This is a genomic window from Promicromonospora vindobonensis, assembly GCF_042685865.1.
Lineage (GTDB): Bacteria > Actinomycetota > Actinomycetes > Actinomycetales > Cellulomonadaceae > Promicromonospora > Promicromonospora vindobonensis.
In genome coordinates this window covers 1,186,165-1,416,850 of record NZ_JBHUOG010000001.1, presented here as the reverse complement: position 1 = coordinate 1,416,850, position 230,686 = coordinate 1,186,165, and the positions used below count along the sequence as shown (strand labels likewise).

178 protein-coding genes, 3 rRNA genes and 1 pseudogene (2 of these 182 running past the window's edge) are annotated in these 230,686 nt (G+C 70.7%); 130 read left to right on the top strand and 52 right to left on the bottom strand.

The window, feature by feature from the left end; genetic code table 11:
• Together mtrB and ACFS27_RS06480 are read left to right on the top strand one after the other, a co-directional pair.
• Window positions 1-888, top strand: the 3' portion of a protein-coding gene (gene mtrB / locus ACFS27_RS06485; protein ID WP_377181140.1) for an MtrAB system histidine kinase MtrB. 873 nt of this gene lie to the left of the window's left edge; the window shows 888 of its 1,761 coding nt (coding positions 874-1,761); its start codon lies off the left edge, out of view; its stop codon occupies window positions 886-888.
• Window positions 888-2,618 (top strand): GerMN domain-containing protein, encoded by a 1,731-nt coding sequence (locus ACFS27_RS06480; protein ID WP_377181138.1) that lies wholly within the window; start codon window positions 888-890, stop codon window positions 2,616-2,618. Before mtrB ends, ACFS27_RS06480 begins: the two co-directional genes overlap by 1 nt.
• Window positions 2,619-2,748: 130 nt before the next feature.
• Here ACFS27_RS06480 and hpf read toward each other — a convergent pair whose 3' ends face one another.
• Together hpf and ACFS27_RS06470 are read right to left on the bottom strand one after the other, a co-directional pair.
• Window positions 2,749-3,423, bottom strand: a complete 675-nt coding sequence (gene hpf / locus ACFS27_RS06475) for a ribosome hibernation-promoting factor, HPF/YfiA family (RefSeq protein ID WP_377181136.1) — start codon at window positions 3,421-3,423, stop codon at window positions 2,749-2,751.
• 240 nt (window positions 3,424-3,663) lie between these two features.
• On the bottom strand, window positions 3,664-4,434 hold the full coding sequence (locus ACFS27_RS06470; protein ID WP_377181134.1) for a ComF family protein: 771 nt from the start codon (window positions 4,432-4,434) through the stop codon (window positions 3,664-3,666).
• Window positions 4,435-4,601: 167 nt separating this feature from the next.
• Here ACFS27_RS06470 and ACFS27_RS06465 point away from each other — a divergent pair, with 167 nt between their 5' ends.
• A complete protein-coding gene (locus ACFS27_RS06465) occupies window positions 4,602-5,858 on the top strand; it encodes a winged helix-turn-helix domain-containing protein (RefSeq protein WP_377181132.1) in 1,257 nt (418 codons plus the stop codon).
• A 25-nt stretch (window positions 5,859-5,883) separates the two neighbouring features.
• Window positions 5,884-7,608, top strand: a complete 1,725-nt coding sequence (locus tag ACFS27_RS06460) for a cation:proton antiporter domain-containing protein (protein ID WP_377181130.1) — start codon at window positions 5,884-5,886, stop codon at window positions 7,606-7,608.
• Between the two features lie 49 nt (window positions 7,609-7,657).
• Here the strand turns inward: ACFS27_RS06460 and mnhG are convergent, their stop codons facing one another.
• The 6 genes from mnhG to ACFS27_RS06430 are packed head-to-tail and all read right to left on the bottom strand — an operon-like array spanning window position 7,658 to window position 14,186.
• A complete protein-coding gene (gene mnhG, locus ACFS27_RS06455) occupies window positions 7,658-8,026 on the bottom strand; it encodes a monovalent cation/H(+) antiporter subunit G (protein WP_377181128.1) in 369 nt (122 codons plus the stop codon).
• Entirely contained in the window at window positions 8,023-8,358 is a 336-nt protein-coding gene (locus ACFS27_RS06450; RefSeq protein WP_377181126.1) for a monovalent cation/H+ antiporter complex subunit F, read from the bottom strand. The genes mnhG and ACFS27_RS06450 overlap by 4 nt, the downstream gene beginning before the upstream one ends.
• Window positions 8,355-8,969 carry a Na+/H+ antiporter subunit E gene (locus ACFS27_RS06445; protein WP_377181124.1) on the bottom strand — a complete coding sequence of 205 codons (615 nt, stop codon included), beginning with the start codon at window positions 8,967-8,969 and terminating at the stop codon, window positions 8,355-8,357. The genes ACFS27_RS06450 and ACFS27_RS06445 overlap by 4 nt, the downstream gene beginning before the upstream one ends.
• Window positions 8,966-10,633: a Na+/H+ antiporter subunit D gene (locus ACFS27_RS06440; protein ID WP_377181122.1), complete on the bottom strand. Its 1,668-nt coding sequence runs from the start codon at window positions 10,631-10,633 to the stop codon at window positions 8,966-8,968. The genes ACFS27_RS06445 and ACFS27_RS06440 overlap by 4 nt, the downstream gene beginning before the upstream one ends.
• Window positions 10,630-11,145: a Na(+)/H(+) antiporter subunit C gene (locus ACFS27_RS06435; RefSeq protein ID WP_377181120.1), complete on the bottom strand. Its 516-nt coding sequence runs from the start codon at window positions 11,143-11,145 to the stop codon at window positions 10,630-10,632. Before ACFS27_RS06435 ends, ACFS27_RS06440 begins: the two co-directional genes overlap by 4 nt.
• Window positions 11,142-14,186, bottom strand: coding sequence for a Na+/H+ antiporter subunit A (locus ACFS27_RS06430; protein WP_377181118.1), 3,045 nt, complete (start codon window positions 14,184-14,186; stop codon window positions 11,142-11,144). Before ACFS27_RS06430 ends, ACFS27_RS06435 begins: the two co-directional genes overlap by 4 nt.
• 312 nt (window positions 14,187-14,498) lie before the next feature.
• Here ACFS27_RS06430 and secA point away from each other — a divergent pair.
• From secA to nucS, 22 genes and pseudogenes are all read left to right on the top strand, one after another.
• A pseudogene (gene secA, locus ACFS27_RS06425) lies at window positions 14,499-17,012 on the top strand (preprotein translocase subunit SecA); the annotation flags it as partial.
• Between the two features lie 117 nt (window positions 17,013-17,129).
• The gene (locus tag ACFS27_RS29745; RefSeq protein WP_449301528.1) at window positions 17,130-17,471 is read left to right on the top strand and encodes an SEC-C metal-binding domain-containing protein; all 342 of its coding nucleotides are present in this window, start codon (window positions 17,130-17,132) and stop codon (window positions 17,469-17,471) included.
• A gap of 245 nt (window positions 17,472-17,716) precedes the next feature.
• Window positions 17,717-19,015, top strand: coding sequence for a homoserine dehydrogenase (locus tag ACFS27_RS06420; RefSeq protein ID WP_377181113.1), 1,299 nt, complete (start codon window positions 17,717-17,719; stop codon window positions 19,013-19,015).
• A gap of 73 nt (window positions 19,016-19,088) precedes the next feature.
• Window positions 19,089-20,147: a threonine synthase gene (gene thrC, locus ACFS27_RS06415; RefSeq protein ID WP_377183623.1), complete on the top strand. Its 1,059-nt coding sequence runs from the start codon at window positions 19,089-19,091 to the stop codon at window positions 20,145-20,147.
• Window positions 20,147-21,163, top strand: coding sequence for a homoserine kinase (thrB, locus tag ACFS27_RS06410; RefSeq protein ID WP_377181111.1), 1,017 nt, complete (start codon window positions 20,147-20,149; stop codon window positions 21,161-21,163). The genes thrC and thrB overlap by 1 nt, the downstream gene beginning before the upstream one ends.
• A gap of 300 nt (window positions 21,164-21,463) precedes the next feature.
• Complete coding sequence (gene rho / locus ACFS27_RS06405) at window positions 21,464-23,416, top strand: transcription termination factor Rho (RefSeq protein WP_377181109.1); 1,953 nt, start codon at window positions 21,464-21,466, stop codon at window positions 23,414-23,416.
• A gap of 265 nt (window positions 23,417-23,681) precedes the next feature.
• Entirely contained in the window at window positions 23,682-23,900 is a 219-nt protein-coding gene (rpmE, locus tag ACFS27_RS06400; RefSeq protein ID WP_377181107.1) for a 50S ribosomal protein L31, read from the top strand.
• Between the two features lie 183 nt (window positions 23,901-24,083).
• Window positions 24,084-25,172, top strand: coding sequence for a peptide chain release factor 1 (gene prfA / locus ACFS27_RS06395; protein WP_377181105.1), 1,089 nt, complete (start codon window positions 24,084-24,086; stop codon window positions 25,170-25,172).
• Window positions 25,173-25,274: 102 nt separating this feature from the next.
• Entirely contained in the window at window positions 25,275-26,228 is a 954-nt protein-coding gene (prmC, locus tag ACFS27_RS06390; RefSeq protein WP_377181102.1) for a peptide chain release factor N(5)-glutamine methyltransferase, read from the top strand.
• A 94-nt stretch (window positions 26,229-26,322) separates the two neighbouring features.
• Window positions 26,323-27,036: an L-threonylcarbamoyladenylate synthase gene (locus tag ACFS27_RS06385; protein ID WP_377181100.1), complete on the top strand. Its 714-nt coding sequence runs from the start codon at window positions 26,323-26,325 to the stop codon at window positions 27,034-27,036.
• A complete protein-coding gene (locus ACFS27_RS06380) occupies window positions 27,033-28,319 on the top strand; it encodes an MraY family glycosyltransferase (protein WP_377181098.1) in 1,287 nt (428 codons plus the stop codon). The genes ACFS27_RS06385 and ACFS27_RS06380 overlap by 4 nt, the downstream gene beginning before the upstream one ends.
• Window positions 28,316-28,774: a hypothetical protein gene (locus ACFS27_RS06375; RefSeq protein ID WP_377181096.1), complete on the top strand. Its 459-nt coding sequence runs from the start codon at window positions 28,316-28,318 to the stop codon at window positions 28,772-28,774. Before ACFS27_RS06380 ends, ACFS27_RS06375 begins: the two co-directional genes overlap by 4 nt.
• Window positions 28,775-28,931: 157 nt before the next feature.
• The gene (gene atpB, locus ACFS27_RS06370; RefSeq protein ID WP_275005400.1) at window positions 28,932-29,804 is read left to right on the top strand and encodes a F0F1 ATP synthase subunit A; all 873 of its coding nucleotides are present in this window, start codon (window positions 28,932-28,934) and stop codon (window positions 29,802-29,804) included.
• Between the two features lie 128 nt (window positions 29,805-29,932).
• Window positions 29,933-30,163 carry an ATP synthase F0 subunit C gene (locus ACFS27_RS06365; protein ID WP_275005402.1) on the top strand — a complete coding sequence of 77 codons (231 nt, stop codon included), beginning with the start codon at window positions 29,933-29,935 and terminating at the stop codon, window positions 30,161-30,163.
• Window positions 30,163-30,741, top strand: coding sequence for a F0F1 ATP synthase subunit B (locus tag ACFS27_RS06360; RefSeq protein WP_377181093.1), 579 nt, complete (start codon window positions 30,163-30,165; stop codon window positions 30,739-30,741). Before ACFS27_RS06365 ends, ACFS27_RS06360 begins: the two co-directional genes overlap by 1 nt.
• On the top strand, window positions 30,741-31,553 hold the full coding sequence (locus tag ACFS27_RS06355; protein WP_377181091.1) for a F0F1 ATP synthase subunit delta: 813 nt from the start codon (window positions 30,741-30,743) through the stop codon (window positions 31,551-31,553). The genes ACFS27_RS06360 and ACFS27_RS06355 overlap by 1 nt, the downstream gene beginning before the upstream one ends.
• Window positions 31,554-31,609: 56 nt before the next feature.
• On the top strand, window positions 31,610-33,238 hold the full coding sequence (atpA, locus tag ACFS27_RS06350; protein WP_377181089.1) for a F0F1 ATP synthase subunit alpha: 1,629 nt from the start codon (window positions 31,610-31,612) through the stop codon (window positions 33,236-33,238).
• Between the two features lie 3 nt (window positions 33,239-33,241).
• On the top strand, window positions 33,242-34,135 hold the full coding sequence (locus ACFS27_RS06345) for a F0F1 ATP synthase subunit gamma (RefSeq protein WP_377181087.1): 894 nt from the start codon (window positions 33,242-33,244) through the stop codon (window positions 34,133-34,135).
• A 56-nt stretch (window positions 34,136-34,191) separates the two neighbouring features.
• A complete protein-coding gene (gene atpD, locus ACFS27_RS06340; RefSeq protein ID WP_377181085.1) occupies window positions 34,192-35,673 on the top strand; it encodes a F0F1 ATP synthase subunit beta in 1,482 nt (493 codons plus the stop codon).
• Between the two features lie 106 nt (window positions 35,674-35,779).
• Window positions 35,780-36,040: a F0F1 ATP synthase subunit epsilon gene (locus ACFS27_RS06335; protein ID WP_377181083.1), complete on the top strand. Its 261-nt coding sequence runs from the start codon at window positions 35,780-35,782 to the stop codon at window positions 36,038-36,040.
• 12 nt (window positions 36,041-36,052) lie between these two features.
• Window positions 36,053-36,478 carry a DUF2550 domain-containing protein gene (locus ACFS27_RS06330; protein ID WP_377181081.1) on the top strand — a complete coding sequence of 142 codons (426 nt, stop codon included), beginning with the start codon at window positions 36,053-36,055 and terminating at the stop codon, window positions 36,476-36,478.
• Window positions 36,478-37,173 carry an endonuclease NucS gene (gene nucS, locus ACFS27_RS06325; protein ID WP_377181079.1) on the top strand — a complete coding sequence of 232 codons (696 nt, stop codon included), beginning with the start codon at window positions 36,478-36,480 and terminating at the stop codon, window positions 37,171-37,173. Before ACFS27_RS06330 ends, nucS begins: the two co-directional genes overlap by 1 nt.
• On the opposite strand, the gene ACFS27_RS06320 is transcribed toward nucS, so the two are convergent.
• Entirely contained in the window at window positions 37,170-39,197 is a 2,028-nt protein-coding gene (locus ACFS27_RS06320) for a beta-galactosidase (RefSeq protein ID WP_377181077.1), read from the bottom strand. The two genes, nucS and ACFS27_RS06320, sit on opposite strands and share 4 nt — an antisense overlap.
• Window positions 39,198-39,305: 108 nt before the next feature.
• Between ACFS27_RS06320 and ACFS27_RS06315 the strand changes: the two genes are divergently transcribed.
• From ACFS27_RS06315 to ACFS27_RS06305, 3 genes are all read left to right on the top strand, one after another.
• Entirely contained in the window at window positions 39,306-40,574 is a 1,269-nt protein-coding gene (locus tag ACFS27_RS06315) for an N-acetylglucosamine-6-phosphate deacetylase (RefSeq protein WP_377181075.1), read from the top strand.
• Window positions 40,575-40,598: 24 nt separating this feature from the next.
• Window positions 40,599-41,219: a DUF402 domain-containing protein gene (locus tag ACFS27_RS06310; protein WP_377181073.1), complete on the top strand. Its 621-nt coding sequence runs from the start codon at window positions 40,599-40,601 to the stop codon at window positions 41,217-41,219.
• An 89-nt stretch (window positions 41,220-41,308) separates the two neighbouring features.
• On the top strand, window positions 41,309-41,935 hold the full coding sequence (locus tag ACFS27_RS06305; RefSeq protein WP_377181071.1) for a GNAT family N-acetyltransferase: 627 nt from the start codon (window positions 41,309-41,311) through the stop codon (window positions 41,933-41,935).
• 4 nt (window positions 41,936-41,939) lie between these two features.
• On the opposite strand, the gene ACFS27_RS06300 is transcribed toward ACFS27_RS06305, so the two are convergent.
• Window positions 41,940-44,426, bottom strand: a complete 2,487-nt coding sequence (locus tag ACFS27_RS06300; protein WP_377181069.1) for a glycoside hydrolase family 3 C-terminal domain-containing protein — start codon at window positions 44,424-44,426, stop codon at window positions 41,940-41,942.
• A 236-nt stretch (window positions 44,427-44,662) separates the two neighbouring features.
• Here ACFS27_RS06300 and ACFS27_RS06295 point away from each other — a divergent pair, with 236 nt between their 5' ends.
• From ACFS27_RS06295 to ACFS27_RS06285, 3 genes are read left to right on the top strand one after another with little or no spacing between them, the layout of a single operon-like run.
• Window positions 44,663-46,315 carry an extracellular solute-binding protein gene (locus tag ACFS27_RS06295; RefSeq protein WP_377181067.1) on the top strand — a complete coding sequence of 551 codons (1,653 nt, stop codon included), beginning with the start codon at window positions 44,663-44,665 and terminating at the stop codon, window positions 46,313-46,315.
• Entirely contained in the window at window positions 46,312-47,265 is a 954-nt protein-coding gene (locus ACFS27_RS06290; protein ID WP_377181065.1) for an ABC transporter permease, read from the top strand. The genes ACFS27_RS06295 and ACFS27_RS06290 overlap by 4 nt, the downstream gene beginning before the upstream one ends.
• Window positions 47,262-48,269, top strand: a complete 1,008-nt coding sequence (locus ACFS27_RS06285) for a carbohydrate ABC transporter permease (RefSeq protein ID WP_377181063.1) — start codon at window positions 47,262-47,264, stop codon at window positions 48,267-48,269. The genes ACFS27_RS06290 and ACFS27_RS06285 overlap by 4 nt, the downstream gene beginning before the upstream one ends.
• 20 nt (window positions 48,270-48,289) lie before the next feature.
• On the opposite strand, the gene ACFS27_RS06280 is transcribed toward ACFS27_RS06285, so the two are convergent.
• Window positions 48,290-49,306: a LacI family DNA-binding transcriptional regulator gene (locus tag ACFS27_RS06280; protein ID WP_377181061.1), complete on the bottom strand. Its 1,017-nt coding sequence runs from the start codon at window positions 49,304-49,306 to the stop codon at window positions 48,290-48,292.
• Between the two features lie 258 nt (window positions 49,307-49,564).
• Here ACFS27_RS06280 and ACFS27_RS06275 point away from each other — a divergent pair, with 258 nt between their 5' ends.
• The 10 genes from ACFS27_RS06275 to nrdF all read left to right on the top strand — a co-directional run bounded on the left by ACFS27_RS06275 (window position 49,565) and on the right by nrdF (window position 62,254).
• Window positions 49,565-50,869 (top strand): ABC transporter substrate-binding protein, encoded by a 1,305-nt coding sequence (locus ACFS27_RS06275; protein ID WP_377181059.1) that lies wholly within the window; start codon window positions 49,565-49,567, stop codon window positions 50,867-50,869.
• Window positions 50,870-50,954: 85 nt separating this feature from the next.
• Window positions 50,955-51,842 carry a carbohydrate ABC transporter permease gene (locus ACFS27_RS06270; protein ID WP_377183621.1) on the top strand — a complete coding sequence of 296 codons (888 nt, stop codon included), beginning with the start codon at window positions 50,955-50,957 and terminating at the stop codon, window positions 51,840-51,842.
• Between the two features lies 1 nt (window position 51,843).
• Complete coding sequence (locus ACFS27_RS06265) at window positions 51,844-52,740, top strand: carbohydrate ABC transporter permease (RefSeq protein WP_377181057.1); 897 nt, start codon at window positions 51,844-51,846, stop codon at window positions 52,738-52,740.
• Window positions 52,741-52,795: 55 nt separating this feature from the next.
• On the top strand, window positions 52,796-55,063 hold the full coding sequence (gene yicI, locus ACFS27_RS06260; protein ID WP_377181055.1) for an alpha-xylosidase: 2,268 nt from the start codon (window positions 52,796-52,798) through the stop codon (window positions 55,061-55,063).
• The gene (locus tag ACFS27_RS06255) at window positions 55,060-56,490 is read left to right on the top strand and encodes a GH1 family beta-glucosidase (protein ID WP_377181053.1); all 1,431 of its coding nucleotides are present in this window, start codon (window positions 55,060-55,062) and stop codon (window positions 56,488-56,490) included. The genes yicI and ACFS27_RS06255 overlap by 4 nt, the downstream gene beginning before the upstream one ends.
• Before the next feature lie 117 nt (window positions 56,491-56,607).
• The gene (locus tag ACFS27_RS06250) at window positions 56,608-58,020 is read left to right on the top strand and encodes a serine hydrolase domain-containing protein (protein ID WP_377181051.1); all 1,413 of its coding nucleotides are present in this window, start codon (window positions 56,608-56,610) and stop codon (window positions 58,018-58,020) included.
• Between the two features lie 343 nt (window positions 58,021-58,363).
• A complete protein-coding gene (nrdH, locus tag ACFS27_RS06245; RefSeq protein ID WP_253872763.1) occupies window positions 58,364-58,606 on the top strand; it encodes a glutaredoxin-like protein NrdH in 243 nt (80 codons plus the stop codon).
• 35 nt (window positions 58,607-58,641) lie between these two features.
• A complete protein-coding gene (gene nrdI / locus ACFS27_RS06240) occupies window positions 58,642-59,076 on the top strand; it encodes a class Ib ribonucleoside-diphosphate reductase assembly flavoprotein NrdI (RefSeq protein WP_377181048.1) in 435 nt (144 codons plus the stop codon).
• Between the two features lie 41 nt (window positions 59,077-59,117).
• A complete protein-coding gene (nrdE, locus tag ACFS27_RS06235; protein WP_377181046.1) occupies window positions 59,118-61,223 on the top strand; it encodes a class 1b ribonucleoside-diphosphate reductase subunit alpha in 2,106 nt (701 codons plus the stop codon).
• A gap of 50 nt (window positions 61,224-61,273) precedes the next feature.
• Window positions 61,274-62,254 (top strand): class 1b ribonucleoside-diphosphate reductase subunit beta, encoded by a 981-nt coding sequence (gene nrdF / locus ACFS27_RS06230; protein WP_377181044.1) that lies wholly within the window; start codon window positions 61,274-61,276, stop codon window positions 62,252-62,254.
• Window positions 62,255-62,342: 88 nt separating this feature from the next.
• Here nrdF and ACFS27_RS06225 read toward each other — a convergent pair whose 3' ends face one another.
• The 3 genes from ACFS27_RS06225 to ACFS27_RS06215 all read right to left on the bottom strand — a co-directional run bounded on the left by ACFS27_RS06225 (window position 62,343) and on the right by ACFS27_RS06215 (window position 65,430).
• A complete protein-coding gene (locus ACFS27_RS06225) occupies window positions 62,343-63,023 on the bottom strand; it encodes a DUF4386 domain-containing protein (RefSeq protein ID WP_377181042.1) in 681 nt (226 codons plus the stop codon).
• 95 nt (window positions 63,024-63,118) lie between these two features.
• Window positions 63,119-63,829, bottom strand: a complete 711-nt coding sequence (locus ACFS27_RS06220; protein WP_377181040.1) for a response regulator — start codon at window positions 63,827-63,829, stop codon at window positions 63,119-63,121.
• Entirely contained in the window at window positions 63,826-65,430 is a 1,605-nt protein-coding gene (locus ACFS27_RS06215; protein ID WP_377181038.1) for a sensor histidine kinase, read from the bottom strand. The genes ACFS27_RS06220 and ACFS27_RS06215 overlap by 4 nt, the downstream gene beginning before the upstream one ends.
• A gap of 142 nt (window positions 65,431-65,572) precedes the next feature.
• On the opposite strand from ACFS27_RS06215, the gene ACFS27_RS06210 reads away from it, so the two are divergent.
• On the top strand, window positions 65,573-66,286 hold the full coding sequence (locus ACFS27_RS06210) for a phosphatase PAP2 family protein (RefSeq protein ID WP_377181036.1): 714 nt from the start codon (window positions 65,573-65,575) through the stop codon (window positions 66,284-66,286).
• On the opposite strand, the gene ACFS27_RS06205 is transcribed toward ACFS27_RS06210, so the two are convergent.
• Entirely contained in the window at window positions 66,228-66,755 is a 528-nt protein-coding gene (locus tag ACFS27_RS06205; RefSeq protein ID WP_377181034.1) for a phosphoribosyltransferase, read from the bottom strand. The genes ACFS27_RS06210 and ACFS27_RS06205 overlap by 59 nt on opposite strands.
• Window positions 66,756-66,885: 130 nt before the next feature.
• Entirely contained in the window at window positions 66,886-67,872 is a 987-nt protein-coding gene (locus ACFS27_RS06200; RefSeq protein ID WP_377181032.1) for an FKBP-type peptidyl-prolyl cis-trans isomerase, read from the bottom strand.
• Between the two features lie 138 nt (window positions 67,873-68,010).
• Between ACFS27_RS06200 and ACFS27_RS06195 the strand changes: the two genes are divergently transcribed.
• From ACFS27_RS06195 to ACFS27_RS06185, 3 genes are read left to right on the top strand one after another with little or no spacing between them, the layout of a single operon-like run.
• Window positions 68,011-68,310, top strand: a complete 300-nt coding sequence (locus tag ACFS27_RS06195) for a hypothetical protein (protein WP_377181030.1) — start codon at window positions 68,011-68,013, stop codon at window positions 68,308-68,310.
• 35 nt (window positions 68,311-68,345) lie between these two features.
• The gene (locus ACFS27_RS06190) at window positions 68,346-69,119 is read left to right on the top strand and encodes an alpha/beta hydrolase (protein ID WP_377181028.1); all 774 of its coding nucleotides are present in this window, start codon (window positions 68,346-68,348) and stop codon (window positions 69,117-69,119) included.
• A gap of 29 nt (window positions 69,120-69,148) precedes the next feature.
• Entirely contained in the window at window positions 69,149-69,967 is an 819-nt protein-coding gene (locus tag ACFS27_RS06185; protein WP_377181026.1) for an alpha/beta fold hydrolase, read from the top strand.
• A gap of 120 nt (window positions 69,968-70,087) precedes the next feature.
• On the opposite strand, the gene ACFS27_RS06180 is transcribed toward ACFS27_RS06185, so the two are convergent.
• Entirely contained in the window at window positions 70,088-71,671 is a 1,584-nt protein-coding gene (locus ACFS27_RS06180; RefSeq protein WP_377181024.1) for a DivIVA domain-containing protein, read from the bottom strand.
• 341 nt (window positions 71,672-72,012) lie between these two features.
• On the opposite strand from ACFS27_RS06180, the gene ACFS27_RS06175 reads away from it, so the two are divergent.
• The 4 genes from ACFS27_RS06175 (at window position 72,013) to ACFS27_RS06160 (ending at window position 76,513) form a co-directional block, all read left to right on the top strand.
• Window positions 72,013-73,410 carry a hypothetical protein gene (locus tag ACFS27_RS06175; RefSeq protein WP_377181022.1) on the top strand — a complete coding sequence of 466 codons (1,398 nt, stop codon included), beginning with the start codon at window positions 72,013-72,015 and terminating at the stop codon, window positions 73,408-73,410.
• On the top strand, window positions 73,410-74,417 hold the full coding sequence (locus ACFS27_RS06170) for a hypothetical protein (RefSeq protein WP_377181020.1): 1,008 nt from the start codon (window positions 73,410-73,412) through the stop codon (window positions 74,415-74,417). Before ACFS27_RS06175 ends, ACFS27_RS06170 begins: the two co-directional genes overlap by 1 nt.
• Before the next feature lie 65 nt (window positions 74,418-74,482).
• Entirely contained in the window at window positions 74,483-75,523 is a 1,041-nt protein-coding gene (locus ACFS27_RS06165; protein WP_377181018.1) for a hypothetical protein, read from the top strand.
• 27 nt (window positions 75,524-75,550) lie between these two features.
• A complete protein-coding gene (locus ACFS27_RS06160) occupies window positions 75,551-76,513 on the top strand; it encodes a co-chaperone YbbN (protein ID WP_377181016.1) in 963 nt (320 codons plus the stop codon).
• 119 nt (window positions 76,514-76,632) lie between these two features.
• Here ACFS27_RS06160 and glgB read toward each other — a convergent pair whose 3' ends face one another.
• From glgB to ACFS27_RS06140, 4 genes are read right to left on the bottom strand one after another with little or no spacing between them, the layout of a single operon-like run.
• On the bottom strand, window positions 76,633-78,900 hold the full coding sequence (glgB, locus tag ACFS27_RS06155; protein WP_377181014.1) for a 1,4-alpha-glucan branching protein GlgB: 2,268 nt from the start codon (window positions 78,898-78,900) through the stop codon (window positions 76,633-76,635).
• 56 nt (window positions 78,901-78,956) lie between these two features.
• A complete protein-coding gene (locus ACFS27_RS06150; RefSeq protein WP_377181012.1) occupies window positions 78,957-80,561 on the bottom strand; it encodes a maltokinase N-terminal cap-like domain-containing protein in 1,605 nt (534 codons plus the stop codon).
• On the bottom strand, window positions 80,558-82,420 hold the full coding sequence (treS, locus tag ACFS27_RS06145; RefSeq protein WP_377181010.1) for a maltose alpha-D-glucosyltransferase: 1,863 nt from the start codon (window positions 82,418-82,420) through the stop codon (window positions 80,558-80,560). Before treS ends, ACFS27_RS06150 begins: the two co-directional genes overlap by 4 nt.
• Entirely contained in the window at window positions 82,417-84,522 is a 2,106-nt protein-coding gene (locus ACFS27_RS06140; RefSeq protein ID WP_377181008.1) for an alpha-1,4-glucan--maltose-1-phosphate maltosyltransferase, read from the bottom strand. Before ACFS27_RS06140 ends, treS begins: the two co-directional genes overlap by 4 nt.
• 134 nt (window positions 84,523-84,656) lie before the next feature.
• Between ACFS27_RS06140 and glgP the strand changes: the two genes are divergently transcribed.
• Window positions 84,657-87,239: an alpha-glucan family phosphorylase gene (gene glgP, locus ACFS27_RS06135; RefSeq protein ID WP_377181006.1), complete on the top strand. Its 2,583-nt coding sequence runs from the start codon at window positions 84,657-84,659 to the stop codon at window positions 87,237-87,239.
• 144 nt (window positions 87,240-87,383) lie between these two features.
• Window positions 87,384-87,581 carry a ferredoxin gene (locus ACFS27_RS06130; protein ID WP_377181004.1) on the top strand — a complete coding sequence of 66 codons (198 nt, stop codon included), beginning with the start codon at window positions 87,384-87,386 and terminating at the stop codon, window positions 87,579-87,581.
• A 455-nt stretch (window positions 87,582-88,036) separates the two neighbouring features.
• Here ACFS27_RS06130 and ACFS27_RS06125 read toward each other — a convergent pair whose 3' ends face one another.
• Window positions 88,037-88,345 carry a hypothetical protein gene (locus tag ACFS27_RS06125; protein ID WP_377181002.1) on the bottom strand — a complete coding sequence of 103 codons (309 nt, stop codon included), beginning with the start codon at window positions 88,343-88,345 and terminating at the stop codon, window positions 88,037-88,039.
• A 138-nt stretch (window positions 88,346-88,483) separates the two neighbouring features.
• Between ACFS27_RS06125 and fdxA the strand changes: the two genes are divergently transcribed.
• From fdxA to ACFS27_RS06060, 13 genes are all read left to right on the top strand, one after another.
• On the top strand, window positions 88,484-88,801 hold the full coding sequence (gene fdxA, locus ACFS27_RS06120) for a ferredoxin (RefSeq protein ID WP_253872886.1): 318 nt from the start codon (window positions 88,484-88,486) through the stop codon (window positions 88,799-88,801).
• A gap of 1 nt (window position 88,802) precedes the next feature.
• A complete protein-coding gene (gene dapC, locus ACFS27_RS06115) occupies window positions 88,803-89,930 on the top strand; it encodes a succinyldiaminopimelate transaminase (RefSeq protein WP_377180999.1) in 1,128 nt (375 codons plus the stop codon).
• Between the two features lie 111 nt (window positions 89,931-90,041).
• Window positions 90,042-91,349, top strand: coding sequence for a citrate synthase (locus ACFS27_RS06110; protein WP_377180997.1), 1,308 nt, complete (start codon window positions 90,042-90,044; stop codon window positions 91,347-91,349).
• A gap of 176 nt (window positions 91,350-91,525) precedes the next feature.
• Window positions 91,526-94,795 carry a hypothetical protein gene (locus ACFS27_RS06105; RefSeq protein ID WP_377180995.1) on the top strand — a complete coding sequence of 1,090 codons (3,270 nt, stop codon included), beginning with the start codon at window positions 91,526-91,528 and terminating at the stop codon, window positions 94,793-94,795.
• Window positions 94,795-97,641, top strand: coding sequence for an FtsX-like permease family protein (locus ACFS27_RS06100; RefSeq protein ID WP_377180993.1), 2,847 nt, complete (start codon window positions 94,795-94,797; stop codon window positions 97,639-97,641). Before ACFS27_RS06105 ends, ACFS27_RS06100 begins: the two co-directional genes overlap by 1 nt.
• A gap of 39 nt (window positions 97,642-97,680) precedes the next feature.
• Entirely contained in the window at window positions 97,681-98,688 is a 1,008-nt protein-coding gene (locus ACFS27_RS06095) for an ABC transporter ATP-binding protein (protein ID WP_377180990.1), read from the top strand.
• The gene (locus ACFS27_RS06090) at window positions 98,685-99,377 is read left to right on the top strand and encodes an ABC transporter ATP-binding protein (protein WP_377180988.1); all 693 of its coding nucleotides are present in this window, start codon (window positions 98,685-98,687) and stop codon (window positions 99,375-99,377) included. Before ACFS27_RS06095 ends, ACFS27_RS06090 begins: the two co-directional genes overlap by 4 nt.
• A gap of 262 nt (window positions 99,378-99,639) precedes the next feature.
• Window positions 99,640-101,316 carry a peptide ABC transporter substrate-binding protein gene (locus tag ACFS27_RS06085; RefSeq protein ID WP_377180986.1) on the top strand — a complete coding sequence of 559 codons (1,677 nt, stop codon included), beginning with the start codon at window positions 99,640-99,642 and terminating at the stop codon, window positions 101,314-101,316.
• 156 nt (window positions 101,317-101,472) lie between these two features.
• Window positions 101,473-102,399 carry an ABC transporter permease gene (locus ACFS27_RS06080; RefSeq protein WP_377180984.1) on the top strand — a complete coding sequence of 309 codons (927 nt, stop codon included), beginning with the start codon at window positions 101,473-101,475 and terminating at the stop codon, window positions 102,397-102,399.
• Window positions 102,392-103,351, top strand: a complete 960-nt coding sequence (locus tag ACFS27_RS06075; protein WP_377180982.1) for an ABC transporter permease — start codon at window positions 102,392-102,394, stop codon at window positions 103,349-103,351. The genes ACFS27_RS06080 and ACFS27_RS06075 overlap by 8 nt, the downstream gene beginning before the upstream one ends.
• Window positions 103,348-105,090 (top strand): dipeptide ABC transporter ATP-binding protein, encoded by a 1,743-nt coding sequence (locus ACFS27_RS06070; protein ID WP_377180980.1) that lies wholly within the window; start codon window positions 103,348-103,350, stop codon window positions 105,088-105,090. Before ACFS27_RS06075 ends, ACFS27_RS06070 begins: the two co-directional genes overlap by 4 nt.
• A gap of 218 nt (window positions 105,091-105,308) precedes the next feature.
• A complete protein-coding gene (gene typA / locus ACFS27_RS06065) occupies window positions 105,309-107,252 on the top strand; it encodes a translational GTPase TypA (RefSeq protein WP_377180978.1) in 1,944 nt (647 codons plus the stop codon).
• Window positions 107,253-107,283: 31 nt separating this feature from the next.
• Entirely contained in the window at window positions 107,284-108,435 is a 1,152-nt protein-coding gene (locus tag ACFS27_RS06060) for a PIG-L family deacetylase (RefSeq protein WP_377180976.1), read from the top strand.
• A 35-nt stretch (window positions 108,436-108,470) separates the two neighbouring features.
• Here the strand turns inward: ACFS27_RS06060 and ACFS27_RS06055 are convergent, their stop codons facing one another.
• Window positions 108,471-109,040 (bottom strand): hypothetical protein, encoded by a 570-nt coding sequence (locus ACFS27_RS06055; RefSeq protein WP_377180974.1) that lies wholly within the window; start codon window positions 109,038-109,040, stop codon window positions 108,471-108,473.
• Window positions 109,041-109,134: 94 nt separating this feature from the next.
• Between ACFS27_RS06055 and ACFS27_RS06050 the strand changes: the two genes are divergently transcribed.
• A complete protein-coding gene (locus tag ACFS27_RS06050; RefSeq protein WP_377180971.1) occupies window positions 109,135-109,497 on the top strand; it encodes a hypothetical protein in 363 nt (120 codons plus the stop codon).
• Window positions 109,498-109,909: 412 nt separating this feature from the next.
• Here the strand turns inward: ACFS27_RS06050 and ACFS27_RS06045 are convergent, their stop codons facing one another.
• Entirely contained in the window at window positions 109,910-110,977 is a 1,068-nt protein-coding gene (locus ACFS27_RS06045; RefSeq protein ID WP_377180969.1) for a hypothetical protein, read from the bottom strand.
• Window positions 110,978-111,010: 33 nt separating this feature from the next.
• Entirely contained in the window at window positions 111,011-111,379 is a 369-nt protein-coding gene (locus ACFS27_RS06040) for a hypothetical protein (RefSeq protein WP_377180967.1), read from the bottom strand.
• A gap of 16 nt (window positions 111,380-111,395) precedes the next feature.
• Between ACFS27_RS06040 and ACFS27_RS06035 the strand changes: the two genes are divergently transcribed.
• From ACFS27_RS06035 to ACFS27_RS06020, 4 genes are read left to right on the top strand one after another with little or no spacing between them, the layout of a single operon-like run.
• Window positions 111,396-113,309, top strand: a complete 1,914-nt coding sequence (locus ACFS27_RS06035) for a VanW family protein (protein ID WP_377180965.1) — start codon at window positions 111,396-111,398, stop codon at window positions 113,307-113,309.
• A gap of 40 nt (window positions 113,310-113,349) precedes the next feature.
• A complete protein-coding gene (locus ACFS27_RS06030) occupies window positions 113,350-114,189 on the top strand; it encodes a hypothetical protein (protein WP_377180963.1) in 840 nt (279 codons plus the stop codon).
• Window positions 114,186-115,172, top strand: coding sequence for a prephenate dehydratase (locus ACFS27_RS06025; protein ID WP_377180961.1), 987 nt, complete (start codon window positions 114,186-114,188; stop codon window positions 115,170-115,172). Before ACFS27_RS06030 ends, ACFS27_RS06025 begins: the two co-directional genes overlap by 4 nt.
• A complete protein-coding gene (locus tag ACFS27_RS06020) occupies window positions 115,169-116,230 on the top strand; it encodes a prephenate dehydrogenase (protein WP_377180959.1) in 1,062 nt (353 codons plus the stop codon). Before ACFS27_RS06025 ends, ACFS27_RS06020 begins: the two co-directional genes overlap by 4 nt.
• Before the next feature lie 121 nt (window positions 116,231-116,351).
• On the opposite strand, the gene ACFS27_RS06015 is transcribed toward ACFS27_RS06020, so the two are convergent.
• Window positions 116,352-118,079, bottom strand: a complete 1,728-nt coding sequence (locus tag ACFS27_RS06015) for an FAD-binding dehydrogenase (protein ID WP_377180957.1) — start codon at window positions 118,077-118,079, stop codon at window positions 116,352-116,354.
• A gap of 71 nt (window positions 118,080-118,150) precedes the next feature.
• Window positions 118,151-120,463 (bottom strand): glycogen debranching protein GlgX, encoded by a 2,313-nt coding sequence (gene glgX, locus ACFS27_RS06010; protein WP_377180955.1) that lies wholly within the window; start codon window positions 120,461-120,463, stop codon window positions 118,151-118,153.
• A 72-nt stretch (window positions 120,464-120,535) separates the two neighbouring features.
• Between glgX and ACFS27_RS06005 the strand changes: the two genes are divergently transcribed.
• From ACFS27_RS06005 to ACFS27_RS05975, 7 genes are all read left to right on the top strand, one after another.
• Window positions 120,536-121,363 carry an electron transfer flavoprotein subunit beta/FixA family protein gene (locus ACFS27_RS06005; RefSeq protein WP_377180953.1) on the top strand — a complete coding sequence of 276 codons (828 nt, stop codon included), beginning with the start codon at window positions 120,536-120,538 and terminating at the stop codon, window positions 121,361-121,363.
• Between the two features lie 54 nt (window positions 121,364-121,417).
• Window positions 121,418-122,398 (top strand): electron transfer flavoprotein subunit alpha/FixB family protein, encoded by a 981-nt coding sequence (locus tag ACFS27_RS06000; protein WP_377180951.1) that lies wholly within the window; start codon window positions 121,418-121,420, stop codon window positions 122,396-122,398.
• Window positions 122,399-122,560: 162 nt separating this feature from the next.
• Window positions 122,561-123,700 (top strand): ThiF family adenylyltransferase, encoded by a 1,140-nt coding sequence (locus ACFS27_RS05995; RefSeq protein WP_377180949.1) that lies wholly within the window; start codon window positions 122,561-122,563, stop codon window positions 123,698-123,700.
• Window positions 123,701-123,817: 117 nt separating this feature from the next.
• The gene (locus ACFS27_RS05990; protein WP_377180947.1) at window positions 123,818-126,019 is read left to right on the top strand and encodes a PhoX family protein; all 2,202 of its coding nucleotides are present in this window, start codon (window positions 123,818-123,820) and stop codon (window positions 126,017-126,019) included.
• A 294-nt stretch (window positions 126,020-126,313) separates the two neighbouring features.
• Complete coding sequence (locus ACFS27_RS05985; protein WP_377183619.1) at window positions 126,314-127,537, top strand: cysteine desulfurase family protein; 1,224 nt, start codon at window positions 126,314-126,316, stop codon at window positions 127,535-127,537.
• Window positions 127,534-128,802 carry a tRNA 2-thiouridine(34) synthase MnmA gene (gene mnmA, locus ACFS27_RS05980; RefSeq protein WP_377180945.1) on the top strand — a complete coding sequence of 423 codons (1,269 nt, stop codon included), beginning with the start codon at window positions 127,534-127,536 and terminating at the stop codon, window positions 128,800-128,802. The genes ACFS27_RS05985 and mnmA overlap by 4 nt, the downstream gene beginning before the upstream one ends.
• Window positions 128,803-128,926: 124 nt before the next feature.
• On the top strand, window positions 128,927-129,964 hold the full coding sequence (locus tag ACFS27_RS05975; protein WP_377180943.1) for a hypothetical protein: 1,038 nt from the start codon (window positions 128,927-128,929) through the stop codon (window positions 129,962-129,964).
• A 45-nt stretch (window positions 129,965-130,009) separates the two neighbouring features.
• Here ACFS27_RS05975 and ACFS27_RS05970 read toward each other — a convergent pair whose 3' ends face one another.
• Window positions 130,010-132,184 (bottom strand): prolyl oligopeptidase family serine peptidase, encoded by a 2,175-nt coding sequence (locus ACFS27_RS05970; protein ID WP_377180941.1) that lies wholly within the window; start codon window positions 132,182-132,184, stop codon window positions 130,010-130,012.
• Window positions 132,185-132,507: 323 nt separating this feature from the next.
• On the opposite strand from ACFS27_RS05970, the gene ACFS27_RS05965 reads away from it, so the two are divergent.
• From ACFS27_RS05965 to ACFS27_RS05945, 5 genes are all read left to right on the top strand, one after another.
• Window positions 132,508-134,181 (top strand): ATP-binding protein, encoded by a 1,674-nt coding sequence (locus tag ACFS27_RS05965; protein ID WP_377180939.1) that lies wholly within the window; start codon window positions 132,508-132,510, stop codon window positions 134,179-134,181.
• Window positions 134,178-134,591: a roadblock/LC7 domain-containing protein gene (locus tag ACFS27_RS05960; RefSeq protein WP_253876930.1), complete on the top strand. Its 414-nt coding sequence runs from the start codon at window positions 134,178-134,180 to the stop codon at window positions 134,589-134,591. The genes ACFS27_RS05965 and ACFS27_RS05960 overlap by 4 nt, the downstream gene beginning before the upstream one ends.
• A 110-nt stretch (window positions 134,592-134,701) precedes the next feature.
• Window positions 134,702-135,055, top strand: a complete 354-nt coding sequence (locus ACFS27_RS05955; protein ID WP_377180937.1) for a DUF742 domain-containing protein — start codon at window positions 134,702-134,704, stop codon at window positions 135,053-135,055.
• Window positions 135,036-135,647 (top strand): GTP-binding protein, encoded by a 612-nt coding sequence (locus ACFS27_RS05950; protein WP_377180935.1) that lies wholly within the window; start codon window positions 135,036-135,038, stop codon window positions 135,645-135,647. The genes ACFS27_RS05955 and ACFS27_RS05950 overlap by 20 nt, the downstream gene beginning before the upstream one ends.
• Window positions 135,644-136,906, top strand: a complete 1,263-nt coding sequence (locus ACFS27_RS05945; protein ID WP_377180933.1) for a cytochrome P450 — start codon at window positions 135,644-135,646, stop codon at window positions 136,904-136,906. Before ACFS27_RS05950 ends, ACFS27_RS05945 begins: the two co-directional genes overlap by 4 nt.
• A gap of 58 nt (window positions 136,907-136,964) precedes the next feature.
• Here the strand turns inward: ACFS27_RS05945 and ACFS27_RS05940 are convergent, their stop codons facing one another.
• Window positions 136,965-138,485 carry a flavin-containing monooxygenase gene (locus ACFS27_RS05940; protein WP_377180930.1) on the bottom strand — a complete coding sequence of 507 codons (1,521 nt, stop codon included), beginning with the start codon at window positions 138,483-138,485 and terminating at the stop codon, window positions 136,965-136,967.
• A 157-nt stretch (window positions 138,486-138,642) separates the two neighbouring features.
• Here ACFS27_RS05940 and ligA point away from each other — a divergent pair, with 157 nt between their 5' ends.
• From ligA to ACFS27_RS05895, 9 genes are all read left to right on the top strand, one after another.
• Complete coding sequence (gene ligA, locus ACFS27_RS05935) at window positions 138,643-141,054, top strand: NAD-dependent DNA ligase LigA (RefSeq protein WP_377180928.1); 2,412 nt, start codon at window positions 138,643-138,645, stop codon at window positions 141,052-141,054.
• Between the two features lie 155 nt (window positions 141,055-141,209).
• Window positions 141,210-142,376 carry a sugar phosphate isomerase/epimerase family protein gene (locus ACFS27_RS05930; RefSeq protein WP_377180926.1) on the top strand — a complete coding sequence of 389 codons (1,167 nt, stop codon included), beginning with the start codon at window positions 141,210-141,212 and terminating at the stop codon, window positions 142,374-142,376.
• Between the two features lie 117 nt (window positions 142,377-142,493).
• Window positions 142,494-143,321, top strand: coding sequence for a sugar phosphate isomerase/epimerase family protein (locus tag ACFS27_RS05925; protein ID WP_377180924.1), 828 nt, complete (start codon window positions 142,494-142,496; stop codon window positions 143,319-143,321).
• 62 nt (window positions 143,322-143,383) lie between these two features.
• Window positions 143,384-144,280 carry an ABC transporter permease gene (locus tag ACFS27_RS05920; protein ID WP_377180922.1) on the top strand — a complete coding sequence of 299 codons (897 nt, stop codon included), beginning with the start codon at window positions 143,384-143,386 and terminating at the stop codon, window positions 144,278-144,280.
• 123 nt (window positions 144,281-144,403) lie between these two features.
• Complete coding sequence (locus tag ACFS27_RS05915; protein WP_377183617.1) at window positions 144,404-145,375, top strand: ABC transporter substrate-binding protein; 972 nt, start codon at window positions 144,404-144,406, stop codon at window positions 145,373-145,375.
• Entirely contained in the window at window positions 145,375-146,193 is an 819-nt protein-coding gene (locus ACFS27_RS05910; protein ID WP_377180920.1) for an ABC transporter ATP-binding protein, read from the top strand. The genes ACFS27_RS05915 and ACFS27_RS05910 overlap by 1 nt, the downstream gene beginning before the upstream one ends.
• Before the next feature lie 80 nt (window positions 146,194-146,273).
• Entirely contained in the window at window positions 146,274-147,299 is a 1,026-nt protein-coding gene (locus tag ACFS27_RS05905; RefSeq protein WP_377180918.1) for a Gfo/Idh/MocA family protein, read from the top strand.
• A gap of 186 nt (window positions 147,300-147,485) precedes the next feature.
• Window positions 147,486-150,242, top strand: a complete 2,757-nt coding sequence (locus tag ACFS27_RS05900; RefSeq protein WP_377180916.1) for a PKD domain-containing protein — start codon at window positions 147,486-147,488, stop codon at window positions 150,240-150,242.
• A gap of 285 nt (window positions 150,243-150,527) precedes the next feature.
• Window positions 150,528-153,497, top strand: a complete 2,970-nt coding sequence (locus ACFS27_RS05895; RefSeq protein ID WP_377180914.1) for a family 16 glycoside hydrolase — start codon at window positions 150,528-150,530, stop codon at window positions 153,495-153,497.
• A gap of 77 nt (window positions 153,498-153,574) precedes the next feature.
• Here ACFS27_RS05895 and ACFS27_RS05890 read toward each other — a convergent pair whose 3' ends face one another.
• The gene (locus ACFS27_RS05890; RefSeq protein WP_377180912.1) at window positions 153,575-154,756 is read right to left on the bottom strand and encodes an ROK family transcriptional regulator; all 1,182 of its coding nucleotides are present in this window, start codon (window positions 154,754-154,756) and stop codon (window positions 153,575-153,577) included.
• Window positions 154,757-154,888: 132 nt separating this feature from the next.
• Between ACFS27_RS05890 and ACFS27_RS05885 the strand changes: the two genes are divergently transcribed.
• From ACFS27_RS05885 to ACFS27_RS05850, 8 genes are all read left to right on the top strand, one after another.
• Window positions 154,889-156,370, top strand: coding sequence for a sugar ABC transporter ATP-binding protein (locus tag ACFS27_RS05885; protein ID WP_377180910.1), 1,482 nt, complete (start codon window positions 154,889-154,891; stop codon window positions 156,368-156,370).
• 35 nt (window positions 156,371-156,405) lie between these two features.
• Window positions 156,406-157,344, top strand: coding sequence for an ABC transporter permease (locus tag ACFS27_RS05880; RefSeq protein ID WP_377183615.1), 939 nt, complete (start codon window positions 156,406-156,408; stop codon window positions 157,342-157,344).
• Between the two features lie 80 nt (window positions 157,345-157,424).
• On the top strand, window positions 157,425-158,480 hold the full coding sequence (locus ACFS27_RS05875; protein WP_377180908.1) for a substrate-binding domain-containing protein: 1,056 nt from the start codon (window positions 157,425-157,427) through the stop codon (window positions 158,478-158,480).
• Between the two features lie 73 nt (window positions 158,481-158,553).
• Window positions 158,554-159,732 carry a Gfo/Idh/MocA family protein gene (locus tag ACFS27_RS05870; RefSeq protein WP_377180906.1) on the top strand — a complete coding sequence of 393 codons (1,179 nt, stop codon included), beginning with the start codon at window positions 158,554-158,556 and terminating at the stop codon, window positions 159,730-159,732.
• A gap of 152 nt (window positions 159,733-159,884) precedes the next feature.
• A complete protein-coding gene (locus ACFS27_RS05865; RefSeq protein WP_377180904.1) occupies window positions 159,885-163,367 on the top strand; it encodes a ThuA domain-containing protein in 3,483 nt (1,160 codons plus the stop codon).
• Window positions 163,368-163,438: 71 nt separating this feature from the next.
• Complete coding sequence (locus ACFS27_RS05860) at window positions 163,439-164,440, top strand: sugar phosphate isomerase/epimerase family protein (protein WP_377180903.1); 1,002 nt, start codon at window positions 163,439-163,441, stop codon at window positions 164,438-164,440.
• Window positions 164,441-164,608: 168 nt separating this feature from the next.
• The gene (locus tag ACFS27_RS05855; RefSeq protein WP_377180902.1) at window positions 164,609-167,263 is read left to right on the top strand and encodes a PQQ-dependent sugar dehydrogenase; all 2,655 of its coding nucleotides are present in this window, start codon (window positions 164,609-164,611) and stop codon (window positions 167,261-167,263) included.
• Complete coding sequence (locus ACFS27_RS05850; RefSeq protein ID WP_377180901.1) at window positions 167,263-168,270, top strand: sugar phosphate isomerase/epimerase family protein; 1,008 nt, start codon at window positions 167,263-167,265, stop codon at window positions 168,268-168,270. The genes ACFS27_RS05855 and ACFS27_RS05850 overlap by 1 nt, the downstream gene beginning before the upstream one ends.
• 73 nt (window positions 168,271-168,343) lie before the next feature.
• Here the strand turns inward: ACFS27_RS05850 and ACFS27_RS05845 are convergent, their stop codons facing one another.
• A complete protein-coding gene (locus tag ACFS27_RS05845; RefSeq protein ID WP_377180900.1) occupies window positions 168,344-169,000 on the bottom strand; it encodes a GNAT family N-acetyltransferase in 657 nt (218 codons plus the stop codon).
• A gap of 796 nt (window positions 169,001-169,796) precedes the next feature.
• On the opposite strand from ACFS27_RS05845, the gene ACFS27_RS05840 reads away from it, so the two are divergent.
• The 3 genes from ACFS27_RS05840 (at window position 169,797) to rrf (ending at window position 175,228) form a co-directional block, all read left to right on the top strand.
• Window positions 169,797-171,319: ribosomal RNA gene (locus ACFS27_RS05840) — 16S ribosomal RNA — on the top strand.
• Between the two features lie 520 nt (window positions 171,320-171,839).
• Window positions 171,840-174,959: ribosomal RNA gene (locus ACFS27_RS05835) — 23S ribosomal RNA — on the top strand.
• 152 nt (window positions 174,960-175,111) lie between these two features.
• Window positions 175,112-175,228: ribosomal RNA gene (gene rrf / locus ACFS27_RS05830) — 5S ribosomal RNA — on the top strand.
• The 16S, 23S and 5S rRNA genes sit together here, the layout of an rRNA operon.
• A gap of 83 nt (window positions 175,229-175,311) precedes the next feature.
• Here rrf and ACFS27_RS05825 read toward each other — a convergent pair.
• Entirely contained in the window at window positions 175,312-176,757 is a 1,446-nt protein-coding gene (locus ACFS27_RS05825; RefSeq protein WP_377183613.1) for an IS1634 family transposase, read from the bottom strand.
• A gap of 339 nt (window positions 176,758-177,096) precedes the next feature.
• Between ACFS27_RS05825 and gatC the strand changes: the two genes are divergently transcribed.
• The 4 genes from gatC to ACFS27_RS05805 are packed head-to-tail and all read left to right on the top strand — an operon-like array spanning window position 177,097 to window position 181,052.
• Window positions 177,097-177,393: an Asp-tRNA(Asn)/Glu-tRNA(Gln) amidotransferase subunit GatC gene (gatC, locus tag ACFS27_RS05820; protein ID WP_377180899.1), complete on the top strand. Its 297-nt coding sequence runs from the start codon at window positions 177,097-177,099 to the stop codon at window positions 177,391-177,393.
• Between the two features lie 14 nt (window positions 177,394-177,407).
• Window positions 177,408-178,949, top strand: coding sequence for an Asp-tRNA(Asn)/Glu-tRNA(Gln) amidotransferase subunit GatA (gene gatA, locus ACFS27_RS05815; RefSeq protein WP_377180898.1), 1,542 nt, complete (start codon window positions 177,408-177,410; stop codon window positions 178,947-178,949).
• Entirely contained in the window at window positions 178,946-180,457 is a 1,512-nt protein-coding gene (gene gatB, locus ACFS27_RS05810; RefSeq protein ID WP_377180897.1) for an Asp-tRNA(Asn)/Glu-tRNA(Gln) amidotransferase subunit GatB, read from the top strand. Before gatA ends, gatB begins: the two co-directional genes overlap by 4 nt.
• Window positions 180,458-180,467: 10 nt before the next feature.
• Window positions 180,468-181,052 carry a GNAT family N-acetyltransferase gene (locus ACFS27_RS05805; protein ID WP_377180896.1) on the top strand — a complete coding sequence of 195 codons (585 nt, stop codon included), beginning with the start codon at window positions 180,468-180,470 and terminating at the stop codon, window positions 181,050-181,052.
• Between the two features lie 11 nt (window positions 181,053-181,063).
• Here the strand turns inward: ACFS27_RS05805 and ACFS27_RS05800 are convergent, their stop codons facing one another.
• Both ACFS27_RS05800 and ACFS27_RS05795 read right to left on the bottom strand, forming a co-directional pair.
• Window positions 181,064-181,498: a CBS domain-containing protein gene (locus tag ACFS27_RS05800; protein WP_377180894.1), complete on the bottom strand. Its 435-nt coding sequence runs from the start codon at window positions 181,496-181,498 to the stop codon at window positions 181,064-181,066.
• Between the two features lie 170 nt (window positions 181,499-181,668).
• A complete protein-coding gene (locus ACFS27_RS05795) occupies window positions 181,669-182,568 on the bottom strand; it encodes a glycoside hydrolase family 11 protein (protein ID WP_377180893.1) in 900 nt (299 codons plus the stop codon).
• Between the two features lie 402 nt (window positions 182,569-182,970).
• On the opposite strand from ACFS27_RS05795, the gene ilvD reads away from it, so the two are divergent.
• The 5 genes from ilvD (at window position 182,971) to ACFS27_RS05770 (ending at window position 188,284) form a co-directional block, all read left to right on the top strand.
• Window positions 182,971-184,833 (top strand): dihydroxy-acid dehydratase, encoded by a 1,863-nt coding sequence (ilvD, locus tag ACFS27_RS05790; RefSeq protein WP_377180892.1) that lies wholly within the window; start codon window positions 182,971-182,973, stop codon window positions 184,831-184,833.
• A 79-nt stretch (window positions 184,834-184,912) separates the two neighbouring features.
• On the top strand, window positions 184,913-185,584 hold the full coding sequence (locus tag ACFS27_RS05785; protein WP_377180890.1) for a VOC family protein: 672 nt from the start codon (window positions 184,913-184,915) through the stop codon (window positions 185,582-185,584).
• Window positions 185,585-185,653: 69 nt separating this feature from the next.
• Window positions 185,654-186,472: an ABC transporter permease gene (locus ACFS27_RS05780; protein WP_377180889.1), complete on the top strand. Its 819-nt coding sequence runs from the start codon at window positions 185,654-185,656 to the stop codon at window positions 186,470-186,472.
• Window positions 186,465-187,322 carry an ABC transporter permease gene (locus ACFS27_RS05775; RefSeq protein WP_377180888.1) on the top strand — a complete coding sequence of 286 codons (858 nt, stop codon included), beginning with the start codon at window positions 186,465-186,467 and terminating at the stop codon, window positions 187,320-187,322. Before ACFS27_RS05780 ends, ACFS27_RS05775 begins: the two co-directional genes overlap by 8 nt.
• Window positions 187,319-188,284: an ABC transporter ATP-binding protein gene (locus tag ACFS27_RS05770; RefSeq protein ID WP_377180887.1), complete on the top strand. Its 966-nt coding sequence runs from the start codon at window positions 187,319-187,321 to the stop codon at window positions 188,282-188,284. Before ACFS27_RS05775 ends, ACFS27_RS05770 begins: the two co-directional genes overlap by 4 nt.
• A gap of 18 nt (window positions 188,285-188,302) precedes the next feature.
• On the opposite strand, the gene ACFS27_RS05765 is transcribed toward ACFS27_RS05770, so the two are convergent.
• Complete coding sequence (locus ACFS27_RS05765) at window positions 188,303-189,616, bottom strand: cytochrome P450 (RefSeq protein ID WP_377180886.1); 1,314 nt, start codon at window positions 189,614-189,616, stop codon at window positions 188,303-188,305.
• A gap of 114 nt (window positions 189,617-189,730) precedes the next feature.
• On the opposite strand from ACFS27_RS05765, the gene ACFS27_RS05760 reads away from it, so the two are divergent.
• From ACFS27_RS05760 to ilvC, 10 genes are all read left to right on the top strand, one after another.
• Window positions 189,731-190,978 carry a 3-oxoacyl-ACP synthase III family protein gene (locus ACFS27_RS05760; protein WP_377180885.1) on the top strand — a complete coding sequence of 416 codons (1,248 nt, stop codon included), beginning with the start codon at window positions 189,731-189,733 and terminating at the stop codon, window positions 190,976-190,978.
• A 191-nt stretch (window positions 190,979-191,169) separates the two neighbouring features.
• Window positions 191,170-191,991 carry a glycosyltransferase gene (locus ACFS27_RS05755; protein ID WP_377180884.1) on the top strand — a complete coding sequence of 274 codons (822 nt, stop codon included), beginning with the start codon at window positions 191,170-191,172 and terminating at the stop codon, window positions 191,989-191,991.
• The gene (locus ACFS27_RS05750) at window positions 191,988-193,307 is read left to right on the top strand and encodes a cytochrome P450 (protein WP_377180883.1); all 1,320 of its coding nucleotides are present in this window, start codon (window positions 191,988-191,990) and stop codon (window positions 193,305-193,307) included. Before ACFS27_RS05755 ends, ACFS27_RS05750 begins: the two co-directional genes overlap by 4 nt.
• The gene (locus ACFS27_RS05745; RefSeq protein ID WP_377180882.1) at window positions 193,304-195,010 is read left to right on the top strand and encodes a class I adenylate-forming enzyme family protein; all 1,707 of its coding nucleotides are present in this window, start codon (window positions 193,304-193,306) and stop codon (window positions 195,008-195,010) included. Before ACFS27_RS05750 ends, ACFS27_RS05745 begins: the two co-directional genes overlap by 4 nt.
• Entirely contained in the window at window positions 195,007-195,981 is a 975-nt protein-coding gene (locus ACFS27_RS05740) for an NAD-dependent epimerase/dehydratase family protein (protein WP_377180881.1), read from the top strand. Before ACFS27_RS05745 ends, ACFS27_RS05740 begins: the two co-directional genes overlap by 4 nt.
• Window positions 195,982-196,034: 53 nt before the next feature.
• Entirely contained in the window at window positions 196,035-197,381 is a 1,347-nt protein-coding gene (locus tag ACFS27_RS05735) for an ABC transporter ATP-binding protein (protein ID WP_377180880.1), read from the top strand.
• Window positions 197,378-198,139, top strand: coding sequence for a hypothetical protein (locus ACFS27_RS05730; protein ID WP_377180879.1), 762 nt, complete (start codon window positions 197,378-197,380; stop codon window positions 198,137-198,139). The genes ACFS27_RS05735 and ACFS27_RS05730 overlap by 4 nt, the downstream gene beginning before the upstream one ends.
• Before the next feature lie 290 nt (window positions 198,140-198,429).
• Window positions 198,430-200,310 carry an acetolactate synthase large subunit gene (locus ACFS27_RS05725; protein ID WP_377180878.1) on the top strand — a complete coding sequence of 627 codons (1,881 nt, stop codon included), beginning with the start codon at window positions 198,430-198,432 and terminating at the stop codon, window positions 200,308-200,310.
• Between the two features lie 4 nt (window positions 200,311-200,314).
• Window positions 200,315-200,839 (top strand): acetolactate synthase small subunit, encoded by a 525-nt coding sequence (ilvN, locus tag ACFS27_RS05720; RefSeq protein ID WP_377180877.1) that lies wholly within the window; start codon window positions 200,315-200,317, stop codon window positions 200,837-200,839.
• Between the two features lie 73 nt (window positions 200,840-200,912).
• A complete protein-coding gene (gene ilvC / locus ACFS27_RS05715; RefSeq protein WP_377180875.1) occupies window positions 200,913-201,941 on the top strand; it encodes a ketol-acid reductoisomerase in 1,029 nt (342 codons plus the stop codon).
• Between the two features lie 60 nt (window positions 201,942-202,001).
• On the opposite strand, the gene ACFS27_RS05710 is transcribed toward ilvC, so the two are convergent.
• The 4 genes from ACFS27_RS05710 to ACFS27_RS05695 all read right to left on the bottom strand — a co-directional run bounded on the left by ACFS27_RS05710 (window position 202,002) and on the right by ACFS27_RS05695 (window position 206,327).
• Complete coding sequence (locus ACFS27_RS05710) at window positions 202,002-203,003, bottom strand: DMT family transporter (protein ID WP_377180874.1); 1,002 nt, start codon at window positions 203,001-203,003, stop codon at window positions 202,002-202,004.
• A 169-nt stretch (window positions 203,004-203,172) separates the two neighbouring features.
• Window positions 203,173-204,075, bottom strand: coding sequence for a glycine betaine ABC transporter substrate-binding protein (locus ACFS27_RS05705; RefSeq protein WP_377180873.1), 903 nt, complete (start codon window positions 204,073-204,075; stop codon window positions 203,173-203,175).
• An 85-nt stretch (window positions 204,076-204,160) separates the two neighbouring features.
• Window positions 204,161-205,078 (bottom strand): ABC transporter permease, encoded by a 918-nt coding sequence (locus ACFS27_RS05700; RefSeq protein ID WP_377180872.1) that lies wholly within the window; start codon window positions 205,076-205,078, stop codon window positions 204,161-204,163.
• Window positions 205,071-206,327: a quaternary amine ABC transporter ATP-binding protein gene (locus ACFS27_RS05695; protein ID WP_377180871.1), complete on the bottom strand. Its 1,257-nt coding sequence runs from the start codon at window positions 206,325-206,327 to the stop codon at window positions 205,071-205,073. The genes ACFS27_RS05700 and ACFS27_RS05695 overlap by 8 nt, the downstream gene beginning before the upstream one ends.
• 185 nt (window positions 206,328-206,512) lie before the next feature.
• On the opposite strand from ACFS27_RS05695, the gene ACFS27_RS05690 reads away from it, so the two are divergent.
• Window positions 206,513-207,127 (top strand): ASCH domain-containing protein, encoded by a 615-nt coding sequence (locus ACFS27_RS05690; protein ID WP_377180870.1) that lies wholly within the window; start codon window positions 206,513-206,515, stop codon window positions 207,125-207,127.
• Between the two features lie 21 nt (window positions 207,128-207,148).
• On the opposite strand, the gene ACFS27_RS05685 is transcribed toward ACFS27_RS05690, so the two are convergent.
• Window positions 207,149-207,868, bottom strand: a complete 720-nt coding sequence (locus tag ACFS27_RS05685) for an SAM-dependent methyltransferase (RefSeq protein WP_377180869.1) — start codon at window positions 207,866-207,868, stop codon at window positions 207,149-207,151.
• Window positions 207,869-207,984: 116 nt separating this feature from the next.
• On the opposite strand from ACFS27_RS05685, the gene ACFS27_RS05680 reads away from it, so the two are divergent.
• From ACFS27_RS05680 to ACFS27_RS05665, 4 genes are all read left to right on the top strand, one after another.
• The gene (locus ACFS27_RS05680; RefSeq protein WP_377180868.1) at window positions 207,985-208,383 is read left to right on the top strand and encodes a VOC family protein; all 399 of its coding nucleotides are present in this window, start codon (window positions 207,985-207,987) and stop codon (window positions 208,381-208,383) included.
• 59 nt (window positions 208,384-208,442) lie between these two features.
• Window positions 208,443-208,973, top strand: coding sequence for a pyridoxamine 5'-phosphate oxidase family protein (locus tag ACFS27_RS05675; protein WP_377180867.1), 531 nt, complete (start codon window positions 208,443-208,445; stop codon window positions 208,971-208,973).
• A gap of 94 nt (window positions 208,974-209,067) precedes the next feature.
• Window positions 209,068-210,126 carry a 3-isopropylmalate dehydrogenase gene (locus ACFS27_RS05670; RefSeq protein WP_377180866.1) on the top strand — a complete coding sequence of 353 codons (1,059 nt, stop codon included), beginning with the start codon at window positions 209,068-209,070 and terminating at the stop codon, window positions 210,124-210,126.
• 158 nt (window positions 210,127-210,284) lie between these two features.
• Entirely contained in the window at window positions 210,285-211,415 is a 1,131-nt protein-coding gene (locus ACFS27_RS05665; protein WP_377180865.1) for a branched-chain amino acid aminotransferase, read from the top strand.
• A gap of 100 nt (window positions 211,416-211,515) precedes the next feature.
• Here the strand turns inward: ACFS27_RS05665 and ACFS27_RS05660 are convergent, their stop codons facing one another.
• Complete coding sequence (locus tag ACFS27_RS05660; RefSeq protein ID WP_377180864.1) at window positions 211,516-212,325, bottom strand: GAP family protein; 810 nt, start codon at window positions 212,323-212,325, stop codon at window positions 211,516-211,518.
• Between the two features lie 108 nt (window positions 212,326-212,433).
• Here ACFS27_RS05660 and ACFS27_RS05655 point away from each other — a divergent pair, with 108 nt between their 5' ends.
• Window positions 212,434-213,837, top strand: coding sequence for a sensor histidine kinase (locus tag ACFS27_RS05655; protein ID WP_377180863.1), 1,404 nt, complete (start codon window positions 212,434-212,436; stop codon window positions 213,835-213,837).
• A complete protein-coding gene (locus ACFS27_RS05650; RefSeq protein ID WP_377180862.1) occupies window positions 213,834-214,493 on the top strand; it encodes a response regulator in 660 nt (219 codons plus the stop codon). Before ACFS27_RS05655 ends, ACFS27_RS05650 begins: the two co-directional genes overlap by 4 nt.
• Here the strand turns inward: ACFS27_RS05650 and ACFS27_RS05645 are convergent.
• A complete protein-coding gene (locus ACFS27_RS05645) occupies window positions 214,490-216,322 on the bottom strand; it encodes an HNH endonuclease signature motif containing protein (protein ID WP_377180861.1) in 1,833 nt (610 codons plus the stop codon). The genes ACFS27_RS05650 and ACFS27_RS05645 overlap by 4 nt on opposite strands.
• A gap of 296 nt (window positions 216,323-216,618) precedes the next feature.
• On the opposite strand from ACFS27_RS05645, the gene ACFS27_RS05640 reads away from it, so the two are divergent.
• Entirely contained in the window at window positions 216,619-218,388 is a 1,770-nt protein-coding gene (locus ACFS27_RS05640; protein ID WP_377180860.1) for a cellulase family glycosylhydrolase, read from the top strand.
• An 86-nt stretch (window positions 218,389-218,474) separates the two neighbouring features.
• Here ACFS27_RS05640 and ACFS27_RS05635 read toward each other — a convergent pair whose 3' ends face one another.
• The 8 genes from ACFS27_RS05635 to ACFS27_RS05600 all read right to left on the bottom strand — a co-directional run bounded on the left by ACFS27_RS05635 (window position 218,475) and on the right by ACFS27_RS05600 (window position 226,550).
• Window positions 218,475-219,056 (bottom strand): hypothetical protein, encoded by a 582-nt coding sequence (locus ACFS27_RS05635; RefSeq protein ID WP_377180859.1) that lies wholly within the window; start codon window positions 219,054-219,056, stop codon window positions 218,475-218,477.
• 115 nt (window positions 219,057-219,171) lie between these two features.
• On the bottom strand, window positions 219,172-220,572 hold the full coding sequence (locus ACFS27_RS05630) for an alkaline phosphatase family protein (protein WP_377180858.1): 1,401 nt from the start codon (window positions 220,570-220,572) through the stop codon (window positions 219,172-219,174).
• Window positions 220,569-221,822, bottom strand: a complete 1,254-nt coding sequence (gene eboE / locus ACFS27_RS05625; RefSeq protein WP_377180857.1) for a metabolite traffic protein EboE — start codon at window positions 221,820-221,822, stop codon at window positions 220,569-220,571. Before eboE ends, ACFS27_RS05630 begins: the two co-directional genes overlap by 4 nt.
• 10 nt (window positions 221,823-221,832) lie before the next feature.
• A complete protein-coding gene (locus tag ACFS27_RS05620; RefSeq protein WP_377180856.1) occupies window positions 221,833-222,711 on the bottom strand; it encodes a TatD family hydrolase in 879 nt (292 codons plus the stop codon).
• Window positions 222,712-222,713: 2 nt separating this feature from the next.
• Complete coding sequence (locus tag ACFS27_RS05615; RefSeq protein ID WP_377180855.1) at window positions 222,714-223,433, bottom strand: EboA domain-containing protein; 720 nt, start codon at window positions 223,431-223,433, stop codon at window positions 222,714-222,716.
• Window positions 223,430-224,317 (bottom strand): sugar phosphate isomerase/epimerase family protein, encoded by an 888-nt coding sequence (locus ACFS27_RS05610; protein WP_377180854.1) that lies wholly within the window; start codon window positions 224,315-224,317, stop codon window positions 223,430-223,432. The genes ACFS27_RS05615 and ACFS27_RS05610 overlap by 4 nt, the downstream gene beginning before the upstream one ends.
• The gene (locus ACFS27_RS05605) at window positions 224,314-225,354 is read right to left on the bottom strand and encodes an SCO3242 family prenyltransferase (RefSeq protein WP_377180853.1); all 1,041 of its coding nucleotides are present in this window, start codon (window positions 225,352-225,354) and stop codon (window positions 224,314-224,316) included. Before ACFS27_RS05605 ends, ACFS27_RS05610 begins: the two co-directional genes overlap by 4 nt.
• Entirely contained in the window at window positions 225,351-226,550 is a 1,200-nt protein-coding gene (locus ACFS27_RS05600; protein WP_377180852.1) for an inositol-3-phosphate synthase, read from the bottom strand. The genes ACFS27_RS05605 and ACFS27_RS05600 overlap by 4 nt, the downstream gene beginning before the upstream one ends.
• A gap of 396 nt (window positions 226,551-226,946) precedes the next feature.
• Between ACFS27_RS05600 and cimA the strand changes: the two genes are divergently transcribed.
• Entirely contained in the window at window positions 226,947-228,578 is a 1,632-nt protein-coding gene (cimA, locus tag ACFS27_RS05595) for a citramalate synthase (protein ID WP_377180851.1), read from the top strand.
• Between the two features lie 62 nt (window positions 228,579-228,640).
• On the opposite strand, the gene ACFS27_RS05590 is transcribed toward cimA, so the two are convergent.
• Complete coding sequence (locus ACFS27_RS05590; RefSeq protein WP_377180850.1) at window positions 228,641-229,549, bottom strand: MurR/RpiR family transcriptional regulator; 909 nt, start codon at window positions 229,547-229,549, stop codon at window positions 228,641-228,643.
• 111 nt (window positions 229,550-229,660) lie between these two features.
• Window positions 229,661-230,686 carry the 3' portion of an N-acetylglucosamine kinase gene (locus tag ACFS27_RS05585; RefSeq protein ID WP_377180849.1) on the bottom strand. 105 nt of this gene lie beyond the right edge of the window, so the window shows 1,026 of its 1,131 coding nt (coding positions 106-1,131); the start codon falls outside the window, past its right edge; it ends in the stop codon at window positions 229,661-229,663.

Here is a 230,686-nt window from a genome sequence, read left to right as displayed (position 1 = left end):
CGGCGCATGGAGGAGCTCTCCGCGATGCAGCGCCGGTTCGTGTCCGACGTGTCGCACGAGCTGCGCACGCCGCTCACCACCATCCGCATGGCGAGCGAGATCATCCACGAGTCGCGCCACCAGATGGACGAGGACACGGCACGTTCGGCCGAGCTGCTCCTCGGCCAGATCGACCGGTTCGAGTCGCTCCTGTCCGACCTGCTGGAGATCAGCCGGTTCGACGCCGGCGCCGCCGTTCTCGACGCTGAGCGCCGCGACCTGCGCGACCTCGTCATGTCGGTGGTCGAGCAGGCCGCACCGCTCGCGAACAGCAAGGACGTCCGGGTCTCGGTGCGCCTGCCCGACTCCGACGCGGCAGCAGACTTCGACCCCCGCCGGATCGAACGCATCCTGCGCAACCTCGTGGTCAACGCGATCGAGCACGCAGAGGAGCGGCCGGTCGAGGTGACCGTCGCCGAGGACGACCGCGCCGTCGCGGTCGTGGTGCGCGACTACGGCGTCGGCATGACCAAGCAGGAGGTCGAGCACGTCTTCGACCGCTTCTGGCGGGCCGACCCGGCGCGCGCCCGCACCACCGGCGGCTCCGGCCTTGGCCTGGCCATCGCGCTGGAGGACGCCCGCCTGCACGCGGGGCGCCTCGACGCGTGGGGCCGACCCGGGCAGGGCGCGAGCTTCCGGCTCACGCTGCCGCGGAGCGCCGGCGTACAGGTGGTTGAGCCGCCGGTGACCATGGCGCCCGCCTCGCACGAGCCAGGGCTCCGCACCGGCCAGATCCCCGTGGTCAACCCGTCCACCGGGCCGACGCCGACGGCGATCCCCGACCTGTCCGATCCCGGCGGCTCCGACGCCATGGGACTGGACACCGCCGACGACGTGGAGGTGCACTGATGCGCAGGGGAACGAACCTTGTGGCCGCCGCCGTCACCCTTGCCTGTGTCGTCTCGCTAGGGGCCTGCGCCCAGATCCCGACGTCCGGCCCGGTCCGGGTGGGTACCGAGGACGTGGAGACGCAGGTCGACATCGCGATGCTTCCGCAGGGACCCTCGCTGGGTGCCGACCCGAACGCGATCGTGCTGGGATTCCTGGGGGCGGCCGTCGCCGCCACGACGTCACCCAAGGAGTTCCAGACCGCACGGGAGTTCCTGACCGACGAGGCCGTGGACACGTGGGACCCCGAGGCATCGGTGCGCGTCGTCCGCGAGCCACCGGTGCCCGAACCGACGGAGACCACCGCCGAGCTCGGGGACGCCGACACGGTCGAGATCGCCGTACAGGCGACCGCCATCGCCACGCTCGACAGCGCCGGCGCGTACACGGAGGTGGGGGACCCGCGGAAGCTGGACTACCGGTTCACCCTCACCAGGGCGGGCGGAGAGTGGCGTATCTCCGCACTCGACAACGGCGTGCTGGTACCCGCCAACCTGTTCGCCAACCAGTACCGCGCGACCCGCCTGTTCTTCCCGGCAGAGGGCGACATCGAGAGCCTCGTGCCCGACCTGCGCTGGTTCCCGCGGCAGGAATGGCGGCGGATGGCGGTCGAGGAGCTGCTCGCCGGCCCGCCCGAGTGGCTGCAGGGGGCCACGCAGTCCCTCGTGCCGGAGGGCACCCAGCTCGCCTCGCCGTCGATCAGCGACACGGACGACGGCGAACCCGTCGCCGTCCGCCTCAGCGAGCAGATCAGCGCGGTTTCCGCCGACCATCGCGCGGTGATCACCGAGCAGATCTCCGCGACCCTCTCCGAGGGCGCCGGACGCCCCGTGTCCGTGGACCTGTTCAGCGAGACCAACCGCCTCGGGGTCGAGGAGACCGACGTCGACCTGCCGGCCACCACCGCCCCGGCGATGGCACTGAAGGACGGCCGCCTCTACCTCATCGAAGACGGCAGGGCCGTCGAGCACGAGCTGCCGGTGGACCTCTCGGGGATCGACCCGACAGCGCTCGCGGTCAGTCCGGTGACCACTCCGATCGTGGTGCGAGACGGCACCGACCAGATCGTGAGCATCTCGTCCGACGGCCAGAGCGAGCCGGTGCCGATCCTCCAGGGCCCTGACCTGGCGGCGCCGTCGATCGACAACCTCGGGACCACCTGGACGAGCGGCGGCGTCGGCGAGCTGAAGGTCTACACCACCGCGCTCGAGGAGTTCACCGTGGAACCCGACTGGCTGAAGGGGCGCAAGGTGGTCAGCGTGTCCGTGGCGCCCGAGGGCTCGCGGATAGCGATCGTCAGCAAGACACCGACGGGCACGCAGGTGCAGGTGGCGGGCATCGTGCGGGACAACCAGGGGACGCCGGTCGACCTGGCGAAGACGCCGCTGGCCGTCGGCGCGCCGGTCGGTGACGTCGTCGAGGCCCGTTGGTCCGGGCTCACCACGCTCGCGCTCCTGACGCGGGACGACGAGGGGACCTCCGGCGTCTGGACCGCCGGCGTGGGTGGGTCCACGGGGGCCGGCGGGCAGTCGCGGCAGCTACCGGGGCTCACGGACGTGGAGCAGATCGCGGCAGGAGTGACCGACGAGGGGATCCTGGTGGTCACCAAGGACGGCGACCTCGAGCACGAGGAGACCGGCGTCTGGCAGCCGGTCACCGAGGACGTCGACCTCGTGGCCTACCCCGGCTGACCGGCCTTCGGCGGTCGAGCTCGTGCCTCGGCGATCGACCTAGTGCCTCGGTGGTCGAGCTTGTCGAGATCACGTCCCGACAAGCTCGACCGACGGGCTCGAACCCCGGCAGGGCTCGTCCCGGGTCGGATCAGGTCAGGTCGGTGACCGGCGCGGCGCCGCAGGGGTTGTCGAGCTGGATCACTCCGAACGACCAGCCCTTGCGCTTGTAGAGCACCGACGGACGCGACGTCTCCTTGTCGATGAACAGGTAGAAGTCGTGGCCCACCATCTCCATCTCGTAGACGGCGTCATCGAGGGTCATCGGGTCCGCGTGGTGCAGCTTCTGCCGGATCACCACGGGAGAGTCACCGATGGTGGTCTCCACGGAATCGCCCGGTGCGGACAGCGCCGCCGGGGTCGAGATCTGCGGCTCGGGTGCGTTGCCGGCTGCGTCGGCCTCGTCGTTCAGGATCTCGTCCAGGGGACGGACGTCCACGGGCGGGAGAACCTTGTTGTTCCGGTGGTCCTTGCGCCGGTCCCGGGCGCGGCGCAGGCGCTCGTTCAGCTTGTCGATGGCGAGGTCCAGGGCGCCGAAACGGTCGTCCGCTGCGGCCTCCGCGCGGATCACCGGGCCCTTCGCGCGCAGCGTGAGCTCTACTCGTTCACGATTCTCGGAGAGTCGCGGGTTGTTCTCGTGCGTGACTTCCACATCCACCCGACGTACGTAGGGAGACAGCAGCTCGACCTTGGCGAGCTTCTCCTCGACGTGCTGGCGGAACCGGTCCGCCACGTCCGTGTGCCTGCCGACAACGACAATTTCCATGTGCGTATCTCCGCTCCGGGAACTCTGGGCCACACCGTCCCTTGCCGGCGGTGTGCGCCCGTCTTACTCGTTATGGCACCCCCTGCTACCGGTGCCGGGCACGAACCACCTCCCGTCGCGTACGCCTCGACTGCATCGTCGGGGCTCGGATCCTGCGTGGAACGTTCAGGCTAACTCCGTCGCCTGGGTAACGACAGTCCCAACGGATAGTGAACAAGGTGACAGAGATCTGTCGGACTTTCAGGTTCTGACCAGGATTTCGCCGAGGGCGGACGGCGGGCGCGCGACCGGATCGGGGGCCGCCGCCGGGGACGGCGTCGCTGCCAGCACCGTTGCGCCCAGCACATCGTGGCCGTCCTGTTCGAGGGCGCGCTCGACGGCGGCCAGGGTGGCACCGGTGGTCAGGACATCGTCCACAAGAATGCATGCGGATCTTTGTCCGAGCGTCCGGGTTCCATGTCTCGTCATGCGGACGGCACCCGCGAGATTGCGTCCGCGGGCACGCGCGCCGAGGCCCACCTGGTCCCGCCCGGAGCTGCGCCGGGCGAGTGCGGGCACGACGCGGGCCTGGACCCCGGCGTCGTGCAGGCCGTCGGCCACGGCACGGGCAAGGACGGACACGGGATCGCGGCTCCGGGCCCGTCGGGCCGCACTGGTGGACGGCACGGGCACGACCGCGACCGCCGCACCCCGGAGCGCGGCGGAGAGCACGGGACCGAGCTGGGCCGCTGCGCGGCGCAGCGACGGCGCGACGAGCCGGTCCAGGTCGGCCCGCCCGCGGTCCTTCCAGTGCACGACGACGTCCCGCACCGGCCCGGTGTACGGCGTCAGCGCCCAGACCGGCACGGGCCGGACCCCGTCGAGCCGGTCCAGCCGGGGCGCACCGTGCTCGACCCGGACGGGTGGCCCGGCCAGGAGAGCCGCGCACCGCGCGCACCACCGCACGTCGAGCTCGCCGCACGGGCAGGCGACGGGCAGCAGCAGGCGGGCGAGCTCGCGAACGGGGTGCACCCGACCACCCTCGCCGAAGCCCGATCCGCCGGCCACTCATCCACAACCCAGCCCTCGCCCTGTTGAGCGTTGGGTGTTCGCGCCTCAGGCGGCCCCAGAACGGCACATATCCAGCACTCAACGGGGCGGCGGGCGGGAGTGTCAGTGGGGCGCGGCACCATAGGGGCGTGGAATCGATCTCTCTTGGCCAGGCACGCCGGATCGCGATCGCGGCGCAGGGCCTGAACCGCGCGCGCACCGACGGGCCGCGCACCATGCGGCACGTGCAGGGCGTGATCGACCGGCTGGGCCTGCTCCAGATCGACTCGGTCAACGTCCTCGCCCGGGCTCACCTGCTGCCCCTGTTCTCGCGCCTGGGCCCGTACGACACCGACCTGCTGGACCGCGCGACGGCGTCGGGCAGGTACGCCCGGCGAGCCGGCAAGGCGGCCGCCGCCGACCGCCGGCTCGTGGAGAGCTGGGCGCACGTGGCCGCCTACGTGCCGCCGCACGTGTGGCCGCTGCTGGCCTTCCGGCGGCGCTGGTTCGCGCAGGAGTACGACTGGCGCGAGCTGGACGGCGTCCGGCTGCCCGATGCCCCGCAGGTCGCGGAGGTGCGCAACCTGATCGCGGCGGAGGGGCCGCTGTCGGCCTCGCAGATCCACGACCGGTTCGTCTCCGAGGGGCGCTCGGTGCGCCGCAAGCGGGGCACGTGGTGGGACTGGAGCACGGAGAAGCGCGTGGTCGAGCACCTGTTCTTCACGGGTGAGGTGGTCTCGGCAGGGCGGAACGCGCAGTTCGAGCGGTTGTACGACCTGCCGGAGCGCGTGCTGCCGCCGTCGGCCCTCGGGGAGGTGCCAGAGGCCGAGGCAAAGCGCGCCCTGCTGGAGCTGGGCGCACGGGCGCACGGCATCGGGGTGGCGCGCTGCATCAAGGACTACTACCGGCTCAGGGGACCGGTGGCGGACCAGGCTCTGGCCGGCCTCGTGGAGGACGGGGTGCTGCTGCCCGTCCGCGTGGCAGGCGGGTCCGAGCAGTGGCTCCTGCACCGCGACGCCGTCCGCCCGCGAAGGGCCACCGGGCAGGCGCTGCTCGCGCCGTTCGACCCGCTGGTGTGGGAGCGCAAGCGACTCGAACGACTTTTCGGGATGCGGTACCGGATCGGCATCTACACACCAGCCGCCCAGCGGGTCGACGGGTACTACGTGCTGCCGTTCCTCGAGGACGCACAGCTCACGGCCCGGGTGGACCTCAAGGCGGACCGTGCGGCTGGGATCCTGCGCGTGCAGTCCGCGCACGCCGAGCCGTCGCTGACCGACGACACACCGGTACGCCTGGCGGCCGAGCTCGCCGCGATGGCGCGGTGGCTGGGACTCGAGCGGGTGGCGGTCGAGGCCAGAGGGACGCTTTCACCCGCGCTGCAGGCAGCGACGGGCAGTCGCTGAAACACGCGCCGATTAAACTCGGTGCATGGTCACCGCTGCGATCTTCCTGGCCGTCACGGTCGCGGCCGGACTAGGGGCGGTGCTGCTCCGGCTGCCGCCCCTGGTGGGATTTCTGGTGGCCGGGTTCGCCCTGCACGGGGCCGGTATCGCCGAGCCGAACTACCTGGAGACGGTCGCCGAGCTGGGCGTGACGCTGCTGCTGTTCGGCATCGGCCTCAAGCTCGACGTCAAGACGCTGCTCCGCAGGGACGTGTGGCTCACCACCGTGGCCCATCTCCTGGTCAGCGTCGCGATCGCCATCGGGTTCCTCGGCCTGCTCGGCGTGATCGGGTTCTCGATGCTCGCGGGCGAGGACCTGGGCGTCCTTGCGCTCCTCGGGCTCGCGCTCTCGTTCTCCTCGACGGTGTTCGTGGTCAAGGTGCTCGACGGACGCTCCGACCAGTCCGCCCTCTACGGCCGGATCGCGATCGGCGTGCTGGTCATGCAGGACCTGATCGCTGTCGTCTTCCTGTCCGTAGCCTCCGACCATCCGCCGAGCCCGTGGGCCTTCGGCCTCGTGCTGCTGATCCCGGGGGCCTGGGTGCTGCGCAGGGTGTGGTCGAAGGTCGGGCACGGTGAGCTGCAGGCGCTGTTCGGCGTGGCGGTGGCGCTCGGCCCCGGCTACGCGCTGTTCGACGCCGTCGGGCTCAAGGGAGACCTCGGGGCACTCGTCCTCGGCATGCTCCTGGCCGGCCACCCGGCTGCCACAGAGCTGTCGCGCAACCTGTTCACGCTCAAGGAGCTGCTGCTCGTCGGCTTCTTCGTGTCCATCGGCTTCTCCGGCCAGCTGACCTGGCAGGCCGCGGGGGTCGGGCTGCTGATGCTGCTCATGCTGCCGCTGCAGGGGATAGCGACGGCGGTGCTGCTGCGCCTGATGCGGCTGCGCAAGCGCACGGCGATCCTCACCGGCCTCGTCCTGACGAACTACTCGGAGTTCGGCCTGATCGTGGTTGCCGTCGGCTCCCAGGCCGGGATGTTGGACGACGAATGGCTCGTGGTGCTCGCCGTCGCGGTGGCCGCGAGCTTCGTGCTGGCCTCGGCCGTGAACACCCGCGGCAACGAGTACGCGATGCGCCTCGCCAAGCGCTTCCCGTCCAAGCCCAACGAGTGGCTGCACCCGGAAGAGCAGCTCATCGACGTGTCCGGCGCCGAGGTGCTCGTCCTCGGCATGGGCCGGGTGGGCAGGGGCGCCGTCCGCCAGCTGTGCGACGACTACGGGATGGCCGTGATGGGCGTCGAGCACGATCCGGCCCGGGTCGCCACCCTGCGTCACGAGGGCTTCACCGTGGTGCAGGCCGATGCGACGGACATCGAGTTCTGGGGCCGGGTGCGCAGCGCAGGGGCGGTCCGGCTGGCCATCCTCGCCATGCCCTTCCACGCCGCGAACCTCATTGCCCTGTCCCAGCTGCGGGCCAGCGGGTTCGAGGGCACGGTCACCGCCGTGGCGCGGTACGACGACGACGTGGCCGAGCTCGAACGGCACGGTGCCGACGCCGTGTTCCACCTGTACGGCACTGCGGGCATGGCGCTGGCCGACGAGGCGGCCGAGGCGGCGCTCGGCTACACCGTCGCCGAGCGGATGCGCGACGAGCATGCGCGCCGGAGCATGCCGCCCGACCAGGCCCCGGACAGCGCGGGCCAGCCGCCCGGCCTGTCGCCGGAGCCGGCGGAGCCAGCGGTCGAGCCGGTCGTCGGCGGCGGCCAGCTGTGAACCCCGGCTCGCTGAACCCGGCTCGCTGACAGCCCGGGCCGTCCGGACCTCAGCGGTCCGCGTTCGGCTCCGGCTTCGGCTTCAGGGGGTCGACGGGCTGGTCGCCCTTGGCCTGGAGCAGCACGGGGGCGACGTTCCCGGTGCGCAGCCCGGCGCGACCCACCATGTGTGTCCCGACGGGTGTCGTCAGGAGCTGGAAGACCGCGACGAGCAGCAGCATGGTCGCCGACGTCCAGTCCAGCAGGCGCAGGGCCACGCCGGCGAGGAGCAGCAGCATCCCGAGCACCTGTGGCTTGGCGACGACGTGCATCCGCGAGAGAAGGTTGTCGAAGCGCACCACGCCGACGCCGGCGGAGAACGAGAAGAAGGCCCCGAGGAGCAGGCAGACGGCTGCTGCCACGTCGGTCACGACGGTCATGGCGTGTCCTTCCGGACGTCGTCGGTCGAGGCAGTCTGTGCGGGCCCCTCTTCGTCCTGCCGCTCCCGCTTGGGCGGTTCGACGGCGGCGAAGCGGGCGATCGTCACCGACCCGACGAACCCGACCATCGACAGCACCACGAGGATGGGCACCGACTCCGTACGGCGGGACAGCGCCGCCTCGACGGCGATGGCGCCGACGAGCGCGGTCGTCAGCACGTCGAAGGCCACCGTGCGGTCCAGCATCGACGGCCCGCGCTCCATCCGGACGACCGCGAGCAGCGCGCCGACGGCGAGGAGCGCGGTCGCCACCACTCCGACGGCGATCATCATTGCTGTACCTCCTTGCCTGGCGTGGGTGCCGGCCGGCCGAACGGGTCGACCAGGCCGATCCGGACCAGCTCGTCGTGGGAAGCGAAGGCGCGCAGCACCCGCGCCTCCAGGGCCAGCGTCGACTCCCGTACGGCCTCCTCTCCGCCCGACCTCTCGAGGTCGAGGACGTGCAGCCGCAGGGTTCCGCCGGGCTGGTCGTGGTCGACGACGAGCGTGCCAGGCACCATCGACGACAGCCCCGCGGTCGTGGCGATGAACAGTTCGGACCTCGTCCGGAGCTGCACGGAGACCATCCCGCCCTCCGGCGTGGGGCCAGGGGTCACCGCGGACCACGCCACCTGGAACGACGCGAGCACGAGGTCCGAGACGAACCGGCCGGCCAGATGGAGCAGCGGGACCGGGCGCAGCGTCGCGGCGGCGCCGAAGGGTGGCAACGGGAACGCCAGGGCGACGAGCGCCCCGAGCGCCATGCCGGCCAGCACGTTCGCCCAGGACAGGTCGCCCCACAGCAGCACCCAGAGCAGGGCGCCCACCGCCATCGTCGGCCACAGCGTCGTCAGGCGCCGGGCCCGACGGCGCCACGGCCGTTCGGCCTCGTCCGTGTCCGTCATGGCCGGTCCTCCTCGGTGCCGTTCGTGACCTCGTTGGACTCACCCGTGCCGCGAGGTGCCCCGTCGGGGAACACCGCCTCGATGTAGGTGTGCCCGTCCATGACGGTGGCGGCTGCCCGCTCGGCGTAGTCGTAGAGCGGACCGGCCGCCAGGGTGAGGCTCACGCCGACGGCCACCAGCGCCGCCGTCGGGCCGACCATGCCCCAGGGCAACGGGGCCTGCTCGGGCAGTGGCTCATCGTCGGTGGAGGCCTGCCAGAACGCCTTGTTCCAGGCCCGGATCACCGCGTACAGGGTCAGCAGCGAGGTGACCACCGAACCGGCCACGAGCACCCAGGCGAGCACGGAGCCGTCGAACACGCCGGCCTCCAGCAGTCCCACCTTGCCGAGGAACCCGGACAGCGGCGGGATACCGGCGAGGTTCATCGCGGGGACGAAGAACAGGATCGCCAGGCCGGGGGCCAACCGTGCCAGACCGCCCAGCCGGTCGAGCGACGTGGTGCCGCTCCGGCGCTCGATCAAGCCGACCACCAGGAACAACGCGGTCTGCACCGTGATGTGGTGCACCACGTAGAAGATCGCGGCCGCTGTGCTCGCCTGGGTGGCGAGCGCCACCCCGAAGATCATGTACCCGATATGGCTCACCAGGGTGAACGACAGCAGACGTTTCACGTCGTCCTGTGCGACGGCGCCAAGGATCCCGACGAGCATCGTGGCGAGGGCAAGCACGAGCAGGACCGCCTCCAGCTTCTCGTTGGACGGGAAGAGGAGGGTCTGGGTGCGCAGGATCGCGTAGACGCCGACCTTGGTGAGCAGGCCCGCGAACACGGCGGTGACCGGCGCGGGCGCCGTCGGGTACGAGTCGGGGAGCCATGCGGAGAGCGGGAAGATGGCTGCCTTGATCCCGAAGGCGAGCAGCAGGAGGGCCTGGATCCCCAGCCGCACGCCGGGGTCGATGTCGGGCAGGCGCTCGGCGAGCTGGGCCATGTTCACGGTGCCCGTCGCGGCGTAGACCAGGCCGACGGCCAGCAGGAACACGATCGAGCTGAGCAGAGCGACGACCACGTAGACGCTGCCGGCCCGGATACGTTCGCTGGTACCGCCGAGCGTGAGCAGCACGTACGAGGCGGCCAGCAGGATCTCGAACCCGACGAAGAGGTTGAAGAGGTCACCGGCGAGGAAGGCGTCCGCGACGCCGGCGGCCAGGATCAGGTACGTCGGGTGGAAGATCGCGACCGGCAGGACGTCGCGGCGGCCGGACTCGTCGGCGTCCGGATCCTGCGCCTCGAGAGCCTCCTGCAGCAGCTTCGCGCTCTTGGAGGCCGGTGCCGTCCGCTCGTTGCGGTCGGCGATGCCCTGCGCCATCGAGTACAGCAGCACGCAGAGCAGCATGATGCTGCTGACGAGCAGCATGATCGCGGCGAGCGGATCGGCCACCAGGTTGACGCCGACCGGCGCCGCCCAGCCGCCGACGTCGACCACGACGGGCCCGTCGTTCGCTGCGACCACGAGGCCGGCGGCGGCTGCGACCACCACGGACAGGGCGACGACCGAGATGATGCGCTGCACCCGCTCGTACCGGTGCAGCGCCAGTGCGAGACCGGCGGCGAACAGTGGCACCAGTACCGGCAGCGGCACGAGGGTCTGTATGGTCCACAGGTTCATGAGCCCTCCCGCCCGCGGGCCTGCGTTTCGACGGCCGGGTCAGGGAGAGCTACCTCGTCCCGTGCCGTCACCGCTTCCTCGGCGAGGGTGGACCCCGACTCCAGCGAGTCGCTGTCCGCGTACGACGGCACGTCCTCGACGGCGAGCCGCGCGATGCGGGTGTCCTCGACGTCGTCCTGCACCTCGTCGTGGCCGTGCAGCTGCCACGAGCGGTACGCCATGGCCAGCACGAACGCGACCAGGGCGAGCGTGATCACGATGGACGTCAGGATCATGACCTGCGCCAGGGGGTCGCTCATCGGCTCCGCCGCCGGACCGGCGTGGGTGATCGGCGGCGCCCCCGCCCGGCCGCCCGCCACGAGGATCGCGAGGTTGGCGCCGTTGCCCAGCAGCACGAAGCCGAGCAGCACCCGGGTGAGCGACCGCTCCAGCAGCAGGTAGACGCCCGCGGCGAACAGCACGCCCACCGCCAGGAGCAGGGAGCCGGAGGGCACCGTGTCGAGCACGATCATGCGCGCTCACCCCCTGCGTGGCTCCCCGCGCGCCCGTGCGACCCAAGGACCTGGGCGAACGGTTCGGCCTGCCGGTCCAGCTCCGCGCCGAAGGTGCGCAGGATGTCGATGACCAGGCCGATGACCACGAGGAACACTCCGATGTCGAAGAAGAGGCTGGTGACGAGGTGGATCTCACCCAGCACCGGCAAGGACAGGTCGATGATCGTGCTCTCGAGTGCCGCCTGGCCGGCGAGCAGCGCGACGAGCCCCACCCCCGCCGACAGGAACAGCCCGGTCCCGAGGACGAGGCCCGGATGCACCGGCGCCGCCTCACCCAGCTCGTACCGGCCGCCGGCCAGATAGCGGACGGTGAGCGCCAGACCGGCGACGAGCCCTGCCGCGAACCCCCCACCCGGCGTGTTGTGCCCGCTGAACAGCAGGAACAGGGCGAACAGGATCATCGGGTAGAAGAGCACGCGCGTGAGCACCTCGAACAGCACCGACCGCTGGTCGGGGTCGAGCGTCGGCCCGGCGACCAGCCAGGTGCCCGGCCGGATCTGCCGGGAACCGGCGGTCGCGACCTGCTCGGAGGGCCGGTCCGGCTCTGCCGGGTCGAGACGGAGGACGTCGCCGCTGCGCTGGCGCAGGAAGACGAGCGACGCGACGCCGGTGGCGGCCACCAGGAGCACGGAGATCTCGCCGACCGTGTCCCAGGCGCGGATGTCGACGAGCGTGACGTTGACGATGTTGTGCCCGCCACCGAAGGCCTCCGCCTCCTCCGCGAAGTCCACGGACACCGGCAGGTGCACGCGGACGAGCGGTGCCGCGGCGACGAACAGCATGACGACCAGCCCCGTGAGCACACCGATCGCGAGCCGCACCCAGCGGCTCGCCGCCAGGGGCCGGTCGGAGAAGTACGGCGGCAGGCGCCGGAGCACCAGCACCATGATGACCAGGGTCAGCGTCTCGCACAGCACCTGGGTCAGCGCGAGGTCCGGGGCGCCGTGCAGCAGGAACAGGGCGGCGTTGCCGTAGCCGGCCACGCCCGCGAGGAACACCGCCTTCAGCCGGCGGCGCGCGCGGGCCGTCAGGACGGCGGCCACCACGACCACCAGGACGATGACGAGCTGGGCCGGCCGGTCCCACGGCACCAGGGCGAACGGGCCGAGGTGCAGCACGCCGTCGCGTCCGACGGCTGCGGCGGCGACGGGGAGCCCTTCGCCGTTCGGCTCGCCGACCAGCCCGGCAGCCAGCGCGAACCCCGGACCGACGGCGAGGACGACGAGGATCATGCCGAGGTAGAACGGCAGGGAGCCGCGCTGGGTGCCCGCGGTGACGTCGGCCGCCAGCCGGTCCAGCTTGCGCATGAGCCGCCGGTAGACCACGTCGGCACCGTCGGGGAACCAGAGCGCTGCCTGTACGCGCTCCAGGCGGTCCCGCTGCCAAAAGGCCAGCACGCCGAGCAGGATGACGCCGGCGGTGATCGCGAGGACCGGGGTGAATCCGTCCCAGAGCGTGAGGTGTCCCGGGTCGCCGGGCGGGTAGGTGTCCGCGTACGGGGCGAGGAGCCTCTCGCCGACCTGGGGCACGAGCGCGACGGCCAGGCCGAGCACGGCGAGGACGAGCGGCGGTGCGACCATCCAGAACGGCTGTGGGTGCACCGTCGCAGGGGCGGCGTCGAGCCTGGCGGCCGGCTCGCCGGGTGACTCTTTCCGCGCGTCGTCAGCGCCTTTGGGGAGCCCTTCCGGGTCCGGCAGGGAGCGCAGGCGGGGTTTGAAGGCGCCCCAGAGGAACCGCAGCCCGTACGCGACGGTGAGGGCGGACCCGACCGCGACGACGCCGATCATGATCTTGCCCAGCAGGTCGCCGTCGTGCGACCAGGCCGCGAGCGCTGCCTCTTTGGCGACGTAGCCGGCGAACGGCGGCAGGCCGATCATCGACGCCGTCGCGAGGGTGGCGGCAAGGGCCGTGACCGGCAGCCGTCGTCCGACACCCGCGAGCCTGCGCAGGTCACGGGTACCGGTCGCTGCGTCGATGACGCCGACCACGAGGAACAGCGACGCCTTGAACATGGCGTGGGCGCCCAGCAGGGCCAGGCCGGCGAGGGCAGCGGCCCGGGTCCCGTAGCCGAGCAGCAGCGTGAGGAGCCCGAGCTGGGAGACGGTGCCGAAGGCGAGGACGAGCTTGAGGTCGTGCTGGCGCAACGCGCGGTAGCCCCCGAGCAGGAGCGTGGCGCTGCCGAGCACGAGCACCACCGTGCGCCAGGCGGCGAGGTCCGAGAACGCCGGGGCGAACCGCGCGATCAGGTAGATGCCCGCCTTCACCATGGCGGCGGCGTGCAGGTAGGCCGAGACCGGCGTGGGGGCCGCCATCGCAGCGGGCAGCCAGAAGTGCGTCGGCACGAGTGCGGACTTGGTGGCGGCGCCGGCCAGCAGGCAGACCACCGCCACCGTGACCGCGGTGCCCGACGGCGGGTCGGCGATCACCTCCGAGAGCTTCCAGGTCCCGGCGGTCACGCCGAGCACGACCACGCCGACCAGCATCGCCAGACCGCCTGCCGTGGTGACGAGGAGCGCCTGCATGGCGGCCCGGCGGGACGACGTGCGGTGGGAGTAGTGGCCGATCAGGAGGTAGGAGAACACCGAGGTGAGCTCCCAGAAGACGACCAGCAGGATCAGGTCGTCCGCGATGACCAGGCCGGCCATGGCTCCGGCGAACGCCACGAGGTAGCCGCCGAAGCGGCCGAGTCCGTGCGCGTCATGGGCGAAGTACGCGCTGCAGTAGAGCAGCACCAGCGCGCCGACGGCGCCGACCACGAGCAGCATGACCCAGGACAGGGAGTCGAGCCGTAGGTCGATCGCGAAGCCCAGCGCGGGGACCCAGGGCAGGTGCTCTGCGGGCTGGCGGCCGTCCAGGACGGCCGCCGTCTGGGAGAGGGCATAGAGCGCGGCCCCGGCGGGGCCGAGGGCGAGCACCCAGAAGGCGCGTCGGCCCATCGCGTTCACGAGAGCTGGGGCGGCCAGAGCCAGGACCCCATGGGCAAGTAGTACGGGGAGCACGTCCGTGCCGTCCTGTCAGGGCTCGTGGACAGACGACGTCGTGCCTGGCGTGCCGGGTGGGAACCCGGTACGAGTACGGGCCGGCTACCGCGCGAGCGCGGGCGGGTGGGCGATGACTGCCACTTTATCCGCAGGCGTGCGCTGAGCGTGCACGGGGACCTGCGGTGGGCGTGCACAGGAACCTGTGGGCGGCCGCGATCGTTACCCCTGGAGCGAACCTGCGCATCCGCCGTCGTTCATTGGGCCACGAGCCCTGGTTTACGGCCTACGATGGACGACGGCGAAACTTGACGACGACCTGGGAGAACCCGCGTGTCCATCCTCGACAAGGTCCTGCGCATAGGCGAAGGACGTGTCCTGAAGAAGCTGCACTCTGTGGCTGAGCAGGTCAACCGCTTGGAGCCCAGCTTCGTCGAGCTGAGCGACACCGAGCTGCGTGAGGAGACCGCACGTTTCCGGGAACGGCTGGAGCACGGCGCCAGCCTGGACGAGCTCATGCCGGAGGCGTTCGCTGCGATCCGCGAGGCGGCCCGCCGCACGCTCGGCCAGCGGCACTTCGACGTCCAGATCATGGGTGGTGCGGCGCTCCACCTCGGCAACATCGCCGAGATGCGCACCGGTGAGGGCAAGACGCTGGTGGCGACGACCGCCGCGTACCTCAACGGGCTGACGGGCGACGGCGTCCACGTCATCACCACCAACGACTACCTGGCGAAGTACCAGGGTGACCTGATGGGCCGGGTCTTCCGGTTCATGGGCATGACCACCGGCGTGATCCTGTCGGGCCAGACACCGGCGCAGCGCCGCGAGATGTACGCGGCCGACATCACGTACGGCACGAACAACGAGTTCGGCTTCGACTACCTGCGCGACAACATGGCCTGGTCCACCGACGACCTGGTACAGCGCGGCCACAACTTCGCCATCGTCGACGAGGTCGACTCGATCCTCATCGACGAGGCCCGGACGCCGCTGATCATCTCGGGTCCCGCGGCGGGTGACGCGAACCGCTGGTACAACGAGTTCGCCAAGGTCGTGCGGCGCCTGCGGCCCAAGGCGAACGACGCCGACACGAGCGCCGACTACGAGGTCGACGAGAAGAAGCGCACCGTCGGCGTGCTCGAGCCGGGCATCGCGAAGATCGAGGACTACCTCGGCATCGACAACCTCTACGAGTCGCTGAACACGCCGCTGATCGGGTTCCTCAACAACGCGATCAAGGCGAAGGAGCTGTTCAAGCGCGACAAGGACTACGTCGTGCTGAACGGCGAGGTCATGATCGTCGACGAGCACACGGGCCGGATCCTCGCGGGCCGTCGCTACAACGAGGGCATGCACCAGGCGATCGAGGCCAAGGAGGGGGTGGAGATCAAGGCGGAGAACCAGACGCTCGCCACGATCACCCTCCAGAACTACTTCCGCCAGTACGGCAAGCTCGCCGGGATGACGGGTACGGCCGAGACCGAGGCCGCCGAGTTCCAGAGCACGTACAAGCTCGGCGTCGTCCCGATCCCGACGAACAAGGACCCGCAGCGGATCGACCAGCCCGACCTCGTCTACAAGAACGAGGACGGCAAGTTCGACGCGGTGGTCGCCGACATCGTCGAGCGGCACGCGTACGGCCAGCCGGTCCTCGTGGGTACCACCAGCGTCGAGAAGTCGGAGGTGCTGAGCTCCAAGCTCAAGAAGGCCGGCGTGCCGCACAACGTGCTGAACGCGAAGGAGCACGAGCGTGAGGCCGCCGTCGTCGCGATGGCGGGTCGCAAGGGTGCCGTCACGGTCGCCACGAACATGGCCGGCCGCGGTACCGACATCATGCTCGGCGGCAACGCCGAGTACCTCGCGGTCGCCGAGCTCGCCGAGCGCGGACTCGACCCGGTGGAGACACCCGACGAGTACGAGGCGGCCTGGCCGCAGGCGCTGGAGAAGGCGAAGGAACGCGTCGCGACGGAGCACGACGAGGTCACGGAGGCCGGTGGCCTCTACGTCCTCGGCACCGAGCGCCACGAGTCCCGCCGGATCGACAACCAGCTGCGCGGCCGTTCCGGCCGTCAGGGTGACCCGGGGGAGTCCAGGTTCTACCTGTCGATGCAGGACGACCTGATGCGTCTGTTCAACTCCGGCCTCGCCGAGTCGATGATGAACCGCGCGGGGTTCCCTGACGACATGCCGCTGGAGTCCAAGATGGTCACGCGCGGCATCATGTCGGCGCAGGGCCAGGTGGAGTCGCGCAACTTCGAGATCCGCAAGAACGTGCTGAAGTACGACGACGTGCTCTCCCGGCAGCGCACCGTCATCTACGCCGAGCGCCTCCGGGTGCTCGAGGGCGAAGACATGCACGAGCAGATCCAGCACTTCCTCACCGACACGATCACCGACTACGTGACCAACGCGACGGCGGGCGGCACGTCGGAGCAGTGGGACCTGGACGCCCTGTGGACGGCGCTCAAGGCCGTGTACCCGGTGTCGCTGACGCCGGAGGAGGTCGCAGAGGAGGCAGGCGGCGCCGACCGGCTCACGGGCGAGATGCTGCTGGAGGAGATCCTGTCCGACGCGCGGGTGGCCTACCAGGCGCGCGAGGACGAGCTGGGCTCCGCCGCGATGCGCCAGCTCGAGCGCCGCGTGGTGCTCTCGGTGCTGGACCGCAAGTGGCGGGAGCACCTCTACGAGATGGACTATCTCAAGGAGGGCATCGGGCTGCGGGCCATGGCCCAGCGGGACCCGCTGATCGAGTACCAGCGCGAGGGCTTCCAGCTGTTCCAGGCCATGACCGACGCCATCAAGGAGGAGTCGGTCGGGTTCCTGTTCAACCTCGAGGTCACGGTGCAGCAGCCGGACGCCGAGCAGGCCGGTGACGGCGGCTCGGAGCTGCCCGCCGTCGGCCAGGTGCCGCCGCGCGGACGTCTGGGCACCGGCCAGCCGGACGCCCCGCCCACCGCGCAGATGCCGGTGGTGCCCCCGGCGGCCGCCCAGGGGCAGGGCCAGCCGCCCGCACCCCGGCAGCGCCGTGCGGCGGGTGCCGCGACGGAGCCGATCCTGCTCGCGAAGGGCCTCGACGCCCCGAACCGGCAGCAGCCGCTGACGTACTCGGCACCGAGCGAGGACGGCTCCGGCTCGGCGTTCGTGCAGTCGTCCGACGGCGCCCGCCGTCGGGCAGCGCTGCACGGGGAGGCGACCGCCGCCACGAGCGACGGCCGCACGTTCCCGGGCACACCGCGCAACGCGCAGTGCCCGTGCGGTTCGGGCAAGAAGTACAAGGTCTGCCACGGGGTCAACGAGGCCTGACCCCTGCCTACCTCGCCGAGGTGGTCGTGCGGCGAGGTGGTCGTGCAGCGAGGTGGTCACCCAGCGCTTGCCGGGTGACCACCTCGCCGCGTGGCTGCCTCGCACATGGCTACCTCGGCGTCGTTGTCGTGAGACACAGCTCTCGCGTGTCAGACGCTGCGGTTACCCTGATCGCAACGTCCGGAACTCCCCGTGTGGACCTGCACCGGACCGGACCGTTCCCCAAAGACGAAAGCAGGATCGCTGTGCCTGTCCACGTTCCTGAGCCCGCACGCGGGCTGCGGGTTGCACTGCTCGGCTGCGGCGTCGTGGGCACCGAGGTGGCTCGGATGCTCCTCGACCAGGGTGTGGATCTCGCCGCCCGGGTCGGTGCCCCGCTGGAGCTCGCCGGGATCGCCGTCCGCAACGCGGACCGTCCCCGCGACGCGGTCATACCGCGCGACCTCCTGACCGAGGACGTGGAGTCGCTGGTGGACGGCGCGGACATCGTCATCGAGGTGATGGGCGGCATCGAGCCGGCGCGTGGCCTGCTGCTCCGCGCCATCGAGAGCGGGGCCGCGGTGGTCACGGCGAACAAGGCGCTCCTGGCTGCCGACGGTCCGACGCTCTACAAGGCCGCCGACTCCGCCGGCGTCGACATCTACTACGAGGCCGCCGTGGCGGGGGCCATCCCCATCGTGCGCCCCGTGCGGGAGTCCCTCGCGGGCGACTACGTGCGCCGGGTCCTCGGCATCGTCAACGGCACCACGAACTACGTGCTGGACCAGATGGCGACGAGCGGCATGGAGCTCTCCGACGCCGTCAAGCAGGCGCAGGAGCTCGGGTTCGCCGAGGCGGACCCCACAGCGGACGTCGAGGGGTACGACGCCGCCGCGAAGGCCGCGATCCTCGCCAGCCTCGCCTTCCACACCCGCGTCTCGGCCGACGACGTCGCCCGCGAGGGCATCACCGGCGTCACTGCTGACGACGTCGCCTGGGCAGCCCGGACCGGCCATGCCGTGAAGCTGCTGGCCATCGCCGAGCAGACCGGTGAGGGCGTGTCCGTGCGGGTGCACCCCGCGCTGGTGCCGCTCGAGCACCCGCTGGCCGGCGTCAAGGGCGCGTTCAACGCGATCTTCGTCGAGGCGGACGCGGCGGGCCCGCTCATGTTCTACGGCCAGGGCGCCGGTGGCCGGCCCACCGCGTCGGCGGTAGTGGGCGACGTCGTCTCGGCGGCACGTCACCGCGTGCTCGGCGGCAAGGGCCCGCAGGAGTCCATCTACGCGGCCCGTCCGCTGCTGCCGGCTGACGCGGCGGTCACCCGCTACCAGGTCCGTCTGCTCGTCGCCGACCTCCCGGGCGTCCTCGCCCAGGTCGCGGGCGTCGTGGGCGACCACGGCGTGTCGATCGACACGATGCGCCAGACTGGTCCCTCCGAGGGCACCGCCGAGCTGCTCCTGACCACCCACGCCGCCCGTGAGGCGTCGTTGGCTGCCACCATCGCGGCGGTGCGCAACCTCGAACCGGTCCGCGAGATCACGTCCGTCCTGAGAGTCGAAGGCTGAACCCGTGCCTCCTGTGCTGCCCGCTGAACCGAACCTCCCCTCCGCCGCCTCCGGTGGCGCGGCCACGTCGCGCCTGTGGCGCGGCGTGATCGCCGAGTACGCCGACCGCATGCCCGCCCACGTGCAGCGCAAGATCGTGACGCTGGGCGAGGGTGGGACGCCGCTGGTGCCGGCCCCTGCGCTGTCAGAGCGCACCGGTGCGGACGTCTACGTCAAGGTCGAGGGCATGAACCCGACCGGCTCGTTCAAGGACCGCGGCATGACAGCGGCCATCTCCGCGGCGGCCGGGCGGGGCGCAAGGGCCGTCGTGTGCGCGTCGACGGGCAACACGTCGGCGTCGGCCGCCGCCTACGCGACGCGCGCCGGCATGATCTGCGCGGTACTCGTGCCGGACGGCAAGATCGCGATGGGCAAGCTGAGCCAGGCCGTCGCGCACGGCGCGCGCCTGCTGCAGGTGGACGGCAACTTCGACGACTGCCTCGTGGCGGCCCGCAAGCTCGCGGACACCCACCCGGTCGAGCTCGTGAACTCCGTCAACCCGGACCGCATCGAGGGGCAGAAGACCGCCGCGTTCGAGATCGTGGACGCCCTGGGCGACGCCCCTGACATCCACCTGCTCCCGGTCGGCAACGCCGGCAACATCACGGCCTACTGGAAGGGCTTCCGGGAGTACGCGGAGGCAGGGGTCGCGAGCCGGACCCCTGCGATGTGGGGCTTCCAGGCTGCGGGTGCGGCGCCGATCGTGAAGGGCCACCCTGTCGACGACCCCGACACCATCGCCACCGCCATCCGCATCGGCAACCCCGCCTCCTGGCAGCTCGCCGAGGAGGCAAGGGACACGTCGGGCGGCGTCATCGAGGCCGTGACGGACGAGCAGATCCTCGCGGCGCACCGGATCCTCTCCGCAGAGGTGGGCGTCTTCGTGGAGCCTGCCTCCGCAGCCGGTGTCGCAGGCCTCCTGGCGCGGCACGAGCGCGGCCTGGTGCCCGCAGGAGCACGCATCACGATCACCGTGACCGGGCACGGGCTCAAGGACCCGAGCTGGGCGCTGCGTACGCCCGACGGCGGCGACGTGGAACCCGTGCGGGTGTCCGCCGACGTCGTCTCGATCGCCGACGCACTGTCACTCTGATGCAGCTCGGCGCCGACCACGTGCGGGTCCGGGTGCCCGCGACGAGCGCGAACCTCGGGCCGGGGTTCGACTCCCTCGGGCTGGCCCTCGCCCTGTACGACGAGGTCGAGGTGCGCCTCGTGGCGAGCTCCGACGTGGTGGTGGAGGTCCACGGTGAGGGCGCTGGGAACGTGCCCCTGGGGGAGGACCACCTGGTGGTGCGCGCTCTGCGCCGCACCATGGAGCTGGCCGGCGCTGTACCCACCGGCATCCACATGACGTGCCACAACGTGATCCCGCACGGGCGAGGGCTCGGGTCGTCGTCGGCAGCGGTGGTGGCGGGGATCGTCGCCGCGCGCGCCCTGCTGGCCGAGCCGCGGGCCGTCGACGCCGCCACGGTGCTGGCGCTCGCCACCGAGTTCGAGGGCCACCCCGACAACGCAGCGCCCGCCATCCAGGGCGGTGCCACCGTCGCGTGGACCACCGACGAGGGGCCCCGCGCCGTCGGCCTCGACGTCGATCCGACGATCGAGGCGACCGTGCTGGTGCCCGACGTGCGGCTCGCCACCTCGCGGGCGCGGGCCGCCCTGCCCGAGCGGGTGTCGCACGGCGACGCGGCGTTCACGGCAGGCCGAGCAGCCCTGCTGGTCGAGGCCCTGGCGAGGCGCCCGGAGCTGCTGTTCGACGCGACGGAGGACCGCCTGCACCAGCCCTACCGCGCGGCCGTCCTCGGGGCCTCCAGCGAGCTGCTGAAGGCCCTGCGGGACGAGGGCGTCCCAGCGACCGTCTCGGGTGCCGGGCCGACCGTCCTGGTGCTCGCCGGGCCGGGCCACCGGGCCCGCCGGGACGCCGTCCTGGCGGATCTCGTGGACGAGACGGCGGGCTGGCGACGGATCAGTCCGGGGATCGACATGACCGGGGCACGCGCGCGAAGGATTTCTGGAAACCCAGGTGCGCTATCGTCCGGTTCGTCAGGTGTAACCGGGCGTCATGTCGTACCAGGATCGCCAGCAGTACGGGGTGGTAGTATGCAGTGAACCTTCGGGATCGCACGTCCTGAGCCATGGTGGCTGGAACTCGGACTCAACTTCGGTTCTCCACCGCCTAATCCGGCAGAGTCGCTCGTTCACAGAGTCTCAGCCGCTCAGCGTGCCCGTTGCAGGCCGTGACCAACGGCCACCGCATCTCGCGAGAAGGCAGACAACGCCCCCGTCAGCCGTCGTCGTCGTACCACGGATGCGAGGTTTTCCGCGTTCTGGCCGCATCGTGCCGGGCGCCCACCATCCCGCGGCCCGCGATCACGCGATCAGCCGCAGTTCGAGGGGGAAGGGTCCTTCGTGACAGACACCACCGATAACGCTCAGTCAGCTGCCGGCCGCACGGCCGGAACCGGAGCACTGAGCAGCATGCGCCTCGCCGAGCTCCAGGCACTCGCCGGAGACCTGGGCGTGAAGGGCACTTCCAGGATGCGCAAGAGCGACCTCGTGGACACGATCCGCGAGAAGACGGGCGGCGCGACGAAGCGTTCGGACCGTGCCGCCTCCGCCTCCGCCGAGAAGCCCAGCAAGAACGACAAGCCCGCCCGCGCCGAGGCGCCGTCCGACAAGCCTGCCCGCGCCGAGGCGCCGGTCGCCGCCGCCGAGGTCGCTACCTCGGGTGTGCGCGCCGACGCGAGCACGGATGCCGAGAAAGCCGCTCGCCTGGCCCAGCTGGCCGAGGCCGTCGCCGCTCCGCGCGAGCAGGGTGGCGGACGTCGCTCCGGCCGCGGTCAGGGCGCCCCGGAAGGGAACGGCGAGAAGGCCGGCGAGGACAAGGGCCGGAATGCCGCAGCGGGTCGGCAGAACGCCCGTGGCAACGAGCGTGGCGGCTCCACCGACCGAGCCGGCGAGCGGAACGCGGACCGGGCCGAGCGGGGCAACGCCCGCACCGTCGAGCGGAACAACGACCGCACCAGCGACCGCAACGAGTCCGAGGAGGACCGTAACTCGCGTCGCCGTCGCGGCCGGGACCGGGGTCGGGACCGCAAGCGCGGCCGCGGCCGTCAGGGACCGGACGTCGCGGGTCTCGAGAACGTCCCCGACGTGCGCGAGGACGACGTGTTGCTGCCCGTCGCCGGCATCCTGGACATCCTCGACAACTACGCGTTCGTGCGGACCTCGGGCTACCTGCCGGGCAACAACGACGTCTACGTGTCGCTGAACCAGGTCAAGAAGTCCGGCCTGCGCCGCGGCGACGCCGTCGTCGGGGCCGTGCGCCAGCCGCGCGAGGGCGAGGAGCCGCCCCAGCAGCCGACCGGGCGCAACGCCAAGGTCAACAAGGTCAACGCCCTGGTTCGCCTGGACTCCGTGAATGGCATGACGCCGGAGGAGGCGCGCGAGCGCCCAGAGTTCACCAAGCTGACGCCGCTGTACCCGCAGGAGCGCCTGCGCCTGGAGAACCCCGAGGCGACCAAGCTCACGCCGCGCGTGATCGACATCGTCGCCCCGATCGGCAAGGGCCAGCGTGGCCTCATCGTCGCGCCGCCCAAGGCAGGCAAGACGCTGATGATGCAGCAGATCGCCAACGCGATCTCGCTCAACAACCCTGAGGTCCACCTCATGGTCGTGCTGGTCGACGAGCGTCCGGAAGAGGTCACCGACTTCGAGCGTTCGGTCAAGGGCGAGGTCATCTCCTCGACGTTCGACCGGCACGCCTCCGACCACACGCTGGTCGCCGAGCTCGCCATCGAGCGCGCCAAGCGTCTCGTGGAGCTGGGCCAGGACGTCGTGGTGCTGCTCGACGGCATCACCCGCCTGTCGCGCGCCTACAACCTGGCCGCTCCGGCGTCGGGCCGCATCCTGTCCGGTGGTGTGGACGCCGCCGCGCTCTACCCGCCCAAGAAGTTCTTCGGCGCCGCCCGCAACATCGAGGACGGCGGCTCGCTGACCATCCTGGCCACCGCCCTGGTCGAGACCGGGTCGAAGATGGACGAGGTGATCTTCGAGGAGTTCAAGGGCACCGGCAACATGGAGCTGCGGCTCTCGCGGTCGCTGGCCGAGAAGCGGATCTTCCCGGCGATCGACGTCAACGGCTCGAGCACGCGGCGTGAGGAGATCCTCATGTCGAAGGATGAGCTCGCGATCGTCTACAAGCTGCGCCGCGTCATGGGTGCGCTCGACCAGACGCAGGCTGCCGAGCTCCTGCTCGGACAGCTCAAGAAGACCAAGACCAACGTCGAGTTCCTGCTGCACGTGCAGAAGACGACGCCGGGTGGTCTGACGGACGACGAGAACGTGGGCGAGACCGTCTGAGCCGAAGGTGCAGCGCAGGGTGAGGCCCGAGGTACGAGGGACTCGCCCGTAGCGGAACCGCAGGCTCAGAGGGTGGCAAGTACCGTCTGAGCCGAAGGTACAGCGGAACCGCAGGCTCGCACGGCACCAAGCACGGTCTGACCCACGTCACATCAGTCTTCCTCGCCTGCACGGGCGAGGTAGTGGCAGAATGAATGGCTGGCTCGCTGGTTCACGTCACTGCGATTCTGCAGGGCGACCCAGCGGCATCACACCAAGGAGCAACATGAGGGCTGGTATCCACCCCGAGTACGTCGTCACCGAGGTCACCTGCACCTGCGGTAACACGTTCACCACGCGTAGCACCGAGACGTCCGGCAAGATCTCCGCCGACGTGTGCAGCGCCTGCCACCCGTTCTACACGGGCAAGCAGAAGATCATGGACACCGGTGGCCGCGTGGCCCGGTTCCAGGCGCGCTACGGCAAGAAGGCCGACGACCAGTAGCGACTTCGCAGCGCCGGTGGTCCGGCCTGACAACCTCTCCAGGGGCAGTCGGGTACCGGACCACCGGCGCTGTCGTTTCCCCCCACCCTGCCTTCCCCCGTTGAGTGCTGGGTACCTGTCGTCAGCAGACCGTTGAGACGGCAAGTACCCGGCACTCAACGGCCGCCCTTCTAGGAGACTCCCGTGAACGAGTCGTTTGTCGGTGTCGGGCCGTTGCTCAGCGAGCATGCCGAGATCGAGTCGGCCCTTGCCGACCCCGCCGTGCATGCGGACGCCGGTCGCGCGCGCACCCTGGGGCGGCGGTATGCGGAGCTCAACCAGGTGGTGGGCGCGTACCGCGCCTGGGAGCAGGCGCACGACGACGCGGACGCCGCTGCCGAGCTGGCGGCCGACGACGCGTCGTTCGCCGAGGAGCTGCCGGTGCTCAGGGCGGCCGAGGCGGCGGCAGAGGAGAAGCTGCGGCGGGTGCTGGTGCCGCGCGACCCCGACGACGGCCGCGACGCGATCCTCGAGATCAAGGCGGGCGAGGGCGGCGAGGAGTCCGCCCTGTTCGCCGGCGACCTGCTGCGCATGTACCTGCGCTACGCGGAGCAGCAGGGCTGGTCCACCCAGCTGCTGGAGGCCACCGCCTCGGACCTCGGCGGCTACAAGGACGTGCAGGTCGCCATCAAGGCGAAGAACGTCCAGGGTCCGGAGGACGGCGTCTGGCACAGCCTCAAGTACGAGGGCGGCGTCCACCGGGTGCAGCGAGTCCCGGTCACGGAGTCGCAGGGCCGGATCCACACGTCGGCGGCCGGTGTGCTGGTGTTCCCGGAGGTCGACGACCCGGGCGAGCTCGAGATCGACCAGAACGACCTGCGCATCGACGTCTACCGCTCGTCAGGGCCTGGCGGTCAGTCCGTCAACACCACTGACTCAGCGGTCCGCATCACGCACCTACCGACGGGCATCGTCGTCTCGATGCAGAACGAGAAGTCGCAGCTGCAGAACCGGGAGCAGGCCATGCGGGTCCTGCGCGCCCGCCTCCTGGCGGCGCAGGCGGAGGCCGCCGCTGCGGAGGCCGCCGACATGCGCCGCTCGCAGGTCCGCACGGTGGACCGCTCCGAGCGGATCCGGACGTACAACTACCCGGAGAACCGGATAGTCGACCACCGCACCGGGTACAAGGCGTACAACCTCGACCAGGTGCTCGACGGGGATCTCGGTCCCGTCGTGCGGTCGGCGATCGACGCCGACGAGGCCGAGCGGCTCGCGGCGGCCTCCGGTGTCTGACGCGTGCCCCCGGCGGGTATTGCCTGCCGGGCGGGTGGAGCGGCAGGCTCGTGTCGTGGTCGGAGCCGTCGTGATCGGAGTTCCCGTGGTGGGAGGAGAGCGGTGAGTACCCAGCTGCTGAAGTGGGCGTACGAAGAGCTGGCCGACGCAGGGGTCGCATCGCCGCAGGCCGACGCCGAGGTGCTGCTGGCGCACGCGCTCGGGGTGGACCGGGGTGAGCTGCGCCGGCTGGTCGTCCTGGGCCGCGAGGTGCCCGACGACGCCGCACGCGCCTACTCCGGGCTCGTCGCCCGGCGTGCTGCCCGGGAGCCGTTGCAGCACCTGACCGGGGTCGCGGCGTTCCGGCACCTGGAGCTGGCGGTGGGCCCAGGGGTCTTCGTGCCGAGGCCCGAGACCGAGGAGGTGGCACAGGTAGCCATCGACGAGGCGGCCAAGGTGGTCGGCGAGCGTGAGAACGCCGTCGTCGTCGACCTGTGCACCGGGACAGGGGCCATCGCGCTGGCCGTGGCCACCGAGGTGCCTGGCGCGCGGGTGCATGCCGTCGAGCTGGACAAGGACGCGCACGCCTGGGCGGAACGCAACGTCGACGCCGTGAGCGCGGTCGCGGCGGGCCAGGTGCCGGGCGCCACCACCGAGACACCGCCCGAGCGCGTGGTGCGGCTCGTCAAGGGCGACGCCCGCACCGCGCTGTACGGGATCGACGGGCTGGCCGACGTCGTCGTGTCCAACCCGCCGTACGTGCCGTCGGACGCCGTGCCGGTGGACCCGGAGGTCGCCGAGCACGACCCGGCCGTCGCGCTCTACGGGCTGGGCCCGGACGGGCTCGAGGTGCCCCGCGGCATCACCTCCGCTGCCGCGCGGCTGCTGCGGCCCGGCGGGCTGTACGTCATGGAGCACGCAGAGGTCCAGGCGGAGGCCGCACGGGCGATGGTCGCCGCGGCCCGCGACGCAGACGGGCGGCCTGCGTTCGGGGAGCCCGAGACCCGCAAGGACCTGACCGGCCGGCCCCGCATGGTGGTCGCGCGCCGCCTGCCGTCAGAGCTCGGCGCGGGGTGAGGGCCGGGCTCGCGAGGCGCTGGCCCGGAACCGAACGCCGGTCGCAGGCGATCACGGCATCTCCTGGTCCCCGGATCGTGAAAGACTGTTGCGCGTGAGTGTGCCTGTGCATCCCGTGCTCGACGCCACCGACCCGCAGTCCTGGGGCCCCGCGATCGACGAGGCAGTGAATGCGATCTCCCGTGGCGGTGTCGTGGTCCTGCCCACCGACACCGTGTACGGCATCGGTGCTGACGCGTTCGACGAGGCGGCGGTAGCCGCCCTTCTCGCAGCCAAGGGTCGCGGTCGGCAGATGCCGCCGCCGGTCCTGGTGGGAGAGGTGGCGACCCTCGACGGCCTGGCCATCGACGTGCCCGACGACGCCCGCAAGCTCGTCGAGGCCTTCTGGCCCGGCGGCTTCACGATCATCCTGCGCGCGCAACCGTCGCTGCAGTGGGACCTCGGCGACACGGGCGGCACCGTCGCCCTGCGGATGCCGGACCACCCCGCGGCGCTCGCCCTGCTCAAGCGCACCGGCCCGTTGGCCGTCTCCAGCGCGAACAAGTCGGGCAGCCCGGCGGCGCTGGACGTGGCGGACGCCGCACGCCAGCTCGGCGATGCGGTGGCCGTCTACCTCGACGGTGGCGAGGCGCCGGGTGGTGTCGCGTCCACGATCGTCGACGCCACCGGCGAGGGGCTGCGCGTCGTCCGCGAGGGCGCAGTGTCGCTCGAAGCGCTGCGCGAGGTCGCCGACGTCGACGGTCCAGAGGTGTCGCGTGAGGACGACCCGAGCGATCCCTCGGCCGGCGCCGCGGAGGACGACGAGTGAGGGTGTACCTGCTCCTGATGCTCGTGGCCGCGGCGGTCACGTTCCTGACCACGCCCTTCGCCCGCTGGGTGGCCCTCAAGACCTCGGCCATCTCGGCCGTGCGCGCCCGTGACGTGCACCAGGTGCCGACGCCGCGGCTCGGCGGGCTCGCCATGCTCATCGGCATCATCGTCGCGGTGCTGCTGGCCTCCCAGATGCCGTTCCTCGAGGGCGTCTTCTCCGCCCGGCAGGCCCCCCAGGCCTGGGGCATCGTCGGCGGGGCCGCCATCGTCTGCGCGCTCGGCTGGGCCGACGACAAGTGGGACCTCGACTGGATCACCAAGCTCGCCGGCCAGGTGCTGGCCGCGGGCTTCATGGCACTGCAGGGCGTCCAGCTCATCACCATGCCCATCGCCGGCGTGACCATCACGTCGTCGCGCATGTCGCTCGTGGTGACGGTGCTGGTCATCGTGATCGCGATGAACGCGGTGAACTTCGTGGACGGTCTCGACGGCCTCGCCGCGGGGATCGTCGCCATCGGCGGCACCGCGTTCTTCCTCTACACCTACGGGCTCACCCAGCAGTCCACGCCGGACAACTACGCCAGCCTCGCCTCGCTCATGCTCGCCGTGATGGTGGGCGTGTGCGTCGGGTTCCTGCCGCACAACTTCCATCCGGCGCACATCTTCATGGGCGACGCCGGTTCCATGCTGATCGGCCTGGTGATGGCGGGTGCCGCGATCACCGTGACCGGCAACATCCCGCCGGGCATCATGACCGGCGCCAAGGCCCTGCCCGCGTTCATCCCGCTCCTGCTGCCGGTGGCGGTGCTCATGCTGCCGCTGCTCGACATGGGGCTGGCGGTGATCCGGCGGCTGGCCGCCGGCAAGTCGCCCATGGCGCCCGACCGCATGCACCTGCACCACCGCATGCTCGCCCTCGGCCACTCCCACCGTCGTGCCGTGGTGATCCTGTACGTGTGGACCGCCGTGTTCGCGTTCAGCGCCGCTGCGCTCGTGCAGTGGGACTGGGAGATCGTGCTGGTCTGGACCACCGTGTTCGTGGTGCTCGCGCTGCTCGCCACTCTCGGCCCGCTGCGCCACCGCGGCCGCTTCCTGGACGACGACGTCGCCGCGCTGTCCGGCCCCACCCCGAAGGTTCCCGTTGCGGTCGGGGCGGCGGCCACGGCCGGCGTCGACGCGGGCACGGGGGTTCTGGTACAGCGCGTCCCAGCGCCGAGCGACCCTCGCCGGAGTGCCGTTCACCCGAGCGTGGCACCCAAGACCAAGGAGACCATCGAATGACCGAGCAGAACCCGACCGCGCCGCAGTCTGCCGGCGAGAGCTTTGCCGCCGAGCGTGCCGTGCTGCGCGTCGCCGGGCGGGACGGCCTCCTGCTGGTGGCCGGCCTGGCGGTCCTGGGCTCGATCGCCGGCTACCTGCTCGCCGGCCTGCCTGGCGTGTGGGGAGCCCTGGTCGGCGCCGCTCTCGCAGGGTTGTTCAGCGGGGGCACCGTCCTGTCCATGCTGTTCGCGGTGGGCAAGGGCCCGACGACCACCGGCGCGATCGTGATGGGCGGCTGGCTCATCAAGATCGCCGTGCTGATCGGCGTGCTGGCGGCGCTGTCCGGACTCGACTTCTACGACCGCTGGACGCTCATGGCGGTGGTGCTGGTCGGTGCCGTCGGCTCGGCGCTGCTTGACTATCGTGCGGTCAGGAGCGGCCAGATCCCGTACGTCCGACCCGACGCAGAGGCCTGACCCGTCCCGGTGTCCTGGTGCGGTACGCGCGCCAGGTTGCGCATTACGTCACAAGGGGCTGTGTCATGCGGTTCCACGGCCAAAACCACGTGGGATATAGGTTAGGCTTACGACGAATCCATGACGGCCAGGCCCGATGGCGCGCCCGTTCCGCCACTTGCGGAGAACGCGCGCAGGGCCTAATGACCACCTGGGAGTCCTCCTGTCCACGCATGCGACGTCCGTAATCCTCGCCGCCACCGAAGGCCACGAGGGTGAGGGCGGCTTCCACACGCCGTCGATCTCCGACTTCTTCCCGTCGGCCATCCTCTTCGAGGGCACGATCTTCCAGATCGACCGCCTCTGGATCATCCGAATCATCGCCACCCTGGTGCTGCTGTCGATCTTCGTGATCGCCGCCCGCCGGGCGAAGGTGGTACCGGGTCGGTTCCAGGCAGGCGTCGAGTTCCTGCTGAGCTTCGTCCGGGTCCAGATCGGTGAGGAGATCATGGGCAAGGAGCGCTCTCGCCGCTTCGTGCCCATGCTCACCACCATCTTCCTGAGCATCCTGGCGTTCAACCTCACGGGTGTGATCCCGGGCCTGAACCTTGCCGGTACCTCGCGAATCGGGCTGCCGCTCGTCCTCGCGCTCTGGGTGTTCGTCACCTACTGGGCCGTCGGAATCCGGAAGCACGGGCTGGGCGGCTATCTCAGGGCGAACCTGTTCCCGCCCGGGGTACCGTGGCCGATCTACTTCATCCTGACGCCGATCGAGCTGCTGCAGCTCCTCATCATCCGGCCGGGCTCGCTGATGGTCCGACTGGTGGCCAACATGGTCGCCGGCCACATCATCCTCGTGCTCTGCTTCGCTGCTACGCAGTTCTTCGTCGTGGACTCGGCAGGCACCGGGCTGATGATCTTCGGAGCGCTCACGCTCCCGGCGGGCATCTTCATGACCCTGTTCGAGGTTCTGGTCGCCTTCCTGCAGGCGTACATCTTCGCCCTGCTGGCCGCGGCCTACATCAACATGTCGCTGGAGGAGGAGCACTGAGACTGCTCCCTCCTCCTGGCGGCGCTGCATAGCTTCACCTGGAAAACCCGCGACGGGCGCACCAGCGCCTCCGCACACCATGCGACGCCGAACCGACCGGTCCGGCGCCCAACGGAAGGAAGACGCAAGTGGACGTCATCACTCTCGCCGAGGTCAGCGGCAACGTGAACACGCTCGGGTACGGCCTCGCCACGCTCGGCCCTGGTATCGGCCTCGGTATCCTCATCGGCAAGACGATCGAGGGCATGGCCCGCCAGCCTGAGGTCGCCGGCCAGCTCCGCGCCACCATGTTCCTCGGTGTCGCGTTCGTGGAGGTGCTCGCACTGCTCGGGCTCGTCGCCGGCTTCCTGTTCCAGTGATGGTGGCGCACTCGAGCGCCGCCCGAGCAGCGGCGCCAGCAGAAGAGCCGCAGGGTATCGAGCTGTTCCTGCCCGCCGGATACGACATCTTCTGGTCGGCGGTGGTCATGGCGATCATCGCGGCGGTGTTCTACAAGCTGGTCCTGCCCCGTATGAACGCCGTCCTGGACGAGCGTGCCAGCCTCATCGAGGGTGGCATCGCCAAGGCCGAGGAGGCGCAGAAGCAGGCTGACGAGGCGCTGGCTCAGCAGCAGCAGCTGCTTGCCGAGGCGCGTGCGGACGCCGCTCAGGTCCGTGAGGAGGCGCGTGCCGAGGGCACCGCCATCATCAAGGACCTCAAGGTCAAGGCGAGCGAGGAGGCGGAGCGCATCACCGAGACCGCCCGTCGCCAGATCGAGGCCGACCGTCAGGCCGCGTCGGTGTCCCTGCGCACAGAGGTCGGCGCGCTCGCGACCGGCCTGGCGTCGAAGATCGTGGGCGAGTCCCTCGAGGACTCGGCTCGGCAGTCGCGCGTGGTTGACCGCTTCCTCGACGAGCTCGAGGCAAGCCAGGCCGTGGCAAGCAACAAGGAGGCGTGATGCGGGGATCGAGCGGGGCATCGCTGACGGCGGCGCAGGAGCGCTTCGAGCCGGTGCTGCGTGCCGCGGGTGCGGACGCGCTGGCCCTGGGTGAGCAGCTGCTCACCCTGGTGTCAGCGCTGGACGAGTCCGCCGCGCTGCGCCGCTCGCTCGCCGATCCCTCCCGCGAGGGCGAGGCGAAGGCCGGCCTGGTGGCCGGCCTGCTGAGCGGCTTCGACGAGCGCGTGGTCGACCTGGTCTCCGGGCTCGTCCGGTCGCGCTGGGCGAGTGACGCCGACCTCGGCGAGGCCGTCGAGCGTCTCGGGCTGGACGCCGTCCTGGCGTCCGCCGAGGCGCGCGGGGTGCTCGAGACAGTGGAGGACGAGCTGTTCCGGCTCAGCCGGTCGCTCGTCGGCCAGCGGGAAGCCAAGCAGGTCCTCTCGGACGCCACGACCGCTCCCGAACGTCGAGTGGCCATGGTGGACGCACTGGTCGGCGGCAAGGTCGACACCGTGACCCAGCGCCTGGCGCAGCGCGCGACCTCGTCGCTGCGGGGCCGGCGCTTCGTGCAGACACTCGGTTGGTTCGGCGAGGTCGCGGCGGAGCGTCGCAAGCGCCTCGTCGCCACCGTGACGAGCGCGACGGTGCTCACCCGCGAGCAGGAACAGCGCCTCGGTGCGTTGCTCGAGCGCTCGTACGGGAAGCCCGTGCAGCTGAACGTCACCGTGGACCCGGCGGTCGTCGGGGGCCTGCGTATCCAGGTCGGCGCGGACGTCGTCGACTCCACCGTCCTGTCGCGCCTTGCTGACGCCCAGCGTCGTCTGGCCGGCTGAGAACGTGAACATGAACCTTCCGCCGCGGCTTTCGCGGCCACGACAGGAGAAGAGCAATGGCTGAGCTGACGATCCGGCCGGACGAGGTCCGGGCCGCACTGGACAGCTTCGTGAAGTCCTACGAGCCCCAGGAAGCCGTCGCCGAGGAGGTGGGCCGCGTCGCGTACGCAGCGGACGGCATCGCCCGCGTCGAAGGACTCCCGGGTGTGATGGCCAACGAGCTGCTGCGCTTCGAGGACGGCACGCTCGGACTCGCGCAGAACCTGGACGTCCGGGAGATCGGTGTGGTCGTCCTCGGCGAGTTCACCGGCATCGAGGAGGGCCAGGAGGTCCGCCGTACCGGTGAGGTGCTCTCGGTCCCCGTGGGCGAGGGCTACCTCGGCCGCGTGGTCGACCCGCTGGGCACGCCCATCGACGGCCTCGGCACGATCGACACCGAGGGCACCCGTGCCCTCGAGCTGCAGGCGCCCGGCGTCATGCAGCGCAAGTCGGTCCACGAGCCGCTGCAGACCGGCATCAAGGCGATCGACTCGATGATCCCGATCGGCCGTGGTCAGCGTCAGCTGATCATCGGCGACCGCCAGACCGGCAAGACGGCGATCGCGGTCGACACCATCATCAACCAGAAGGCGAACTGGGAGTCGGGCGACCCGACCCAGCAGGTGCGCTGCATCTACGTCGCGATCGGCCAGAAGGGCTCGACCATCGCCGCCGTGCGGGGCGCCCTCGAGGAGGCCGGCGCGCTCGAGTACACGACGATCGTCGCGGCTCCCGCGTCCGACCCGGCAGGCTTCAAGTACCTCGCGCCGTACACCGGTTCGGCCATCGGCCAGCACTGGATGTACCAGGGCAAGCACGTCCTGATCATCTTCGACGACCTGTCGAAGCAGGCCGAGGCCTACCGTGCCGTGTCGCTGCTGCTGCGCCGCCCGCCGGGCCGCGAGGCCTACCCGGGTGACGTGTTCTACCTGCACTCCCGTCTGCTCGAGCGTTGTGCGAAGCTCTCGGACGAGCTGGGTGCGGGCTCGATGACCGGTCTGCCGATCATCGAGACCAAGGCGAACGACGTGTCGGCGTACATCCCGACGAACGTCATCTCCATCACGGACGGTCAGATCTTCCTGCAGTCCGACCTGTTCAACGCCGACCAGCGTCCCGCCGTGGACGTCGGTATCTCGGTCTCCCGAGTCGGTGGCGACGCGCAGATCAAGGCCATGAAGAAGGTCTCCGGCACGCTGAAGCTGGAGCTGGCGCAGTTCCGCTCGCTCGAGGCGTTCGCGATGTTCGCGTCCGACCTCGACGCGGCGTCCCGCGCGCAGCTGCAGCGCGGCGCCGTCCTGACGGAGCTGCTCAAGCAGCCCCAGTACTCGCCGTACGCGGTCGAGGACCAGGTCGCGGCCGTGTGGGCAGGTACGAAGGGCAAGCTCGACGACGTCGCGGTCGAGGACGTCAAGCGGTTCGAGTCCGAGCTGCTGGACCACCTGCGCCGCAAGACCGACGTCCTGGAGACGATCCTCAAGTCCGGCAAGCTGGAGTCCGACACGGAAGAGGCGCTGAGCGCCGCCGTGGACGACTTCCGTGCGGGCTTCCAGAAGAGCGACGGCACGCCGCTCGTCGGTGGCAGCACCGACGACGGACCGGTCGACGTCGAGCAGGCGCAGATCGTCGTCAAGAAGAAGGCCTGACCCGTGGCCGGTGGAGCTCAGCGCGTCTACAAGGCGCGGATCAAGTCGACGCAGTCGCTGAAGAAGATCTTCCGCGCGCGTGAGCTGATCGCCGCGTCACGCATCGGCAAGGCTCGCGCGGCGGCAGCGGCGGCGGCGCCGTACGCACAGGCGATCACCCGCGCGGTGTCGGCTGTCGCGTCGCACACGGACGTCGACCACCCGCTCACGCAGGAGGAGGGCGGGAACCGCGCAGCGGTGCTCGTCGTCTCCTCCGACGCGGGCATGGCCGGTTCCTACCCGATGGCGATCGTCCGAGAGGCCGAGAAGCTCGTCGGGCAGCTCACCGCGGAGGGCAAGGAGGTCGTGCTCTACGTGGCCGGCCGCCGTGCGATCGCGTACTACACGTTCCGTGGGCGGGAGATCGCCAAGAGCTGGTCGTACGGTTCGGAGAAGCCGACTCCCGAGGCGGCCCAGGACATCGCCGAGACGCTGCTCGAGGTGTTCCTCGCGGAGGAGCCTGATGGCGGCGTCAGCGAGATGCACGTGGTCTCCACGCTGTTCGTCAACATGGTGACGCAGCGCGCCCGCGTGGTGCGCATGCTGCCGCTCGAGGTGGTCGAGGGCGTGAGCGAGGCCGACGAGCACGAGGCCCTGCCGCTCTACGACTTCGAGCCGTCGCCAGAGGCCGTGCTGGACGAGCTGCTCCCGCGCTACGTGCAGCAGCGCATCTACGCGATGCTGCTCGACGCCGCCGCGTCGGAGCTGGCCGCCCGCCAGCGCGCCATGCACACGGCGACGGAAAACGCCGAGGACCTGATCCGCACGTACACCCGACTGGCCAACCAGGCACGTCAGGCGGACATCACCCAGGAGATCAGCGAGATCGTCTCCGGGGCCGACGCCCTGGCGTCCTGAACCGACCGAAAGACTCCCCGCCGGAGGACCCTCCGGCCCACCGAAGCGAGGCAAGTATGACCGCCACCACCGTGGAACCCACGGTCGAGCACACGAGCGGCCCCGGCATCGGCCGGGTTGCTCGGGTGATCGGCCCCGTCGTGGACATCGAGTTCCCCGAGGACGCGATCCCCGAGATCTACAACGCGCTCACCGTCGAGATCGACCTGTCCGGTCAGGGCGACGTCGAGAACACGTTCACCCTGACGCTCGAGGTCGAGCAGCACCTGGGCGACTCCCTGGTGCGTGCCATCGCGCTCAAGCCGACCGATGGTCTGGTCCGCGGCGCCGTGGTGACCGACACGGGCGAGCCCATCAGCGTGCCCGTCGGTGACATCACCAAGGGCAAGGTCTTCAATGTGACCGGTGACGTCCTGAACCTCGCCGAGGGCGAGAAGTTCGAGGTCACCGAGCGCTGGCCGATCCACCGCAAGCCCCCGGCCTTCGACCAGCTCGAGTCGAAGACCACGATGTTCGAGACGGGCATCAAGTCCATCGACCTGCTGACCCCGTACGTCCAGGGTGGCAAGATCGGTCTCTTCGGTGGTGCGGGCGTCGGCAAGACGGTGCTCATCCAGGAGATGATCCAGCGTGTGGCCCAGGACCACGGTGGTGTGTCGGTGTTCGCCGGTGTCGGTGAGCGCACCCGTGAGGGCAACGACCTGATCGCCGAGATGGACGAGGCCGGTGTCTTCGACAAGACAGCCCTCGTCTTCGGCCAGATGGACGAGCCGCCGGGCACGCGCCTGCGCGTGGCCCTGTCCGCGCTGACGATGGCGGAGTACTTCCGCGACGTGAAGAAGCAGGACGTGCTGCTCTTCATCGACAACATCTTCCGCTTCACGCAGGCCGGTTCCGAGGTCTCCACGCTGCTCGGTCGCATGCCGTCCGCCGTGGGCTACCAGCCGAACCTCGCCGACGAGATGGGCCTCCTCCAGGAGCGCATCACCTCGACGCGTGGTCACTCCATCACGTCGCTGCAGGCCATCTACGTGCCTGCTGACGACTACACGGACCCGGCCCCTGCCACGACGTTCGCCCACCTGGACGCGACGACCGAGCTCTCCCGAGAGATCGCGTCGAAGGGTCTCTACCCGGCGATCGACCCGCTGGCCTCGACGTCCCGCATCCTCGACCCGCGCTACGTGGGCCAGGAGCACTACGACGTCGCGACGCGCGTGAAGTCGATCCTGCAGCGCAACAAGGAGCTGCAGGACATCATCGCTATCCTCGGTGTGGACGAGCTCTCGGAAGAGGACAAGACGGTCGTGGCGCGTGCGCGCCGGGTCCAGCAGTTCCTCTCCCAGAACACGTACATGGCCAAGAAGTTCACGGACGTGGAGGGCTCTACGGTCCCCCTGTCTGAGACCATCGAGGCGTTCAAGCTGATCTGCGACGGTGAGTTCGACCACGTTGCCGAGCAGGCCTTCTACAACATCGGTGGGCTTGAGATGCTCGAGGAGAACTGGGCACGGATCCAGAAGGAGTACGGGGCCTGAGGCTTCGTACGTCCCCCGTGCGTGATGCCGCCCCGACGGGCTGCCCGGAAGGTCAGGGTGACCCGGAAGGGGCGGCACCACGTCCGCTACATCGGAAGGAGCTCTCGTGGCAGAGCTGAGTGTGGACCTCGTGTCCCGGGACCGTAAGGTCTGGAGCGGTACGGCGACCCAGGTGAGCGCGCCGTCCGCGGACGGCCAGATCGGCATCCTGGCGAACCACACGCCGCTGCTGGCTGTGCTTCGCCCGGGCGCGGTCAAGGTGGACACCGCCTCAGGCACCGCCCTGGAGGCGCAGGTCACCGGTGGTTTCGTGTCCGTGGACAACAACCTCGTCACCCTGGTGGTCGACGAGATCTCCCTGGTCTGAGGGAGAGCGCGAGTGCCGGGCGTCATCTGGATCGCGATAGCGGTGCTCGGTGCGCTCGCACTTGTGCTCGCAGCAGGTATCTCCCGGCTGCGGACCCTTTCTCGCAGAGTAGGTTCGTTCAACTGCAGTGCCCGGCCGACCGGGAACCCTGAGGGTTCCTGGACGCCGGGCATCGCCCAGTACGCGGTGGGCCGGATCGAGTGGTGGCGGTGCTGGTCACTGTCACCCCGTCCGGCCCGCACGTGGTACCGGGAACGGCTGGCAGTGACCGGCCGGACCCCGCTGGACCCGGACGAGCGTGGTCAGGGTGACCACTACCTCGTCCAGTGCCGGTACGACGGGCTCGACTTCGAGCTCGATCTCGCTGCCGGCGACTACTTCGGCCTCGCCTCCTGGCTCGAGGCCGCCCCTCCCGGACGACAGGATCTGGTTCTCTGATGCGGCTGGTCGTGGCCGACTGCTCCGCCCTCTACACGGGCCGCCTGACCGCGATGCTCCCGCCTGCTACGCGGCTGCTCGTCGTCAAGGCTGACGGAAGCGTGCTGATTCACTCCGACGGCGGCTCGTACAAGCCGCTGAACTGGATGAGTCCGCCGTGCACCCTTGCGGTGCGTGCGCCGTCCGACGAGGCCGCCGAGCGCGGCGTCACGGAGGTGTGGACCGTCCAGCACGCCAAGTCGGACGACCGGCTCGAGGTGGAGCTGTTCACCGTGCACCACGACTCCGCGCACGACCTGGGCATCGACCCGGGCCTCGTGAAGGACGGCGTCGAGGCGCACCTGCAGGAGCTGCTCGCCGAGCAGATCGCCCTGCTGGGTGACGGGCACACGCTCGTTCGCCGGGAGTACCCCACCGCCATCGGACCGGTGGACATCCTGGCGCGGGACGGCGCAGGCGCCACGGTCGCCGTGGAGATCAAGCGCCGCGGTGACATCGACGGCGTCGAGCAGCTCACCCGGTACCTGGACCTCCTGAACCGGGACCCGATGCTGGCCCCGGTCCGCGGTGTGTACGCCGCGCAGGAGATCAAGCCGCAGGCGCGCGTCCTGGCGAAGGACCGCGGCATCGCGACCCTCCTCCTGGACTACGACGCGATGCGCGGCGTCGACGACCCGACCTCCCGTCTCTTCTAGAGCGCGGTCACCGACCACGTGGCGCCAGGCGCCTCGCGGACCACGGCGTACCCACCTGCGGCCACGACGATCCCTGCTTCCGTCGGGGCGTCGCTGACGAGGTCGTGGCCAGGGCCCGCAACCCGGACCGCCCGGTCACCGTGGTGCAGCAGGAACAGGTAGGTGGCTTCCGTGCCGCGCCGCCGGATCGCCTCGACCCCGGTGCCGACGGCGCCGGCGAGGACCGGCTGCACGTCGTGCCGCGCGAGCAGTGCCGCGACGAACCCGTCCAGCGACTCCTGGGTCAGCCCCGCCGAGACGTACGTGGCGGTTCCGGCACCGGCAGCACGGCGGGTGACTGCGGGGGAACCGGCGAGCGGCCCCTCGGCGTAGGTCGCCAGGACGTCCGCCTGCGGCGGGTCCATCCGTTCGGTCCACTGCACGACGGCGGAACCGTCGCTGAGCTCCTGGCTCTCGTGCGGAGCGAGGGGGAGGTGCTCGGTGACCCGGACACCCAGGAGGTCGCGCAGCCGGCCCGGGTAGCCACCGGGGACCACCCGCTGGTGCTCGTCGGCGACACCGGTGAACCGCCCGACGACGAGGTGCCCACCCGCCTCGGCGTACCGGGTCAGCCACGCCACGGTGTCGGAGTCGACGGACATCAGGGTCGGCACGAACAGCACCCGGTAGCCGGCGACGTCGGCACCGGGACGCACGAAGTCGACGGCGACACCGGCCCGCCACAGGGCGCGGTGCGTCGCACGGACCTCGGTCGGGTAGTCGAGGTCGTCGTGCGGGAGGGCCTGCGTCTGGAGCGACCACCGGCCGTTGGCGTCCCACAGGATCGCGGCGTCGGCCGCCACGACCGGGCCGTCGACGGGCGGCGCCGCGACCTCCTGGAGACAGCCGAGGAGCGCCCCGAGCTCGACGACGCCCTCGAACGTCCGGCTCTGCGCGCCCGCGTGCGGCACCATCGCGCTGTGCCACGTCTCGGAGCCGCCGAGCGACGCCCGCCACTGGAAGAACAACGCTCCCTGGGAGCCACGGGCGACGTAGCCAAGGGAGTTGCGGATCATCCGGCCGGGTTCCTTGAAGGCATGCCGCGCGCCGTCCCGGATGCCTGCGGTGGCCTGCTCCATGAGCAGCCAGGGGCCGCCTCCCCACGAGCGGGTCAGGTCGGCGGCGTACGCGACGTGGGCCTCGCCGTCCGGGCCGGTCGTGTCGAGGTAGTGGTCGGCGGACACCAGGTCCAGGCGCTCCTGCCAGGCCCACTGGTCGAGGTGGTCCCATGCGGGATGCATGAAGTTCGTCGTGACCGGCGTGGTGGAGCCAGCCGCGCGGATCTCGTCGCGCTGCTCGGTGAAGGCCGCGAGCATCTCGTCGGAGCAGAAGCGCTTGAAGTCCACCGCGTGGGCGGGGTTGGCCAGGTACTGTGTCGCGCGCGGCGGCAGCACCTCGTCCCAGTCGTCGTACCGCTGGGACCAGAACGCCGTGTACCAGGCGTCGTTGAGCGCCTCGAGCGAACCGTGGCGTGCCCGGAGCCAGCGCCGGAAGGCGGCCGCCGCGTGCGGGCCGTGGTCGATCGTGCCGTACTCGTTGTGCACGTGCCAGCCCTGCAGGCGCGGGTGGGCGCCGTACCGCTCGGCGAGGAAGCGCGCGACCCGCCGCGCGGCGTCGCGGTAGGCGGGCGCGCTGATCGCGTACGTGTCGCGCGAGCCGTGGGAGAGCCGGGTCCCGTCGGGCCGCACGGGCATCGCGTCGGGGTAGGCCCTGGTGAACCACGGCGGAGGGGACGCGGTGGGCGTGGCGAGGAAGAACCCGATCTCGTTCGCGTCGAGCAGCGCGACGACGTCGTCCAGCCAGCCGGCGTCGAACTCCCCTTCGCGAGGCTCGATCGCCGCCCACGAGAACACCCCGATCGTCACCGTGTTCACGCCTGCGCGGCGCATGAGCGCCATATCCTCGGCCCAGACCTCACGCGGCCACTGCTCGGGGTTGTAGTCGCCGCCGAAGAGCAGGCGGGTGGGTGCGAACGGAACGGGCATGGGTCGTCCTCGGGTCGGTGGGGCGATGCAGGTGCGTGGATGGTAGTGGGTGGGTGGACGGCGGGGCCGGGCGGCGGATCTTCGGCACGACCCTGGCAGGATGTCCGCATGACTGATTCCGGTGCACTCGTGGTGCGCGGCCGCCTGGTCCAGCCGGCCCGGGTGGTGGACGACGGCGTCGTCGTCACCTTCGGCGGCCGCGTCACCTTCGCTGGTTCGGTGCCGGACGCCGTCGCGGCCGGTCACGGCCCTCTCGTCGAGTCGGTGCCACCCGCGCCGGAGACGTACGTGCTGCCCGGCCTCGTGGACCTGCACAACCACGGTGGCGGCGGGGTCTCGTTCCCTGACGTGACGTCGTCCGCCGCGGCGCTGGCCGGTGTGCTGGAGCACCGCCGACACGGGACCACGACCCTGCTCGCGTCGCTCGTGACGGCCCGGCCGGAGGTGCTGCTCGACCGGGCAGCGGTGCTGGCCGAGCTCGCCGAGGCCGGCGAGATCGAGGGGCTGCACGCGGAGGGACCGTTCCTCTCGCACCGGCGCAGGGGGGCGCACAACCCGGCTGACCTGCAAGAAGGCAGTGTCGACCTGGTCAGGGACCTGGCCGCGGCGGCCCGTGGGTTCCTGCGCACCATGACTATCGCCGCCGAGGTACCCGGCGTCGCAGGCCCCGGGGGAGCCGCCGAGGCACTGGTCGACGCGGGCGTGCTGCCCTCCCTCGGCCACACCGACGGCAGCACCGAGCAGGCCGAGGCTCTGATCGCGCAGGTCACCAAGGCTCTGGCCGGCCGGGGCGGCACGCTCGGGCCGATGACGGCCACGCACCTGTTCAACGGCATGCGCCCGCTGCACCATCGCACACCGGGTCCCATCGCGGCGTGCCTGGCAGCGGCGTCCCGTGGCGACATGGTCGTCGAGCTCATCGGCGACGGCGTGCACCTCGATCCCGCCACGGTGCGCTCGGTGTTCGACATGGTGGGAGCGGACCAGGTGGCACTGGTCACCGACGCGATGGCGGCGGCAGGGGTGGCCGACGGGCACTACGACCTGGGGCCCATGTCGGTGATGGTGCTCGACGGCGTCGCGCGCATCGCCGATGCGGCCGACACCGCGGGAGATGGGGAAGGGCCGATCGCAGGAGGCACCGCCCACCTGATCGACGTCGTGCGCTGCGCCGTGGCCGGCGGCGTCCCCCTGCCCGACGCCGTACGGTCCGCGACCGCCGTGCCCGCCCGGGTCCTCGGCCTCGCCGGCGAGGTCGGCTGCCTCGCGCCCGGCGCCCGCGCCGACCTCCTGGTCACCGATGCGGACCTGCGCCCGGTCCGGGTGCTGCGCCACGGCGCCGACGTCGGTGTTGATGTCGATGTCGCCGGTGCGTAACGCACCGCTGTTAGCGTGCCGAGCATGACGTCGCCCGTGTTCCAGCCCGGTCAGACCGTAGTGCGCCGCGAGATCATGCGGGGCGAGCCGTGGATCGCCATCCCGCAGGTATGCGTCCAGGACGACGGCGACCTGCTCGTCACCTACACGCCCGGCGGCACGCCGCTGGCATACCCGCAGACCGGGGCGTTCCCGGTGGGGGAGCACCCGTGGAAGGCCGCCGGGGGCACACACTGGCGCGGCCACGGCCGGCTCGAGCTCCACTGGGCCGGCGTGGAGCACTCCCTCTTCCTGTTCTGGGACGGTCCGGAGCGCGCCTTCCAGGGCTGGTACTTCAACCTCGAGGACGCGCCCCGCCGTACCACCATCGGGTTCGACACCCTCGACCACGAGCTGGACGTCTGGTGGGCCGCCGACGCCGAGACGTACGAGTTCAAGGACGTCGCCGAGTTCGAGGAGACCGGTCCGGCGCGCTACCCCGGCCGGATGGAGCAGATCCGCGCAGAGGGCGACCGGATCGCAGGCCTGCTCGATGCCGGCGAGCTCTGGTGGGACAAGGCCTGGGCCGACTGGACACCCGACGAGTCGTGGCAGCCCCGCGAGATCCCCGCCGGCTGGGCGAGCCTGCCGTTCGAGACGCGCTGAGCCGCGACTCGCCGGTGCCGGCGTCCTGCTCGGCCGCCGTTTGCCACATTTCCGGTGGCATCCAGGTTCTTGGGCGCTACGGTCGGTTCGTGCCCTCTTCCGTCCCGGTCCCCAGACCTGCCCCAGCCGGTTCCCCACCACCCACCGCCGCGCCCTCCCTCGCCAGCCGCGCCGACCCCACCTGGCCGGTGACCACCGACCGCCTCACGCTCCGCCCGGTCGTCCCCGGAGACGCCGAGGCCTTCCTCGCCTGGCGCTCCCGCGCCGACGTCGTGCGGTACATGTACCTGCCGGCGTGGGACCTGCCCACGGCGGTGCTGAAGCTGCGCACCTGGTCGAACGCCCCGTTCGAGCAGCCAGGGGACGTCCTGGTGCTGGCCGTAGAGCTCGACGGCGACGTCGTGGGCGAGACGCTGCTCAAGTGGGCAGCGGGCCCACGCCAGGTCGAGATCGGCTACGCCCTGCACCCGGACGTCGCCGGGCAGGGCCTGGCCACGGAGGCCGCAGGCGCGACCCTCCGGCTCGCCTTCGCCGCGTACGGGTTCCACCGCGTGTTCGCGCGCATCGACGAGGAGAACACCGCCTCGGTACGCGTCGCGGAGCGCCTAGGCATGCGCAACGAGGCCCGGCTCGTGGAGAACGACCTGCGCGACGGCGTGTGGTCCACCGAGGTCGTCTACGCGATCCTCGACCACGAGCACACACCGCGCGCGTAGCGGCTCAGACCCGGTCGGCGCCGACCACCAGCTCCGCGCGCACCCGCAGGTCGCCGGCCGACGGCCCGGACGCCACGCCGTACGTGCCCGGCTGCAGCACCATGGCGCCGCCCTCGCCCCACGACGTTCCTCGCTCCGCTGCGGGACGTCGCGGGGACCCCGGGGCGGCTCCGCCGTCGTGCCACACGGCGAGCGCGCCCCGGTCGAGCGGGACCGGTACCTCTGCGAGCTCGCCCGGCGCCAGCCGGACGCGCGCGTACCCGAGCAGCTGCCGACCGGCCGCCGGCACCGGCAGGTCGGGCGACAAGCCGTACACCGCGACGAGCTCGTCCACCGGCCGGTCCCCGGAGTTGCGCACCGAGACCACCGCGGTGCCGGCCTCCAGCCGCAGCTCCTCGTACCCGACGGTCGTGTAGCTCAGCCCGTGCCCGAACCAGTAGGCGGGCTCGTCCACCAGGTGCCGGTAGGTGACGCCCTGCCGGGCGACGTCGTAGTCGAACAGGTCGCCTGCCTGTGCCTGCGTCGCCGGCCAGGTCTGCGCGAGCCGCCCGTACGGCTCCGCGTCCCCCGACAGCACGTCGACGAGCCCGTTCCCGGCCTCCTGCCCGCCGTGCGCCGCCCAGACGAGCGCGCCCGGCGCTGTGTCGGTCCCGGGTAGCCCCGGCCCCAGCACGTACGGGTACGACGACGTGAGCACCAGCACCGCCGCAGGGCACGCCTCACTGGCCACGCGCCAGATCTCGGCCATCGAGCCAGGCAGCTCGAGGCTCGTCCGGTCCTCGGTCTCGCGGCCGCCCAGGTGCGGGTCGTTGCCGGCGGCCACGAGCACGACGGAGGCGCTCGCGGCCGCCCGTGCGACCTCCACGTGCCCCGAGACGACGGTGCGCCAGGTGAACCGCTCGGCGTCGGCGAGCCGGGTGGCGTCGGCGACCAGCAGCCCCGACCCGCGCTGCACGCGCAGCCAGCGTCCGCTCGCCACGTGGTGCACCGACCAGGTGCCGTCGTCGTGATGGTGCCGCCGGAACGACTCCTGCACCACCCAGCCGCCGACCCGCTCGGTGTTGGCCCGGAGGATCCAGTCCGCGCCCGTCAGGAGGCGCCCGGAGGCGACCGAGCCGAACGTGAGCAGGCCGTCGCCCCACTCGGTGACGTCGAGGTGGGTCTCCGGCCCGGCGCCGGGCGCCGACACGGTCACCTCGCCCGCCGCGGTGACCGTCACGTACCTGCCGGACGACGACGCCCGCAGCGCCACGCGGTCCGCCCCGTCGACGACCTCCACGACGGCGTCGGGGTAGCGTTCGGTGACCGCGCGAGCGAGGGACACCACGTACGGCGGGGTGCCGGAGTACCAGTCCGTCAGGACCCGGTCGGCCAGGGGCCCGACGACCGCTATGCGTTCGGGCGCTCGCAACGGCAGCGTCCCGTCGTTGTGCAGCAGCACCACCGCCTTCGTGGCGGCCTCGCGGGCCAGTACCCGGTGCTCGGGCAGATCGATGGCGTCGGGGCCGATGTGCGCGTACGGGTCGGCCGGGCCGTCGAACTCGCCCGTACGCAGCCGCAGCTCGAGCAGCCGCAGGGCCGCCACATCGACGTCGTCCCGCGTCAGCAGGCCGGCGGCCAGCGCGTCGCGCAGCCGGTCCAGCGTGACCGACGGGTCGGTGTCGTTGTCCGTGAACGAGTCGAGGCCAGCGCGCACGGCAGCGGCATGTGCCTCGGCATGGGAGCCGAAGGCCCGCTGGACGGAGACGAGGAAGGTGGGTGCCCCGGCGTCGGACACGACGGCCACCGAACCGGGGGCCCACGAGCGCAGCTCGGCCAGGAGGTCGCCGGACGTATGGGCGGGAACCCCGTTGACCAGGTTGTACGAGGGCATGACGGCCCCGGCGACACCTGCCTCGATCGGCCCGCGGTAGGCGGGCAGCTCGTACTCGTGCAGGGTCCGCTCGGACAGGTTCGACGACGTCGCCGAACGGTCGGTCTCGTTGCCGTAGCCGAGGAAGTGCTTGAGGGCGGGGACCGTCTTCCAGACCGTCGGATGGTTCCCGCGCAGGCCGCGGCAGTATGCGGTGGCGAGCCGGGACACGAGGCGAGGCTCCTCGCTGTACCCCTCCTCGCCGCGCCCCCAGGCGGGGTGCCGCAGCGGGTTCACGACCGGGGCCCACACGTTCAGCGAGACCGCCGGATCCTCGGCGTGCTTGGCCCGCAGCTCGGTGGCGACCAGGTCACCGAGGCGGGTCAGGAGGTCGGTGTCCCACGTGGCGCCCAGCCCGACGGGCTGAGGCAGCACGGTCGCGCGGCCGAGCCACGCGACGCCGTGCAACGCCTCGGCGCCGGTGTGGAACGGGGCGAGGCCGAGCCGCTCGACGGCGGGCTGGTGCTGGTGGAGCAGGCTCAGCCGCTCGTCGGGTGTGAGGCGGTCGAGGAGGTCGCCGGCCCGGTCGGCGAGCGGCGCCGCCGGGTCGCGGAAGAGGTGCTGCGTCTCGTGTGGCACGTCGTCGTGCTCCTTGTGGTCGAGGGGTCCCCGGTGTCCGGTCGAACAGTAGACGCGCTCTCGAAACGGTTCAATGGCCCGGCGAGAATTTTGGGCGATTCATTGCCTCATATCCGCCCATTGCCCTATGGTTTTGCCGTCGGCAGAGGTCGAAGCGCTTCGACGTTGTTCGCTTCGTACTCCGCCGGATCCGGGCACACTGACGTGCCGCGCTTTCCACGAAGGAGTGAAGAGCCATGACCTCACCTCACCTGACCGCTCGGCTGGACCGCCGGTCGTTCCTCGGCTTCCTGACGGTCGGTGCCGCCGTCGTCGGCGTGCCGTCCCTGCTCACCGCCTGTACCAGCGGTTCGGCGAGCTCGGCGCAGGGTGGTGGCACCGTGAGCTCGGGCGTGCTGCCCACCTACGTGCCGGTCGAGTACGTCAAGCCGGACTTCCCGGCGGTGAACGGTTCCACCGCCGGCTACGCCGCGATCCCGGACGAGCTCGTCACGGCCTTCGCGGCTCCGCCCGGGTCCGGCGGCACGTACACGGCGATGACGCCGCTGTGGAGCGCCATCCCGGAGACGGCCGGCAACCCCTACTTCGACTCGGTGAACGCGGCGATGGGCACGACCGTCGAGTTCCGGATCTCCGACGGCAACACCTACGGCGACAAGCTCGCGGCCGTGCTCGCCTCGGCGAAGGACGTGCCGGACTGGGTCTGCGTGCCCACCTGGAACATCCCACCGCGGTTCGGCCAGGCCGTCGAAGCCCTCTTCGAGGACCTCACGCCGTACCTGTCCGGCGACAACGTCAAGAAGTACAAGAACCTGGCCAACATCCCCACGGACGCCTGGCGCTACGGCGTCTTCAACGACAAGCTCTACGGTCTGCCGTTCCCGGGGGAGCTGGTCCACCTGGCGACGTTCTACCGGGCCGACATCCTCGAGGAGCTCGGCATCACCGAGCAGCCGAGGAACGCCGACGAGTTCATCGAGCTCGCCGAGGAGCTGACCGACCCTGGCAAGAAGCGCTGGGGCTCGGCCGACCAGTGGATCACGGCGAACATGATGTTCGCGGTGCCCCCGGAGAAGGGCTGGAAGCTGGCCGACGACGGCTCGCTGGTCAGCCGGGTCGAGTCCGAGGAGTACCGGGCGGCGCTGGACTGGCACGCCCGGCTGTACCGGTCGGGTGCCGTGCACCCGACCGCCGTGGCCGACAAACCCGAGGAGATGAAGCCTCTCTTCGAGGCGGGCGAGATCCTCGTCGTCAACGACGGCGTGGGCGGCTGGCACGAGTCCCTCGGCCGGGTGCTGCCGAGCAACCCGGCCTTCGACCCGCGGCCCTTCGACCCGATCGCCCACGACGGCGGCACGCCGCGAGTCTGGAAGGGTGCCCCGGCCGACATGTTCTCGTTCCTGAAGAAGACGGACGACAAGGCGCAGATCGAGGAGCTCCTCGCCGCCGCGGACTTCCTCGCCTCGCCGTTCGGCACCACTGAGTTCCAGCTCGTCAACTTCGGCCTCGAGGGCGAGCACTACGTGATCGACGGTGAAGGTCTGCCCCGGGCGACGGACGCCGCTGCCGACGAGGTGGCGCCGTCGTACATCTTTCTGGTGGACCCGCCGAAGGTGAACGCCCAGGTGCAGTACCCGGGCTTCGTCGAGGCCTACTGCACGTGGATGGCCGCGGCCTCCGAGTACGTCGAGGAGCCCCTCTTCTACGGCATGCAGATCTCGGAGCCGGCGCAGTTCGCGTCGCTGGCCACCCCGTTCGAGGACCTCGAGAAGGACATCGCGCGCGGGCGCAAGACCATGAAGGACCTCGACGAAGCGATCGCGACGTGGAGCAGCTCCGGCGGTGAGGAACTGCGGGCGTTCTACCAGGACATCCTGGACAAGCAGTGAGCCCCCCGAGCGCCAGGGTGAGCAGCCCGGCGCACCGCAAGGTCCCCTGGACCACGCGGCTGCGCCGGGACCGCACCCTGCTGATCATGGTGGCACCGGCCGTGCTGCTCCTGGCCGTGTTCGCGTACGTCCCGATGCTCGGCAACGTGGTGGCCTGGCAGGACTACTCGCCCTACGTCGGGATCCGGGAGAGCCCGTTCGTGGGGTGGGCCAACTTCGTCCGGGTCTTCACCAACCCGCTGTTCCTCGACGCCGTGTCGAACACGCTGGTCATCACCGCGTTCCAGCTCGTGTTCTTCTTCCCGGTGCCGATCGTGCTGGCGCTGCTGCTCAACAGCGTGCTGACCCCGGGGCTGCGCACGACCATCCAGTCGATCGTGTACCTGCCGCACTTCTTCTCCTGGGTGATCGTCGTGACGATCTTCCAGCAGATCTTCGGCGGGGCGGGGATGGTCGCGAGCCGGCTGCGGGACGCGGGGTACTCAGGCTTCGACCTCATGACCAACCCGGACACGTTCCTGCTGCTCATCACCGCACAGTCCGTCTGGAAGGACGCCGGCTGGGGGATCATCATCTTCCTCGCGGCGCTGGCCACCGTGGACACCCAGCTCTACGAGGCGTCCGTGGTGGACGGCGCGGGGCGGTGGCGCCGCATGTGGCACGTGACGCTGCCCGCGCTGCGGCCGGTGATCGTCCTGCTGCTGATCCTGCGGCTGGGCGACTCGCTCACCGTCGGGTTCGAACAGCTCATCCTCCAGCGGGGCGCCGTCGGGACCGACGTGGCCGAGGTGCTCGACACATTTGTCTACTACCAGGGTGTCGTGAACGGCGACTGGGCCTTCGCGGCAGCCGCCGGGCTCGTCAAGGGCCTGGTCTCGCTCGCCCTGGTGCTCGGGGCCAACAAGCTCGCCCACCTCGTGGGCGAGGCGGGGGTGTACCAGCGCGCATGACGACCAGAACCGAGAACTACGCCACACAGCCCACGCCCACGCGGCTGCCTGATCAGCCGCCGAAGCCGTCACCGCGGCGCTCCGCCCGGTATCGCGCCCTGCTGCGCGGCAAGAACCGCCCGGTCTGGGAGGAGGACCCCAACCCGCTGGGGCTCGTCGTCAAGGGGGTGGCCCTGCTGCTGATCGTCGGCACGGTGCTGTTCCCGCTCTACACGGTGGTGCTCACCAGCTTCTCCACCCAGGCGGACATCACCCGGTCCGGCGGCCTGGTCACCGTGCCGGGGACCCTGTCGCTCTCGGCCTACGCCCAGATCCTGTCCGGCGGGATCGTCACGCGGGCCACGATCGTGAGCATCGGGATCACCGTGGTCGGCACGGTGCTGTCCACCACCGTGTCGGTCCTGGCTGCCTACGGGCTGAGCCGGCCGGGCTCGTTCGCCCACCGGCCCGTGCTGTTCGTCTTCCTCATCACCATGTTCTTCGGTGCAGGGATGATCCCGACGTACCTGCTGGTGAGCAACCTCGGTCTGATCGACAACTACTGGTCGCTCATCCTCCCGGGGGCGGTGAGCGCGTTCAACGTGCTGATCCTGCGGGCGTTCTTCATGGGCATCGACCGGTCCATCACGGACGCGGCTCGCATCGACGGCGCGGGGGACTGGCGCATCCTCGGGCAGATCGTCCTGCCCATGTCGAAGGCCGTCGTCGCGGTGGTCGCGCTGTTCTACGGCGTCGGCTACTGGAACGCGTTCTTCAACGCGATGCTCTACATCAACGACAACGCGAAGTGGCCGCTGCAGCTCGTGCTGCGGTCCTACGTGCTGCAGGGGGTGACGCTCCCCGGCAGCGGCGTGGGCCAGGTCGACGTCGACGACGGCGCCGTGACCGGCCTGCCCGTGAAGATGGCGGTGATGGTGCTCGCGATCGTCCCGATCCTCGTGGTGTACCCCATGGTGCAGCGGCACTTCACGAAGGGCGTGATCTTCGGGGCCATCAAGGGGTGAACGACAGGGGGAGCCCGCCGTCAGCCGAGCGCGCCGGCGGGCCCGTCCGCCGAGCTCGCACGCTCGGTGAGCACGGGGGCGAGCAGCCTGGTCTCGGACGGCTGCTCGCCCTCGAGGCGGGCCATGACCATGTCGACGGCCACCTTGCCGATGTCCTCGGCGGGCAGGTCGATGCTGGTCATCGGGATCCGCTGGGAGAGGGCGACGTCCTGCGGGCACACGGCGACCACGGACATGTCGGTGCCGACGACGATGCCGCGGTCGGCCAGGCGCGCCAGCACGTGGGGGAGCGCACCCTCGTTGTGCACGATGATCCCCGTGGTGTCCGGCGCTGTGGCCAGGAGCGTGTCGACGGCTTCCGTTGCGCCCGACGGCGAGGAGTCGCACGCCTCCACCCTGACCGTCACGCCGGAGCTCTTGGCCTGGTTCCGCAGGCCCCGCATCATCCGCTCGGCGTAGGAGGTGTGCCGCCGCAGTACCTCGGGCGGGGAACCGATGAGCGCGACGTCGGTGTGGCCGGCCCCGGCGAGGTGCCGCACGGCGAGCCGGCCTGCGGCCTCGAAGTCGAGGTCGACGCAGCTCAGCCCCTCCGGATCCTGCGGAAGGCCGATCAGGACGGTCGGCTGCTTGGCGGCCGCCACGAGGGGCACGCGCGGGTCGTCCGCCTCGATGTCCATCATGACCAGGGCGTCCACCATGGAGCCGCTGGTCACCCGGTCGAGCCCGCTCACGTCGTCCTGCGTCAGCAGCAGGACGTCGTGGTCGAAGTCCCGCGCGCGGGTCACCACTCCGGCGACGAACTGCATGATGACGGGCACGCTCACGCCGACGCGCAGGGGTGCCATGAGCGCTATGACGTTGGTGCGGGAGGAGGCCAGCGCCCGTGCGCCGGCGTGGGGCCGGTAGCCGAGCTTCTCGATGGCGCGCTCGACACGGGCCCGGGTCGGCGCGGAGATCGGCCGCTTGCCCGACAGCACGTAGGACACGGTCGAGGTCGAGACCCCCGCCGCCCTGGCGACGTCGTCGATCGTAGCCACAGAGCTCCTCATCTCATCGGTACCGCAGCGTGCCTGGTGCGCGGCCGGGTGGTGCGCGTGACGTGCCGGGCACACCAGTGTGCCGTATGGCAGGGAAGCGCTTCGACAAAATACTAGCGCCAATGTTCAAAGTTGGCACTGGACAGTTGCGCGGACTCAGGGTTAGCGTGTTGAAACGCTTCGACGATCCAGACGCAGAGGTCTGGGCGCGGCCGCAAGTGGTGAGCCCTCTCGGGCTCTGCGAACCAAGGAGATGCGATGAAGCACAAGCGGACTACGACTGCCGTGGCGGCCGCGCTGGCCGGCGCCCTGGCGCTGACGGGCTGCACGGGTCAGAGCGGTGGCGGTGGCGACACCGACGACAGCACGCTGACGATCTGGCACTACGAGAACGAGGACTCGGCGATGGGCAAGGCCTGGGCCGAGGCCATCACGATCTTCGAGGAGGAGAACCCCGACGTCACGGTCGACGTCGAGAAGCAGACGTTCGAGCAGATCCAGAAGAACGCCAAGATCGTGCTCACGGGCGACGACGTGCCCGACGTCATGGAGTTCAACAAGGGCAACGCGACCGCGGGCCAGCTCGCGGCGCAGGGTCTGCTGAACCCGCTGACCGACGCAGCCACGGAGCGCGGGTGGGACGAGAAGCTGACCGGCTCGCTGGCGACCACCGCGACGTACGACGAGCAGGGGCTCATGGGCTCCGGCGAGTGGTACGGGGTACCGAACTACGGCGAGTTCGTCGGGGTCTACTACAACAAGGACATGTTCGCCGAGCACGGCCTCGAGGTGCCGACCACCCTCGACGAGTTCGACGACGTCCTGGCCACCTTCAAGAAGGAGGGCATCACGCCGCTGGCGGAGGCCGGCGCGGAGTACCCGCTGGGCCAGCTCTGGTACGAGCTCGTGCTCGCCTACGGCGACCGCGCGCTGGTGGACGACTACCAGCTCTTCGCGAACGACGTCGACTTCCACAACGAGGCGATGACGAAGGCCACCGAGAAGCTCGACGAGTGGATCGAGAAGGGCTACATCGCCTCCGACTCCGCCGCCCTGACCGCCGAGGACATGGGCGTCTCGTTCATCGACGGCACGTACCCGCTCATGGTCAGCGGGTCCTGGTGGTTCGGCCGCCTCGCGACCGAGGTCGAGGCCGACTGGGGCCAGTTCAACTTCCCGGGCAACACGCTGCACACCGGCTCGTCCGGCAACCTCTGGGTGGTTCCGGCGAACGCCGACTCCCCGAGCCTCGCCGAGGAGTTCATCGACATCACGCTGCGGCCCGAGGTGCAGAACATCCTCGCAGCCGAGGGCGGTCTGCCCGTGGCGGGCGACGCCTCGGCCATCGAGGACGAGCGCACCCGCGAGCTCACCGAGAACTTCCAGGCGATCCTCGACGAGGACGGCCTGGCGTTCTACCCGGACTGGCCGGTGGCCGGCTACTACGACGTGATCGTCAGCGAGCTGCAGTCCCTCGTCAACCGCTCCAAGACCCCGGACGAGGTGCTCGACGGGCTGCAGAGCTCGTACGACGACGGCAAGGCCGACCTGCTCGATGGCTGACAGCACCCTGACCGAAGAGCGCCCGCCGACGGCTGGACGCGCGCGATCGGCGCACGGGACACGCCGCCGTCGTCGGGCCTCGTGGGTGGGGTACCTGCCCTACCTGCTGCCCGGTGGGATCGCGTTCCTCGTGGTGATCGGGTACCCGCTCGTGACGAACGTGTACTTCAGCCTGTTCAAGTGGCGGGGCGGCATGGCCCCGCTGCGCTGGAACGGGCTGGGCAACTACGCGGACCTGATGGCCGACGACAAGTTCTGGACGTCGTTCGCCAACTCCGCGGCGATGATCGTCGCGATGGTCGTGGTGCCGACGCTCCTCGGGCTCATGCTCGCCGCGGTGCTGTTCGACTACCTCGGCCGACGGTTCGGCGCACGGGTCTCGTCGGTGCTGCGGGCCACCTACTACCTGCCGCAGATCCTGCCCGTCGCCGTGGCGGGCGTCCTGTGGAACTGGATCCTGAACTCCCAGACCGGCGCGCTCAACGTGATCCTGCGCGGGATCGGCATCGAGACGCCGCCCAACTGGCTCGGCGATCCGAGCACGGCCCTGCCGTCCGTGATGCTCGTGCTGATCTGGGTCCAGATGGGCTACCCGGTGGTCATCTTCATGGCGGCACTGCAGCGGGTGGACCCGGAGCTCTACGAGGCGGCGGAGCTGGACGGTGCGGGGTGGTGGGACCGGTTCCGGGCCATCACGGTGCCCCAGATCCGGCCCGAGATCTTCGTGGTCACGCTGACCTGCACGGTCGCGGCGCTCAAGGTGTTCGGGCCCATCTACGTGCTGACGCGCGGCGGGCCGGAGAGCTCGACTCTCGTGCCGAGCTACTACTCGTACCTGAGCTTCTTCGACAAGTCCCAGGTCGGCTACGGGGCCGCGATCGCCACGGTGCTCACGCTCGTGATCGTCGTGGTGGCAGTGATCATCCTCGGCCTGCAGAGCCGAGCGGAACGACGCGAACGGGAGGGGATCTGACATGGCTGTCGCCACAGACGCACGACCGACCACACGAACGGCTCAGGTGCGCAGCACCGCCGTCGACTCCCGGTACAGGCGCGGCGTCGGACGCTGGCTCGTCCTGGCCGCTGCGGTGCTCGTGGGCCTCGCGGTCCTCGCGCCGTTCGGGATCATGCTGCTCAACGCGTTCAAGTCGCCGCAGGACTATGCGGCGAACGGGCCGCTGGCCCTGCCGTCCGGCCTCTACCTCGACGGGGTGGTGGCCTTCTGGGAGCGCACCGAGTTCCCGGTGAAGCTCTGGAACTCCGTGTTCATCTCGGCGATCGTGGCCGTGCTCGGCGCGCTGCTGTCGCTGTTCAACGCCTACGCGATCGGCATCGGCAGGGTGAAGGGGCGGCTGTGGATCGTCGCGCTGTTCCTGCTGGCGAACATGCTGCCGCAGGAGGCCCTGATCTACCCGCTGTTCACCATGGCGCAGTCGGTCGGGCTCTCGAACTCCCAGTGGTCGGTGATCATCATCTTCACCGTCATCCAGTCGGCGTTCGGCACCTACCTGCTGTCCTCGGTGCTCGGCACGTTCCCACCGGCGCTGCTGGAGGCAGCGGCCCTCGACGGCGCGAGCCGGTGGCGCATCCTCTGGCAGGTCGTCTTCCCGATCGTGCGCCCGACGCTCTCCGTCCTGATGATCTTCTTCTTCATCTGGACCTGGAACGAGTTCTTCATCCCGCTGGTCATGCTCACCAGCAACGACACCCAGACCATCCCCATCGCCCTCGCCTCGCTGCAGGGTGATCGCATGATGGACGCACCGACGATCAACGCGGGCTCGCTCGTCTCCCTCGTGCCCGCCGTCGTGTTCTTCCTGATCTTCCAGCGCACCCTGACCCGGGGCGTGACCGCCGGGGCGGTCAAGTGACTGCGCTCCACACCACGAATCCCTACGCCCTACAGAGACGAGTGAGGCCCCAGCCATGAGATTCACCGACGGCTACTGGCAGCTGCGACCCGGCGTCGAGATGCTCCGTCCCCGCGACATCGACTCGGTCGAGGCCGGCGACAACACCCTGACCGTGTACGCGCCCACCGCGCCGATCACGCGGCGGGGGGACACTCTGAACCGGCCGGTCGTCACGGTCACCTTCGACGCCCCGGCGGACTCCGTCATCGGCGTGCGCATCGAGCACCACCAGGGCCGCCGCGACCCCGGCCCGCACTTCGCCGTCAACCGGGAGCCCGGGGCGGTCAAGGTGGTCGTGCCCGAGTCCGGCGCCGCCGAGCTCACCTCCGGCGGGCTCACGGCCCGCGTCTCCACCGACGGCCCGTGGCACGTCGACTTCGTGGCCGACGGCGAGGTGCTCACCTCGTCGTCGGACCGGAGCGTCGGGATCGTGAGCACGCCGGACGGCGACTTCGTGCACGAGCAGCTCGGGCTCGGCGTCGGTGAGCACGTCTACGGCCTGGGCGAGCGGTTCGGCGCGTTCGTGAAGAACGGCCAGAGCGTCGACGTCTGGAACGAGGACGGCGGCACCGCGAGCGAGCAGGCCTACAAGAACGTGCCGTTCTACCTGACCGACCGTGGCTACGGCGTGTTCGTGGCCCACCCCGAGCGGGTCTCGTTCGAGGTGGGCTCCGAGGTGGTCAGCCGCACCCAGTTCTCGGTGCCAGGACAGTCGCTCCAGTACTACGTGATCCACGGGCCGACGCCCGCAGAGATCCTGCGCCGGTACACGGCCCTGACCGGGCGGCCCGCCGTCGTCCCCGCGTGGTCGTACGGCCTGTGGCTCTCGACGTCGTTCACGACGAACTACGACGAGGCCACCGTCACGAGCTTCATCGACGGCATGGCCGAGCGGGACATCCCGCTGTCGGTGTTCCACTTCGACTGCTTCTGGATGCGACAGTTCCACTGGTGCGACTTCGTGTGGGACCCGGCGACGTTCCCCGACCCCGAGGGCATGCTGGCCCGGCTGCACGACCGCGGCCTGAAGGTCTGCGTCTGGATCAACCCGTACATCGCTCAGCGATCGCACCTGTTCCGTGAGGGCCGGGAGAAGGGCTACCTGGTCATGACGCCCGACGGCGACGTCTGGCAGTGGGACAAGTGGCAGGCCGGCATGGGACTGGTCGACTTCACCAACCCCGAGGCCGCCGCGTGGTACCAGGACAAGCTGCGCGCGCTCCTGGGTCAGGGTGTCGACGCCTTCAAGACCGACTTCGGCGAGCGCATCCCCACCGACGTCGTCTGGCACGACGGGTCCGACCCGCAGCGCATGCACAACTACTACACCTCCCTGTTCAACAAGACGGTCTTCGAGCTGCTCGAGGAGGAGCGTGGGCGCGGCGAGGCAGTGTTGTTCGCGCGGTCCGCGACAGCCGGCACGCAGGCCTACCCCGTGCACTGGGGCGGCGACTGCGAGTCCACCTTCGTGTCCATGGCGGAGTCCCTCCGCGGCGGGCTCTCGCTGTCGCTGTCCGGGTTCGGCTACTGGAGCCACGACATCGGCGGGTTCGAGGGCACGCCCGACCCCGCCGTGTTCAAGCGGTGGGCCGCGTTCGGCCTGATGTCGTCGCACTCCCGGCTGCACGGGTCCAGCTCCTACCGCGTGCCGTGGGCGTTCGACGAAGAGGCGGTCGACGTCACCAGGAAGTTCACGAAGCTGAAGCTGCGGCTCATGCCGTACCTCGGCGGGCTCGGCGAGGTGGCCGCAGCCCAGGGGATGCCCGTCATGCGCCCGATGGTGCTCCAGTTCCCCGACGACCGGACGGCTGCGTCCGTCGACACCCAGTACATGCTGGGGCCGTCGCTGCTGGTCGCACCGGTCTTCCACGAGTCCCGTGCGGAGTACTACGTGCCGGAGGGTGAGTGGACCCGCCTGCCGGACGTCGGGGCGGACGGCCTGGCGTCGACCGTGACCGGTCCGCGCTGGGTCGCCGAGGAGCACGGCTTCGACAGCCTGCCGCTGCTCGTGCGGCCCGGCACGGTGCTGCCCGTCGGTGCGCGCGACGACCGGCCGGACTACGCGTGGGCGGACGGCGTGACGTTACGCTGCACCCGTCTGCCCGAGGGGTACGACGAAGAAGTCCTGGTCCCGGGTGGCACGGGCGCACCCGCGACGTTCCGCGTGCGGTGCGACTCCGGCGTCGTGCGGGTGACCAGTGACGACGCTCCTGGTGAGTGGAGCGTCGAGAATGAAGGACGGACCGTTCGGGCCTCGGGCCCAGGAGAGGTGACACTGTGAGTGCACGGAGTTTCCCCAGCGATTTCCTCTGGGGCTCGGCGACCGCGTCGTACCAGATCGAGGGTGGTGCGACCGAGGGCGGGCGCGGGCCGTCCATCTGGGACACGTTCTCGCACACCCCCGGCAAGACGCTGAACGGGGACACGGGCGACGTCGCGGACGACCACTTCCACCGGTGGCAGGAGGACGTCGAGCACATCAAGAACCTGGGCCTCGGCGCGTACCGGTTCTCCATCTCCTGGTCGCGCGTGCAGCCGGGCGGGTCCGGCGACTTCAACGCCGAGGGCATCGCGTTCTACTCGGCCCTCGTGGACGGGCTGCTCGCCGCCGGCGTGAAGCCGGTGGTGACGCTGTACCACTGGGACCTCCCGCAGGAGCTCGAGGACGAGGGCGGCTGGACCAACCGGGAGACCGCCTACGCCTTCGCGCGGTACGCGCGGCGGATGGCCGAGGAGCTCGGCGACCGTATCGACGTCTGGACCACGCTCAACGAGCCGTGGTGCACGGCGTACCTCGGCTACGGCTCGGGCGTCCACGCGCCGGGTCGTACGGAGCCGCTGGCCGCGCTGCAGGCGGTGCACCACCTGAACCTGGCGCACGGCCTCGCGGTCCAGCAGATCCGCGAGGTGCTCGGCGACTCCGCCAAGACGTCGATCACGCTGAACCTGCACGTCTTCCGGCCGGACGACCCGTCGTCCGAGGCCGACCAGGGCGCCGTCCGCACGGTCGACGCGCTGGCCAACCGGGCCTTCCTCGGCCCGGTGCTCGACGGCGCATACCCCGTCGACCTCCTGGAGAACACGGCATCGGTCACCGACTGGTCGTTCGTGCAGGACGGTGACCTGGAGATCACCAAGCAGCCGCTGGACGTGCTCGGCGTCAACTACTACTCGACGGCGCGCGTGAAGCACTACTCCGGGCAGGGTGAGCGCCAGCAGGCCGACGGGCACAAGGACTCCGCCGGTACGCCGTGGATCGCCGCCGACGACGTCGAGTTCCTCCCGCAGCCCGGCCCGTACACGGCCATGGGCTGGAACATCGAGCCGGCCGGTCTCACGGACCTGCTGGTCTCGCTGCGCGACTCCTACCCGGACCAGCCGCTGATGGTCACGGAGAACGGCGCCGCGTTCGAGGACACCGTGGTGGTCGAGGACGGCGTGGCGCGCGTGCACGACGTGGAGCGCGTCTCCTACCTGCACGACCACGTCGAGGCCCTGGGGCTCGCCCGGGACCAGGGTGTGGACGTGCGCGGGTACTTCGCGTGGTCGCTGCTCGACAACTTCGAGTGGGCCTACGGCTACGACCGGCGGTTCGGCATCATCCGGGTCGACTACGAGACCCTGGAGCGCACCTGGAAGGACTCGGCGCACTGGTACCGCCGTCTGGCGACGACGAACACCCTGCCGCCCGTGGACTACTCGGCGTAGCCCGGGGCCTCGGCCTCATGGCGGGTGATCGGTAGAACGTCAGACGATCGGCAGCCCGGGCTGCCGATCGTCTGACGTTCTACCGACCACCCGCGCTGCCCTGGGTACCTTGTGGGGATGAGCGGATCAGATCGGGTGGGGGCGGAGCTGCGCAGCGTGCTGAGGGGGCTGCGGGACGGCGCGCGGGTTCCCGCGCTGTCCGCGGCCGTGGGACGTGGTGGAGACGTGGTCTGGGCGGAGGTCGCCGCCGCCACCTGGGCAGGTGGCCCGACGCCGGAGCACGCCTTCCGCATCGGGTCGATCACCAAACCCATGGTCGCAGTGGCGGTGCTCCGGCTCGTCGACGAGGGCCTCGTGGCGCTCGCGGACCCGGTCGGTGCGCACCTGCCGGACGCACCGGGTGCGAACGCCACGATCAGGCATCTGCTCACGCACACGAGCGGCCTGCAGGCCGAGTTCCCCGGGCCGTGGTGGGAGCGGCACGGCGGGCCCACGTGGGACGAGCTGGCCGCCTCGGGCGTCGAGCAGCTCTGGGACCCGGGCGAGCGGTACCACTACAGCAACCTGGGCTTCGCCGTGCTGGGCCGCCTGCTCGAGGTGGTCCGAGGCAGCACGTGGGACAAGGTGCTCCAGGACGAGGTGTGGGGGCCGTTGGGGATGGCCGCCACCGGCCGTGTCCCGGTGGGCCCGCACGTCACGGGGTACGCCGTACACCCGCATGCCGACCTGGTGCACCACGAGCCGGTGGCCGAGTACCGCGCGGCAGGGCCTGCGGGAGAGGTGTGGTCCACCCCGTCGGACCTGGTCCGGTTCGGCATGTGGCTCGTGGGCGGGGAGGCCGACCGCGACGCGGGCGAGTCGGTGCTCCCGCTCGCCCGGCGCCGCCACCTGGCCGTCCCCCGCGTGGTGGTCGACGACGCGGGGCCCGCCGGCGGGCCGTGGCCGACGGCCCACGGGCTGGGGGTGCGCGTGCGGCAGGACGGCGCCGTGCGCACGATCGGCCACGGCGGATCGGTACCGGGCTTCACCGCGGACCTCCGGGCGGACGCCGTCACCGGCGACGTCGTGGCGGTGTGCGGCTCGTCGACGCTCGGGTTCGGTGGCGGCTCGGCACTGCTCGCGGCTCTTCAGGGCGCCGCTGTGCGTGAGCCGCTGCCGCCGGAGGACTCGCACGGCACCGTCGAGCGGGCGATCGGGCGCGGTGCCGCCGGGCCTGGCGAGATCACCGGCACCTGGTACTGGGGACCGTCCCCGCACACGGTCAGCGTCGGTGCAGACGGCCGTATCGAGCTGCGCTCCCAGGACGGCGGCGGCCGGGGCACGGTGTTCGACGTCGTGGACGGCGAGCTGCGGGGCGTCGAGGGCGGGTACTGGCTCGGGGAACGGCTCGCGGTGCCTGCCACCGGCGGCGCCCCGGTGGCGCTGGACGTCGGCACCTTCCACTTCACACGCACCCCGTACGACCCGGGGACGGCCGTGCCCGGCGGCGTCGACGCGTCAGGCTGGCACCGTCCGGGCCCCACGGTGTGACACGCCCAAGCGTCGCGACACGCCGCTGACTGAGATCACTTTTCGAGCCTCCCGGGACCCGCGAGGTGCGCTTTCTCGCGGCTCCCGAGCCCCCGCCCGAGGGCGGCTCAGGAAGCGCTCCATGCCGCCTCCCAGGCGGTGTCAGAGGCTCGTGGCAGCATGGTCCCTGAGCGTCGGGAACGTCTCGTGTCCAGCGGGCCGTCCCCCTCCAACCACAACATGTCGTAAGCGAGCGGGTGTCAGACACTAGGTGTAGTGTTTGGTTCAGCGGGAGACGCAGACCCGCAAACAAAGCACACCAACGTAACTTCACGGGTGTCCTTCGAGGTCAGAGGAGGCGGACATGAGCGTCACGGTCTACAGCAAGCCGGCGTGCGTCCAGTGCGACGCGACGTACCGGGCACTGGATCGCAAGGGTGTCGAGTACACGGTCGTCGACATCACTGAGGACGCCGAGGCGCTCGAGATGGTTCGCGGTCTCGGGTACCTCCAGGCGCCGGTCGTCGTGGCCGGTGACACCCACTGGTCGGGCTTTCGCCCCGACCAGATCAGCGCGGTCGCCGCGCTTCAGGCCGCCTCGGCCTGACCCGTATTACAGCAACGTCGGCAAGGAGGCGTGACGTGGGTTCTCTCGTCTACTTCTCCAGCGTGTCGGAGTACACGCACCGGTTCGTCGAGAAGCTTGCTCTCGAGGAGCTGGGGATCTCGGTGCACCGGATTCCGCTGCGCCCGGCCGACGGCTTTCTGCGCGTGGACGAGCCCTACGTCCTCATGGCCCCCACCTACGGTGGCGGCAACGAGGGCGGGGCCGTCCCACGGCAGGTGAGGAAGTTCCTCAACGACGAACACAACCGGTCGCTCATTCGCGGCGTCATCGCTGCGGGGAACACCAATTTCGGGGCTGCGTACTGCATCACCGGGGACATCATCGCTGCGAAGTGCCATGTCCCGTACCTGTACGCCTTCGAACTCTTGGGCACTGCGCAGGACGTCACGCGCGTCCGCAACGGATTGGGACGATTTTGGCAGCAACAACCACAGAGCCTCTCCGCCTGAACGGTGAAGGGCTGAGCGAGATCCCCCTGGAGCCGCTCCAGATGGACTACCACTCGCTCAACGCCATGCTGAACCTGTACGGGTCGGACGGGAAGATCCAGTTCGAGAAGGACCGCGAGGCGGCTCGCCAGTACTTCCTGCAGCACGTGAACCCGAACACCGTCGAGTTCGAGTCGCTCGAAGCGAAGCTCGAGCACCTGGTCGAGGCCAAGTACTACGACCCGACCGTGCTCGCGAAGTACTCAGGGGCGTTCGTCAAGGAGCTGTTCCAGCTCGCGTACTCGAAGGAGTTCCGCTTCGAGACGTTCCTCGGCGCCTTCAAGTACTACACCTCGTACACGCTCAAGACATTCGACGGCAAGAAGTACCTAGAGCACTTCGAGGACCGCGTCGCCATGGTCGCGCTCGGCCTGGCCGACGGCAGCGAGCAGACCGCTCGGGACATCGTCGAGGAGGTCATCTCCGGGCGGTTCCAGCCGGCGACACCGACCTTCCTCAACGTCGGCAAGGCGCAGCGCGGCGAGCCCGTGTCCTGCTTCCTGCTGCGCATCGAGGACAACATGGAGTCGATCGCGCGCGGCATCAACTCCGCGCTGCAGCTCTCCAAGCGCGGCGGCGGCGTGGCGCTCCTCCTGAGCAACATCCGTGAGCACGGCGCGCCGATCAAGCACATCGAGAACCAGTCCTCGGGCGTCATCCCCGTGATGAAGCTCCTGGAGGACTCCTTCTCCTACGCCAACCAGCTCGGTGCGCGCCAGGGCGCCGGTGCGGTGTACCTGCACGCACACCACCCCGACATCATGCGGTTCCTCGACACCAAGCGGGAGAACGCGGACGAGAAGATCCGCATCAAGACGCTCTCGCTCGGTGTGGTCATCCCGGACATCACGTTCGAGCTGGCCAAGAAGAACGCGGACATGCACCTGTTCAGCCCGTACGACGTCGAGCGGGTCTACGGCAAGCCGTTCGCCGACATCTCCATCTCGGAGAAGTACGACGAGCTCGTCGCCGACGACCGCATCCGCAAGACGACGATCAGCGCGCGGGACTTCTTCCAGACGCTCGCGGAGCTGCAGTTCGAGTCCGGGTACCCGTACATCATGTTCGAGGACACCGTGAACGCTGCGAACCCCATCAAGGGCCGCATCACGCACTCGAACCTGTGCTCCGAGATCCTGCAGGTGTCGACCCCGTCGACGTTCAACGAGGACCTCTCGTACAACGAGATCGGGCGGGACATCTCCTGCAACCTGGGCTCGCTGAACATCGCCAAGGCGATGGACTCGCCGGACTTCGGCCGCACCATCGACACCGCGATCCGCGCGCTCACCGCGGTGAGCGACCAGACGTCCATCGAGTCGGTCCCGTCGATCAAGCGGGCCAACGAGATGGGCCACGCCATCGGCCTCGGCCAGATGAACCTGCACGGCTTCCTTGCCCGTGAGCGCATCTACTACGGCTCGGAGGAGGGGATCGACTTCACGAACATCTACTTCTACACCGTGGCCTACCACGCGATCGCGGCGTCGAACCGCCTGTCGATCGAGCGCAAGAAGAAGTTCGGTGGGTTCGAGGACTCGAAGTACGCCACCGGCGAGTACTTCGACAAGTACGTCGAGCAGGAGTGGAAGCCGGCCACGGAGCGCGTCGCTGCTCTCTTCGCCGACGCCGGTGTGTCGATCCCGACGCAGGACGACTGGCGTGCGCTGCGGGCCTCGGTCATGGAGCACGGCATCTACAACCAGAACCTCCAGGCGGTGCCGCCCACGGGTTCGATCAGCTACATCAACAACTCGACGTCGTCGATCCACCCGGTCCCGGCCAAGATCGAGATCCGCAAGGAAGGCAAGCTCGGTCGCGTCTACTACCCGGCGCCGTACATGACGAACGACAACCTGGACTACTACCAGGACGCGTACGAGATCGGCTACGAGAAGATCATCGACACGTACGCAGCGGCGACGCAGCACGTGGACCAGGGCCTCTCGCTGACCCTGTTCTTCCCGGACACGGTCACCACGCGCGACGTGAACAAGGCGCAGATCTACGCGTGGCGCAAGGGCATCAAGACTCTCTACTACATCCGCCTGCGCCAGCTCGCTCTGGAGGGTACTGAGGTGGACAACTGCGTCAGCTGCATGCTCTGACGCGTCCGCACAGCTCGTTCTCCTCCTACCGCAGCCCTGAAGGAACTCCCATGTCGCCCACCGGCAAGCTCAAGCTCATCGATCGCGTGACAGCGATCAACTGGAACCGCCTCGAGGACGAGAAGGACCTCGAGGTCTGGGACCGTCTCGTCGGCAACTTCTGGCTGCCCGAGAAGGTCCCGGTCTCCAACGACATCCAGTCGTGGAACACCCTCTCGGAGCACGAGAAGACCATGACCTCGCGGGTGTTCACCGGACTGACCCTCCTGGACACCATCCAGGGCACGGTGGGTGCGGTGTCGCTGATCCCGGACGCGCTCACCCCTCACGAGGAGGCGGTGTACACCAACATCGCCTTCATGGAGAGCGTGCACGCGAAGAGCTACTCCTCGATCTTCTCCACGCTGCTGTCGACGCCTGAGATCGACGACGCCTTCGAGTGGTCCGAGAACAACGCGAACCTGCAGAAGAAGGCAGAGATCGTCCTCGACTACTACCGCGGTGACGACCCGCTGAAGCGCAAGGTCGCCTCGACGATGCTCGAGTCGTTCCTGTTCTACTCCGGCTTCTACGCGCCGATGTACTGGTCCTCGCGGGCCAAGCTCACGAACACGGCCGACCTGATCCGCCTCATCATCCGTGACGAGGCAGTGCACGGGTACTACATCGGCTACAAGTACCAGAAGGGCCTTGCGCAGCTCACGCAGCCCGAGCAGGACGACCTCAAGGCGTACACCTTCGACCTGCTCTTCGAGCTCTACGAGAACGAGGTCGAGTACACCGACTCGCTCTACGGCGAGCTGGGGCTGACCGAGGACGTCAAGAAGTTCCTGCGGTACAACGGCAACAAGGCCCTGATGAACCTGGGCTACGAGGCGTTGTTCCCCAAGGAGGACACGGACGTCAACCCGGCCATCCTCGCGGCCCTGTCGCCGAACGCGGACGAGAACCACGACTTCTTCTCGGGGTCCGGTTCGTCGTACGTGATCGGCAAGGCCGTGGAGACCGAGGACGACGACTGGGACTTCTGACCTCGTGTCGGGAGTACGTCGCCCCTAGCGGCTGACCAGAGGCCCGGAACCGCAGGTTGCTGCGGTTCCGGGCCTCTGTCGCTGCCGCCTAGTGGGTGCGCGCTCGAAACGAGTGCCACAGGAGCCAGCCGATGATCCACACCTCACCGACGGTCGCCGGGATCAGGAGCAGCGAGGTGCTTGGTGCGGCGGCCGGCGCGAGATAGGCGATAAAACCGTCGAGGATGTATCCGACGCCGCCGACCAGCAGGATCCAGCCCAGCGGTCGCGGCATACCCGCTCGCAGAGCGAGCATGCCCATCGGGATCAGCCAGAGCCCGAAGAAGAGCGCGCCCACGTCCCAGAAGCTGCCGCCGAGGATGTACAGCAGCTGCGCCCCGCCGGCGGCATCGGCAGGATCGGCTGACCACGGCGTGAGGGCGACGTTCAGGGCGCCGCCGAGGCAGGCCGCGCTTCCGAGGATCGCCACCGCGTTGAACAGGGCGAACGCGGCCAACGAGGCCGCTGCGAACGCGTTGATGTGGTGAAACAGCCGGTAGAACCATAGGCCGACGAGCGCTTGGGCAGCGACGAGTGCGAGCTCCAGCGCGATTCCCCAGCGTGCGAGCGTCTCGTTCTCGACCAGGTGGGCGAGCGTCGACGACGCGCTGTCAGGGTCGAACAGCATCGGACGGATGACCAGGAATCCTGGGATCGCGACGACAGCGACCGCGAGGTAGAGCAGGCCGGTCGTGCGTGCCGTGCGGGAGTTCAGGGTGGACGGGTTCATGACTTCCCTCTCCGGTTACCTTACGTCGTAAGGCGACCTTACGGCGTAAGTCAACAAGCCGGAAGGGTCGGCCTGGATGAAGACCTGGGTCCGCGTCAGCCCGGCGAGCCCGGTGCCCGCGCGTGCGCGGCGATCAGCGCCGCCTCCACCCGGTTGCGCGCGCCCGTCGTGCGCAGGATCGAGGTGACGTGCACCTTGACCGTGCCCTCGGCAAGGTGGAGGCATTCTGCGATCTCGGGGTTCGGCAGGCCGTCGCCCATCAGCTCCAGCACCTCCTGCTCGCGCGGGGTGAGGCGATCGAACCGCTCCCGGGCGTCCTGCTGTGCGACGAACCGCGTGCCAAGTCCTGTCTGCAGCAGGCGCCGCGAGACGGCGGGGGAGAAGTAGGCGCCACCCGACGCCGCCGCGTGCACCGCGAACAGCAGCTCGCGCGGGTCGCCGGCTTTCAGCACGAACCCGTCGGCGCCCAGCCGGATCGCCTCTGCGACGTACTCGTCCTCGCCGAACGTGGTGACCATGAGGCAGGGCAGAGGCCCCACCGTGCGTCGGATCTTGGCGAGGGCCTCGAGGCCGTCCATCGTCCCCATCCGCACGTCCAGCAGCACGATGTCCGGCCGGTGCGCCCGGACCGCGGTCAGCGCCTCGTGACCCGACGATGCCTGGGCGACGACCCGCACGCCGTCGTCCGTCTCGAGGATCCCGGCGAGTCCGGCGCGGACCAGGGGCTCGTCGTCGGCGAGGACCACCCGGAGCGCCGCGGAGGCATCCGGCCGGTTCATGTGCTCGCCTCCCAGCTCCCTGTTCACGGCGCGCCTCCGACCACGAGGTCCGCCGAGGTGACCTGGTCGTCCGCCCAGCAGATCCGGTAGGCGTCACCGGACGCGTCGTCGAGCGAGTCCACCGTGACGGCGTAGAAGTCGCACGACGGGTCAGCGCCGGGTGGTGGGTCGAGGGTCGCCGCGGGCATCAGCGGCTGTACGCGCGACCGGGTGTCGCCGACCGAGATGCGGGCGAACGTGTCCGGCGCAACGAGCGCGCGTCGTGCATCGAGGTGGTCCGCGAGCTGGATCGCTGCTGCCACCGCGACCAGCGCGGCCGTCGGCACCAGTACAGCGGCCAGCAGCAGCGCCCCGCCACGACGCCGGGCACGGGTCAGTCCGTGGGTCACGGTGCGCGCGTCCCCGGCCGTGTCACCGCGGGGCGTCGGCGCTTCGGCGAAGCCGGGTCCGTCCGGTGGGGCGCTGATCGCGGTGCCCGGCGGATCGTCGGACACAGGGCGCAGCTCGGCACGCAGCACGAAGCCGCCGTCGCCCGGGCCTGATCGGACCGATCCACCCGCGTCACGCACGTGCTCGGTCAGCGACCGGAGGCCCGTGCCGCCGACCGCGCCGGCCGCCTGACCGCCAGCGGCCTCTCCGCCGGTCGTCCCAAGGCCGGTCGTCCCATGGCCGGTCGTCTCATGACCGGCCGCCTCTCCTCCGGCCGCCGCCGACGCTCCGGGTCCGGGCAGCGGATTGCGTACGGTCACGACGAGCCGTTCGGCCCCAGCGGCCAGCGCCACGCGGACCGGCTGGCCCGGAGCGTGCTTGAGCGCGTTCGTCAGCCCTTCCTGGACCACCCGCACGACGGCGGGGCCGAAGACGGCCAGGCGGTCGCGCCCGGGCGAGCCCGTGAGCTCGACGTCGGCTCCGGCACGGCGCGCATCGCGTACGAGCTCGTCGAGGTCCGCCTGAACGGTCGTCGACGGAGTGCCGTCGCTCAGGCCGGTACGAAGACTCTGGACGGAGGCACCCAGGCGGGCGACCGCGTCGGAGACCTGGCGCCGGGCGAGCCCGACGGACTCCCGCACGGACGTGGGCGGCGCGGCTCCCTGGGAGATCTCCGCACTCCGCTCGAGCTCGAGCTCGAGCCTGCCGAGGTTGACCGCGACCAGGCTGAGAGCGTGCCCCAGGTCGTCATGCAGGCTCTCGGCGAGGTGCAGTCGCTGCCGGGCGAGGTCGGTCTCTGCGCGCATCCGCCGAGCATCCTGCTCCCGCAGGAGCGCCATCGCCGCATCGGCCTCGCCGGACCGGCGGGCGCGCCACGCGATCGCTACCGACCAGGGCAGTACGCCGGTCACGACACCGCGTGCGGTGGCTACGAGCACGTCGCGCAGGTCTGCCCAGCCGGCCAGGACTGCTACGGCACCGGCTCCTGCCGCGACGGCCATGGCGATGGCGCCCAGCCGGGCACCATCGTGAGACAGCCCGAGGGGTGCCGCGGCGGCGGCCAGCGCGAGCATCCACCACGGGTTTACGCCCGCGAGCACCAGCAGCACCGCGAACGCGACCGCTACGAGCACCTGGGCGGGCCGCGCGGCGGCGTTCTCGGTAGCGCTCTCGGTGTGGGCGGGCTGGTGCTGGGTCACCCGACCATCGTCGCCGACGTGTGACCGTGGGCGCTTCCCGCCGGGGTCTGATCTTCGCGGAGGCTCAGTACGACCAGGGTCATAGGCAGCTCCTGACCTACGCCAGATCCGCGTGGCCTTGCCGATTCCTAGCGTTCTCTGCATGCCAACGACACACCATGCACCAGCAGGGACCCGTCCGGTCGTACCGGTCCGGAGCCCTGTCCCACGCGCCGTCCTGCCCGCAGTGCTCAGCACGGTCCTGGGTCTGAGCGCCGTCGCGCTCCTGGCCTGGCCGGCACGCGAGAGCCTCTTTGACGGGGTCGCCGGAGGGACCGCCCGTTCGCCCCTGGCCGGCTTCGTGGGGCTGGTCGCCGACAAGGGCCTGCTCCTGCTCGTGGCGATCACGGCTTGCCTCGCGCTCTACGCGTGGCTTCGCGACCGCTCCCGGTTCGCTCTGCTCGCCGCCGCCGGGGTGGGAACGCTCGGCGCGTACTCGGTGAGCGAGGTGGTCAAGCTCGTGGTGACCGAGGAACGTCCGTGCCGCGTCGTCGACGCCGCCACGGTGTTGGCCTGCCCGGCCCCGGGCGATTGGTCCTGGCCCAGCAACCACTCGACCATCGCGGGCGCCCTGGCAGTGGCGTGCGTGCTCGTCGCGCCCCGGCTCTGGTCGGCGGTGGTGCCACTGGCGCTCGCTGTCGCCGGCGCCCGCGTCGCCGCAGGGGTCCACTACGTGCACGACGTCGCCTCAGGGCTGGCCCTTGGCGTCCTGGTGACGTGCCTGGTGGGCCTGGGCGTGCATGCGGTCGTTCAGCGCGTCATGCGTCGATCGACTTCGCACCGGTCACCGGGGGCTCGGCGGACCACGGGAAGGTGATCCACAGGTCGGTGTCCTTCCACGAGTAGTCCGGCTGGATGATGGTGCGCGGCTTGGTGAACAGCACGGCCGAGCGTGCCTCAGCGCCCTGCTTCTCCAGGAGATCCATGACCAGGGCCAGGGTGCGGCCGGAGTCGGCGACGTCGTCCACGACGAGGACCTTGGCGCCGGGGAGCTCGGAGGTGTCCATGAGGGGCGGCAGTACGCGGGGGTCGTCCAGCGTCTTGCCGATGTCCGTGTAGAACTCGACGTTCAGCGTCCCGACGCCCTTGGTGCCGAGCGCGTATGCCATGGCACCGCCGGGGACCAGGCCACCGCGCGCGACGGCGACCACCACGTCGGGGACGAACCCGCTGTCCACGACCTGGTGGGCCAGATCGCGCACCGCATCGGGAAAGGTCTCCCAGGTGAGCACCTCGCGCTCCGGCATCGGAGCGGACTCAGTGATCGGGAGGTCTGTCGAGGTCATGGGAAGACACTACGAGACGTGGCGGGCACCCGGCTCGGGTACCCGCCACGTCTGCGCCGTGACCAGGGGCGACGCGCACGTCGAGTGCGCTAGATCTCAGCCGGTCCGCCGGGCGGACCGCCCGGGAGCGTCAGGCGGCCTTCGCCTCGAGGATGTCGACCACGAACACGAGCGTCGAGTTCGCGGGGATGGCGCCGTTCTCCTGGTCGCCGTAGCCCTGGTCCGCGGGGACCACGAGCAGCACCTGGCTGCCGACCTTCTGGCCGGCGATGCCGTTGGTCCAGCCCGGGATCACGCCGTTGAGCGGGAACGACGTCGGGGTGCCGCGGCTCCAGGAGGAGTCGAACGACGTGCCGTCGAGCAGGCAGCCCGCGTACTGGACGGTGACGGTCTGCTCCTTGGTGACCTCGGCGCCGTCACCCTCGATGAGGGGCTGGACCACCAGGTCGGTGGGCTCCTCGTAACCCTCGGGGATCGTGACGGTCGGCTGGCCGTCGTCGGCGAGCTCGACGGTGGGCAGGCCCTCCTTCGGCGCAACCTCGGTGCCCTCGGCGCGGGTCGGGGTCTCCTTGGGAGCCTCGACCTTGGCGACCTCGACCATCGTGACCTGGATGGACTGGTCCATCGCAGTGCTGGCCATGAGGATCCTTGTGCCGACCTTCTGGCCGATGAGCTGGTCGTTCAGCAGGTCGTACTGCGCGTCGCCGAGCTCGAACGTCTCGGGCTCCTTGGTCTTCCAGGTGGATGCGGCCTGCGAGCCGTCCTTCCCCGCGACGACCACGTAGTCGATGGTGACCTGGTCCTTCTCCTTGAGCTCCTCGCCAGAGCCCTCGTCGACCACGCGGAACGTGGGAGCGCTGACCTGCAGCGGCGTCTTGAAGGAGACCTTGGGCTCCTTGCCGACCGGGCCGGAGACCTCGATCGCGTCAACAGCCTTGACGTCCGCCTCGGAAGGGCTCGGCGCGGGCGACGGCTCAGCAGCCGGCGTCACCTCGCAGACGTTTCCGTTGGAGGCGGCAGCACTGCCGTCCGCGGTGTCGTCGCCGCTTGCGCAGCCGGTGAGCGCGATGGATGCCAGCGCGACGGCTGCCAGGCCGGCAGTGGTGCGGTGCTTCACGAGTAGTCCTTCGGTCGGGTTTTCGCCTTGCTGGGGACCGCCACACTCTAGCGGGCGGAAATGAGTGTGGCTCCCAGGTTCTGAGCAGGTTCGGGCAGGATCGAGCCATCAGCTCCGCCCTGCGGAAGAATAGATGGCATGCCGTCGAACCGCCGCTCCAGCAAGCGTCCGTATGCCGCGGACCACGTCCCCCTCGATGTCGATCGGGCCACGGGCGGCCGCCGCAGCGAGTCTGCGGCCGACGGGGAGTGGGTGGTGCAGCGAATCCGCTCGTCCGAGAAGACGTACGTCTGCCCGGCATGCCGCCAGGAGGTCACGCCCGGCACCGCGCACGTCGTCGCGTGGAAGACGGACGTGCTCGGCGGCCCCGAGGCGGGCCTGGACGGGCGGCGGCACTGGCACAACAGCTGCTGGCAGCGCCGCACCAACCTGCGGTGAGCCGACGGACGGACGGCGGGGAGAGAATGGGACCGATGACCACCGAAGCGACGCCGGACGAGGCCTCCGGCCAGACGACCCATCAGATCCGCTCGCTCACCGTCCTGCCCGCACAGCGCGAGGACATCGAGCTGCACACCGCCGACGGCCTGACGCTCGTCGGTGACCTGTCGCTGCCCGCGGACAGCGAGCCGTCGGCCACCCTGCTGACGTTCCACCCGCTGCCGACGCACGGCGGCTTCATGGACTCCCACGTGTACCGCAAGGCGGCCTGGCGCCTGCCCGCACTTGCGAACCTCGCGGTACTGCGGTTCAACACGCGCGGCACGTCGTCCCCGCGAGGCACGAGCGAGGGCACGTTCGACGGCGGCTCCGCTGAGCGCTACGACGTCGCCGCCGCGATCGAGCTCGCCGAGTTCCGCGGACTCCCGCACCCGTGGCTGGTCGGCTGGTCGTTCGGCACCGAGCTGGTGCTCAAGCACGGCGCCGACCCGAGCATCGAGGGAGCGATCCTCCTGTCGCCGCCGCTGCACCGCGCGACCGACGATGACCTGGACCGCTGGGCGGCGTTCGGCAAGCCGCTCGTCGTCCTGGTACCCGAGCTCGACGACTATCTGCGGCCAGAAGAGGCCCGCCGCCGCTTCGCCCGCATCCCGCAGGCCGAGGTGATCGGCGTCGACGGTGCGAAGCACCTGTGGGTAGGGGAGCCGGCCGTCGCGCGCGCGCTGAACGAGATCGTCGCGCACGTGCTGCCCGACCACCCGCTACCGCTGCCGACGCACTGGGACGGGCCGCTCGGCGACTCTTGAGCATTCCCACCACCCACAGGAGGACGACGATGACCTCATCAGCCCTAGCCACCTTCACGCTGCACGAAGGCGGCGGAGTGCCGCTCGTGCTGCTGCACGGCTTCCCGCTCGACCACCGCATGTGGGCGGCCTGCACCGAGCACCTGCCGCCGGGCATCCGGGCCATCGCCGTCGACCTGCCGGGAGCAGGGCACAGCGACCTCGACGGGTACCAGCCCAGCATCGAGCACGCCGCCGACTGGGTGTACCGGACCATGGTCGCCGGTGGCGAGGGCAACGCAGTGGTCGTCGGGCACTCGATGGGCGGGTACGTCGCGCTCGCCCTCGCTGAACGACACCCGGGATTCGTCGCCGGCCTCGGGCTCGTGAACACCAAGTCCACGGCGGACACCGCGGAGGCGCACGCCAAGCGCCTCCGGGTCGCCGCGGCCGCCGAGTCGGACCAGACCGTTGACGCCGTGCTCGGTATGCCCGCCGACCTGGTCGGCGGCACCAGCACGGAGCACCGCCGGCACCTGTTTCCCCTGCTGGACTCGTGGATCCGTGCGCAGTCACCCGCCGGCGTCGCGTGGGCGCAGCGGGCGATGGCGGCTCGTCCCGACCGGACGGCGGTGCTCGAGCAGTTCGACGCGCCGGTCGCCGTCGTGGTGGGGGCTGAGGACACCATCACTCCGCTGGTCGAGGCCGAGCACATGGTCCGGGCGGCAGGGAAGCCCTCGCGCCTCTCCGTCGGGGACGCCGCACTCACGCTCGTGCCAGGTACAGGGCATCTCAGCGCCGTCGAGGACCCGCAGGCTGTCGCGGCGGCGCTGGGCCTGCTGCACGCCCAGGTGGTGGCCCACCACTGACCTGGGCGCGCCGTGACGGGCCCGGCTACCGGTTCGACCGGCCACCGGCCCGGACAGGCCGACGGCGGCCCTCCCGCACCGGGGAGGGCCGCCGTCGGTCTGTCGCGGTGACTCAGTGCGTCAGCTGGAGGCGCCGGCCTTCTCGGTGACCGGCTCCTCGGCGTCTTCGCTCTCCGAGGGGGAGGAAGCCGAGTCGGCGGCGTTCTGGCCGGCCTTGGTGCTCGCCTTGGTGCCCTTGACCGACGGGATGACGACCGTAGCGGTACCGACGGGCACGGGCGTCGGGTGGCTCGGCGGGATCGACGCGGGCATCGAACCGGTGTCCGTCGACTCGGCGACGTCGGGCTCGGCCTCGGTGCCGTCACCGACGACGGCGAAGCGGGCCTGCTGCGCGGGGGTCGCGCCCGACAGGCTGGACGGCTTGGCCGGCGGGCTGGGCACAGGGGCCTGAGTGGCGGCGGCACCCGGGGCGGCGGCACCCGGGGTGGCCGGCGTGCCGAGCATGCCGCGCAGCTCGTCCAGGTAGGAGTTGATGGAGTCGTGCTGGCGAGTCAGGTCCTCGAGCTGGTGCTGCGCCGCCGACCGGCTCGACTCCGCCTCGGCGCGGGCGTCGTCGATGGTCTGCTCGGCGAACTCCCTGGCCTCGGCGACGATCCGGTCCGCGGACTTGCGGGCGTCCGCCACGAGGTCCTTGACGTAGACGTCGGACTCGGAGCGGATCTTCTCCGACTGCTCGAGGGCCACCGCCACACGCTTCTCTGCCTCTGCCGCGTGCTCCTCCGCCGTGCTGACCAGCTTCGCGGTCTCGGCCTTCGCCGTCTCGTGCCGCTCGGCGAGCTCCTTCTCGACGCTCTCCTTGCGGGTGACGATGTCGAGCTCTGCCTGGGCGAGCGCCGCACGGGCCTGCTCGCGCAGCTCCTCCATCTCGCTGGTGACGGCGTTGGCCGCCTCGGCGGCCTGACGACGCGCCTCGGAGAGGATCTGCTCGGACTCGGCGCGGGCGCTGGCCAGCATCGCCGACGCGTCGCGCTCTGCGGTCTCGCGCTGCTCGGTGGTCTGGGCGCTGACCTCGCTGCGAAGCTTGGCGGCTTCGGCCTCTGTGTTGACCCGCAGCTCCGTGGTCTCGCGCTCGACCGTGGAACGCAGGGTGCCGAGCTCGCGCTCCAGGCTTGCCCGGCGCTCGCTCTCCTCCGCGCTGATGGCACTGGCGATCTGCGCGGACTCGCGCTCGGCGGAGCCGACGAGCTCCTCGGCGCGGCGCTGGGCGGCGAGCAGGTGGCCCTCCGCCTCCGCGGACGTGGTGGTGCGGATCTCCTCGGCCTCGCGGCGGGCGCTGGCGAGCATCTCGGCGACCTCGGACTCGGCGCGCGACCGCACCTGTCCGGCGGACAGCTTTGCCCGTGCCATGATGTCCGCGGCCTGCTGGTTGGCCTGGTTGATGATGTCTGTCGACTGGTCCTCGGCGGAACGCAGCAGCAGCTCGATACGGGAGCCGAGGCCGGCGTACGACGGCTTCTCGGTCTCACGCAGGTTGCGCTTGGCGTCGGTGAGGTCCTGCGTCAGCTGCATGGCGCGGCCGTCGGAGGCCTCGACCTGCCGGCGCGCCTCTTCAAGGGCGTGGTTCAGTCGATCCAGGTGAGCGTGCACCTGGTCGCGGTCGTATCCGCGCATGGCAGTCGGAAAGAGCGAGCGCTCGTCGGACACGGTGCAGACCTCCAGTGTCGGGACTTGGTGAGGCGCGGGTCAGGCTCCCCCCTTGGACGCCGCTTGATACGGCTCGTCCGGCGCCCAGGATACGTGCCTTGTGCGGATGTGGATACTCCGCGACGGGATGCAATGTACGTATTGCATGGAATACTCTCCGCTGGCTCACGCGGCCCCGGACCATGGTGGCGGTTCCGACACACCTCAGTGAAGGAAGGGTGAGAATCCCGACCGAACCGCACAAGCACGCCCGTCATTGGACAGTGCTCCTCGTTCGGTCCCTATGCTGGAACATCCACCTGATCGACGGGCACGCGCCCAATATTCGAAGGGAATCGGTGGTGCAACGCATTCTGGCGACTCTCCTGATCCTTGCCGGACTCGGCGGGATCGGTTACGGGGTCGCGACGGCGACCGTGCTGCGCGAGTCCGACACGGTTGTCGCGACCGCGACCCCCAGCGGCAACGGAACCATGGTCGTGACCGAGCCTGGCGTGCTCGGCCTGGTCGACGACCAGGTGACCGTGCGAGCCACTGTCCCGGAGGGGCAGAAGGTCACGCTCGCGCTCGGGTCCGACGTCGACGTGCTCGGCTGGGTGGGCGACGACCCCTACGACTCGGTGTCCGGCCTCTCCTCCTGGGAGACGCTGAGCGTCGCACCGGGTGCCGGCGCCGCGACCGAGGAGGAAGCGGGCGAGGGCGAGGAGTCGGACGATGCTCCGGCCGAGAAGCCGGCCTCCGGTCCCGACCCCGCCGGCTCCGACATGTGGATCTCGGAGGTGAGCGGCGAGACCGCCGTCTCCCTGCGCTGGACCGAGGAGCCCGGCCGCGTGGTCCTGCTGGCCGCCGGCGTCGGAAAGGACGCCGAGGCGCCGACGCTCGAGCTCACCTGGCCGCGCCCCGTGACCACTCCTTACCTGTGGCCGGGGGTGCTGGGCGGGGGCTTCCTCCTGATCCTCGGCGTCTTCATCGCCATCGGCGCACGCCGAAAGAAGAACCGCGGTAGCAAGGGGCGTACACCGCCGGAGGCCCGCACCCGTCAGCCCGACTCCGAGCTGCCGCGTCGTGACGCGGTCTTCGAGGTGGGCGGCGAGCAGCCGGGCCAGTCCGGGCACCAGCCCGGCGGCGGGCTCCCACCTGCGCTCGGCGACCCGACCGAGGGTGGGACGGCGGTCTTCCCGCCGGCCGGCCCGGTGCTGCCGGGCCGCGGAAAGCCGGCCCAGAGCACACCGGAGCCCGAGCAGGACCAGACACGGTCCTGGGCGGCGCCCGCTCCGTTCGGTGGAGCGGCCCCGATCGCCCCGCCACCGGCGGCCGAGCCGGCCCCGGCACCAGCTCCCGGACCGCTCGCCGCCCCTGCGGCGTCCATCCGGGGCATCCGACGCCGCCGCGGGCAGGGCTCAGGAGCGGCACCCGCTGCTCCCGCTCAGCCCTCGGCCCAGCCGACACCGTTCGGCGGCGCCGCACCAGCACAGCCACCGATGGCGCAAGAGGCGCCCGCCGCTGCCCAGGCAGTCCCGCCCGCACCCGCGGCGTCGGACAAGCCGATGACACGGCGCGAGATGCGTATGCGTGAGCAGGCGCAGCGCAGGGCCGCGACAGGCGCGATGCCCACCGTGCCTGCGTCCGAACCAGAGCCCGAGGCCGCCCCCGAGGCTGAGCAGCCGCAGACACCCAGCAGTCGAGCTGCGGCGTGGCGCCAGACCTGGGGCGTCACCGGGAACGACGGAGGTAACTGATGAAGCGCTCCACGACCCGCACCACGGCCGTGGTAGCAACCGTGCTCGCCACGGGTCTGCTCGCCGGCTGTGCCGAGGAGCTCCCTACGCCGAAGCCGGAGGCACCGGTCGCGGCGGCGGTCGTCACCCAGTCCCAGGAGCGCGAGATCCTGGACAAGGTGGCGGGCGTCGTCGGCAAGGTGACGAAGTCCAGCGACGCCGACTCGCTTGCCGCCCGCCTGGACGGACCCGCGCTCGATATCCGCGAGACGCAGCTCAAGGTCGCCGCCGCCCGCGGCGACAAGGAGCCGCTGACCGACCTCACCATGGAGATGCAGCAGGTGATCCTGCCGTCGGACCAGGAATGGCCGCGCAGCAGCTTCGCGATCACGGTGCAGCCGAAGGACCTCACCACACCGGTGCTCATGGCCTTCGACCAGTCCACCGCGCGTGACCAGTACAAGCTGTGGGGCTGGGTGCGCCTGCTGCCCGGGGTGACCATGCCGCAGTTCGCGGAGGCCGACCTGGGCAGCCCCGCCGTGCCGGAGGGTGACAAGAGCCTGAAGGTGACGCCGAAGGACGCGATCAAGCAGTACGCGTCCGTGCTCACGGTCGACAAGGACTCGAAGTACTCCGACAACTTCGCCGACGACGACCTGCGCCAGTTCTTCCGGGACTACGGCAAGCTCCAGGTCGAGGCGATCAACAAGGAGGAGTGCGGCGGCGACTTCGAGGTCGCGTACGAACCGACCAAGGACCCGGTGAAGGCGGTCCGCACGGCTGACGGCGGCGCCCTCGTGCTCGCCTCGATGATCAGCAAGGAGACCATCACGGCCAAGGAGGAGGGCTGCGAGATCGGCCCGCCGACCAAGACGACCCAGGCACTCTGGGGCGATGCCGACGTCAGCAACGTGGTCGAGGTCAACTACAAGGACATGGTGGCGATGTACGTGCCGCCGAAGGACTCGGACGACGAGATCAGCCTGGTCGGCTACGAGCACGTGCCGAGCTCGGTCTCGAACGGCTGACACTTTCGACGATCGACCGTCCTCCCGCAGCTAGGGTGGCCCCCGTGAACCTACGGAGGCCACCCTTGCGACGTCTCGACGTCTCGTCCCCGGCCCGACGACGGGGTGCCGCCTGCCTGGTAGCGGTCGGTGTCGTCTCGGTCCTGCTCGCCGGTTGCACGGTGGAGCCGCCCGCCCCCGCACCGGACGCTCCGGCGATCGCGGCGGTGGTCAGCGAGGGGCAGGAACGCGACATCCTTGACGCGGTCGCCACGTCCATCGCCCAGCACGACAAGGCGTCAGCTGCCGACGGGCTACGCGCCCGGATGACCGGGCACGCACTGTCGATGCGGGAGGCGGAGCTCCGCCTCGCCGAGGCCACGGGCGACGAGAAGTGGCGCACCGACCTGTCGATGCGGACGCAGCAGATCATCCTGCCGTCCGACCAGAGCTGGCCACGCACGAGCTACGCGGTCCAGGCCCAGCCGGACAACGCCGAGACCCCGGCCCTGATGGTGTTCGACCAGGCCTCTGCCCGCGAGCAGTACAAGCTCTGGGGCTACGTGAGCCTGGTGCCGGGCGTGAGCCTGCCGCCGTTCGCACAGCCTGAGCTGGGCAGCGCGGCCGTTGCGCCGGACGACGACACGTCGCTGGCCCGGTCGCCGCAGGCCGCTCTCGCCGGGTACGCGGAGGTCCTGAGCAAGGACGCGGATGCCAAGGCCGCCGGGGCGTTCGACGACGACCGGCTACGACAGAACCTGCGGACCCTCGCGACGTCGCAGACCAGCGTCGCCGACTGGGCGGAGACCAAGGGCAAGTACTCCTACACCGCGGAGGTCGAGCCGAGCCAGGGGCTGCGGGCGGTGCGCACAGCGGACGGTGGCGCGCTCGTGCTGGGCGCCCTCACGGGGACCCAGGCGATCGAGGTCGGCCAGGAGGGCGCCAAGATCAGGACGGACGCGCTCCCGTCGGCGCAGCAGGCCCTGTTCGGCGACCAGGAGGAGACCAACAGGCTGCGTACCCGGTACCGCGACTTCGTCGCCCTCTACGTGCCGTCGGCCGGCTCGGCGCACAAGATCACCCTGGTGGGCTTCCGGCACATCCCGATCGACGTATCCGGCGAGTAACCACCGTCGAGTCATTAGGATTACCCCATGAGCAGTGCCACTCCTCCACCCGGGCCCGCCCGGAGCGCCCAGCCAGAGTTCGCGGTGCGCGGCGCCGTCGACCTGTCCGCCCTCAACCGTCCGCAGGCGCCACCGCCTGGTGAACCCGGTGGTGCACCCGAAGCCGGCGGCTTCGTGGTGGACGTCAGCGAGGCGAACTTCGAGCAGCTGGTTCGTGACTCGTCCACCTACCCCGTGGTGATGCTGGTCTGGATCCCGACCGACCAGGCGAACGCCGAGCTCGGTGCGACCCTGGGCCGCCTCGCCGAGGAGTACGGCGGGCGGTTCGTCCTCGGCCGCGTCGACGCACAGGCCTCGCCGCAGGTTGCCGCCGCTTTCCAGGTGCAGGGCGTACCCACCGTCGTCGCAGTGCTGCAGGGCCAGCCCCTGCCGCTCTTCCAGGGGGCCGCCGACGAGCAGCAGATCCGCGGCGTGCTGGACCAGGTCCTTGCAGCCGCCGAGCAGAACGGCGTCACGGGCCGTGCCCCTGGCGCGGTTCCGGCGGCCGACGAGCCGGCGCCCGAGGCGGAGCAGCCGCTGCCGCCGTTGCACCAGGAGGCGTACGACGCGATCGAGCGCGACGACCTGGACGCCGCCGCGGCCGCCTACGCCAAGGCCCTGCGCCAGGACCCCAAGGACGCCGACGCGACCGCCGGTCTCGCCCAGGTGCGCCTCATGCAGCGCACCCACGACGCCGACCTCGCCACGGTGCGCCAGGCCGCTGCGGACGCGCCGTCCGACATCGACGCCGCGCTCGCCGTGGCCGACCTGGACATGCTGGGCGGCAAGGTGGACGACGCGTTCGCGCGCCTCCTCGACCTGCTGCCCGACGCCGACGCGGAGGGCAAGGAGAAGCTCCGCGTCCGGTTGCTGGACCTGTTCGAGGTCGCAGGCACGACGGACCCGCGCGTCAGCAAGGCCCGCAAGCGCCTGGCGATCAGCCTGTACTGAGGTTGGACGCTGGAAGATCGGTAGAACGTCAGGTGATCGGCAGCCCCGGGCTGCCGATCACCTGACGTTCTACCGATCGCCCGCGCCGGCCGCTACAGCCGGCTGCTGCGCGCCGGGTGCTACTCGGCGGCCGGGACCAGGATCAGGGCGCCGAGCGGCGGCACCCGGACGACGGCCGACCACCCGCGGCCGTGGTGCGGCACAGGTTCGGCCTGCACGCGGCCCATGTTCCCCACGCCCGAGCCGCCGTACACGCCAGCGTCGGTGTTCAGCGCCTCCAGCCACACGGACGACACCTTCGCCGTGCCCGTCGGCGCCCCGGTCGCGACGGATGTGCCCACCGGGTCCGGCTCTGCCAGGGGCAGCGTCGGCAGGGGCAGCCGGTATCCCTCGTGCGGCACGCCCGCGAAGTTCACGACCACCACCACCGGGTCGCCCGAGCGTGACCTCCGCACGTAGGCGAGCACGTTGTGGTCGGCGTCGTCCGCCGTGAGCCACTCGAACCCCGTGGGGTCGTGGTCGAGCTCCCACAGGGCGGGCGTCGCGCGGTAGAGCGCGTTCAGGTCCCGGACGAGGTGCTGCACGCCGGCGTGCCCTGCGTCACCGAGCTGGTCCCACCGCAGACCGTCCGACTCGGACCACTCGCTCTCCTGCGCGAACTCGCACCCCATGAACAACAGCTGCTTGCCGGGGTGGGTCCACTGGTAGGCGAGGAAGGACCGTACGCCGGCGAGCTGCTGCCACCGGTCGCCGGGCATCTTGCCCAGCAGGGACCCCTTGCCATGGACCACCTCGTCGTGGCTGATCGGCAGCACGAACTGCTCGGTGAACGCGTACACGAGCGAGAACGTGAGCTCGCCGTGGTGGTAGCGCCGGTTGTACGGGTCCTCGGCGAGGTAGCGGAGGGAGTCGTTCATCCAGCCCATGTTCCACTTCAGGCCGAAGCCCAGCCCTCCGCTCGACGTCGGGCCAGTGACCTGGGGAAACGCCGTCGACTCCTCGGCGATCATCATGACGCCGGGGGTGCGGCGGTACGCGGTGGCGTTCGCCTCCTGGAGGAACGCGATGGCCTCGAGGTTCTCGCGCCCGCCGTGCACGTTGGGCGTCCACTCGCCGTCCTTGCGGGAGTAGTCGAGATAGAGCATGGAGGCGACGGCGTCGACGCGGAGCGCGTCGACGTGGAACTCCTCGAACCAGTAGGTCGCGTTCGCCACCAGGAAGTTGCGCACCTCGCGGCGGCCGAAGTCGAAGATCAGCGTGCCCCAGTCCTGCTGCTCGCCGCGCCGGGGGTCCGGGTGCTCGTACAGGGGCGCGCCGTCGAACCGGGCCAGGGCGAACTCGTCGCGCGGGAAGTGCGCGGGAACCCAGTCGAGGATGATGCCGATCCCGGCCTGGTGGAGCCGGTCCACGAGGTACCGGAAGTCGTCGGGCGAGCCGAACCGCGCCGTCGGCGCGTAGTAGCTGGTGACCTGGTAGCCCCAGGACCCGCCGTACGGGTGCTCGGCGACGGGCATCAGCTCGACGTGCGTGAACCCCTGCTCCGTGACGTAGGCGGTCAGCTGCTCCGCGAGCTCGCGGTAGCCGAGGCCGGGCCGCCACGAGCCCAGGTGCACCTCGTACGCGCTCAACGGCGCGGAGTGCGGGTCGGTGGCCGTTCGGGCGCTGAGCCACGCCTCGTCGTGCCACTCGTGGACCGAGTCCGTCACGACGCTCGCGGTGGCCGGCGGCCCTTCCGTCGCCTTGGCGAGGGGGTCGGCCTTGGCACGCCAGACGCCGTCGGCGCCCAGGATCTCGTACTTGTAGCGCAGGCCGGGGCCGACGTCCGGGACGTAGAGCTCCCAGACGCCGGTGGCACCGAGCGACCGCATGGGGTGCGTGCCGCCCCAGCCGTTGTGGTCGCCCACGAGCCGCACGCCGCGCGCGTTCGGCGCCCAGACGGCGAAGGCGACGCCCGCGATGTCGCCGGTGGCGCTCGGGTACCGGTGCAGGTTGGCGCCGAGCACCTGCCAGAGCTGCTCGTGCCGCCCCTCGCCGATCAGGTGCAGGTCGACCTCGCCGAGCGTGGGCAGGAACCGGTACGGGTCGTCGGAGGTCCAGGTCTCCGTGCCGGACCTGGTGCGGATCCGGTAGTCGGGGGCATGGCGGGACCCGTCGGGGTCCTCGGTGGCCGGCACGACGGCCGCCCACACTCCAGCGCCCTGGTGGGTCGCGCTCGTCTCGCCGTCCGAGGTGGTCACCACCACCTCGTCGGCGAGCGGGCGCAAGGCGCGCACCACGGTCCAGGGCCCGTCGAGCAGGTGGGGGCCGAGCACGGTGTGCGGGTCATGGTGAGTTCCGGACGCGATAGCGGTCAGGACCTCGAGGTCGACGTCGGGCAGGTCTGCCATGGGTTCACCTTTCCATGGGCGGCAGGTGACGTGCGACACGTCGGGGCTGGTGGAGATCACGAGCCGAGCACGCGCTCCACGGCGGCCAGCGGGATGTGCATCCACGCGGGACGGTGCCGGAACTCGTAGACCACCTCGTAGAGCGCCTTGTCCACGACGAGGGCGCGCAGGAGCAGCTCGGCGGTGGCGACATCGAGCTCGCTGCCAGACGTGGCCGCACCCGCCACCGCGTGCACCGGCCCGCCGTGCGCCTCGCCGCTGGCCTGGCGGTACCCCTCTGTGCCTTCTGGTCCGGGCCCCGCTGCGCTCCGTTCCGGGCGAGTGCCTCGTTCCTCGGCCCTCACCCTCCACTGCGCTTCGCGGTACCCCTCGAGAAAACTGACCTGGGCGTGTGCCGCCCAGTGCGGGTCCGTCGCCTGCCCGACGGCGGCCGCGTAGTCCAGCGAGCGGAGCATCCCTGCGACGTCGCGCAGCGGCAGGTCGGGGGCCACGCGCTCGGCAACCGGCCGCTGCGGCTCTCCCTCGAAGTCGAGGATCTTCCAGCCGCCGGGCGAGTGCAGCGCCTGGCCGAGGTGCAGGTCACCGTGGATCGGCTGCAGCGGCACCACGCCGCCCGTCCGCTCGGCGACGGCGGTGAGGCGCGCGCTCACGGCGTCGTACAGCGCGGTGACGCCGGCGCGCTGCGGCGCCAGGTCCGGGACGTCGGCGAAGGCCTCGGCGGCGCGGCGGCGCAGCACCCCCATGAAGCCGGCGGGCTCGAGCGCCGGGCCGGGACCAAGGGCCTGGCGCAGGGCCGCGTGCAGGTGAGCGATGGCGGCGCCGAGCTCGGCCGCCCGCTCGCCGAAGTCCTCGTCCCGCGCGGCATACGCGCAGGCCAGCTCGAACCCGTCGGTGGCGTCGGCGACGAGCTCGGACAGCACGGCGAGGTGGGCGAGAGGGCCACCGGTCTCGCCCCACGACGGGTCCTCGGTGCGCGGCGGGACGTCGCGCGGCTCCCTCGGGTCGGCCACGGTGCGGGGAGCTGGGAGCTCGACGGCGCCGAGGAAGCGCGGGACGCCGGCCCAGCCGGCCTGGGTCAGGGCCGCCGGGATCACGACGTCGGGGTGCGGGCCCAGCGCGACGGTCCGCAGGATCTTGAGCATCCCGCCCCGCCCGGTGTCGTGGGTCATGGCAGGGAGCACCACCGAGGTGTTCGACTGCTCCCCGGAGATCCGCCCGGCTCCGGCCAGCTTGTCGCAGACCTCTGGTCCGCCGGCGTCGGGCAGCGCGGTGGAGAGGTAGGCGTGCCAGGCGGCGGGGTGCGCACCGCCGTCGTGCACCGTGACGGTGCCCGACGCCGTCGCGACGGTCCCGATCAGGCCGGCCGCCTCCGTGTCGGCGGTGTCGGCCGTCGGCTCGGCGGTCGGGGTCAGCACCAGCGGCACCTGGATCACCAGGGCATCGGAGCCGGCCGCCAGGCCGGGGCCGTGCAGCCGCAGGAGCGCGACGACGACGTCGGCCACGCCAGGGAACGTGACCGTGAGCCATGGCTCGTGCGCGACGCCCTCCGTGGGCACCGGGTACCAACGCTGCTCGGGCAGCCACGCGTCCAGCAGCCGCAGCACCTCGGGGGCGAGGTGCGCGGCGCCGGGGGAGACATGGACGTGTCGCGCGGGGCTCACACCTCTCGCGCCCGCCCGGCCGAGCTGCCTGCCTCTGTCCGCACCGGAGGGGCAAGAACCAGCCAGTAGAAGTCCCGCGCGCCCCACGTCATGGTGAGGATCCCGTCGTCGCCGACGCTCGGGAACCCGGCGCCGCCGAACACGTCGGTGAGCGTCCAGCCGGCGTAGCCGGGGAGCTTGATCGTCGACGACCGTGCGGTGGCCGACAGGTTCGCGGCCACCAGCAGCGTCTCCTCGGCCGCGGTGCGCGTGAACGCGATGACCGACTCGTCGTTGCAGTCGAGCGCGGTGAAGTCGCCGGTGCCGAACGCGGGGTGCAGCCGACGGAACGCCAGCATGTTGTGCGTCCAGTGCAGCAGCGAGGTGGGCTGCGCGAGCTGCGCCTCCACGTTGGTGTGCTGGTAGTGGTGCACCAGCGACTGCACGAGCGGCAGGTAGAGCTTGCCGGGGTCGGCGGTCGAGAAGCCGGCGTTGCGGTCCGGCGTCCACTGCATGGGTGTGCGCACGGCGTCGCGGTCCGGCAGCCAGATGTTGTCGCCCATACCGATCTCGTCGCCGTAGTACAGGCACGGTGTGCCGGGCAGCGAGAGCAGCAGCGCGTTGGCCAGCTCGATCTCCTTGCGGGCGTTGTCGAGCAACGGGGCGAGCCGACGGCGGATCCCCACGTTGGCCCGCATCCGGGGGTCGGGCGCGTACCAGCCGTACATGCTGGCGCGCTCCTCCGTCGACACCATCTCCAGGGTGAGCTCGTCATGGTTGCGCAGGAACGTGCTCCACTGCCCGCCCGCAGGGATGGCCGGGGTGTCGGCGAGGATCTCCAGGAGCTGACGGGCCCGCTGGTCGCGGATCGCATAGAAGATGCGCGGCATCACGGGGAAGTGGAAGCACATGTGGCACTCGGGCTCGTCCTCCGTGCCGAAGTACCCGACCACGTCCGCCGGCCACTGGTTGGCCTCGGCCAGCATGATGCGGCCAGGGAACTCCGCGTCGAGCATCCGCCGTACCTTGCGCAGGAAGCCGTGCGTCTCGGGCAGGTTCTCGCAGTTCGTGCCCTCGGCCTCGAACAGGTACGGCACGGCGTCGAGCCGGAAGCCGTCCACGCCGAGCTGCAGCCAGAACCGCGCGACGTCGAGCATCGCCTCGACGACGCGCGGGTTCTCGAAGTTCAGGTCGGGCTGGTGGTTGAAGAACCGGTGCCAGAAGTACTGGCGCCGCACCGGGTCGAACGTCCAGTTCGACGTCTCGGTGTCGACGAAGATGATGCGCGCGCCCTCGTAGCGGGTGGGGTCGTCGCTCCACACGTAGAAGTCGCCGTACGGGCCCTCCGGGTCGGCGCGCGAGGCCTGGAACCACGGGTGGGCGTCGCTGGTGTGGTTCATGACCAGGTCGATCACCACGCGGATGCCTCGTTCGTGGGCCGCGGTGACCAGGGCGCTGAAGTCCGAGATGGTCCCGTACTGCGGCGAGACCGCCGTGAAGTCCGCGACGTCGTACCCGCCGTCGCGCAGCGGCGACGGGAAGAACGGCGGCAGCCACAGGCAGTCGACGCCGAGCCACTCCAGGTAGTCGAGCCGTTCCGTCAGGCCGGCCAGGTCGCCCGACCCGTGGTCGCCCGAGTCGGAGAACGACCGGATCATGACCTCGTAGAAGACCGCCTTCTTGTACCACTCGGGGTCGTGCGACAGCCCCTTGCGCCGGGCGTCGAGGCGCGGCTGCCGTCGCGGCGGCAGCGCCTGGACGGGTACGGGCACCGACGGCGGGTTCGGCATGCTGGGCCGCTCGGGCTGTGCGCCTGCGGCCGGCTCGGGATAGCCCTCGGGCGGCCCGACGGCGGGGCCTCCCGGTCCGAACGTCGTCATGCCGGACCCACCTGGAGGATGTGGGCCACGCGGACCTGCGGGTCGAGCCGGACCCAGGGATGTGCTCCCCAGCCATAGGTCTCGCCGGACAACAGGTCGTGTGCGACGAAGAACGGGGAGTTCTCGTCGCCCTCGGGGGCACTGAGTCCGAGGGCTGAAAGGTCCAGGTGCACTACTGACTCCTGTGCGTTCCGCGGGTCCAGGTTCAGCACGACCACGATCACGTCGTCGTGCCGTGGGGCACGTCGATCGTTACCCCCTGCTCTCATGGTGCGGCCCCGAGGCTTCGCTGTCGCGTCCGGCAGGTGATCAGCAGGGATCCGGCGGGAGAACGCGACAACCTGGTCGTTCGTCGTCGGGTGGACGGTCAGGTTCCGGAGCTGCGTCAGCGCAGGATGCGCGCGGCGTACCTCGTTCAGCCTGCCCAGCAGGAGCGCGATCCCGTACTCGTCGGCCGCTGCCCAGTCCCGGGGCCGGTACTCGTACTTCTCGTTGTCGATCTGCTCCTCGGCGCCGGGCCGGGGAGTGCTCTCCACGAGCTCGTAGCCGGAGTAGATGCCCCACGTGGGCGAACCGGTGGCGGCCAGCACGGCCCGTGCGGCGAACGCGGCGACCCCGCCGTCGGTCAGGTAGGGCGGCAGGATGTCGTGGGTCGTGGGCCAGAAGGACGGACGCAGCACCGAGCCCTGCGGCCCGCTCACCTCCGCCAGGTACTCCTCGATCTCCTCCTTGGTGTTGCGCCAGGTGAAGTAGGTGTACGACTGGTGGAAGCCGATCCGCGCCAGCGTCAGCATCATCGCGGGCTTGGTGAACGCCTCGGAGAGGAAGATGACCTCCGGGTCGGTCGCGTGCACCTCCGCAAGGAGCCACTCCCAGAAGTCCAGGGGCTTGGTGTGCGGGTTGTCGACCCGGAACAGCGTGACGCCCCGGTCGATCCAGGTGCGGATCACGTCCAGCACCGCCACGTACAGGCCCTCTGGGTCGGTGTCGAAGCTCAGCGGGTAGATGTCCTGGTACTTCTTGGGCGGGTTCTCCGCGTACGCGATGGACCCGTCCGCGCGCACCACGAACCACTCCGGATGCTCGGTGACCCAGGGGTGGTCGGGGGAGCACTGCAGGGCGATGTCGAGTGCCACCTCCAGACGCTGGGCCCGCGCCGCGGCGACGAAGTCCCGGAAGTCGGCCTCCGTGCCCAGGTCCGGATGGATCGCGTCGTGGCCGCCGTCCGCCGACCCGATCGCGTACGGGCTGCCCGGGTCGCCCGGCTGCGCCTCGAGCGTGTTGTTGCGCCCCTTGCGGAACGTCGTGCCGATGGGGGAGACCGGCGTCAGGTAGACGACGTCGAACCCCATCGCCGCGATGCCCGGCAGCCGCTTCGCCGCCGTCGCGAACGTGCCGGACACCCAGGTGCCGTCCTTCTCCTGGTACGCCCCCTCCGAGCGGGGGAACATCTCGTACCAGGCCCCGGCCAGCGCGAGCCGCCGCGACACCCGCAGCGGGTACGTGTCCGACGCCGAGACCAGCTCGCGGAAGGGCGCGCGCCGCAGCGCCTCCACCACGTCGGGCCCTGTCGCGGCGGCGTACCGCGCCTCGGCGGGCCGGGTGACGTCGGCGAGGGCGCGGGCCGCCGCAGAGAGCGCCCGTGCGTCACGCTTCCGTTGGCACGAGGCGACCAGCGCGTCGGAGGGCACGAGCCGGCGGATCCGCTCGAACAGGCGCACACCCTCGGCGAGCATGAGGTCGGTGTCGATGCCCGCGCCGATCTTGATCCCGGCGTCGTGCACCCACGTGGCGTACGGGTCGGACCAGCCCTCGACCCGGAACGACCAGTCGCCCTCGGCGTCGGGCTGCAGGTAGCCGCGGAACTGGTCCAGACCAGGGGAGATGTCGGTCATCGGAGCCCACGAGTGGTCCGAGCCGTCCGGAGCGACGAGCACGGCCGTCGCGGAGACGGCGTCGTGCCCCTCGCGGAAGACCGTGGCCTCGATCGGCACCACCTCACCGACGGCGGCCTTCGCGGGCCACCGACCCCCCTCGACGACGGGTGCGACCTCGAGAACGGGGATGCGGCCGATCCGGCCGGACGTTGTGTGCTGGCTCACCCGGACCACGCTATCGACCGGTCAGGGGGACTCGCCTTCCGGGCGCGCCGGGTTCTGGTGAACGTCGTCGGACGGGTCGGTGAAACCCTTGGCAACAGGTGTGCTCGCCCGGACATGTGCGTAGTCTTCCTCCGGTGAGAGCGATCCGCAGATTCACCGTCCGCACGGTCCTCCCCGAGCAGCTCGCTGCGCTCGACGAGCTGGCCCAGAACCTTCGCTGGTCCTGGCACGCGCCGACGCGCGAGCTGTTCGCGAGCATCGACCCGGAGCTCTGGTCAGACGTACGCGGCGACCCCGTGGCGCTGCTCGCGGCGCTCGGCTCCGACCGCCTCGCGGCGCTCGCGGCCTCCGACGAGTTCACGGGCCGGGTGCGTGCCGCGTCGGACGACCTGCACCACTACCTGCGGGACCCGCAGTGGTACCAGGGCCGGACGGCCGGGTCCGGCGGCGAGCTGCCGCGCGCGATCGCCTACTTCTCGCCGGAGTTCGGCATCACCTCGGTGCTGCCGCAGTACTCGGGCGGTCTCGGCATCCTCGCGGGCGACCACCTGAAGAGCGCCTCCGACATGGGCGTGCCCATCGTCGGCGTCGGCCTGCTATACGGGGCCGGCTACTTCCGGCAGTCGCTGACCCGCGATGCCTGGCAGGTGGAGACCTACCCGCTGCTGGACCCGGACGGCCTGCCGCTGGCCGTGCTGCGCGAGGAGGACGGCACGCCCGCCGTCATCTCGCTCGACCTGCCCGGGGGACGCGCGCTGCACGCCCACGTCTGGGTGGCAGCGGTCGGCCGCGTGCCGCTGCTGCTGCTCGACTCGAACGTGCCGGAGAACGACGACCCGGCCCGCAAGGTGACCGACCGCCTCTACGGGGGCGGCGGGGAGCACCGCCTGCAGCAGGAGCTGCTGCTCGGCGTCGGCGGCGTGCGAGCGCTGCGGGCGTGGTCCCGCCTCACCGGCGCGCCGGAGCCGGAGGTTTATCACACCAACGAGGGCCATGCCGGCTTCCTCGGTGTGGAGCGCATCCGTGAGCTCGTCGGGTCGGGTCTGAGCGTCGGCGAGGCGCACGAGGCAGTGCGTGCCGCCACGGTCTTCACCACGCACACGCCCGTCCCCGCCGGCATCGACCGGTTCCCGAAGGACCTGGTCAGCGCCTACTTCGGCGGCGACAACGCGATGGAGGGCGTGCCGCTGGAGAGCGTGCTGGCGCTCGGCTCGGAGGACTACGAGGGTGGCGACCCCACCGTGTTCAACATGGCCGTGATGGGCCTGCGGCTCGGCGGCCGGGCGAACGGCGTCTCGCTGCTGCACGGCCAGGTCTCGCGCGAGATGTTCGAGGGCCTGTGGCCGGGGTTCGACGCGCGCGAGGTACCGATCTCGTCGGTCACCAACGGCGTGCACTCGCCCACCTGGGTCGCGCCGCGGCTGGCCGCCGTCGAGGCGGAGCGGATGGGGCTGGACCAGATCACGGCGCCAGAGGCGTCGTCGGGCTGGCTGGACACGAGCAAGGTGTCCGACGCCGAGCTGTGGGCCCTGCGCGGGGAGATGCGCGGTGAGCTCGTGGCCGAGGCCCGGCGCCGGGTCCGCAAGTCCTGGCGCGAGCGCGGGGCGTCTCCGGCCGAGCTCGGCTGGATCGACGACGTCCTGTCGCCCGACGTCCTCACCATCGGCTTCGCCCGGCGGGTGCCCACCTACAAGCGGCTCACGCTCATGCTGCGCGACCAGGACCGCCTCAAGGCGCTCCTGCTGCACCCCGAGCGGCCGGTACAGCTGATCGTCGCGGGCAAGTCCCACCCGGCCGACGACTCGGGCAAGCGGCTCATCCAGCAGCTCGTCCGGTTCGCCGACGACCCAGAGGTGCGCCACCGCATCGTGTTCCTGCCGAACTACGACATCGGCATGGCTCAGTCCCTGTACCCGGGATGTGACGTCTGGCTGAACAACCCGCTGCGCCCGTTGGAGGCGTCCGGGACCTCCGGCATGAAGAGCGCGCTCAACGGCGGCCTGAACCTCTCGATCGAGGACGGCTGGTGGGCCGAGTGGTACGACGGCGAGAACGGCTGGGGCATCCCGACGGCCGACGGCGTCGAGGACGCCGACCGCAGGGACGACCTGGAGGCCGCTGCCCTGTACGACCTGGTGGAGTCCCAGGTGGCGCCCGCGTTCTACGACCGGACCGACGGCGTGCCGGGCCGCTGGCTCGAGATGGTGCGGCACACGCTCGCCACGCTGGGCCCGAAGGTCCAGGCCACGCGCATGGTCTCGGAATACGTGCACGGGCTGTACGCACCGGCGGCCGAGGCCGGCCGCCTGCTCCTGTCCGACGGGTTCGCCGCTGCGAAGGACCTGGCGGGCTGGAAGGCCCATGTGCGGAGCTCCTGGTCCCAGGTGCGCGTGGACCACGTGGAGTCGGCGGGCATCGGTGAGGCGGTCCAGGTCGGCGACCGGCTCACGGTCCGGGCCTACGTCTCGCTCGGCTCCCTGTCGCCCGACGACGTCGACGTGCAGGTGGTGCACGGCCGGGTCACGGAGGCCGACGTCATCGAGGAGTTCGCCGCCGAGCCGCTCGCGCTCACCGAGTCCTACGAGGCAGGGCGGCACGCGTTCGGCGGGGAGGTCGACCTGGACACGTCAGGGCCGTTCGGCTACACCGTCCGGATCGTGCCGAAGCACGCGCACCTGGCGAGCGTCGCGGAGCTGGGCCTGGTGGCCAACGCCTGACGGCGTCTTTGATCCGTCGAACGTAGGAATAGTCGCCTTCTCGGCACTGAGAGGGCGACTACTCCTACGTTCGGCACCCGCGATCGCCGTGGGTTCCCAGCCGCCGATTAGGCGAACTGCCCGTCGAGTGGGAAGAGTGGTCCCATGAAGATCAACGTGGACCGCGACGCCTGCTGCGGTGCCGGCCAGTGCGCACTGCTCGCTCCCGACGTGTTCGGGCAGGACGACGACGACCGGGTCATCCTGCTCGACGAGCGGCCGGGACCGGAGCTCGACTTCGCCGTGCAGGAGGCAGTGAGCATGTGCCCGACCGGCGTCATCTGGGTGGACCAGAACGCCTGACGGCGCCGGTGGACGGGTCGGGTCACCTTCGTAGATACCTGTTGCATATAAGCAACGCCATGTGAGCGGGCATCATCACGCTTTCTGCGCGATGATCCTGCGGTGCATTCCGACCCGTCGCCCCCAGAAGAGGTCGCGAGACGCGTCACTTCGCACTGAACGAGCGCGACCTGAAGCTGGTGGAGGCGTTGCGCGGCAAGAGGTCTGTCAGCCTGGGGCTTCGGGTGGAGTTCGCTCGCCCCAAGGATGAGCCGATGCTGTGGGTGCCCGACGCCGTTGCCGGGGCTGTGAATGCAGCGGCTTCGGGCAGCGACACCGACGCCATACAGGGGTTCGGAGAGATCGAGATCATCAATGTGAACCTGTCCTGAAATGCGCGATGCCGGGCTCCCGTCGTCCGGCGGGGGTCCCGGCTTCACTTCCGACACTCCCAGCAGGAGGCGGCTGCGTTCGGTCTAGATCTCGCCGGTCGACTCTGTCCGGCGTGCGGGCCTCGGGGGGATCGGCTTGGCGGTCTCGATCTCGGCGGCCGGGACGGAGAGCTCCCGAGGCTCTCCGCGGCCAGGGACCGGGTCGGTGCGCAGCCGCAGGCCGGCGTCGGACACCTCGACGAGGAAACCGATCAGGTCCGTCCAGCGGTATGCCGTGCCACCCTCGGACACGACAGGGCCGGCGGGCGCGAGCCTGCGCCGGACCACCACCCGGGTTCCGGGCCGGAGAGCGCGCCAATCGCCCGCCGGGACCGGCGGTGTAGTGAACGTCACGTCGATTCTCCTTCCGCTGCGTGAGACCGGTGGGGATTCGACGGTCTTCCGGGAGATACTAGGATCGCGCCGCCGGGCCCGTCCCGTGCTTCGCATCGTGCATGACCCCCAGTCCGGACGTGGAAGGACACCCTCGAAGTGACCTACGTGATCGCTCAGCCGTGCGTCGACCTCAAGGACAAGGCGTGCATCGAGGAGTGTCCCGTGGACTGCATCTACGAGGGCAGCCGCTCCCTGTACATCCACCCGGACGAGTGCGTGGACTGCGGCGCGTGCGAGCCGGTCTGCCCGGTCGAGGCCATCTACTACGAGGACGACGTCCCCGATGAGTGGAAGGACTACTACCGCGCGAACGTCGAGTTCTTCGACGACCTCGGCTCGCCGGGTGGTGCCGCGAAGATGGGCATCATCGAGAAGGACGACCCGATGATCGCCGCTCTCCCGCCCCAGGCCTGACGTGGGTCTGCACGACCTCTCGGACCTGCCGTACCCCTGGGACTCGATCGCCGGCATCACGGCGACCGCCAAGGCCCACCCGGGTGGGCTGGTCGACCTCTCCATGGGCACACCGGTGGACCCGACGCCGGAGGTCGTGCGGCACGCGCTCGAAGCGGCGTCGAACGCGCCGGGCTACCCGATGACGGCGGGCACGCCCGCGTTGCGGCAGGCCGTGGCCGACTGGTTCGCCCGGCGCAGGGGTGTGCCCGACCTCGATCCGGCCGCCGTGGTGCCGACGATCGGCTCCAAGGAGCTGGTCGGCCTGCTGCCCTCGCTGCTGCACCTCGGCCCGGGTGACGTCGTCGTGCATCCCGCCGTCGCCTACCCGACCTATGTCGCGGGCATCCGTGCGGCCGGCGCCACGCCGCTCGCGACGGACGACGTCGCCGACTGGGCCGGCCGGGACGACGTAAGGATGATCTGGGTGAACAGCCCGGCCAACCCCACCGGCCGGGTGCTGGACGTCGACGCCCTGCGCGCCGTGGTCTCGGCTGCCCGCGCCATCGGCGCCGTCGTCGTCTCGGACGAGTGCTACGCCGAGCTGGCCTGGGAGGCTCCGTGGGCGGGGCCGGACGGGCACGGCGTCCCGTCGGTGCTCGACCCGCGCGTGTGCGGCGGCTCGCACGAGGGCCTGCTCGCGGCGTACTCGCTGTCGAAGCAGTCCAGCATCGCCGGGTACCGCGCGGCGTTCCTGGCGGGCGACGCCGCGGTGATCGCCGATCTCACGCAGACCCGCAAGCACCTGGGTCTCATCGTGCCGGCACCCGTGCAGGCCGCCATGACGGCGGCTCTGTCGGACGACGAGCACGTCGCCGCCCAGCGTGCGACCTACGGCGCCCGGCGCAGGGCGCTCGCCGCCGCGATCACGGCCGCGGGGCTCACCGTGCACCAGTCGGGTGCGGGTCTGTACCTCTGGGTGGCGGCCGAGGACGGCCGTTCCGGGCAGCAGATCGCCGAGTGGTTCGCCCAGCGCGGCATCCTGACTGCGCCGGGGCATTTGTACGGCGACGATAAGCACACGCGAGTGGCACTGACCTCCACTGACGCGCAGATTGCCGACGCTGTGTCACGCCTCACAGAGGCTTGACCGACCGATTGGAAAAACAAGAGCAGGGCGCGATACTGTCGTGCCCCAGGTCGACGCTGCCCGACAGCTTTCTTCAGCAGCGTCCCTCGTGCGCCATTCAGGAAGGAAGACATGACCTCCACACCGGTGGACGGCTCGAGCCGCGTCGAGCTCGCCGTCAACGGAACCTCTCACACCCTGCCTGTCGTTGCCGCGAGCGAGGGCAATGACGGCATCGTCGTGTCGTCGCTGCTCAAGGACACCGGCCTGGTCACGGTGGATCCGGGCTTCATGAACACGGCGTCGTGCGAATCGGCGATCACCTATATCGACGGTGATGCCGGGATCCTGCGCTACCGCGGTTACCCGATCGACCAGCTCGCTTCTGGCTCAGGCTTTCTCGAGGTGTCCTACCTGCTCATCTACGGTGAGCTGCCGAGCCCGGCGGAGCTCGACGCGTTCACCGAGCGGGTCAACCGCCACACCCTGGTGCACGAGGACTTCCGCACGTTCATGGGCACCTTCCCCCGGAACGCGCACCCGATGGCGGTGCTCGCGTCCGCGGTGAACGCCCTGTCCACGTTCTACCCGGAGTCGCTCGACCCGGCGGACGACGAGCAGGTCGACCTCGCCACCGTGCTGCTGCTCGCCAAGACGCGGACCATCACGTCCTACCTGCACCGGCGCCGGGTGGGTGAGCCGCTGCTCTACCCGGACTACTCGCGCGGGTACGTCGAGGACTTCCTGCGCATGACGTTCGCGACGCCGTACGAGGCCTACGAGGCCGACCCGATGATCGTCGACGCCCTCGAGAAGCTGCTCGTGCTCCACGCGGACCACGAGCAGAACTGCTCGACGTCCACGGTGCGCGTCGTCGGCTCGTCCAACGCGACGCTGTACGCCTCGGTGGCGGCGGGCGTGAATGCCCTGTCCGGCCCCGCGCACGGCGGCGCCAACGAGGCGGTCCTGTCGATGCTCGAGAAGATCCGCTCGGGTGGCGAGACCGTCGAGACCTTTATGGAAAAGGTCAAGAACAAGCAGGACGGCGTGCGCCTGATGGGCTTCGGCCACCGCGTGTACAAGTCCTACGACCCGCGCGCCGCGATCGTGAAGAAGTCGGCCGACGAGGTGCTCGACAAGCTCGGCGCCAAGGACGAGCTGCTGGACATCGCGCGCGGCCTCGAGGAGATCGCCCTCTCGGACGACTACTTCGTGGAGCGCAAGCTCTACCCGAACGTCGACTTCTACACGGGCCTCATCTACAAGGCCATGGGCTTCGAGCCGGCCATGTTCACGCCGCTGTTCGCGCTGGGCCGCATGCCCGGCTGGATCGCCCAGTGGCGCGAGATGATCAAGGACCCGCAGACGAAGATCGGCCGCCCGCGCCAGGTCTACACCGGTGCGACCGAGCGCCCGTACATCCCGGGAAGCATGCGCTGATCCCTGGTAGGTAGCTCCTCTACCCGGTGCCCGGGCCAGAACTGACGTCAGTCCTGGCCCGGGCACCGGGTAGACGTGTGTCGCGGTGCGTTCGCATGCTGCTGCGTGACCGGATCGTTGCCTGGAGCGTCACTATTTTTGTCGTCCCTGTCACAGGGCGGGGCTAGTTTGGGCCCGTGAGTCGAGCCACCCTCCTTGCCCGCCGGTCGACGGCGCACCGCGGGCTGCTCGCGCTCGTGTGGCTGCTGGTCGCGGTACTGACGGGCGCCCTCGGCGTGACCGTCGGCTGGACGCAGGCCGCCGCCACCGCAGAAGCCCGGGACGGGCTCGCGGCCGCAGAGCCGTCGGGCCGAGCGGTGCAGCTCTCCACCCGCCAGGCGGACGGCGACGAGGCGGATGCCCAGGACACCCACGTCCAGCAGGTGCTCGCCGGCCTGCTCGGCGGCGTGCCGCACCAGGTCGCCTACGACGTGCGGACCGAGCCGCAGTACACGAGCGGTAGTGCGGGCGAGGACCTGGGCCGCTGGTCGGTGGCCCTCCTGCCCGCCCCGTCACGCGCGGAGGCGCTGGCGGGGGAGGGGGCTGCCGGTGTCACGATCGTGGACGGGGCCTGGCCCACCGGTGCCTCCGACGCGGCGGTGCAGGCCGACGCCGCCGAGGCCGCCGGCCTGACCGTCGGCGACACGATCCGCCTCGGCGTGGACCCCGATGCCCCTGCGACCACCGGTACGCCGCTCACCGTCGCGGCGACCTGGCGCGTCACGGACCCTGACGACGCGGTCTGGCTCGGGGACCCCGCTGCACTGACCGGGGCCGACGGGGCCCACCCCGGCCCGGTGGTGGTGAGCAACGAGACCGTCGCTGGGCTGGACACCGACCCGTTCGCGCGCTGGACCGTGGTTCCCGACCGCGCCGCGCTCGCTCCCGCGCACCTGCCCGCGCTGGCGGCGCTCACGGCGGAGGTCGAGCGCGGCCTGGGCGAGGACGACTCCGTCGCGCCGCGCGGGCTGACCGTCACGGGCACGCTCAGCACGACCGCAGGGGACCTCGAGGCGGCGCTGCGCGCGGCGGACGCCGTGGCGCTGGTGCCGCTCTGCTTCCTTGCGCTCGTCGGGCTGGTCGCCCTGGTGCAGGTGGCGCGTCTGCTGGCCGCTACCCGCGAGGCAGAGGTCGCGCTGCTCGTCTCGCGTGGCGCCGCGCCCGGGACGGTCGCGGCGGCCGCCCTGGCGGAGGGGGCGCTGCTGGCACTCACCGCTGCGGCGGCGGGGGGCGCTGCGGCGTGGGCGGCGTTGCGCCTCGTCACCGGTGCGGACGCCGGTGCTGCGGTCCTCGCCGCGACGCCCCTGGCCGTGGCCCTTGCGGTCGCCGTGGTGGCGACCTCGACGCTCGTGCTGGTCGCGGCGCTGCAGGCGCACGCAGCGGCGCGGCGGCAGGTGACCGACCGCTCGGGCCGGGTACGCCAGGTAGCGGCCCTCGGCACGGTGGTGCTGACCGTGGCCGCAGCCGCGGTGAGCGTGACACAGCTGCTGCGCTACGGCTCGCCGCTGCTGGTCACGCCCGACGGACCCCGCATCGATCCGACGGCCGCCGCGGCTCCGGCGCTCGCCCTTTCCGCGCTCGCCGTCGCGGCGATGGCGGTGCTCGGCCCGGCCACGCGCCTGTGGGCAGGGCTCGCCGGCCGCTCGCGCGGCGCCGTCGGGCCGCTGGCGGCGCGGCAGGTGGCGCGGCGGCTCGTCGTGTACGTGGTACCCGTTGTCCTGCTCGTGCTCGCCGGCGGTGCCGCAACGCTCGCCGGCGGCTATGCAGGCACCGCCGAACGGCTGCGGGCCGACGTCGACGTGCTCGCCAACGGCGCAGACGTGCGCGTCACGGCGCCGGAGAGCGGACGGCTCGACCCGGCGCCGTACCTGCTCGGTGCTGCCGGCTCGGAGGACCCGGGCCCGGACGCCGTCGCGGCGGCGCCCGTCCTGTCGGGGACTGCGTACTCCGACGGACGCCCTGTCACGATGCTGGCGCTGCCGGCGGCCGCTGCACCAGCGGTGATGCGCGCGCCGGCAGAGGTGCTCGACGTCGGACGGCTGGCCGACGACCTGGCGAGCGACGCCTTTGCCGCGGCGCCTGCCCTGCCCGACGGCGCGCGCGACGTCGGCCTCACGATCAGCGGCAGCATCCGCCCGAACACCGACACGCCGCTGCCACCGGGAGCGCCCGAGCACCGGCTCGACGTGTCGCTCGTGCTCGCGGCACCCGACGGCACGCTCGTCACGGTCGACCTCGGGCAGCTGACCGAGGGCGACGGTACCGGCGACACCCTCGGCGCGGACCTGACGACCCACGAGCTGTCCGGAGCGGTTCCGGAGCCTCCGCAGGGCCAGGTGTGGCGGGTCGCCGCCCTGGACGTGGGCACCCTGCCCGGCTGGTCGACGGCGGAGGCCACGCTGTCCGTGGTCGGCCTCACGGCGGACGGAACGCCAGTGGACGGCGCGCAGTGGAACCCTTCGGAGACATTTGACGGCGCCGACGACCTGACACTGCGCACGGAGACGCCACCCGGCCAGGTCGAGCTCACCATGCCGCTCGGCAACGACGCGACGGCCGCCAGCAGGCTGCGTCTCCTGACCACGCCCGAGCCCGGCCCCATCCCCCTGGTCGCGTCGTCGTCGTTGTTCGGCGCCCTCGGCATCGCCACGGACGACACCTTCGAGATGACCCTCGGCGGGACGCGGTTGCCGGTGGTCGCCGTCGCGTCGTCGGGCACCGTGCCAGGGGCGCTCGAGCCCTACGCAGCCCTGGTCGACCGCGGGGCGCTCGCCGCCGCGCTCGTCCGAGAGGTGAGCGACCCGGTCCTGACGAGCGAGGTCTGGTTGGCGGCGGGCCCGCCCGGCGCCGCCGCACCGGACGGCGCCGTGAGCCGCCTCGCCGGCGAGGCGACCGGCATCGCGGAGGCCACCAGCGCGAGCAGCCGCGAGCAGCCGACCGTCACGACACCCGGCTACGGCTCGACGGACACCGCCGTCCCGGTACGCGTCTCGTTCTGGCTCGCGGCAGCCGGCGCGACGGTGCTCGCCCTGGCCGGGGTGCTCGCCGTCGCGGTGGCGACCCTGCGCGAGCGGCGCGGCGAGGTCATCGTGCTCCGCGCCGTAGGGCTCGGCCCGACGGCACAGGCCAGGGCACGGTTCGCGGAGCTGATCGCGGTCGGCGCGGTGGCCCTCGCGACGGGCGCCGTCGCGGGATGGGCCGTCGCACGGTTCACCGCCGGCGGACTCGCCGGCGCGACGCTCACGGGCATCGACGCAGCACCGCCCGCCGCGTTCGTCCTGGAGACCACAGGGACCGGCCTCGTGCTCGCCGCGGCAGTGGCCGGCCTCGTCCTGGTCGCGCTCGGGGTGGGCGGACGCGTGGCCGCGCAGGCCCGCGACACCACGTACCGCGAGGAGGTCCGCTGATGGGGGCGCTGTCCGGGCTCGGCCTGCTGGCACGGCGACAGCTGCGGACGTCCTGGGGCGCCACCGCGACGCTCGGCGTGGTCGCCTTCCTCGCGGCCGGGGTGTTGTCCACCGCGCCGCGGGCGATCGCGACGATGCACGCGGACCAGGTGACCTACGAGGCGGCGGCAGCCTCAGGTCCGGCACGCGACGTGGTCGCGGTCGCCGGAGCGATCCCGGGGGAGCCCCCCGGCGGGATGTACTACGACCAGAGCCTCATCGAGGACGCGGACGGCGTCCCTCCCGAGCCCGACTGGGCACCGTTCCTCGCAAACCTGGACACGGTGCGCACCGAGACACAGGACCCGCTGCGCTCGGTGATGGGCGCCCCGCAGTTCCACGTGACCTCGGCGGACCCCGCGTACACGGCCCCGGTGCCCAGCTCGGAGCTGTCCGAGGCCAAGGTCTTCCTCCGCTCGTCCACCGATCTCGCGGAGAACAGCGAGCTCCTCGAGGGACGGTGGCCGGCCGCGACCCCGGCCCGGCCCCTCGGCGAGGACGAGCAAGCCACCGGAGCGCAGGGCGGGCAGGCGCAACCGTTCGAGGTGGCCGTCTCGCGCGCCGTCGCGGAGACATACGGCTGGGAGCTCGGCGGCCGGTACGACAATCTCGGCGGCTCCGGCATCGTCGCCCTCGCCGAGCGCTACCCGAGCCTGGTCGTGACCGGGATCTTCGAGGCCGGTGACCCGGACACCGACTACTGGCTGCACCACAGCCTGGCGGCCAGGGCCTCGGTGATCGCCGATCCGAACCGCGGACTCCTCGGCACCGCTGCCGTCTACGTCAGCCCGGCGATGATGACGCCGATCACCCTGGGCTTCGCGGAGACCCGCGTCTGGTATCCGGTGGACACCGACGGCGTGACCGCTGCCGACGTGCCGCTGCTCCTGGCCCAGGCCAACGGCCAGTCGGCCCAGACGTTCCGCGTCGCGGCAGGCCCCGACGACGCCGTGCCGATCCAGCTGCGCCCCAACACCCGCCTCAGCGAGATCCTGGAACGCCTGCTCGCGCAGCGAACCGGCGTCGACGCGATCGTCGCGGTGCTCGCCGTCGGGCCCCTCGGCGCCACCGTCGCCGTCCTCGCCCTCGGTGCGCGGCTCGTCGTCGACCGACGCCGACCGGCGCTCGCCCTGCTCCGCGCCCGCGGGGCGTCCGGGACACAGCTCCGCCTGCTCATGGGCGGCGAGGGCCTCGTCGTGGGCCTCGGCGCGGCCGCGGTGGGGTTCGGGGCAGGCCTCGCGCTCACCGCCGGCCTCGGGCTGGACGCGCCGGTCACCGTGAGCCAGGTCGCGCTCGCTCTCGCAGCGGGCCTCGCGCCGGCGGCCGCCCTGGCGCTCGCCACCTCTCCCGCCGGCCTGCGGACCACCCGCGCCGACCTCGCGCCCCGCTCGCGCAGCCGCGTGCGGTGGGTGCTGGAGGTGCTGGTCGTCGCGGGCGCGGCGCTCGCGACCTGGCTGCTGCTCTCGCGCGGTGTCGTCGCGGGCTCGGGCGGGGGCACCGGCGTCGACCCGTTGGTCGCCGCGGCTCCTCTGCTGGTCTCGCTCGCCCTCACCCTGCTCGCCGTGCGTGCCTACCCGTGGCTCGCGCTCGCGCTCGAACGGGCGCTCGCGCCCCGGCGCGACCTCGTCCCGTTCCTCGGCGCCGCGCGCGCCACGCGCGACCCGGCCGGCGGGCCCGTCCCGGCGGTGGCACTCGTGCTGGCCGTGGCCGTCGCTGCGACGTCGGCGGTGCTGTACTCGACGGTCTCCGGTGGCGTGGTCCGTGAGGCGTGGCGTGCCACCGGCGCCGACCTGCGTGTCTCCGGCCCGCTCATCGACGAGCCGGCGGCCGAGCAGATCGCCGCGCTCGACGGGGTCGCGGCGGTCACCGCCGTCGCCGACGTGGGCGACGCCGTGCTGCAGGGCACCGTCTCGTCCCCGCGCACCGAGGTGTACGCCGTCGACGCCGCGGCGCTCGCGATGGTCCAGGAGGACGTGGCGGGGGCGCCCGAGACGCTCACCGAGCTGACCCGGGCGCCCGCAGCCGGGGCCGACGACGCGTTGCCCGTGATCCTCACCGAGTCGGCCGCCGGACCCGGCGTCAGCCCGGGGGACACGGGGATCACGCTCGCGACGCAGGACGGCAGCGTCCCGGTTACCGTGGTCGACGTGGTCGACGAGCTGCCCGGCCTGCCTGCCGGCCGCTCGCTCGTCCTTGCCGACACCGAGCGGCTCACCGTGAGCACCGGTGGGACCAGCTTTGCGCGGCTCGCTCTCGTGGGCCTTTCCGACGACGCCGATCCGGCGGCGGTGAGCGCCGAGATCTCGCAGCTGCTGCCGTCGGCGCTGACGGAGGACCCCGACCAGGAGGCAGCCGCCATGCTCGCGGCACCGGTTTCGGGCGGGCTGGTGATCGCCTTCGTGGCGGCCGTGCTGCTCGCGGGGCTGCTCTGCGCGGCGGCCGTGGTGATGACGCTCATGCTGGCGGCACCGGCCAGGGCCCGGCTGCTCGCCGTGCTGCAGACGCTCGGCCTGTCGCCCCGGCAGGGGCGCGGGCTGGTCGGCTGGGAGATCGGGCCGTGGGCAGTGGTGGCGCTGGTGGTGGGCGCCGTGCTGGGAGTGGCGGTGCCGACGCTCGTGCTGGCCGCTGTGGACGTGACCGCCCTGACGGGCGGCGTCACGCAGCCGGATCCGGAGTACGACCCGCTGCTGCTCGGCGCGGCCGCTGCCGGCTTCGTCGCGGTGGTGCTGGCCGCTGTCGGTGTGGCCGCGGCACTGAGCAGGCGCGGCGAGGTAGCCGCACAGCTCCGGATGGGCAGCAATGACTGACATGACGACGGCGGACTCAGGCGTTCGAAGGGAGACCCGATGAGCACGACCATCGAGCTGACGAACGGCGGCGCGCCGGCGTCGGCCGGGCCGGCCGAGAACGGCGGCGAGATCCGGTGCGGCGACCTGGTCCGCATCTTCGCGACGGACGGCGTCGAGGTGCAGGCGCTGCAGGGCCTCACGCTGAGCGTCGACCCGGGGGAGATCGTCGCCGTCGTCGGCGCGTCCGGTTCCGGGAAGTCCACGCTGCTGACGATCCTCTCCGGCCTGGACACGCCGACGGGCGGGTCCGCCGTGGTGGCGGGTACCGACCTGCTGACCATGGGACACGCCGAGCGCGTGCGGTACCAGCGTTCTACGGTCGGTTTCGTCTGGCAGCAGACCTCGCGCAACCTGCTGCCGTACCTGACGGCGAGCGAGAACGTCCGGCTCCCGCTGGAGCTGGCGAACACGCTGCCGCGGCGTGAGCGCCTGCGGCGCGTCGAGTCGTTGCTGGAGCTGCTGGAGGTCGGCCACGTGGCCGGACGTCGGCCGGGCGAGATGTCCGGCGGCGAGCAGCAGCGGACCGCGATAGCGGTCGCCGTGGCCAACAGCCCGCGCGTGCTGCTGGCGGACGAGCCCACCGGCGAGCTCGACGAGGCCACCTCCGTCGAGGTGCTGGAGGCCCTGCGCGGGGTGAACCGGGAGACTGGCGTGACCACCCTGATCGTCACGCACGACCCGACGGTGTCCGAGCACGTGGCGCGCACGGTCCAGATCCGCGACGGCCGAACCTCGACGGAGACGCTGCGGCGCACGGAGACCGATGAGCACGGTCGAGCACGGCACGTGTCGGAGGAGTTCGCGGTGCTCGACCGGGTTGGCCGCCTGCAGCTGCCGCAGGACTTCGTGCAGGCGCTCGACCTGCGGGACCGGGTCCGCCTGGCCCTCGAGCCCGACCACGTGGGCGTCTGGTCGGCGACGCCCGGCTCGTCGGCCGAGCCGGTCTCGGCCGACCCGGGACCCGTGGTCGAACCTGTCGAGACCCGGACCGAGGAGGACCGATGACCGCCGCCGCTCCAGCGCTCGCCGTGCTGCGTGCCCAGGGCCTCACCCGGGTGTTCGGGACCGGTGCGGGCGAGGTACGCGCACTGACGGATGCCGCGCTGCAGGTCGCTGCGGGCGAGCTGCTCGTGGTGCGCGGCCCGTCCGGCTCCGGCAAGACGACGCTGCTGAACCTGCTGGGTGGCCTGGACCGTCCGACGTCGGGCAGCGTGTGGCTGGGCGATTCCGAGCTGACCGCACTGGGGGAGAAAGCGGTCCTCACGGCCCGGCGGGAGCGGATCGGTTACGTGTTCCAGTCGTTCGGGCTGGTGCCCGTGCTGTCGGCGGCGGAGAACGTGGAGGTACCGCTGCGGCTACGGCGAACCCCACCGGCCGAGCGAGCGGAACGGGTAGCGGCGGCGCTGGACGCCGTCGGACTGGCCGGGCACGCGAAGCAGCGGCCCTACGAGCTGTCGGGCGGGCAGCAGCAGCGCGTGGGCATCGCCAGGGCCCTCGTCGCGGACCCTGAGGTACTGCTCGCGGACGAGCCCACCGGACAGCTCGACTCCGGGACGGCCGCCGTGGTGATGGACCTGCTGGCGCGGGTGGCGCACGAGCGCGGCGTGGCCGCCGTCGTCTCGACGCACGACCCGGAGCTGATGGCCCGCGCCGACCGCGTGGTCGAGCTGCACGACGGTCAGGTGGTGGACTGAGGCAACCGGGTGAATTTCCTGGTGAACGCCCTCTCTGCGCGATTGTTACGGCCGTGAGAACCACCTGGTCAGAACTGTTACCTGGTGTTACTCCCACATACCGAGATGGTCACAACTCGGTGGCGTTTCCCTTACGGTGGTCATCGGCGCCTGCATGGAGCGACTACGTTAGGTCTGTTATCACTGGGCGCAAAGAAGCGTCCGCATCGCTCCGGAGGACAAATCCGTCGGACGGAGTGGGCACAACGAACCAGGAGGACACGTGACACCTCGAAAGCGACTCATGGGAGTGGGAGCCTTTACGCTCGCCACAGCTCTGGTGCTCTCGGCTTGTGGTGGCGGCGGCACCGGCGAGGGCGAGGAGACCGGTGACAGCACCGGCATCGTGACCGTCGGTAGCGGCGAGCCGCAGAACCCGCTGATCCCGACGATGACCAACGAGGTCTACGGCGGTCTTGTCGTCAGGAACATCTTCGCCGGCCTCGTTCGCTATGACGAGAACGGTGGCATCGAGAACGAGGTTGCTGAGTCCATCGAGTCCGAGGACAACCAGGTCTGGACCATCACCCTCAAGGAGGGATGGGAGTTCTCTGACGGCACCCCGGTGACGGCACAGAGCTTCGTGGACGGCTGGAACTACGGCGCCTACGGCCCCAACGGACAGAACCTGAGCTACTTCTTCGAACCGATCGAGGGGTTCGAGGACGTGCAGTTCGCCGAGGACCAGCTCAACGAGGACGGCACGCCGAAGGACGACGCGACGCCGAAGGCCGAGACGATGTCCGGTCTTGAGGTCGTCAGCGAGACCGAGTTCACGGTGAGCCTCTCGCAGCCGGAGGCGGACTTCCCCGTGCGCCTCGGCTACGCCGCGTTCTTCCCGGTGCCCGAGTCGTTCAACGAGGACCCGGAAGCCTTCGGTGAGAACCCGATCGGCAACGGCCCGTACACGCTGGCCAACTGGGAGCACGACTCGCTCCTCGAGCTGCGCCCCAACGAGTCCTATGCGGGTGGCAACACCGTTCAGAACGGTGGCGTCGACCTCCAGGCGTACACGGAGGAGGATGCCTCGTACAACGACCTGCTCGACGGCAACCTCGACATCGTCATCAACATCCCGTCGTCGGCCTTCGGCACGTTCGAGGAGGAGCTGGGCGACCGCGCGGTCAACCAGCCGGCCGCGGTGATCCAGGTCATCAACGTCCCGGAGTACAACGACAAGTTCAGCGGTGAGGCGGGCCTGAAGCGCCGCCAGGCGATCTCCATGGCCATCGACCGTGACGCGATCACCGAGACCGTCTACCACGGTGCTCGTACCCCGGCCACCGACTTCACCTCCCCGGTGATCAACGGCTGGACCGAGGAGCTCGAGGGCAACGAGGTGCTGGAGTACAACCCGGAGGAGGCCAAGAAGCTCTGGGACGAGGCCGAGGCGATCGAGCCGTGGGGTGACGAGCCGTTCCTCATCTCGTCCAACGCGGACAGCGACCACCAGTCGTGGATCGACCCGACCTGCAACGGCATCCGCGACGTGCTCGGCATCGAGTGCGAGTTCGACCAGTACCCGGTGTTCGACGAGTTCCTCGACGCCCGTGACAACGAGACCATCCCGGCCACGGCCATGTTCCGTGGTGGCTGGCAGGCCGACTACCCGTCCATGGGTAACTTCCTCGGCCCGATCTACGGCACCGGTGCGGGCTCGAACGACATGGGCTACTCGAGCGAGGAGTTCGACGCCAAGCTCAAGGAGGCGGCCGGTTCGGAGACCCCGGAGGAGGCCACCGAGCTGTACAAGGAGGCCCAGACCATCCTCCTCGGTGACATGCCGGGCATCCCGCTCTGGTACCAGAACTCCACCGGTGGCTACTCGGAGGCCGTCGACAACGTGACCTTCGGCTGGGACAGCGACCCGATCCTGACCCAGGTGACCAAGTCGGAGTGATGGTGATAACGCCTGGTCCTCCAGGCGTGTCTCATTACCCCAGGTGAGAGGCGGAGCGTGCAGAACTGCACGCTCCGCCTCCCCCTGTGCCGTTGTCCTGGCTCCCGAAATGTTCCGGGATAATGGGCGGCGGAAACATACCAAGGAGATTCAACGATGCTCTGGTACATCGGACGCCGACTGATGCAGGTGATCCCCGTGTTCCTCGGCGCCACGCTGCTGCTCTACGCGCTGGTGTTCTTGCGACCAGGTGACCCCGTCGCGGCGCTGGGCGGTGAACGGGGTCTGCCCGAAGCCGTGCAGGCCCAGATCCGCGAACAGTTCCACCTCAACGAGCCGTTCATCATGCAGTACTTCTACTTCCTCAAGGGCGTCGTCACGTTCGACATGGGGAACGACTTCACGGGACAGCCGGTGGCGGAGACCATCGCGAACGCGCTGCCCGTGACCTTCCAGCTGGCCATGATGGCCATCGTGATCGAGGCTGTGCTCGGCGTGGCCTTCGGCCTGTGGGCCGGCATGCGCAAGGGCAAGCTCTTCGACTCCGTCGTGCTGGTGTGGAGCCTGCTGCTCATCTCGGTCCCCACCTTCGTCACCGGCCTGCTGCTGCAGATCGTGGTGGGTGTCCAGCTCGACTGGCTGCCCGTCACCGCCGGACGAGACCCGGACTTCTACAGCCTGCTGCTGCCCGCGATCGTGCTGGCGACCACCTCGTTCGCCTACGTGCTGCGCCTGACCCGCACGTCGGTCGTCGAGAACATCACTGCCGACTTCGTGCGCACCGCGCGGGCCAAGGGCCTGTCCCGTGCCGTGGTGACGCGGCGGCACGTGCTGCGCAACTCCCTCATTCCCGTTGTCACGTTCATCGGTGTCGACCTGGGCAACCTCATGGCCGGATCGATCGTGACCGAGGGCATCTTCAACATCAACGGCGTGGGCGGCACCCTCTTCGAGTCGATCCAGCGCGGCGAGAACACCACGGTCGTCGCGCTGTCCACGGTGCTCGTGATCGTCTACATCGCGGCCAACCTGCTCGTGGACCTGCTGTACGCCGTTCTGGACCCGAGGATCCGTTATGCCTGAGAACACCCGACCAACACCCCGTCCGGGCCAGGAGCACTTCGTCGCCGGCCCCGATGTGGTCAAGCTCCAGGTCATCGACTCGGTGGACACCAGCGAGGCTCCGTCGAGCATGTGGCGCGACGCCTGGAACGAGATGCGCCGCCGCCCGATGTTCTGGGTCTCGGCGGTGATGATCGTCGTGGTCGTCGTCGTGTCGATCATTCCCGGCGTGTTCACCACGACGCTGCCACGCGTGGGCTGCGACCTCGGCAACGCGTTCGCGTCGCCCTCCGCCGAGCACCTGTTCGGCACCAACCAGAACGGGTGCGACATCTACGCCCGGACCCTGTTCGGTGCCAGGGCCTCTGTGCTCGTCGGCACGCTGACCACCGCCTTCGTGGTGATCATCGGCACCGCCGTCGGGGCGATCGCCGGCTACTACGGCGGATGGATCGACACCATCCTGTCGCGGATCACGGACATCTTCTTCGCCGTGCCGTTCGTGCTGGCCGCCATCGTGATCCTGAGCCTTGCGCAGGAGCGCACGGCCCTCACCGTCGCGGTCGTGCTGGCCGCCTTCGGGTGGACCTCGATCGCCCGCATCGCCCGCGGTTCCGTGCTCAGCGTGAAGAACAACGAGTTCGTCACGGCGGCCAAGGCGCTCGGCATGGGCCGGTTCGCCATCATGGTGCGGCACGCGCTGCCCAACGCCGCCGCGCCGATCATCGTGTACGCGACGGTGGCCCTCGGAACGTTCATCGTTGCCGAGGCCACCCTGACGTTCCTCGGTATCGGCCTGGACCCGTCCACGGTCTCGTGGGGCGGCGACCTGTCGACCGGGCGGGGCGCGATCCGCTCCAACCCGGAGATCATGTTCTACCCGGCGGCCGCGCTCGGCTTCACCGTGCTCGGCTTCATCCTGCTGGGTGACGTGGTCCGTGACGCCCTGGACCCGAAGGCGAGGAAGCGATGAGCACGACCGTCTCCCTGAACGACGCCGTCGAGCAAGAGCCGGAGCCCTGGGAGTCCCAGGACGCGTCGACGCCGCTGCTCGAGATCAAGGACCTGGAGATCGGGTTCACCACCGGGCAGGGCGTGGTCCGGGCCGTGCGCGGCGTGAGCCTCAACGTCTACCCGGGCCAGGCCGTCGCGATCGTGGGCGAGTCCGGTTCGGGCAAGTCCACCACCGCCCACGCGATCATCGACCTGCTGCCGGGCACCGGCAAGGTGACCGGTGGGTCCATCAAGTTCGGTGGGCGTGAGCTCGTCGGCCTGGGGCGTCGGCAGACCGAGGACCTGCGGGGCCGGGAGATCGGCCTGGTTCCGCAGGACCCGATGTCGAACCTGAACCCCGTGTGGCGCGTCGGCACGCAGATCGACGAGGCACTGGTGGCCAACGGCTTCCAGGGCGACCGGACGGCGCGCAAGGCGCGCGTCGCGGAGCTGCTCGGCGAGGCCGGCCTGCCGGACGCCGAGGCGCGGGCCCAGCAGTACCCGCACGAGTTCTCCGGCGGCATGCGCCAGCGTGCGCTCATCGCCATCGGCCTGGCCTCGCGGCCCAAGCTGCTCATCGCGGACGAGCCGACGTCGGCGCTCGACGTGACGGTCCAGAAGAAGATCCTGGACCACCTGGAGGGTCTCACCAGCGAGCTGGGCACCGCCGTCCTGTTCATCACGCACGACCTGGGCCTGGCCGCCGAGCGCGCCGAGCACCTCGTGGTGATGTACAAGGGCAAGGTCGTGGAGTCCGGCCCGGCGCGCCAGATCCTGCAGGACCCGCAGCACGAGTACACCAAGCGGCTGGTCGCCTCGGCGCCGTCGCTGGCCTCGCGCCGCATCCAGTCGGCGCACGAGCGTGGCATGACCGCCGAGGAGCAGCTGGCCGCCCACTCCGACGAGTCCGCGACGGCCGCACCCGACGTCGTCGTGGCGAAGGACCTGACCAAGGTGTTCCGCCTCCGCGGTGCGCGTCCTGGTACGCACACGGACTTCACCGCGGTGGACAGCATCTCGTTCACGCTGCCGAAGGGCCGCACGATCGCCCTGGTGGGCGAGTCCGGCTCGGGCAAGTCCACGGCGGCCAACATGGTGCTGGGACTGCTGGAGCCGACGTCGGGCAGCGTGACCATCGACGGTCAGGACATGGCCACGATGTCCGGCAAGGAGTCGTTCGCCATGCGCCGCAGGGTGCAGCCGGTGTTCCAGAACCCGTACGGGTCTCTCGACCCCATGTTCTCGGTGTTCTCCTCGATCGAGGAGCCGCTGCGGCTGCACCGGGTGGGCGACCGCAAGTCCCGCGAGGCGCGCGTCCGTGAGCTGCTCGACATGGTGTCGCTGCCGCAGGCCACCATGCGCCGGTTCCCGAACGAGCTGTCCGGCGGACAGCGGCAGCGCATCGCCATCGCGCGTGCGCTGGCGCTCAAGCCAGAGGTGCTCGTGCTCGACGAGGCCGTCTCGGCGCTCGACGTGCTGGTCCAGGCGCAGATCCTGACGCTGCTCAACGACCTGCAGGCCGAGCTGGGGCTGTCCTACCTGTTCATCACGCACGACCTCGCGGTCGTGCGGCAGATCGCCGACCTCGTCGCCGTGATGAAGGACGGCAGCATCGTGGAGCACGCGACCACCGACGAGGTGTTCGACAACCCGCAGCAGGAGTACACGCGGGATCTCCTGGCGGCCATCCCGGGCGCGAGCCTGGAGATCGGCGGCTGACCTTCGCGCTCGCGCGAACCGGCGACCTCGCCGGTCGTGCCCGTCAGGACCCAGGTCCTGGCGGCACGACCGGCGAGGTCGTTTCCCCGTTCATCGAAGAGTGACACGGCTGACACCTGTGGTTTTCGAATCACGGGTAAGATAGTGCTGCCGCGAGACCGGTCCTTTCGGATCAGCGTCCGCGCACCTTGACTCCCCTTCTGGAAATGAGTGCTTCCGTGACCGTGCCTGCAACCGCGCCGACCTCGGTCCGTGCGACCCGATCCGACCTGCGAAACGTCGCGATCGTGGCCCACGTCGACCACGGCAAGACCACGCTCGTGGACGCCATGCTCAGGCAATCCGGGTCCTTCGGCGCCCGTCAGCACCTCGAGGACCGCGTCATGGACTCGGGCGACCTGGAGCGTGAGAAGGGCATCACGATCCTCGCCAAGAACACCGCGATCCGGTACTCCGGCCCGGCGGCAGCGGCGAACGGCGAGCCCGACGGCATCACGATCAACGTGATCGACACCCCTGGCCACGCCGACTTCGGCGGTGAGGTCGAGCGCGGCCTGTCGATGGTCGACGGCGTCGTGCTGCTCGTCGACGCGTCGGAGGGCCCGCTGCCCCAGACGCGGTTCGTGCTGCGCAAGGCCCTGGCGGCGAAGCTGCCGGTCATCGTCGTGGTGAACAAGGTGGACCGCCCGGACGCGCGCATCACCGAGGTCGTCGCCGAGACCACCGACCTGCTGCTCGGTCTGGCCAGCGACCTGTCCGACGAGGTCGAGGACCTCGACCTGGACGCCATCCTCGACGTCCCCGTCGTGTACGCGTCGGCGAAGGCCGGCCGCGCCTCCACGGAGCAGCCGGCCGACGGTGGCCTGCCCTCCAGCGAGGACCTCGAGCCGCTGTTCGCGACCATCCTCGAGAAGACCCCCGCGCCGACCTACGAGGAGGACATGCCGCTGCAGGCGCACGTCACCAACCTCGACGCGTCGCCGTTCCTCGGTCGCCTCGCCCTGCTGCGCATCCACAACGGCACGCTGGTCAAGGGCCAGAACGTCGCGTGGGCGCGCCACGACGGCTCGCTGCAGACCGTGAAGATCACCGAGCTGCTGGAGACCAAGGCGCTCGACCGCGTGCCGACCGACAAGGCCGGCCCTGGCGAGATCGTCGCCGTCGCCGGTATCGCGGACATCATGATCGGCGAGACCCTCACGGACCTCGACGACCCGCGCCCGCTGCCGCTCATCACGGTCGACGACCCCGCGATCTCGATGACCATCGGTATCAACACCGGTCCGCTCGCCGGCAAGGGCGGCAAGGGCCACAAGGTCACCGCCCGCCAGGTCAAGGACCGTCTTGACGCCGAGCTCGTCGGCAACGTGTCGCTCAAGGTGCTCCCGACCGAGCGCCCCGACGCGTGGGAGGTGCAGGGCCGTGGAGAGCTGGCCCTCGCGATCCTCGTCGAGCAGATGCGCCGCGAGGGCTTCGAGCTCACGGTGGGCAAGCCGCAGGTCGTCACCAAGACGATCGACGGCAAGATCCACGAGCCCATGGAGCGCATGACCATCGACGTGCCCGAGGAGTACCTCGGCTCCGTCACGCAGCTCCTCGCGCAGCGCAAGGGCCGCATGGAGACCATGACGAACCACGGCACCGGCTGGGTCCGTATGGAGTTCATGGTCCCGGCGCGTGGCCTCATCGGCTTTCGCACGCAGTTCCTCACGGACACCCGCGGCACCGGTATCGCTGCGTCGATCGCCGATGGCTACGAGCCCTGGCACGGCCCGATCGAGTCGCGCATGACCGGCTCGCTCGTCTCGGACCGCGCCGGCAAGGTCACGCCGTTCGCGATGATCAACCTGCAGGAGCGCGGCTCCTTCTTCGTCGAGCCGACGCAGGAGGTGTACGAGGGCATGATCGTGGGCGAGAACTCGCGCAACGAGGACATGGACGTCAACATCACCAAGGAAAAGAAGCTGACGAACATGCGCTCGGCCAGCGCCGACAACTTCGAGAACCTGATCCCGCCGCGCAGGCTCACCCTCGAGGAGTCCCTGGAGTTCGCCCAGGAGGACGAGTGCGTCGAGGTGACCCCTGAGGTCGTCCGTATCCGCAAGGTGCTCCTGAACGCCACGGACCGCGCCCGCGCGACGGCCCGCGCCAAGCGCTCCTGACCCACCCTCGCCGAGTGCTGGATAGCTGCGGATGAACGACCGTTCCGACCGCAGACATCCAGCACTCGGTGCTTTCTCCGGGGGGCTGCTGGCGGTGCATGCGCACCCCGACGACGAGTCCTTGGCCACCGGGGGGCTGCTCGCCACGTTCGCGGCGGCGGGGCGGCCGGTCTGCGTCGTCACGTGCACGCGCGGAGAACGGGGCGAGGTCATCGCCCTTCCGGGCACGACGTCGGAGGGGCTGGCCGGTCTCCAGGGCGACGGTCCGGCGCTGGGCGCCCACCGGGAGTCCGAGCTGGCGAGCGCACTGGCCCGGCTGTCCGACGGCGTCGCAGGTGCCGTCGAGCACACGTTTCTCGACACCCTCCCTTTGCCAGGTCCTCAGGTCGCCAGGGTGACGTCTGACAGGTCGGGTCAGGTGCGGTACGAGGACTCCGGGATGGCGTGGGTGGCGCCCGGCGTCGCGGGCCCCGCACCGGACTCCCCGCCGACGGCGTTCGCCCGGGTGCCGCTCGACGAGTCCGCCGGTCGGCTCGCGGGACTCGTCCGCGCGCGGCGCCCCGCCGTCGTCGCCACGTACGAGCCCGGTGGCGGGTACGGGCACCCGGACCACGTGCGCGCGCACCAGGTGACGGTACGCGCGCTCGAGCTCGCGGCGGACCCGGCCTGGCGGCCCGACGGCGCAGGGGTGCCGGCGGGGGAGGGCGAACCGGGCGCCGTCGTCGGACGGTGGGACGAGCCATGGGCCGGCGCCGAGCTGTGGCAGGCCGTCGCTCCGGCGGACGAGCTGCGCGAGGCGCGGGCGACACTCGCCGCGCTGCCGGCGGCGGTTGCGCTCGCCGCGGCCGAGGGCCTGACGTTCGCCGCCCCTGAGGACGAGCTGCCGTCGCTGGCGAGGAGCGGCCTGACCGTGCGGACGGCAGGACGTCAGGAGATCGGTAGCCCGGACTACCGGTCTCCTGACACGCTGCCGATCACCCGCTCCGGCCCGGTGGTGCGCGTGCAGGTCGGGGCCGTGGTGGGGCGGGTGGTCGGCGCGTTGCGGGCCCATGCCACTCAGGTGCAGCACGCGACCTGGCTCGCGCGCCCCGATGGCCCGGTCGCCGGGTGGTATGCCCTGTCCAACGGTGTGCTGGCCCCGATCCTCACCGTCGAGACCTACCTGGCCGGCGAGACCGGCTAGAGCTGGGCGGCTCGAGGGCCGGGACCGGCGCGGGGTCAGCGCTCCTGGAGGGCGTCCAGGCCGATCGACATCGCGGTCACGAGCCGTCGGTCGAGCCGCGGGTCCTGAATGTTCACGATGTACCGGTCGCGTAGACCCCACTTCTTCTCCACGGAAAAGGCGGGCCGGCCGTCGATCAGGAAGTCGAAGTGGTACGGCAGCCAGGCCGCCTCGACCAGCCGACGAACGATGGCGATCGTCATGTTGCGCTCGGCCCCTGTGGCCGTGCCCAGTCCCGGCTGCTCCACGTGCCACGTGCTCCGCAGCAGCGACTTGGCGAAGTCCTTGCGGAACGAACCGATCGGGCTACCACCCGCGTCGACCACGTCGTAGGTGGCGCCGAGGTCCATCACCTGGCGGGCCTTGAAGCCCAGGACGGGTTCGCGCTTGGTGTCGTCGGTGTAGAGCGTGACCTCTTCGCGGAACGCCATGCGCTTCTGCTGAGCAAACGCGTAGAGCTGGCCCTCGGACCCGTCCGGCTGCGCGCCGTGGACCTCGTACTGGTTGACCATCAAGCGGATGCGCTGTCGAACGATGAGCTGCGTCTGTGCCTGGAGGGTATTCACCCGCCGGAGTGTTGCACATGTGCAGTGTCCTCCCAGGTGGATGCTGGACAATGGCTGGGTGAACTCACCCGGACGACACCTCGGACGAACGATCGTGCGCACACTGCTGGCCGTGCTGCTCGGCGTGGTCATGGGCGGCCTCGGGACAGTGGTGCACCGGTTCGGCGACGATTCCTGGTACCTGGGCCTGCTTCTCGCGCTCGCTCTGACGGCTGCGGCGGGCGTGCTTTCCCGCGCCTGGGCCGGCTACGGCACGCTGCTTGGATTCGGCGTGGGCTGGGTCGTCATGGTGCAGGCCCTGTCGCTGCCGGGTTCCGGGGGCGACGTCATCGTCCCGGCAGGCGTGCTGGGCATGGTCTGGTCGTACGTGGGAGTGGCGGTCCTCGCGGTCGTCGCCTTCCTGCCGCCGTCGTGGTTCGCAGAGGTCCCAGCACGCCGAGATCGGCCTGGTGCCTGAGGTCTGCGGTTCTTCGCAGACTGGTTCAGGATGGGGTGAAGGATTGATACACAACCTCCACCTCGGGGCGTCCGGTACGCGGCCTTGGGCAGGATTCTGGCTGGATAGGATGCCCGGCAGGGCGGCCGCGTCCGGCGGATTCGCCGCAGGTCAGGTACGCCCTTGGGGGACGCGGAGAGCCCGCGTCTCGGGTAGTTGCACGGAGCGTGCCGATGGGTCAGCCGACCGAGCGTGACGAACCGCTCGAGCCGACGTCAGACGAGAACGCCGGGGCACGACCTGCCCCGGTGACACCTCCCCGCTTGTCCCAGACACGCCCTGGCAGCGTGCAGAGACAGGAAGCGAAGCCCCCGATACGGCCGACAGACCCCGGGGCAGCGCAATCTTCAGTACCGGCCGGTCAGCCGACCGCTCAGCCGGCTCCCCGATCCCCAGAGAAGGCCCAGCCAGTGACCTCTTCGGAGCAGTCCGAGGCCCCCCAGGCCCCGCGCCCGCCCGTCGTGCCGCCCGCAGCAGCGCCCGCGGCAGCCGAGAACGCCCCCAGGAGCACGGAAGGGGGCAGCGCGGTGCCGGACGGCACCCCGAGCGAGCCCACGTCCTCGACCGTGCCTGCGCCCACGAGCAAGGCGCCCACGAGCAAGCCGGAGCCACCGAAGGTGTCGGCCGGTCCGGACACGGACGCACCCGACCCGGTCGAGGTGCTGCAGACCGTCGTGGAGAAGCTGGCGACGCCGTCCACCAAGGCGTCCACGGCGCCGAGGAACGGGTACACGCCGCGCGTCTTCGCGTTCGACCGTCCGCCCAAGACCGCGCCAGCGGCGAAGAACGCGGAGAGCCAGAGCGCGGGGCCGCAGAGCCCAGCGACGCCGGCCGCGCCGCCTGCCGCCGCTGTGCCGCCGTCCGCCGCGCCTGCCGCCGCCGTGCCGCCGGCTGCGCCCGCTGTGCCACCCGTCGCACCGACGGCAGACCAGCCGGGCACTACGGCGGGCCAGAGCACGTCGCCCGACGCGAAGGCGTCCCCAACAGCTGCCGGGCCGGAGGAAGACGCTCCAGCGCCCGCAGCCACGCCGTCCAAGGCCTCGACGCCCGCGGCGGGTGCCGCGGCCGCGGTAGCCGCGGCAGGCGCTGGTGCGGCAGCAGCGACGGCGGCCGCTACGGCTGCCCCCGCTGTCCCTGGTTCGGCGCCCGCTGGTCCTGCGCCCGCTGGTCCTGCGCCTGCTGGTCCTGCGCCTGCTGGTCCTGCGCCTGCTGGTCCTGCGCCCGCTGGTCCTGCGCCCGCTGGTCCTGCGCCCGCCGGCTCTGCGCCCGCCGGTCCGGCGGCCGCAGAGGCACCCTCCGCCGGCCCCGCTCCGGTCGCTGCCTCGAGCCCTGGCTCGTCCGACACCGCGCGGCGTCCGGCCACGCCGGACACCACCCCGGACACCGCTCCGGAGCCTGCAGCCCCGGAGAAGACAGCCCCGGAGAAGACAGCCCCGGACAAGACGGCTCCGGACCTGGCGGCGTCCAGCGCCTCTCAGGAGAAGCCAGCATCCGAGAAGCCAGCATCCGCGACGCCAGCACCCGCGAAGGCGACCGCTGACCGGCCTGCGCCGCAGAAGCCGGCACCCGAGAAGCCCGCACAGAGCACGGCAGGCGGCGCTGCAGCAGGCGCCGCAGCAGCCGGCGGGTTCGCAGCAGCGGCCGGCGCGGCAGCGGCGAGTGCTGCTCCGACGCCCCGCCCGGCCGCGCCGGGGCCATCCGCCCCGCCCGCACCGTCAGCGCCCCCGGCCGTCCAGCCCCGCTCGCTCGTTCCGCCGTCGAGCGCGGTGCCGCCTGCTGCCGTGGGCCCTGGCACGGCGCCCCCGCCGCAGGCCAGCCAGAACTCCTTCCTCAAGCCGCTCACCGGTGCGATCCAGCGGGTGTCGCGCCCGCTGGCCGGTACGCGCTGGTCGCCCGTGCGCCCTGAGGCGACATCGCCGGCGGCCTCCGCACAGGGTCCCGCGGCGCCGACCGGCCCTGGTGGCACCAACGGCCCGAACGGCCCCGTCGGCCCGAACGGTCCGGGCGGTCCGGCCGGTCCCACCGGCCCGCACGTCCCCAACGGCCCGGCGGGCCCATACGGTTCGGGCGGGTCGGGCGAAGGGGAGTTCTTCGGCCTGGCCGGCGACGGCGCCCCGCGCCGCGGCCCCAAGGTCGCACTGCTCTCGGTGCTGGCCGTCGTCGTGCTGTTCGGGATCTACGTCCTGGCCGCGTGGGGCGTGAGCGACACCACGCCCCGCGACACCACGGTGGCCGGCGTCGATGTCGGCGGCATGACACGGGCCGAGGCGGCGTCGGCGATCACGGAGGAGCTGGCCCCGCGGGCCAAGGAGCCGATCGATCTGACCGCCGGCAAGGGCAAGGCCCAGCTCTCCGCCGAGCCGAGCGGTCTCTCGATCGACGCCGACGCCACGGTCGCGGAGCTCACCGGGTTCTCATTGAGCCCGACGAACGTGTGGGCCCACATGTTCGGTGGCTCGGAAGAGGAGCTGATCCTGGACATCAACCAGGAGAAGTTCGACTCAGCGGTTTCGGGTCTCGAGGACTCCCTCGCCGTCGAGCCCGTGGACGGAACGGTCGCGTTCGTCGACGGACAGGCGGTCAAGACGGACCCGAAGCGGGGCTCGCGGATCGTCGCGAGCGAGACCGCACGCATCATCCAGGAGCGTTGGCTCCGCCAGCCCGGTCCGTTCGACCTGCCGGTCGAGCCGGTCAAGCCGGCGATCACGCAGGAGGAGACCAACGACGGCTACGCCGTGGCGCAGAAGATCATCTCGGCGCCGGTCACGGTATCCGTGGGTGGCCAGGAGCCTGTGCTGACGCCCGAGGTGCTGACCGGGCTGTTCCGGTTCGAGAACAAGGACGACGAGCTCGTCACCATCGTGGACCAGGACGCGACGGTCGAGGCCGTCGTGGCAGGCACCACCGACCTGCTGCAGCTCCCGGACGACGCGCACTTCGAGTTCATCGGTGGCAAGCCGACCGTGGTGGAGGGCAAGACCGGTACCACCCTCGATCCCGCCGAGGCGGCCAAGGCGGTGCGGATCGCCGCGACGAGCGACGATCGCGAGACGTCGGTCGAGCTCGTCGAGCAGGACCCGAAGGAGACCGTCGAGTCCCTGGAGGCCTTGGGCGTCAAGGAAGTGGTCTCCGAGTTCCACACCCCGCTGACGAACGAGGAGGTGCGCACGAACAACCTGAGGCGCGGCGCGGAGATGATCACGGGCGACCTCATCAAGCCCGGGGAGACCTTCTCCCTGCTGGACGCGCTCGCGCCGATCACGCTCGAGAACGGGTACTTCGACGCCGGCGTGGTCGAGGACGGCAAGCACGTCGACGCGGTCGGTGGCGGCCTGTCACAGATGGCTACGACCACCTTCAACGCAGGCTTCTTCGCCGGGTACGAGGACGTCGAGCACCACGCCCACTCGTTCTGGTTCGAGCGCTACCCCCCGGGCCGCGAAGCCACGATCTATGTGGGCGCCAAGGACATGAAGTTCACCAACGACACTCCCTACGGTGCGGTGATGCAGTCCTACGTGTCAGGCGGCGAGCTCTGGGTGCGGATCTGGAGCACCAAGCACTACCGGGTCGAGGAGAGCAACAGCGGCAAGCAGAACGTCGTGCCGAAGAGCACGGTCCACGACTCGTCGGCGGACTGCAAGCCGTACCCCGGTGGTGAGGACGGGTTCTCCATCAGCATCCATCGCAAGGTCTACCTGGGCGACGAGCTGGCCAAGGAGAACTCGTTCAACCACACGTACAACCCGGACAACCCGGTGGTGTGCGACTAGCCGTGAGGCTCGGTCGTGCGACCGGCGGTAGGTTGCGCACATGCTTGGACGTAGCGAGCGGGAGTCTCCCGCGCACGCGGTACTTGCCGCGCAGATGGCGGGTTGGAACGACCCGGTCGAACTGCTGGACCTCGGCACCACGGCGGACACCCTCGCCACGGTCGCCGGGATCGAGGCCCTGGCGGCGGTGGTGCACCTGGGACACCCGGAGCACCCCGCGCCAGGCCTCGAGCGTGCCCTCCTGGAGGGCGCGCCCTCGCTCATCGTGACGGGCGCGGTCGCGGTGCCCGGGCAGTGGGTATGGGTCGGCTCCGGGGCAACGGTCGGCCAGGTGGTGATCGACGAGGCAGGCATGCGCGACTGCGCAGGCGTGCTGCGCACCCTCGGGGCGAGCCCGCGTCTGGTGCCGACGCGCGCGACGGTCGAGGAGCGGATCGCCCTTGCGGGCGAGAGCGGGTCGCTCGTGATCGAGCGGTCCCGGGTCCCGGCGGGTTTCACGGAGCTGCCGGACAGTGCGGCCCTCGCCGAGGGCGGGCCCGTCTGGTACGGGCTGCTGGAGTCGCGCGGTGACTGGCCGCCGTTCACGGAGCCGGCGCAGGTGTGGCTCGCGTTCGGCCCGGCCGACGACCACCTCGGCTCGCTGCAGCCGACGCTCGCGCTCATCGCGGACGCCGGCCTCGACCTGGACCACCTGCGCAGCCAGCCGTCGACGGGTGGGCCGCACGTGTTCTTCACGTCGTTCTCCTGCCCGACATCGGCGGCACTGAGCGACCTGGTCGCCGCGCTCACCGAGCGGGGCGTCGCGCACCGCACGCTGGCCGTGCTGCCGGGCGAGGCGTTCGTGCCGGGTCCGGACGCCCTCACACCGCGGTGGGCGTGACCGTGCCGGGCGCCGATCGCGGTACACGGGCGGCCTACCTGGGGCCGGAGGGGACGTTCACGCACCAGGCAGCGCTGGAGTGGGCGCGCCTGCACGGCACGAGCGGCGGAACCGCTGACGACCTGACCGCGGAGCCGCTCGACACGGTCAAGAACGTGCACGACGTCGTGGCCGCCGGTGCCGTTGACGTCGGCGTCGTCGCCATCGAGTCCTCCGTCGAGGGCTACGTGGTGCCGTCGCTGGACGCGCTGCTGTCCAGCGCGGACGTCGTGGCCGTCGACGAGGTGGCGCTCGACGTGTCGTTCGACGCGTTCGTGGTTCCTGGCCACGGCGAGCTGACCGAGGTGTCCGCGCACCCGCACGGGCTGGCGCAGTGCGCCGGCTTCGTCACGAGCACAGGGCTCGCGACCGCTCCGGCGTCGTCCAACGCCGCCGCGTGCCGCGACGCCGGACCGGGGACCATCGCGCTCGGCCCCACGATCTGCGGCGAGCTCTACGGTCTGGAGACGTACGCGAAGGCGGTCGAGGACTTCCGCGGCGGACGTACCCGGTTCCTGGTCCTGACCAGGCGGAGCGCGGCCGACGCACACCTGGCGCGGTCCCGCGACGCCGGGGTCACCGCCTGGCGGACCATGCTGGCGATCACCCCAGCGGTGACCGGACCGGGCGTGCTGGCGCGGATCACCGCTGCCTTCGGCGACCGGGGCGTCAACATGTCGAGCCTGATCACCCGGCCGCTCAAGGCGCAGCAGGGCAAGTACGTGTTCGTGGTGACGCTCGACGAGGCACCCTGGGACCAGGGTGCGCGGGAGGTGCTGAGCGACCTGCTCGCCGCCGGCGACTCCCTCAAGACGCTCGGCCTCTTCCCCGCCCGCGGGTCCTTCGGAGCGCTGGACGGCGTGCTCGACCCCGACCACGTCCCGGTCGGCTCCGTGTCGTCGAAGGACTCCGACCCGGCGCGCGACCGGGGGCTGCTGTGGTGAGCGGCTTCGCCGCGCAGGGCGGGTCGGTCGGCATCGTCGGCCTCGGGCTGATCGGCGGATCCCTGGCCAGGGCGCTGCAGGCGGCAGCAGTGCCGGTCGTTGCGACCGACCCGGCCTCGGCGGAGGAGGCCCGCGCGGCGGGCCTCTCGGTGGCGGATGACGTCGCGGGGCTCGCCGTCCACCGACCCGAGATCGTGGTCCTGGCCGCGCCGCTGCGCGCCATGCGCGCCGTCGCGGGCGAGCTCGCCGAGGCGCTCGCGGGGGAGCCGGGCTGGGACCCGACGGTCACCGACGTCGGCTCGGTGAAGGCACCGGTGCGCGAGGCCGTGGTCGACGCCGGTCTCGGCGACCGCTACGTGGGTGCGCACCCGATGTCGGGGACGGAGCGGAGCGGGTTCGCCGCGTCGGCGGCGGAGCTCATGCAGGGGATCCCGTGGGCCGTGACCTGCGCGGCCGCCGGAGCCGGGGTGGCGAGGACCGACCCTGCCCGCCTCGAGCGGGTGCTGCGCCTGGTCACCGGCCCGCTGGGCGGTACGGCCGCGGTGCTCACCGACGACCTGCACGACGAGGCTGCCGCCCTCGTGTCGCACGTGCCGCACGTGCTGGCCAACCAGCTGCTCGGGGCCGTCGCCGGTGCGCCGGTGCGGAACCTTGCGCTGGGGCTCGCGGCCGGCTCGTTCCGGGACGGCACCCGGGTCGGGTTCACCGACCCGCGACGCACCGAGGCGATGGTCACCGAGAACGCCGCGTGGGTGGCTCCCGTCCTGCGGCTCGCGGCCCGGGACCTCGAGCGGCTCGCGGACGCGCTGGACTCCAACGCGCCGACGCACTGGTTCTTCGACCGGCCGGACCCGGTGCGGGACCAGATCGGCCGGCCCGGCGGTACGCGCGTGACGGGCTTGCACCCGGGGGACGGGGCGCCGGGTACCGGCGACGACGTCGGCCCGGACGTCGAGGCGGTCCCGCTGACCGGCGACTGGCCGGCGGAGCTGGTGGCCCGCTGTGCGGCGGGTGCGGTAGTGATCGGGCTCGATGACGGCAAGGCCCTGCTGCGCTGACGGAGCCGGTCCTGACTTTGGTTCAGCAGGCTCGGGTGAGCCGTGTGCACGCCGTTGACGGTCGCGGACGGCCTGCTGAACCAGAATCAGTCCGCGGCCGATGCCGCAGAGCGGGGCGCGATCAGAGTGCCTCCGCGAGGGCGCGGCCCGTCGTGCGGCCCGTGAAGAGGCAGCCGCCGAGGAACGTGCCCTCCAGCGCGCGGTGCCCGTGCACGCCGCCGCCCCCGAAGCCTGCGGCCTCGCCCACCGCCCAGAGGCCCTCCAGCACGTCGCCGGAGGGGGTCAGCGCGCGGCCGGTCTCGTCGCACCACAGGCCGCCGAGCGTCTTGCGGGTCAGCACCGACAGGCGGACCGCGAGCAGCGGCCCGTCCTTCGGGTCGCTGAGGGCGCGCGGCGGCGAGACGCGGATGGCCTTGTCCACGATGAAGTGCCGTGCGGCCGACGTCGCGACGACCTGCGGGTCCTTGCCCAGCCCAGTCGCCACCTGCGCGTCCCTGGCCGCCATGAGGGCGGCAAGGGCTTCGCCGTCGATGTGGCCGGCCGAGCCCTCGGTGGCCTCGGTGAGCGCGTTCATCTTCGCGGCGAGCTCTGTGGGCGTGCTCGCCCACAGGAACTCCTCGGACTGCTCGGCGAAGGTCCGTACCGGCACCGACTTCCCGCGCACGCGCTCGACGAGCAGCGGCACGGACTTGCCGGTCAGGTCCGGGTTCTGCTCGGAGCCCGACAGCGCGAACTCCTTCTCCATGATGGCCTTGTTCAGGACGAACCAGGAGTGGTCGTCCCCCCGCGTCGTCACGTGCCGCAGCGCCCCGAGAGCGTCGAAACCGGGGAACAGCGGGCCGGGCAGGCGACCGCCGTCGGCGTCGAGCCAGAGCGACGACGGGCCGGGCAGGATCCGGATGCCGTGCTTCGACCAGACCGGCGAGTGGTTGGCGATGCCCTCCGGGTAGTGCCACATGCGGTCCTCGTGCACCAGTGCAGCGCCCGACGCCGCGGCGACGCCGAGCATGAGCCCGTCCGTCGAGTCGGGCACGCCGGACAGCATCCGCGCTGGCAGGCGCCCGGCATCGGCGGACCAGTGGGCGCGCGCCAGGTCGTGGTTCGCGCCGATGCCACCGCTCGCGACGACGACGGCGTGCGCGGTGAGCTCCACCTCGCCGGTCACCGTGCGGCCGGAGGGCTCGCCGCGGGCGGCGCCGTCGTCGGCCAGGATCTCCGCGCGGACCCCGGTGACCCGGCCGTCCGTGGTGACGAGGGACGTGACCCGGTGGCGGAAGCGCAGGTCCAGCAGACCCGCCCGGTTCGCCTCGTGGGCCGCCGCCACGAACGGCGCGACGACGGCGGGGCCGGTGCCCCAGGTGACGTGAAACCGTGGCACGGAATTGCCATGAGCGTTGCCGTGCGATCCAACTGCGTAGCCGCCGCGCTCCGCCCACTGCACCAGCGGGAACCAGCGCACCCCCTTGGCGTGCAGCCACGACCGCAGGTCGCCGGCCGCGAACTCGACGAACGCCCTGGCCCACCGGTACCCGAACCGGTCGGGGCCCTCGCCCTGCTCGGCGCCGGGTGCGAACTGGGCGGAGCCGAGCCAGTCGGCGAAGGCGAGGTCGAACGAGTCCTTGACCTTGAGGCGGCGCTGCTCAGGGGAGTCCACGAGGAACAGCCCTCCGAACGACCACCACGCCTGCCCGCCCAGCGACGCGGCAGGCTCCTGGTCGAGCAGGACCACCCGCTTGCCGGACGCGGTCAGCTCGGTCGCGGTGACGAGCCCGGACAGCCCAGCACCGACGACGATGACGTCGGTGTCGACCGCTGCGGCAACGTCGTTGTTGTGGACGGAGTCAGTCATGAGCGCACTTTAACCAGGACATACCTCCCGCGGTGCCGTCAGCACGTCATTTCGGGGGTGAAACGGCGCGCTCACCTCCCCGGCGAGAGCAGCACCTGGAGGCTGAGCGCGTCCATCGTCACCGAGGTCCGCGGGCCCGCCTCGTCCTCCGGCACGAACGGGAAGTCCCAGGAGGAGTCCCAGACCAGCTCCCAGGGCGCACTGTCCGCGCGAGCCTGTTCGGGCAGCGTCACGTGCGCGTCGTCCAGGCCGCCGTTCACGACCAGGAGCACGTCCGCGTCACCCGCCGTCGGGCCCGGCCGCAGCATCTGCAGCACGCGGCGGTAGGTCTCGTTCCACGTGGCGGGCTCCATCAGCGTCCCAGCCCCTGAGTACCAGAGCAGGTCAGGGTCCGACTCGTTCGGCCGGGGCGAACCAAGGAAGAACGAGTCGGCACGCAGCGCCGGATGCTCCCGCCGCAGCCGGAGCAGGTACCGGGTGGTCTCGAGGAGGTCGTTGGCGGCGTCGTCAAGGGCCCACCGCAGCCAGGAGACCTCGTTGTCCTGGACGTACGCGTTGTTGTTGCCGCCCTGGCTGCGGCCGAACTCGTCGCCCGCCGTGAGCATGGGGGTACCGGCGGCGAGCAGCAGGGTGCCCAGCAGGTTCCGCTGCGACCGGCGGCGCGGCGGCACGATCGCCTGCCAGGGCTCGGTCGTGGCGTCGTCGCCCGTCGGGGTGTGGCCCTCGATCCCGTGGTTCCACGACAGGTTGTTGTCCGACCCGTCCCGGTTGTCCTCGCCGTTGGCCTCGTTGTGCTTGTGGTCGTACGCCACGAGGTCCGCGAGCGTGAAGCCGTCGTGCGCCGTCACGTAGTTCACCGAGGCGACAGGACCGCGCACCAGCGGCGGGTCGCCCGGCCCGAACAGGTCGGCGCTCCCGGCGAGCCGGGTGGCGAGGTCCCGCAGGCCGAGCATCTCCTGGCCGCGCGCGCCCTGCTTGGGAGCGTCCAGCCAGAAGCCGCGCGCGGCGTCACGGAACCGGTCGTTCCACTCCGCCATGGGCGACGGGAACGAACCCGTCTGCCAGCCGCCAGGGCCCACGTCCCAGGGTTCCGCGACGAGCTTGAGGCCCGACAGCACGGGGTCGGTCTGCAGGGCCACCAGGAACGGGTGGTCCGGGTCGAAGCCGACGTTGCCGCGGCCGAGGGTCACCGCGAGGTCGAACCGGTACCCGTCGACGCCGACCGTCTCGGCCCAGTACCGCAGCGAGTCCAGCGCCATCTGGATCACGCGCGGACGCCGGAAGTCCAGCGAGTTGCCGGTGCCCGTGACGTCGGCGAGGGCGGCGGGCGAGGCGCCGTCGTGCAGGTAGTAGACCGGGTTGTCGAGGCCGCGCCACGCCAGGTGCAGCCCGTCGTCGCCGCCCTCGCAGGTGTGGTTGTAGACCACGTCCAGCAGCACCTCGATGCCCGCCTCGTGCAGCAGGTGCACCATGCCGCGCACCTCGTCGAGCACCGCCTCGGCACCCTGCTCCTGCGCTGCCCTGGTCGCGTAGGCGGCGTTGGGCGCGAAGAACCCGAGGGTGTTGTAGCCCCAGTAGTTCGTCAGGCCGGTAGCGGCCAGGCGCGACTCGGCGACGCTCTTGTGGATCGGCAGCAGCTCGAGCGTGGTCACGCCGAGGCTCAGCAGGTGCTCGACGACGGCAGGGTGCGCCACTCCCGCATAGGTGCCGCGCAGCTCCTCCGGGATGTCCTCGCGGAGCATCGTCAGGCCCCGCACGTGCGCCTCGTAGATGACGGTCTCTGCCCACGGGATGCGCGGCCGCGACAGGGGAGCCGGCGGCGGCAGCGGCGCCACGACGACGGAGTGCGGCACGTACGCCAGCGAGTCGGTCTCGTCCGCCGCCCCGTAGGGGTCGCCGAGCCACCAGCCGGGCTCACGCTCCGTGGACACCGAGCCGACCACCTCCGGGCCGTAGCGCAGCCGGCCGGCGAACCCGCGGGCGTAGGGGTCGACCAGCAGCTTGGCCGGGTTGTGCCGTAGCCCGGCACGCGGGTCCCACGGTCCGTACACGCGAAACCCGTAGCGCTGACCAGGAGAGACGTCCGGGACGTGCGTGTGCCAGACGCCGTACACCGGACCGACCATCTCGACCCGCCGCTCGGTGTACCGGTTCGGGTCGTGCTCGTCCAGGGACGGGTCGGTGACGTCGATGAGGCAGAGGTCGACGGCGGTCGCGTGGGACGCGAGGACGGCGGCGTCGATCCCGCCGTCGGGCGTGACGTAGACCCCGAGGGGCGGGACGTGGCTACGCCGGGCCGTTGGACGGATGAGCGGCCGGACTACCGGCCGCGGCGCCGGATCGCCCGGCGCCCGCTGCGGTTCTGCTCGGGGTGACTGCACCATGTGCCCAATCGTTGCAGGCCCGTCTGTGGACGGGATCCGTCACACGCCGCCCGACGTCGTACCGTTTACCCCATGCGCATAGTGGTCACCGTCAAGTACGTCCCTGACATCAACACCGAGCGCGGTTTTGAGAACTGTCGGGTCATGCGCAACGCCGGCGAGGGCACCCTCAACGAGCTTGACGAGAACGCCATCGAGGCCGCCCTGCGGCTCGTCGAGGCGGAGCGGGCCTCAGGGGCCATCGGGCCGGAGGACGGCGAGGTGATCGCCGTCACGATGGCCGGTACCGACGGCGACGTCGCCCTCCGCAAGGCGTTCCAGCTCGGCGTGGACCGCGGCATACGCGTGTCCGACGACGCCCTGGCCGGCTCCGACTACTTCGGCACCGCCGCTGTCCTCGCCGCAGCCGTCCGCAGGCTCGGCGAGCAGGTCCCGGTGGACCTCGTGGTGACCGGCATGGCCGCCCTCGACGGGCTGGGCTCCGTGGTCCCGACGCTGCTCGGCGCAGAGCTCGGCCTGCCCACCCTGAACCTCGCCAAGAAGGTCGAGCTCGCGCCGGCGGAGGGATCGGCGCGCACGCTCACGATCACCCGCGAGGTCGACGACGTCACCGAGCGCCTGTCCGCGCCGCTGCCCGCCGTCCTCTCCGTGACGGACGCGGCCAACCAGCCGCGCTTCCCGGGCTTCAAGCTCATCATGGCGGCCCGCAACAAGGAGATCGAGGTGTGGTCCCCGGCCGACCTCGGGCTCGACCCCGCCGTCGCGGGTGCCGCCGGTGCCCGTACCCAGGCGCTGTCGGCCGAGCCGCGCCCGGAGCGCGCCGAGCCGGAGATCGTCACCGACAAGGGCGAGGGCGGCGTGGCGCTCGCCGACTTCCTCCTCCGCAACGACCTGGTCTGAGACCGCAGGCTCAGGCCAGATCCATAGCGCCTGATCGATCGTGAAAGGCACGTGATGACCAACCGCACAGTCCTGGTCCTGCTCGACCCCGCTACCGAGGTCGGCACCAGCGTGCTCGAGCTGCTCACCATCGCCCGCGGCCTCGGCCGGGTCGAGGCGGTCGCCCTGGAGACACCCACTGTCGAGGCGCTCGCGCAGCTCGGCGCGTACGGCATCGAGACCGTGCACCAGGCGGAGCTCGCCCGCGACGGCGCTGCAGTGGGTGGGGACGAGCGGCACCTGCCCGCCGTCGTCGCGGCCTCACTGGCCGCCGCAGTACGCCTCACCGACGCCGACGTCGTGCTGCTGCCCACGTCGTTCGCCGCGAAGGAGGCGGCGGCCCTCGCTGCCCGGGAGCTCAGGGCCGGCCTGGTGATCGACGCTGCCGCCCTGCGCGAGGGGGAGGACGGCCGGATCGTGGCGGGCAAGCGTGTCTTCGCCGGTGCGTGGGACACGGAGTGCGCTGTGACCACCGACGTCGCCGTCGTGACCGTGCGGGCCAACTCGGCGGTCGCGCAACCTGCTGAGACCGCCGTCGAGCCGGTGACCGAGGGTTTTGCCGTCGAGGTAGCGCCGTCTCCGGTCACGCTCCTGTCGCGCGAGGTCAAGGCCGACACGAGCGGCCGGCCGCCGCTGGACCAGGCGGCGGTGGTCGTCGCGGGCGGGCGTGGTACCGACGGCGACTTCGGCCCCGTCGAGGACCTCGCGGACGCCCTCGGCGCTGCCGTCGGCGCGTCCCGAGACGCGGCGTTCGAGGGCTGGTGGGACTCGTACGTCGGGCAGACCGGCGTCACCGTGGCCCCGCGTGTCTACATCGGCGCGGGCATCTCGGGTGCACCGCACCACCGCGGCGGCATGCAGGCGTCCCAGGTGATCGTCGCGGTGAACAGCGACCCGGAGGCGCCGATCTTCGAGATCTGCGACTTCGCCGTCGTGGGACAGCTCGCCGACGTGCTCCCGCAGGCCGCGGCGGAGATCCGCAAGCGCAGGGGTTGAGGCAGGGCCGGCTGTCCCACGCCATCCTCTGCACGCCATGGGATCCTCCGCGCTCGGACCGTTTCAGCGCGGGAGGATGGCGCGGCACGCGGAGGATGGCGTGGGACGCAGAGGACCTCTCGGGCACGCCGAACGGGCGGCACCTCGTGGTGGAATGACGGGATGGAGCAGCTTCCACCGCAGACAGCCCCGGAGACAGCCCCGGCGGTCCGGACGGGCTCGGCCCCCGTCGGCAGGCTGGCGCCCGCCGAGCGGCGTCGGACGGCGCGGCACCTGCTGCTCGACGGGTTCGGCCTGGCCGCGCAGGAGAGGCTCGCGGCGTCGCGCGTGGTGGTCGTGGGCGCCGGCGGCCTCGGCTCGCCGGTCCTGCAGTACCTCGCCGCTGCGGGCGTCGGCACGCTCGGCATCATCGACGACGACGTCGTCGAGGCGTCCAACCTGCAGCGACAGGTGCTGCACTCGGTGGCCGACGTCGGGCGCGCCAAGACGGCGTCGGCCGCGGACGTGCTGCGCGGGCTGGCTCCCCAGGTCGAGGTGATAGCGCACGGTGAGCGCCTGACGCGCGACAACGCGGCAGCGATCCTCGGCGGGTACCACCTGGTGGTCGACGGCTCGGACACTTATCAGACTCGCTATGCCGTCTCCGACGCGGCGGCGAGCCTCGGCCTGCCCGTCGTCTGGGGGACCGTGCTGGGCTGGGACGGTCAGGTGAGCGTCTTCTGGTCGGCGGCCCCGGGCGGGCGGGCGATCACCTACCCGGACGTGTACGGCCCGCAGCCGCCGGAGGGGGAGTCGTGCTCGACGGTCGGCGTGCTGAGCCCTGCGTGCGGCGTCGTCGGGTCGACGATGGCTGTCGAGGCGGTCAAGGTCCTGACCGGCACCGGCGATCCGGCGCTGGGCCGGCTGCTGGTCTACGACGCGCGCACCTCCGCGTGGGACGCGATCGAGCTGGCCCCTGCGCCGTCCGGCTCCGCTGCCGAGCCCGCTGAGCCCGCTGAGCCGACGGCGCTGGCTGCACCGACGGCATCCGCCGAGCCGACGGCGCCCCCGGCGCCGGCTCCTTCGGGGAGTCCCGGCGTGCTGCTGCTCGACGTCGGCCTCCGGCCGGGCGCGGTCCCCGGTGCGGTGTTCGTGCGGCTGGAAGACCTTGCGGCCGGAGACCTGCCGCCTGAGCTGCTGGACCACCCGGTCGACGGGCCGGTGCTCGTGGTGTGCGAGCGCGGTCTGCGGTCGCGTGGCGCGGAGCAGCTGCTGCGCGCCGAGGGGTGGCGGGACGTCACCAGCCGCGCGATCCTCGGATGAGGAACCTACCTGGACACGTCCCGTTCACCTGGACGTACCAGACCTTTCGCGGACGAGACACCGCCTGCTCCTAGGTTGACGTCGACCTACCCCCCAGCTCGGACCGGAGAACCTCCGATGACGATCGCTCCTGAACACCGCCCGCTGCTGAATGTGCACACGCACGCGCGCGGCAAGCGCAGCCCCGTCACGTGCCGTCTCAAGTGCAACGACGCGTGCCTCCACCCCGCTCCCAACGAGAGCGCCAACGAGTATTTCAAGGACGTCGTGAGCTCGGTGCTGTCCCGCCGCGCGATGCTGGGCACCATGGCGGTCGCCGCCGGTGCCGTGGTCATCGGCGCGCAGGGTGTCGGCGCGCCGTCGGCCGCTGCCGCGACCCTGCCCGAGGGGCGTCTCCCCGGCCACGGCGGCGGCAAGGGCCTCGCCTTCGGGGCGATCGATCCGCAGCCCGTCGACGTCGACCAGCTCGTGGTGCCCGACGGCTACACCTGGGACCCGATCATCCGCTGGGGCGACCCGATCCTCCCGGGCGCCCGCACGTTCGACCCGTACAACCAGTCGCCGGAGCAGCAGGCCAAGCAGTTCGGCTACAACTGCGACTACCTCGACATCCTGCCGTTCGACGTGGGCGACGAGCGCCGCGGCACGCGCGGCCTCCTGGTGTCGAACCTCGAGTACACCAACGCGGCGATCATGTTCCCGGCCACGGAGAAGTACTGGGAGACCGACGCCGACGGGAACGTCACCGAGACCAGGAACGCCTACGCCCGCGCCATCGAGCGTGCCGCGCACGGCATGGCCGTGGTCGAGGTCCGCCGCAAGGCGCCCGGCAAGCCCTGGTCGTACCAGCGGATCAGCCCGGTCAACCGCCGCATCCACATGGACACCGAGTTCGTCATCGACGGGCCTGCCGCTGGCACGGACCTGATGCGGACGACCGCTGACCCGACAGGCACCCGCGTGCTCGGCACCATGAACAACTGCGCCGGCGGCACCACGCCGTGGGGCACCGTCCTGTCGGGCGAGGAGAACTTCAACGGCTACTTCGTCGCCGCCGGAGCCAACCCGACCGCTGACGCCCGCTACGGCCTGGGCAGCTCCACCAGCTACGGCTGGGAGGCCGACGACCCGCGCTTCGGCGGCGGTGCCGGGTACGAGAACGAGTCCAACCGCTTCGGCTGGATCGTCGAGCTCGACCCGCACGACCCGTCGGCGCCGCCCGTGAAGCACACGGCGCTGGGCCGGTTCAAGCACGAGGGCGCCAACGTCACGCTGTCCCGCCGCGGCCACGCCGTCGCGTACATGGGTGACGACCAGGCGTTCGACTACATCTACAAGTTCGTCTCCAAGGACCGGGTCGCCAAGGGCAGCTCCCGGCGGGCGCGGGAGCACAACAAGACCCTGCTCTCCGAGGGCGACCTGTACGTCGCCAAGCTCACCGGTGACTCGCCGGCCGCCGAGATCGACGGCTCGGGCGCGCTGCCGTCCGACGGCGCCTTCGACGGCTCCGGCGAGTGGCTGCCCCTGGTGCTCGACGGCGCCAGCCAGGTGGCCGGCATGTCCGTCGAGGAGGTGCTGGTCTACACGCGCCTTGCGGCCGACACGGTCGGCGCCACCAAGATGGACCGCCCCGAGGACGTCGAGATCAGCCCGGTCACGGGCCGCATCTACGTGGCGTGCACCAACAACTCGGGCCGCACCCCTGGCAACCGCACCGAGGGCGCGACGGAGGCGAACCCGCGCGACCACAAGGTCCAGGGTGGCGCCACCATCAACGGCAACCGCGACGGGCACGTCGTCGAGATCATCCCCTCGGGTGACCAGACCTCCACCCGCTTCACGTGGAACCTGCTGCTCGTCGCCGGCGACCCCGCCGTCGAGGGCACGTACTTCGCGGGCTACCCGAAGGACCGGGTCTCGCCGATCTCCTGCCCGGACAACCTGGCGTTCGACGCCGAGGGCAACCTCTGGATCTCGACCGACGGCCAGCCGAGCTCCAGCGGCATCGCCAAGTGCGACGGCCTGTTCAAGGTGCCGGTGGCGGGCCGCGAGCGCGGGCACGTGCAGCAGTTCCTCTCGGTGCCGGCCGGCGCAGAGACCTGCGGCCCGATCATCGACTCCCGTGACGGCATGGTCTACGTGAACGTGCAGCACCCGGGCGAGGACGGCACGTTCGACGCCCCGCAGTCGTTCTTCCCCGACTACATCGCAGCGGGTGCTCCGGTGGAGGCCGGCGACTTCCGCGGCCCGCGTCCCACCGTGGTGCAGGTCTACCGCGGCCGGGGCCGCGGCAACGGGAACGGTCGCTCCGACCGCTGACCCGGTCACGCCTCGCCTGACCGTCGAGTGCCGGCTGTGTGTTGCCCTGAGTGGGGGTCACCGACACATGGCCGGCACTCGCCTGTCAGCGGGCTCGACCACCCGAGGAGGCTCGCCTCGCGCGATGTCACACCCGCGGGATGCGATCGGGCCTCCGCGGCGTTCGTAGACTTGATGACCGTGACCACCCCGCCCCCTGAGCCCGCGCGCGCACCCCTGACGGTGAGCGGCGCGCACGGCACCGTGCCCCGCGAGCCGGACGGCGCGTACCTCGACCACGCCGCGACCACGCCGATGTCGGCGGCGGCGCTCGCCGCGTTCGTGGCCGCTGCGCAGCGCACCGGCAACGCGTCGTCGCTGCACTCAGCGGGCCGCACGGCACGGCGCACCGTCGAGGAGGCGCGGGAGACGCTCGCGAAGGCGCTCGGCGCGCGGCCCAGCGAGGTCATCTTCACGTCGGGCGGCACCGAGGCCGACAACCTGGCGATCAAGGGCATCTTCTGGGGTCGGCGTGCGCAGGACACCCGTCGCTGCCGCGTCCTGGTCTCCGGCGTCGAGCACCACGCGGTGCTCGACCCGGCGTTCTGGCTGGCCGGCCACGCGGGCGCGGAGATCGTGCTGCTGCCCGTCGACGGCGAGGGCCGGCTCGACCTGGACGCGCTGCGCGCAGAGCTCGCCGCGCACGCCGACGAGACCGCGCTGATCAGCGTCATGTGGGCCAACAACGAGGTGGGCACGCTCCAGCCCGTCCGCGACGTCGTGCGCGCGGCACGCCCGTACGGCATCCCCGTGCACACCGACGCAGTCCAGGCCGTCGGCCAGACCGAGGTGGACTTCGCGGAGTCGGGCGTCGACGCCATGACGGTGAGCGGACACAAGCTGGGCGGCCCCGTCGGCGTCGGCGCCCTGCTCGCCAAGCGCGACCTCGCGCTCGACGCCGTGCTGCACGGCGGCGGCCAGGAGCGCGGCGTGCGCTCCGGGACGCTCGACGCGGCATCGATATCGGCCTTCGGCGTCGCCGCGCACCATGCCGTCGGATGCATGCCGGAGCGCGCCGCCCGGCTGGCCGCCCTGCGTGACGACCTTGTCGCCAGGGTGCGCGCGGCGGCGCCCACCGCTGTGCTGCGCGGCCCGGAGCCGACGCCGCATCCCGCGGACGAACGGGGGACGCCCGGGGACTCGTCGGCCGGCCCGCAGGGTTCGGTCGACCGGCTGCCCGGCAACGCGCACTTCACCTTCCCCGGCGCGGAGGGCGACTCCCTGCTGTACCTGCTGGACTCGGCGGGAGTGCAGGCCTCGACCGGTTCGGCGTGCCAGGCTGGCGTACCGCAGCCGTCGCACGTGCTCCTGGCGATGGGCGTGCCCGAGACCGAGGCCCGCGGAGCCCTGCGGTTCTCGCTCGGGGCCACGTCGACAGAGGCCGACGTCGACCGGCTGGTCGCCGCGCTGCCCCAGGTGGTGGCGCGCGCGCAGGCCGCTGGGCTGGTGTCCGGCCGAGGACAAGGAGGCATGTCATGAGGGTGCTCGCTGCGATGTCGGGTGGTGTGGACTCAGCGGTCGCCGCGGCGCTCGCCGTCGAGGCGGGGCACGACGTCGTGGGGGTGCACATGGCGCTGTCCCGGAACCGCGACCAGTTCCGCACGGGATCGCGCGGCTGCTGCTCCATCGAGGACGCGGGCGACGCCCGCCGTGCCGCCGACCTGCTCGGCATCCCCTACTACGTGTGGGACCTGTCCGAGCGCTTCGAGGACACCGTGGTGGCCGACTTCCTGTCGGAGTACGAGGCCGGCCGCACCCCCAACCCCTGCGTGCGCTGCAACGAGCACATCAAGTTCGAGGCGCTCCTCGACAAGGCGACGGCACTCGGGTTCGACGCCGTCGCGACGGGCCACTACGCGCGGATCGAGACGCGCGAGGTCGCGCTGCCCGACGGCGGCCGGCGCACCGTGCGCGAGCTGCACCGCTCGCCGAACGACGCCAAGGACCAGTCGTACGTCCTGGCGGTCGCAGGGGCCGACCGGCTCTCCCGCGCGATGTTCCCGCTCGGCGGGTTCGCGTCCAAGGACGAGGTGCGGGCCGAGGCCGCGCGACGCGGGCTGTCGGTGTCGGCGAAGCCCGACTCCTACGACATCTGCTTCGTCGCCGACGGCGACACCCGCGGCTTCCTGCAGTCCCGGCTGGGCTCGCGCCCCGGCGAGGTGGTGGACGTCGACGGCGAGGTCGTGGGCGAGCACGACGGCGCGTACTCGTTCACGGTGGGCCAGCGCAAGGGGCTGGGCCTCGGCCGCCCGGCCGCCGACGGCAGGGCGCGGTACGTGGTCGATGTGCAGCCAGCGACGAACACGGTGGTCGTGGGTCCCGCCGAGCTGCTGAGCGTGGACCGGATCGCGGGGGAGAAGGCCCTGTGGTTCGACGGGGTGCTGGACGAGCCTGCTGCGCCGGTCGATCCTGCCGGGACCACCGCCAGCGTCGTCCAGGACCCGGACGGGTGGTTCGACGCCGAGGTGCAGGTCCGTGCCCACGGTGCCCCCGTCCCGGCACGGGTGCGGTCAACCGCCCACGCCGCCGACGCGTATGGTGACGACGTACCAGAAGGTGAGCGGCCGGCGACGTCAGCGGCAGGGGCGGAGACGCCCGCACCCGCCATGGAGATCGAGCTCACCGGGGCACCGCTGCGGGGCGTCGCCGCGGGACAGTCGGTCGTGGTGTACCGCGGCACTCGTGTGCTGGGCCAGGCGACGGTCTCCCGAGCCTGGCGAGCCCCTGCGCCGCGAGCTCGCTGACTTCGGTCCCTTGGGATGAGATCGGTCGGTCGGCTGGCCGATCTCATCCCGAGAGACCGATCTCGTCCGCGGAGCATCGACTGGCTTCCTACCTGCTCGACACATAGCTGAACAAGGAGAGCTGATGACTGCTGTGAGCGGACACGGGCCGTGGCCCGGGGGCGAGCGCGACGTGCTCGAGGCACAGCAGACGGCGCTCGGCGAGCTCGCCGAGCTGCCGACCGGTGTCGACGCGGTGCCGTTCCTGACCCAGCTGACGCAGCGCGGGCCGGGCGCCGACGTCCTGGGACGGACGGCGGTGCGCCTCACCGAGATGCCCGTCGAGCTGGGCCCGCACGGCTGGAAGCTCACCGAACGTCCCGGCCTCGACGCGCGGCGTGCCGAGGCGTTCTGGCGCGAGGACCTCGGCGCCCTCGCCGTCGCGGCGCACGGCCACACGGGTCCGCTCACCGTCGAGCTGCTGGGGCCGTGGACGCTGGCGGCCCAGCTCTGGTCCGCGCGCGGGGACCGAGTCCTTGCCGACACCGGAGCCCGGGCCGACCTGGGCCTCGCGCTCGCCGAGAGCCTGCGCACGCTGGTGTCGGACCTCGTGGCCCAGGTGCCAGGCGCCGAGGTCACGGTGCAGCTCGCCGAGCCCCTGCTCGGTCAGGTGCACGCGGGCGTCCTGCCGACGTTCTCCGGGTTCTCGCGGCTGCGGGCGGTGGCCGGACCAGAGATCGTCGAAGGGCTCGAGCCGGTGCTGGCGGCCGTGCGGGACGCCGGTGCGCGGTCCGTCGTGCACCTCGGTGGCACCTGGGTCGGCGTGCCGCCCGTCGTGCTCGCCGGTGCCGACGCGCTGGGCCTCGACCTGGCCGCCGTCGGGCCGGACGGCTGGAACGAGCGGGCCTGGGAGCTGTTGGCCCGGGCCGTCGAGCGTGGCACCGGGCTCTGGGCAGGGCTGCCGCCGGCGCAGGTCTCGCAGTGTGCAGGACCTGCGCTCGGCCGGCTCGCCGACCTCGTTGCGGTCCCGTGGCGGCGGATCGGCCTGCCCGCCGCACGGCTCGCGGACGTGACGCTGCTGGCGGCACCTCGCTCGTCGCTCGGCTCGTCCGACGCTCACCGTGCGGAGCTGGCCAACCTCGGCCGCATCGCCGAGACCCTGGCGGAACGCGCGGAGGCGTGACGGTCTCGAACGGGGTGAGCGCAGGAGGTGAGAGCAGCCCGCGAGTCAGCTGCTCAGGCGGTTCCAGAGGAACGTCCAGTGGGTGGCCGCCATGTACGCGGCCTGTGCGTTGTTCGCCGCCCCGCCGTGGCCGCCCTCGATGTTCTCGTAGTAGGTCACGTCCTTGTCCGCGGCCAGCATGAGCGCCGCCATCTTGCGGGCATGGCCAGGGTGCACGCGGTCGTCCTTTGTCGACGTCGTGAACAGCACCGGCGGGTAGTCGCGCGCGGCGTCGAACAGGTGGTACGGCGAGAACGTCTGGAGGAACTCCCACTCGTCGCTGTCCGGGTCGCCGTACTCCGCCATCCAGGACGCGCCCGCGAGCAGGTGCGAGTACCGCTTCATGTCCAGCAGCGGGACGCCCACGATGATCGCCCCGAAGAGCTCCGGGTAACGCGTGAGCATGTTGCCGGCGAGCAGACCGCCGTTCGAGCGGCCCTCCATCCCGAGCTGCGCGGGGACGGTGACGCCGCTGGCGACGAGGTCGCGCGCGACGGCGGCGAAGTCCTCGTACGCCCGGTGGCGGTGCTGCTTCAGCGCGGCCTGGTGCCACGCCGGTCCGTACTCGCCGCCGCCGCGGATGTTCGCCACGGCGTACACCCCGCCGCGCTCCAGCCACGCGCGCCCGACCGTGCCCGAGTACCCCGGCAGGATCGCGTGCTCGAAACCGCCGTAGCCCCACAGCAGCGTGGGTGCGGGCCCCGCCTCGCCCTCGACGCGGTCCGCCCGGCCGACGACGAAGTACGGCACGCGCGTCCCGTCGTCCGACTCGGTGAACCGCTGGCGGACCGCGAGCCCTGCCGCCTCGAAGTAGGAGGGCGCCGACTTCAGCACCTCTGGGGCCGACGGCCGCGGCGCGCCGACGGTGGTGAGCCCCAGCGTCGAGGGGGTCAGGTAACCGGTGGTGACCACCCAGACGTCGTCGGAGTCGATGACGTCCACCGCGCCGACGCCGACGGTGAGCAGCTCGCCCCCGACGGGCAGCTCGGAGCGCACCCAGCCGGCGGTCCCGGCCGCCGACGGCGATGACGGCGATGACGGCGGGGTCAGCACGTGCAGCAGGTTCTTCACGTCGTCGAGCACGTTGAGCACCAGGTGGTTCCGCGTCCAGGTGATCCCGGCGAGCGACGTCGTCGGCGTCGGCTCGAAGAGGACCGTCAGGTCGCGCGACCCGGCCATGAAGTCGTCGAAGCCCGTGGCAAGGAGCGAGCCGGCGCGGTAGGTGGTGTCGCCGAGCACCCAGTCGTCGCGCAGACGCACCAGCATCCACTCGCGGTGCAGGCCGACGTTCGCCGAGTCGGGCACGTCGATCTTCGTCAGGGTCTGGTCGGCTGTGCCCACGCCCGTGGCGAGGTAGGTCTCGTTGGCGTAGAACCGCAGGGCGCGGTGCACCAGGTCGCGCTCGAAGCCCGGGGTGTGGGAGCGCGAGGCGCTGATGGACATGTCCTGCTCCGTGCCCTCGTAGACGAGGGCCGCCTCGGCCAGCGGCGTGCCGCGGCGCCACCGCTTCACCTGCCGTGGGTAGCCCGACGGCGTCATGGTGCCGGCGCCGAAGTCCGTGTACACGTAGACGGTCTCCGAGTCGACCCAGGACATCCCGCCCTTGGCCTGCGCGCGGACGAACCCGCCGTCGCTCTCGGGCACGAACTGCTTGGTGACCAGGTCGAACTCGCGGGTGACGTCGGAGTCGGAGCCGCCGGGCGACAGGTCGACCAGCGCGTGCCTGCGGGGCTCGCCGGCCGCGAGCTGCTCCGGCGTCGGGCGCAGGACGCTCGCGCCGTGCCAGACCCAGCTCTCCCCCTCCTGCGCCGCGAGCGCGTCGAGGTCGAGGACCGTCTCCCACTCGGGGTCGTCGGTCCGGTACGACTCGAGCGTGGCGCGGCGCCACAGGCCACGCTGGTGCTCGGCGTCCTGCCAGAAGTTGTAGTAGTGGCTCCCGACCTTCGAGACGTGCGGGATCTTGTCGTCCGAGTCGAGGACCTCGCGCACCGCCAGCTCCGTCGCGGCGAAGTCGGTGCCGCCGAGCGCCTCCGCGCTGTGCGCGTTGCGCTCGCGGACCCAGCCAAGGGCGGTGTCGCCGTCGACGTCCTCGAGCCAGGCGAACGGGTCGGTGCCCGCTGGGTCGAGGGGGGTGACCGGGAGAGCGGATCGGGGGGCGGTCTGGGTGTGCTCGACGCTCATGGTGAGCACCCTACGCGGCCGGTCGCAGCATCCGCCGCCGGTGGACAACTTGCCGTAGCCTGAGCGATACGCGCCCGTTTTTTGCCGTAATGTGGGGTTATTGGGCCATGGTGCTGCCACATTCCTCAGTGGCACATATTTTCGCTCCTCGCACCACGGTCGTGCCCTTCCACGCGTGGGACGCGCTGTGGTAGAAACTGCACTCCAGGGGGTTGTTCGCCCCCTCCAGCCGAGTTCGTGGAGCAGGTCGCGGTAATTCGCCGTGTCCGGCCTTCCCAAACTCTGACGAGACAACTATTAGGGGGATCGGCTCGGTGAGCTCGATGTCTTCTTCTCCTCCGCCGAGCAGGCTGCGCCAGGTTGCGCCCTGGGTATGCGTCGCCGGCGTGCTTGCCTATGTACTCGTAGCGCCCGTCCTGTTCACCGCCACCGGGGCCTCGTCCACGTGGCCCGCATGGCTCGTCGGCATCGCTGCCATCGGGCTCGCCGTGGCGGCCGCGCTGATCGCCGCACGGTCCTCACGGGACGATCTCGCAGCGCACGAGGACCTCGTTCTCGCGCACCGTCGGGCCGAGGAGCGCGCCGAGGCGGCTTCCATGGCGCTCGACGCCCTGGCGAAGGAGCAGCTGCCCGCGTTCCTCGACAGCGAGCCCGCCCCGCCGTTGCCCCACCTTCCCGGTGACGCGGGCGCCCAGGCCCGGCTGGACGAGGCAGCAGCCATGCTTGCCAGGGTCCAGGAGGAGCGGGTCGCCCGCCGGGACGCCGTCCAGGTCGCCGTGGTCGCCCTGAGCCGCAAGGTCCAGGCCGCCGCGCACCGTATCCAGGAGGAGGCGGCGCGGATGGTGCAGCGCCACCCCACCGACCCGGACATCCTCCAGACGTCCATGCGCGTGGACCACGCCGCGGCCCAGCAGGCCCGCCAGGCACAGAGCCTCGCGGCACTGTGCGGCGAGTGGCCTGGTCAGCAGTGGAGCGAGCCGCTCCCGCTGCCCGACGTCGTCAAGGGTGCCGCCAGCCGCATCACCGCGTTCCACCGGGTCGAGGTGTCGGGTGACCCCGGCGTCGCCGTCTCTGCGCGCATCGTCGAGCCGCTCATCCACCTCGTGGCCGAGCTGCTCTCCAACGCCACGCAGTCCTCGCCGCCCACCACGCAGGTGCTGGTCTCGCTGCGGCAGGTGCAGCGCGGCGCGGTCGTCGAGATCGACGACTGCGGTGTGGGTCTCGACCTCAAGCAGCTCGAGCAGGCGCGTGACATCGCCTCGGGCAAGCGCGAGATCAGCATCACCGAGCTCGGTGAGATCCCGCAGACCGGCCTTGCCGTCGTCGGTACCTACGCCCGCCGCCACGGCTTCCGCGTGGACGTCACCGAGTCGGTGTACGGCGGCCTCCGCGCCATCGTCATGATCCCGGCGGAGCTCACCGAGGCAGTGGTGCCGACGGGGATGCTCACGCCGGCCGCGACCCTGCCGAGCGCAGGCAACCCGTCCACCGGGGCCTCGGCTCTCGGGTCCCGACGTAGCGCCACCGCCGTCGTCGAGCAGCAGCTCGCACCAGAGCTGCCCACAGCCAAGCCTGCGGACGACGACGAGTGGCCGGCCCCCGCTGCGCCCGACCCTGCGACCGTGGTCCCTGTCGAGCCGCTGAGCGCGCCAGGCGCCGTGGTCGACGACGAGGAGGAGACGCCAGTGGCCGGTGCCCACGTGAAGGCCCCGGGCGAGCTGCCCCTGCGTCCTGGGCGGGCCCGCCCCGAGGACGACGAGTTCCCCGAGCCGTCCGCACTTCCGCAGCGGCGATCACGCCGTGGAGAGGCGGAGGCGCCCGACGACCGGACCAAGACCGCGGAGCCCCGTACCGAAGCTCCCGGTCCCGTGCAATCGGCCGAAGAGGCCGGTGAGTGGATGGGTGCCTTCTTCAGTTCGAGCGAGGCGCGGTTCGGGGACTCATCTGACAGCAGCGAGCCGCCGGCTGGAGCCGGCGGAACTTCGGAGGACCGATGACTACGCAGGCCGACGGCATGACAAGCACCGACGGCAACAGCTGGATGCTCGAGCTCATCAGTGGTGTACGGGGGGTCAAGCATGTTGTGGTGCTCACCTCGGACGGCCTGATGAAGGTTCGGACGGACCAGACCCCGCTCGACACGGCCGACAAGGTGGCCGCGGCGTGTGCCGGACTTGCGGCACTGGGGATCGGAATGAGCAGAGAGTTCGGAAACAGCGACACGATTCGCCAGATTGTGGTGGAATTCGACGGAGGGTTCCTCTTTGTCCGGGGGGCCGGTGACGGTTCCCGTCTCGCGGTCGTCACCGACCCGGTGATCGACCCGGCGCTGATTGCCCAGCAGATGCAGGCCCAGGTCCTCATGATCGGAGAGCGCACCCTGGGCACGGAGCGGATCACCAGCTGATCCCGCACCAGGCGCCGTCGAAGGAAAGCAGTGCTCGGGCCCTGCGGGGCTCGATTGTTCAGGCACCACCAGCTCGACCGATACCTGACCGACCGACAGGGGGCGAGGGGATGGACACCGAGGAGTACCGCGACCACCCGGTGCGCTCATACGTGCTCACCTCGGGGCGGGCGCACCCGTCGCGCAACACGCTGCGACCAGAGACTCTTGTCCGTGCCGTCGAGAGCCGTCCCGTGCTCTCGACGGCGGGCCGGCTGGAGCGCGAGCTGGTGCAGCTGTGCCAAGGCACGCTCGCGCTCGCAGAGGTCGCGGCGTACCTGCAGCTACCGGTCAGCCTCGTGGCGGTCATGGTCTCGGACCTGGTCGACTCGGGGAACCTGACGATTCGTTCCAACCATCAAGCGCACGTCCTGCCCGGCAAGGACATCCTGGAGAAGATTCTCGATGGACTCCGCAAGCTCTGACCGCACTGCGCCCGAGCGGCATCTGGCGCCGACCGTGGCACGGTCGGTCAAGGTGCTCGTCGTCGGTGCCTTCGGGGTGGGCAAGACGACGCTGATCGGTGCGGTCAGCGAGATCGATCCGCTGCGCACCGAGGAACGCATCACCACGGCGAGCGTCGGCATCGACCCGGGGCAGCCGAACAAGGAGACCACGACGGTCGCGATGGACTTCGGTCGCATCACCGTGACCGAGGACATCGCCCTGTACCTGTTCGGCACCCCGGGCCAGCGCCGTTTCTGGGACCTGTGGGCAGGCCTGGCCGACGGCGCCGTCGGCGCGCTGGTCATGATCGACACCCGGCACCTCGAGGACAGCTTCGAGGTCCTGGACCAGCTGGAGCTGCGGACCAAGATCCCGTTCGCCGTGGTCGTCAACCAGTTCCCGGACTCGCCGGACTACCCGCTGGAGCGCGTGCGCGCGGCACTGGACCTGCTGCCGGAGACCCCCATCGTGGAGTGCGACGCCAGGGACCGGCAGTCCGCCGTGCTCACCCTCATCACCCTGGTCGAGCACGCCATGACCTTCCCGGTGTTCCAGAAGGTCAACGCGTGACGTTGGCCAACAGACTGCATCTCCGGCTGGAAGACATCTCGGACCGGATGCAGCTGTCGGACATCACGACGGCCCGGGACCCGCACAAGCTGTACGAGCAGCTCCGCGACGAGTGGGGCCCGGTCGCGCCGATGGACCTGGAGCCGGGCGTGCCTGCGTGGCTCGTGCTCGGGTACGACGAGGCGAGCAGCGTCATGCGCAACGAGCTGCTGTTCTCCCGCAACTCCCGCAACTGGCGGTACGTGCAGGAGCGTTCCCTCCCCGCGGACTCCGGGGTGTTCGCCGCCCTGGCACCCCGCGAGAACGCGTACTTCCTCGACGGGATGCAGCAGCGCCGGCTGCGTGCCCCGCTCGACGACGCGCTGAGCGGCGTCGACGAGAAGCGACTTGCCCGCACCGTCGCGGTGACGTGCGAGGCGATCATCGACCGCCTGATGCCGCGTGGTGAGGCAGACCTCGTGAGCGAGTACGCGGTGTCCGTCCCCGTCATGGTCATGACCGAGATGTTCGGCATGAGCCTGTCCGACGGGAACAAGATGCACGAGCTCACCGAGGCCGTGTACGCGGGCAAGGAGAAGGCCCGCGCGGCCGCCGCCGAGCAGGAGTCGCTGCTGGCCGTGCTCGTGGCGACGCACCGTGCCGAGCCCGGCGAGGACCTGACCACCACGCTGGTGAACCATCCGAACCACGAGAACGACGTCGAGGTGATGGCGTCGATCGGCGTGATGTTCAGCCTGGGGCACGACGCCGAGATCGCGTGGATCGCCAGCACGCTGCACATGATCCTGACCGACCCGGCGTTCGCCGCGCGGGTCCGGCGCGGCCGCCTCGACCTGGACGACGCGCTGGACGAGGTGTCGCGGCGGCACCCGCCCGCGCCGCACGTGCTGCCCCGGTTCGCCCGGCAGGACTGCGAGCTGGGCGGGCGCCGGATCGCCTACGGTGACGCCCTCGTGCCCGCTGTCGCCGCCGCGAACGCCGACCGCGCCATCCGCACGGACGACCCATGGGAGGAGCTGGGCAGCCGGTTCCACCTCACGTGGGGTGCCGGTGCGCACGCCTGCCCTGCCCACCGCATCGGTCCGCTCATCGGCCGCATCGCCGTGGACACCCTGCTGCGCAGGATCCTCGACATGGAGCTGACGGTGCCCGCCGACGTGCTCACGATGTCGGTCTCGCCGTGGTCGCGCTACCCGCGCAGCCTCCCGGTCCGGTTCACCTCTCCGCCCACGGAGGGCGGTCCACGGACCGAGCGCTGACCCTGCTCCGCCGCCGGCCGAGCCTGTCGGTACCCCGACACGCTCGACCGGCGGTGCGTCAGGACTCGCTGCCGACGCGGTCCTTGGGCGCCTGCTGAGCGATCCGCTCCTTGAGCCGCGGCACCACGTTCTTGTAGACGGACGGCTCGATCGGCAGGAGCCACTGCATCGTCCGGACGCCCGAGCCGATGTTCACGCCGGCCTCGTCGAGCGTCTCGTCGATCTGGTGCATCGAGAACGGGATGACGTTGGTGCCCCTCGCGTGCTTGCCGCCCGTGCGCTGCTGCATCCACGCCACCCGCTCGGCCACCTGCCTGCGCCGCTCCTCGACCGAGGGCAGGTCGATGGTGCCTGCCAGGTACGCGGCGATCCAGATGGCGCCCGCCTCGGCGGACAGCGGGGAGAACAGCGACGAGTTGTAGCCGGCGAAGGTCAGGTTCGGCACACCCTCGGGCAGGATCTGGCGGTAGAGCTGGTAGTTGCCGTTGTCGTCCAGCAGGCGTGCGGACACGGTGTCGTCGAGGAACGGCACGCGCTGGTGGAACCCGGTGCCGCAGACCACCAGGTCGGCCGGGATCCGGGCGCCGTCGCTGAGGACAGCCACCGGGCGGCCGCCCTCGGTCTCGAACCGCTCGATCTCGGTGTCGCGGTGCACCTTGATCGCTCCGGCGGCGACCTGCTCGTAGAACCCGTCCGTCGAGAGCGACACGGTGCTGTTGGCGATGTCGGCGAACTCGCCGTTGGGGACCAGCCCGAGCTTCTTGAGCTTGAACTGCCAGGTCGCGACCGACCCGATGCTCGAGAGCATGCCGGCGCGCACCTTGTTCCCCGGGCCGTGCAGGAACCGCTCCATCCCGTTGTCCAGCTCCTGGTAGCGGAACAGCGCCTCGCCAAGGCGGGACAGCAGCAGGTACTTCATGTTCAGCGTGCTGGCGATGCGCTTCGGCATCTTCCACAGGAGGCGTCGGGCCACCACGGTGGTGGACTCCGCCACGGGGCCGATCTCGGCGGCGACGTCGCATGCCGACTTGCCGTACCCGACCACGACGACGTGCTTGCCGCGGGTGTCGTCCAGCGTGTTGAGCTGGCTGGAGGCGACGAGCTTGCCGCCGGCGCGGACGAGGTCGGCGTAGCCCTCGTACTGCGGGAAGACCGGGTCGGAGAAGATCCCGTTGGCGACCACGAGGTGATCGAACTTCTCGGGCGCGGAGACCGGGGCACCGATGCGGCGGGCCGTGATCATCCAGCCGTCCTCCGCGTCGGTCGGCTCGGCGCGCACGACCTCTGTGGCGAGCCGCAGGTGCGGGCGCAGCTCGAACTTCGCGACGTAGCGCTCGAGATAGGCCTGGACCTGCTCACCGGTCGGCCACTCGGGGTAGTCCCGGGGCATCGGCAGGTCGGAGAAGGCGTACGAGTCCTTGTTGTTCTGCGTTCGCAGGCCGGTGTACCGGCGCGTGGCGCTCCATACACCGCCGACGTCCGGCGCCTTCTCGAAGACGGTGACGTCGTGCTCGAACTCGCGGAGAATCTTCGCGGTGGCCAGTCCTGCGAAACCGGCACCGACGACGGCGATCTTCAAGGGGCCCCTGCTCTCAGTAGATTCCTGGCATTTTTCTCGAATGGTAGCGGGACGTCGGCGGTGTGCGATAGGGGCGGATCGGGGTGTATGCCCAGGTCGGCTGACCTTTCGCAACCGGCTCCAGTGCCTGGCCGCTCGGATGTCAGTGGTTCAGTCCATGATTGTGTCTGTGAGCGAGACGACAGGCATCCCGGAACCCGCAGGAACCCCGAGCGACGAAGCCACCGCACAGCGTCGGTGGGCCGAGCTCGTGGCCCGGATCGAGGAGGACCGGCGGGCCTACTTCGAGGCCGACGCGCCCGTCTCGTCGGACGCCGAGTACGACGCGCGGATGCGCGAGCTGCAGGCGCTCGAGGCGGCGCACCCCGCGCTGGTGACGCCGGAGTCGCCCACGCAGAGCGTCGGCGGCGCCGCAGCGGCTGGGTTCGTCACGGTCGAGCACATCGAGCCCATGCTGTCGCTCGACAACGCCTTCAGCACCGACGAGCTCGCGGTCTGGGCCGACAAGGTCAACCGTGACCTCGGCACCGACCGCCCTGGTCTGCTGTGCGAGGTGAAGATCGACGGCCTGGCGATCTCCCTCGTGTACGAGAGGGGACGCCTGGTGCGGGGCGTCACGCGCGGCGACGGACGCGTCGGCGAGGACGTGACCCGGAACGTGCTCCGTATCGCCGAGATCCCCCAGAAGCTCACAGGCGAGGGCCACCCCGACGTGGTCGAGGTGCGTGGCGAGGTGTTCATCCCCGTCGCCACCTTCACGCGGCTCAACGAGCTGCAGGCCCAGCTCCGCGAACGGGCCGTCGAGGAAGCACGGGAACGCTCGGGGCGGCACACGGGCGGCAAGCAGTTCGACGAGGAGCGAGCGCGCATCGCAGGGCTCCGCCGGTTCCCGCAGTTCGCCAACCCACGTAACGCCGCGGCGGGCGGCCTGCGGCAGCTGCTGGAGAACAAGGACGGTCTCGAGCTGGAGGCGGGCCTCGCCCGCGTGGAGGGCCTGCGCATGTACGCGCACGGCGTGGGGGCCCTGCAGTGGCAGGCGGGGAAGCACGAGGAGCTGGAGCGGCAGTCCGACGCGTACACCCTGTTCGAGCAGTGGGGCATCCCCGTCTCGCCGCACAACCGGGTCGTCGACGGCCTGGACGGCGCGCTGGAGATGATCGAGTACTTCCGCGAGCACCGGCACGACATCGAGCACGAGCTCGACGGCATCGTCCTCAAGGTCGACGCCCTGGCCCGCCAGCGCCGGCTGGGGTCGACCAGCCGTGCGCCGCGCTGGGCCATCGCGTTCAAGTACCCGCCGGAGGAGGTCAACACGCGGCTGCTGGCCATCCAGATCGGTGTGGGCCGTACCGGCAGGGCCACCCCGTACGCCGTGATGGAGCCGGTGAAGGTCGCCGGATCCACCGTGCGGCAGGCGACCCTGCACAACCAGGACGTGGTGCGGGCCAAGGGGGTGCGCATCGGCGACGTCGTGGTGCTGCGCAAGGCGGGCGACGTCATCCCCGAGATCCTCGGGCCGGTGGCCGCCCTCGCCGACGACGGCTACCCGCGCGAGGACTTCGTCATGCCGGCCGAGTGCCCGGAGTGCGGCACGCCCCTGCGCCCCATGAAGGAGGCCGACGTCGACCTGCGCTGCCCGAACGCGGAGTCCTGCCCCGCGCAGGTCCGCGGACGGGTCGAGCACATCGGCTCGCGCGGCGGCCTCGACATCGAGGCGCTCGGCGAGGTCACCGCTGCGGCACTCACCCAGCCCGACGTGCCCGACACGCCGCCGCTGGGCACCGAGGCCCAGCTCTTCTCGCTCACGCTCGACCAGCTGCTGCCGATCGAGGCGGTGGTCCGCGACGCGGAGACCGGCCTGCCCAAGATGGACGACGACGGCGTGGTGCGCCGCCGTGCCCCGTTCCGGCGCAAGCTGTCGTACAGCAAGGCGCAGCGCGTCGCCGCGGAGCAGTCGGGCGAGAGCCTGTCGGAGTGGACGCCGTCGGCGAACGCTACGAAGCTCCTCGAGGAGCTGGAGCGCGCCAAGACGAAGGAGCTGTGGCGCAAGCTCGTCTCCCTGAACATCCGGCACGTCGGTCCCGTGGCGGCACGGGCGCTCGCGGGCTGGTTCGGCTCCGTCGACGCCATCGAGGCGGCGTCCGAGGAGGAGCTCGCGGCGGTCGACGGGGTGGGGCCGGTGATCGCCGCCGAGATCAAGGCCTGGCTGGCGGTGGGCTGGCACCAGGACATCCTCGCGGCGTGGCGTGCCGCGGGAGTGGAGCTCGCCACGCCCGGACACCCCGGCCCTGCCGCGATGGCGGAGGCCGATACCGAGCCCAGCGGCCCTCTCGCGGGTCTGACCGTCGTGGTGACCGGCTCGCTCGAGGACTTCACGCGCGACGGCGCCAAGGAGGCGATCATCGCGGCGGGCGGCAAGGCCTCCGGATCCGTCTCGAAGAAGACCGACTACGTCGTGCTGGGGGAGAACGCAGGCACCAAGGCAGCCAAGGCGGAGGCGCTCGAGATCCCCACCCTCGACGAGGACGGGTTCAAGGCGCTGCTGGAGGGCGGCCCCGCGGCCTTGTGACCGGTCCGGGGCAGGGTCCAGGGCAAGGTCCAGGGCAACAAATGGCAACTCATTGTGGCCGCCCTGTTGGGGACATAACGTCTGGCACGACATGAAGACCACATCGGTGTCCTTCGTGCGTAACGGACAGGCAACCTCAACGGAGAGGCAGGCTGATGGACCGTATTTCAACCCCCGGGCGGACCTCGCACCGCACCAAGAAGTGGCTCGTCGCGGCGGTCAGCGGTGTTCTCTCGCTACCCCTGGTCGCGTCAGGTGCCGCCGCTGCTCCAGCAGCCGACGCGTGCGCCTACGGCTACTCGGCCGGCCAGTCGGTGTTCTTCGGTGCCGGCGAAGCCGCCACCGGGGTGCCGAACTATGACACCGGCAACGGATGCACCGTCATGGACGAGATCATGGCTGACGCGCCCTTCTCGTCGCACGGCCAGTTCACGAGCACCGTCGTCCGAGTCGTGAGCGACCTGGAGCGAGCCGGGATCCTCACGGACGCCGAACGCTCCAGCATCTCGCGAGCCGCCGCCGTCTCGGAGGTGGGCGCACCCAACCCCGTGACAGGTACCCGCTCGGTGGACCTGAGCAAGATCGGCCTGGTGGGCTTCACGGTCCGGGCCACGATGCCGACGGATGCCGAGGGGACCCTCGCGGCTCTCGCCGAGTGCGGCTTCCAGAACATCGAGCCGTCCGGACGCGTCGGCAACTTCTACGGGTACACCTCCGCGGAGCTCGCGCCGCTGACGGACGCCGCAGGACTGGCCGTGCCGTCCCTCGGCGTCAGCCAGTCGGACCTGGAGAACAACATCGACGGCGTCATCGCCGAGGCGCAGGCGATCGGCGCCGAGTACGTGCGCATCTCGGGTTCCGGCAGCTGGACCCTCGCGGACTACTCGCGGACCGCGGCGATCCTGAACGAGGTGGGCGCGACGCTCAAGGCGAACGGGATCACCGTGGCGTACCACAACCACGGGTACGAGTTCGAGACCGTCGAGAACGGCGTCAGCGGTTACGACGTCCTGGTCCGGGAGACCGACCCGGAGCTCGTCACCATGGAGCTGGACGTGTACTGGGCGGCCAGCGCAGGGGTCGACGCGATCGAGCTGTTCAACACCTACCCCGGCAGGTTCGAGCTGCTCCACCTCAAGGACCTCGCGGCCGACGGGTCCTTCGCCGACGTGGGCGAGGGCACCATCGACTTCGCCGAGATCTTCGCCAGTGCCTCGCTCGCCGGGGTCCGGTACGGCTTCACGGAGCACGACCGGCCGAGCCCGGACGGCATCACGTCCGCGTGCACGAGCATCGGCAACCTCGCCGAGCTGCGCTACTGATCCACGCTGCCGGTCCGCTCGTGCGGGCCGGCAGCCATGGCCAGCACAGGGAAGGTCGGCCGGCCCCGGAAGGGCCGGGTGTCAGTGTCGACATGCGCCAACGAGGGAGAAACCAAGGTGTGGACGCTCTCAGGATTTGCTGACGAGATATCGCCCGACTTCGAGACACAGTGCAGGGTGGCGGCCGCGCTCGAGCTGAAGTTCATCGAGCTGCGGAGCGCATGGGACACCAACGTGCTCGATCTGGACGACGCGCAGCGTCAGCGCGTGAAGAGCCTGCTCCGGCAGTACGGGCTCGAGGTCTCGAGCATCGGATCCCCGATCGGGAAGATCTTCGTGGACGAGGACTTCGACGCGCACCTCGAACGGATGCACCAGGCCGCGTACATGGCCGAGTACTTCCGGGCGCCCTACGTGAGGATCTTCTCGTTCTTCGTCCGCCCCGGTACCGATCCGGACTCGTGCAGGGACGAGGTGCTGCGGCGCATGTCCGCACTGACCAAGCTGGCGACCGACGCCGGCGTCGTGCTGCTCCACGAGAACGAGCAGGGGAGCTACGGGGACACCCCCGAGCGGTGCCTCGACGTGGTCGAGTCCGTCGGGTCACCCCACCTGACCCTGGCGTGGGACCCGGCCAACTTCGTGCAGGTCGGCGTACGCCCGTACACCGACGGCTACCGGCTGCTGCGGTCGCACATCGAGTACGTGCAGATCAAGGACGTGAAGCACGGTTCGGGGAAGCTCGTGCCCGCCGGGCACGGCGACGGCGAGATACGTGACACGGTCCGAGCGCTCCGGGCCGACGGGTTCGACGGGTTCTTCTCGTTGGAGCCGCACCTCAGCGACGCCCACACCTTCGGCGGCTTCTCCGGGCCGGAGCTGTTCACGGATGCCTGGGAAGCCTTCACCACGATGCTCCGGACCGAGGGAGTGCCGTACACATGACCGCAGCCGAGCCGCCGACCGCATCATCGAAACCCCGAACGACCAGCACGGAGGACAGCCCGATGAGCACCACTCAGGATCTGCGGCCGGACTCGTCGGCCGCGCCACCGACCGCGAGGTCCGGCGCCGGGGACCCCCGGGCGCCCGGGCGCCGGAGGACGTCGATCTGGACCCAGGCCGCCCGCCTGGCCGACGCGTCCTGGCGCCCCCTCGTGGTGCTCGGCCTGCTGTTCGCGGCGTGGTGGTTCGTCGCGTGGCGAGAGCTCGTCCCCGCCTACCTGGTCCCGTCGCCCGGAGCGGTGGCGGAGACCATGGTCAGCGACTGGGCCATGCTGCTCGAGCACACCTGGGTGACCACGATCGAGACGATCCTCGGCTTCGTGATCGCTGCGGTGATCGGCGTAGCGACGGCGGTGCTCCTGGTCTACTCGAAGACCGCGGAGAAGTCGTTGTACCCGCTGATCCTCTTCGCGCAGGTCATCCCGAAGATCGCGATCGCGCCGATCCTGGTGGTCTGGTTCGGGTTCGGGCTGACGCCCAAGATCGTCCTCGCCGTGCTCATCGCGTTCTTCCCCGTCGTGGTCTCGGCGGTGGCCGGCCTGCGGTCCGTCGACCCGGAGCTCCTGGAGATGTCGGCGACGATGGGCGCCTCGCGGTGGCGGACGTTCCTCAAGATCCGGTTCCCCGGCGCGCTCCCGCAGCTCATGTCCGGCCTCAAGGTCGCAGTGACGCTCGCCGTCGTGGGTGCGGTCGTCGGTGAGTTCGTCGGCGCCGACCGCGGCCTCGGGTTCGTGCTGCTTCTGGCGAGCGGAAACCTGGACGCGCCGCTGCTGTTCGCCGACCTCATCCTCATGTCCCTCATCGGCGTCGTCCTCTTCGTGCTCGTCGAGCTGGCGGAGCACCTCCTCATCCCCTGGCACGCCTCACGCCGCGGCAACGTGGTGCTCGCGTCGTCCTGAGCCGCTGTCCGAACCTCAGCTGTCCTCTCGTGTCACATGCCTGTAGCTCACGGCCGCCCGTCGCGGCGGCCCGACAGAAAGGCCGTTCAAATGCGTGCTGCAAAGCTTGGAGTCTCTTTGGCAGTGGTCAGCCTGGCCGTGGCGGGTTGCTCGGCAGGTGCGACGCCCGACAGCGCCGCGGAGGGGAACGCCGCGGTGACCGTCACCCTGAACTGGGTGCCCTACGGCGAGCATGCCCCCCTCTACTACGGGGTCGAGCAGGGCTTCTTCGAGGAAGAGGGGATCGACCTGACGATCCAGCCGGGCAACGGGTCCGGGAACACCGTCCAGCAGGTGGCACAGCGCAACACCGACTTCGGCTGGTCGGACACGCCGCCGCTGGCGAACGGGATCAGCTCCGGGATGCCGGTACGGAGCGTGGGTGTCTTCCTCCAGACCGGGCCCAGCTCGGTGGAGTTCTTCGCCGACCAGGGCATCACCGAGCCCGCAGACCTCGTCGGCAAGACGGTCGGCGGTACACCAGGTGACGCCATGTACGGCACGTTCCCGGCCTGGCTCGAGCTCAACGGGGTGGACCCGGCCGACGTGACCGTGGTCAACGTCGACGCGGCGGGCAAGATCGCCGCCCTGATCGAGGGCAAGGTCGACGCCATCCAGGGCTTCCACCACGACCAGGCACCGACCATCGAGAACCAGTCCGGCGAGGAGGTCGACGCCCTGCCGTTCGCCGACTTCGGGATGAACCTGCTCGGCACCGGCCTCGTGGCGAACGAGGCCACGATCCAGGAGGACCCGGAGCTCGTCGAGGCCATGGTGCGCGCCACGTCGCGCTCGTTCCTCGAGGCGGCCGACAACCAGGACGCCGCGGTCAAGGCGATGGCGGACAGTGCGGAGCAGGCCCCGGAGGAGAGCGTCCTGGCCGCTCAGCTCGCCGCCACGGTCGAGCTGCTCAACCTGGAGGAGGCGCCGGTCCCCGGCACCAACACCGAGGAGCAGTGGACCGACACCCTGACGTTCCTCTCCGAGAACACGGACTTCGAGGGTGACGTCACGCCCACGGAGTACTGGGACGCACAGTTCGGGGAGGACCTCTGATGGCAGCCACCGTCCTGGACGGAGCGACGCCCCCGTCCGTGGCGACGGAACCCATCATCGAGGTCGCGAACCTCACGATGCGGTTCAGGTCGAAGCGGTCGGAGACCGTCGCCCTCGACGACGTCTCGCTGACGGTCCGCGCCGGCGAGTTCGTCACCATCGCGGGCCCCTCCGGCTGCGGCAAGTCGACGCTGCTCAAGCTCATCGCCGGCCTCACGCCCGGCTTCGAGGGAAAGGTGCACCTGTACGGTGCGCCGGTCACCCGGCCACAGCGTGACATCGGGTTCGCGTTCCAGCGGTCGGCACTGCTCGAGTGGCGAGGAGTGCGCAAGAACATCCTCCTCCAGGCCGAGATGCGGGGCATGGACCGGCGGCTGGCGCAGCAGCGCGCGGACCACCTCATCGAGCTCACCGGGCTGACCGGGTTCGAGAAGGCGCTCCCGCACGAGCTGTCCGGTGGCATGCAGCAACGGGTCGCGCTGTGCAGGGCGCTCCTGCACGAACCACGGGTGCTGCTCATGGACGAACCGTTCGGAGCCCTGGACGCACTGACCCGTGAGCAGATGAACGTCGAGATGAACCGGATCTGGCGCGAGACCGGGACGACGGTCGTCCTGGTCACCCACTCGGTTCCCGAGGCGGTGTACCTGGGCAGCCGGATCGTGGTCATGAGCGCGCGACCCGGCCGGATCGTGGAGACCCTGGAACCCGGCCTGCCGGACGAGCGCGACTACGGCACCACCCTGCGGGACCCCCGCTTCACCCGTGCTGCAGAACGGATCCGGGGCCTGCTCGGGGCCACGCACACACCCGAGTAGACGGACGGACCACCGGGAACCACCCGGACCGGTCGGCGCATCTCGTCACCCTGCGGACCCAAGCCCTACCAGGAGGATCCATGAGCACGAGCAGCCTCGGTGTCGGCATCATCGGCATGGGCAACATCGGCGCCATGCACGCGCGGGCACTCCGAGACCTGGGCGAGCGTGCCGCGCTCGTGGCGTACAGCAGCTCGCGCACCGCGACCCGGGAGGCGCTCGCGGGCTGGCCGGCGGCCCACCTCGCACCGGAGCAGGTGATGAACCACCCGGACGTCGACGTAGTGGCGATCTGCTCACCCAGCGGCACGCACGCGGAGCTGGTGCTCGCGGCGCTGGAGGCGGGCCGGCACGTCGTCGTCGAGAAGCCGCTGGCCCTGACGGTCGAGCACGCCGTGCAGATCTCCCGCGTCGCGAAGGAGCGTGGGCTGATGGTCTCGACCATCTCCCAGCGGCGGTTCGAGCCGGAGCACGAGCTGCTCAAGGGCGCTCTCGACGCCGGTGCCCTCGGCGAGGTCCGGCTGGCGACGACGCACGTCCACTGGTTCCGCGACGACGACTACTACGCCGCCGCGAGCTGGCGCACCACCGTCGAGCAGGGCGGCGGGTCCCTGGTGAACCAGGGCGTCCACAACGTCGACCTGCTCCGCTGGCTCTGTGGTCCGGTCGAGTCCGTGACCGCGCAGTACGGCACGCTGGCGCACGCGATGGAGGCCGAGGACACCACGGTCGCCACCCTGCGCTTCTCGTCCGGGGCGCTCGGCGTCATCACCACCACGACCGCGACGCCGCCAGGGCATCCAGCGACCCTCTCCGTGCACGGGGCGCGCGGCACGGTGGAGCTCGGTCAGGGGGAGGTGCGCCGCTGGACGGTTCCGGGGATCCCGGCGCCGCCGTCCGGGACCGCCGCGACCGGGGCCGCGGACCCGCTCGCCATCGGGCACGACGGCCACCGTGCCCAGTGGGACAGGGTCCTCTCCGCTCTGGAGGGCTCGTCGCCCGTCCCGGTGGACGTCGACGACGCCGTCCAGACCGTCCGGCTCCTGTGCGCGATCTACGCGGCGGCGTCGACCGGAGAGGTGGTGCGACCGGGCGATCTGACCTGATCCCCAGCCTGCCCGCCCGACGTACCGCGACCCGGCTCCTGCCGGTGTCCCGTGCTGCCAGGAAACGCCGCGGCAGGGACCGGACGCCGTCCGGCGAGCTACCGCGCGAACAGAGACGTACCCGCCGCAGGTCCGGCGAGTCGAAGAAGACAGCAAGACATTTCACTACACGAAGGAGTGTTCATGATGTCTGCATCACGCCACAGAGCCGTGGCGGCCGTGATCGGGATGGCCGTCGCCGTCGGGTCCCTGGCAACCGCCTCGGTCTCCGCAGCACACCCTGGAGAGGGCGACCACGCCGACTCGTCCAGCTTCGAGAAGATCCCCCTGGTGACGGAGGGCCTCAGCGACCCGTTCGAGCTGGACGTCGCCGACGACGGCCGGGTCATCTACATCGAGCGGACCGGCGCGGTGAAGGTCCTCGAGCAGGACACGCTGCGCCAGACCACCGCCCTCGACTTCGACTACTCCCTCGACCTCCTGACCCAGTCGGACGGTCTGCTGGGCCTGACGCTGGACAACGACTTCGCCGAGAACGGGTGGTTGTACCTGCTGTGGAGCGACCCGGACGTCGCCAAGATGAACCTCTCCCGGTTCACCATGGGGCCGGACAACACGATCGACCCGGCGTCGGAGGAGCGCCTCCTCGACTACACGATCTGGCGGGGCGAGGGTCGCGCGAACTCCCACATGGGCGGCTCGCTCGCGATGGGTCCCGACGGCAACCTCCACGTGGCCACCGGCGACAACGCCGACCCGTTCGACCAGGCCGGCTACACGCCGATCGACGAGCGTGACGGTCGCCGTGCGTGGGACGCGCAGGGCACCTCCGCCAACACCAACGACCTGCGCGGCAAGGTCCTGCGGATCCACCCGGAGGACGACGGGACGTACACGGTTCCCGAGGGCAACCTGTTCGCACCGGGCACGGAGGGCGCGCGTCCGGAGATCTACGGGATGGGCTTCCGGAACCCGTTCCGGATCACCGTCGACCCCGAGACCAGCGCGGTCCTCGTCGGTGACTACGGGCCCGACGCCCGGGTGGCGAACCCGCTGCGCGGACCGGAGGGCATGGTCGAGTTCATCCGGATGACCGAGCCGGGCAACCATGGCTGGCCGTACTGCCACGCGAACAACCAGGCGTACATCGACTACGACTTCGCCACCGGAGCGTCCGGCGCGGCGTTCGACTGCGCCAACCCGGTCAACGAGTCCCCGAACAACACGGGCCTTCGCGAGCTGCCGCCCAGCGAGCTGCCTCTGGTCTGGTACGGCTACGGCGAGTCCGAGGAGTTCCCGGAGCTCGGGACGGGCGGTGCCGCCCCGATGGCAGGCCCGGTCTACCGGTACGACGCCGAGAACCCCGTCAAGACGAAGTTCCCCGAGTCCTACGACGGCCACTGGTTCGTGTCCGAGTACGCGCGCAACTTCTACAAGGTGCTGTCGATCGACGAGGCAACGGGCGACCTCCGCTCGATCGACCCCTTCCTCGCCGAGGAGACCTTCGTCGCGCCGTTCGAGGCAGAGTTCGGGCCCGACGGGTCGCTGTACATCATGGACTTCGGCAGCGGGCGGGGCGCCGGGCGAGGCAGCACCAACACCGACGCCGGCATCTACCGCGTCGACTACGTCGCCGACGGCCGGCGCCCGATCTCGCAGTTCACGCCCGACGTCGAGTCCGGCTCGGCGCCGCTCACCGTGAGCTTCGACGGCCAGGCCAGCAACAGCCCGGACGGGCTCGACATCACGTACGCCTGGGACTTCGAGAACGACGGCGTCGTCGACTCGACCGAGGCCAGCCCCGTGCACACCTATGCGGAGCGCGGGCAGTACTCCGCGCGGCTCACCGTCACCGACAGCGACGGTCTCACCGGGGTCTCGGTCCAGAAGATCACGGCGGGCAACACCCGTCCGGAGGTCTCCTTCGGCACGCCGGCCGGCGGCGGCTTTGCCGAGCTCGGTGACACCATCCCGTACTCGGTCGACGTCGTCGACGCCGAGGACGGTTCCACCGCCGCCGGAACCATCGACTGCAGCCGCGTGACCGTCAACACCCAGCTCGGGCACGACACGCACGCGCACCCGCTGGACAACTACACGGGCTGCTCCGGGTCCGTCTTCCTCGACCCCGCCGACCACGGCGTCGGGCAGAACGTCTACGGGGTGCTCGGAGCGGGCTACCAGGACCTGGGTGCTGAAGGCGTTCCAGAGCTCACCGGCCAGGAGCGCATCAGGCTGCAGGTCAGGGACAAGGAGGCCGAGTTCTTCAGCGACAGCTCCGGCGTGACGGTCGTCGACGACTCGGCGGCCAGGGGCGGTCGCCTGGTCAGCGACGTCGACCACGGCGACTGGATCGCGTTCGAGCCGGTCGACCTGACCGGCATCACCGGGCTCACCATCGGAGCGGTGCCCGGCGCGGCCGGTGCCACCCTCGAGGTGCGCGTCGACAGCCCGACCGGGCCGAAGATCGGCCAGGTGAAGGTCGGCGCGGCGGCCGCCGACGGGCAGGTCGTCTCGCCGAGCATCGACATCGAGGGCCAGAGCGGGACCACCACCCTCTACCTCGTGTCCACCGGTACGGGCCAGGCAGGCGGCAGTGCGCCGACGCCTGACGCGGACGGCGCGCTGGCGCTCGACTGGCTCGTCTTCCACGGCCGGGGCGTCGCCGACGACGCCGCTCCCGTGGTTCAGGCGGAGGCCAGCCGCACCGGGGGACCGGGCAGCCTCTCGGTCGAGCTGTCGGGCTCCGCCGTCGCGCCGGAGGGCAGGGAGATCACGTCCTACCTCTGGGACCTGGGTGACGGCACGACGTCGGAAGGCCAGGAGGCCACGCACGTGTACTCGGCCCCCGGTCGCTACACCGCCCGGCTGATCGCCACGGACAGCGAGGGGACGAGGGACTGGACCACGGTCGAGCTCGTGGTCGCCGACACCGGACGATGATCTGACCGCACCTCACCAGATCCGGCCGGCCCGGATGCGTCTCTCGCATCCGGGCCGGCCGACCCATGTGCCGGAGCGCCGGCCGACGAGCCCCAGGCCCCGGGCACAGTTCACCCATTAACGATGACCGCCTGACAACTTCTGCTTGACTCTCGACAGAAGTCTCTCGTAGGTTCTAGCCGCAAGGTCAACGCGGACCGAGGAGACTTCATGCGTCAACGTGGAACCAGAACTCGTACGAGACAGGTAGCCGCAGCCGCGACTGCAGCGGCAATAACAGCAGTGATGCTGACGGGGACCGTCCCCGCAGCGACGGCGGCGACCGATGATCTGCCGCCGCAGGAGCCGGGCGTCACGCTCCGGACGTACGACCTGGCTCGTGATCTCAGCGAGCTGTGCACGCTCCGCTCGGGCCAGACGCCGAATGTCGACCAGCTGAAGCCGACGATCGACTACACCGAGGAAGCCGACTTCGGCATGAGCGAGCGCTTCATCGCGCATGCGCTCGCCAACCTGTCGGTGCCGTCCGCCGGCAACTACGAGTTCCGGCTCACGAGTGACGACGGGTCGCGGCTGTCGATCGACGACACGGTCGTCGTGGACCACGACGGCCTGCACGGCGAGTCCTCGAAGGAGGGCACCATCGCCCTCGACGCCGGCTTCCACGACCTGCGCGTGGAGTACTTCGACAACACGAATGACAACATCCTTCGGCTCGAGTGGCGCCCGCCGGGTGCCGCGGAGTTCGCGGTGGTGCCGTCGTCGGCCCTGAGCACCGAGGCCGACGTCGTGCGGGTGACCGCTCCGGGCACCAAGTACTGCGAGGGTCAGGACGACTCGGCGGGCGACGGCATGCGCCTCGACTCCGTGCACCCGGGCTACACGCTCACCGACCTGCGCCCAGAGGGTTTCGAGCCCATGGTCTCCGGTATGGACTGGACCGACGACGACCAGCTCGTCGTGACCACGTCGGGCTCCGTCAGCCCCGGCGGCTGGGTCCCGGACCCGGAGCCGGGCGAGGTCTTCCTGCTGGACAACGTGACCGGTGACACCTCGGCCGACCAGGTGACCTACGAGAAGGTCGCCACCGACCTGCTCAACCCGATGGGTGTGGCCGTGATCGAGGACTCGATCTTCGTCTCCGAGCGCGACGGCCTGACCGAGCTCACCGACCCCGACGGTGACGGCTTCTACGACGAGCACACCACGGTGGCCGAGTGGCCCTTCGGCGGCAACTTCCACGAGTTCGCCTTCGGCCTCGAGCACGACGACGAGAACTTCTACGTCAGCCTGTCGGTCGCCATCAACAACGGCGGCGCCACCACGGACCCGCAGCCGGCGGAGAACCGCGGCAGCACCATCAAGATCAACCGCGAGAGCGGCGAGATCGACTACGTGGCCGGCGGTCTGCGCACGCCCAACGGCATGGTCAAGGGCCCGGACGGCGAGCTGTTCGTGATGGACAACCAGGGTGCCTGGCTGCCCAGCTCGAAGCTCGTGCACATCGAGCAGGGCAAGTTTTTCAACCACTTCACCAACCCGGCGGGTCCGTACGACGACCAGCCCGTCTCGGCTCCGGCCCTGTGGGTGCCGCAGAACGAGATCGGCAACTCGCCGAGCGCCCCGGTGCAGCTCGAGGAGGGCCCGTACGCGGGCCAGCTGGTCTTCGGTGACGTCACCTATGGCGGCCTGCAGCGCGGGTTCCTCGAGAAGGTCGAGGGCGAGTACCAGGGCGCGGTGTTCCGGCACTCGGCAGGCCTGGAGGCCGGCGTCAACCGCACCGTTGTCGGGCCCGACGGCGCCCTGTACGTGGGCGGCATCGGTGAGGGCGGCAACTGGAGCGAGCCGGGCAAGCTGCGCTACGGCCTGCAGAAGCTCACGCCGAACGGCCAGGACGCCTTCGACATGACCGAGATGCGCGCCACCAAGAAGGGCTTCGAGGTCGAGTACACGCAGCCGCTGTCCGACGAGACGGTGGCGAAGATCGCCGAGGACCCGAACGCGGCGTTCCGGATGGACCACTGGCGCTACGTGCCGACCCGCAACTACGGCGGGCCGAAGGTCGACGAGCGACCGCTGTTCGTCGCAGGCGCGAAGGTGTCACGGGACCGCACGAAGGTGACCCTCACGGTGGACGGGCTCGAGCCGGGACGCGTGGTGCACCTGCGCAGCCCGCGCCCGTTCGCGGACACCGAGGGCCGCGAGCTGTGGAACACCGAGGCCTGGTACACGCTCAACACGATCCCCGGCTACAAGGCTCCGGCCGAGCGGGGCTACCTCGAGGCGGAGGAGGCCTCGCTGCGGGGTTCTGCGAACGTGGCCACCGAGCACAGCGGCTACTCCGGCTCCGGCTTCGCGGCCGGGTTCAACCAGGTGGGCGCTTCGGCGACCTTCACGGCCACCGCCAAGCGCACGGGTGACCAGCCGGTGAGCCTGCGGTACTCGAACGGTCCCAACCCGTTCGAGGGCACCAAGACGATCTCCGTGCTCGTCAACGGCCAGGAGGTCGAGCCGTGGGCGCTCGAGTCCACCGGTGACTGGAAGACCTGGGCGACCGCTTCCCGGGACCTGCCGCTGCGCAAGGGCGTCAACTCGATCACCCTGCGCTACGACGCGGAGGACGACGGCAACGTCAACCTCGACGTCCTCAAGGTCGGCAACGGCAACCCGGACATCTGCGGGTCGAAGGACTACGAGGAGGGCTACGAGGCCCTGTTCGACGGCACCCTCGCGTCCCTCGACGAGTGGCGTCTGGCCGGAGCCGGCTCGTTCGGCCGCCAGAGCGACTGCTCGATCCGCAGCACCGGCGGCATGGGTCTCCTCTGGCACACCGGCCAGGAGCTGGGCGAGTACAGCCTCAAGCTGGACTGGAAGCTCATCAAGGACGACAACGGCGGCATCTTCGTCGGCTTCCCCAACCCGGGGAACGACCCGTGGGTCGCCGTGAACCAGGGCTACGAGATCCAGGTCGACGCCAGCGACGAGCCGGACCGCACCACGGGGTCCATCTACACCTTCCAGGGTGCGGACGCGGCCGCGGTGGAGCAGGCGCTGAAGCCGGTCGGCTCGTGGAACTCCTACGAGATCAAGGTGGAGGGCCAGAACATCAAGGTCCTGCTCAACGGGGTGCTGGTGAACGACTTCGTCAGCACCGACCCGGCGCGTGACCTCGCCCAGGGGTACGTGGGTCTCCAGAACCACGGCGGCGGGGAGACCATCTTCTACCGCGACGTCCGGGTGAAGGAGCTCAGCTAACCCCTTGGCTGTGGGCGCGATCTTTGCACTTATGTGTCCGACTTAGGTGCAAAGATCGCGCCCACAGCCAACTGAGGTCACGCCACCAGGCGGTCTACCGCCTCGGAGGACAGCGCCTGGTCCACCGCCATGGCGCTCGCGCCGAGCACGCCGGCGCGGGCGCCGGTCCGGGCCGTGACGATGCGCAGGTGCTGCGTCGCGAGGGGCAGGGACCGCTGGTAGACCACCTCGCGGATGCCGGCCACGATGTGCTCGCCCGCGTCGGCGAGGATGCCACCGATGACGATCATCGACGGGTTGAGCAGGCTCACGCTCGTGGCGAGCACCGCACCGATGTCCCGCCCGGCCTGGCGCACCGCCTGGCTCGCGGCGACGTCGCCGGCTCGCACCAGGGCGACGACGTCGGCGGGCGTGGTCGTGCCCTCCAGCGCGTTCGCGACGGCGAGCCCGCTGGCTATCGCCTCGAGGCAGCCGATGTTCCCGCACCGGCACACGATGTCCGTGACACCGGGGACCGCGACGTGACCGATGTCGCCGGCGGAGCCCTGGGCCCCGCGCCGGAGGGCTCCGTCGGCGATGATCCCCGCGCCGATGCCCGTGGCGACCTTGACGAACAGGAGGTCCGCGACGTCGGGCCAGGCGGCGCGGTGCTCGCCGAGCGCCATGATGTTGACGTCGTTGTCGACCAGCACGGGCGCGTGGAACCGCGCGCCGAGGATGGCGGGCACGTCCGCGTCGTCCCAGCCCGGCATGATCGGTGGGTTGTTCGGCTTGCCGGTCGCGTGCTCGACGGGGCCGGGCAGGCCGACGCCCACGCCGGCGAGCTCGCCGGGGGACCGGCCGGCCTCGGCCAGCAGCTCTGCGCCGGTCGCGGCGACCTGGTCGAGCACCGGACCCGGTCCGTCGGTGATCAGCAGCGGCAGGTCGCGCTGCGCGAGCACGGTGGAGGCGAGGTCGGTCAGCGCGAGCCGCGCGTGCGTCGCGCCGAGGTCCACCCCCAGCACCACCCGGGCGGACGGCGCGAAGGCGAACGTCGCGGGCGGGCGGCCGCCGGTCGACGACGCCTCACCCGCCGGAGCGATCAGACCCGCCGCCATGAGCAGGTCGATCCGCGCGGCGACCGTCGAGCGCGCCTGTCCCGTGACTGCCGCAAGATCCGCTCGTGTGCGCGGCCTGCCGTCGCGCAAGAGCTGGAACATGTCCCCCGCTCCAGAGACCTTGGGCGCCTGCTGCATCAGTTCCCGTGCCACTTCCACCATGTCTCTAGTCAATCATGGCCAACGAAGTTGCGACTTTTGCTTGACCGTCGCCAAAAGTCCCTCTACGTTCATTACATGGTCGACGTGGACCCCCATGGGGCAGAGCAACAGGTGGAGCAGCCCCTGCTTCGTATGCGGGGCATTGTGAAGGAGTTCCCCGGTGCGCGGGCGCTCGACGGGGTGGACCTCGAGGTCCGCCCTGGCGAGGTGCACTGCCTGCTGGGCCAGAACGGGGCGGGCAAGTCCACCCTGATCAAGATCTTGGCGGGAGCGCACCAGCCCACGGCGGGCGAGGTGCTGCTCGACGAGGAACCGGTGACGATCCCGAACCCGGTCGCGGCGCTCAAGCTGGGCATCGCGACGATCTACCAGGAGCTGGATGTCGTCGACGGGCTGACCGTCGCCGAGAACATCTACCTCGGGCACGAGCTCGCACGGGGCGGCGTCACGCGCCGGTCCGACGCGGCGCGGAACACCCGGGCGATCCTGAAGCGGCTCGGCCACCCGGACATCTCGCCGCACCGCGAGGTGGGCACGCTGCCGGCAGCCGGCAAGCAGATCGTCTCCCTGGCCCGCGCGCTCTCGCGTGACGCTCGCGTGGTCATCATGGACGAGCCGTCCGCCGTGCTGGACTCCGAGGAGGTCGGGAACCTCCATCGCATCGTGCGCGAGCTGACGGCCGACGGCGTGGCCGTCGTCTACATCTCGCACCGGCTGGAGGAGATCCGCCAGCTCGGCGACCGCATCACCGTGATCAAGGACGGCCGTACGGTCGCGACGAGCCTGTCCGTCGCGGACACGCCGACGGACGACCTCATCAAGCTCATGACAGGTCGTGCCGTCGAGTACGCGTTCCCCGAGCGCCCCGGCGTGCCGGAGGGTGCGGAGCCGGTCCTCGAGGTCACCGACCTCGGGCTCGGCGACGTCTTCAAGGACGTCTCGCTCACCGTCCGGGCCGGCGAGATCGTCGGCCTGGCGGGCCTCGTCGGCTCCGGCCGGTCCGAGATCCTCGAGACCATCTACGGGGCACGGCGGGCGACGTCGGGCACCGTGCGGCTGGGCGGCAAGCGCCTGCGCTCCGGGGTGGACGCGGCGGTCGCCGCGGGCATGGGCCTGTGCCCGGAGGAGCGCAAGAGCCAGGGCCTGCTCCTGGACGAGCCCGTGTACCGGAACATCACCCTGTCCTCCTTCTCGCGCCTCGCCCACAGCGGCTGGCTCGACGAGGGGGCGGAACGCGCAGCGGCGCGTGAGCAGGTCGAGGCGCTCGACCTGCGGCCCGCCTCGGTGGACCGCGACGCGCGCACGCTGTCCGGCGGCAACCAGCAGAAGGCGCTGCTCGCCCGCTGGCTGGTGCACGGCTGCCGCGTCCTGCTGCTCGACGAGCCCACCCGGGGCGTCGACGTGGGCGCGCGCTCCGAGATCTACAACCTCATCCGCCGGCTGGCCGATGACGGCGCCGCCGTCATCGTCGTGTCCAGCGAGATCCCCGAAGTGCTGGGCCTGGCAGACCGGGTCCTGGTCATCTCCGACGGCCGGGCGGTCCACGACAGCCCTGCCGACGACATCGACGAGCACGCCGTGCTCGATATGGTCATGGAAGGAAGTGTCCCGTGAGAGGACGATCGGCCCTGTCAGGGCCGGCACTGCGAATGGGCGGCCTCGTGCTCGCCCTGCTCCTGCTGTGTGTGGTGGGGGTCGCCACCACGGGCGGCAGGTTCGCTTCGGTCGGCAACATCACCACGCTGCTCGCGCTCGCGGCCACGACGGGCGTGGTGAGCATCGGCATGACGTTCGTCATCACCGGTGGTGGCATCGACCTGTCGGTCGGCTCGGTGCTCGGCCTGGCCACCGTCTGGGCGTCCACGTTGTCCACGCAGTACCTGGCGGAGGACTACGGCTGGTGGGTGATCGTCGTGACCGCGCTGGCCGTCGGCCTGGCCGCCGGCCTGGTGAACGGCGCCCTCATCGCGTACGGCAAGGTGCCGGCCTTCATGGCCACTCTCGCCATGCTGGCCGCGGCCAGGGGCCTCGCCGAGCTCATCGCCGGACGGCGTACGCAGCTCGTCGAGGTGGACCCGTTCCTCGATACCTTCCGCGCCGACCTGCTCGGACTGCCGGTGATCGTGTGGATCTTCATCGTCGTCGCGGTCGCCGGGTGGTTCCTGATGAACCGGACCACCTTCGGACGCCGCACCGTCGCGGTGGGCGGCAACCCGGAGGCCGCGAGGCTCGCGGGCATCAAGATCAAGCGGCACACGCTCTACCTGTACGGGCTCACCGGCCTGACGGCGGGCATCGGTGCCGTGATGGCGCTGGCTCGCACCACTGCGGGCTCCTCGACGAACGGAACGCTCCTCGAGCTGGACGTCATCGCGGCGGTCGTCGTCGGTGGCACGCTGCTGGCCGGCGGCCGCGGCACCATCACCGGCACGGTACTGGGCGTCCTGATCTTCTCGACGCTCACCAACGTCTTCATCCTGAACAACATCGACAGCTCGGTCCAGGCGATCGCCAAGGGCGCGATCATCGTGGGCGCGGTGCTCCTGCAGCAGTGGTTCGCCGCGCGCGAGAAGGCGACGAGCACCTGAGCCGCTTCGGCGGCGCACGTCCTACCCAGTACTTGTTTCAGTCAACCCCCAGGCACGACCCCGGATCAAGGGAGATCACGATGACTTCTTCGACAGCAGTACGTACGCGCAGGGTTTCCGGCGCCTTCATCGCGGCGGCCTGCGCCGCGCTCGTCGTCACCGGCTGCGTCAGCAACGAGCCCCGTGACGAGGAGACGGCCGCGACCGGCCCTGTCACGACGACCGACAACGACGAGCCCGGCGACGAGGTGGTCATCGGGTTCTCCGCCCCGGCCGCCGACCACGGCTGGATGGGCGCCATCACCTCGGCCGCCGAGGCGGAGGCCGAGAAGTACGAGGACGTCGAGCTCCGCGTCGCAGAGGGCACCAACGACGTGAACGTGCAGATCAGCCAGATCGAGGGCTTCATCACCGACGAGGTGGACGCGATCGTGCTGCTGCCGTTCGACGGCGCAGCGCTCACCGAGGTGGCGCTCGAGGCCATGGAGGCCGGGATCCCGGTCATCAACGTGGACCGCGAGTTCACCAGCCCGTTCGCCGCCCGCACCACGGTGCTGGGCGACAACTACGGCATGGGCGTGAGCGCAGGCACCTACATCTGTGAGCAGCTGGGTGACAACCCGGACGCGGTGGTCGCCGAGATCGCCGGGATCGACTCCCTGCCGCTGACGACCGACCGCAGCACCGGCTTCAAGGACGCGCTGGACGACTGCGGGCTCGACGTCGACGCCCGTGTCGCCGCCGACTTCACGGTCGAGGGCGGCGAGGAGCAGACGGCGAACCTGCTGTCGGCCGAGCCCGAGATCGACGCCATCTGGAACCACGACGACGACCAGGGCGTCGGCGTGCTCGCGGCCATCGAGAACGCCGGCCGCGACGAGTTCTTCCTGGTGGGCGGTGCAGGCTCGAGCAACATGATGGAGGAGATCCAGTCCGGCGACAGTGTCGTCCAGGCGACGGTCGTCTACCCGTCCACCCAGGCTGCCGACGGCGTCAAGCTCGCTCGTCTGATCGCCCAGGACAAGACCGTGGGCGACCTCGCGTCGATCGGCGTGCCCCGCACCGTCCAGCTCTACGCTCCGGTCGTGACGGCGGACAACGTCGAGGAGTACCTCCCCATCGGCTTCGAGTCCTGACGCGTGACGCATCGGACGACGCCCGCTGGGGCGTGCAACACGGCGGTGAATCGAGAGTGGGGGGAGGCGCGGTATGAGCAGCGGTGAGAACGAGCTCGGGGTCGGCATGGTCGGCTACGCGTTCATGGGGGCAGCACATTCGCAGGCCTGGCGCACGGCGCCGCGGTTCTTCGACCTGGCGCTGGCGCCGCGCATGCGCGCGGTGGCGGGCCGGGACGAGGCCGCGGTCCGCGCGGCGGCCGACCGGCTCGGCTGGGACGAGGCGGTGGTCGGGTGGCGTGAGCTGCTGACCCGGGACGACATCGGGCTGATCGACGTCTGTACACCTGGCGACACGCACGCGGAGATCGCGGTGGCGGCGCTGGAGGCCGGCAAGCACGTCCTGTGCGAGAAGCCGCTGGCCAACAGCGTGGCCGAGGCCGAGAAGATGGTGGCTGCCGCCGACGCGGCAGCCGAGCGGGGCGTGCGCGCGATGGTGGGGTTCACCTACCGCCGCGTGCCCGCCATCGCGCTGGCCAAGCAGCTCGTGGAGCAGGGGCGGATCGGTGAGATCCGGCACGTGCGCGCGCAGTACCTGCAGGACTGGATCGCCGACCCGGAGGCGCCGATGTCGTGGCGCCTGGACAAGCAGAAGGCGGGCTCCGGCGCGCTCGGCGACATCGGCGCCCATGTCGTCGACCTGGCCAAGTTCATCACCGGTGAGTCGCTCACCGGGGTGAGCGGGCTGCTCGAGACCTTCGTGCACGAGCGGCCGGAGGCGTCGTCGTCCTCCGGCCTGTCGGGTGTGGCCGACGGCGGCCGCACGGGCAAGGTCACGGTGGACGACGCAGCGGTCTTCTTCGGGCGGCTGTCCGGCGGCGGCCTGGCGACCTTCGAGGCGACCCGGTTCGCCTGGGGCCGCAAGAACGCGATCCGGCTGGAGATCAACGGCTCGAAGGGGTCGCTGGCCTTCGACTTCGAGGACATGAACCTCCTGCACTTCTTCGACGCGACGGACGACGTGACGACCGCAGGCTTCCGCCGGATCGTCGTCACCGAGCCGGAGCACCCCTATGGCGGCGCGTGGTGGCCGGCCGGGCACGGTCTCGGCTACGAGCACGCGTTCACGCACCAGGTCGTCGACCTGATGGGTGACCTGGCGGCGGGACGGCAGCCGACGCCGTCGTTCCGTGACGGCCTGGAGGTCCAGCGCGTGCTGGACGCCGTCGAGCGCAGCTCGGCCGCCGGAGGGGGGTGGATCCCCCTGACCTGAGCCGGGGGTGAGCGGCGGCGGGGCGCCGAGCGACGAGGCGCGCCCGCCGGGAGCGAACCGCAGGTCCAGGTGATCGAAGAGGCCGCCGCGAGGCGCTGCCGCACCGCACGAGTACCGCACGAGCACTGATCCGACTCGATGAGGAGCCCTTGGTGAGAAACGTGCATGGAACCCGCCGTCTTCGGCGACTGATGGTGGCCGCAGCGGCCGCAGCAGCGGTCGGTCTACCGGCCGCTTCGGTATCGGCGGTCGAACCGCCCAGCGCAGCGTCGAACGGCGCGCAGGCCGGCGTGGCAGCCGCGCCGGCGGCCGCGGCCGCAGAACCTTTCGACGCCCTCGTCTTCTCGAAGACGGCGGCGTTCCGGCACGGCTCGATCCCCACGGGGATCGAGGCGATCACTCAGCTCGGTGCGGCGAACGACTTCACGGTCACCGCCACGGAGGACGCGAGCGTCTTCTCGGACGACGGCCTCGCCGACTACGAGGTCGTCGTCTTCCTGTCCACGACGGGCGACGTCCTGAGCGCCGACCAGCAGGCGGCGTTCGAGCGGTACATCCAGGGTGGCGGCGGCTACGCGGGCATCCACGCGGCCTCCGACACCGAGTACGACTGGCCCTGGTACGGCGAGCTGGTGGGGGCCTACTTCAACAGCCACCCGGCCAACCAGGACGCGACGATCGACGTCGAGGACCATGCGCACGCCTCCACCGCGCACCTGCCGGACCGCTGGGACCGGCACGACGAGTGGTACAACTTCCGCACCAACCCGCGCGGTGACGTGCACGTGCTAGCCAGCCTCGACGAGGACAGCTACGACGCGGGCGGCGGCGCCATGGGCGCCGACCACCCCACCGCGTGGTGCCACGTCTACGACGGCGGCCGGTCCTGGTACACGGGCGGCGGGCACACCAACGAGTCGTACGCGGAGCCGGCGTTCCTCGAGCACCTGCTCGGCGGCATCCAGACCGCTGCGGGCGTCGTCGACTCCGACTGCAACGCGACCCAGGACGCGAGCTACGAGAAGGTGGCGCTGGACGAGAACACCGCCAACCCGATGATGCTTGACGTCGCGCCGAACGGAACCGTTTTCTACGTCGAGCGCGACGGCCGGGTCCAGCAGATCTCGTCGGAGACCAACCTGACCACGACGGCGATGACCCTCGACGTCACGCTCGCCAACGAGGACGGCCTGACGGGCATCGTGCTCGACCCGGACTTCGCCGCGAACAACTGGGTCTACCTCTACTGGTCGCCCGAGGACGTGGGTGACGACGGGCCGCACAACCGGGTCTCGCGGTTCGCCTACGACCCGGCGACGGGCACGTTCGACCCCGCGAGCGAGGTGGCGGTCCTGAAGGTCACCACGCAGCGCGACAGGTGCTGCCACGCGGGCGGCGACATGCAGTTCGACTCGCAGGGCAACCTGGTGCTCGTCACCGGCGACAACACGGACCCGTTCGAGTCGAGCGGGTACGCCCCGATCGACGAGCGGCCGGGCCGGGAGAACTTCGACGCGCAGCGCACCTCGGCCAACACGAACGACCTGCGGGGCAAGGTGCTGCGCATCCACCCGGAGGCCGACGGCTCGTACACGATCCCCGACGGCAACATGTTCGCGGAGGGCACCGAGCTGACCCGCCCGGAGATCTTCGCCATGGGCTTCCGCAACCCGTTCCGGATCGGCATCGACCCGGCGACGGACAACGTGCTGGTCGGCGACTACGGGCCGGACGCCGGCGCGGCCAACCCCGCGCGCGGTCCCGAGGGCACCGTGGAGTGGAACGTCGTGAGCGACCCCGGCTTCTACGGCTGGCCGTACTGCACGGGCGCCAACACCTCCTACGTCGACTACGACTTCGCCACCAGCCAGTCCGGCGAGACGTTCGACTGTGCGGGCGGCGTCGTCAACGAGTCGCCGAACAACACGGGCCAGGCCCAGCTCCCGCCCGCCAAGGAGGCGGAGGTCTGGTACGGCTACGGCGGCAACCCGGACTTCCCCGAGATCGGGGGCGGCGGCGCACCGATGGGCGGACCGGTCTACGACTTCGACCCCGAGCTCGACTCCGACGTCAAGTGGCCCGCCTACTGGGACGGCAAGGCCCTTCTCGGTGAGTGGAACCAGGGCAAGGTGTACTCCCTCCAGCTCACCGGCGAGCAGCGGGACGACCTGGTGGACATCAACCGGGTCCTGCCAGGGACGCTCGACCCCGCAGAGGGCTTCGACCGGCCCATGGACATGGACTTCGGGCCCGACGGCGCGCTCTACGCCATCGACTGGGGCAGCGGCTTCGGCGGGAACAACGACACCAGCGGTATCTACAAGGTCGCCTACACCCAGGGCGACCCGTCACCGATCGCCAAGGCGGCCGCCGACGTCACCGACGGTCACGCCCCGCTCGCCGTGCAGTTCTCGTCCGAGGGCAGCAGGCACCCGAGCGGTGAGCCGATCACGCTGCGCTGGGACTTCGGCGACGGGACGACGTCGGACGAGGCGAACCCCACGCACACCTACACGGAGAACGGGTCCTACACGGCCCAGCTCACCGCGACGGACGCCGCGGGCGCCGTCGGGGTGGCCAACGTGACGGTGGTGGTAGGGAACATCACGCCGACCGTCTCCATCACGCTTCCCGACGACGGCGGCTTCTTCTCCTGGGGCGACCAGGTCCGGTACGAGGTGGCCGTCGACGACCCGGACGGTGAGGTCGACTGCTCCGACGTCACGCTCTACACCTCGCTGGGGCACGACTCGCACTCGCACCCCATCGAGGAGCTGACGGGCTGCAGCGGCGTGCTGCAGACGGCGGCCGACGACGGGCACGGCGCCGACGCGAACATCTTCTGGACGCTCGAGGCCACGTTCGCCGACGACGGTGGCGCCGTCGGCGTGCCGCTCACCGGCAGCGACCTGCAGGTGCTGCAGCCCAAGCGGCTCCAGGCGGAGTTCTTCACCGACACCGGCCGGCTCCCTGGCTCGACCAGCGGTGGCGACGCGGGCGTGCAGCGTGAGGGGACCGGCGACAGCGCGGGCGGTGGCCAGAACATCGGGTACATCGAGCCCGACGACTGGTGGGCCTTCGAGCCGGTGTCGCTGACGAACATCTCCGCCGTCACCCTCCGTGCGGCCTCGCCGAACGGCGGCGGGCCGGTCTCGGTCCGGTGGGGAGCTCCCGACGGTCCGGAGATCGGCAGCGTGTCCATCCCGGCGACCGGCGACTGGCAGGCCTACACCGACGTCACGGCCGAGCTCCACGACGTCCCGGCGGGTACGGGCACGCTGTACTTCGTGCACACGGCGGGCCAGGCCAACGTGAACTGGCTCGACTTCGTCGGCGACGGGGTGGCCTACCTGCCACCGACGCCCGCCGTCGACGTCGTGCAGCCCACCTGCGATGCCCCGGGAGCCATCGAGCCCCGCGAGGTCGCGGGCGTGCGGTCCTACCAGATCAAGGAATGGACCGGCAGCGAGGCCGGCGACAAGGTCGCCGACCTGGCGGCCCTCGCAGCGGGCACCTACCAGGTGACCGCACGGCCCGACCCGAACGTCGACCTCGTCGCGAGCGGTGACTGGACGGACGGCCCGGGACGCCAGGCGACGCTGCTGGTCACCCTCGACGCGGCGGACTGCACCTGATACGCGTGGTGCGGGGCGGGCACCACGCCCGCCCCGCACCATGGGACCTGGCACCTACGACGGAGGAAAAAATGGCACGACCGATCACCCTGTTCACCGGCCAGTGGGCCGACCTGCCGCTCGAGGAGGTGGCGCGCCTCGCCGGCGAGTGGGGCTACGACGGCCTCGAGCTGGCCTGCTGGGGCGACCACCTCGACCCGTGGCGCTGGGACGACGACGAGTACGTCGCCGGGCGCCTCGAGCTGCTGGAGCGGCACGGCCTGAAGGTGTGGGCGATCTCGAACCACCTCAAGGGCCAGGCCGTCTGCGACGACCCGATCGACCAGCGGCACCGCGACATCGTGTCGGACCGGGTGTGGGGCGACGGGGACCCCGAGGGCGTGCGGCAGCGCGCCGCCGAGGAGATGAAGAACACCGCCCGGCTCGCCGCGAAGCTCGGGGTCAAGACGGTCATCGGGTTCACCGGCTCCGCGATCTGGAAGTACGTGGCGATGTTCCCGCCGGTGTCCGACGCCGCGATCGAGGCCGGCTACCAGGACTTCGCCGACCGCTGGAACCCGATCCTCGACGTGTTCGACGAGGTGGGGGTCAAGTTCGCCCACGAGGTGCACCCGAGCGAGATCGCCTACGACTACTGGACCACGGTCCGGACGCTCGAGGCGATCGGCCACCGCGAGGCGTTCGGCCTGAACTGGGACCCGAGCCACATGGTGTGGCAGGACCTGGACCCGGTCAGCTTCCTCTGGGACTTCAAGGACCGCATCTACCACGTGGACTGCAAGGACACGAAGAAGCGCATGACGAACGGCCGCAACGGCCGCATGGGCTCGCACCTGCCGTGGGCCGACCCGCGCCGCGGCTGGGACTTCGTCTCCACCGGGCACGGTGACGTCCCCTGGGAGGACGCGTTCCGGATGCTCAACACGATCGGCTACGACGGCCCGATCTCCGTCGAGTGGGAGGACGCGGGCATGGACCGCCTCGTCGGCGCACCGGAGGCCCTCGAGTTCGTCCGCTCGCACGCGTACGACGCCCCCGACTCGGCCTTCGACGCGGCCTTCTCGACCCGCTGACGCTCACCGCGAGCTGACCAGGGAGGTACGACCGGCACGGAACAGGAACGACCCGCCGGCACGGTACGACGGCGGGCCGCGTGAGGAATGAAGACCGGGCCCCGGACGAATGGGATGCGCACGAGGCCCGGCCCGCGTGACGACTCGATGAGGAGCTGCATCACACGTATGAAGACTATCCAGGCTCGCGCTCAAGCGCGGCGAAAGAAGACGCTCGCGGCACTCGCCGCGACCTCGCTGGTCGGTGCGGCGCTCCTCGCCACGCCGTCCGCCTCGGCCCATGAGGCCTCCGACGTCGACGCGGCGGCCGCCGCAGACACCGACTGGGGAAACTACGAGAAGGTCCTGCTCACCAAGGACGTCGGCGAACCGATCGACATGGCGGTGCTGCCGGACAAGCGGGTGCTGCACACGGCCCGCAACGGCGACGTGCGGGTGACCGACCCGGCCACCGGCGTCACCAAGCTCGCCAGCACCCTCGACGTCTACGCGAACTCGGAGGACGGCCTGCAGGGCATCGCACTGGCACCGGACTTCGCCACGAGCAACGAGGTCTACCTCGTGTACGCGCCGCGGGACGCCGACGGTGACGGGGTCGCGGACACGCCGTCGGGCAACGCGCCCAACTCGCTGCCCGCCGGCGAGGACGAGAGCTACTGGGACCAGTGGGTGGGCGTGAACCGCCTCGCCAAGTTCACGTGGACCGGTGACTCGCTCGACCTGGCGTCGGAGCAGCCGATCCTCGACATCGAGGTGCAGCGCGGTCAGTGCTGCCACGTCGGCGCGGACATCGACTTCGACGCCGAGGGCAACCTCTACCTGTCCACCGGTGACAACACGCCGGCCGGCACGCCGGGGGCCAACGGGTACGCCCCGAACAACGACGCGCCGGGGATGAACCCGGGCTTCGACGCCCGCAGGGGCGCCGGCAACACGAACGACCTGCGGGGCAAGATCCTGCGGATCGACGTGAAGGACGACATCTCAGCAGGCACGGCGCCGGGGGAGGGCAGCACGTACGACATCCCGGCGGGCAACCTGTTCGCACCCGGTACGGAGAGCACGCGTCCCGAGATCTTCGTGATGGGTGTGCGCAACCCGTTCCGCATCGAGGTCGACCCGGAGACGAACTCCCTGACCTGGGGTGACTACGGGCCCGACGCCGGTTCGGCGAACCCGAACCGCGGGCCGATGGGCTACGTGGAGTGGAACGCCGTGGGCCTCGACGACCCGCACAACTCCGGCTGGCCGTACTGCCACGGGCCGAACGCGGCCTACAACGAGTGGGACTTCGCGACCGCCACGCCTGGTGAGTTCTTCGACTGCGCGGCGCCGCAGAACAACTCCCGCTGGAACACGGGCCTCACCGACCTGCCGGCTGCTCGCGCAGCGAACCTGCACTACGGCGACCAGCCGGGCCAGCAGCCGCGTGACGAGCTCGTGAGCTTCGGCTCCGGTAGCGGCCAGGCCCCGATGGGCGGACCCGTCTACCACTTCGACGCCGACAGCACCGCGCCCGGCAAGTTCCCCGCGTACTGGGACAACAAGGCGTTCTTCGGCGAGTTCTCCCAGGACTACTACGCGGCGTTCAGCGTGGACTGGTCCACCTTCGAGGTCGGCGAGATCGAGGACTTCTTCCCGAACAGCGCCGTCGAGGCGGCCGGCATGAAGACCCACGACAACCCGATCGACCTCGAGTTCGGCCCGGACGGATCCCTCTACGTGCTCGAGTACGGCGACGGCTTCTTCCGGCAGAACCCGGACTCGGGCCTCTACCGCATCGACTACGCCGAGGGGAACAAGGCGCCGCAGGCACGGTTCACGGCGACGCCGGGATCCTCGTCGCAGGCTCCGCTGGAGGTCGCCTTCGACGCCTCCGGGTCCAGCGACCCCGACGGTGACACGCTCACCTACGAGTGGGACCTCGACGGCGACGGCACGTTCGACGCCACCGGCGCACAGGCGACACACACGTACACAGAGCTCGACGTGTACACCGCGCGTCTGCGGGTCACCGACGAGAGCGGCAAGTTCACGCTCACCTCACGCGAGATCAGCGTGGGCAACCAGGCACCAGAGGTCACGGTCGACTTCCCGGCCGACGGCGGCTTCTTCGACTGGGGCAACGACGTGCCCTTCCAGGTGACCACGCAGGACGCCGAGGACGCAGAGACGGTGTGCAGCCGGGTGTCGTGGTCGTACGGCCTCGGCCACGACGAGCACGCCCACCCGGAGGTCTCCGGCACCGGGTGCACCGGCGTGTTCCCCACCGACCCCAACTCGCCGGAGCACGGCGCGGGGGCCCACCTGTACGGAGCAGTGGTGGTCACCTACACCGACGGCGGGGCGAACGGCCTGCCGCCGGCCACCGGTGAGGCGACGGTGCAGCTGAACCCGAAGCTGCAGCAGGCGGAGCACGCGGTCGGTAACGGTGTTGAGGTCGTCGCCGACGAGGCGGCGTCGGCAGGCGCTTACGTGACCGGCCTGAAGAAGGGCGGCTCGCTGGGCCTCACGCCGGTGAACCTCAGCGGCATCGACAGCGCCACCGCCACGGTCCGCGGCAAGGGCAAGCTCGAGCTCCGCTGGGACTCGCCCACCGCCAAGCCGTTCGCCACCGCCAAGGTGAGCAGCGGGCAGGCGTGGCAGGACCTCGCGCTCGCGTTCGACGCCCCCGAGGGCACCGGAACGCTGTACGTCACCACGAACGGCACGCTCGACGTCGACGCGGTGACGATGGTCGGCGAGGGCGTTGGCACGCCCCCGGCGACCGCAGAGAACCTGACCGGCCCGACCGGGGCCGCTCGTACCGAAGGAGAGCAGTGATGGAATCACGCACTGACGTCGACCGCAGGAACTTTCTGAGGCTGGCCGGCGGCACCGTAGCCGTCGGCGCGGCGTCGCTCGCCGGCGCTGCCTTCGCGGGCAGCGCCGCAGCCTCCGTCCTCGCCCCGACGGCGGAGGCCGCTGCCACCACCGCGGGCAAGGGTCGGGTGCTCGTCCCGCCGGGCCAGATCGGGATCCAGCTCTACTCCATCCGGGACAAGGTCTCCTCGCTCGGTTTCCGCGCCGTGTTCGAGCGGCTCTCGGCCATGGGCTACGCCGAGATCGAGTTCGCCGGGTACACGCAGAACCAGGTCGGGCCGATCACGCCGCAGGAGATCCGGCAGCTGCTGGACGACAACGGCCTGCGTGCCGTCGGCGCCCACCGCGGTATCGGGGACTTCGTGAACAACCTCGAGCAGGAGCTCGACACGGCCCAGATCCTGGGCATGCCGCACGTGGGCACGGCCAACGCGCCGACCTCGAACCGCACGGTCGCCGGCTACCTCGCCGCGGCCGAGCAGTTCAACGGGTTCGGCGAGGCGGCGACGGCCCGCGGGCTGAAGTTCTACCAGCACAACCACGACGGCGAGTTCAGCTTCGCGACGGACAACCCCGACGTGCGTCTGTACGACGTCTTCTACGACAACACCGACCCCGCGAAGGTGTACCTCGAGATGGACGTCTACTGGGCGTTCGTCGGCCAGCACCGGTACCCGGGCTTCGAGCCGGTGGACTACGTGAAGCGCAACCCGCACCGGTACCCGCTCCTGCACCTCAAGGACGGAGAGGTGAACCCGGAGAACTCGGGTGGCTACGACATCGTGGAGTTCGGGGCCGGCGACCTGCCGTACACCGAGTTCCTGTCGGCGCTCGGCGGCGCCGGTCAGCGTCACGGGATCTGGGAGCAGGACAACGCCTCGTCGCGGCCTGCGCCGGGCTTCCCTGCTGACTCGTTCGGGAACGCTGCGCGTTCCTACGTAGAGATCCGTTCGCTCCGGCGCGGCTGAGCAGGCGTTCGAAGGGGGTGTGGCCGACGACGTCGGCCACACCCCCTTCGTCGTCCAGCCACGTTCCCGCCCGCTAGCTGGTGCGCAGGAGCACGACGTCGTCGTGCTCCAGGCCGCCCACCACATAGGTGCGCCGCCCGATCACCTCGAAGCCGTGCTTGCCGTAGAACGCCCGGGCACGCAGGTTCTGGGCGTTCGTCCCCAGCCAGTACGGCAGGTCGGGGCCGAGCTGTGCTGCAGTGGAGGAGGCGGCCCGCATGAGCTCACCGGCGATGCCACGGCCCTGCACACCGGGCAGGACGTAGATCTTGGACAGCTCGACGTACGGGGCCTCGCGCCCGCTCGCCCGCCCCACGGCGTCGGCCTCGGCCGTGCCCTCGGGAGCACCGAGGGCCAGGAGGGCGTAGCCGAGCAGCCCGGTGCCGCCGTCGTACACGAGCAGCGCGTGCCGCGCGCTGGCCGCCCACTCGCGGAAGTGCGCGGGCGTCAGCTTCTGCGCGATGTGCGTGGCCATCTCGGCGGCGGAGGCCTCGGGCGGGCACGCGAGGGGGAACGTGAGCGCGGCGAGCCACGCGACCTCGGCCGCGTCGTCGGTGGTCGCCCTGCGCACGACGCCGGTGGGGGCGGCAGTCACGGGCACCGACCCGTGCTGCGTCGCGCTCTGCGTCGTGCCCGGTGCCGTGGGTGTCTGGGTGGGGGCGGGGGACGTCGCCCCGTGCTCGGAGGTCACGGTCCGAACTTAATACCGGGCGCTCGGCGGCGGCTGCGCGCCCGACGGGAAAATGTCGGTGCAAAGCAGGGCAATGGCCGGTACATCGATGGCCGCTGCGCCGTCCTCGCGAGCTGGTGGCGTGTCCCCCGTCACAAGTGTTCCCCGATGGCGTCCCATGACCGGTTCAAAAGGTGCGCTGACCTGCGGAAACAAGGTGTGCCCCACGCCACTTCGAGCGAAGTGGCGTCCACGCGGGATCGTGTGTAATGTTCTCCAGGTCAGCCCGCCGGGCAGACGGACACCAACTGGAAACGGTTGGGTGGCCGCGCCGGGGTTGAAACCCACATCGAAGGTTCGGGTGGCTTCGTGTTCTCCGAAACAGGGTGTGGTTGCCGGATTCGGCAGGCGGGTGCAATTCCTTCCAGTTCTTGAAGCGGAAGCGAATTTGATCGGCCGAAAGAATCTGGTAAGTTGCAGGAATTCGGCAGGCTGATGCGATTCTCTCCAGTTCATCAGAACGGAAGCGAATTTGATCAGCCGAAAGAATCTGGTAGGTTAGAGGAACTGCCCCGGACAGGGAAGCGATCGGAAAGATTGCGACTCTGACGGTGTGCGTCGGTTGTTTGAGAACTCAACAGTGTGCTTGATAGTCAATGCCAAAGTTTTAACCCTTGTGGGTGTGGCTGTGCTGACCGTTCGGTTGGTGTGGTCATGTTCTGTGAGGGGTTGTTTGGACAGATCTTAATCATCAGATTGGTCTGGCCGGTATCATTGTTCGTGCCTGCCCTTTTGGGGTGGGTGTGGATGTTTCTCTTTTACGGAGAGTTTGATCCTGGCTCAGGACGAACGCTGGTGGCGTGCTTAACACATGCAAGTCGAACGGTGAAGCCCAGCTTGCTGGGTGGATCAGTGGCGAACGGGTGAGTAACACGTGAGCAACCTGCCCCCTACTTCGGGATAAGCCTTGGAAACGAGGTCTAATACCGGATATGAACACGTACCGCATGGTGTGTGTTGGAAAGTTTTTCGGTGGGGGATGGGCTCGCGGCCTATCAGCTTGTTGGTGGGGTAATGGCCTACCAAGGCGTCGACGGGTAGCCGGCCTGAGAGGGCGACCGGCCACACTGGGACTGAGACACGGCCCAGACTCCTACGGGAGGCAGCAGTGGGGAATATTGCACAATGGGCGAAAGCCTGATGCAGCGACGCCACGTGAGGGATGACGGCCTTCGGGTTGTAAACCTCTTTCAGCAGGGAAGAAGCGAAAGTGACGGTACCTGCAGAAGAAGCGCCGGCTAACTACGTGCCAGCAGCCGCGGTAATACGTAGGGCGCAAGCGTTGTCCGGAATTATTGGGCGTAAAGAGCTCGTAGGCGGTCTGTCGCGTCTGGTGTGAAATCCCATGGCTCAACTGTGGGCTTGCATCGGGTACGGGCAGACTAGAGTACTGTAGGGGAGACTGGAATTCCTGGTGTAGCGGTGGAATGCGCAGATATCAGGAGGAACACCGATGGCGAAGGCAGGTCTCTGGGCAGTTACTGACGCTGAGGAGCGAAAGCATGGGGAGCGAACAGGATTAGATACCCTGGTAGTCCATGCCGTAAACGTTGGGCACTAGGTGTGGGGCGGGTTCCACTCGTTCTGTGCCGTAGCTAACGCATTAAGTGCCCCGCCTGGGGAGTACGGCCGCAAGGCTAAAACTCAAAGGAATTGACGGGGGCCCGCACAAGCGGCGGAGCATGCGGATTAATTCGATGCAACGCGAAGAACCTTACCAAGGCTTGACATGTACGAGAAAGCCCCAGAGATGGGGTTCTCTTTGGACACTCGTACACAGGTGGTGCATGGTTGTCGTCAGCTCGTGTCGTGAGATGTTGGGTTAAGTCCCGCAACGAGCGCAACCCTTATCCTATGTTGCCAGCGGGTTATGCCGGGGACTCATGGGAGACTGCCGGGGTCAACTCGGAGGAAGGTGGGGATGACGTCAAATCATCATGCCCCTTATGTCTTGGGCTTCACGCATGCTACAATGGCCGGTACAGAGGGCTGCGATACCGTGAGGTGGAGCGAATCCCAAAAAGCCGGTCTCAGTTCGGATCGGGGTCTGCAACTCGACCCCGTGAAGTCGGAGTCGCTAGTAATCGCAGATCAGCAACGCTGCGGTGAATACGTTCCCGGGCCTTGTACACACCGCCCGTCAAGTCACGAAAGTTGGTAACACCCGAAGCTCACGGCCCAACCCCTTGTGGGAGGGAGTGGTCGAAGGTGGGACTGGCGATTGGGACTAAGTCGTAACAAGGTAGCCGTACCGGAAGGTGCGGCTGGATCACCTCCTTTCTAAGGAGCTCATCTCCATCAGGCCTCACATCGTGGGGTCGCCGGCCAGCTCTTCGGGGCCGCTCTTCGGGGCGATGGTTGGTGCTGGTGGCAGAGGCCAGGCCCAGGCCGTTCGTGTCTGGGGTGGTTGCTCATGGGTGGAACATTGACGAAGAGTCTTCCTCGTTCGGGGTGGCTGCTAGTACGCCGGTGCTTGTCACGGGTTGGAACGCGGTCTGCCGGGGGTGGGGGTTCGCCAAGCACACTGTTGGGTCCTGAGACCACCGGCCATGTGTCGGGTGTTTCTGGTTCGAGTACGGGTCACGAGGTTCGTGTCATACCCGCTCATGCTGACTGGTTCAGTGGTGGGTGTGGTGTCACGGGTTGCCTGGTGGGTTCGTCCGTTGCTTGAGAACTGCATAGTGGACGCGAGCATCTTTGAAATTTTCCAAGATTGCGACCGTGAAATGGTGGGCCATGTGCTTTCGGGTGTGTGGTTCCTTGTTTTGTGGTCATCTTGGTTTCTGTGATTGTAGTGTTGTTCGAAGTTTTTTAGGGCACATTGGTGGATGCCTTGGCACTAGGAGCCGAAGAAGGACGTTGTAGCCTGCGATAATCCTCGGGGAGTTGGCAGACGAGCTGTGATCCGAGGGTCTCCGAATGGGGGAACCCAGCCGAAGTCATGTTCGGTTACCCGCGCCTGAATGTATAGGGCGTGTGGAGGGAACGTCGGGAAGTGAAACATCTCAGTACCGACAGGAAGAGATATTCCGTGAGTAGTGGCGAGCGAAAGCGGATGAGGCCAAACCGTATGCGTGTCAAGCTGTCAGGCGTTGCGTGTGCGGGGTTGTGGGACCTTCTGGGAAGATCTGACAGTCTTCCAGCCAGTAAGAAAGTCGTGTCATAGTCGAACCGGGTTGAATACCGGACCGTAGTGGGTGGGAGTCCCGTAGACGAAATGGCGCGGCCTGGTGGAGGGGATCCCAAGTAGCACGGGGCCCGTGAAATCTCGTGTGAATCTGGCAAGACCACTTGCTAAGCCTAAATACTACCTAGTGACCGATAGCGGACAAGTACCGTGAGGGAAAGGTGAAAAGTACCCCGGGAGGGGAGTGAAATAGTACCTGAAACCGTGTGCCTACAATCCGTCGGAGCCTCCATAGTAGGGGTGACGGCGTGCCTTTTGAAGAATGAGCCTGCGAGTTAGTGCTCGGTGGCGAGGTTAACCCGTGTGGGGTATCCGTAGCGAAAGCGAGTCCGAATAGGGCGATTGAGTCGCCGGGTCTAGACCCGAAGCGAAGTGATCTAGCCATGGGCAGGTTGAAGCGCCGGTAAGACGGCGTGGAGGACCGAACCCACCAGGGTTGAAAACCTGGGGGATGACCTGTGGTTAGGGGTGAAAGGCCAATCAAACTTCGTGATAGCTGGTTCTCCCCGAAATGCATTTAGGTGCAGCGTCGCGTGTTTCTTACCGGAGGTAGAGCTACTGGATGGCTAATGGGCCTCACCAGGTTACTGACGTCAGCCAAACTCCGAATGCCGGTAAGTGCAAGCGCGGCAGTGAGACTGCGGGGGATAAGCTCCGTGGTCGAGAGGGAAACAGCCCAGATCACCGGCTAAGGCCCCTAAGCGTGTGCTCAGTGGGAAAGGATGTGGAGTTGCACAGACAACCAGGAGGTTGGCTTAGAAGCAGCCACCCTTGAAAGAGTGCGTAATAGCTCACTGGTCAAGTGATTCCGCGCCGACAATGTAGCGGGGCTCAAGCACACCGCCGAAGCCGTGGCACTCACACGTTAGCCCAGCATGCGCCCTTGTGGTGTGTGTTCAGGTGTGTGGGTGGGTAGGGGAGCGTCGTGTGGGCAGTGAAGTCGCGGAGTGATCCAGCGGTGGAGCCTACACGAGTGAGAATGCAGGCATGAGTAGCGAATGACGGGTGTGAATCCCGTCCGCCGAATGACCAAGGGTTCCAGGGCCAGGTTCATCCGCCCTGGGTAAGTCGGGACCTAAGGCGAGGCCGACAGGCGTAGTCGATGGACAAGGAGTTGATATTCTCCTACCGGCGAAGTACCGCCCATACCGAGCCCGGTGATACTAACCACCCCGAGCTCACACCGACACCTTCGGGTGTCATCGTGAGTAAGGCGTGGGACCTGATCCGGTAGTAGGTAAGCGTGTTAACAGGGGTGACGCAGGAAGGTAGCCAGGCGTGGCGATGGTTGTCCACGTCCAAGGTTGTAGCCCGTCCCATAGGCAAATCCGTGGGGCATTAAGGGTGAGAGCTGATAGTGACCGTGTATGCGGGAATCTGGTGATCCTATGCTGCCTAGAAAAGCCTCGACGCGAGGGACTAGCCGCCCGTACCCTAAACCGACTCAGGTGGTCAGGTAGAGAATACTAAGGCGATCGAGAGAATCGTGGTTAAGGAACTCGGCAAAATGCCCCCGTAACTTCGGGAGAAGGGGGGCCTGAACCGTTAACCCACTTGCTGGGGGACGCGGGGAGGGCCGCAGAGACCAGGGAGAAGCGACTGTTTACTAAAAACACAGGTCCGTGCGAAGTCGCAAGACGATGTATACGGACTGACGCCTGCCCGGTGCTGGAAGGTTAAGAGGACGAGTCAGCCTTCGGGCGAAGCTCAGAATTTAAGCCCCAGTAAACGGCGGTGGTAACTATAACCATCCTAAGGTAGCGAAATTCCTTGTCGGGTAAGTTCCGACCTGCACGAATGGCGTAACGACTTCTCCGCTGTCTCAACCGCGAACTCGGCGAAATTGCACTACGAGTAAAGATGCTCGTTACGCGCAGCAGGACGGAAAGACCCCGGGACCTTTACTATAGCTTGGTATTGGTGTTCGGTGCGGTTTGTGTAGGATAGGTGGGAGACTGTGAAGTCCGGGCGCCAGCTCGGGTGGAGTCATTGTTGAAATACCACTCTGATCGCTTCGGATGTCTAACCTCGGTCCGTAATCCGGATCAGGGACAGTGCCTGGTGGGTAGTTTAACTGGGGCGGTTGCCTCCTAAAATGTAACGGAGGCGCTCAAAGGTTCCCTCAGCCTGGTTGGCAATCAGGTGTCGAGTGCAAGTGCACAAGGGAGCTTGACTGTGAGACCGACAGGTCGAGCAGGGACGAAAGTCGGAACTAGTGATCCGGCGGTGGCTTGTGGAAGCGCCGTCGCTCAACGGATAAAAGGTACCCCGGGGATAACAGGCTGATCTTGCCCAAGAGTCCATATCGACGGCATGGTTTGGCACCTCGATGTCGGCTCGTCGCATCCTGGGGCTGGAGTAGGTCCCAAGGGTTGGGCTGTTCGCCCATTAAAGCGGTACGCGAGCTGGGTTTAGAACGTCGTGAGACAGTTCGGTCCCTATCCGCTGCGCGCGCAGGAAACTTGAGAAGGGCTGTCCCTAGTACGAGAGGACCGGGACGGACGAACCTCTGGTGTGCCAGTTGTTCCGCCAGGAGCACGGCTGGTTGGCTACGTTCGGAAGGGATAACCGCTGAAAGCATCTAAGCGGGAAGCCTGCTTCGAGATGAGGTTTCCAGACACCCTTGTGGTGTGAGAGGCACCCAGCAGACCACTGGGTTGATAGGCCGGATGTGGAAGACAGGACTAACGACTGTCGGAGCTGACCGGTACTAACTGCCGATAACTTCACAACACATCTTCATGGCTAATAAGTTTCATTGATTGTTGACGCGTCCACTATGCGGTTCCCGAGTCACGGGCACCAACCCCTTTACACCCCGGCATCACCACTGTCTTTTGAGTGGGTGTGTGGGTGGGCTGGGGGGTTTGCCTTCTCGATAGTGTTACGGTGGTCATAGCGTAGGGGAAACGCCCGGTCCCATTCCGAACCCGGAAGCTCAGCCCTACAGCGCCGATGGTACTGCCCTGGAGACGGGGTGGGAGAGTAGGACGCCGCCGGACAACCATTCCCAGCAGGGGGTGGAACCCGCACAACCCTTCAGGGGTTGGTGCGGGTTCCACCCCCTGACCTGAGTCGTGCCGGTTTAGTCACCCCGTAGCGCGGTGAGGATCTCGGCGGCTGGGGGCGGGATCTCGGGTTGGGCGGTGATGCGGTGGCCGGCGATCTCGATGACGGCGGTGCGTAGGGGCTGCAGGGTCTGGACGAGCTTGCGGATCGAGACGCCGGTGGCCTGCTGGAGGTGGCGGGCGACGGCCAGGGCGGTGAACACGATCGTCAGGTGGGCCTCGATCGACTCGCGGACGTGGTGGAAGACCGGCCGGGCGGCCAGGTCGTGCTTGGACATCCGGAAGGAGCGTTCGACCTGGTAGAGGTCGTGGTAGGCGTCGATCACGGCCTGCCCGTCCAGGGTCTCGACGGCGAGGTTAGTGACATAGCCCTTGAGGCCGGCCAGGTCGCGGGCGCGCTGGACGAGGCCCCAGTCCACGCCCCGGCTGGTGTTGTCGATCTTGACGAACCGGTCCTTCTTGAGCGGCTTCGAACCGTCGGCGACCTTCTCGGCGCGGGTGATCTGGGCGTTGATCGTGCGCTGGTCACGCTGCTGGCGGGCGAACAGGTACTGGTAGACCACCCGCCGCTGCCGGGCGTGCTTGCCGGTGCCCATCACGCGGTCGCTCTCGAGAACCTGCCGGTCGGCGAAGTGGGTGCCGTGGCGTTCGAAGTAGTCGGCCAGGTCGTAGGGTGCCTTGGAGATCCTTGAGCCGACGATGAAGGAGAACCCAGCTTCTTCCAGCGCGTTCAGGTTCGCTGCGGACAGCATCCCGGCGTCGGCGACCACGACCATGTCCTTCACACCCAGCCCGTAGGTCTCGGTGAACGCGGCAAGGACCGGCAGCAGGGTCTTGGTCTCGGCCTTGTTCCCCTCGAAGCAGTGGATCGCGAGCGGGAACCCCGTGGTCGTCACAAGCAGACCGACCAGGATCTGCGGATCGACGCGCCGTTCCTTGCTCATCCCGACCTTGCGTAGATCGTCCTCGTGCTCGGCCTCGAACCACAGCGTGGTGCAGTCGTACATGATCATCGCCAGACCCGCCCCGCTCGCGGTGACGTGCTCCAGGCACGCGGCCTGCACCACGGCCCGGTAGTCGTGGTCCTGGCACCGCTTCAAGCTCCGGAAGATCGTCCGCACGCTCGGTGCCGCAACTCCGAGTTCGGCCAGCACCCGGACCGTGTCGGCCTTCGACGTCGGCTCCACGATCCGGGCGAGCACGAGCCGCATGAACGTGTCGTCGTCCACACCGCCGAACCCGAGGTGCGCATACGCCCCGGCCAGGACGTCCCACAACACCTGCGACGCCCCGCCCACGACCCGTGCTCCACCGCCGGGTGGCGTGTCGGGCTCCAGATCGAGCGCGCCCTGACCGGGCCGAAGCCGTTGCTCGGCGATCTCCAGCAGCACCGCCAGCTGCGCCTCGTCGTGCGCAGACCCGATGTGCTCGATCCCGGTGACCTGCCGGCCCTGCTTGTGCATGACCTGCACCGCCGTCGCCCCCGACGCCGTGGGGACCTTCCGGATGAACGACGCCACCCGTGGACGCTACGACGAGACCGGCCGTTAGTCACCCCGAACAACCCACCCCGAGACCATCACCCCAGGCCACAACCCCGCCGATAACGCAACGCCGAGATGTGGCACGAGTCAGGCCTGACTGCATTTCTGGTCCGGTTCCACGCACGGCCATGTGTCCCTCGCGAAGTGGCCGGAAACTCTGCCACTTCGCACCGACGAAGCCATCAGTCACAGCGATTTCACAGTGAACAGGCCGGAATCGGGGCGATCGAACGCGGTCCGACGACTAGACTGGCGGCCATGTCCACCATCTCCCGTGACGAGGTTGCGCGCGTGGCTGCGCTGGCACGGATCGACCTGCGACCGGACGAGGTCGCCCGCCTGGCCGGTGAGCTCGGCGTGATCGTCGAGTCCGTCGCTCGCGTGAGCGAGGTCGCTACCGCCGACGTGCCTGCAACGAGCCACCCCCTCCCGCTGACGAACGTGTTCCGAGACGACGTGCCGGAACCCGCCCTGCCGATCCAGGATGTCCTGGCCGGCGCCCCGCAGCAGGAGAACGGACGCTTCGCCGTCCCGCAGATCCTCGGCGAAGAGTGATGGGAACCAACGACATGACACACGACATCACCCGGCTCAGTGCGTCCGACCTCGCGTCCGCACTGGCCCGCAAGGACATCTCCAGCGTCGAGGCCACACAGGCCAACCTGGACCGCATCGCCGCCGTCGACGGGGACCTCCACGCGTTCCTGCACGTCTCGTCGGACGAGGCGCTGGCCACGGCCGCAGAGGTCGACGCGAAGCGTGCGGCGGGCGAAGAGCTGCACCCGCTCGCCGGCGTGCCGATCGCGGTCAAGGACGTCGTGGTGACCAAGGGTCTGCCCACCACGGCGGGATCGAAGATCCTCAAGGGCTGGATCCCGCCGTACGACGCGACGCTCGTCGAGCGCATCAAGGCCGCCGGCCTGCCGATCCTCGGCAAGACCAACATGGACGAGTTCGCCATGGGGTCGTCGACCGAGCACTCGGCCTACGGCAACACGAAGAACCCGTGGGACCTCGACCGGATCCCCGGCGGCTCCGGTGGTGGCTCCGCCGCCGCGGTCGCCGGCTTCGAGGCGCCGCTCGCCATCGGTACCGACACCGGCGGTTCGATCCGCCAGCCGGGCGCCGTGACCGGCACCGTCGGCGTGAAGCCCACCTACGGCGGTGTCTCCCGGTACGGCCTGATCGCCATGGCGTCCTCGCTCGACCAGGCGGGCCCTGTGACCCGTTCGGTTCTCGACGCAGCGCTGCTGCACGAGCTGATCGGCGGACACGACCCGCACGACTCGACGTCGATCAACGAGCCGGTACCCGGCGTCGTCGCGGCGGCCCGGCTGGGCGCCAACGGCGACCTGAAGGGAGTGCGCGTCGGCGTGGTCAAGGAGCTCTCGGGCGAGGGCTACCAGGCCGGCGTGTCGGCTCGGTTCGACGAGTCGCTCGACCAGCTCCGGTCGCTCGGCGCCGAGATCGTCGAGGTCTCCTGCCCGAGCTTCGGCTACGCGCTGGACGCCTACTACCTGATCATGCCCGCCGAGGCCTCCAGCAACCTGGCCAAGTTCGACGGCATGCGGTTCGGCCTGCGCGTCGAGCCCACCGACGGGCCCGTCACTGCGGAGCGTGTCATGGGCGCGACCCGCGGCGCGGGCTTCGGTGACGAGGTCAAGCGCCGCGTCATCCTCGGCACGTACGCCCTGTCGGCCGGCTATTACGACGCCTACTACGGCAGCGCGCAGAAGGTCCGCACGCTGATCCAGCGCGACTTCGCCGCGGCGTTCCAGCAGGCCGACGTTCTGGTCTCGCCGACGGCGCCGACCACGGCGTTCAGGTTCGGCGAGAAGCTGGACGACCCGCTCGCGATGTACCTCAACGACATCGCGACGATCCCCGCGAACCTCGCCGGCGTGCCCGGCATGTCCCTGCCGAACGGCCTGGCAGAGCCCGACGGAGGGGGCGCCAGCCTGCCATCAGGTTTCCAGATCCTGGCCCCCGCCAAGGCGGACGACCGGCTGTACCGCGTGGGCGCAGCCCTCGAGGCGGCCCTGGAGTCCAGCTGGGGCGGGCCCATCCTGAACCAGGCACCCGAACTCAAGACCACGGAGCTTGCCCGATGACTGCCGCAACGACGACCGGACTGGTCGCCTACGAGGACGCCGTCCGCCGCTACGACCCGGTGCTCGGCATCGAGGTCCACGTCGAGCTCGGCACGCTCACCAAGATGTTCTGCGCGGCCGAGGTCGCCTACGGCGGCGAGCCCAACACCCAGGTGACGCCGGTGAGCCTCGGGCTGCCGGGTGCGCTGCCGGTGGTCAACGGCAAGGCCGTCGAGTACGCGATCCGGATCGGCCTCGCGCTGAACTGCACCATCGCGGAGAGCTGCCGCTTCGCCCGGAAGAACTACTTCTACCCGGACGTGCCCAAGAACTTCCAGACGTCGCAGTACGACGAGCCGATCGCCTTCGACGGCTGGATCGACATCGAGCTGGACGACGGCGAGGTGTTCCGCGTCGAGATCGAGCGCGCGCACATGGAGGAGGACGCCGGGAAGAACACCCACGTGGGTGGCCTGACCGGGCGCATCCAGGGCGCCGAGTACTCGCTCGTCGACTACAACCGTGCAGGCATCCCCCTGGTGGAGATCGTGACGCGGCCCATCGAGGGCGCCGGCGAGCGAGCTCCCGAGGTAGCGCGCGCCTACGTGCAGACGCTGCGCGACATCTTCCGCTCGCTCGACGTCTCCGAGGCGCGGATGGAGCGTGGCAACGTGCGCGCGGACGTGAACCTGTCGCTGCGTCCCACTCCCGAGTCGCCCCTGGGAACCCGCACCGAGACCAAGAACGTGAACTCGTTCCGGTCGATCGAGCGTGCCGTGCGCTACGAGGTGTCCCGCCAGGCGGGCGTGCTCGACGCGGGCATCGCGGTCATCCAGGAGACGCGCCACTTCCACGAGGAGGACGGCACGACGTCGTCGGGCCGCGTGAAGTCGGACGCCGAGGACTACCGCTACTTCCCCGAGCCGGACCTGGTGCCGGTGGCACCGAGCCGCGAGTGGGTCGAGGAGATCCGGGCGACGCTCCCTGAGATGCCGGTGGCACGCCGTCGTCGGCTCCAGACGGACTGGGGATACGCCGACGCCGAGATGCGCGACGTCGTCAACGCCGGCGCCATCGATCTCATCGAGGCGACCGTCGCGGCGGGCACGAGCGCCGCGGGCGCGCGCAAGTGGTGGATGGGCGAGCTGGCCCGGCGGGCCAAGCAGGACGAGATCATGCTCGAGGACCTCGTCGTCACGCCCGCGCAGATCGCGCAGCTCCAGGGCCTCGTCGAGTCCGGGCGCATCAACGACAAGATCGCGCGCCAGGTGCTCGAAGGCGTGCTCGCCGGAGAGGGCGACCCGGAGGCCGTGGTCGTGTCGCGCGATCTCGAGATCGTGTCCGACGACGGCCCGCTGCTCGCTGCCATCGACGACGCACTGGCCGCTCAGCCCGACATCGTGGAGAAGGTCCGCGGTGGTAACCAGGGTCCGGTCGGCGCGATCATCGGCGCGGTCATGAAGGCCACGAAGGGCCAGGCCGACGCGAAGCGGGTCCGCGAGCTGGTGCTGGATCGGATCGGCTCGTGAGGCTCGTCAGGTGACCCGCGGCCCCCTCCTGCACGGCGAGATGATGCGGCTGCGTCCCATCGAGGCGCGCGACTCGGAACGCCTGTGGGAGGCAGTGCAGGACCCGGAGGGCACCCGGCTGACCGGGACCACCGCCGTCTTCACCCGTGACCAGATCGACGAGTGGGCGAGGGCGGTCAGCGACCGGCCCGGCCGGTACGACTGGGCGATCTGCCCTGCCGCGGAGCGGGACGGGAAGCCGGTCAGCGACGAGCTGATCGGCGAGATCGTGCTCAACGACCTCGACGAGGACGTCCGCTCGGCGAACCTGCGGCTCCAGCTGTTGCCGAACTACCGGGGCCGCGGGTATGGCAGGGAAGCCATCGCCGAGGTGCTCCGGTTCGCGTTCGACGGTGTCGACGGCGAGCAGGGGCTCGGCCTGCACCGCGTCAGTCTCGACGTGCTCAGCATCAACCCGCGCGCCCAGGCGCTGTACGAGTCGCTCGGATTCCGTGTGGAGGGCCGCCTGCGGGACATCTACCGCGACGGCGACACCTGGGCCGACGCCATCGTGATGAGCATCCTCGAGGACGAGTACCGGGCGATGCAGGACTGATCCGGCCCGGCCTACGGGCCGCCCGTGATGTAGGCGGTCAGCTGGTCCCGCTCGGCCTGCACCTCGGCGATCCGGTGCTTGACCACGTCACCGATGCTCACGATCCCGGTCAGCCGGGCGTCCACGAGCACGGGGACGTGCCGGACCCGGTGCTCCGTCATCACCGGCATGAGCTCGTCGAGGGTGGCTTCGGGCCCGCAGGTGTGCACAGCGGCCGTCATGATCGCCTCCACCGTGCCGTCGAGCACGGCGTCCCCGTCCGAGTGCAGCCGACGGACGACGTCACGCTCGCTGACGATCCCGTCGACGCGCACGCCGTCGTCGGACACCACGACGGCGCCTATGCCGTGCTGGGCGAGAAGGGCGAGCAGGTCACGCACGCTCCGGTCCCTTGAGATGGTGACCACCGAGCTGCCCTTGCGCCGCAATGCCTCTGTCACCCGCATTCGAGCACCTCCATCACGTGCACGCAGGAGTCCGCGTCATTGCGAGCTCCTACTACGACCGTACGGCACGGTGCGAGGTTCAGGTAGTGGGAGAAACGCCTGTCACGGGGCGAGGGGGACGGGATGCGCCGCCGCTGACGCATCCCGCCCCGGCTATCGGGGCCCGTGCGTCAGGAGCACGTGGCCGTGGGCAGCGAGCTGCTGCCGTTCTTGTAGACGGTGATGCCGAAGCTGTTGCCCGCGCCGTTCGGCGTGGCCGTCAGCGTGCCGGTGCTCCCGGTGACGTTGGCGTTCCAGCTGTTCTGCAGGGACTGTCCGCCGGAGAGGTTGATCCTGGTGGTCCAGCTGTTGGTCCCGTTGACCGAGAGGTTCACGTTGAACCGGTCGCCCCACTCCTGGCCCCTGGTCACGTTGACGGTGCAGGAGGTGCCACCCCCGCCACCCCCGCCGCCGGAGGTGCCGACCGTGATGTTCGAGCTGCCGCTGCTCTGGAACCCCTCCGTGGCCATGATCTGGTAGTCGTGGTTGCCGAGGTTCATGCCCCGCGCGGCCCACGCGTCGAAGTGGGCGCCGGCGGAGATCGTGCCGCCGGTGCGCTTCTGCTGGCGCACGCTCCAGTACTGCGGGAACGTCGAGTTGTCGCCCTCGATCGACGGCTTGTTGTAGCGCATCGTCCTGTAGATGTCGTACGTGCCGCCGTCGGTCGTGACGGTGCCCTGGTAGTCGCCGGTCGGCCGGTAGGTGCCCCAGCTGTCGACAACGTAGTACTCGACGAGCGGGCTCCTGGTCCACCCGTAGAGGGTCAGGTAGGAGTTGCCGGACGGGTTGAACGTGCCCGAGTAGGTGACGTTCCGGCGGGCGCCCGTCGCCCAGCCCTTGCCGGCCACGAAGTTGCCGGTGTTGCTCCACTGGGTGGAGTAGTTGCCTCCGGACCCGAGGTTCATCGAGACGGTCCCCGGTGCGTCCGTCCAGAACGAGTAGAAGTAGCCGCCGTGGTTGCCGGTCTCGTTGCGGTCCACCGCTGCAGCGGGGACGGAGGTGGCCACCATGCCTGCGGCCACCAGGGCCATCGTGGCGCCGATGCCGGCCAGCCTCCGGAGCAGGCGGCCTCGCGGCGGTGGTGCCGGTCGGGTAGTAAACGATTTCGATGTGGTAAACGTTTTCGCCATGTCGCACCTCGTTGTACGTAGCAGTGAGCGGATACGTGCGGGAGCGGGCCGGGTCCTGAACAGCGGCGTCCAGGTGGTCGGCATCCGTGGGGCAGGGTCCGACGTTCTCGACGTCAGCGGCCTGCCGAGAGACCAGTGTGCCCAGGCCCCATGGCTGGGTCAAGGGTATCGCTTTGCTCGTTTTTGCCCGACGGCCACCCTGTGGACGGGTGCCGTCGTGGGCGGCACACCGGAGGTAGCGTGCTTCAGGCCGCTCGCCTTGCACACAGCGCGGCCATCCAGCATCGAAGGAGCTGAACCGTCATGAGTCGTCCCCTCCGCTCCCGGACGTCCACCCACGGCCGCAACATGGCCGGAGCCCGCGCGCTGTGGCGCGCCACCGGCATGGGTGCCGACGACTTCGGGAAGCCGATCATCGCGATCGCGAACTCGTACACGCAGTTCGTACCGGGGCACGTACACCTCAAGGACATGGGCGACCTCGTGGCGTCCGCGATTCGGGAGGCCGGGGGCGTCGCCAAGGAGTTCAACACGATCGCCGTCGACGACGGCATCGCGATGGGCCACGCCGGGATGCTCTACTCGCTGCCCAGCCGCGACCTCATCGCGGACTCGGTCGAGTACATGGTGCAGGCGCACACCGCTGACGCTCTCGTGTGCATCTCGAACTGCGACAAGATCACACCCGGCATGCTGAACGCCGCGCTGCGGCTCAACATCCCGGTGGTCTTCGTGTCCGGCGGCCCCATGGAGGCAGGCAAGGCGGTGGTGGCCGACGGCGTCGCGAAGACCCCGCTCAACCTCATCAACGCGATCAACTACTCGGCCGACGAGAACGTCGACGACGCGGCCCTCGGCCTGGTCGAGGAGAACGCCTGCCCGACCTGCGGCTCCTGCTCCGGCATGTTCACCGCGAACTCGATGAACTGCCTCACCGAGGCGCTGGGCCTGTCGCTCCCTGGCAACGGCTCGACGCTCGCGACGCACGCCACGCGCAAGGAGCTGTTCCTCGAGGCCGGCCGCACCGTCGTCGACCTCGCCCGCCGGTACTACGAGGACGAGGACGACAGCGCAGCCCCCCGCGGGATCGCGACCAAGGCCGCGTTCGCCAACGCGATGACGCTCGACGTCGCCATGGGCGGCTCCACCAACACGGTGCTGCACATCCTCGCCGCGGCCCAGGAGGCCGAGGTCGACTTCACGCTCACCGACATCGAGGGCATCAGCCGCCGGGTGCCGTGCCTGTCGAAGGTCGCGCCGAACCACCCGGACTACCACATGGAGGACGTCCACCGGGCGGGCGGAATCCCGGCGCTGCTCGGTGAGCTCGACCGTGGCGGCCTGCTGGACCACGACGTCACCTCCGTGCACACGCCCACGCTGCGCGCGTGGCTCGACGACTGGGACGTCCGCGGCGGCAAGGCCACCGAGCGGGCGCTCGGCCTGTTCCACGCGGCGCCCGGCGGGGTGCGCACCACCAAGGCGTTCTCCACGAACAACCAGTGGGAGTCGCTCGACACGGACGGCGCGGGCGGCTGCATCCGCTCCGTCGAGCACGCGTACACCGTGGAGGGCGGCCTCGCCGTGCTGCGCGGCAACCTCGCCGAGGACGGCGCCGTCTTCAAGACGGCGGGTGTCGACCCCGACGTGTTCCACTTCGTCGGCAAGGCGCTGGTCTGCGAGTCGCAGGACGAGGCCGTCGAGAAGATCCTGACCAAGCAGGTCGAGCCGGGCCACGTCGTGGTCGTGCGCTACGAGGGTCCCGCAGGCGGGCCGGGCATGCAGGAGATGCTCTACCCGACCAGCTACATCAAGGGCCGCGGTCTCGGCAAGGTGGTCGCGCTCATCACCGACGGCCGGTTCTCGGGCGGGTCCAGCGGTATCTCGGTGGGGCACGTCTCCCCGGAGGCCGCAGCGGGCGGCACGATCGGGCTGGTCGAGGACGGCGACGAGATCGAGATCGACGTCGACACCCGCAAGATCCGGATCAACGTGCCGGACGATGTGCTCGCGGAGCGCCGGGCCAAGATGGAGTCGTCCGAGCGGCCGTGGCAGCCCGTGGCCCGCGACCGGTACGTGTCGCCGGCGCTGCAGGCCTACGCGGCCCTGGCGACGTCGGCGGACCGGGGTGCGGTGCGGGACGTGGCGCGGCTCCGCCGTGGCTGATCGCGGGGCAGCATTTCGAGTGTCGGAGTCTCGTGCCATGGTGGTGTGACCCGGACACATGACACAAGGAGAGCGACTCATGAGTGACGCGATCACGGCTGCCGAGTTCACCGCGGGTGAGGGCACCGGCGACTGGCGGGTGCTGCGGTCGTCCGCGGTCGCGCGCTTCACCACCGGGTCGTTCGGCGCGGGGCTGAGGTTCATCACCCGCATCGGGCTGCTCGCCGAGTCCGCGAACCACCATCCGGACGTGGACCTGCGCTACGGCACGGTCACCGTGCGGACCTGGTCGCACGACATCGGCGGGCTGTCCGCGCGGGACCTCGCGCTCGCGCGCGAGATCTCGGCGGCGGCCCGCGAGCTGAGCATCACGGCGGACCCGGCAGGGGTGCGGGACGTGTCGCTCGTGATCGACGCCGTCGCGGGTACCGCGGTCCAGCCCTTCTGGCAGGCGGTGCTGGGGCACGACCCGCAGCCGGGCTCGGCAGGGAGCGCCGGGCTGGATGCCCTGCTCGACGGGGACGGCCGGCTGCCGACCGTCGCGTTCCAGCAGACCGACGAGCGGCGCGAACAGCGCAACCGCATCCACGTCGACGTGTGGGTGGCGCACGACCATGCCGAGGAACGGGTGGCTGCGGTGATCGCCGCCGGCGGGCGGCTCGTCACCGACGAGTTCGCTCCGGCGTGGTGGGTGCTCGCCGACGCGGAGGGCAATGAGGCGTGCGTCTGCACGTGGCAGGACGAGCCCTGACGGATCGCCGGGCGGGCGCCCGTAAAACAGGGTGAGATCCGCACCGAAGGCCGGTAGGGTCTCGCGCTTGTGCGCTCGCTCCCGTCACCCGCCCGGAACCCCTACTGGCGGTTCCTGGTAGCGGGTTTCCGCGGGCAGTCGGCCTACCCGCTGGCGATGCTCGCCGGCCTGGTGGCGAACGCGACGTTCGGCCTGCTCAAGGGCGGAATCATGGGCGCGGCTGTCGAGAGCGCCGGCGGCGAGCTGGCCGGGTACTCGGCGGCCACGATGGCCGCGTTCGTCTGGCTGGGGCAGGGCATGCTCGGGTCGGTGAACCTGTGGGGCGGCAGCGACCTGCAGACCCGGATCAAGTCGGGCGACGTCGCCGTCGACTTTCTGCGGCCCGTGAGCGTCCAGGCGGCGCACGTCCTGACCGACGTCGGGGAGGGGCTGTTCGCACTGCTGCCGCGCGGGCTGCCCAGCGTGCTCATCGGTGTGGTCGTCGCAGGCATGGCGCTGCCGCCCTCTGCCGGCGCGTACGCGCTCGGCCTGCTCAGCCTGCTGATCGGCATCGCGGTCTCGCACGCCACCATGTACGCGGTGGCCACCACCGGGTTCTGGCTGGTGGAGAGCCGAGGCATCAGCGTGTTCTACATGGCGGTCTCCGGATTCTTCGCCGGCCTGTTCACGCCGATCTACCTGTTCCCGGACTGGCTGCTGACCGTCGCGCTGCTCACCCCCTTCCCCTCGATGATGCAGCTTCCGATCGACGTGCTCTCCGGGCAGGTCACCGGGGCGGCGGCCTGGCAGCACGTCGGGGTGCAGACGCTGTGGCTCGCGGCGGTGCTCGGCGTCGGGCACCTGACCACGCGTGCCGGACGCCGCAGGCTGGAGGTGCAGGGTGGCTGAGGCGAAGCGGAACCGCAGACTCAGCCACTGGCAGGCGCTGTCTGAGGCGCGCGGGGCGCTCCGCGCCTACCGGGCGGTCCTGGCGAGCCGCGCGCGCTCGCAGGCGAGCCACCGGGCCAGCTTCCGCATGGACCTGATCGGCGCGCTGCTCGTCGGGACCATCGAGTTCACCGAGCTCTGGGTGCTGTACTCGGCCACGGACCAGATCGGCGGGTTCACACTGGCCCAGATCATGCTCGTGTTCGGCCTGTCCGACGTCGCCTTCTCCCTGGCGGACCTGGCGGCGGGACACTGCGACAACCTGCCGGTCTACGTGCGCGCCGGCACGCTCGACGTGTTCTTCCTGCGGCCGCAGCCGGTGCTCGCGCAGCTGGTGACGAGCGATCTCAGCCTGCGCCGGATCGGGCGCTGGCTGGTGGGCGCGACGGCGCTGACCGTGGCGCTGGCGATCAACGACATCGACTGGAGCATCGGCACGGTCGGCCTCCTGGTGCTCGCCCTGGTCTGCGGGTTCATCATCTTCACCGCGCAGTTCGTCACCGCCGCCGGGCTGCAGTTCTTCCTGGTCAACGGCGCCGAGATGACCAACGCGTTCGTGTACGGCGGACGGTACGCGGCGACGCAGCCCGCCACCGTGTGGCCGCGTGGCCTGCTGGTCGTCTTCGCCGGCGTCTTTCCGGTGGCGTTCGCGGCGTACCTGCCGGTAGCCACGCTGCTCGGCATGCCAGGCCTGGCCGGGCTGCCGACGTGGCTGGGCTGGTGCGCGCCGGTCGCCGCCCTCTGGGCGGTGGCCGTAGCGGCCCTGTGCTGGCGCTGGGGACTTCGGCACTATCGAGGAGCGGGCGGATGAACGTCATCGAGGCGGAGGGCCTGACCCGGGTGTTCACCGGGCGGCCGGACCGGAAGAACAGGCTGCGGCGGCGCAGGCACGTCGCGGTGGACCACCTCGACCTGACCGTCGGGGCGGGCGAGTCGGTGGGCTACATCGGGGCGAACGGCGCCGGGAAGTCGACCACCATCAAGATGCTGGTCGGCATCCTCGTCCCCACCAGCGGTGGTGTGACCACCGTCGGGCTGCACCCGCTGAAGCAGCGCCGCGCGCTCGCGCGCCGGATCGGCGTGGTCTTCGGGCAGCGCTCTCAGCTCTGGTGGGACCTACCGGTGCAGGAGTCGTTCTCGATCCTGTCCGCGATCCACTCCCTGTCCGCGGGCGACGAGCGCAGCCGCACCGCCGAGCTCGTCGAGATGCTGGAGATGGCCGAGTTCCTGGCGACGCCCGTGCGGCAGCTGTCCCTGGGGCAGCGGATGCGGGCCGAGGTCGCCGCGGCCCTGCTGCACCGGCCGGAGCTGCTGATCCTCGACGAGCCGACGATCGGCCTCGACGTCCTGTCCAAGCAGCGCCTCCGCGAGTTCCTCGTGACACAGCGGCGTGAGCACGGCACGACCCTGCTCCTGACGACCCACGACATGGGTGACGTCGAGCGGCTCTGCGACCGGATCCTCGTCGTCGACCACGGCCGGCTCGCGTTCGACGGCACGCTCGAGGGACTGGGCCGCACCGTGGGAGCGCGGCGCGAGCTCGTGGTGGACCTCGCCACGGCGAGCCCCGACCTGGTGGACGTGGACGGTGCCGAGCACGTGCGCAGCGAGTCGGACGGTCTGCGGCAACGTCTCGCCTTCGACCCGCAGCGCACGACGGCGGCCCGCGTGCTCGCCGCGGTGTCCGAGCGGGCCGAGGTCGTGGACCTGTCGATCACGGAGCCGGACATCGAGGACGTGGTGCGCGAGATCTACCGCGCCACCCGGCGATAGCCCCGACCAAGAAGGGCGTCAGCGGCGGGTGACCGTCAGCTCCGACCAGGCGGGGATCAGGACACCCCGGGCTGCCCGCCGTCGGACGACGCGCAGCGGCTCGTCGGTCGACCACAGCATCCGCAGCAGGGTGCCGATCTCGGCCCTGGCCAGTGCGGCCCCCAGACAGAGGTGCCTGCCCGCGCCGAACCAGAGCTGGCGGGACTCCCGCACATACGGACGATCGGCCCGGAACGGACCCGCCGCGGCGTTCGCCGACCAGATCAGCAGCATGATCCGCTCACCGGCACGCAGCCGGGCGCCGCCGACCTCGACGTCGGCAGCCACACCCCTGCCGATCACCGACGCAGGGCTCGTCACCCGCAGCCCCTCGCGCACCACGTTCTCGACCGGATCGGCCTCACCGGGGTTCAGCAGGCGGGCCGTGCGCGCGCCGCCGCCGGGCGCCCCGAGCGATGCTCCGGGCACACCCGCCTCGGCGCCCGCGCGGATCGCCGCGAGCATCCGGTGCTGCTCACCCGTGTCGATCAGCAGCGCGGTGGTCCGGCCCATGGCGCTCGCAGCCGTCTCGGTACCCGCGACCATGAGCAGACAGGCCAGGCCAGAGGTCTCGGTCAGTCCGAGCCCGAGCTCCCTGCAACGGCCCAGGAGGGTGTCCGACGGCGCGTCCTGCCAGCCGTCGGGGACCCCGGCGGTCAGCTCGGCGACGATGCCCTGCGCGGTCGCCACCTGATCCGGCGTCAGGATCGTGGACCCGGCGGTGCCGAGCGCGACGGTGGCCAGCCGCTCACCGGTCTCGAAGATCCGCAGCGCCCCCTCGTCGTCGGGCCAGGCCCCGCCGTGCCCCGCGGGCCGGGGGATCCCCAGCAGGCCGATGACCATGCGGCCCACCAGGACCCGCGCGAGGTGCGCGACGTCGAGGGTGCCGCCCGAGCGCAGCACCTCGCCCGCCGCGGCGACCCGCTCGCCCCACGCGGCGTGCACGAGGTCACGGGAGACCGCCTCCGTGAAGAGCTCGCGCGTGCGGGTCCGCAGGTCGTGGTGGCCCGCGCCGTCGAACAGGTCGAGCACCCAGTCGCCGAGGATCTGAGCCCACAGGTTCCCCACCCCGCCCTCCCCGAGGATGGTGAACGACCGGTGGTCCTGCAGCACCGCACGGGCCACCACCGGGTCCGCGGTGACCCACCCGATGCCCGGCACCTTGCGCACCGGTGAGCCCTTGTCGGGCCACCGCTGGGCTGCGCTGCCCGCAAGGAGCAGGCCGGCCATCGCCGGCCGGGCGCGGTAGAGGAGGCCCAGCTCGTGCCGGGTGGTGGGGAGGGTCTGGATCACGGCCGCCACCCTATGGGCAGGTGCTCCCGGCGCGGCACCGGCCCGGCCTGCGTGTACCGGTGCGGCTTGACCACCGACATCGGTCGGAGCCAGGACGCCGCTACCCTGTGCGGCGTGCCTCCCGAACCTGCGGTAGTGCTGAGCCCGGCCGCGAACCCGTCCGGCTCACCTGCCCACCAGCACCAGCAGTCTCCCCGCCCCGTCGCCCGCATCGTCGACGTCGCCGTTCACCTCCCCGCACGCACGCGGGACGTGGCCGACGCCGAGCGTGACCTGCACCGCAGGAACCCGAAGGTCGCGCCGCGGCTCCCGATGGTGTCGCGTCTGACCGGCGTGCGCCGCGTCCATGTGGCGGACGACGACCAGCAGGCGTCGGACCTCGCCGTCGCCGCGTCCCGCACCGTCCTCGGCCGCGCCGGCCTGGGGCCGGACGACGTCGACCTGCTGATCTTCGCGTCGGCCACCCAGGACATGATCGAGCCCGCCACCAGCCACATCACGGCCGCGAAGCTCGGCGTCCGCGCGCCGGTGATGGACGTCAAGAACGCCTGCAACTCCGTGCTCAACGGTATGGAGGTGGCCGAGGCGCTCATCGGCACCGGCCGGTACCGCCGCGTGCTGGTCGCGTGCGGCGAGATGCCGACGCGCGGCGTCCGCTGGGACGTACCCGACCGCCGGACGTACGCGATGTCAGCGGCCGGCTACACGATGTCCGACGCCGGTGCGGCGGTGCTCCTCGAGGCGACCGGCACGTCGACCGGCACGTCGACCGGCACGTCGACCGGCACGGGCCTGGCCGGCACTCGTGAGGTCGACGCCTTCGAGGACGACCTGGCCGCCGAGCTCGCCGGGCTGGTCCGTGACGAGAGCCTGGAGGCATCTGGCAGGGAGCGGGGCAGGGAGTCGGGCATGGAGTCCGGCATCCTCGCCTCGGTGTTCGCCGCCGAGTCGCAGCACTGGGACGTCGGCATGCTCCCGGGCGGCGGCACGGTGAACCCGCGCGACCCCGAGCGGAGCTACTTCGAGATCGACGGGTCGCGGCTGCGGGCAGCGTTCGACGCCTTCGGCCCGGGACCCGTCGAGCAGGCCCTCGCCGCGGCGGGCGTGACCATGGACGACGTCGCGCTCGTCGCGGTGCACCAGGTGGCGGTCGCGTACCTCGCGGACGTGCACCGTGCGCTCGGCGTGCCGGCCGACCGCACGATCGTCACCGTGGCCGACCACGGCAACATCGCGTCGGCCACCTTGCCGCTGCAGCTGGTGAAGGCGCGGGAGTCGGGCCGCCTGCGGCGAGGCGACGTCGTGCTGCTGGTCGGCCTCGCCGGTGGGATCAGCATGGGTGCGATGGTGGTCCGGTGGTGACGCCGCGCCGCATGCGGAGCGCAGCGGACGGTGTAGGCCGAGGAACGAGGCATGCGCCGGGAGCGGAGCGTAGTGAAGGCGCGGAACAGGCTCCGCGCCGCATGCGGAGCGCAGCGGACGGTGTAGGCCGAGGAACGAGGCATGCGCCGGGAGCGGAGCGTAGTGAAGGCGCGGAACAGGCTCCGCTCCGCATGCGGAGCGCGGAGCGTAGTGAAGGCCCGGAACGGGCTCCGCGCCCCGGAGCGCCGGGCCGCCGGCGGCTCGCCGTCGTGGTGCCGGCGCTGAACGAGGCGCACGAGCACGGGATCCTGCGCACGCTCGAGGCGCTGCACGCGCAGGAGGACGACGACTTCGACCTCGTGGTCGTGGACAACGGGTCCATCGACGGCACGCCCGACGTCGTCCGCACGGCGATCGCGGAGTGGGGGCGGCTGCGCTGGCACGTGGTCACCGAGGACCAGAAGGGGACCGGTGCAGCGGCCGACACGGGCATGCGCGCCGCGATCGGGCTGGGCGCCGAGCTGCTGGCCCGGACGGACGCCGACTGCCTGCCGCCACCGGCCTGGACCCGCGCGGTCCGCGAGGCGTTCGGGTCGGGCGACGAGCTCGTCGCGGGGCGGCTCGTGCCGCGCGACGACGACCTGCCGGTGTCGCGGTTCCAGCAGGGCGTCCTGTCGTTCGCGCTGTGGGCGTCGAGCACGTTCGGCAAGTTCCGCCCGGGCAACCAGGACGACGGTTATCTCGGGCCGTACGTCATGACGCCCGGCTGCAACATGGCCATCACGGCGTCCCTGTACGAGCGGGCGGGCGGGTTCCCGCGTACCCGGATCGAGGACCTGCACGAGGACCGTGCCCTCGTCAACGCGGTGCGGCGGCTGACCACCCGGTACTCCGAGCACCGTGCGGTGTGGGTGCGGGCCTCGACACGTCGCGTGCACGCCTGGGGACTTGTGCGCACCCTCGGCTGGTACGCCGACCACCGGTACCGGCCAGAGGTCGTGGACATCCGATGAGGGCCGCTCTGCCCGCGCGTCGCGCCGACCCGGCGGACGCGTCGGCGTCGGGCCGGAAAAGTGTGCCACGCGCGGCGTCGCCGGAGGTGCTCTGGGAGGAGCAGGTCCAGCGGGCCGCGCACCCCGTCGCCTATCCGGCGCTGCGGTCCGTGCGGAACCGGCCGGTGGTGCGGGTGCCGCGCATCGGGGTGGTGGTGAGCGACGCAGGGATCGCCCGCGAGGTGCTCCTCGACCTGGACCACTTCTCGAAGGTGGGCCCGGGGGCGCCGTCGGACCTGTGGACGCCGGTGCTCGGGCCGTCCGTGCTGCTCAACATGGAGGGTGCAGAGCACGCCGCGCTCCGGCGCGCGCTCGGGCCGCTGTTCGCACCGCGCGCGGTACGCGAGCTCGTCGCCGCGGACGACGACGGCCGCACGGGCGTGCTGCCTGAGCTCACGCGGCGGCTCGCCGCTGGGGAGACCGTCGACCTGGCCACGGCGGTCGCCGCACAGGCCGGAGCGGTGATCTGCGGGATGGTGGGCCTGCCCCCGACGGACGACGCGGTGCGCTCTGCCATGACCGCCGCCCAGACGATCACCGGGATGGTGCGGTTGCACCGGCACGGGCTCACGGGGTCCCAGGTGGTGCGGGCGCGGAGCGTGCTGGACCGGCTGACGGCGCCCGCGCGGGCCGCCTACCGTGCCGGGGACCCGGCGACGGTGCCAGGACGGATGCGCGATCTGGGCCTGTCGGAACGTGAGGCGATGGGCGCCGTCGGGGCGTTCGTGCTCACCGGGACCGAGACCATCCAGTCGTTCGTGCCGCGGCTCGTGGCCATCGCGCACGACACCGGGTGGACGCGGCGCCTGCTGGCGGACGACGCGCCGCTGCGGCGGCGCGCCGTCGAGGAGGGGCTGCGGGTCACCGTGCCGACGCCGGCGATGTTGCGCTCCGTGCGGACCGACACGTCGGTCGGTGGCGTGCCGGTCACCGCGGGGGACCGCGTCGTGATCGCCACGGTGAACTGCTGCCGAGCACCGGGCGGCTTCGACCCGGACCGGCCTGTCGACCCCGCCGTGCGACACCTCTGGTTCGGCGCGGGCCCGCACTTCTGCCTCGGGATGCCCCTTGCCATGGCGCAGGTGGACGCGGTCCTGGACGCACTGGCTGCGGCGGCGACGGATGGTCGCGTGCCGGTCGTCGGGCGGCGTCGTGCCGCACGTGGCGTGCTGGTCCCGGCGTACCGCTCGCTGGAGCTGCGCCTCCGGGACGCGGACAGCGGCCCGACGCCGGTGGCCCGGGCCCAGGCCCTGCCCCGGCCGAGGGCGGCGTCATGACGCACCTCGTGGACGAGCTGCTCGACGTCGCGCGCAGCGCGCCCGAGGTCGTCGCGCTCCGCTGGTTCGGCGGCCGTGCCGGAGCGCGAGTGCGCGAGGAGGTCACCTTCGCCGGTCTGGCCGAGCGGGTGGAGCGGGCGGCGGCCGGGCTGTGGGCCTGCGGCATGACGCCCGGCGACCGCGTGCTGTTCAGCATCCGCCCCCGGCCCGAGGGCGTGATCCTGTGCCTCGCGGTGCTGCACGCGGGTGGCGCCGTCGTCTTCGTGGATCCTGGTTCGACGCCGGAGCTGTTCGCCGCGCGGATCACCGCGGCCCGACCCCGGTGGGCCGCGACCGAGGCTCTGCTGTACGCGGCGTCGTCCGGCCCGCTGCGGGCGGTCGCCCGGTCTCGCGGTCTCCTGCTCCCGGACTACGGGCGGTTGCCGGTGCGCCATCTGTACACCGGGTCATGGCTCCCGGGAGTGCCACGAGGTGCCCGCCGGGTGGCGAGTCTCGGCCGGGCGGCGCAGGGGGTGGCCGCGGGACGGGGCACGTCGCAGGAGCGGGAGGACCGGGAGGCGCTCGTCGTCTTCACGTCCGGGACGACGTCGGACCCGAAGGCCGTTGTGCACACCACGCGCACGCTCAGCGGGATGCTGAGCCTGTTCGCGCAGGTCGGCGACCTCAAGCTGGGGCAGCGGGCGCACACCGACCAGATGTTCCTCGGACTGCCCGCGCTCCTCGCGGGCGGCACGTGGGAGATCCCGGCGAAGGCGCCGAAGGACGCGCCGGAGGCGTTCGCGCGCGGCGTCGCAGGGGCCGACTCGTCGTTCCTGGTTCCCGCTGACGTGACCGCGCTGCTCGACGTGCTGGAGGCCCGGAGCACCGCCGCCTCCCCGGACGGCGGCGTGCCAGCGGCCGCCGAGGCGGCCGTGGGTCCCGCCGGTCCCGCGGTGCTCGCGGTCGGGGCGGCGCCCGTCACGGTCGCGCTGCTCGAACGCGGCCGCCGTGTCCTGCCGGGCACGCGCTGGCTCGCCGTCTACGGTGCGACCGAGATCCTGCCCGCTGCGGTGACGGGCGCGGACGAGAAGATCGCGGCAGCGGCGGACGGCGACCTCGTCGGCCGTCCGCTCGACGGCATCGGCGCCCGGATCGACACGACGGTCGTGGACCTGGACGAGACACCGGTGGCCCGCGAGAGCGCGCACGAGGTGGGCGAGCTCGTGCTGACCGGGCCGTCCCTGATGGCCGGGTACCTGTCCGACCTCGACGCGGGCAGGCCGCCCGCGACCGAGCACCGCACGGGGGACCTCGCCTACGAGGACGCAGCCGGTCGGATCGTGCTGGTCGGCCGCAACCGCGACATGATCATCCGCGGCACGGTGAACATCTACCCCGGCCTGTTCGAGCCCCGGCTGCGCGATCTGCCGGGTGTGGCCGACGCCGTCCTGGTCGGCGTCCCCGTGCCCGACGGTGACGAGCGTGTGGTGCTCGTGGTGACCGCGGCCGGCGGGGCCTGGGCCGCCGGTGACCCACGGGTTCGCACCGGCACCGACCTGACCCGGACGGTCGCGGACCAGGTCACGCGGGTCCTGGACCACGGTGCCCTGCCCGACCTGGTGGTCGAGGCGTCACACCTGCCGGTCGCAGGGCGCTCCCGGAAGCCTGATCGTCGTGCGCTGGTCAGCTTGGTTTCACCGCTGGCCGGTACAGTGCGCGCATGAGGGTGGCGGTGACCGGTTCGTCGGGTTTTATCGGTGGTGCTGTAACGCGTGATCTCGCGGCGCGCGGACACGAGGTGATCGCGTTCTCGCGGCGTGCTCCGCGGTTGCCCGGTGGCGTCCTGCACGAGGTGTCCCACCAGTTCTGGGACCTCAGGGACGGGCCGCTGGCCAAGGAGGACCTGCCCGAGGACGTCGACGCCGTCGTGCACTGCGGTGCCGCCGTGGCCGACGGCGGCAGCCACGCACGCGCCTGGGTGGTCAACGTCGAGGGCACGCGCGCGGTGCGCGAGACCTTCCCGGAGGCGCGGTTCGTGCACGTGTCCTCCGGCAGCGTGTACGACCCCCGCACGCCGAGCGTCGCCGTCACCGAGGGGGAGGCGCCGTCGCACGGCTACGTCAACCCGTACGGCGCCACCAAGGCGGCCGCCGAACGGTACCTGACGGCCGATGCCGCACGGGAGGGCCGTGGCCCCGTCATCGTGCTGCGGCCGCGCGCGGTCTACGGCCCCGGCGACACGACCCTGCTGCCCCGCCTCGAGTCAGCGGCCGTCGGTGCGTGGCTCCCGATCCCGGGTGGCGGCAAGGTGCGCCAGCACCTCACGCACGTCGACACCCTGGTGCACGCGGTGCGCGCGGCCCTGGTCGCCGACGTGGAGCCCGAGATCGCCGCCGGCCGGCCGCTCGTCGCGAACGTCGCCGATGCGAGGCCCGTCGACCTGGACGAGACGCTCGAGCTGCTGATGTTCGCCAGGTTCCGGCCGGTGCAGGTGGTCGGCATCCCGATCCGGCTGGCCAAGGCGCTGGCCTGGGCAGGGGAGCGGGCGTCCAGGTGGACCGGCCGCGAGCCCCGGCTGTCGCGGTACACCATCAGCCATCTCGCGATGGAGCGCACCTACGACCTCACGGTGCTGCGGGAGCGCCTCGGCGTCGACCCCGCGCCCACGTCGCTGCACGGTGCGATGAGCTGGTAGCCGCTGTACCGCAAGTGAACTGCTGTTTGTCCTGAATGCCCTACCCTGTGCGGGTGATCCCAGGGAGCGACACCGCGGTCGAGACACTTGGGCTGCGCAAGACGTACCGGTCGGTACGGGGGCGCGTCGCGGGTGTCGACGGGCTGGACCTGCGCGTGCCGGCCGGCGGGCTCCACGCGCTGCTCGGGCTCCCGGGGTCCGGCAAGACCACGACGCTCCGCCTGCTCACCGGCCTGGCGCACGCCGACGCCGGCGCCATCAAGATCTTCGGCGTCCCCGTCCCGGACGACCTGCCCGAGCTCGCCGGCCGCATCGGCGCCGTCGTCGGGGAGCCCGGTTTCCAGGCGCGGCTGAGCGGACGTCGAAACCTGGCCATCCTGGCGAGCGCAGCAGGCGTGCCGCGCGCCCGCGTCGACGAGGTGCTGGCGCGCGTGATCCTCACCGACCGCGCCAAGGTGGCCTACGGCACGTACTCCGCCGACGAGCAGCGACGCCTCGCGCTCGGGGCCGCGCTCCTACGCGACCCGGACCTGCTCGTCGTCGACGAGCCGAGCGGAGGGCTCGACGCCGTCGGCACCCGCGAGATCCGGCAGGCCCTGCGGCGGCTCGCGGACCAGGGCACGACAGTGCTCGTGGCGACCGGTGCCCTCACCGAGGCCCAGCAGGTCGCGGACACGGTCACCGTGCTCGACGGCGGCCGCGTCCTCGCGCAGGGCACCGTCGCCGACCTGCTCGGCGACGCCGCGGTCAGCGTCCGGGTCCGCCTCGACGAGCCGGGCAAGGCGGCTACGACGCTGCGCGCCGCCGGGTTCAAGGTCCGGGCCGACGGCGACACGCTGCACGTCGACGGCGTCGCCGAACCGTCCGAGATCTCCCGGGCGCTCGCGAAGCAGAAGCTCTTCCCCGGCGAGCTCGTGCCGCAGCGGGAGGACCTGGCGGCAGTCGTCGGCCGGCTGCGGCCGATCGCGCCGCCGGTCCCCGAGCAGCTCAGCCGCGCCGAGGAGCGGGCCGCTCGCAAGGCGGCCGAACGGCAGGCCGTGGAACGGAAGAAGGCCGCCGACCAGCGCAAGGCCGACAAGGATGCGGCCGAGAAGCGTGCTGCGGCCGAGAAGGCTGCGGCGGAGAAGCGGGCTGCGGCCGACAAGGCCGTCGCTGAGAAGGCTGCCGCGAGACAAGCGATCTCGGACGCGAAGGCCGCAGCCAAGCAGGCCAGGATCGACGACAGGGCAGCGCAGAAGCAGCCCGCTCTCGACCAGAAGGCAGCGACGAAGCCAGATGGTGAGCGGGGCACGGCCGTGGCCGACGCCGGCCCCAGCGCTGAGCAGGACGGCGCCAAGCCGACTGCCAAGCCGGGCGCAGCCAGGCCGAGTGCTCCGAAGCGTGCTAAGGGGAGCCGATGACGGGACTGTTGTGGGCAGAGCTGCGCCGGTTCGGCGTGCGACCCGCGATCCGGTGGATCGCGGCGGGGATGGTGCTGCACGTCGCGCTCGCCGTGGTGCTGACCGCGTTCGAGGCGGACGCCTCGACGCTCGCCGAGCTGCTCGCACGGGGCGAGGTCTCGTTCTACGCGATGACCTCGGTGTTCCTGGCCTTCGTTGCGGGCGTGCTGCTGGTCACGGGGGAGGCGGCGTCGGGCGGGACGCGGGCGCTGCTGACCGTCGAGCCGCGGCGCGGCCGCGTGTACTGGGGCAAGGTGGCGGCCGCCGGGCTGGCTGTGCTGCCCGGCGTTGCTGCGGCCTACGCGCTGCTGGCCCTGGGGATGTACGGGGTGCACGCCCGCGCGGGTGTGCTCGGCGGACCGCCGGCGGAGCTGGCGCTCGCGCTCACGTGGAGCGGGGTGCGGGTGCTTGCGCTCGCGGCGTGCGCGGCAGCAGCCGGTGCGGCTCTGGGCGTGCTGGTGCGGCGCTGGTGGGTGGCCGTGCTCCCCGCCGCCGCGTGGGTCCTGGTCGAGGAGACGGTGCTCAGCACGATGTCCCTCGCCCCGGCCTGGCTGGTGTTCGCGAACGCCGACGGCTGGATCCGGGGCACCGGGACGGTCCTGTCCGGCGACGGCCTTCTCGCGGTGCCGCTCGAGCACAGCGCGCTCCTGCTGCTGTGCGGCACGACGGCGCTGACGCTGCTCGGCTGGGCGGTGTTCCGGCATCGGGACGTGCGCTGAAGGCGTCTCGATTCTTCCGGGAGGCGCGGGATCCTGCGGCTGAACCGGCTCGCTGTCTCGAATCGTGGGACCTTCGGCCCGCTGGGTGACACCGGCGCAGATTCGGCGTAACGTGCGTCACGTGCAGACGATCATTCTTGTAGTACTTCCTGAGCGCGCGGCCTAGGCCCAGCACAGGCATCGTCCGCGCGCTCACCCTGGCAGTCCTTCTCACCGAGGACCCGGGGTTTTTTTGTTGTCACGAACGCTCGCTTTCGCCCCGCGACGGGGCGCGACGGCAGGAGATCCGCATGACCGGTACACCGACACCCGCACAGATCGCCGCGCGCGCCGAGGCGCGTGACCAGGTGCGCACCGAGCTTCGGTCTCGCGGGGTAGGCGGCAGGACCGAGCCCGAGGCAGCTGCGCCTCGCGTCGGGCCGGAAGAAGTCACGGGCGCGCAGTCCATCGTCCGCTCGCTCGAGGAGGTCGGGGCCGACACCGTCTTCGGCATCCCGGGTGGCGCGATCCTGCCCCTGTACGACCCGCTGATGGATTCCGCCAAGCTGCGCCACATCCTGGTGCGGCACGAGCAGGGTGGCGGGCACGCGGCGTCGGGCTACGCCCACGCGACCGGCAGGGTCGGGGTGACCATGGCGACGTCAGGCCCCGGCGCGACGAACCTGGTGACGCCCATCGCGGACGCGCACATGGACTCCATCCCGCTCGTGGCGATCACCGGCCAGGTGGCTTCATCGTCGATCGGGACGGACGCGTTCCAGGAGGCCGACATCGTCGGCATCACCCTGCCGATCACCAAGCACAACTTCCTGGTCACCGACCCGGCCGAGATCCCGCGCACCATCGCCGAGGCGTTCCACATCGCCTCGACGGGGCGGCCGGGTCCGGTGCTCGTCGACATCTCGAAGTCGGCGATGCAGGCACGCACCACGTTCTCGTGGCCGCAGGAGCTGCAGCTGCCCGGATACCACCCGGTGACCAAGCCGCACTCGAAGCAGATCCGCGAGGCCGCGAAGCTGCTGGCCACGGCTCGCCGGCCCGTGCTGTACGTGGGCGGCGGCGTCATCAGGTCGGGCGCGGCGGACCTGCTGCGCCAGCTCGTCGACCTGTCCGGCGCACCCGTCGTGACGACGCTGATGGCCCGCGGCGCGGTGCCGGACAGCCACCCGCAGCACCTCGGTATGCCCGGCATGCACGGCACGGTGCCTGCGGTGGCGGCGCTGCAGAAGGCGGACCTCGTCTTCGCGCTCGGCGCCCGGTTCGACGACCGCGTCACGGGCAAGCTCTCGAGCTTCGCCCCGCTCGCGGCGATCGTGCACGCGGACATCGACCCGGCGGAGATCGGCAAGAACCGCGAGGCGGACGTCCCGATCGTCGGCGACCTCCGCGAGGTGATCGGCGACCTGCTGCCCGAGCTGGCCAGGGAGCACGAGGCGCACGGCAAGCCGGACGTCGAGGGGTGGTGGCGTCAGCTCGACGAGTGGCGCCGCACCTACCCGCGCGGCTTCACCCAGCCGGAGGACGGCCACCTCTCGCCGCAGCACGTGATCCAGCGGATCGGTGACCTGACCGGGCCCGACGGGATCTACGTCGCGGGCGTGGGGCAGCACCAGATGTGGGCGGCCCAGTTCATCAGCTACGAGCGGCCCAACACCTGGATCAACTCCGGCGGCCTCGGCACCATGGGCTACTCCGTCCCCGCCGCCATGGGAGCGAAGGTCGGCATGCCCGACCGGACCGTGTGGGCGATCGACGGTGACGGCTGCTTCCAGATGACCAACCAGGAGCTCGCCACCTGCACGATCAACGACATCCCCATCAAGGTGGCGGTGATCAACAACAGCTCGCTGGGCATGGTGCGGCAGTGGCAGACGCTCTTCTACGAGTCGCGCTACTCCAACACCGACCTGCACACCGGTCACGGCACCATGCGCGTGCCCGACTTCGTGAAGCTGGCCGACGCGTACGGCTGCGAGGGCATCCGGGTGGAGCGGGCCTCCGACGTCGACGCGGCGATCAAGCGGGCCAACGAGATCGACGACCGGCCGGTGGTCGTGGACTTCACCGTCTCGCGGGACGCGATGGTGTGGCCCATGGTCGCCGCCGGTGTGAGCAACGATGACATCCAGTACGCACGCGGCATCTCGCCGGCGTGGGAGCGAGAGGACTGACCCCATGTCGAGGCACACCCTGTCGGTGCTCGTGGAAGACAAGCCCGGCGTGCTGACACGCGTCGCCGGGCTGTTCGCCCGGCGAGCGTTCAACATCCACTCCTTGGCGGTGGGACCGACGGAGCACGAGGAGATCTCGCGCATCACCGTGGTGGTCGACGTCGAGGAGCACCCCCTGGAACAGGTCACCAAGCAGCTCAACAAGCTGATTCACGTGATCAAGATCGTCGAGCTCGAACCCGAGTCGTCAGTGCATCGCGAGCTGCTGCTCGTCAAGGTGCGGGCCGACGCCACCACCCGAACCGGGGTGCTGGAGGTCGTCGAGATGTTCCGGGCGCGCGTCGTCGACGTCGTGCCGGACTCCGTGGTCATCGAGGCAACGGGCCCGGCGGCGAAGCTCGACTCGCTGCTCGCGGCGCTGGAACCGTACGGCGTCCGTGAGATCGTCAAGTCCGGGACCCTGGCCATCGGCCGGGGAGCTCGGTCCATCACCGACCGTGCCTTCGAGCGCACCGTCCGGTCCGCGTGACCGCGTGACCCCGTGACCCCGTGACCTACTGACTTACTTTCCACCCGAGATATCAACACAAGGAGCAAGAACCGTGGCTGAGCTGTTCTACGACGACGACGCCGATCTGTCGATCATCCAGCAGAAGAAGGTTGCTGTGATCGGCTACGGCAGCCAGGGCCACGCGCACGCCCTGAACCTGCGTGACTCCGGCGTGCAGGTGACCGTGGGCCTGCGCGAGGGCTCCGCGTCTCGCACGAAGGCCGAGAACGAGGGCCTCGCCATCGCGACCGTGCCGGACGCCGTACGGGATGCCGACGTCGTCGTCATCCTCGCGCCCGACCAGGTGCAGCGGCACGTGTACGCCGAGGACATCGCGCCGAACCTCAAGGAGGGCGCGGCGCTCGTCTTCGGGCACGGCTTCAACATCCGTTACGGCTACATCAAGCCGGAGGCCGGGCACGACGTGCTGATGGTCGCGCCCAAGGGCCCGGGGCACATCGTGCGCCGCGAGTTCGCCGACGGCCGCGGCGTGCCCGTGATCGTTGCCGTGGAGCAGGACGCCTCCGGCAAGGCCTGGGACATCGCGCTCTCGTACGCCAAGGGCATCGGCGGCCTGCGTGCCGGCGGTATCAAGACGACGTTCACCGAGGAGACCGAGACCGACCTGTTCGGCGAGCAGGCTGTGCTGTGCGGCGGTGCCTCGCAGCTGGTCCAGTACGGGTTCGAGACGCTGACCGAGGCCGGCTACCAGCCGGAGGTCGCGTACTTCGAGGTGCTGCACGAGCTCAAGCTGATCGTCGACCTGATGGTCGAGGGCGGCATCGCCAAGCAGCGCTGGTCCGTCTCGGACACGGCCGAGTACGGCGACTACGTCTCCGGTCCGCGGGTCATCGACCCGAGCGTGAAGGAGAACATGAAGGCCGTGCTGGCCGACATCCAGAACGGCGCCTTCGCCGAGCGGTTCATCGCGGACCAGGACGCGGGCGCCCCCGAGTTCAAGGAGCTGCGCGCCAAGGGCGAGCAGCACCCCATCGAGACCACCGGGCGCGAGCTGCGCAAGATGTTCTCGTGGATCAAGCCGTCCGACTCGGACTACGTCGAGGGCCAGGCCGGTCGCTGACCGCACTGCCTCCAGCACAGCGCCCCGCCCTCCGCACGGAGAGCGGGGCGCTGTCGCGTGTCAGGCGCTGCGCCGCCGCTCGGCGAGGAGCGGCACCGCAACCGCGACCAGCGTCAGGGCGGCGCCGACGTACGTCGCGACGCCTGGCGGCGTGGCACCGGGCGTCACGGCGTCCAGCACCAGCGCCGTGACGATCTGCCCGGCGATCATGCCGAGGCTGAGCAGCAGCACCCCGATCCGGTGCACCACGGTCGCCGACAGCGCGATGAACGCGATGCCGATGATCCCGCCGGTGTACAGCAGCGGGTCTGCCGGGAAGGCGCCGTCGGGCAGCCCGTCCGCCAGCACCGACACCCCGAGGGCCACCGCAAGCACGACGGTGCCCACCACGAAGTTCACGAGGGTGGCGGCGAGCACGTCCCCGGCGGCGGCGCGTACGTGGCCGTTGACCGCCTGCTGCCAGGCCGACCCGATCCCCGCGAGCAGCGGGAGCACGGCCAGCGCCAGGGCCGACGGAGACTCGAGGCCGCCCGACATCGCGATGGCGACGGCGGCGACGGTCAGCACCGGGCCGACCGCGCGCGGGAACGTCACCAGCCGGATACCGCCCGGCCCGAGGCCGAGCCGGTCGATGACGACGGACCCGAGGGACTGGCCGGTGACGAAGGCGACGATGAAGGTCGCCACCCCCAGCACCCCGACGGTGAGGCCCTGGGTCGCGACGAAGAACCCGCCCGCAGCACCCCCGAGCACCTGCCACGGGCGCAGGCCGCCCTCGCGCAGCGCCGCGGCGATCCGGCGCAGGCCCACCCGGCTACGGCGGGAGACCAGCAGGGCAAGGGTCAGCAGGACCAGCCCGGACCCGAAGGACACGACCGCCGCGAGGTAGCCGCTGCCGACGTGGTCCGCGAGGGACCCGTTGACCCGGCTCTGCACGGCGATCCCGGCTCCGCCGACGACGGCGAGCGCGACGCCCGCCGCCGCGCGCCGGCTCGGACGAGCGGGGGGCGGGGCGGCGTCGGCGACGGGCGCTGGATCGTCGAGCGATAGGTCTTGGGGCACCTGACAAGTCTAGGAACGGTGCTTGCCCGGGGCACCGGCCCGGGCTGTCGGTCTCGTCACAGCACGTCAGCTCCGCTGGAGATGGCGGGTGCGGTCGGCATCTTGTCAGGTGATCGGCACTCCGGGGGTGCCGATCACCTGACGATCTGCCGATCATCGACCAGAGCGGTCAGCCCTTCAGAGCGTCGACCCAGTCCTGGTTGTCAGCGATCCAGGCCTCGACACCGGCGGCCGGGTCGTCCGCGTTCTGGTTGACGACCTGGTCCTCCAGGGTGCCGTACTGCTCGTCGTCCAGCTTCGCGTTCGCCATCATCTCGGCGACCTCGGGGAACTCCTCGCTGAAGCCGGCGGTCGCGAGCTCGTGGAGGCCCTCCGCCTCGCCGAGGGCGCCCTTCGGGTCTTCGAGGTCGCGGACGGGGAACTCGTTGTTCGCCCAGAAGGGGCGCCACAGCGTGACGACGATGTCCTCCTCGGCGGCGACGGACTCCTCGAGGGCGCTGAGCATCGCCGACGTCGAGGAGGTCTGGAGCTCCCAGCCGTCCTCGTCCAGGCCGTACTGCGGGATGACCTGCTCCTGCGTGGCCTTGGTGAGGCCGGCGCCCGCCTCGATGCCGACGATCTTGCCGTCGTAGTCGGCCGACTTGCCGACGAGGTCCTCGATCGACCTGAGGTCCGAGTACTCGGGGACCGCCATGGTCAGCTTGGCGTTGTCGTAGTACGCGCCGAGGTCCTCGATGTCGTCGCCGTACTCGTCCATGTAGGACTTGTGCGTGACCTCGGGCCATGCGGACGGGTACACGTCGACGTCGCCCTCGGCGAGCCCGGTGTACAGCGGAGCGGCGTCGTTGATCTCCTCGATCTCTACCGTGTAGCCGTCCTCCTCGAGGATGTTCTTCCACAGGTAGGCGGTGCTCAGGCCGTCGGTCCACGAGGGGATGATGCCCATCGTGATGGTCTTGTCGCCGCCACCGCCGTCGCCGCTCTCGTCGCCCGAGCCGCAGGCCGTGAGGCCGAGCGTCAGGGTGAGAGCTGCCGTGGCAGCTCCGATCCGCTTGCCGGTCATGCCGATCATCGGTGTCCTTCCGTTTCGTATACAGGATTCGTTATGTATGGGTACTGGTGGTCTGTGCAGCTGTGCAGCTGTGCAGCTGTGGAGGTCAGGCCGGGCTGGTGGCCGGGGTCCGGACGAACCGGTCGCGCAGCTCGCGGATCCGGCCGCGTCCGGGACGGCGGGTGCCGATCGACGCGGTGAGCCGGTCCAGGAAGATCGCGAGGATCACCACGGAGATGCCGCCGTCGAACCCCAGCGCGAGGTCGAGGGTCGAGAGGCTGGCGATCACCTCGCTGCCGAGACCGGGTGCTCCGACGAGCCCGCCGATCACGGCCATGGAGAGCGACAGCATGATCACCTGGTTGATGCCGGCCATCACGGTCGGCAGAGCCAGCGGAAGCTGGACGTCCTTGAGGATCTGCCCCGGGCTCGCGCCGAAGGCCTGCCCTGCCTCGACCACCTCGCGGTCGACCTGACGGATCCCGAGCTCGGTGAGGCGCACGGCCGGTGCCAGCGCGAAGATCACCGTTGCCACCATCGCGCCGGCCACCCCGATGCTGAACAGCTTGACCACGGGGACGAGCCAGACGAATCCCGGCATGGTCTGCAAGAAGTCCATGACCGGCTTGAGGATGTTGCTGACCGTCGTGGACCGTGCCGCCCAGATACCCAACGGGATACCGATGACCAGAGCGCACAGGGTCGAGACCACCACGATCGCCAGGGTGTCCATGGCGGGCTCCCACATGTCCATCCCGATGATCAGGACCATGCCGACCAGGGTGCCGAGGCCGAACTTCCAGCTACGGACGAGCCATGCGAGGAGGGCGAAGATGACGGCGAGAACGAGCGGGTCCGGCGCCTGGAGCAGTCCGGCGAGCCCGTCGATCGCGCCGGTGATGAGGTCGCCGATGACGTCGAAGGCGGCGTCGAAGGTCTCCTTGAACCACGTGAACCCGGTCTCGAACCAGTCGCCGATGGGAATGGGCGGCACGACCGTCAGGGGAACAGTGCTGTCAGCCACGGACGGCCTCCTTCGTCTCGTCTGTGTCTGACGCCGTGTCGCTCACGCTCGGCACCACGGTCTCCAGCTCGGCGTCGGTCTGCGTGGACAGTGCCGAGAGCAGCGTGACGCGGGGGATGACGCCGCTGAGCCGTCCCGCGTCGTCCACCACGGCGATGGCCGGGGTCTCGGCGGCCGGGCCGAACAGGTCGGCGAGCGACGTGTCGGGGGTGACGCTGGCGAAGTCCGGTACCGGCTTCAGGAGGCCGTCGAGGTTCTTCTGCTCGAGGTGCATGCTCACCTCGTTCTCGCTGACGTAGCCCTGCAGGGTGCGGTCGCGCGCGGTGACGAACAGTGCCGACACCTGGTGCTCGCGCATCAGCTTGTGCGCGGCGCGCGGACCTTGCTCCGCCCCGAGGACGGCGACCGGCGGCTCCATGACGGACGACGCCGTCAGCACGCGGGTGCGGTCGACGTCGGCGACGAACTGGGCGACGTAGTCGTTGGCCGGGTCGGTGAGGATCTCCTCCGCCGTGCCGACCTGGACGATCCGCCCGTTGCGCATCATCGCGATGCGATCACCGATACGCATGGCCTCGTTGAGGTCGTGGGTGATGAACAGGATCGTCTTCCCGAGCTTCTGCTGCAGCTCGATGAGCTGGTCCTGCATGTCGCGCCGGATCAGTGGGTCGAGGGCGCTGAACGCCTCGTCCATCAGCAGGATGTCGGTGTCGGCGGCGAGCGCGCGGGCCAGGCCGACGCGCTGCTGCATGCCGCCGGACAGCTCGCTGGGCAGGTGGTCGTCCCAGCCGGTCAGGCCGCACAGCTCGAGCGCCTCGTGGGCGCGCCTGCGGCGTTCCTCCTTGGCGACGCCTTGGGTCTCGAGGCCGTAGGCGGCGTTGTCGATGACCGAGCGGTGCGGGAACAGTGCGAAGTGCTGGAAGACCATGCTGATCCGCTCGCGGCGCAGGCGGCGCAGGTCCTTGCCGGTGGCGGCGGTGATGTTCTCGCCGTAGAGCTCGACGTGGCCGGCGGTCGGGGGGTGGAGCCCGTTGATCATGCGGATCAGCGTCGACTTGCCGGACCCGGACAGGCCCATGACGACGAAGATCTCACCCTCTTCCACGGTGAACGACGCGTCGACGACCGCAGGCGTCAGCCCGGCTTTTTTCAGCTCGTCGGTGTCGGCGCCGGCCTCGAGGCGCTTGACGCCCTCATGAGCCTTGCGGCCGAACACCTTGTACAGATGATGTGCCTCGATGGCTGGCACAGAGCCTCCTAGCCTCGGCAGAAAATGGATGGGAGAGCACGTTTGGTACGACGTGGACCGTCGTTCACCAGACCATGACCAGTCATGCACATGCAAACTCGGTAAGCGTTCGTTATCGGATCGTTCAGCGTTTGTAACGCTCTCCGATACTCGTCCGGCGCCGGTGGGTAGGGCAGGATGTCCCCGTGACCCACGATGTGAACCCGCAGGCAGCGGACGACAACGAGCCGACCGACGCCGAGTCCCGGGTCGAGCCCTTCGACCCGGCGACGTTCCAGCCCGAGGCCGTGTCCGTCGAGGACTCGGAGCTCGCCGCGGAGGTTCTCGACTTCTGGGCGGCCACCCGCCAGTACGCGGGCATGTCGAGCGCGAGCATCGTGGTGGGCCCGACCGTCAGCGAGACGGTTCCGCCGCAGGCATGGTCGTTCGGGGACGAGCCGGAGCTCGCCCAGCGGCTGCTCGACGCGGTGCTGGCGGGGGACAAGACCGCGACGTCGTCGGCCCTGTGGGACTACGACGACGAGGGCGCCCCGCTGCCGGTCGTCGGCGAGCTGTCGATCCTCCTGGACGGCGGGAGCCACCCGCGGGCCCTGATCCGCACCACGAGTGTCGAGACCACCACGTTCGAAGAGGTCGACGAGGACTTCGCGGCAGCGGAGGGGGAGGACGACCGGACGCTCGAGTCGTGGCGCACCGGGCACGAGGCGTACTTCCGCCGCAACCTCCCGGAGGGCCGGGAGTTCGCGCAGGACATGCCGGTGGTGTGCGAGCGGTTCGAGCTGCTCTACCCGAAGCGCTGACCGGCCGGGGCTATGCCCCGCTCACGCGGGCGTGAGGATCAGCCAGGCGAAGCCGACCACGCCGCGGTACCCGTCCAGGTACTCCTCACGGCGGCGGTCGGCGAACGCGCGCGCACCGGGTGTGGCCAGCCGTTCGACGCCGGCCCGCCAGTCCGACTCGAAGTCGTCCCACTCGCCCTGCGTCGACGCGGCCGCGTGCAGCACCCGGAAACCGGCGTCGGTGGCCGTGCGGGCGAGGCCGGCCAGATCGGGAAGGTCCCCGAAGGCCTCGCGCACCGTGGCGTCCGGCTCGGTGTCGTAGATGCTGTCGGCGAACAGGAGCGTGCCGGACGGGTTCGTGAGCCGGTGCAGGGCCGCCAGAGCGGGAGCCGGGGAGTCGCCCCAGATGTGGCCCGCGCCGACGTTCAGCACGATGTCCGCCGGGCGGTCCCAGGTCGTCGCGTCGGCCGTGTGGAACGCCACCCGGTCAGCGAGCCCGAGCTCGGCGGCCCGACGGCGGGCGGCGTCGGCGTCGGCCGCGTGGTTGTCGACGCCGTCGCCGGCGATGCCGTGCTGGGCGCAGAGGCGGAGCAGCAGCTCGCCGCTGCCGCAGCCCAGGTCGAGTACGCGGGAGCTCGCGGCCGGCGGCTGGATCCGGTCGAGCAGGGCGGTGGCCCGCGCCTCACCCAGGGGCGAGTTGAACGTCAGCCCGGTGGCGGCGGCGTCGAAGTACGGGCGGAGGTCGTCATCGGCGGCGGTCATCCGGTGATTGTGCGGGTGGCTGGTGATCCCGGGCCAAGGCTTTTCGGCGGCTCCGCCTACGGTGGGTGCAGAGGCTCGAACCCACGGGCTTCCGGTCCCGACGTGAGGTGATGGCGATGACGCTGCGCTGGTACTCGATCGTGGTGGAGTCCACCGACCACAAGAAGCTGGCCCGCTGGTGGGCCGAGGCCCTGGGCTGGGAGGTCAGGTTCGAGCTGGACTCGGAGTCGGTGCTGGTGCCGCCCTGGGCCCTCGAGCTCTCGGAGAAGCTGGACTTCCACCAGGTGCCACCCGGCATGGTGTTCGTCCCGGTGGAGCACAAGAAGATCGGCAAGAACCGGCTGCACTGGGACTTCGCGCCGCACACGAGCGACGACCGGGACGCCGAGATCGCCCGGCTGGTCGAGCTGGGGGCGACCGTGATCGACGTCGGGCAGCCGGACGACGCGACCTGGACCGTCCTGACGGATCCGGACGGCAACGAGTTCTGCGTCCTGTCGGCCAGGGAGGTGTAGCCCGCTGGGGAGTGCCGGGCGCAGCGATGAGTTGGCAGGGCCGTCGTCGTCGGTCCTGTATGAAGACCAAGAATCTTGCACAGCTCTATGACCTCGCCCCGCTCGACTGGGCGCCGGTCGCGGCGAGCCTGGACGGGCTCACGCAGGCACCGGGAACCGGCGGGCCCGACCGGCACTCGCACTGGCTCACCACGCTCGACCCCGACGGGAGCCCGCACGTCACGGGGATCGGGGCGATCTGGTTCGACGGTGCGTACTGGGTGGTCTCCGGCCGCTCCGCGCGCAAGGGACGGAACCTGGAGCGGGACCCGCGCTGCTCCATCGCGGTGGCGACCGGTGACTACGACACGGTCGTGGACGGCCGTGCGGAGCTGGTCACCGACCCGGCCGCCGTCGCAAAGGTGGCCACGGTGCTCCGGGACGGCGGCTGGCCGTGCGAACCGGACGGCTCCGGCCTCGCGCTCACCGCTCCGTACAGCGCCCCGTCGGCAGGGCCCGCCCCGTGGCACGTGTACCGCGTGACGCCGACCAAGGCCACCGCGTTGCTCGTGCGCGACCCGGGCGGGGCGACGTCCTGGTCCTTCGACTGAGGTGGTCGATCGAACCCCCCGACGGAGCCGATCGTTGCGTCCATTCCGTGAGACCCGCGTCTCATCCGGCTGGTCGCGCGCGTAGGCTCCGGACATGGCACAGGTGGGCAGGACAGAGGGCATCGACCTCGCAGTGGTCGCAGGTGACGGCATCGGTACCGAGGTCGTGGAACAGGGCCTCGCGGTGCTCGAGGCGGCGCTGGCGCCGTCGGGCACCAAGCTCTCCACCACCGAGTTCGACCTGGGCGCTCGCCGTTGGCACGCGACCGGCGAGACCCTCACCGACGAGGACCTCGAGAAGATCAAGGGCCAGGACGCGATCCTGCTCGGCGCGATCGGCGACCCGTCGGTCCCGAGCGGTGTGCTGGAGCGCGGTCTGCTGCTCAAGCTGCGCTTCGCGCTGGACCACTACGTGAACCTGCGCCCGACCAAGCTGTACCAGGGCGTCACCAGCCCGCTGGCCGACCCGGGCGAGATCGACTTCGTCGTGGTCCGCGAGGGCACAGAGGGCCCGTACGTCGGCAACGGCGGCGCGCTGCGCGTCGGTACCCCGCACGAGATCGCCACCGAGGTGAGCGTCAACACCGCGTTCGGCGTCGAGCGCGTGGTCCGTGACGCCTTCACCCGGGCCAGCGCCCGCGAGCGCAAGCACCTCACGCTGGTGCACAAGCACAACGTGCTCGTCCACGCCGGCCACCTGTGGCGGCGCACGGTCGAGGCGGTGAACGCCGAGTTCCCCGACGTCACCACCGACTACGCGCACGTGGACGCCGCGACGATCTACCTCACGACCAACCCGAGCAGGTTCGACGTGATCGTGACGGACAACCTCTTCGGTGACATCCTCACCGACCAGGCCGCCGCGATCAGCGGCGGCATCGGCCTGGCGGCGTCGGCCAACATCAACCCCGACCGCACCGCACCGTCGATGTTCGAGCCGGTGCACGGCTCGGCCCCCGACATCGCGGGCCAGGGCAAGGCCGACCCGACGGCGACCATCCTCTCGGTCGCCCTCCTGCTGGACCACCTCGGCTTCGCGGCCGAGTCCGCTCGGGTCCACGACGCCGTCGCAGAGGACCTCGCGACGCGCGGTGACGCCGTACGCACCACCGACCAGGTAGGCCGCGATATTGCGGCCCGCGTGACCGAGTAGCCCGCTGTACGACGGCGGCGCCCGGGTCACGCAGACCGATCCCGGGCGCCGCCGTCGTACGTCGAAGGCCGTCCGGGGCAGGCGCCCGGCACGGAATGCTCCACCTGCCTTGCCGGGCGTGGAAGACTGACAACAGCATTCCGGTGAAAGGCATCGACATGACAACAACGACGGATCCCATCCTCCCGGCCCGGCTCGAAGACCTGGTCGCGCTCTTCGACGTGCGGCCCACCGACGTGCCGACGCCGGACGCCGAGCGCGCCGAGGCGCTCCGTGCTCCGAAGTTCGGGACGGTGTTCACGGACCACATGGCGCGGGTCTCCTGGACCAGCGCCGACGGCTGGAAGGACCGGCGGATCGAGAAGTACGGCCCGCTGCAGCTCGACCCCGCGACGGCAGTGCTGCACTACGCGCAGGAGATCTTCGAGGGCCTCAAGGCCTACAAGCACGCGGACGGCTCGATCTGGACGTTCCGTCCCGACCAGAACGCCGCGCGGTTCGCCCGCTCGGCGCACCGGCTGGCGCTGCCCGCGCTCAGCGTGGACGACTTCATCGGGTCGCTTGCCGCCCTCGTCCGCACGGACATCAGCTGGGTGCCCGACGGCGAGGACTCGTCCCTCTACCTGCGGCCCTTCATGTTCGCGTCGGAGGCGTTCCTCGGCGTGCGTCCCGCGCTCGAGGTCGAGTACCTGGTGATCGCCTCGCCGGTCGGCCCGTACTTCGCGGGCGGCGTGCGGCCGGTGTCCATCTACGTGTCGGAGCAGTACCACCGGGCAGGGCCGCCCGGAGGTACCGGCGACGCGAAGTTCGGCGGCAACTACGCCGCGAGCCTGCTGCCGCAGCTCCAGGCGCAGAAGGATGGCTTCGACCAGGTCTGCTTCCTCGACGCGGCCACCAGCACCTACCTCGAAGAGCTCGGCGGCATGAACGTGTTCCTCGTGATGGACGACGGGACGCTGCACACGCCGGAGCTCGGCTCGATCCTTGAGGGCATCACGCGCACCTCGGTGCTGCGGCTCGCAGCCGACCGCGGGTACGACGTGGTGGAGCGACGGATCCCGCTCGCGGAGGTCGCGTCCGGCCTGGAGTCCGGGAAGATCAAGGAGTTCTTCGCCTGCGGTACCGCCGCCGTCGTGACGCCGGTGGGGCGGCTTGCCGGGGCGACGTTCGACCACGAGATCAACGGTGGCGAGCCGGGTGAGCTGACGATGGCGATCCGTCAGGAGCTCACCGACATCCAGTACGGCCGCGCCGAGGACCGGCACGGCTGGATGCGCCGCCTGGCCTGACCCGTCCTGCCGCCGGACGACATCGGTCCGTTGCCCTGAGATCGGTCCATCGATGGACCGGTCTCAGGGCAACGGACCGATGTCGGCTGTGGGGGAGACCTCAGCCCCAGAGCCGGCCGATCGCGTCGCGGGCGACGAGGAACCCCACGATCCCGACGACCCACGCCGTGGTGCTCGCGGCGTTCTTCGTGAGCCACCTGTCCAGCCGCCCGAGCGGACGCTCCACGAGCCGCGCCGCGAACACCCGTGCCGCCAGCAGCACGAGGGCCGGCGCGATCATCACCAGGCAGTACCCGAGGACCCAGAGGCCCGACGTCGGCCAGTCGGGCCCCTGCGTACCGATCAGGCCGAGCGCGGCGAGGTAGGGGAGCATCGACGCGACCTCCACGAGGCCGGCCCCGATCGCCAGCAGCGCCAAGGCCGAACCGCTGCCCGACTCACTGCTGAGCACCCGCTCGCGCCACCGGCTCAGCCGACCTGGCCGGACCGGCTCCGCCGCGGTGTCACCCGCTGCCCCGGCCGCTCCCGGCGTCGGAGCCCCCGACGGCATGGCTGCCGCCGTCGGCTCGGTGCGCTTACGGCCACCGACGGGCTCCAGCTTGAAGCTCCACGCGAACAGCCCCACGCCGACCACGAGCTGCACGATCAGGAACGCGCGGTTGCTGGACAGGGTGCTGAGCGTGTCGCTCAGCGCACCGGCCCCCAGCAGGATCGCCAACCCGACCAGGGCATAGAACCCCGCGATCGATCCCAGGTAGAGCAGCATCCGCCCCACCCGGACGCGTCCGGGCGACATGAGTAGCCACACGGGGATGAGCAGGGTCCCGAAGCTTGTGGAGTCGATGAGCGCGAGCACGGCCAGGGCGCCGATCAGTGCGGCACCGGCGAGCTCGGCGGAGAGGAAGTCCATGCGACCAAGCCTGGTGCAGGCCTCGGCAGGGGACATCCGCCGAACCGCCGAATCCGGGTACATCTTTCGGATGACCCAGGCTGCGCCCCGCCGTGCTGAGATGGGGGCATGCTCCGTGCGCCCGACCTGTTCGCGTCTGTCTCGAAGGCCTACACGGCCGAGAACCGGCGCGGCGATGTCATCACGGCGGGCGTCCTGCTCCTGATCGCGCTGGCGCTCGACGCCCTGGGCCTCGTCAGGATCACCTGGGACGGACCGGCGAACATGCCCTCCTGGTGGTTCGCCGTGCCCGCCGTCGTCGGCAGCACCGCACTGATCTGGCGGCGGACGCGGCCGCTCGTGGCGCTCGCGGTCGCCACCGTCGCGCTCGGCGCCGACATCGCGCTCGGCGGGAGCGTCGGCCTGTTCGTGGTCGTGTGGGAGTCCCTGTACTCGGTCCACCTGCACGGCCGGCCGGTGGCACGGCGGATCACCGCCGTGGGCACCACCCTGGCCTCGCTCACGCTGATGATCGTCATCGGCGTGCTGAGCAATGATCTCCGCGCCGCCGTCCTCTCCGGACTCCAGCTCGCCACGCTCCTGGTCATGCCCATGTGGTGGGGCGGCAACGTGCGACAGGGCCGGGAGCTGACCGCGGCGGCATACGAACGGGGACGTCTCGAGCGGGAGCGCAGCCAAGCGCTCCTCCGTCTCGCCGAGGCGGCCAGGCACGACGCGGTCCGCGCCGAGCGCACCACCGTCGCCCGCGATCTGCACGACGTCGTCGCCTCGCACCTGTCCGCGATCACCATCACCTCGGGCGCTGCGCTGGCGGGCGCCGCGGAGGCGGAGCGCGACCGGGCGGCACTGCGCAGCATCCGCGCCGAGAGCCTGGCCTCGCTGCAGGACATGCAGGCCATGATCCGGGTGCTCTCCGCCGAGACCGGGCAGGGTGGGCGGGCACACGGCGAGGCGTCGGTGGACGGCGGGACGTCCTCCGGCACGGGCGGTCCGGATCTGTTGGCCGCGCCGCGCGTCGCTCAGCTGACCCCCGTGCTGGAGCAGGTGCGGCTCGCAGGTCTCGAGCTCCACGTGACCGATGCCGACGGCGTGCTGGCCGGCGACACGACCTTGCCCGCGGCCGTCGACCACGCGGTGTACCGGGTCGTGCGGGAGTCCCTCACGAACGTGCTCAAGCACGGTGGCGGCCGCGCGGAGCTTCGTGTCGCGGCGGGCGACTCCCTGGAGCTCGAGGTGTACGACGACGGTGTGCGTCCCGGCGACGCCCCGGACCAGGCCGATGTCGGTGGTGCCGGGCTCGGGCTCCTGTCGATGCGCGAGCGCGTCGAGTCCCTCGGCGGGACGTTCGAGGCGGGTCCCGAGCCCGGTCCCGGGTTGAGGCCCGGGACCGGAGCTGCGGCCGGCGGCTGGCGTGTGCGCGCGGCTCTGCCGCTGCCGGACCGCGCCGACATGGCCCCAGGACTGCCCGAACGTGTTCCGTCGGACGGCCGGGCGCCGGGGCTCCACGCATGATCCGCGTCCTGCTCGCCGACGACCACGCGGCGATCCGTGCCGGCCTGCGCATGCTCCTCGCGACGGCCGACGACATCGAGGTGATCGGCGAGGCCGGTGACGGCGCGGTGGCGGTCGCGAACGCGCGGGCGCTGCGCCCCGACGTCGTGCTCATGGACGTCCGCATGCCAGGGACCGACGGCGTGACCGCCACCCGGCAGATCGTCGAGGAAGGGCTGTCGGAGGTCCTGGTGCTGACGACGTTCGACCTGGACGAGTACGTGTTCGGTTCCCTGCGGGCCGGGGCGGCGGGGTTCCTCCTGAAGACCGCCGAGACGACGGCGCTGGTGGATGCCGTACGCCATGTCGCGGCCGGTGACGGCGTGGTGGCGCCGGAGGTCACCCGGCGGCTCATCGCGGAGCTGTCGGCGCCCCAAGAGCGGAACGGCGGCGGCACCCGCGCCGGCCCGGCACGGTCACTGCCCGCCGACCTGACGCCGAGGGAGCGCGACGTGCTCGCCGGCCTCGGCTGCGGCCTGTCGAACTCTCAGCTCGCCGCCGAGCTGATGATCAGCGAGGCCACCGCGAAGACCCATGTGTCGCGCGTGCTCGCCAAGCTCGGTGTGACGTCCCGCCTCCAGGCGGCGATCGCGGCGCGCGACGCGGGGCTCGCCTAGAAGGGTGGTTCGTCGAGGTCGGGCGGGACGGTCGGGCTGGTGGGTGTGGTGTCGGGTGTGGTGGTGGCGTACTGGCGTGGGAGCCGTTGGCCGGTCAGGGCGTGCAGGGTGAGGTCGTGGCTGGTGTCGGGGTCGATGTGGTCGAGGTCGATGTGGGTGTCCAGGACGGTGGGTGGTCGGGTGTGGGTGCGGCCGGTGGGGGTGGTCCAGGTCGTGACGCCGGTGAGGGGGTCGCGGACGATGCCCCAGCCGGCGTGGGTCTTGAGCAGGTGGTGCTTGCGGCACAGGGTGTGCAGGTTGTCGGCGTTGGTCTGTCCCCGATGATCGTCTCCGTTCCTGCTCCTGTTCTCGCCTCCCTGGTTGTTCTTGTCCTTGTGGTCGAAGGGTTGGATGTGGTCGAGGTCGCAGCGGCTCGCCGGTAGGTCGCAGCCCCACAGGAAGGTGCAGGTCCCGTCCCTGGCTTCGACCGCGGCCCGCAGCACCTTGCCAGGCTGATAGGTCGTGGTGGAGTAGTCGGTCAGGATCCCAGTGACCGGGTCGGTCAGCAGGCGTTGCCACGTGGCGTCGGTCGCGATGATGCGGGCGGTCTCGGCCGGGACGGGGCCGTATCCGTCCAGGTGTCCGGGCGCCTGGTCGAGGCCGAGCAGCGCGCTGGCGGGGATGGTGACTCGCACGACCGGGCGGGTCGGCACGATCCGCACAGGCCGCACGATCTCCTGCCCGGGTATGCGGCCACCACACGTGCACGCCCGGGTGTTCCCACCATCCGTTCCACCGCTGCTCCCGCTGCTCGTCCCGCCCTCGGCGTAGCCGGTCGAGGGGCCGTCTGCGGCGTTCTCGCGGGTCTCGGTAGCGAGCTCGGTCGAAGGCTCGGTAGACGGCTCGGTGGTGGTCCCGGGGACGGTGAAGCGGTCGGCGGGGAGGAGGCGGCCGGTGATGATTCCGGTCAGGGAGTCCGCGCGTAGCTGCCCGAGGGTGCGGTCCTCACCGGTGGCGTGGCGTAGCTGGTGGGCCATGTCGTCCACCACACCCCACACCGCAGCGGCGTCCGCCGCGGGCAGGTAGGCGGAGAGCCAGCCCATGTCGTTCTCCGCCCGGTCCAGCTGCACGCACCGACGTTGGGCCTCCGTCTTCGCGGTCTGCGCTGCGCCATGACGGGCCTTGGCGAACGCGAGCATCCGGGTCTGCAGCCACTTCCACGTGCGCCGGGGTGCCTGAGGAAGGAGCCGCTCGATCGCCTCGGTCCGCTCAGCCACGGTCAGCTGCGATGCCGAGCGCAGCAGGACCTGCGCCCTGCGCACGTCGATCCGCCCCGCGACCAGTGCAGCGATCACGCTCGGGTGCCGGGCACCGGACTCGGCCCGCACCACCACATCGACCGCTTCCGGCTCGGTGACCACCAGCTCGCCGGTGACCTGTCCGACCAGCGAGTTGTGCGCGAGGGCGTGCGACTCCCTCGTGGAGCGTTCGGCCACGACGCGAGCCTGGACACCCGCCATCCAGGACTGCATCCGCCCACAGGCGACCACCAGGTCACCCAGGGCGTCATCGGACAGCTCTGCCAACCGGTCGGGATCCAGCTCGGTCGCCCGGTCCACGGTCTCGGCAACCACACGAGCCAGCTGCGCACCCGGTGCCTCGGTCAGTGCTCGCCGCAGAGTCTCGACCGGCCACAGTGCGATCGGCACCGAGTCCGGCGGCCAGTCCGGCCCGACCGCGTCAGCCAGATCGTCCGGTGCCACACCGGGAGGCAACTGCCAACCGTCGTCCCGGAGCGGGTCGGCCAGGAGCCCGCCGGCGATGCCGTCGTCGTACATTCCCTCACCCATACTGGTGCACCTCCCTCACTCGACCGTTCAGTCAATAAGACCGGGCCAACGGCGTCAATCCGTCCGACGTTTGTTCGATTCCGACCCTACTCCGGGTCACTGGTGCGCGCCTGGTCTTCTGCCGCCCGCGTAAGAACGAGCGAACCCAGCCGTCGGCCGCTAGAACGTCGGCCTGCCCTGCGCCCAGTTCTGGAGCGACAACTGACGGAAAGCGATTGCCTCCGCACCTTGACTTCACCCGGGGGCAACCCGAGCATGGGAGCGTTCCCACAGGTGCACACGAGAAGGGCCTCGTCATGCAGAGAACTGCGCGCACCCTGGCCGGCATCGTCGCCGGCCTCGCACTCACGCTCGCCCCGGTCGCTCCGGCGGCCGGCGCCGGAACCACCAGCGGTCCCGAACCCGGAGGCATCGCCGCGCTCCGCGACCGGCACCAGGACCACAGCACGCACCACCACAAGGCCAGGCACGGCACGGCGAAGGTCGCGGACATCGCCGCCGACATGCAGCCCGGCTGGAACCTGGGCAACAGCTTCGACGCGACCGGCGCCGACGAGACGTCGTGGGGCAACCCGCGAGTGACCGAGGAGCTCCTGGACCAGGTCCGCGCCCAGGGGTTCAACAGCATCCGGATCCCCGTCACGTGGGGTCAGCACCAGGGCGGCGCGCCGGACCACGCCATCGACCAGGCCTACCTCGACCGGGTCGAGGAGGTGGTGGGCTGGGCGCTGGAGGACGGCTTCTACGTGCTGATCAACCTCCACCACGACTCCTGGCAGTGGGTCAACACGATGCCCACCGACCACGACGCGGTGCTCGACCGCTACACCGACACCTGGACCCAGATCGCCGACCGGTTCAGGGACTCCGGCGGCCGGCTGCTGTTCGAGAGCGTCAACGAGCCGCAGTTCACCGGCAGCTCTGGCGAGGCGGCGGACCTCGAGCTGCTGGCCGAGCTCAACGACGTGTTCCACGCCGTCGTGCGCGGCTCGGGCGGCGGGAACGCCACCCGGCCGCTCGTGCTCCCCACGCTGAACACCGGGTCCGAGCCGGCCAAGATCGACGCGCTGGCCACCCAGATCGCCGCCCTGGACGACCCGCACCTCATCGCGACGGTGCACTACTACGGGTTCTGGCCGTTCAGCGTGAACATCGCCGGGTACACCCGGTTCGACGCCGAGGTGCGGCAGGACGTCACGGACACGTTCGACCGGGTGCACGCGGCGTTCGTCGCCCGCGGCGTGCCGGTGCTCCTGGGGGAGTACGGGCTGCTCGGGTTCGACCGGCACACGGGGACCGTCGAGCAGGGCGAGAAGCTCAAGTTCTTCGAGTACCTCGGGTACGCGGCGCGCGAGCGTGGCATCACGACGATGCTCTGGGACAACGGGCAGCACCTCGACCGCACGGCCCACACCTGGCAGGACCCCGCGCTGTTCGAGCAGATCTCGTCGAGCTGGACCGAGCGCTCCGGGACGGCGTCGTCCGACCTGGTGTTCGTGCCAGCATCGGGCGCCGTCGGCGCACAGAACCTGACGCTCGAACCGAACGGGACCAGCGTCGAAGCGCTCCTGCACGACGGCGCGGAGCTGGCCGCAGGGGCCGACTACGCCCTCACCGGTGACGAGCTCACGCTGTCCGCCGCGCTGCTGGAGCGGCTCGCAGGTGACCGGACGCCGGGACCGGCCGGCGAGCTGGTGGTCCGGTTCTCCGGCGGGGTGCCCTGGACGGTCCGGGTGATCAACCAGGAGACGCCGGTGCTGCGAGACGCCTCTGGCACGACGGCGGCGTTCGCGATCCCGACGTCGTTCACGGGCGACCTGCTCGCGACGATGGAGGCGCGGTACGCGGACGGGTCCAACGCGGGGCCGCAGAGCTGGACGTCGTACAAGGAGTTCGACGTGACGTTCGCGCCGGACTACGCCGCCGGGGCCATCACGCTGACCCCGGAGTTCTTCGCCGAGGTGAACGACGGGACGGTCCACCTGACGTTCCACTTCTGGAGCGGGGAGACCGTGCGGTACACCCTCACGAAGACTGGAAGCACCCTGACAGGCGCCCCCGCCTGACCTTCCCCGAGCGTTGAGTGCTGGATGTTTGTTGGACTCTGCGGCAGAGCAACACATACCCAGCACTCAACGACCGGGGTGGGCGGTCAGGGCGTGCGGCGCACCACCGTGCGGCTCAGGGTTCCGGTGAGCAGGGAGTAGACCGCTGAGCCGATGACGATCCAGACGATCGCGGCGAGGATGGCCGGGATCAGCTCGAACTGGCCCGCGAAGGGCACCGCGGCGAGGATCACCGTGGCGAGGGCGACGACCCAGCCGAAGAACGACCGGGGCCGCGGCGTGCTCATCACGAGCAGGTAGAGCACGGCCGCCGCCGCGAGCGCGAAGAGCGCGCCCGCCACGACCCAGGCCAGCAGGTCGGAGCCGGTGCCGAACAGGTCGGCCTGCGCCTGGATCTCGAGGTTCAGGACCTCCTCGAGGATGAACTCGGCGGCCAGCCCGATCAGGGCTGCCACGAGGGTCGTCGCCAGCGCTCCGGCCCAGAACCGGCCTACCTCCAGGCCCAGGCGTGGGTTCTCGGTGCCGGACGTGACGGGCTGGACGGCCGCGCCGTCCGGCGTCTGCCCCACGGGTTGGGTCGGGGTGCCCGGGGTCTGGGCCGGCGGCGGGTAGGCCGGCGGCGGCTGTTCCCCGTAGTCGGCGTCATAGGGGCGGTTCGGGTCGCTCATCGCGGTACCTCCCGGTTGTGAGCCCTATGTCCACTCCACCACGTCTTCGTTGTGGGCGCGACCGTTGCGTCTACGTGCCCGCTTCAGGCGCTATGGTCACGCCCACGACGAAGGGTCAGCGGACGCCCTGCAGGTCCAGCACCAGGTTCTTGACGGCGGTGGCAGGGACCTGGCCGGTGTCGTCGTCGACCCAGGAGGCGACGGACGACGGCACCTCCGAGTCCGAGCACAGCACGAGCGGAGTGTCCGCCGACGAGTCGGGCAGGCGACCGTGCGTCCCGCGCACGTACGACGCGTCGAGCGGGGTGGTGCTCATCGCGTACCGCAGGCCCAGCTTCTTGCGCACCAGGTTCATGCCCGCCTTCGCCTTGGCGAGCGGGTCGGCGGGGTTGAAGAACAGCTCGGCGGGGTCGTAGCCCGGCTTGCGGTGGATGTCGACGCCTCGTGCGAACTCGGGCGCACGGTCGTCGTCGAGCCAGTAGTAGTACGTGAACCACGCACCCGGCTCGGCGACGACGACCAGCTCGCCCGCCCGCTCGTGGTCCAGGCCGTACTTTGCCTGCGCCTCGCGGTCGAGCACCTCGTCGACGCCGGGCACGCCGCGCAGCAGGTCCGCCACCCGGGTCACGTCCGACGGGTCGTCGACGTACACGTGCGCCACCTGGTGGTCGGCGACGGCGAACGCGCGAGACGTCCACGGGTCGAGCTGCTCGCGGCCGTCCTGGGTGTAGACCTCGAGATAGCCCTCGCGCCGCAGCAGCCGGTTGATGTCCACCGGCTGGTTCGCGGGCCCGATGCCGTACTCCGAGACCGCGACGACGGTGACGCCCGCCGCCTCCGCGTCGTCGAGCAGGGGCGTCAGCGCGACGTCGAGCTCTGCCGCGGCCCGGTCGGCCTCGGGCGAGTTCGGCCCGAAGCGCTGCAGGTCGTAGTCGAGGTGCGGCACGTACGCCGTCGTGAGCTGGGACTTCCGGGTGCGCAGCAGGTGCCGGGTCACGTTCACGATCCACTGGGTGGACGCGATCGAGGCGGTCGGGCCCCAGTACTGGAACAGCGGGAAGTCGCCGAACCGGCCCACCAGGTCGTCGTGCATGGCGGCCGGCCGGATGTACCCGTCCGGCGACTTGCGGCCGTCGGCGTGGTAGATCGGCCGGGGAGTGATCGTGAGGTCGGTGGTCATGCCCATCGCGTACCACCAGCACACGTTGTCGGCCTGGTACGCCGCGTCGCGCCGGCGAGCGGTCTCCCAGACCTTCTCGCCCGCGACGAGCTTGTTGTGCTGGCGCCAGAGGTAGACGTCGCCCAGCTCGCGGAAGTACCAGCCGTTCCCGACGATCCCGTGCTCCGCAGGCATCAGGCCCGTGAGCATCGTCGACTGCACGCTGCAGGTCACGGCGGGCAGCACGGTGGCGAGCTCGGACTGCCAGCCGCCGGCGGCGAGCCGGCGGAGGCGGGGCATCTGGGCGAGAGCACGGGCGGTGAGCCCGACGACGTCGAGCAGCAGGACAGGCCTCATGCGTCGACTCCTTCCGTGGTGGTGGCTGGGGCGGTGGTGGCGGAGGTGGAGCTGGTCGTGGCCGCAGGGCCGGTCAGCAGGTGCTTCCTGGCCCACCGCAGCTCCGCCGCGATCCCGGCGACCAGGCCGGCCTCACCCTGCACGCCGCCTCGCGGGCCCCCGTCCACACCGTCCGGCAGCACCGACCACGTGTACGTCTCGACGTCGAGGTGTGCCTCGGCGCCGTGCGGTGCGGCCCGGACCGCGGCGACGGCGTCGCGCAGCACCTCGGTCGTCGCCGCCAGCGGCGCAGCGGGCTCGTGGTGCAGCGGCACGTGGAAGTGCACGCGCCACGGCCCCTCGCCCGGCAGGCCAGGACGGCGGTCGGCGTCCCCGAGCGCGACCGGCAGGTCGTCCGAGGCCAGGACGTCGCCCGACGCCGTCAGCTCGCGCACCTGGTGCAGGTAGCGCTGCTCCACGAACCGGCCGACGGCGTCGCGGGCACCCGGTGCGGACAGGTCGGCGACCTCCAACGCGGCGGACGCCTGCACCTTGACGACACGCAGGCCGGCGTCCGTGATCCGGCGGACGGCGCCCGCAGGGTCGGCGAAGGAGACGGCAAGGTGGCAGGTGTCCAGGCAGACGCCGATGTACTCGGGGTCGATCCGCCGGTCGGCCGGCCACTCGGGTCCGGTGCGCGCGGCGAGCCACGAGACGACGTCCTCCACCGTGTCGAGCACGCAGCCCGGCTCGGGCTCGACGGCGATGCGCACGGTCCTGCCGGTGCGCTGCGCCAGCTCGCGCAGCTCGGCCGACAGGGTGGCGAAGGCCTTGGTCGCCTCGTCGTCGTCGGCGCGGGTCCAGGGCGCGCGCCACGCGAGGGGCAGGGTCGAGATCGACCCGGCCGCGCCGTCGGGCAGCAGGTCCGCCAGCACGCGGGCGCACGCCAGCACGTAGTCGAGGCGGGCCCGCTCGGCCCAGGTGGGGGAGTAGACGGCGAGCTTGACCACCTCGCGGTGGAAGCCGCCGTACGGGAAGGCGTTGAGCGTGTGCACCTGGAGCCGGTGCTCGGCGAGCGCCGCGCGCAGCCGTGCCCGGTCCTCCGCGGAGGCGTCCAGCCGGTGCGCCACCTCGGCGGGCAGCCACAGGCCGACGCCGAGCGTGTCGAGGCCTGCGGCCTCGCGCACCGGCCCGGAGTACCGGGCGAGCTGGTCGATCACGCCGTCGAGGTCCTCGGCGGGGTGCACGTTGGTGCAGTAGGAGAGCAGCATCCCGGTCCCCTCAGGCCCGCGCGCCGCGGAGCACGGACGAGCCCTCGAACTCGACGCCCGGGGTGGGCGGGGCGCCCTCGGTGAATCCAGGTACCGGGTCGAGCACGAGGTTGCCCGACTGCCCGTAGAACGCGACGGGGTTGCGCCACAGCACCTGGTCGACGTCGTCCTCGCTGAAGCCCGCCGCGAGCATCGCGTGCCCGGTCTTCGCGGTCTTGAGCGGGTCGGACCGGCCCCAGTCGGCGGCGGAGTTCACGATCATCCGCTCGGTCCCGTACTCCTGCAGGATCGCGACCATGCGGTCCTCGTCCATCTTGGTGTCGGGGTAGATCGAGAACCCTGCCCACGCCCCGGCGTCGCGCACGAGGGCGACGTTGGTCTCGTTGAGGTGGTCCACCAGGACCCGCTCGGGCGGCAGGCCGGACTCGACCACGACGTCGAGGGTCCTGCGCGTCCCGGCGAGCTTGTCGCGGTGCGGGGTGTGCACGAGGACGGGGAGCTCGGCCTCGCGGGCCATCTGCAGCTGGGTGGCGAAGACCTCGTCCTCCTCGGGCGTCATCGAGTCGTAGCCGACCTCACCGACGGCCACCACGCCGTCCTTGAGGAGGTAGCGCGGGATCTCGGCGAGCACCTCGCGGCAGCGCGGGTCGTTCGCCTCCTTGGGGTTGAGCGCGATGGTCGCGTGGTGCCGGATGCCGAACTGCGCGGCCCGGAACCGCTCCCAGCCGAGCAGGGAGTCGAAGTAGTCGGTGAACGAGCCCACGCCGGTGCGGGGCTGGCCCAGCCAGAACGCGGGCTCGACGACGACGCGCACCCCCGAGGCGTACATCGCCTCGTAGTCGTCGGTGGTGCGGCTGGTCATGTGGATGTGCGGGTCGAGGATGCGCATCGTCACTCCTTCGTGCGGCTGAGCGGGGTGCTGCTGAGCGGGGGACTCGTGAGCCGGTCAAGATCGGGGGGCACCGGGCGTCCGGCCGCCTGGCGCTCGGCCGCGAAGTCGCGCGCCATGCGGTCGAGCTCGTCGTCGGTCCGGGCCTCGAGGCCGCTCGCGGCGTCCAGGCTCACACCCTGGAAGACGAGCTTGAGGATCGCGTGCCGCCACGTGTGCTGGTCGAGGTGCCGGGCACCGAACGGGCCGACGGCGGCCGCGACGAGGCTCGGCTCGTTCGCGCGCAGCGCGTCGGCGGCGAGATCGAGGCCCGCGGTGACGAGCGGGGCAGTGGCGGTGTCGGAGCCGGTACCGGCGGGGCCGAGGTCGCCCCGGTCCGTCAGCGCGTCCAGGCCACGCAGCACCCCGCGCCGCTCGGCCGCGTCGCCCTGGCGGTAGAGGGACTCCAGGCGCCCCGCGAGGTCCTGGCCGGTGCCGACGGCGTCGGCGAGCGCGACGACCAGAGCTGCCCTGGCGGCGTCGTCGACCGTGCCGTGGACGACGCCGGCCGGGTCGACGTCGGGCCGCCGTGGCGCGCGGCCCACCCGGCGGGCGGCGAACGCGAAGGCCCGGGTGATGCTGTCCGGGTCGCGGGCGATCTCGGCGCGGGCCTCCGTGAGCCAGCCCGATCCGGGCTGGTCGCCCGCGCCGACGGTGGCGTCGTCGTTGCTGTCAGTGTTCAAGAGCTAGTCCTTTCGCCGGTCGGCGCTCCGATGACGGCGGCCCACGCCCGCAGCAGAGCGGTGCGGCTGTCGAGGGCGAGCCGGGGTGCGTCGTGGGAGTGGCGGGGGAGCTCGACGGCGGCGACCCCCGTGTAGCCGACGTCGGCGAGCGTGGCGAGCACCATCGGGAGGTCGATGCTGCCCTCGCCGAACGGCCGGTGCTCGTGGTGCGTGCGGGGCATGTCGTCGAGCTGGACGTTGCTCAGGTAGGGCGCGGCGGCGCGGAGCGCCCCCTCGATCCCTTCGGGTTCGACGACCAGGCAGTGCCCGACGTCGACGGTGATCCCCAGCTCTGGCGGCATGCCGAGGTCGTCGAGGAGCCGCAGGGCGTCGTCGACCGTCTCGACCAGCATGCCCGGCTCGGGCTCGATCGCGAGCCGCACGCCGCGCTCACCGGCGTACTCGACCAGGGCCGGGAGCCGGTCGCGCAGCCTGGCCCAGCCGTCGGCGGGAACGGCGTCCGGCGGCAGGATCCCCGAGAAGAACGAGACGCAGCGCGCGTCGAGGTCGACGGCGATCTCGATGGCCCGCTCGAGGAAGCGCATGCGCAGGGCGGCGTCCCGGTCGACGAGTGTCGGCCGGTGCTTGTGCAGCGGGTCCAGCAGGTACCGGGTGCCGGTCTCCACCACCACTGCGGCGCCCGTGCCCCCGCGCATCCGCCGGAGGTGGTCGCGCAGCGCGGTGACGTCGTCGCCGGCGAGGGGCGCGAACGGGTCCAGGTGCGGGAACCCGAGGGTGAGCGCGACGGCGTCGTACCCGACGTCGTCGAGCACGTCGAGCGCCGTGTGCAGGGGGTGGTCACCGAAGCCGTTGGTGCCGTAGCCCAGCAGGAACGGCGGCCTCACGTGATGCTCACCCCCGCCCGGCCGCGAGCGCGGCCCAGCATGCGCAACCCGTAGCCGACGGCGGCGACGCCGGCCAGGAGCGCAGTGGTCCCGAGGCTTCCCGAGCGTGCCGCCCAGGTCGCCTGGAGCGGCACCATGGCCTGGATCCCGGATCTCGTGGCGGTGCGGGCGTTCGCCGCCGTCGGGCGGGCCGCCGCGCGGACCTGCGCGGGCAGGCAGGCGGCGGCGTAGGCGCCAGCGGCCGCGACGGTGGTCCAGCGGGCGACGGTCCGGTAGCTGCCCGCGCCCGCAGCACCGGCGACGGAGGGAGCCGTGGCCGCCGCGGCTATCGCGCCCGCGACCGTTCCGGCGGCGACACCGCCCGCGACCTGCGTCGTCGTGCCGTGCACCTCGCCGCGGGAGAGCACGGTGACGCCGAGCGTGTGGGCGGCGAGGCCGGCGGCGGCGGGCAGAGCGGACCGCAGGTGCCCTGGCGTGGCACCGAGCAGCACGTCCAGCCCGCGGCACGCGGCCATGACGACCGGTCCGGTCGGATGGTCCTTGGCGACCAGGTCGTAGGTCCACACACAGGCGGCGAGCGGTACGGCTACCGCCAGCGCCCGTCGTCCGCCGGCGATGCCCGCAGCCGCAACGCCCCCGGCGGTCAGGGCGGCACCGACCGCGAGCGCACCGCGTGGTGTCACCCGGCCGGACGGGATGGGCCGTTCGGGACGCTCGGTGGCGTCGAGGTGCCGGTCGGCGTAGTCGTTCAGGGCCATGCCGCCGAGGTAGAGGCAGGCCGAGGCGACCGGCAGCAGGGCGTGGCGGCCGCGGAGCGGCGTCGGTGTGCCGGCCCGCGCGGCGGCCAGGCCGGCGAGGGAGTCGCCGATGACGCTCAGGGCGGCGGGTGCGCGGACGAGCTCTGCGAGGTCGCCGAGGCTCGGTGCCGAGGTGCGTGCCGGGTGCCGGGTCCTTGTCTGCGGCTCGGTGGACGACGGCTCCCGCAGCGGGGGGTCGAACCGAGGCCTGAACCGGGGTTGATCGGGCAGCGAGGTCATGGCTCGACCTGCGCCGAGGCGCTGCGGACCCATTCCTCGAGCGCGCGGGCCTGGTCCGCGGCGTCGTGCACGTCGGAGCCCCACGGGTCCTTGAAGAAGAAGCCCAGCTCGGGGACCGGTCCGCTGATCCCAGCGGCGTGGGCGAGCGCGAGCAGGCGGGCCAGGTCGAGGACGAGCGGCGCGGCGAGCATCGAGTCGTGCGCGCTCCAGGTGGTCTGGAGGGTGAGCCGCGAGCCGAGGAACCCCTCGACGTGCACGTGGTCCCAGGCGACCTTGATGTCGCCGAGGTCGGGCACGTTGTCGATGTGCAGTGGCGTGGTGTCGCTGCCGGTGAGCGCGGTCAGCCCGCGGGACTTGGTGGCGAGCTTGCTGCGCACCGCGTCGGGGTCGGCAAGGGTGGCGCCGTCACCGCCGCCCAGCAGGTTGGTGCCCGACCAGGACAGCACCTTCAGGTTGCGGGCGGCGAACGCGGGCGCCAGCACCGTGCGGAGCCAGGTCTGCCCGGTCTTGCCGTCCTGTCCGGCGACGGGGATGCCGCGCTCGCCGGCGAGCCTGGTCAGGGCGGGCAGGCTCATGCCTGCCGACGGCGTGAAGGCGGCGTACGCGGCTCCGGCAAGGATCGCCGCGTACGCCGAGACGGAGGACGGCGGGAGTACTGCCCGGGTGGGGTCGGCCACGGCGGCGAGCAGGGCCTCGGGGTCGTCGTGCTCCGGCACGGGGACCACCGGCGCCTCGGTGGAGGAGAGGTCGACCATCACGACGCGGGCCAGCGAGTGCCGTTCGCGGAAGGAGGTGATGTCGGCGGCGAGCCGCTCCGCGACGTCCTGCTGGGAGGTGCCGTCCGGGCCACCGTGCGGGTCGTAGCCGGGCCGCACCTCTGCGTCGGCGCGTTCGAGCGCGTCGTGGGCGGCCGCGAACAGCAGCGGCGGGACCATTCCGGTCTCGACCAGGCACTCGGCACGCTTGGTCATGGTGACGGACGAGATGTCGTGCCCGCCCACCACGAGGTCAGCGAACCCTGGCAGGCCCGCAGAGGTGAACGGCTCTCGTGCGGTGACACAGCCCGTCGGCGGTGACTGTCCCTCGGCAATGGCAGCTAGGCCTAGTGTTGCGGTACTGGCCACGGAGCCACGGGCTCCGACGAACCAGATTCCCGTGCGTTCGGCGGCATGGTGGCGTGCAGTGGCGTCGTACATCATCGCTCCCCGGATCGACGTCGTCGTCCCAAGCAACCTATCCGGACTTATGCCGATAAGCAAACAAAAGTTCAAAGATCATCGGGAGAAGCGAGATCGTCGCCATCCGGCCGGAGTTTCTCCGCTCCCGGTGCTCTGACGGCGGAGAAACTCAAGTCGCCGGACGGCCGAGGGTGCCGCCCAGATCTGGACACCACTACCGTGTCCCGCCCTGCTGTGGCACGATGACCGGCATGACGACCCCGCGCTCCACCCTGCGACAGGTGATCATCATTTCGTAGCGCGTCCGGCGACACCCCACCGGACGCGCAGACCTTCCACACTCGGAAGGTCTTTTTTTGTTGGCCTGAAGATTCGACCTCAGCCACATCGCCAGACACATCGTTGGGAGCATCGATGACCACCGCCTCGTTCCAGGTGTACGACACGACGTTGCGCGACGGCGCGCAGCAGGAGGGCATGAGCCTCTCCGTCTCCGACAAGCTCGCCATCGCGGCTCTCCTCGACGAGCTCGGCGTCGGTTACATCGAGGGTGGCTGGCCGGGTGCGGTACCCAAGGACACCGACTTCTTCGCCCGCGCGGGCACCGAGCTCACCCTCAAGAACGCGGTGCTCGCGGCGTTCGGGGCGACCCGGCGCGCCGGCGTCCGTGCGGGCGACGACCCCCAGGTGCGCGCCCTGCTCGACGCCGCGACCCCCGTCGTGACGCTCGTGGCCAAGTCGGACGCACGGCACGTGGAGCGCGCCCTGAAGACCACCCGGGCCGAGAACCTCGCGATGATCGAGGACACCGTGGCCTTCCTCGTCGCCGAGGGGCGCAGGGTGGTCCTCGACGCCGAGCACTTCTTCGACGGCTACCGGCACGACGCCGAGTACGCGAGGAGCGCCGTCACCGCCGCGTTCGGCGCCGGCGCCGAGGTCGTCACGCTCTGCGACACCAACGGGGGCATGCTGCCGACGTGGATCAGCGAGATCGTGCACGAGCTGCGCGCCGCGATCTCCGTCGGTGCGGACCGGCTGCTCGGCGTGCACGCGCACAACGACAGCGGCTGCGCCGTCGCGAACTCGCTCGCCGCCGTCGAGGCCGGTGCCACCCATGTGCAGGGCACGATCAACGGGTACGGCGAGCGCACCGGCAACGCCGACCTCGTCACCGTCGTCGCGAACCTCGAGCTGAAGGGCGGCATGTCCCTCCTGGCCGACGGCGGCCTGCGGGAAGCCGCCCGGATCTCGCACGCCATCAGCGAGATCACGAACATCTCGCCGTTCGCGCGCCAGCCGTACGTCGGAGCGAGCGCCTTCGCCCACAAGGGCGGGCTGCACGCCAGCGCCATCCGGGTCGACCCCGACATGTACCAGCACACCGACCCCACCCTGGTCGGCAACGACATGCGGATGCTGGTCTCGGACATGGCGGGCCGTGCCTCCATCGAGCTCAAGGGCCGGGAGCTGGGCTTCGACCTCGCGGGCCAGGGCGAGCTGCTGTCCCGGGTCACGAACCGGGTGAAGGACGACGAGGCGGCCGGCTACACCTACGAGGCTGCCGACGCGTCCTTCGAGCTGCTGCTGCGGTCCGAGCTGGGACGCCGGCCGGAGTTCTACACGGTCGAGTCGTGGCGGACCATCATCGAGACCGTCCCTGCGGGTGCGGCGCCGCCGTCGGTCCACGCGCCCGACGCCGACGCCGTGGCAGAGGCGACCGTCAAGATCCGGGCCGGCGGCGAGCGGATCGTGACGACGGGGGAGGGCAACGGCCCGGTCAACGCGCTGGACCAGGCGCTGCGCACCGCGCTGTCCCAGGTCTACCCGGAGCTGGCCCGGTTCGAGCTCATCGACTTCAAGGTACGCATCCTCGACACGGAGCTCGGCACCGACGCCATCACCAGGGTGCTGATCGACACCAGCGACGGTGAGCACTCCTGGTCAACGGTCGGCGTGGGCCCCAACGTGGTCGAGGCGGCCTGGGAGGCAGTCACCGAGGCGTACGTGTACGGCCTGCTGAAGTCCGGCGTCGAACCTCGCCCCTGACCCAGAACGCCGGGGTGGTCGCCTGACGGCGGCCACCCCGGCGAGTCCGGGTACGGGTGGGATCAGACGACCGGTGCGGCCGGCCGGTCCGCCCTGGGGCTGCCCAGGTCGAAGCGCTGGTCGCGCACGGCGTCGTACGTCGCCTTGATCGCGATGGACGAGCGGTCGTACGTGCGCTGAGCGACGCGGACGAACAGGTAGTCCACGACGGTGAGCTGGGCGATGCGGCTCGACATGGCCCCGACCCGGAACTGGGTCTCGCGGGCCGTGGTGGCCAGGACGACGTCGGACACGAGTCCGATCGGGGCGTCCGGGAAGTTCGTGATCGCCGCGGTGAGCGCGCCACGCTTGCGCGCGTTCTCCAGCGCCTGGTTGGTCTCCCGCGTCTGCCCGGAGTGCGAGACGGCGATCGCCACGTTGCCCGGCTCGAGCAGGGCCGACGAGGCGAGCTGCTGGTGCGGGTCGGGTGAGGTGAAGACGAACACGCCGATGCGCTGCAGCTTCATCGCGAGGTCGGCGGCGGCGAGGTTGGACGAACCGACGCCGTAGACGTCGACCCGCTTGGCCTCTGAGATGGCCACCGCGACCCGCTCGATCGCATCGGTGTCGATCATGCGGGCGGTCTCTTCGATGGTGCGGGCCTCGTGGAAGGCGATCTTCGAGACGACGGCTTCGATGTCGTCGGTCTGGTTGATCTCGCCCTCGGCGATGCCGGAGCGTTCCATCTCGACCTCGCGCCGGCTGGTCGCCTGGGCGAGGTCGATCCGGAACTCGGGGTAGCCCGCGTACCCGACGGCGCGGCAGAAGCGCACGACGGTGGCCTGTGACGTGTCCGCGTGGCCTGCCAGCTCGGTGATGGTCGACTGGACGACCGTGTTCGGGTCGTCGAGGACAGTCTGCGCCACCCTCGCCTCCGCTGGTCGCAGCGTTGGTAGTGCGCGCCTGAGTCGGACGAGGACGTCACCTGTCATGTCGCATCTCCCGGGATGGGGTGGTGGGGCTAGGGGTCGAGAACTTACACCCGTACCGGGGATTCGGGCGTGACGCAGTAGTGAAGGAACGTGTCAGTGAACGACAACCGGTCACTGAAGCTCGTCACCGGGCAGCTCGGTCGCCGAGAGTTCCGCAGCAAGGGTGTCCGAGGCACCCATGTCCTCTGCGGCCTCGTTGAGGGTGTGGTGGCCGTCCACCCGGACCGTGAGCCACGGCCGGAACCCGGCCACGGACTGCGGCGCCTCGCGGAGGCGACGGGCCAGGTTGAGCGCGCCGTCGAGCGGCGAGCCGTCGCTCGGGACGAGCGAGACGTCGGGCCGGTCCTCGGAGAGGTGCTTGGTGAGCGACACCGTGAGCGGCGACTCCTCCTGCACCAGGCGGCCGGTCGTGGAGGCGAGCGGCGGGATGCCCCGGCCGAGCGCGCTCGAGAGCGTGTCGGCGAGGTGCCTGCCGGCCTCGTCGAGGATCCGGATCGACGTCGAGTCGCCCTCGGCCGCCGCGATGATGACCTCAGGGGCCATCGAGGCGAGCTGCCGTGCACGCTCGGCGTTCTTGTAGAACTGGTTGGGCCAGCTCTCGATCAGGCCGAACTTGGCGACCGCTGCTTCCAGCAGGCGCTTCGAGGCGCCGCGAGATGCTCCGTCGTGGTAGCGACCGGCGGCGCGCAGCGCCTCGCCACCGACCCAGACGCCTGCGCCCAGGTCGCCGAGCAGGTGGCCCCAGCCGTCCGCGCGGCGCCAGCGGCTCACGCCGTCGTAGCCGAACGCGACCGCGCCGGTACCCACGGAGAGCACTGCCCCTGCACGCCCCTTCAGGGCGCCGAGGTGGGCGGTGAGCGCGTCACCGGCGACCGCGGTGCGGTTGGTGCGCAGCTCGCGCGCCAGGATGTCGTGCACGTCGGTCGGCTTCTCGACCAGAGAGGTCAGGCCGGTGATGCCGACCGCGGCGGAGGCGACCGGTGCGGTGCTGCCGTCGCTCATCCCGTCGTGGCCCATGCGTGCGGCCCAGGCGTTGAAGGACTGGCACAGCGAGGCGACGACCGCTGGAGCGTCGCTGCCGTGGTGGTTCACCTTGACGGCGCGCCCGCTCAGGCTGATGCGCTCGGGGTGTGTGGA

Coding starts and splice junctions, on each gene's coding strand:
- ACFS27_RS06480 (WP_377181138.1), top strand. CDS start 888: ATGCGCAGGGGAACGAACCTTGTGGCCGCCGCCGTCACCCTTGCCTGT.
- hpf (WP_377181136.1), bottom strand. CDS start 3,423: ATGGAAATTGTCGTTGTCGGCAGGCACACGGACGTGGCGGACCGGTTC.
- ACFS27_RS06460 (WP_377181130.1), top strand. CDS start 5,884: ATGGTCACCGCTGCGATCTTCCTGGCCGTCACGGTCGCGGCCGGACTA.
- mnhG (WP_377181128.1), bottom strand. CDS start 8,026: ATGACCGTCGTGACCGACGTGGCAGCAGCCGTCTGCCTGCTCCTCGGG.
- ACFS27_RS06450 (WP_377181126.1), bottom strand. CDS start 8,358: ATGATGATCGCCGTCGGAGTGGTGGCGACCGCGCTCCTCGCCGTCGGC.
- ACFS27_RS06445 (WP_377181124.1), bottom strand. CDS start 8,969: ATGACGGACACGGACGAGGCCGAACGGCCGTGGCGCCGTCGGGCCCGG.
- ACFS27_RS06440 (WP_377181122.1), bottom strand. CDS start 10,633: ATGAACCTGTGGACCATACAGACCCTCGTGCCGCTGCCGGTACTGGTG.
- ACFS27_RS06435 (WP_377181120.1), bottom strand. CDS start 11,145: ATGATCGTGCTCGACACGGTGCCCTCCGGCTCCCTGCTCCTGGCGGTG.
- ACFS27_RS29745 (WP_449301528.1), top strand. CDS start 17,130: ATGCCGGTGGTGCCCCCGGCGGCCGCCCAGGGGCAGGGCCAGCCGCCC.
- thrB (WP_377181111.1), top strand. CDS start 20,147: ATGCAGCTCGGCGCCGACCACGTGCGGGTCCGGGTGCCCGCGACGAGC.
- rpmE (WP_377181107.1), top strand. CDS start 23,682: ATGAGGGCTGGTATCCACCCCGAGTACGTCGTCACCGAGGTCACCTGC.
- ACFS27_RS06375 (WP_377181096.1), top strand. CDS start 28,316: ATGACCGAGCAGAACCCGACCGCGCCGCAGTCTGCCGGCGAGAGCTTT.
- ACFS27_RS06360 (WP_377181093.1), top strand. CDS start 30,163: ATGGTGGCGCACTCGAGCGCCGCCCGAGCAGCGGCGCCAGCAGAAGAG.
- ACFS27_RS06355 (WP_377181091.1), top strand. CDS start 30,741: ATGCGGGGATCGAGCGGGGCATCGCTGACGGCGGCGCAGGAGCGCTTC.
- atpA (WP_377181089.1), top strand. CDS start 31,610: ATGGCTGAGCTGACGATCCGGCCGGACGAGGTCCGGGCCGCACTGGAC.
- atpD (WP_377181085.1), top strand. CDS start 34,192: ATGACCGCCACCACCGTGGAACCCACGGTCGAGCACACGAGCGGCCCC.
- nucS (WP_377181079.1), top strand. CDS start 36,478: ATGCGGCTGGTCGTGGCCGACTGCTCCGCCCTCTACACGGGCCGCCTG.
- ACFS27_RS06320 (WP_377181077.1), bottom strand. CDS start 39,197: ATGCCCGTTCCGTTCGCACCCACCCGCCTGCTCTTCGGCGGCGACTAC.
- ACFS27_RS06315 (WP_377181075.1), top strand. CDS start 39,306: ATGACTGATTCCGGTGCACTCGTGGTGCGCGGCCGCCTGGTCCAGCCG.
- ACFS27_RS06310 (WP_377181073.1), top strand. CDS start 40,599: ATGACGTCGCCCGTGTTCCAGCCCGGTCAGACCGTAGTGCGCCGCGAG.
- ACFS27_RS06295 (WP_377181067.1), top strand. CDS start 44,663: ATGACCTCACCTCACCTGACCGCTCGGCTGGACCGCCGGTCGTTCCTC.
- ACFS27_RS06285 (WP_377181063.1), top strand. CDS start 47,262: ATGACGACCAGAACCGAGAACTACGCCACACAGCCCACGCCCACGCGG.
- ACFS27_RS06275 (WP_377181059.1), top strand. CDS start 49,565: ATGAAGCACAAGCGGACTACGACTGCCGTGGCGGCCGCGCTGGCCGGC.
- ACFS27_RS06265 (WP_377181057.1), top strand. CDS start 51,844: ATGGCTGTCGCCACAGACGCACGACCGACCACACGAACGGCTCAGGTG.
- yicI (WP_377181055.1), top strand. CDS start 52,796: ATGAGATTCACCGACGGCTACTGGCAGCTGCGACCCGGCGTCGAGATG.
- ACFS27_RS06250 (WP_377181051.1), top strand. CDS start 56,608: ATGAGCGGATCAGATCGGGTGGGGGCGGAGCTGCGCAGCGTGCTGAGG.
- nrdH (WP_253872763.1), top strand. CDS start 58,364: ATGAGCGTCACGGTCTACAGCAAGCCGGCGTGCGTCCAGTGCGACGCG.
- nrdE (WP_377181046.1), top strand. CDS start 59,118: ATGGACTACCACTCGCTCAACGCCATGCTGAACCTGTACGGGTCGGAC.
- nrdF (WP_377181044.1), top strand. CDS start 61,274: ATGTCGCCCACCGGCAAGCTCAAGCTCATCGATCGCGTGACAGCGATC.
- ACFS27_RS06225 (WP_377181042.1), bottom strand. CDS start 63,023: ATGAACCCGTCCACCCTGAACTCCCGCACGGCACGCACGACCGGCCTG.
- ACFS27_RS06210 (WP_377181036.1), top strand. CDS start 65,573: ATGCCAACGACACACCATGCACCAGCAGGGACCCGTCCGGTCGTACCG.
- ACFS27_RS06205 (WP_377181034.1), bottom strand. CDS start 66,755: ATGACCTCGACAGACCTCCCGATCACTGAGTCCGCTCCGATGCCGGAG.
- ACFS27_RS06195 (WP_377181030.1), top strand. CDS start 68,011: ATGCCGTCGAACCGCCGCTCCAGCAAGCGTCCGTATGCCGCGGACCAC.
- ACFS27_RS06190 (WP_377181028.1), top strand. CDS start 68,346: ATGACCACCGAAGCGACGCCGGACGAGGCCTCCGGCCAGACGACCCAT.
- ACFS27_RS06185 (WP_377181026.1), top strand. CDS start 69,149: ATGACCTCATCAGCCCTAGCCACCTTCACGCTGCACGAAGGCGGCGGA.
- ACFS27_RS06170 (WP_377181020.1), top strand. CDS start 73,410: ATGAAGCGCTCCACGACCCGCACCACGGCCGTGGTAGCAACCGTGCTC.
- ACFS27_RS06160 (WP_377181016.1), top strand. CDS start 75,551: ATGAGCAGTGCCACTCCTCCACCCGGGCCCGCCCGGAGCGCCCAGCCA.
- glgB (WP_377181014.1), bottom strand. CDS start 78,900: ATGGCAGACCTGCCCGACGTCGACCTCGAGGTCCTGACCGCTATCGCG.
- treS (WP_377181010.1), bottom strand. CDS start 82,420: ATGACGACGTTCGGACCGGGAGGCCCCGCCGTCGGGCCGCCCGAGGGC.
- ACFS27_RS06130 (WP_377181004.1), top strand. CDS start 87,384: ATGAAGATCAACGTGGACCGCGACGCCTGCTGCGGTGCCGGCCAGTGC.
- ACFS27_RS06110 (WP_377180997.1), top strand. CDS start 90,042: ATGACCTCCACACCGGTGGACGGCTCGAGCCGCGTCGAGCTCGCCGTC.
- ACFS27_RS06100 (WP_377180993.1), top strand. CDS start 94,795: ATGGGGGCGCTGTCCGGGCTCGGCCTGCTGGCACGGCGACAGCTGCGG.
- ACFS27_RS06095 (WP_377180990.1), top strand. CDS start 97,681: ATGAGCACGACCATCGAGCTGACGAACGGCGGCGCGCCGGCGTCGGCC.
- ACFS27_RS06090 (WP_377180988.1), top strand. CDS start 98,685: ATGACCGCCGCCGCTCCAGCGCTCGCCGTGCTGCGTGCCCAGGGCCTC.
- ACFS27_RS06080 (WP_377180984.1), top strand. CDS start 101,473: ATGCTCTGGTACATCGGACGCCGACTGATGCAGGTGATCCCCGTGTTC.
- ACFS27_RS06075 (WP_377180982.1), top strand. CDS start 102,392: ATGCCTGAGAACACCCGACCAACACCCCGTCCGGGCCAGGAGCACTTC.
- ACFS27_RS06070 (WP_377180980.1), top strand. CDS start 103,348: ATGAGCACGACCGTCTCCCTGAACGACGCCGTCGAGCAAGAGCCGGAG.
- ACFS27_RS06060 (WP_377180976.1), top strand. CDS start 107,284: ATGAACGACCGTTCCGACCGCAGACATCCAGCACTCGGTGCTTTCTCC.
- ACFS27_RS06030 (WP_377180963.1), top strand. CDS start 113,350: ATGCTTGGACGTAGCGAGCGGGAGTCTCCCGCGCACGCGGTACTTGCC.
- ACFS27_RS06015 (WP_377180957.1), bottom strand. CDS start 118,079: ATGACTGACTCCGTCCACAACAACGACGTTGCCGCAGCGGTCGACACC.
- glgX (WP_377180955.1), bottom strand. CDS start 120,463: ATGGTGCAGTCACCCCGAGCAGAACCGCAGCGGGCGCCGGGCGATCCG.
- ACFS27_RS06005 (WP_377180953.1), top strand. CDS start 120,536: ATGCGCATAGTGGTCACCGTCAAGTACGTCCCTGACATCAACACCGAG.
- ACFS27_RS06000 (WP_377180951.1), top strand. CDS start 121,418: ATGACCAACCGCACAGTCCTGGTCCTGCTCGACCCCGCTACCGAGGTC.
- ACFS27_RS05995 (WP_377180949.1), top strand. CDS start 122,561: ATGGAGCAGCTTCCACCGCAGACAGCCCCGGAGACAGCCCCGGCGGTC.
- ACFS27_RS05990 (WP_377180947.1), top strand. CDS start 123,818: ATGACGATCGCTCCTGAACACCGCCCGCTGCTGAATGTGCACACGCAC.
- ACFS27_RS05985 (WP_377183619.1), top strand. CDS start 126,314: ATGTCGGCGGCGGCGCTCGCCGCGTTCGTGGCCGCTGCGCAGCGCACC.
- mnmA (WP_377180945.1), top strand. CDS start 127,534: ATGAGGGTGCTCGCTGCGATGTCGGGTGGTGTGGACTCAGCGGTCGCC.
- ACFS27_RS05975 (WP_377180943.1), top strand. CDS start 128,927: ATGACTGCTGTGAGCGGACACGGGCCGTGGCCCGGGGGCGAGCGCGAC.
- ACFS27_RS05970 (WP_377180941.1), bottom strand. CDS start 132,184: ATGAGCGTCGAGCACACCCAGACCGCCCCCCGATCCGCTCTCCCGGTC.
- ACFS27_RS05965 (WP_377180939.1), top strand. CDS start 132,508: ATGTCTTCTTCTCCTCCGCCGAGCAGGCTGCGCCAGGTTGCGCCCTGG.
- ACFS27_RS05960 (WP_253876930.1), top strand. CDS start 134,178: ATGACTACGCAGGCCGACGGCATGACAAGCACCGACGGCAACAGCTGG.
- ACFS27_RS05955 (WP_377180937.1), top strand. CDS start 134,702: ATGGACACCGAGGAGTACCGCGACCACCCGGTGCGCTCATACGTGCTC.
- ACFS27_RS05950 (WP_377180935.1), top strand. CDS start 135,036: ATGGACTCCGCAAGCTCTGACCGCACTGCGCCCGAGCGGCATCTGGCG.
- ligA (WP_377180928.1), top strand. CDS start 138,643: ATGATTGTGTCTGTGAGCGAGACGACAGGCATCCCGGAACCCGCAGGA.
- ACFS27_RS05930 (WP_377180926.1), top strand. CDS start 141,210: ATGGACCGTATTTCAACCCCCGGGCGGACCTCGCACCGCACCAAGAAG.
- ACFS27_RS05920 (WP_377180922.1), top strand. CDS start 143,384: ATGAGCACCACTCAGGATCTGCGGCCGGACTCGTCGGCCGCGCCACCG.
- ACFS27_RS05910 (WP_377180920.1), top strand. CDS start 145,375: ATGGCAGCCACCGTCCTGGACGGAGCGACGCCCCCGTCCGTGGCGACG.
- ACFS27_RS05905 (WP_377180918.1), top strand. CDS start 146,274: ATGAGCACGAGCAGCCTCGGTGTCGGCATCATCGGCATGGGCAACATC.
- ACFS27_RS05900 (WP_377180916.1), top strand. CDS start 147,486: ATGTCTGCATCACGCCACAGAGCCGTGGCGGCCGTGATCGGGATGGCC.
- ACFS27_RS05895 (WP_377180914.1), top strand. CDS start 150,528: ATGCTGACGGGGACCGTCCCCGCAGCGACGGCGGCGACCGATGATCTG.
- ACFS27_RS05890 (WP_377180912.1), bottom strand. CDS start 154,756: ATGGTGGAAGTGGCACGGGAACTGATGCAGCAGGCGCCCAAGGTCTCT.
- ACFS27_RS05885 (WP_377180910.1), top strand. CDS start 154,889: ATGCGGGGCATTGTGAAGGAGTTCCCCGGTGCGCGGGCGCTCGACGGG.
- ACFS27_RS05880 (WP_377183615.1), top strand. CDS start 156,406: ATGGGCGGCCTCGTGCTCGCCCTGCTCCTGCTGTGTGTGGTGGGGGTC.
- ACFS27_RS05875 (WP_377180908.1), top strand. CDS start 157,425: ATGACTTCTTCGACAGCAGTACGTACGCGCAGGGTTTCCGGCGCCTTC.
- ACFS27_RS05870 (WP_377180906.1), top strand. CDS start 158,554: ATGAGCAGCGGTGAGAACGAGCTCGGGGTCGGCATGGTCGGCTACGCG.
- ACFS27_RS05860 (WP_377180903.1), top strand. CDS start 163,439: ATGGCACGACCGATCACCCTGTTCACCGGCCAGTGGGCCGACCTGCCG.
- ACFS27_RS05855 (WP_377180902.1), top strand. CDS start 164,609: ATGAAGACTATCCAGGCTCGCGCTCAAGCGCGGCGAAAGAAGACGCTC.
- ACFS27_RS05850 (WP_377180901.1), top strand. CDS start 167,263: ATGGAATCACGCACTGACGTCGACCGCAGGAACTTTCTGAGGCTGGCC.
- ACFS27_RS05825 (WP_377183613.1), bottom strand. CDS start 176,757: ATGCACAAGCAGGGCCGGCAGGTCACCGGGATCGAGCACATCGGGTCT.
- gatC (WP_377180899.1), top strand. CDS start 177,097: ATGTCCACCATCTCCCGTGACGAGGTTGCGCGCGTGGCTGCGCTGGCA.
- gatA (WP_377180898.1), top strand. CDS start 177,408: ATGACACACGACATCACCCGGCTCAGTGCGTCCGACCTCGCGTCCGCA.
- gatB (WP_377180897.1), top strand. CDS start 178,946: ATGACTGCCGCAACGACGACCGGACTGGTCGCCTACGAGGACGCCGTC.
- ACFS27_RS05800 (WP_377180894.1), bottom strand. CDS start 181,498: ATGCGGGTGACAGAGGCATTGCGGCGCAAGGGCAGCTCGGTGGTCACC.
- ACFS27_RS05795 (WP_377180893.1), bottom strand. CDS start 182,568: ATGGCCCTGGTGGCCGCAGGCATGGTGGCCACCTCCGTCCCCGCTGCA.
- ilvD (WP_377180892.1), top strand. CDS start 182,971: ATGAGTCGTCCCCTCCGCTCCCGGACGTCCACCCACGGCCGCAACATG.
- ACFS27_RS05785 (WP_377180890.1), top strand. CDS start 184,913: ATGAGTGACGCGATCACGGCTGCCGAGTTCACCGCGGGTGAGGGCACC.
- ACFS27_RS05770 (WP_377180887.1), top strand. CDS start 187,319: ATGAACGTCATCGAGGCGGAGGGCCTGACCCGGGTGTTCACCGGGCGG.
- ACFS27_RS05755 (WP_377180884.1), top strand. CDS start 191,170: ATGCGGAGCGCGGAGCGTAGTGAAGGCCCGGAACGGGCTCCGCGCCCC.
- ACFS27_RS05750 (WP_377180883.1), top strand. CDS start 191,988: ATGAGGGCCGCTCTGCCCGCGCGTCGCGCCGACCCGGCGGACGCGTCG.
- ACFS27_RS05745 (WP_377180882.1), top strand. CDS start 193,304: ATGACGCACCTCGTGGACGAGCTGCTCGACGTCGCGCGCAGCGCGCCC.
- ACFS27_RS05740 (WP_377180881.1), top strand. CDS start 195,007: ATGAGGGTGGCGGTGACCGGTTCGTCGGGTTTTATCGGTGGTGCTGTA.
- ACFS27_RS05730 (WP_377180879.1), top strand. CDS start 197,378: ATGACGGGACTGTTGTGGGCAGAGCTGCGCCGGTTCGGCGTGCGACCC.
- ACFS27_RS05725 (WP_377180878.1), top strand. CDS start 198,430: ATGACCGGTACACCGACACCCGCACAGATCGCCGCGCGCGCCGAGGCG.
- ilvN (WP_377180877.1), top strand. CDS start 200,315: ATGTCGAGGCACACCCTGTCGGTGCTCGTGGAAGACAAGCCCGGCGTG.
- ACFS27_RS05705 (WP_377180873.1), bottom strand. CDS start 204,075: ATGATCGGCATGACCGGCAAGCGGATCGGAGCTGCCACGGCAGCTCTC.
- ACFS27_RS05685 (WP_377180869.1), bottom strand. CDS start 207,868: ATGACCGCCGCCGATGACGACCTCCGCCCGTACTTCGACGCCGCCGCC.
- ACFS27_RS05680 (WP_377180868.1), top strand. CDS start 207,985: ATGACGCTGCGCTGGTACTCGATCGTGGTGGAGTCCACCGACCACAAG.
- ACFS27_RS05675 (WP_377180867.1), top strand. CDS start 208,443: ATGAAGACCAAGAATCTTGCACAGCTCTATGACCTCGCCCCGCTCGAC.
- ACFS27_RS05670 (WP_377180866.1), top strand. CDS start 209,068: ATGGCACAGGTGGGCAGGACAGAGGGCATCGACCTCGCAGTGGTCGCA.
- ACFS27_RS05665 (WP_377180865.1), top strand. CDS start 210,285: ATGACAACAACGACGGATCCCATCCTCCCGGCCCGGCTCGAAGACCTG.
- ACFS27_RS05660 (WP_377180864.1), bottom strand. CDS start 212,325: ATGGACTTCCTCTCCGCCGAGCTCGCCGGTGCCGCACTGATCGGCGCC.
- ACFS27_RS05655 (WP_377180863.1), top strand. CDS start 212,434: ATGCTCCGTGCGCCCGACCTGTTCGCGTCTGTCTCGAAGGCCTACACG.
- ACFS27_RS05650 (WP_377180862.1), top strand. CDS start 213,834: ATGATCCGCGTCCTGCTCGCCGACGACCACGCGGCGATCCGTGCCGGC.
- ACFS27_RS05645 (WP_377180861.1), bottom strand. CDS start 216,322: ATGGGTGAGGGAATGTACGACGACGGCATCGCCGGCGGGCTCCTGGCC.
- ACFS27_RS05640 (WP_377180860.1), top strand. CDS start 216,619: ATGCAGAGAACTGCGCGCACCCTGGCCGGCATCGTCGCCGGCCTCGCA.
- ACFS27_RS05635 (WP_377180859.1), bottom strand. CDS start 219,056: ATGAGCGACCCGAACCGCCCCTATGACGCCGACTACGGGGAACAGCCG.
- ACFS27_RS05630 (WP_377180858.1), bottom strand. CDS start 220,572: ATGAGGCCTGTCCTGCTGCTCGACGTCGTCGGGCTCACCGCCCGTGCT.
- eboE (WP_377180857.1), bottom strand. CDS start 221,822: ATGCTGCTCTCCTACTGCACCAACGTGCACCCCGCCGAGGACCTCGAC.
- ACFS27_RS05620 (WP_377180856.1), bottom strand. CDS start 222,711: ATGCGCATCCTCGACCCGCACATCCACATGACCAGCCGCACCACCGAC.
- ACFS27_RS05605 (WP_377180853.1), bottom strand. CDS start 225,354: ATGACCTCGCTGCCCGATCAACCCCGGTTCAGGCCTCGGTTCGACCCC.
- ACFS27_RS05600 (WP_377180852.1), bottom strand. CDS start 226,550: ATGTACGACGCCACTGCACGCCACCATGCCGCCGAACGCACGGGAATC.
- cimA (WP_377180851.1), top strand. CDS start 226,947: ATGACCACCGCCTCGTTCCAGGTGTACGACACGACGTTGCGCGACGGC.
- ACFS27_RS05590 (WP_377180850.1), bottom strand. CDS start 229,549: ATGACAGGTGACGTCCTCGTCCGACTCAGGCGCGCACTACCAACGCTG.